Source organism: Kribbella sp. NPDC051770, from assembly GCF_040681455.1.
In the GTDB taxonomy this organism is placed as follows: Bacteria; Actinomycetota; Actinomycetes; order Propionibacteriales; family Kribbellaceae; genus Kribbella.
In genome coordinates, this window is sequence record NZ_JBFAYT010000009.1 from 113,940 (window position 1) to 321,984 (window position 208,045).

Below are 208,045 nucleotides of genomic sequence, written 5' to 3' on the forward strand. Positions count from 1 at the left end.
CAAGTTCATCGGCGTGAGCGTGCTGTCGGGTGCGTTGGCGGCGGGGCTGGTGATTCCGTTGACCGGGCTGGTCGACGTGAGCGCGCAGAAGGTGTCGGACACCGTCGAGCGGCTGCCGCAGGAGCTGAAGGCCGAGCCGTTGCAGGTGCGGAGCCGGATCTTCGCGGCCGACGGGAGCCTGATCGCGACGCTGTTCGAGCAGAACCGGGTGCCGGTGCCGCTGAACCAGGTCAGCAAGCTGATGCGGCAGGCGATCGTCGCGATCGAGGACTCGCGGTTCTACAGCCACGGCGCGCTGGACGCGAAGGGCACGCTGCGCGCGCTGGTCCGCAACCAGACCGAGGGCTCGGTGCAGCAGGGCGGGTCGAGCATCACCCAGCAGTACGTGAAGCTGAGCCTGATCGAGAAGGCCCGGACCGCGGAGGAGCGGCAGGCGGCGACCGCGGTCACCTACCAGCGCAAGCTGACCGAGCTGCGGTACGCGATCGCGCTCGAGAAGGAGGTCTCCAAGGACGAGATCCTGGAGCGCTACCTGAACCTCGCGAACTTCGGCGACGGCGCGTACGGCGTCCAGGCCGCGGCCCAGCACTACTTCCGGACCACCGCCGGCCGGCTCGACCTCCCGCAGGCCGCGCTGCTCGCCGGCCTGGTGAAGAACCCGACCGGCTACGACCCGACGAACAACCTGAAACGCGCCAAGGACCGCCGCGACGTGGTGCTGCGCCGGATGCACGAGCTCGGCCTGATCTCGGCCAAGCAGCTGAACGACGCGATCCGGACGCCGGTCGTCGACCTGAAGAAGATCCAGAAGGTCCCGAACGGCTGCGCCGGTTCGCGGTACCCGTTCTACTGCGAGTACGCCGTCTCGAAGCTGCTCCAGAACCCGGCGCTCGGCGCCACCGTCAAGGAGCGCGACCACTACCTGAAGACCGGCGGCCTGTCGGTGACGACGTCGATCGACCCGCGGATCCAGGCCGCCGCGCAGGCGTCGATCAACGAGCACACCAAACCGCGCGACACCGCGATCGCGGCGATCACCGTGGTCGAGCCGGGGACCGGCGTGGTCAAGGCGATGGTGCAGAGCAAGCCGTACGGGAACGGCAAGTACGAGACGGCGTACAACTACAACGTCGAGAAGTCGTACCCCGGCGGGTACGGCGGTTTCCAGAACGGCTCGACGATGAAGGCGTTCACGGTCGCGGCGGCGCTGACCAAGGGCCTGCCGCTGGACTACCGGATCAACTCGCCGCAGCAGATCGACCTGCGCGGGAAGCGGTTCCGGACCTGTACCGGGTACACACGCGACCCGGAGTACCAGCCGAAGAACTCGACGAAGAGCGGCGACCTGACCATGGTCGAGGCCGCGCGGTACTCGACCAACACCTACTTCCTGCAGCTCTCGCAGCGGACCGGCCTGTGCGTGCCCGCGCAGATCGCCGCGCGGCTCGGGATGTACAACGCGCAGACGCTCGGCCCGCTCGACCAGGTCGTCTCGTTCACGCTCGGCGTCGGCTACACGACGCCGCTGATGCTGTCGAACGCGTACGCGACGTTCGCCGCGCGCGGCAAGTACTGCACGCCGGTGCTGGTCACGGGGATCCGCGACGGCTCCGGCAAGCCGGTCAAGACACCCGGCCCGTCCTGCAAGCAGGCGATCTCACCGCAGGTCGCCGACGGCGTGAACCGGGTGCTGAGCGCCGTCATGGAGCCCGGCGGCACCGGCGGCCGCCTCAACTTCGGCAACTGGGACCTGGCCGGCAAGACCGGCACGATCCAGGACAACCGCGCCGTCTGGTACGCCGGTTACGCGCCGAACCTGGCCGCCGCGTCGGTCGTCGCCGACGCCAACCTGCCGTACACGAACCTGATGTACGGTCACACCCTCGACGGCCGCGACATCCGCGACCCCACCGGCTCCGGTACCGCCGGCCCGCTGTGGAAGACCGCGATGCAGAAGGCGCTCCCGGGCATGCCGGTCCGGCGCTTCACAGCACCGCCCGCCAAGATGCTCGGCGGAGGCGACGCGGACAAGAAGAAGCCCGCCGACGACGAAGACGACGACAACGACGACCGCAACGACAACCGCGGCCGCCGCTGAATCACGCGTCGACCAGCGCCGCGTGCTTCCCCGTCGTCAGCGAGTGCCCCCGATCCAGCATCTGCTCCGCGATCCGGTCGATCGCGACCGAGAAGTCCTCACTCGTCTCCCAGTCCTCCAGCCGCTCCAGCAACCAGCGGCGATAGGCCCCGACGAACCGCTGGAACATCTCCAGCCCGTACGGCGTGAACCGGTAATGCCCCAGCACCTCCGACAGGTACCCGTCGGCAACGAGTTGAGCAGCCAGCGGCTCGAACACCCCCGGCGGCACCTTCAGATCCCCGGTGATCTCCGCCAACGTCGCCGACCCGTTCTCGGCGCCGCCCCGGAACACCCGCATGATCATCCAGGCCTGCGCCGTGTTCAACGGGATCCCCGACTCCGCCAGCACCTCCGGCGCAGGCGACCGCTTGTGGTTCTGCACGATCAGCGCGACCAGCTTCTGCAGTTCGTGCTCGGAGTCGAACGACGCCGGCGCCGCGAAGCTCTCGCCGACCCCGGAGTTCCCACCGGCAGTCATCCGAGCCGTGTCCCGCAACGGCACCTGCTTGAGCAGCAGCGCGACGACGAACCCGAGCGCAGCGACCGGTACGGCGGTGAGGAAGACGACGTGCAGCGCGTCGGCGTACGCCGCGGTGACGGGCTCGCGGGCGGCCGGAGGCAGCGACCGGACGCCCTCGACCGAGGACGCCAACCGTGGATCGACGCCCGCGGGCAACGCCGCCGCCAGCTTGGCCGGCAGCTCGGAGGCGTAGATCGACCCGAAGACCGCGACCCCGAACGAGCTGCCCATCGTGCGCAGGAAGCTCACCCCGGAGGTCGCCACTCCGAGGTCCTTGTAGTCGACCGTGCTCTGCACCACGACCGTCGGCACCGGCATGCAGAGCCCGACCCCGAGCCCGAGGACGACCATGAACAGCGCGGTCGTCCAGTACGCCGTGCTGTTGCCCATCAGTGACAGCAGGTACAGCCCGCCGCCGATCAGCACCGTCCCGATGATCGGGAACGGCCGGTACCGCCCGGTCTTGCTGATCACCTGTCCGACGCCGATCGACGCGACCAGCAGCCCGAGCACCAGCGGCAGCATCTGCAGCCCGGAGTCGGTCGCCGAGGCGCCGTGCACGTATTGCAGGTACGTCGGCAGGAACGTGACCCCGCCGAGCATCGCGAACCCGATGATGAAGCTCAGGACCGCGCACACCGTGAACACACCCGACCGGAACAGCCGCATCGGCAGCAACGGTTCGGCCGCCCGCTTCTCGACCGCGACGAACAGCCCGAGCGCGATCAGCGACCCGACCGCCATCGCCAGGATCACCGGCGACGTCCAGTCGTACTCGTTGCCACCCCAGGTCGTGACCAGGGTCAGCCCGGTCGCGGCCAGCCCGATCAGCAGGATCCCGAGGTAGTCGATCTTCGGCCCGACCGCAGCCTTCACCGACGGCAGCGTGAACGACGCGACCACCAGTACGACGATGCCGAGCGGGATGTTCACGTAGAACGCCCAGCGCCAGTTCAGCTGGTCGACGAACAGCCCGCCGAGCAGCGGCCCGGCGACCGTCGAGACGCCGAAGACCGAGCCGATGAAGCCCTGGTACTTGCCGCGTTCGGCCAGCGGTACGACGTCCGCGATCACCGCGGTCGAGGTGACCAGCAGCCCGCCGGCGCCGAGGCCCTGGATCGCGCGGGAGCCGACCAGCCAGAGCATCGAGTCGGCCATCCCGCACAGCGCCGACCCGGCCAGGAACAGCACGACGCTGATCAGGAACATCCGCTTGCGCCCGTACAGGTCGCCGAACTTGCCGACCAGCGCGGTCATGATCGTCTCGGCCAGCAGGTACGCCGTGACCACCCAGGACAGGTGGTTGGCGCCGCCCAGGTCGCTGACGATGGTCGGCAGCGCGGTCGCGACGATGGTCTGGTCGAGCGCCGCCAGCAGCATGCCGAGCATGATCGCCACCACGACGGCGTTCCGGGTCGCCCGGCCGACGGGCTGTGCCTCGGTGTCCATGAGCTGAATGTAGCCAGCCGACGACACACAGCGACCGCAGAACCGCCGCAACGAGGTTGCAATCGCAGTCCGTAGCATGGGGACGTGCCATCGACACTGCCTGAGGGAGAGGTCGCGCCCCGGGACGGGTCGCTGCCGGACGCCGCCGTCGCCGAGTCCGCCACCAGGCCGTTCGGGTTCTACCTGCACGTCCCGTTCTGCGCCTCCCGCTGCGGATACTGCGACTTCAACACCTACACCGCCAAGGAGCTCGGCGGCGGCGCTTCGCAGGCGTCGTACGCCGACACCGCCGTGCAGGAGGTCCGGCTCGCGCGCCGGGTGCTGCCGCACGACAAGCAGGTCGACACCGTCTTCTTCGGCGGCGGTACGCCGACGCTGCTGCCCGCCGCGGACCTGGGCAAGATGCTGAAGGCGGTCCGCGACGAGTTCGGGCTCGCACCGGACGCCGAGGTGACCACCGAGGCCAACCCCGAGTCCGTCGACCAGCGCTACCTCGAGGAGCTGCTCGAGGCCGGCTTCACCCGGGTCAGCTTCGGCATGCAGAGCGCGTCGTCGCACGTGCTGAAGATCCTCGACCGGCAGCACACGCCGGGTCGCGCGCTGGACGCCGTGAAGGAGGCGACCGCCGCGGGGTTCCGGCACGTCAACCTCGACCTGATCTACGGGACGCCGGGGGAGACGCTCGCCGACTGGCGCGCGTCGCTGGAGTCGGCGCTGTCCGCGCAGCCCGACCACGTCAGCGCGTACGCGCTGATCGTCGAGAACGGCACCCAGCTGGCCCGCCGGGTCCGCCGCGGCGAGCTGCCGATGCCGGACGACGACGACCTGGCCGACAAGTACGTGCTCGCCGACGACCTGCTCAGCGCCGCCGGCCTGACCTGGTACGAGGTGTCGAACTGGGCCAACGCCGACGACGCCCGCTGCCGGCACAACGAGCTCTACTGGCGCGGTGACACCTGGTGGGGGATCGGCCCGGGCGCGCACAGCCACGTCGGCGGCGTCCGCTGGTGGAACGTCAAGCACCCGAGCGCGTACGCCGAACGGATCGCGGCCGGCGACAGCCCGGCGTACGCGCGGGAGCTGCTCGACGAGGAGACCCGCCGGGTCGAGCGGGTGCTGCTCGAGATCCGGCTCCGGGCCGGACTCCCGGTCGCCGTCCTGGACGCCGAGGGGCGCGCCGCGCTGCCCGGGATGGACGGGCTGGTCGTGATCGAGCACGATCGGCTGGTGCTCACGCGGCGTGGTCGGCTGCTCGCCGACGCGGTGGTCCGCGACCTGTTGCCGTAGGCCCGTTTCTGGCCGCAAAAGTCAGGACAAGTCAACAAACTCCCAGGTAACAGAGCACACCGTCATCGGCGTGGTGCTGTCGGTGACCGGATCGGCCGGTATGTACTGACCAAGGTGCACCGGTATCTCAGCGTGACGATGTGGTCCTTGACACATCCGGTTGAAACGCTCGAAACTCAGGTCACTTTCCGAATGGGGAGCGCTCTCAACCCGTCCGAACCACAGGGAGCAACTCACATGCGGCCCAAGGCCCGCCTCCGCCCCCGTAGTACCGCCGTCGTGCTCGCCTGCAGCCTCACCCTGCTGGTCAGCGCCTGCGGCGGCAGCCCCGACCGGTCCACCGGCGCGTCCGGCGCCGACGGTCCCCGGGTCGACCTGACCATCGCGACCTTCAACGAGTTCGGCTACGGCGACCTGTACCGCGAGTACGAGGCCGCGCACCCGAACGTGAAGATCACCGAGCGCCGCGCCGAGACCGTCGACGAGCACATCAAGAACCTGGAGACCAACCTGGCCTCCGGTTCCGGGATGGCCGACATCGAGGCGATGGAGGTCAGCTGGATCTACAAGTACCTGGCCAAGGCCGACAAGTTCGTCGACCTGCGCGACTACGGCGCCGACGACCTGTCCGGCCGCTGGCTGGACTGGAAGGTGGCCGGCGCCACCGCGCCCGGTGGCAAGATCATCGGCTACGGCACCGACATCGGGCCGGAGGCGATCTGCTACCGGCGCGACCTGTTCGCCAAGGCCGGGCTGCCGACCGACCGGGCCGAGGTCGCCAAGCTCTTCCCGGACTGGGCGTCGTACTTCTCCTACGGCCGCCGGTTCAAGGCGAAGATGCCGAACTCGGCCTGGTACGACTCGGCGGTGCTCACCTGGGAGGCCATGCGCAACCAGCTGATCGAGGCCTACTACTCCAACCAGGACCGCTACCTCGGCGAGGACAACGAGCTGCTGTCGCGGACCTGGAACCAGATCGTCGCCGGCAGCGACGACGGCCTGTCGGCCAAGCTGCCGGCCTGGAGCGACGCGTGGACGCGGGCGTTCCGGTCCGACGCGTTCGCGACGATGGCCTGCCCGGGCTGGCTGCTCGGCGTGATCGCGGACAACGCGGGCAGCTTCGGCAAGGGCAAGTGGGACGTCGCGGACGTCTTCCCCGGCGGCGGTGGCAACTGGGGCGGCTCGTACCTGACCGTGCCGACCCAGTCGACGCAGCCGGAGGAGGCCGCGAAGCTGGCCGCCTGGCTGACCGCGCCGGAGCAGCAGATCAAGGTGTTCAAGAAGGTCGGGTCGTTCCCGTCCACCGTCGACGCCTACGACGCCGAGCAGGTGAAGTCGCAGGTCAACGCGTACTTCAACAACGCACCGGTCGGGCAGATCTTCATCAACCGGGCCAAGAACGTGATCCTCAAGCAGCACAAGGGTCCGCGCGACGGTGAGATCAACCAGGTCTTCACCAACGCCCTCGAACGCGTCGACCAGGGCAAGCAGGGTCCGCAGGCGGCCTGGAAACAGGCGCTCCGGGAAGCCGACAAGGCCGCCAACACCCGGGCCGGCAACTAGAACCTAGTGGCCGGCACCCAGCGTGCCGGCCAGCCGGTCGCGGCGCTCGGCGCTGGCGGCGTTCAGGCCGACGATCTCGACCGTCTTGCCGTACCGGGCGTACTTGGTGCTGATCGCGTCCAGCGTCGCGACCGTGGACGCGTCCCAGACGTGCGAGTCGGTCAGGTCGACGATCACCCGGGCCGGGTCGCCGCGGTAGTCGAACTGGTGCACCAGGTCGTTGCTGGAGGCAAAGAACAGCGCGCCGGTGACGGCGTACACCTTGGTGTCCGGCTCGGAGGTCGGGACCTCCGCGACCTGGGTGAAGTGTGCGACCCGGCGGGCGAACAGCACCATCGCGACCAGCACGCCGACCACGACACCGATCGCCAGGTTGTGGGTCGCGACGACGACCACGACCGTCGCCAGCATCACCGAGGTCTCGCTGCGCGGCATCCGGCGCAGCGTCCGCGGCCGGATGCTGTGCCAGTCGAAGGTGCCGACCGAGACCATCACCATCACCGCGACCAGCGCGGCCATCGGGATCAGCCCGACCAGGTCGCCGAGGCCGACCAGCAGCACCAGCAGGAAGCCGCCGGCCAGGAACGTCGAGATCCGGGTCCGGGCGCCGCCGCCCTTCACGTTGATCATCGTCTGGCCGATCATCGCGCAGCCGCCCATCCCGCCGAACAGGCCGGTGATCACGTTCGCGACGCCCTGGCCCCAGGCCTCGCGGGTCTTCACCGAGGGTGTGTCGGTGACGTCGTCGACCAGCTTCGCGGTCATCAGCGACTCCAGCAGCCCGACCAGCGCCATGCCGAGTGCGTACGGGCCGATGATCCGCAGCGTGTCCAGCGAGAACGGCACGTTCGGCCAGAACAGCGACGGCAGGCTGTCCGGCAGCTCGCCCTCGTCCCCGACCGTCGGTACGCCGGAGTGCGTGATCAGCACGATCGCGGTGACGACCAGGATCGCCACCAGCGGCGCCGGTACGGCGGTCGTCAGCCGCGGCAGGAACACCATCACCAGGACGCCGAGCGCGACCAGCGGGTAGACCAGCCACGGGACGCCGACCAGGTGCGGCAGCTGGGCCAGGAAGATCAGGATCGCCAGCGAGTTCACGAAGCCGACCATCACCGAGCGCGGGATGAACCGCATCAGCCGCGCGACGCCGAGCAGCCCGAGCACCACCTGCAGTACGCCGGCCAGCAGCACGGTCGCGATCAGGTAGTCGAAGCCGTGGTCGCGCATCACCGGTGCGATCACCAGCGCGACCGCGCCGGTCGCGGCCGAGATCATCGCCGGCCGGCCGCCGAGGAACGCGATCGAGATCGCCATCGTCACCGACGCGAACAGGCCGACCCGGGGGTCGACGCCGGCGATGATCGAGAAGCTGATCGCCTCCGGGATCAGCGCCAGCGCGACCATCAGGCCGGACAGCGCCTCGGTCTTGAGCAGCCGCGGCGAACGCAGAGCGGCCCGTACGGACGTGACGGGCAGAGCTGACTCGGGCGTCAGCGAGGTCATCGGGATCTCCCAGGGTGAGCGGTGGCAGAGGCCACACCGCCGAGCGACTTTACCCGAGCCGGAAATCGATCACCCGACCGGGAAACGGCCGTGAGACGGATATAGCCGACCCGGTGGCCCGAAAGGCATTACCGTGTGAAGGTCAGATCGCGTCAAGGAGGTCCCAGTGGCATTCGATCCGCACGCCGGTGGGACTCCGACGTTGGAGCAGGTGGCCGCGCTGGCCGGGGTCTCCCGGGCCACCGTGTCCCGGGTGGTGAACGGTTCGCCGAAGGTGCTGCCGGACACGGTCGCCGCGGTCGAGCGGGCGATCGGCCAGCTCGGCTACGTGCCGAACCGGGCCGCCCGCGCACTGGTCACCCGGCGTACGGACTCGGTCGCGCTGGTGGTGCCCGAGCCGGACAGCCGGGTCTTCTCGGACCCGTTCTTCGCCGGGATCCTGCGCGGCGTGAGCCGGACGCTGGCGCCGACGTCGTCCCAGCTGGTGCTGCTGATCGAGCCGTCCGAGGGCGACGACCAGCGCCTGCTGCGGTACCTGCGCGGCGGGCACGTCGACGGCGCGATCATCGTCAGCCACCACGGCCGCGACAACGTGCTGCAGGAGCTGGCCCAGCTGCCGCTGCCGATCGTCTTCAGCGCGCGGCCGATCGGCGTCGAGGTGCCGGTCGCCAGCGTCGACGTCGACAACGTCGCCGGGGCCCGTACGGCGGTCGAGTACCTGCTGTCGAAGGGCCGCAAGCGGATCGGCAGCATCGCCGGGCCGCCGGACATGACCGCAGGTCTGGACCGCCTGGCCGGGTACCAGCAGGTCGTCGCGGAGGCCGGCTTCGCCGAGGCCGTGGCGTACGGCGACTTCACCGCCGAGGGCGGCGAGCAGGCGACGATCCAGCTGCTCGACGAGCACCCGGATCTGGACGGGATCTTCGTCGCCAACGACCTGATGGCGACCGCGACGCTGCGCGTGCTGTCGCAGCGCGGACGCCGGGTGCCGGACGACGTGTCGGTGGTCGGCTTCGACGACTCGGTGGTCGCGACGACGACCACGCCGCAGCTGACCACGGTCCGGCAGCCGGTCGAGAAGCTGGGCTCGCGCCTGGCCGAGCTGCTGCTGGCCAAGATCGGCGGCGCCGACCTGACCAGCCCGGAGATCTACAACACCGAACTCGTGGTGCGCGGCTCGGCCTAGGGTGGGTCGTTCTGGAAGGCGAACTGGACGCGGATCGACGAGTCCAGCGAGACGACCAGCGTGGTGTTCGACGGGTTCCACTTCTCCGGGACCAGGAACAGGCGGTTGTCGCCGACAACGAGCAGCCGCAGGCCGCGGTAGCGGTAGTTGAAGGTCTGGCCGGTGCTCGGCCGCAGCGCGGTCTCGTCGAGGCCGGGGGAGCGCAGCTGCAGCCGTTCCTTGGTGTCGAGGACGACCGCCGGGAACTGGCCGAGGTTCTGCGCGTCCGACTTGGCCAGGCCGCGGCCGGAGTACTCGGCGGTCGTCGCCGTGGCCCAGAACGCGCAGGTCGTGGTGACGACGCCGAGCAGCACGATCAGTACGACGGGCGCCCGGCGGTTGCCGAGCCGCGAGGCGGCGTACGAGAGGTAGCCGAGCGCGGCCGCGGCGACGCCGATCACGATCGGGACGACCAGCGCGTAGTACGCGACGTGGCCGATCACGGGGTAGAGGAACAGGCCGACGACGCCGAGCATCAGCAGGACGGCGGCGGCCGCGGCTGTTCGGCGTACGGTCAGCTCGGTGGGGTGAACCGCGTTGTGCAGCAGCAGACCGGCGACGGCCAGCAGTGTGAGGACCAGCAGCGGGACGAGCAACGGCTGCGGGCTGCGCATCACGTAGTCCTGCGTGCTGAGCCCGATCGTGTCGACGTCGATGCCGAAGTACGCGTACTGCGAGCGCGCGGAGACGTAGCCGAAGTAGAACAGCAGCGCGCTGACCAGCGTGACCGGCGCGACGATGCCGGCGGCGAAGCTGACCCAGCGTTCGAGCTGGGCGCGTTCCTCAGCCATCCGGGCTCGGCGAGTCGCCGGCCTCGACGGAGATCGTCAGCCCGCCGATCTGCAGGTAGTCGCTCTGGACCTTGCTGCAGACGGCGTCGGAGTCGCAGGTCACGTCGGCGTACACGTTGAGCACGGTCTGCCCCGGCCCGGCCTTCTCCAGCGCGAGGTAGCAACTGTCCGCGCCGCTGCCGAACTGGGTGCCCTCGACGCACGGCGGCCCGATCTCCGCGCAGTTGCCGGAACCGAACCGGACCACGGACTCGTCGGTCAGCTCGTACCGCACCGCCACGATCTCGACCCCGGACGGCAGCTCACCCGATCCCCAGGCGGGCGAGAAGCAGGCCTTGCCCTCGTCGTCGAACTCGACCTGACCGCCGACCGGCAGCTTCGCGTTCTTGATCGCCGGTTTGTTCTCCGGCGGCTGCGGCTTCTCCGGCTCGGTCGGCTCCACCGACGGCTCGTCGGTGCTCTCGGTCTGCACCGGAACGCTGGTGCCGCTGCTGTTGTCGTCGTCGCCGGCTTCGGTGCTGCTGCCGGCACACCCTGCCAGGCACAGCACTAGCAGAACCGTCGATGCCTTCGCCCATCGGGACATCAGCATCACCCCCACCCACCAGAGTGATCCGGGTAAGGCGTGTCGGCAACAGTTCGGACCTGGTTTGTTCACTCTCCGCTGCCGAACTCTGTTTCTGTAGTTCCGCCCGTGGTATTCCTCGTAGTGGACGAGGGGGGAGACCATGTCCGACCACGAGATCCGGATCGCGCTGGTGCTCAACGGAGGCGTCAGTCTGGCGGTCTGGATGGGCGGTGTCACGCACGAGCTCGACCTGATCCGGCGCGCGTCGGCCGACGGCCAGGCGCCACCGTCACAGCCGTACGACGAACAGCTGGCGCAACGCTGGCGCGAGCTCTGCCGCCGCGACGGCGAGCACCGCAAGCTCGTCGTCGACGTCATCGCGGGGACCAGCGCGGGCGGCCTGAACGGGTCGTTGCTGGCCACCGCCGTCTCGCACGGCTCGACGCTCGACCCCGGTGACGACGACGGCCCGTGGCTGCGGCAGAAGTGGGTCGGCCTCGGGTCGCTCGAGGTCGGCAAGCTGGTCCCGGCGGTCGGCAAACCGTCCACGTCGGTGCTCGACGGCGACTACTTCCTGACCGAGCTCAAGCAGTTGCTCAAGGGCGTCGCCGGGGGCGCGCCGACGACGGCGGCCGAGCCGGTGACGCTGTTCGTGACCGCGTCCGGGCTCGGGGTGCAGCAGTTCGAGGCCAAGGACGCGGCCGGGCAGCGGTTCGTCGTACCGGACCATCGGTACCTGTTCTGCTTCACCAGCGAGCAACGCGCCCTGTACGACGGCGCCACCCGCACGTTCTCGGTCGACCCGGTCAACGGGCTCAGCGACACCAAGCTGCTGGCCCGGGCCGCGCGGGCGTCGGCGTCGTTCCCGGTCGCGTTCGGGCCGGTGCTGGAGACGCCGAACATGGCGACCAACCCGCCGCGCCTGCAGCCCGGTGCGCACACCGGGTCGGGCGCCTGGCTGGTCGACGGCGGGGTGCTCGACAACGCGCCGTTCGGGCCGGTGCTCGACGTCGTGGCGCGGCGGCCGGTGACCGGCAAGGCGAGCCGTTACGTGCTGTACGTCGTACCGTCGTCGGGGATCGGGCTGGCCGCGACGAGGTTGCCCGAGGCAACCGAACCGGGCTGGCAGGTGGCCGCGCTGTCGGCCGTGCAGTTCCCGCGCGAGGTCGACTTCCGCTCCGACGTCGAGCAGCTGGAACGGCTGCTGCTCGAGGCGGACGCGTCCTGGTCGGACACCCAGCGGATGTACGACCGGTGCGCGCGGACCCCGGAGAACCGCGCCGCCCTGCACAAGGCCGCGGCGCTGCTGCAGCCGACGTACTCGCGTGGTCGTGCTGCCGGTGGGGTCTGGGAGGCGGTGACGGTCGCGTCGCCGGACCACTCGACGGTGCTCGACGCGGCGACGGCGCTGTCCGAGGCCGAGGTCGACGAGATCCTCGAAACCGACCATCCGTGGGTGCCCGGGCCGGACGGATCGACGGCGTTGCTCCGGGAGGACGCCGACGGGAATCCCTTGTGGCCTTGGGGAACGGGCGCGGCCGAGCGCGTCGTACGGCTGGTGCTGCGGTCGTTGCGGACGCAGATCGACAGCAGTGCGCCGGACGACCGCGAGGTGCTGGAGAAGTGGCTGAAGGCATCGAGTGACGCGTTGCTGAAGGTCCAGGCGGTCCGGGACGCGCTGGCTTCGGAGCTGGCGAAGGCCGACCTCGACCTGCGCCCGGCCGGTGGCGCTGAGGCGGTCGCGGTCGGGCTGAACGACATCTTCGAGGCGCTGCAGATCCAGCGCGCGCTCGGCGAGGAGTTCGCGACGCTGGTCGCGGCGGTCGGGCCGGTGATGGTGGAGACCGCGCTCGAGGTGGAGATCATCTCGCGCTGCACGTCGGCGCGGACGCCGCAGCAGCGCAGTGCGCCGTTCCAGTTCCTGCGGCTCGGACCGGACATCCCGCTGACGCTGCTCGACGAGCTGCCCGAGGGGTCGATCGCGAACGATCTGAAGGACCGGATCCTGTACGGCACGCAGGTCGGGCACTTCGGCGCGTTCGGGGCGGCCGAGTGGCGGCGCTGGGACTGGCTGATGGGCCGGCTGCACTGCGTCGCGCACCTCGGCGCGATGCTCGGCGCCGAACCGGACTGGATCCGCGAGACGCAGCGGCAGGTGCTGACGTCGGAGGGCTGGACGGCCGAGGAGCTGGCCGCGCAGGTGCGCCGGCTGGCCGAGGACTTCCCGGTCGACGCCGGGCTCGGTGCGCTGACCACGATGCGCGACGAGCTGAACGGGTCGAAGGCCGGCAAGGCGACGACGCGAGGGCTGGCGGACCGGCTGGTCGACGTGTCGGGCGGGCTGAACCCGAAGGTCGGCGACTGGGTGAAGGCGTCGGCGGCGCGCAAGAACGAGCCGCGGTCGTGGCTGCTGCGGGCGGTGCGGTGGTTCACCAAGCCGGCGCGGGAGACGGTGTGGAGCCGGCTGATCCGCAAGCCGGAGCTGCAGCCGGTACGGCGGCCGCTCGTGTTCGAGCCGTGGCTGCCGATCGCCGCGGCGGGTGTCGGCGTACTGCTGCTGGTGGTCGCTGGGCTGGTGAGCGCCGGCGGCGTACGGATCGTTGCCGCGCTGCTGTCCGGGGTGGTGCTGGCGCTGGCGGCGGTGCTGTTCGTGGTGTCTTGGTATGTCCGGCGGGCCCGGCAGCAGATCCGCCGCTGGATCGCTGCCCGGCTTCCGGAAATCAGTCCATCGTCACGAAATCGATGAGCTCCTCGACCCGGCCGAGCAGGGCGGGGTCGAGGTCGGCGAAGCTCTTCACCTTGGACAGGATGTGCTTCCAGGCCGCGGCGACGTCGGCCTGGTCGGTGGCCGGCCAGCCGAACGACTTCAGCACGCCCTTCTTCCAGTCCTCGCCGTACGGGATCTTCGGCCAGGCCGCGATCCCGACCGAGGACGGCTTAACCGCTTCCCAGATGTCGATGAACGGGTGCCCGACGACGAGCACGTGCCGGTTGTTCACCTGGGCCGCGATCTTCGACTCCTTCGAGCCCTCGACCAGGTGGTCGACCAGGACGCCGAGCCGCCGGCCCGGGCCGGGCTGGTAGCGGTTGACGATCGCGGGCAGGTCGTCGATGCCTTCCAGGTACTCGACGACGACGCCCTCGATCCGCAGGTCGTCACCCCAGACCCGCTCGACCAGCTCGGCGTCGTGCCGCCCTTCGACGTAGATCCGGCTGGCCCGCGCGACCCGCGCCCGGACACCCTCGACGGCGACCGACCCCGACGCGGTCTTGGTCTTCTTGGCCGGCCCCGCCTTCTTCGGCGCGACCAGACTCACCGGCTTCCCGTCGACCCAGAACCCCGGGCCCATCGGGTAGGTCCGGATCTTCCCGAACCGGTCCTCCAGGTCGACGACCCCGTGCTCCCACCGGACCACCGCCCCGACGAACCCCGACGTCGGCTCCTCGACGACCATGCCCTTCGCGAGCTCGACGTCGACGGTCCGCCCGTTCTTGGGCTTGCGCCAATCCCCGGCCAGCACGTCGTTCCCATACCTGTCAGCCACCTGCCAACCCTATGCGGCCACGAGTGCCTCACCCGTCAGCCACACGCCCCTAGAACGTCTGTACGGCGTGCGTCGCGCGGTCGGCGCGGTGCGGGAACGCGATCGTCAGACCGAGGTAGACCAGGAGGCCGGCGGCCAGGCCGACGACCCAGGAATAGTCGTACAGAGGTTGCAGGAACGGGATCAGCCCGTCCTCCGGGAAGGGACCGGAGCCGGGAGCCGAGTAGGCGCCGCCGACGGCGAGGACCGAGCCGACCAGGGTGGCGACGACCGCTCGCCAGTTCCAGCCGGCGTCGTACCAGTAGCGGCCGCGCGGCAGGTACAGGTCGGCGAGGAACAGGTTGGTGCGGTCGATCATCCAGTAGCCGGCGATCAGGACGCCGGCGACCGAGGCCAGCAGGCCGCCGTAGAAACCGAGCCAGGCGAAGATGTAGATGCTCGGGTCGGTCAGCAGCCGCCAGGGCTGGATCAGGACGCCGATCACGCCGGTCAGCAGGCCCGCCGTACGGAAGGTCAGCCAGCGCGGCAACGCGTTCGCGAAGTCGTACGACGGACTGACCACGTTCGCGGCCACGTTGCACGACATCGTCGCCAGGATCGCCATCACCAGGCCGACCGTGACGACGACTGGGTTCTCGAAGCGCCTGGTCAGCTCGACCGGGTCCCAGATCGCCGAGCCGTAGACGATCACCGTGCCCGAGGTGGTGACGATCGAGACCAGCGCGATGAACGACATCGTGGTCGGCAGCCCGATGATCTGCCCGATCACCTGCTGGCGCTGGCCGGCGCCGAACCGGGTGAAGTCCGGCATGTTCAGCGACAGCGTGGCCCAGAACGCGATCATCCCCATCAGCGCCGGCGCGAAGATCTTCCAGAAGTCCGCGTCCCAGCCGAGCGTGGACGGCTGCGACAGGATCGGGCCGGGCCCGCCGGCCTTGACCAGGATCGCGATCATCAGCGCCAGGAACGCGACCGTGACCAGCGGCGCCGCCCAGTTCTCGAACCGGCGCAACCCCTCGATCCCGCGCCAGATCAGCCACATCTGCAGCAGCCAGAAGAACGCGAAGCTCAGCCACAGCGTCCACGGGTGCCCGCCGACCGACGCGGCGTCCCGCCAGCCCGAGCCGGCCAGCTCACCGACGATGACGTGGATCGCCTGCCCGCCGATCCAGGTCTGGATTCCGAACCAGCCGCAGGCGACGAAGGCCCGCAGCAGCGCCGGGAAGTTGGCGCCGCGGACGCCGTAGAAGGCGCGCGCGAAGACCGGGAACGGGATCCCGTACTTGGTCCCGGCGTGGCTGTTCAGCAGCAGCGGGACGAGCACGATCAGGTTCCCCAGCGTGATGGTGAGGAAGGCCTGCAGCCAGTTCATCCCGAGCGCGACCAGCCCGGACGCGAGCAGGTAGCTGGGGATGTTGTGCGCCATCCCCATCCACAGCGCGGCGTAGTTGTACGTCGTCCACTTGCGCTCCGCGATCCGCGTCGGCGCGAGCTCCTCGTTGCCGTACCGGCTCTGCGTGACCACGCTCGGGTCGGCGAGCTCGACCCGGCCGTCCGGGTGATCGAGCTGATCGGTGTTGACCATTGGTGCCACCCCATCCCGTCGATGCCTCGCAACAACGTGCGGGACGAGATGTCACCGTGTCAACGGATCACCACGATCAGTGCTCGGGTCCCAGCAACGGCAGCGTCGGCCGGCGCGGTGCACCGAGTACGCCGTACCCGCGGCGGATCGCCTGCTCCAGGTGCTCGACCGGCCAGGGCCAGTCGTCGGTGTGCTTCAGCGCGTCGTCGAGCGACGTCCCGCCGTGGTGCAGCCCGGAGATCGTGTTCGCGACCGTGCCGAGGTCGCCGGCCTGGTTGCGGACGTACTCCGGGTCGACCACCGCGCCGTGGCCCGGGACGACCTTCGAGTCCGCGCCGAACAGCCCGATCACCCGGTCCAGCGTCTCCGGCCACTCCAGCGGGTACGAGTCGTCGCCGTACGCCGGGGGAGCGGACTCCTCGACCAGGTCGCCGACGAAGAACACGTCCACGTCCGGGACGACGACCACGACGTCGCCGTCGGTGTGCGCGTTGCCCAGGTGCAGCAGCTCGACCCGGCGGCCGCCCAGGTCGATCACCTTGGCCACCGCGAAGGTGTTGTCAACGGCAACCAGTTCGGTGGCGGCGACCTCGGCCAGCACCTCGGCCGGGACGTCCGGGTACGCCGGGTCGGTGCCCGGGTGGTCGCGGTAGTGCTCCTGCAGCGCCGGCCCGCGCTCGGCCAGCGCGGCCGCGGCGTTCTCGTGCGCGTAGCTCGCGGCCTCGGTGAAGGTGGCGTTGCCGAAGGTGTGGTCGAAGTGCGCGTGCGTGTTCACGACCCACTTCACCGGCTGGTCGGTCAGCTCGCGGATCTCGGCCAGCACCTGCTCGGCCTGCGCGGTCGAGGCCCGCGGATCGATCACCAGGGCGCCGTCGTCGCCGACGACCAGCCCGACGTTCAGGTCCCACTCGCGATACCGGCGGACCCAGCATCGATCACCCAGCTCGGTCCACTCACTCATGGCACCGACCTTAGCCGCGGGCTCAGCGGGTCAGTACGTCGCCCTGCTGCACGTCGGACTTGTCCAGCCCCTTCAGCAGCAGCCCGACGTTGTCGCCGGCGACCGCCTGCTTGCTCGTCTTGCGGAACATCTCGATCCCGGTCACGACGGCCCGCCGGACCTCGGCGCCGCCGCGCTGGATCACGACCTCCTCGTTCACGTGCAGCACCCCGGACAGCACCCGTCCGGTGACCACCGTGCCGCGGCCCGTGATCGAGAACACGTCCTCGACCCGGAGCTCGAACGAGGCGCCGCCGGGCACGGCGTCCTGCACCCGCGGCGCACCCGCCGGTACGACGTCCTGCGGCCGCTCGTCGTTCTTCCAGAACTTCCATCCCATGCCCGGGAGCCTAGGCCCTGGCCGGTTCCGGCAAACGATATCCACCGGCTGGAAAGGGGCTTGTAGGCCACGATCGGCGCGCTTAGGGTCGCCTAGGCGGTGCAACAGATCCGATCTCTGAAGGGCAGGCAGCGTGACGACACGACGGGCACTGGTGGTCCGGGGCGGCTGGGAAGGTCATCTCCCGGTCGAGGCGACCGAGCTGTTCATCCCCTTCCTGCGCGACAACGACTTCGAGGTGACGGTCTCCGACAGCACGTCGGCGTACCTCGACCTGGACGGCACCGACCTGGTGCTGCAGTGCATCAGCATGGGTGAGATCACCAACGAGGAGGCCAAGGGCCTGGAAGCGGCCGTTCGGGCCGGGACCGGTCTGGCCGGCTGGCACGGCGGCATCGTCGACTCGTTCCGCAGCAACGCCGACTACAGCTTCATGACCGGCGGCCAGTTCGTCTCGCACCCGGGCGGTTTCGTCGACCACCGGATCGAGGTGGTCGCCGAGCACCCGATCGTCGAGGGCATCGAGCACTTCGACCTGCACACCGAGCAGTACTACGTGCACGCCGACCCGACCAACAACGTGCTGGCCACCACGACCTTCCGGGCGCACCCGGACTACCCGTGGATCGAGGGCGCGACGATGCCGGCGGTCTGGACCCGCACCTGGGGCGACGGCAAGGTCTTCGTCTGTACGCCGGGCCACAGCCTCGCCGACCTGGACACCCCCGAGGTCCGCACGATCATCGAGCGGGGGCTGCTGTGGGCGAGCAAGTGACGCGCGTCGGCATTGTCGGGACCGGTGTGATCAGCGGCACCTACCTGGACCACCTGGCCAAGCTGCCGGGCGTCGAGGTCGCCGCGGTCGCCGACCTGGACGTCGCGCGGGCGCAGACCGTCGCGGACGCGCACCCCGGCGTCCGGGCGCTGTCATCGGACGACCTGATGGCCGACCCGGACGTCGAGATCGTGCTCAACCTGACCATCCCGGCCGCGCACGCGCCGGTGCACCGGGCCGCGCTCGAGGCCGGCAAGCACACGTACGGCGAGAAGCCGCTGGCCGTCGACCGGGCCGAGGCCAAGCCGCTGCTCGAGCTCGCCGAGGCGAAGGGGCTGCGGATCGGCTGCGCGCCGGACACCGTGCTCGGCACCGGCACCCAGACCGCACGGGCCGTCATCGACCGCGGCGACATCGGCGTACCGACGGCGGCCAGTGCGTCGTTCGTCACGCCCGGGCACGAGCTGTGGCACCCGGCGCCGGAGTTCTACTACCAGCCCGGCGGCGGTCCGCTGCTCGACATGGGCCCGTACTACGTGACCAGCCTGGTCACGCTGCTCGGCCCGGTCCGCCGGGTCACCGGGCGCGCGGGCCGGTCGCAGGACGAGCGCAAGGTGCACAGCGGGCCGCGGGCCGGCGAGACCTTCCCGGTCGACGTCCCGACGCACGTCACCGGCATCCTCGAGCACGAGTCGGGCGCGCTGACCACCGTGCTGATGTCGTTCGACGTCTGGGCCGCCCGGCTGCCCCGGATCGAGATCTACGGCACCGACGGCAGCCTGTCCGTGCCCGACCCGAACGCGTTCGACGGCGCGGTCGAGATCGCCACCTCGGCCCAGCGCGAGTGGACCGAGGTCCCGGTGGCCGGCGGGTACGCCGGGGCGGGGCGCGGTGTCGGGGTTGCTGACCTGGCGCGCGCGATCCGGACCGGGGGGCCGCACCGCGCCGACGGCGCGCTGGCCTTCCACGTGCTCGACGTCCTGGAGTCGCTGCTCGAGGCGGCGGCCAAGGACCAGCCGGTGGACGTCACCAGCACGGTCGAGCGACCGGCCGCAGTACCGTTGGGAGCCTCGCCCGAAACTGCCTGAGGCGCAAACCTCTGTCGCGGGTCGGTAGACTGGCACTCGGACTGTCTGAGTGCCAGTCGGGTTGCTGACCGCGGATGCTGAGAGAGGGTGGTGCGGGTGCTGGACGAGCGCAAACTGGACGTGCTCCGGGCCATCGTCGAGGACTACGTGGCCACCCACGAGCCCGTCGGCTCCAAGACCCTGGTCGACCGGCACAACCTCGGCGTCTCCCCGGCCACCGTGCGCAACGACATGGCCGCGCTGGAGGAGGAGGGGTACATCACCCAGCCGCACACCAGCGCCGGCCGGATCCCGACCGACGCCGGGTACCGGCTGTTCGTCGACAAGCTGAGCACGGTCAAGACGCTGTCCGCGGCCGAGAAGAAGGCGATCTCGTCGTTCCTCGGCGGCGCGGTCGACCTCGACGACGTCGTCCGGCGGACGGTCCGGCTGCTGGCGCAGATCACCCGGCAGGTCGCGATCGTGCAGTACCCGACGCTGATCCGGTCCAGCGTGCGGCACGTCGAGGTCGTCACGATGACCCCGCGGCGGCTGCTGCTGGTGCTGATCACCAGCACCGGCCGGGTCGAGCAGCGGATCGTCGAGGCACACGCCGACGTCGACGAGCAGCTCGTCGCCGACCTGCGCTCCCGGCTGAACTCCGCGCTCACCGGCCAGCGGCTGACCGACGCCACCACCGCGCTGACCGGCGTCGCCGAGACCTTCCCGCCCGCCGACCGGCCGTTCGTCGCGGCCATCGTGACGACGCTGCTGGAGGCCTTCACCGACGAGGGCGAGCAGCGGATCGCGGTCGGCGGCGCGGCCAACCTGACCCGGTACGGCGACGACTTCGAGCGGAACGTGAAACCCGTGCTCGAGGCGCTCGAGGAGCACGTGATCCTGCTCAAGCTGCTCGGCGAGGCGACCCACCCGCAGACCCTCACGGTCCGGATCGGGCACGAGAACCCGTACGAGGAGCTGGCCACCACCTCGGTGGTCGCCACCGGGTACGGCTCCAAGTCGGAGGCGCTGGCCACCCTCGGCATCGTCGGCCCGACCCACATGGACTACCCCAGCACGATGGGCGCCGTGCGCGCCGTCGCGCGCTACGTCAGCCAGATCCTGGCCGACTCATGACCACTTCGAGTTTCCCCTACCTCTGGTCTGGAGTATGAGCACCGATTACTACGCCGTCCTCGGCGTCAGCCGTGACGCGTCCCAGGACGAGATCAAGAAGGCCTACCGCAAGCTGGCCCGCCAGTACCACCCCGACGTCAACGACTCCGAGGACGCGCACGCCAAGTTCCAGGAGATCGGCCGCGCGTTCCAGGTGCTGAGCGACCCGCAGAAGAAGCAGGTCCACGATCTCGGCGGCGACCCGTTCGCGAGCGCCGGCCCGGGTGGCGCGGGCGCCGGCTTCGGCCAGGCGTTCACCTTCACCGACATCATGGACGCCTTCTTCGGGCAGACCGGCGGCGCGACCCGCGGGCCGCGCCCGCGGACCAGGCGCGGCCAGGACGCGCTGATCCCGCTCCGGATCGACCTGAGCGAGGCCGCGTTCGGTACGACGCGGGAGCTGAAGGTCGACACCGCGGTGCTCTGCCCGACCTGTTCGGGGTCGGGCGCGGCGGCGGGCTCCGAGCCGGTCACCTGCGAGGTCTGCCACGGCCGTGGTGAGGTCACGCACACGCAGCGTTCGTTCCTCGGCGAGGTGCGCACGATGCGCCCGTGCCCGAACTGCCGCGGCTTCGGGACCACCATCCCGAGCCCGTGCGTCGAGTGCTCCGGCGACGGGCGGGTGCGCTCCCGGCGTACGGTCACGGTGAAGATCCCCGGCGGTGTCGACAGCGGCACCCGCGTCCAGCTGTCCGGCCAGGGCGAGGTCGGCCCCGGCGGCGGCCCGGCCGGCGACCTGTACGTCGAGATCGAGGTCGAGCCGCACGACATCTTCAGCCGCAACGGCGACGACCTGCACTGCACGGTCACGCTGCCGATGACGGCCGCCGCGCTCGGTACGACGATCGACCTGCCGACGCTGGAGGGCGAGACCACGCCGCTGGAGATCCGCCCCGGCACGCAGTCCGGTACGGCGATGACGCTCACCGCCCGCGGCGTCCCGCGCCTGCGGCACGCCGGCCGCGGCGACCTGATCGTCCAGATCATCGTCGAGACCCCGACGAAGATCGACGACCACCAGGCCCAGCTGCTCCGCGACCTGGCCGCCTCCCGCGGCGAGGAGCGCCCCCAGGGCCAGGTCCAAGCCACCCACAAGGGCGTCTTCGGCCGCCTCCGAGACGCCTTCGGCGCCCACTGAGCCGGCGATGGGCCTGCCGGTCTTTCACCTCACCGAACTGAGTGGGGAAGAGCTGTTCCTGGACGGTCCGGAGGGGCGGCACGCTGCTGTCGTCCGCCGGATCACCTCCGGTGAGCGGGTTCGGCTGACCGACGGGGTCGGGAGCTTCGCCGAAGGTGCCGTGGTCGCCTCCTCCAAGGCCGGGATCACCGTCGCGGTCGATCGGCGGGGGAGCGTGCCGGCGCCGGCGCCGCGGCTGGTCGTCGTACAGGCTCTGCCGAAGGGGGAGCGGGCTGAGCTCGCGGTCGAGATGCTGACCGAGGTCGGCGTGGACCTGATCGTGCCGTGGAACGCCGAGCGCAGTCAGTTCCGGGCCAACCCCGAGCGCGTCGAGAAGACGCTCACCAAGTGGCGGGCCTGGGCGTTCGAGGCGAGCAAGCAGTCGCGGCGGAGCTGGTTCTGCGAGGTGGCGCCGATCGCCTCGACCGGCGACGTCGCCTCGCTGGTCGAGCACGCGGAGCTCGCCGCGATCCTGCACGAGGAGGCGAGCACCCCGCTCGCGGCGATCACCCCGCCGGCGACCGGTGACGTGGTGATCGTCGTCGGGCCGGAGGGTGGGATCTCCGACGCCGAACTGAAGACCTTCGCAGCCGAGCCGGTCCTGCTCGGCGAAACCGTGCTCAGGACATCGACGGCAGGCGTCGCCGCGGCGTCCGTCCTGCTGGCTGGATCTCGTTGGAGGACCGCGCTTTGAGCTCGATGGACTGGCTGGAGTGGCACTCCTCGTACGAGGACGAGGCGTCGCCGTTGAGCCGCCGGCTGGCGTCGGTGCAGCGCGCGATCCGCGACCGGCTCGACGCCGACCCCGACGGCACCTTCACGGTGGTCAGCGCCTGCGCCGGCCAGGGGCGTGACCTGATCGAGGTGCTCGCCACCCACCCGGCCCGCGGCCGCGTCACCGCCCGCCTGGTCGAGCTCGACCACCGCAACGCCGGTCTCGCCCGCGCGGCGGCGACGGTCAACGGCCTGACCGGCGTCGAGGTCGTCGAGGCCGACGCCGGCCGGACCGCCGCCTACGCCGGCGCCGTACCGGCCGACCTGCTGCTGTTCTGCGGCGTCTTCGGCAACATCTCCGACGCCGACGTCGAGAACACCATCATGGCCCTCCCGCAGTTCTGCGCGCCCGGCGCGACGGTGATCTGGACCCGCACCCGCGAGGAGCCCAACCTCTGCCCGGCCATCCGTGAATGGTTCACCACCGCGGGCTTCGAGGAGCTCTCGTACGACGCCCCCGACGACGTCCGCTGGTCGGTCGGCGTCAACCGCTTCACCGGCGCCCCGCGGCCGCTGGACGCGGACCGCAAGCTCTTCGACTTCGTCCGCAGCCCCGACGCCAACTCGATCTAGCCGGCCTACTTCACCACCAGCGTCTTCGTGTCGGTCGACGTCTGCCGCCCGTCCTCGGCCGACACCTCGAAGACCTCCAGCGTGTAGCGCCCGGCCGGCAGCTTGTCGACGACGAACGTGTAGTCGCTGAACTTGAACGCCTCCTGCGTCATCGCCGTCCCCTCGTCGACGACGCGGCGGTTGCTGGCCGACGTGATCCGCCAGTTCAGCTGCGCCTCGTTCACCGCCGCGACCCCGGTGACCTTGAACGGTGTCGAGAGCACCGCGTCGTTCTCCGGTGCGGTGATCCAGATCAGCGCCTGGACGTCGAGCGCCTGCGCGCGGCCGAGCGGCTGCTGGGTGATGTCGGTCCCGAAGACCTGCGCGACCGGCCGCCCCTGCAGCGTCAGCTGCACCGGCACGCTCGCGCCGCTCGCGCCCTGCACGGTGTAGACCAGCTGCTGCAGCGCCAGGTTCGCGACCTCGGGGTCGAGCCGCGTCTTCGGCAGCGCCTTGAAGTCGACCGTCGTCAGCGAACCGGTCTGCCGGACCTCCGACACCCGCGCACCGACCCACGGCGAGCTGTAGTCGGGGTCGGTCGACTTGCCCGACGTCATCAGCTGCAGCGCGGCGTACGCCGGCCGCCCCTTGAACGGCGCGAACGTCCGGTACAGCTTCACGCCCGCGCCGGTCTTGCTGCCGTCCGTCGCGCCGAGCCAGTACACCGGCACCGCGCCCGAGCTCTCCGGCTCGAGCTTCCCGGCCTGCGTCGGCTTCACCTTCGGCGTACCGGGGTCGGTCGGTGCGTACGCCGACGGCGACGGCAGCGTGGCCGACGGCTTCGGGCTCTGCGGCGTACCGGTCGCGCTGGCGGTTGTGTCCGGCGCGCCCGCGACCTCGCTGTCCCCGGCCTGCCGGTTCTCCCCGTTCAGTACGGCGAACGCCCCGATCGCGGCCGCGGTCCCGACCACGGCCGCCCCGGCGGTGAGCACCCACGGCCGCCGGTTCACCGGCTTGCGCGCGGTGCTGACCCGGGCCTGGATCTCGTGCAGCCCGTCGGCGGGTTCGATCCGGTCGGCCTCGCTGTGCAGGGCCCGCCGCATCAGCTCGTCGAACTCGTTGTTCGGTTGGTCGTTCATGCGCTCTGCTCCAGGACCTGGCGCAGCGACTTGGTCGCCCGCGCGGCATGACTCTTCACCGATCCGCGGCTGATCCCCATCGTCTCGGCGATCTCCGCCTCGGACAGGTCGCCGTAGTACCGCAGCACCATCACCGTGCGCTGCTTCTCCGGCAGCGTGCGCATCGCCTCGATCACCCGGTCGGTCTCGGCGGTCCGCAGTACGGCCGCCTCCGCGCTCGGTTCGTCGGGCAGCGAGCGTGGCATGTGCTTGTCGACGACCACCAGGTGCCGCTGCCGGGAGCGGCAGCGGTTCACCACGGCGGTCCGCAGGTACGCCAGCGCCTTGTGCGGGTCGCGCAGCCGGTGCCAGCGGGCGTGCATCGCCACGAAGGCGTCCTGCACGATCTCCTCCGCCGTCCCCCGGTCACGCAGCAGCAGGGCGCCGAGGCGGACCAACGACGTGTAGTGCGCCGTGTAGACAGCCGTCAGCGCCTCGTCGGCACTCCACGAGGACTCCTGAGCCACTGACTCGTCATACACCACGGCAGGTTGCGCCACATGACGATGACGCGTCGGCGGTGTCCCAGGTTGACAACCGTCGGAAAGTTCGGCCTCATTCTGTGACCTACGCCGCATTCAGGAGCCCCCATGAAGCAGCACGGGAACCAGCACTGGTCGCACCATCCCGTACGCCGGCCTCGGCCCGACCCTGCACTCGGCCTACCTGAACCCCGAGGTTCAGCGTGCCCACTGTATGGCCAACCCGTACGCGAGCGGTGAGGACAACCTGCGGGTCAACGCCGAGTACGTCCTCGACCAACTGCGGCGGGCGGCCACGGACGGTGACACGCTGCGGCACCTCGGCGCCGCCGTGCACGCGGTACAGGACAGCTACAGCGGAGCACATACCTGGCGAGACTACGCGGTGTACGCAGGTGACCCGACTGCAGCCGTCAGCGCACTCCACGTGTTCGCGCTGTTCGGCTCCACCCATCACAGCGAGTTCGACAAGCCCCCGGCCGGCTCCGGTACGGCGCGGGCCGCGGTCGAGGCGACGTACCGGATCCTGGCGGCGTACGAGGAGGCTCGCGGCGACCCGAGCCGCGCTGACGCGGTGCTGCGGGCGGCCGTCGAGCCGCTGTTCCGGGCGGCCACGGGCGGCGTACGGGTGTGTCTGCGGGCCGACGAGCGGTGGCGTGCCGAGCGCGACGACCGGCTTGAACTGGACAAAACCCCTGGTCAGCGCGCATCCCCCGGGTGATCGCGGGTTTTATCGAGTGAGTGTGTCGGAGCGTACGGCTAGCATGGACAAGGTCATCGTCACCAGGCACCAGGAGGAAAGGCTGTCCAGGCCACGCAGTATCGAGCCGTCGCACCAGGGTGCGGCGCGCGCCGGCGGCAACGAGCCGCCCAAGGCGTCCCACAAGATCGTCGTGCCGAACAGCATCGACATGGTGGCGCTGCTCGGAGCCCGGGACGAGTTCCTCCGGATCATCGAGAAGGAGTTCGCGGCCGACATCATGGTCCGCGGCAACGAGATCACGATGAACGGTGAGCCGGCCGAGCTGGCTCTGGCCGAGCGGCTGGTCGACGAGCTGATCGCCGTCGTCCGGACCGGTCACGGGCTGACCGCCGACTCGGTCGAGCGCAGCATCGCGATGATCAAGGCCGAGACCGTCGAGAGCCCGGCCGACGTGCTGACCCAGAACATCCTGTCCAGCCGCGGCCGGACGATCCGCCCGAAGACGCTGAACCAGAAGCGCTACGTGGACGCGATCGACAAGAACACGATCGTGTTCGGCATCGGCCCGGCCGGTACCGGCAAGACCTACCTGGCGGTCGCCAAGGCGGTCCAGGCGCTGCAGGCCAAGGAGGTCAACCGGATCATCCTGACCCGGCCGGCCGTCGAGGCCGGTGAGCGGCTCGGCTTCCTGCCCGGCACGCTGTCGGAGAAGATCGACCCGTACCTGCGGCCGCTGTACGACGCGCTGCACGACATGCTCGACCCGGAGTCGATCCCGCGGCTGATGACGGCCGGCACGATCGAGATCGCGCCGCTGGCCTACATGCGCGGCCGGACCCTGAACGACGCGTACATCATTCTCGACGAGGCGCAGAACACCTCGCCCGAGCAGATGAAGATGTTCCTCACCCGGCTCGGCTTCGGCTCCAAGATGGTGGTCACCGGTGACGTCACCCAGGTCGACCTGCCGACCGGGACGAACTCGGGGCTGCGGGTCGTGCAGGACATCCTGGAAGGCGTCCAGGACCTGACGTTCTGCCGGCTCACGTCGCACGACGTGGTCCGGCACAAGCTGGTCGGCCGGATCGTGTCGGCCTACGAAAACTACGAAGGCAGCGCTGAACCGAACCGATGAACGTCGAGGTCAACAACGAGTCCGGCGTGGAGATCGACGCCCACGGACTGATGCGGCTGAGCCGCTTCGTGATGTCGAGCCTGCGCCTGCACCCCGAGTGCGAGCTGTCGATCAAGCTGGTCGACGAGGACACGATGGCGCGCTACCACGTCGAGTTCCTGGACCTGCCCGGTCCGACCGACGTGATGTCGTGGCCGATGGACGAGCTGCGTCCGGGCAGCGACTCCGACGACTCCGAGCCGCCGCTCGGGCACCTGGGTGACATCGCCCTGTGCCCGACGGTGGCCGCGGCCCAGGGCGCGAAGGCCGGCCACGGGACGTGGGCTGAGCTGGAGCTGCTGACCGTGCACGGCATCCTGCACCTGCTCGGGTACGACCACGCCGAACCGGCCGAGAAGGCGGAGATGTGGGAAGTCCAGGGCCGGCTGCTGGAAGCCTGGCGCGCGCCGGGAAACCGGCTCGGCGAGGAGTGACGTCGCGGTGAGCTCCCAGGACGCTGTCCTGCTGGTGGTGGCCGCGGCACTCGTGCTGCTCGCCGGCGTCTTCGCCGGCGCCGAGGCGGCCATCTCGGCGTACTCGAAGGTCCGGGCCAACGAGCAGGTCGAGCAGGGCAACCTGCGCGCGGTCCGGCTGCGCGACCTGCTGACCGACGCCCCGCGCTACCTGAACACTTTGCTGCTGGTCCGGCTGACCTGCGAGATCACGGCGATCGTGCTGGTCACCCAGGCGCTGTCCAACATCTTCACGGTGACCTGGGAGCACATCCTGATCACCGCGGTGGTGATGGTGGTGGTCTCGTACGTGATCATCGGCGTCGCCCCGCGCACGCTCGGCCGGCAGCACTCGGACCGGTTCGCGATGCTCTCGGCCGGCCCGATCATGGCGCTGACCACGGTGCTCGGCCCGATCCCGAAGCTGCTGATCCTGATCGGCAACGCGCTCACCCCCGGCAAGGGGTTCGCGGCCGGCCCGTTCGCGACCGAGTCCGAGTTGCGGGCGCTGGTCGACCTGGCCGAGAAGTCCGCGGTGATCGAGGCCGACGAGCGGCAGATGATCCACTCGGTCTTCGAGCTCGGTGACACGATCGTGCGCGAGGTGATGGTGCCGCGCACCGACATGGTCTACATCGAGCGGCACAAGAAGCTGCGCCAGCTGACCTCGCTGGCGCTGCGCTCGGGGTACTCGCGGATCCCCGTGGTCGGGGAGTCGCTGGACGACATCCTCGGCGTGGTCTACCTCAAGGACGTGATGCGCCGCGTCTACGACAACGCCCAGTCGGAGTCGACCGAGCGGGTCGAGTCGGTGATGCGGCCGTGCATGTACGTCCCGGACAGCAAGCCGGTCGACCAGCTGCTGCGCGAGATGCAGGCGGCCCGGATGCACGTCGCGATGGTCGTCGACGAGTACGGCGGGACCGCCGGCCTGGTCACCATCGAGGACATCCTGGAGGAGATCGTCGGCGAGATCACCGACGAGTACGACGAGGCCCCGGAGGCGGTGCAGGCGCTGTCCGACGGCGCCTACCGGCTGTCCAGCCGGTACCCGATCGACGAGCTCGGTGAGCTGTTCGGGCTGCCGCTGGACGACGACGACGTGGACACCGTCGGTGGGCTGATGGCCAAGCTGCTCGGCAAGGTGCCGATCCCGGGCGCGCAGGTCGAGATCGAGGGCCTGTCCCTCACCGCGGAACGGCCGTCCGGCCGCCGCAACCAGATCGGCACGGTGCTGGTCCGGCGGATCGACGTCGCCGAGCAGCCGCAGGACAGCAGTCACCAGACTGCCTGAAACCCTTTGGAGCCTTCCGTTGCCCGCTGACCTCTCCGACGAGGACACCAAACTGGTCACCCTGGCCCGTGCCGCCCGCGCGCGGACCCGGGCGGCCGAGGGTGCCGCCGTCCGTGACACCGACGGCCGGACGTACGCTGCCTGTACCGTCCAGCTCGACACCGTGCTGTTGTCCGCGCTCCAGCTGGCCACGGCGATGGCGGTGTCGTCCGGGGTCAAGGGGCTCGAGGCCGCCGCGGTGGTCACCGACGGCGAGCAGGTCGACGTCGAGGTGGTCCGGTACTTCGGTGGCGCCGCGCTGCCCGTAGTCGTTGCTGATGGCAACGGAGAGGTTCGAGATGTCGTCCACACCTGAGGAGTTCCGCTCCGGGTTCGCCTGTTTCGTCGGGCGGCCGAACGCGGGCAAGTCGACGCTGACCAACGCGCTGGTCGGCAAGAAGATCGTGATCACCTCGTCCAAGCCGCAGACCACCCGGCACGCGGTCCGCGGGATCGTGCACCGCGACGACGCGCAGCTGATCCTGGTCGACACCCCCGGGCTGCACAAGCCGCGGACGCTGCTCGGTGAGCGGCTGAACGACATCGTGAAGACCACCTGGGCCGAGGTCGACGTGATCGCGGTCTGCCTGCCGGCCAGCGACCGGATCGGGCCGGGCGACCGGTTCCTGGTCGGCGAGGCCGCGAAGGTCGCCAAGACCCCGAAGGTCGCGCTGGCCACGAAGTCCGACCTGGTCAGCCCGGAGCGGATGGTCGAGCACCTCGGGCAGATCGCCGAGCTGGGCCAGGCGTACGGGATCGAGTGGGCGGCGATCGTGCCGGTGTCGGCGGTCGACGGCTTCCAGGTGGATACCGTCGCCGACGAGCTGGTCAAGCTGCTGCCGACCGGCCTGCCGCTGTACCCCGACGGCGACGTCACCGACGAGCCCGAGGAGATCCTGGTCGGCGAGCTGATCCGTGAGGCGGCGCTGGAGGGTGTGCGCGACGAGCTGCCGCACTCGATCGCGGTCACCATCGACGAGATGATGCTGCGCGAGGGCCGTCCCGAGGACAAGCCGCTGCTGGACGTCTACGCGAACCTGTACCTGGAGCGGGACAGCCAGAAGGGCATCGTGATCGGCCACAAGGGCGCGCGGTTGCGTGAGGTCGGCGCGAACGCACGGCGCCAGATCGAGGCGCTGCTGGGGACGCCGGTGTACCTGGACCTGCACGTGAAGATCGCCAAGAACTGGCAGACCGACGCGAAGCACCTGAAGAAGCTCGGTTTCTGACAGTGAGTCTGCTCAACCCTGCTTTCGAGTCGTTGTCCGGCGCGCACTCGTCGGTGGCCGAGGTGCTCGGGAACGTTCGGGTCTACCCCGCGGACATGGCGCCGTTTCTCGGGCTGCCGGACGCCGCGACCCCGCAGGACTGGGCCGACGCCGCCGAGCTGATCGGCCCCGGCCGCGTGGTCGCGATCAAGCATCCCGACCTCGTCGTCCCCGAATCCTTCACGGTCGACGCCGCGATCGACCTCGTCCAGTTCGTCGCGCCACCGGGCCTCGGCGCGGCCGACCCCGAGCTCGTCGAGCTCGGGCCGGCCGACGTACCGGAGATGCTCGACCTCGTCGCCCGCACCGATCCCGGCCCGTTCCGCAAGCGCACGGTCGAGCTCGGCCGCTACCTCGGCCTGCGCGAGAACGGCGTCCTGATCGCGATGGCCGGCGAGCGCTACCGCATCTCTGGCCACACCGAGATCAGCGCTGTCTGCACGCACCCCGACCACCGCGGCCGCGGGCTGGCCACCCGCCTGATCCGCGCCGTCGCGGCCGGGATCGAGCAGCGCGGCGACCGGCCCTTCCTGCACACCGGTACGGCGAACCGGTCCGCGATCCGTGTCTACGAACACCTCGGCTTCACCGTCAGCAACCGCACGAAGGTCACGGTCCTGCAGGTCGCCTGACCACCAGCGCCTCGCTCAGCGGCTTGCGCTCCAGCACGGGTACCTCGCAGTCGTCCGCGGGGTAGCCGATCGGGAACAGGATGTACGGCCGTTCCGTCCGTGGCCGGTCCAGCAGCTTGGTCAGGAAGTTCATCGGGTTCGGCGTGTGCGTGAGCGTCGCCAATCCCATCCGGTGCAGCGTCGCCAGGAACAGCCCGCACGCGATCCCGATGCTCTCCGACACGTAGTAGTTCTTCCGCAGCCCGCCGTCCGCGGTCGGCGTGTGCTTCTGCGCGAACACCACCACCAGCCAGGGAGCGGTCTCCAGGAACTCCTTGTGCTCGTCGGTCTCCAGCCGGTCCAGCGCCGCGTGCCACTCAGGCAGCTCACGGTCGTGGTAGAACCGCCGTTCCTCCTCCTCGGCCGCTGCCCGGACCGCCCGCTTCAGCTTCGGATCGCTGGTCGCCACGAACGTCCACGGCTGCTGGTGCGCGCCGCTCGGCGCGGTGTTCGCGGCCTGGACGGCGATCTCGATCGCGCGCTGTGGCACCGGGTCGGGCGAGAACCAGCGCACCGAGCGCCGCCGGTCCAGCTCCTGGTAGAACTCCTCGCCGCGCCGCAGCCCCTCGTCGATCGGCAGCCGCGGTACGGCGTACGGGACGAACGGGTGGCGGTGCTCTCGCGACGACATGCCATCACCGTGGCACGGGCTCGACCGATGAGTCGAGCTTGGAAAACTCAAGCGACCCATATGCTCAGCTCATGAGTCTGCCCAACGTCTCACCCCGCCAGCTCGAGTACCTGGTGGCGATCGCCGAGACCGGCGGCATCACCGCGGCGGCCGCGCGCTGCCACGTCTCGCAGTCGGCGGTGTCCCTGGCGGTCGGCGAGCTGGAACGCGCGCTGGAGGTGCGCCTGGTGCTGCGCGGTTCCCGGCGGGGCACCCGGCTGACCGCGGCCGGGCAGCAGGTCGTGGTCGACGGCCGTAAGGTCCTCGCGGCGCTGACCGAGCTGGGCACCGGCGCCCGGAGTCTCGGCCAGGAGGTCGCGGGCCGGCTGGTGGTCGGCTGCTACGCGCCGATCGCGCCGTTCCACCTGCCGGCGGCGATCGCCGGTTTCGGCGCGGTCCAGCCGGCGGTGACGATCGAGTTCGCCGAGGGCACGCTGACCGAGGTGCAGGAGTCGCTGCTCGACGGACGCAGCGAGCTGGCGTTCCTCTACCAGCAGGATCTGCTGCCCGGGATCGAGGTCGAGGTGCTGCACGACCGGCCGCCGTCGGTGCTGCTGCCGGCCGGTCACCGCCTGCGCCGCCGCCGGAAGGTCGGGCTCGCGGACTTGGCCGCCGAGCCGTACGTGCTGCTCGACGTACCGCCGAGCGAGCGCTACTTCGCCCGCGTCTTCGAGGCCGCGGGGCTGGAGATGCGCCCCGCGCACCGGGCCGGCAGCTTCGAGCTGATGCGCGCGTTGGTTGCCCGGGGCATCGGTTATTCGCTGGCTGTGCAGACCCCGTTGACCGAGCTCAGCTACGAAGGTCTGCCGCTGCTCACCAAGCCGCTGGCCGACGCCGTACCGACGACGCCGGTCGTGCTCGGCTGGGCCGCCGGCTCCCGGACGACCCGCCGGGCGGCGGCCTTCCGGGAGCACTGCCGAGAACTGTTCCGGAGCTAGAGCGACTTCTGGTACGCGATCGACCGCGCGACGATCTGGTACCCGAGCTGCTCGTTGATGCCGATCATGTGCGAGTTCGACTCCGCGTTCCAGGTGTCGAGCTGGGTCAGCGCCGGCTCCGCGTCGCGCATCCAGAGCAGCATGCCGGTCTTCACCAGCGCGCCGAGCCGGTGCCCGCGATGGTCGCGGGAGACCGCGGTGTCGGCCTGCTCGGCGATGTGCGGGCGCTCGCGCTCGACGGTGATCGTCGAGTGCCCGGCCAGCGCGCCGGTCGCCTTCTCCCGGGCGATCACCCGGTACAGCGTCCGGTCGTGCGCCTGCTGCGCGTCCTCGTAGGCGCGCAGCCGCTCCGGGCTGTACTCGTCGTCCTCGATGTCCAGGTCGTCCTTCGGCGCGTCGTTGATCGACGCGGTCACCGCGACCATCCCGTCGAGCAGCTCGTCCGGCAGCTTCCCGGTCACCCGCACCAGCTCGTACGCCGACGCGGCGCGCACCGCGTCGTCGTACAGGCGCTGGACGAGGTCCCAGTCCAGGGCGCTCAGGTCCTGGCGCCGGTTCACCTCGATCGCCTTCTGCTCGTAGCCCTGGCGGCGCGCGAACAGGTCGGCCTTCGGCAGGTCCCACGCGCTCAGCCCGACCGACGTGCGGCCCGCGGCCTCGGCCAGGCCCTCGCCGTACGCGATCAGCTCGCCGCCGAGCCCGCGGCCGCGCCGGTCCGGGTGCACCTCGACCTCGAACCAGGCCAGGTTCGTGTTGTCGTACGTCGGCAGCTCGACGCTCAGCACGCCGGCCAGCGTTCCGTCGTCCTCGCGGGCCAGGTACGCCTGTCCGGGATCACCGTCCCAGCCGTACTTCAGGTGCGCCGCGAACCCGCGCGGGGTCGGCAGCAGTGCGTCCGGGCAGTCGAGCTTGTGCGTGGCCTGGAACAGCGCCACGGCGTCCGCGCACCCGACCACGTCGTCGGGGGAGAGCCTCGTGATGTCCACCAGGTCAGGATGAGCGAACACCCGGGCGGAAGCGACTGTATTTTCAGCTTCTTTTGACTGATTCCAGTTTTTGTACAAAACTGCCCTGGTGACGAGTCCTCGGGAGCTTCTCCGATCGGTTGACCTGCGGGTCACCCGGCCGAGGCTCGCCGTCCTGAGCGCCGTGCACACCCACCCGCACGCCGACACCGACGCGATCATCCGGGCCACCCGCGAAGAGCTCCCGGACGTCTCGCACCAGGCCGTGTACGACGTACTGCGTGCGCTCACCGACACCGGACTGCTCCGGCGGATCCAGCCCGCCGGGTCGGTCGCCCGCTACGAAACGCGGGTCGGCGACAACCACCACCACGTGGTCTGCCGGTCCTGCGGCGCCATCGAAGACGTGGACTGTGCCGTCGGCGCAGCTCCGTGCCTGCACCCGTCCGACCAGCACGGCTTCGTCCTCGACGAGGCCGAGGTCGTGTACTGGGGACTGTGCCCGGACTGCTCGGCGGCCGGTTCGGAACCAGCCACCACTTCCTGAGAGGTTCAGCATGACCGAGACGCCTGGCCACCACGGCAGCGAGAGCGAGAACCCCGCCATCGACGCCCCGACGCCGACGGTGCCCAACCCGCGGACGAACCGCGACTGGTGGCCGAACCAGCTGGACCTCTCGGTCCTGCGCCGGCACTCGCCGCAGGCCAGCCCGCTGGACGCGGACTTCGACTACGCCGAGGAGTTCAAGACCCTCGACGTGGACGCGCTGAAGCGCGACATCGTCGAGGTGATGCGCACGTCGCAGGACTGGTGGCCGTCGGACTTCGGCCACTACGGCCCGCTGTTCATCCGGATGAGCTGGCACAGCGCCGGCACCTACCGGATCGAGGACGGCCGCGGTGGCGGCGGCGACGGCGCGCAGCGGTTCGCCCCGCTGAACAGCTGGCCCGACAACGCCAACCTGGACAAGGCCCGCCGGCTGCTCTGGCCGGTCAAGCAGAAGTACGGCCGGAAGATCTCCTGGGCCGACCTGCTGGTGCTGGCCGGCAACGTCGCGCTCGAGGACATGGGCTTCGAGACCTTCGGCTTCGGCTTCGGCCGCGAGGACCTGTGGGAGCCCGAGGAGATCTTCTGGGGTCCCGAGGACACCTGGCTGGGCGACGAGCGCTACACCGGTGACCGGCAGCTGCACAGCCAGCTCGGCGCGGTCCAGATGGGCCTGATCTACGTCAACCCCGAAGGCCCGAACGGCGTCCCGGACCCGGTCGCGGCGGCCCGCGACATCCGCGACACCTTCGCCCGGATGGCGATGAACGACGAGGAGACCATCGCGCTGATCGCCGGCGGCCACTCGTTCGGCAAGACGCACGGCGCCGGCCCGGCCGACCACGTCGGCCCGGAGCCCGAGGGTGCGCCGCTGGAGCAGCAGGGCCTGGGCTGGAAGAGCGGGTACGGCTCCGGCAAGGGCGCCGACACCATCACCAGCGGTCTCGAGGTGACCTGGACCAGCACCCCGACCAAGTGGGGTCACGACTTCTTCAAGAACCTGTACGCGTACGAGTGGGAGCTCACCGAGAGCCCGGCCGGCGCCAAGCAGTGGGTCGCCAAGACCACCGACGAGACCGTCCCGGACGCGTACGACGCGAACAAGAAGCACCGCCCGACGATGCTCACCACCGACCTCGCGCTGCGCTTCGACCCGGAGTACGACAAGATCTCGCGCCGGTTCCTGGAGCACCCGGAGGAGTTCCAGCTCGCGTTCGCCAAGGCCTGGTACAAGCTGCTGCACCGTGACATGGGCCCGGTCTCGCGCTTCCTCGGCCCGTGGGTCGCGGAGCCGCAGCTGTGGCAGGACCCGGTCCCGGCCGTCGACCACGCGCTGGTCGACGACGCGGACGTCGCCGCGCTGAAGGCCAAGCTGCTCGACTCCGGCCTGTCGATCGGCCAGCTGGTCCGGACGGCGTGGGCCTCGGCCGCGTCGTACCGGGGCACCGACCGCCGTGGTGGCGCGAACGGCGCCCGGATCCGGCTGGAGCCGCAGCGCAACTGGGAGATCAACGAGCCGGCCGAGCTGGCGAAGGTGCTCGAGACGCTCGAGGGCATCCAGCAGGAGTTCAACAGCGGCGCCGGCGACAAGAAGATCTCGCTGGCCGACCTGATCGTGCTCGGCGGCTCGGCCGCGGTCGAGCAGGCCGCGCGCAACGCCGGCCAGGACGTCACCGTGCCGTTCCACCCGGGCCGCACCGACGCCACCCAGGAGAACACCGACGTCGACTCGTTCGCGGTGCTCGAGCCGCGGGCCGACGGGTTCCGCAACTACCTGCGGGCCGGCGAGAAGCTGACGCCGGAGCTGCTGCTGCTCGACCGCGCGTACATGCTGACCCTGACCGCGCCGGAGCTGACCGTCCTGGTCGGCGGCCTGCGCGCGCTGGGCAACAACGTCGGCGGTACGGCGCACGGCGTACTGACCGACAAGACCGACACGCTGAGCCCGGACTTCTTCGTCAACCTGCTCGCCGCGGGCACGGAGTGGAAGGCCTCGGCAACGGAGGAGAACGTCTTCGAGATCCGCGCGCTGGGCTCGGACGAGGTCAAGTGGACCGCGACCCCGGTCGACCTGGTCTTCGGCGCGAACTCGCAGCTGCGGGCGCTGGCCGAGGTCTACGCCGCCGGTGACGCCGGGGCGAAGTTCGTCAACGACTTCGTCGCCGCGTGGGTCAAGGTGATGGAGCTGGACCGGTACGACCTGAAGTGAGCTGAGCGGTAGTACTTCAAGTCCGCGCGACTCTCGGGAGTCGCGCGGACTTGCTGTTTCCTCAGCTCGGCTTCGGCATCCCGTACGCGTGGTCGACGGTCATCGTGAACAGCAGCCGCTGGTCGGCGACCATCGCGCGCCGGTAGTCGTCCCAGTCCGGGTGCTCGCCGGAAGCGGTCCGGTAGTAGTCCACCAGCGCGTCGACCGTCGCATCGTCCGGCCGCTGAGCGACCGCCGTCAGCTCGGCCTTGCCTTCCAGTACGACGTACGAGCGCCCGTTCGGCCCGTCGACGTACAGGCTGGCCCGCGGGTCGCGGCGCAGGTTCTTGGTCTTCGCGCGATCCGCGGTCAGCGAGACCTGGATCTGGTTCCGCGCTGCGTCGTACACGTAGGTGACGTTCGACAGCTGCGGCCGCCCGTCCCGCTTGAGGGTGACGAGCGCGCCGAGCCCGTGCGTGCCGAGCCGCGCGGCGAGGGATTCAGTCATGGTTTCAGCCTAGGAGCTCAACCCAACTTCAAGACAAGCTGGCCGGCAGCCTGGACAGATCATCGTGGCGAGCGGGAGCGACGTACGCGTCCAGTGCTCCGACCGCGCGCCACGCGAAGGTGTTGGTCTCCCGGGTCCAGACGCCGGGCTCCCCGGCGTACTGGTGGCTCGACACGGTGGAGCCGGAGTCGTCGAGCATCGGGCAGATCAGGAGTTGCGCGGCGATCACCGGCGTGCCCCGGTCGCGAGCCAGCAGCGTGATACCGGCCGCCAGCCCACCGCCCGCGCTGGCTCCGGCGACAACGATGCGGTCGGCATCGATCCCCAGCTCACCGGCGTGCTCGACGATCCAGAGCAGACCCTGGTAACAGTCCTCGACGGCCGTGCTCCCGGGGGCCTCGGGCGCCAGCCGGTAGTCGATCGTCACGACGACCGCGCCGAGCTCGTCAAGCCACTCGAGCGGGATGTCGAGCTGGGAGAACCGGTCGCCCATGACGCGGCCGCCGCCGTGCAGCCAGTAGACGCACGGCGCTCCGGCCCGTCCGTCGACCGGTGCCAGCACGGTCATCGGGACCGGGACGCCGTCCGTGCCGGCGATCTCGACCTCACGCCGGCGGATCTCGCGACCGGCCAGTACGGCCTCCGCCGGAACGGCGGACAGCGCGCGCAGCTGGGGGAGAAGGTCCGCGGTGATCTCCGCGACCAGCGGCATCCCTTCGAGGAGCGCGCTGAGCTCAGGGTCGATCGCGGGGCGCATCAGAACGCCGCCTTGCCGTTGATGGGCGTGTAGTCGGTGCCGGTCGAGGCACCCAGCAGCTCCTGAACCCGCGCGACGATCGCCTGGGCCGGCGCCCCGGCGAAGACCCGGTGGTGGTCCTCCTCGGTGGTCCACCCTTCGGTGACGTGCACGACGTCGGCGTCGGACGCCGACCGGCTCACCAGGTAGACGACGCAGTACTCACTGGACGCCGGCTTCCCGGGCTCCAGCGCGGACAGCAGTACGTCGATCAGCTCGTTGCCCATTCCGGGCTTGGCGGTCATGGTGGCTTGGAACCCGTAGTCGCTCTTCATGCCTCAATTCCACCGGTGAGCGTGGGTTCTGGGTAGTCAGAAGCTCGCAGGCTCTTGCCTGATCCTCTCAGGATGCTGCGAGCAGGACCCCGCCCACGACGGCCGCCAGGCCGACGGTGGTCAGGGGAGTGAGGCGTTCGCGGAGGACGAGCAGGCCGAGCAGGGTGCCGACGACGACGTTGAGGGTGCGGCCGATGGCGACGGTCTCGATCGTGGTCAGCGTCATCGCGAGCAGGACGAGTCCGTAGCTGGCCGGTGTGAGGACGGCGATCGGTACGGCGTACCGCCAGTACTGCAAGACTTGTCTCGGCCGGACGGCCGCGGTGAGCAGGGCGACCTGCGCGAGGTTGCTCATCGCCAAGTAGGACAGCAGGTCGACGTCGAGCGTGGTGATCGCGAAGCCGTCCCACAAGGTGTAGGCGCAACTGCAGGCGGCGACCGCGAGGCCAAGGCCGACGCCGCGGCCGAGTCCGCGCCGGCCTGGGGTGCGGTCCATCAACAGGATTCCGGCGGCGACCAGCGCGGCGCCGGCCCACGTCACCATCGGCGGCAGCCCGGTCCACGGGATCGCGGCCAGCGCGACCAGGATCGGCGTCGTGCCGCGGCTGACTGGGTAGACCACCGCGAAGCCGCCCGCGCCGTACGCCTTCTGGAGCGTCACGGCGTACGCCGTGTGCAGCGCCATGCTCACCAGGGCCGCCCACCATGCAGGCCCGAGGCCGCGCCAGCCGATCAGCCCGAGCGACACCGGCGCGGTGAGCACGGTGCACAACCAGATGAGTCCCGGGCCTTGCAGTGGCGACTTCTTCAGCAGCAGGTTCCACCCGGCGTGGCAGGCGGCGGCGACGGTGAGGAGGGCGAGAGCGGTCACGTAGACAGTGTCTACAGCAAGCGAGTAGACGCTGTCTACTCACCGGCTGCTCACGCTGCGTGTCTCGCCGGTCGAGACCCCCGGTTCGACGGCCGGGCGGGGGTGTGCATAAACTCACTGGCATCATGCGGCACCAGATTCTCCTCCTTCGCTGCCGCGGCGAGGCCTGACCAGGCCGGTTCCCTCGCCGCGGAGTTCTGTCGTGCGCCGGTCGTCTGCGACCCCGTAGTACAGCCTTCCCGAGGAGAACCCGTGGCACCGAAGAACCAGCCTCAGCCCGTCCAGCAGCCCTCCGGTATGCCGGTGGCGCGCTACCGCGCCTTCCCGCCGATCGACCTGCCGGACCGCACCTGGCCCGCGAAGTCCGTCGACGCGACCCCGCGCTGGCTGTCCACCGACCTGCGCGACGGCAACCAGGCGCTGGTCGAGCCGATGTCCCCGGCCCGCAAGCGGCGGATGTTCGACCTGCTGGTCAAGATGGGCTACAAGGAGATCGAGGTCGGTTTCCCCAGCGCCAGCCAGTACGACTTCGACTTCGTCCGCTCGCTGATCGAGGGCGACGCGATCCCCGACGACGTCACCATCTCGGTGCTGACCCAGGCCCGCGAGGAGCTGATCGAGCGGACCGTGCAGTCGCTGCAGGGCTCGCCGAAGGCGACCATCCACCTGTACAACGCGACCGCGCCGCTGTTCCGCCGGGTCGTGTTCAACGTCGACAAGGCCGAGTGCCGCACGATCGCCGTCCGCGGTACCGAGACCGTGATGAAGTACGCCGACGAGATGCTGGGCGACTGCGAGTTCGGCTACCAGTACAGCCCGGAGATCTTCACCGGCACCGAGCTGGAGTTCGCGCTGGAGGTCTGCGAGGCGGTCAGCGACGTCTGGCAGCCCGCCGCGGGCCGCGAGATCATCCTGAACCTGCCGGCCACCGTCGAGATGTCCACGCCGAACGTGTACGCCGACCAGATCGAGTGGTTCGGCCGGAACCTCACCCGGCGCGAGCACAGCACGATCAGCCTGCACCCGCACAACGACCGCGGTACGGCGGTCGCCGCCACCGAGCTGGCGCTGATGGCCGGCGCCGACCGCGTCGAGGGCTGCCTGTTCGGCCACGGTGAGCGGACCGGCAACGTCGACCTGGTGACGCTGGGGATGAACCTGTTCAGCCAGGGCATCGACCCGCAGATCGACTTCTCCGACATCGACGAGATCCGCCGTACGGTCGAGTACTGCACGCAGATGCGGGTGCCCGAGCGGCAGCCGTACGCCGGTGACCTGGTCTACACGGCCTTCTCCGGCTCGCACCAGGACGCGATCAAGAAGGGCCTGGAGGCGCTCGACAAGCAGGCCGCGGCCGAGGGCCGGCCGGTCTCGGAGATCACCTGGGAAGCGCCGTACCTGCCGATCGACCCGAAGGACGTCGGCCGCTCGTACGAGGCCGTGATCCGGGTCAACTCGCAGTCCGGCAAGGGCGGCGTCGCGTACATCATGAAGTCCGAGCACCGCCTGGACCTGCCGCGCCGGCTGCAGATCGAGTTCAGCCGCGTGATCCAGCAGCACACCGACGCCGAGGGCGGCGAGGTCGGCCCGCAGGTGATGTGGGACATCTTCTCCGCCGAGTACCTGACGCCGGGGAAGCTGTCGCTGCTGACCGTCACGTCGACGTCCGGTGGCGAGGGCAACGAGACGGTCGCGGTGCAGGTCTACTCGAACGGTGTCCCGCACGAGCTGACGGGTGAGGGTAACGGTCCGGTGTCGGCGTTCGTCGACGCGATCAAGCCGCTGAAGTACGACGTCCGGGTGCTGGACTACCACGAGCACGCTCTCTCGGCCGGCGGTGACGCCCTGGCCGCGGCGTACGTCGAGTGCGAGGTCGGCGACGAGGTCTACTGGGGTGTCGGTCGCGACGCCAACATCCTCACTGCCTCGTTGAAGGCCGTGGTCTCGGCCATCAACCGCGCCACCCGGTAAATCCACGTGCGGATCATCCGCCGAGCTGCTTGGCTCGGCGGATGATCATCGCCCGCGAGGTCGACCCGCACGACGACGAGACCTTCCGCAGCTGGTACGCCGCCTTCCATGCGGGCGCCACCGACGGCCGCCCCGCCGCCCTCGTCCAGAACTGGACCGCCCTGGCCTCCTCGCTGCGCAACCCCGGCTCGGCCAAGCGCCGGATCCCGGTCGGAGCCTTCGACGGCGACCGGCTGATCGGCGCGCTGCTGTTCGAGTACCGCCTGCAGGACAACCTCGACGCGGTGTCGGTCGAGATCGACGTCCCACCGGCCGAACGCCGCCGCGGCGCGGGCACCATCTTGTGGCGCTGGGCAACGAACCGCGCCTCCGAGCTCGGCCGCACGATCTTCCAGGCCGAGCTCGGCGTCCCGTCGCCCCCCTGGCCCGGCAGCGCGTTCGCCGCCGGCCTCGGCTTCACCGTCGAACACGTCGAGGACCACCTCGTCGTACCGCTCCCGTACGACGACGCTCGCTTCGAGCGCCTGCGCACCGAAGCCGGCGACCCCACCGGCTACCGCCTGACCTCCTGGGCCGGCCCCTGCCCGCCCGAGCACCTCCAGGCGTACGTCGACCTCCACACCGCCATGGACCAGGACGTCCCCACCGGCGGCATGACCCACGCCCCGGCGCCCTGGACCACCGAACGCCTCGCCGAGAACGAGACCCGGATGGCCAAGAACTACCTGTCCCTGGTCACCATGGCCCACACCGACGACGGCACTCCCGCCGGCTACACCCTCCTCTACCTGATGCCCGGCGACCCCGACCACGCCATGCAGGACGACACCCTCGTCCTCCGCGACCACCGCGGCCACAACCTCGGCACCCACCTCAAACTCGCCAACCTCACCCAGCTCGCCGAGCACCGCACCACCCAGCGCTTCCTGCACACCTGGACCGCCCAGTCGAACGCCGCCATGCAGAAGGTCAACGCCCGCTTCGGCTTCGAGGTCGTCGAGGAGTCCCACGAGCTCGAACGCCGTACGCCCAACCTGCGCCCGGCCGCGCGCGCCGTCGTCCTCGACCGCGACGACCGGATCCTGCTGCTCCGCTTCGCCTTCGGTGACCGCCCCGACGTCTGGGCGGCGCCCGGCGGCGGTGTCGAGCCGGGGGAGTCGTTGCCTCAGGCCCTCACCCGCGAGCTGGCCGAGGAGATCGGCCTGAACCCACCGGCCGGCGCGCCGCACATCTGGCACCAGGAGGTCGTTGCCGAGGGGCATGCGGCCGGGTACGCGGGGGTGATCAACGACTACTTCCTCGTCCGCGTCGACACCCACACCCCGGGCGGCTCGATGTCGGCGGCGGAGCTGCTGGCGGAGAACGTGCACGGCCATCGCTGGTGGACGCTGCAGGAGCTCACGGCGTACGACGGTCCGGACGTGTTCTCGCCGCGGGCGCTCCCGGTCTACCTCGCCGACCTCATCAGCAACGGACCGCCCTCGGAGCCGCATCTGATCGGTCTGTGAGAGCCGTGTGTGAAGCGTGCTGGAGGGTCGTGAGAAGGCTGTTGCCGGCGGCCACGGCTGCCTAACGTCGGTGGCATGACAACGCCGTTATTCGTGCCGACCCGGACAGCTGGAGCCTGGGATGTGGAGGCTCTGCGGATCGGGCGGCGGCCCGACGGGGTTCGGGTCGGCATCGCGTTCACCAGCTTGCAGCTGCTCCGGTCGACGTGCGGCGAGCACCAGGACTGGATGCGGGTCGGGGAGCAGGAGCTGCACGACGTACTGGCTGAGCTCGGCGTCGACACCGTGCAGCTCGACCCGACCCGGATCGGGCCGCAGCCGCGGGAGCTGGTGAACCAGGGTGGCCGCTGAGCGTTTCGACCCCGAGTTCGTGGCGATGCTGAGGATCGTCGCGGTCACCGGCGCGCTCGCCGTGCTGCTCTGGATCCTCAACCACCTATAGGCGCCGCTCCCAGCTCAGACGACCTTCGTCCATGGTCGCGTGGCCGTCGGCGCCGGCGCCCACGCTCGGGTCGTGGGTCGCGATGATCACGGCGGCCCCGCGCTCGGCTTCGCGTCGCAGCAGGTCCAGCACGCGCTCGCGGTTGGTGCTGTCGAGCTCGCTGGTCGACTCGTCGGCCAGTACGACGTGCCCCTGCTGCGCCAGCCCCCGGGCGACCGCGACCCGTTGCTGCTCACCACCGGACAGCTCCTCGACCAGGTGGTCGCCGCTCTCCTCGAGCCCGACCGCCGCCAGTGCCTCGTCGATCACCCGGTCGACATCTTTCTTGCCCTCAGCAATCAACGGCAGCGCCAGGTTCTCCCGCGCGGTCAGCACCCGGGCCAGCCCGTTGCCCTGCGGCACCAGGACGACGCCCTGCTTGGACGCCCCCGGCCGGTCCACCACCGGTACGCCGTCCAGATCGACCGTGCCCGAGCGCGGCGCGATCGCGCCGGCCAGGGCCCACAGCAACGAGCTCTTCCCGGCGCCGGACGGCCCGCTGACCGCGAGCACGAACCCCGGCGGCACCCGGAACGACACGTCCGCGACGGCCACCAGTTCGCCGTACGCGACCGTCAGCCCGGTCGCTGTGATGCCCATGCTCATCGGGACCCCTCCTGGTCGATCGGGCTGAGCCGGACCTCGCCGTCCTCGGTCGTCGTGACCCGGAGCAACGTCCCCGGCGGCAGCAGGTCGGCGACGTGCGGCGGCAGCGGCAGCGACCCGTCGGTCGCGACGACCGCGAACTCCTCGCCGGAGCGGCCCTCGGACGCGATCCGCCCGTCCCGGATGGTGATCGTCCGAGGGAGCGCGGCGGCGACGTCCGGGTCGTGCGTGATCAGCAGCACCGTCATCCCGGTGGTCTGGTTGATCGTCCGGATCGCCGCCAGCACCTCGTCGCGCGCCTGGTGGTCGAGCTGGCTGGTCGGCTCGTCGGCGAGCAGCAGCCCGGGGAAGGTGGCGATGCCGACCGCGACGGCGGTGAGCTGCACCTGGCCCGGGGTGAGGCTGCTCAGTGGCGCCTTCGCCTGCTGCGCCAGGCCGACCAGCTCCAGCACCTCTTCCGGCGTCGGCAGCTCCCGGTCGCGCGGCGCGGCCTTCTGCGCGTACCGGATGTTGTCGATCGGCGTCAGGTAGGGGATCAGGTTCCGCCCCGCGCCCTGCAGCACGATCCCGACATCGGCCGCGCGCATCCGGTCCAGCTCGGCCTCGGTCATCGTCGCGATGTTGTGGTCGCCGATGTGCAGCCGTCCCGCGCTCGGCGTCAGCAGCCCGCCGCACAGCTGCAGCAGCGTCGACTTGCCCGCACCCGAAGGACCGAGCAGCCCGACCAGCTCGCCCGGCCGGACCGAGATGCCGATCCCGGACAGCGCGGCGACGTCGTGGCCCTGGCTGCGGTAGATGTGCACCAGTCCGCTGGTGGCGATCGCGAGCCCGCTCATGACAGCTCCTCCTTGATCCGGCTGTAGCCGGCCCGGCGGTTCACGCCCGAGCCGAGCAGCACCGTGGTCAGGGTCAGTACGACGGTCCCGATCAGCCACAGCACCCCGGCGACCGCCCAGTTCGTGCCCAGGTCGAGCGGGATCGGCGACGGCTCACCGGTCTCGGCGAACAGGGGGATCAGCGGCAGTGCGACCTTCGCCCCGACCACTCCGCAGATCGACCCGAGCAGGACGGCGAGCGCGACCGGCCCGGTCTGCTCCCACCGGGCGGCCCGCCCGGTCGTCGACGCCGGGACGCCGGTGATCTTGAGGCTCGCGTAGTCCTGCGCCCGCGACCGCCACGAGGTGACCACCATCAGCAGCAGCACGATGATCGCCAGCGACCACCCGGCCACGCCGATCACCGGTGTCAGCTGCAGCGCCAGCGCACTCGCCGACCGCCCGTACGCCGCCTCACGCTCGGCGCTCTGGTCGACGAGCTGCGCCTCGAACCCGGCCTTCTTCAGCGCCTCGACCACTTGGTCGGCGCGCGTCACGCCCGCGTCGTTCAGCCAGACCTCGAACGACATCACGGTCAGCGCGACGGTGCCGCCGAGCCGGCGCATCGTCTCCAGGTCGACCACCGCGGACCGTTCGGGGTACCGGTTGACCGGTCCGGTGAGCCGGTCGATCGGCGCGACCCGGAACGCGATCCCGTCCAGGCCGGGCGCCGTCGTACTGTCGGTCAGCGCGTAGTCCTTGCTGACCAGCGTCGGGACCAGCGGCGGCGCGGAGCCGTGCTGGAGCACGGTCTCGAGCGCGATGCTGGTGACGTGCAGCTCGAGGCCGCCGGCCGGTCCGTCCTCGGCACTGATCTCGCCGGTGTTCTCGCTGAGCTGCGGGATCTCCACCCAGTCCGGCCCTGATCCGAGCGCGACGCTCGGCTGCGTGCTGGTGCCGAACTTGCTGATGATCACGTCGCCCTCGATCCCGGACTGGTCGTCGAGGTCGCGGCTGATGCCCAGCCGCAGCAGCTGGCAGCCCGCTTCGCAGGGGATGCTCGTGGTCAGGTCGACCGCGCGTCCGGGGTTCAGCGGCAGCTTCGGGAAGCTCGCGACGTACCGGCCGCCGTCGCGCAGGCTGACCACGGTGGCCTCGATGATCACGGCCTTGGCGGGGTCCTGCTCGGGCGGGGGCGTGCCGTCGACGGTCTCCGGGATGACCGGCTTCATCGGGCTGGTGCTCGCGGTGATCCGCAGCTCGTCGCCCTTCAGCTCGATCGGCGCGGGCTTGGCCGGTGTGGTGAGGCGCTGCAGCCCCTCGGCGTCGGTGAGCTGCTGACCTTCGTACGCGATCCGTCCGAAGCTGCCCGGCTCGATCATCATCGTGCGCAGCGATCCGGGGGCGGTGGTCCGGCCGATCAGGACGGGGGAGAGCCACTGCCGATCGCGGTCGAGCCCGTCCAGGACCTTGGTGAACTCGCCGAGGCTGCCCGGGCTCACGTTGATGACACCCGCCGCGCCGGCCTCGTACCCGGCGCGGGTCTCCCGGTTGTGCGCGGCAACGGACGCGGCCTGGCCGGCGAACGACACCAGCGCCGTGGCGACAGCTACTACTGCCACGATCCGGGTCACCGCTGGTCGGCGGGAGACCTGCAGCGCGCCTAGAGCGAGTCCGAGCCGTCCAGCGCGTAGGGCTTGCCTGCTGATGAACGCAGCTGCTGGGAGTAGGAGGTGGGCGAACGTCAGGCCGACAGCCAGCGCGAGCAGCGTCGGGGTCAGTACTGGCAGCGGACCGCGCCCGCCACCGGTCAGCGCACCGACGAGTCCAGCAGTCGCCAGTACGACGATGGCTACGTCAGCAATCGCCACTACCTTGGCCCGGCGCCGCGGCACGACGCGTCGGAGCAGCGTGGAGATCGGCTGCCGCGCTACCGACCGTACGGTCCACAGCACGACAGCGACGCCGATCACCAGGGCTAGGCCGAGCGCGGCCGGCACTGTCCAGTGGAACTCGAGTGGGGAGCCGTTGTTCAACCAGGTTGCTCTGACCACCAGCAACAGGCCGAACCCGGACAGGATCCCCAGCAACATGCCGATCGCCACTGGTGCGCCCAGCTCCAGCGCCAGCGCCCGGCCGGCCCGGCGAGCGCTGGAGCCGCGCAGCCTGGCTACGGCGAGCTCTGGCCGGCGCTGGTCGACCACAGCCGCCAGTGCGAGTGCCAGCACGACCACACCGAACAGGGCGACCTGGACCATCACCAGCGGGATGATCGTCGCGGCCTGCTTGCGCTCGGCGCTGATCGAGTCGATCAGGCTGACCAGAGCCGAGGTGTTGGAGGCGTTGTACTCCAGCTCGCCGGCGGTCGCCCCGACCTCGATGGTGACGGCCTTCAGCCGGTCCAGGTCCTTCAACCGGGTCAGCCCGGGCAGCGGCCGGGTGTCGACGGTGTTGCGCTGGCCCCAGGCCGACTGGTCGAAGGTGACCTGCGGCGTCATCAGCTTGTCGAGCTGACCGTCGTCCTCGCCGATCGGCGGGTACGAGCGCCCGGTCGGCGGGCTGCCGAACCAGTAGATGTCCTTCGGGTCCACCGCCCGGTAGAGCCCGACGACGGTGAGTTTGCCGCTGCCGACGTACTGGGTCGGGATGATGTCGAGGCGCTGCCCGAGCTTGACGTCGTGGTTGTTGACGTCGGCGACCGACGCGACGACCTCGTTCGGCGCGGTCGCGCAGCGGCCCGCGGTGATCGTCAGATGCTCGCAGAAGTCGGCCCGCCAGGTGATCCGCGCCTGCGGTTTCGGCGCGGTGATCTCGGGGCCGGTGATCCAGTTGACGTCGACGTGGGTGCCGTACACCGGCGCGCTGAAGAGTGGCCGAACGTCGGCCGGGACCAGGTTGGCCAGCTTGTCCGGCGCGGTCGGCTTGCTGGTGATCCTGCTGGTCGGCGGGGGCAGCGCCTCGAGCTGCCAGGCCGCCTGCAGCGGGCGGTTGGTCAGCATCTCGGTCGTGACGGTCTGCTCGACCGAGCGGGAGAACCACGGCGCGAACGACGCGCAGGTCCCGATCAGCAGACTGACCCCGGCCAGGACGACCGCCTGGGACCACCGGTAACGCAACGCCCGGCCCAGAAACATCTTTCCGTACCCCCCAGCAGTGCGTGAAACCCTGCCGAGAACTTACGGAACCGCCGGTGTCACGTCAGGACGTGAACAGGCACCGATGCGGTTTCGTTGTGCACCTTTGCGTCTGGGCGCAATCGTTGCTACCGCCCGAATACTGTCCGTCACCGTGGGTCGATGCGCCGGGCGGTTCGCCGTTTCAGGGATGCTTGTCCCATGACGGATCCGAAGGTCACGCTGGAGCTGGACAGGCCGCAGGGTGGATCACTCGACGCACTGATGGCACTGCCCACCGGCGAGGTTCGCGCGTACGCCGTACTGGCGCACCGCGCGCCCGGCTCCGTGGACGTGATCGTGGACGTCCTGACCCGGTCGGGGATCGCCGTGCTGGCCTTCGAGATCGGCGCCGCCGGCGCGGTCGCCGACGTGGTCCTGGCGGCGTACCACCTGCGCGCGAACTTCGAGCCGCCGGAGATCCTGATCGGTCACTCGCTCGGTGGCGTCGCGGTGCTGTCGGCCTCGCACCTGGTGCCGGAGATCCGCGCGGTGGTGACGATCAACGCGCCGGCCGGGGAGATCCCGCCGCCGCGGACCGCGCTGCTGGTGATGCACGCGCCGAACGACCAGCAGGTCGGCATCCAGAACGCCGGCCACCTGTTCGTCGCGGCCCGGCACCCGAAGTCGTTCATCGCCCTCGACGGCGCCGACCACGCGCTGTCGGTCGCCGCCGACGCGACGTACGCCGCGACCATGATCGGCGCCTGGGCCGGCCGCTACCTGAGCACCCCCGCGCCGCCGGTCCCGTCCGGACTGACGATGGGGCATCACGTCCTGGTCCGCGAGAACGGCCTCCCGTACGCCCAGACCATCACCGCCGGCCGGCACCGCCTGACCGCCGACGAGCCGGTTCCGCTCGGCCGCGACACCGGGCCCACGCCGTACGACCTGCTGCTCGCGTCGCTCGGCTCCTGCACGTCGATGACGATCCGGATGTACGCCGAACGCAAGCAGATCCCGCTCCGCGACGTCTCGGTCGAGCTCCGGCACGCCCGCATCCACGCCAAGGACTGCGAGAACTGCGAGACGGCGTCCGGGATGCTCGACCGGATCGACCTGCGGATCAAGCTCGACGGCGACCTCACGCCCGAGCACCGCGAGAAGCTGCTCGCGATCGCCGGGAAGTGCCCGGTGCACCGCACGCTGCACTCGGAGATCCAGATCCGGACCGCCATCGCCGACTGAGATCGCGGCCGGAGGGAGTAAGTTCGGACCCATGCGTGAATCCCAGCTCGGAGAACTCACCGTGTCCGCCCTCGGCCTCGGCTGCATGGGCATGTCGCAGTCCTACGGCAGCACCGACGACACCGAGTCGATCGCGACCGTGCACGCCGCGATCGACGCCGGCTGCACCTTCCTCGACACCGCCGACGTGTACGGCGACGGCGCCAACGAGGAGCTGCTCGGCCGCGCGCTGGTGGGCCGCCGCGACCAGGTCACCCTCGCGACCAAGTTCGGTTTCGCCCGCAGCGCCGCAGGCGAGCAGGTCCCGAACGTCGTCAACGGCACCCCGGCGTACGCCCGGGAGGCGCTGGACGCCTCCCTGCGCCGCCTCGGCGTCGACCACGTCGACCTCTGGTACCTGCACCGCCGCGACCCCCAGGTCCCCATCGAGGAAACGGTCGGCGCGATGGCCGAGGCCGTCCAGGCAGGCAAGGTCCGCTACCTGGGCCTGTCCGAGGTCAACGGCGACACCGTCCGCGCGGCCCACGCCGTCCACCCGATCACCGCGGTCCAGAGCGAGTGGTCCCTGTGGACCCGCGACCCCGAAACGGTCGTCCTCCCGACGCTGCGCGAGCTCGGCATCGGCTTCGTCCCCTTCAGCCCCCTGGGCCGCGGCTTCCTCACCGGCCAGATCAAGTCCCCCGCCGACTTCGCCCCCGACGACATGCGCGCCGGCCTCCCGCGCTTCACCGGCGACAACTTCCAGAAGAACCTGGACCTCGTCGCCCAGGTACGAACGCTGGCCGAAGCCCGAGACGTCACCCCAGGCCAACTCGCCCTCGCCTGGCTCCTTGCCCAAGGCAACGACATAGCCCCCATCCCCGGCACCAAGCGCCGCAAGTACCTCACCGAGAACCTCGCCGCCGCCGACCTGGCCCTCACCCCCGAAGAACTCACCACCCTGAACGACGCCTTCCCGCCGGACTCAGCCGCCGGCACCCGCTACAACGAAGCCGCCTTGAAGCTGGTCAGCAAGTGACCCAAGGCAACCCGTCGGCTCCCGACCCGAGCAATCCCGCGAGTGCCTCCGCGGCGGGCACCTCCGTCGAGGGCGCTCCCGCTGCGGGCGCGCCTGGCGCGATCACGCTGGGCGCGACCACCTCGGGCGAGGTCACCCCGGACCCGTCCACGCCGGGCGCGTCCACGTCGGCCCCAGCCCCTCCGGGCGCGACGACCCCGGACCCGACCACCCCATCCGTTCCTCCCCGCGCCGCGGCGGCGAGCACCTCAGGCAACGTCCCCGGCGCCCTCAGCGGCGAGCAACCACTCATCGCCGTCACCGGCTCCACCGGCAAGCTCGGCTCCAGAATCGCCCGCCAGCTAGCGAACGCCGGCGCCCACCAACGCCTCCTCGTCAGAGACCCAGCACGAGCCCCCCAGCTCGACAACACAGAGGTAGCCCAAGCCAGCTACGGCGACCACAACGCCCTCCTCGACGCCCTCGACGGCGTCGACACCCTCCTGCTGCTCAGCGCCACCGAGTCCGCCGACCGGGTCTCCTTGCACAAGGCAACGATCGACTCCGCCGTCGCCGCCGGCGTCCGGCACATCGTCTACACCAGCTTCGTCGGCGCCGCCCCGAACGCGACCTTCACCTTCGCCCGCGACCACTGGCACACCGAGCAGCACCTCCGCGCCACCGGCGTCGACTTCACCTTCCTGCGCGACAACCTGTACCTCGACTTCGTCCCCGGCTTCGTCGGCGAGGACGACACGATCCGCGGCCCCGCCGGCGACGGCCGCGTGGCCGCCGTACTCCGCAACGACGTCGCCGCGTCAGCCACCCGGGTCCTCCTCGACCCCGCGGCCCACGCCGGTACGACGTACGACCTCACCGGCCCGACCGCCTTCTCCCTGACCGAGGTCGCAGCCCTCCTCTCCGAGACCCGCGGCCGCCGCATCCGCTACGAACCGGAGACCCTCGACGAGGCCTACCGCTCCCGCGAACGCTTCGGCGCCCCCGCCTGGGAGGTCGCCGGCTGGGTCACGTCGTACGCCGCCATCGCCAGCGGCGAGCTCAGCACCGTCACCTCAGCCGTGGAGCAGCTCACCGGCCACAAGCCGACCGGCCTCGCGGAGTACGTCAACACCCTCCTCTGAAGCCTGGCCGCCGCGCACTGTCGGCCCCGTTTGAGACACTGTCCCCGTGCCGCTCTACCGTGACGAAGCCATCGTGCTCCGAACCCAGAAACTGGGCGAAGCCGACCGCATCGCCACCCTGCTGACCCGCTCCCACGGCAAGATCCGCGCCGTCGCGAAGGGCGTCCGCCGTACGTCGTCCCGCTTCGGCGCCCGCCTGGAGCCGTTCAGCCACGTGGACCTCCAACTGGCGACCGGCCGCACCCTCGACGTCGTCACCCAAGCCGTCTCCATCGCCGCCTACGGCGAAGGCATCGTCTCCGACTACGCCCGCTACACCACCGGCGCCGTCCTCCTGGAAACAGTCGACCGCCTGGTCGTAGAAGAAAAAGAACCAGCCACCCAACAACACCTCCTACTAGCCGGAGCCCTCCGGGTCCTCTCCAAAGGCGAACGAGAACCCCGCCTGATCCTCGATTCCTTCCTCCTACGCTCCCTGGCCATCTCCGGTTACGCCCCCTCCTTCGAGGACTGCGCCAAGTGCGGCGAACCAGGCCCTCACCGAGCCTTCAACCCCTCCGCCGGCGGCATGGTCTGCACCTCCTGCCGCCCACCCGCCTCCGCCATGCCCGCCCCCGCCACCATCACCCTCCTGGCCGCCCTCCTCACCGGCGACTGGCCCACCGCCGAACGCACCGACCCCAAAACCCGCCGAGAAGCCGACACCCTCGTAGCCGCCTTCGTAGCCTGGCACCTCGACCGCCTCCGCTCCCTCCGCCACCTGGACCTGAGCACGACGCCAGCGACCCCACTCCCAGGCACAGAAACCGCCAACTGACGCGGACGTCAGCGCCCCCGCTCCCAGGCACAGAGACCGCCAACTGACGCGGACGTCAGCGCCCCCGCTCCCAGGCACAGAGACCGCCAACTGACCCGGCCGTCAGCGGTCCCGCCTCAGGCACAGAAACCGCCAACTGACCCGGCCGTCGGCGACCCCACTCCCAGGCAGCGGGACCGCCAACTAGCGCGGCCGTCAGCGACCGCGACCCTGCTCTTGCCCCGGCTTAGCGGCCTCGGCCGACCGCCGAAGCACCGCGTGATCGTGCTCTGAAGCAACTGCGCCAAGCGCATCGGGCATCCCATCCAGCGCCTGCTGCTTCGACCTGTGAAGCTGATCCGCGGGCCGCGACGCGGCGGCCCTTTGCTGACCTGCCCGGACGCGGGCATCCAACCGCTGAGCGAACCCACGAATCTGCGGTTGCTCGACCAGCTTGCCGATCAGCGCCAAGATCGTTCGCGGGTCGCGCCGGTTGCGGCCGACCAGGTCCTCGATCGCCGCCAGGACCCGATCCGGGTTCTCCTCGAGCTTCCGGCTGAGGAACTCGGAGAGCCGCTCGACCCGCATCGCGTGCGGGCCGGTGCTCGGCGGCGCGAAGTCCTTGACGTTCTCGGTGACCAGGACGTCCGAGCGGCTGTGTACGGCGCCCGCGAGCACGTGCTGGTCCTTCGCGTCGGCGTGCATCTCGGGTTCGAGCCCGGCGGGTACGTCGGTCATGGCGCGCGGAAAGTACCCGTTCATCGCGTCGATCCGGCCGTCGATCTTCGACTCCGGCACGCCGGGCGGCCGGTTGCGGCGCATCTCGTCCAGGACCTGCTGCGTCCAGCGCGGATCGAAGACGTCGCGAGCAGCCATCGACAGCAGAAGGTCGTTGGTGAGCTGGCCACGGATGACGTTCGCGTCGAGAAACGCCCGCTCGGGCCGCCCCAGGTTCAGCGGCGCCGAACGGGTCATGTGTGCCGCGGACCCTCGTCAGTCGCGTCCCACGGGTCCTCGTCAAGCAGGTCGCGGACTCCCTCGGCCCGCGCGGTACGCCGTTCGTTGTCCCAGGCAATCAGCGTGGCGAGGTCGACCCAGTCGATCCCCGCGGTGGAACGAAACGGGATCGCACCCTCCGCGACGTACGCGCGGAGGTCGTCGCGCGCCAGCCCGATCGCGTCCGCCGCCTCATCGATCGGCAGCTCGGGCCGCAGCGGCGCGATCTTCACCGCCATCCCAGCACGCATCGCCTCGATCACGTGCTGAACCGCGGCATGCACCAGCGGCGGAAGGTCCTCCCGTACGCCGTCCGGCCCGACCAGGAACGGACCGGCAGGGGAGATCCGGCGCTGGTCCGCGTCCAGCAGGTAGATCCGCGCGTCGCTCATAGATCCCGGCATGATCGAAGCTTAGTCAGCTCGACGCCTGAGTACGGCGACGTACGCAGGCCCCGAAACGCCTCGTCCAACGCCCTCACCGCAGGAGCTGACCGCGCGGCTGCACGCGTTGCGGCGGCGTGATCGCGCTCAACAGGCTGCAACCTTCGGCGCAGTCGGCGCCTGCTCGCCGCCGTCTGGATCAACCAGCACCGGCACTGCCTCGCCGATCTGCAGTTGGGTCTCGGCCGACTGGGTCATCGGGATCTGCCCGGTGTCGCCGAGCGTGCTCTCCCAGGCGATGGTCCAGTGGGTCGTCGCCGTCACCGGGTACGTGCAGTGCGGTTGCGAGCGCGAGGTCTTCACGTACCGGTGCCCGCAGTCGGGCGAGTCCTTCAAGCCCGCCGACTTCGTGTACGGCGTCCCTGCGGTCTCGCAGCGAAGGGTCTTGCCGTCGCCCATGGCCCAGTTCACCGCGTCGACTTCAGCCTTCACGGTGACAGACAGCCCCGGAACGCTGGCGGTCCGTGTGATCGGGCCCCAGGTGTTCTCGGATTTGGCTACCCACAGCCATACCGGCATGTTCACCAGCCCGATTTGCCCCGCACCAGGCGCAGTCCCGAGCCGAGGCTTCCCGAGCTTCATCTCCGCGATGGCCCGGTAGACCAACGTCATCGGATCCACCACCTCGATATCGGGCTCGCCTTCGATCCAGATGAACCGAGTGACCAGGTGCCGTCCTTCGTCGTACCCCTGCTCGCGGACACACGCCCACACGCCGCCCTTGGTGAGGTCCTTGCCGGTCCAGATCGGGCTGTCGTACGGAGGCGGGGGATTCATCCGGTGCAGGTAGCACTGATGGGTGTTCGACCAACTGCCGAGCTCGTCGTCGGTGCACTTTTGCGGCGCACCGTTGAAGTTGCACCGCTTCTGCTGGCCGGTCGCCGCAGGTTTCCCGTCCTGGCCCTCGGTTGGATCCTTTCGAATCTCGGACTCGGCGATGAACCAGCACTCGCCGGAGGTCTGGTCACAGACCTTTCTGAAACCGGGAGGCGGGTCGGTCGCGGCTGCGGGCAGGGCCAGCGCCGCGAGCCCGATGCCCAGCGCAGCTGAGAGCAGCGAGACCAGCGTCCGTGGGTGTCGGCTCAACACGGGCCGGCTACTTGGTCTTCGACGAGGAACCACGACTTCGCACCGCCCTTCGCGTTGGGGGCGTAGACGAGGCGGGAGTTGAAGGTCTTGCGGTTGCCGTCCCCGCTGACGAGGGGCACCGGGGCTCCGGTGGACTGGACGAGCGTCTTCGTCTTGGAGCTGTCGATGCAGTTCGTGAGCTTCACCTCGGGCTGTTCGAGGTCGAGGTTCACCGCGGCGACAGTGGTCTTGGCGATCTGCAGGTTCCCGACCCGATGCCAGCCTTGCTGACGCTGGAACCGGACCTGGTCGATCACCGCGATGAGCCACGTACCGCCGTTGCCGGCCTGTTCGAGCGGGGCACGGCTCGACTGGCGAGGGTCGAGCAACGCCTTGTCGACGGCTGCTCGCGCGGCGGCGTACCGGGCCTTCGCCTCGGTGATGGCCTTGGTTTGCTCCGGGGTCCACTGCGGCGTGGATGCGGTCGCGCTCGGGGTCGGTGAGGCGCTCGGCGGAGCAGTGTCCGGGCGGCCTGCTTCCGGGGAGCTGTTGTTGCAGGACGCCAGGGGGAGGGCGGCGAGCAAGGCGGCTGCGGTGAGGAAGGGGCGCCGGGGCATGCGGAGGGCTCCTGAGGATGGGGTGGTGTAGCGGGTGGTGCAAGGGTTTCATACGGAGCGTGGTCGATGGGTGGGTTATCCACAGGTTGCAGGTTGTTGCAGGAGGGAGGGGTGGCGGGAAGGCGCGGGGTGGAGTACAAGCCCGTCCGGCGCGGGGTGACGGCGGCGTCGTACCGGAGGGTGCTCGCGGCCGAGATTCACCCGTGGGGGAAAATCGTCCGCATGTCGCCACTGGGTCGTCGTCGGGTTGTGGAGCGTGGTCGCCGGGGAGAGGTGGTGGCGCCGGACAAGCATCCTTCGGGGGCGACGCCGCCTGGGCTGCCGGGGGAGTTGGTGCCTCGGCATGTGGCGATCGTGATGGACGGGAACGGGCGGTGGGCCAAGCAGCGGGGGCTGGCGCGGACCGAGGGGCACAAGGCGGGGGAGGCTTCGCTGCTGGACGTGATCAAGGGTGGGATCGAGATCGGGGTGAAGTACATCTCGGCGTACGCGTTCTCGACGGAGAACTGGGCCCGGTCGCCGGAGGAAGTGCGGTTCCTGATGGGGTTCAACCGGGAGGTGATCCACCGGCGCCGTGACGAGCTGGACGCGATGGGGGTGCGGGTCGTCTGGTCGGGGCGGCGGCCGCGGTTGTGGAAGAGCGTGATCGACGAGCTGGAGTCCGCGCAGGAGCAGACCAAGCACAACGACACGATCACGCTGCAGTTCTGCGTGAACTACGGCGGGCAGGCCGAGATCGCGGACGCGGCGCGCTCGATCGCGCGGGAGGTTGCCGCGGGCAAGCTCAACCCGGAGCGGATCACCGAGAAGACGCTCGCGCGGCACCTGTACCACCCGGAGGTCCCGGAGGTCGACCTGTTCATCCGGTCCTCCGGCGAGCAGCGGACGTCGAACTTCCTGGTCTGGCAGCTGGCGTACGCCGAGATGGTGTTCCTCGACACGCTCTGGCCGGACTTCGACCGGCGCGACCTGTGGCGCGCGATCGAGCTGTACGCGCAGCGCGACCGCCGCTACGGCGGCGCGATCCCGAACGAGGTCACCAACCAGGCGCCCTGAGCCGAGGCGAGGCCCCAACCGGGCGCCTCAAACCGAGGCGAAGCAACCAGGCGTCTCGACCCCGAGCCGAAGCAACCCGGCGCTCACCCCCGAGGCGAAGGCAACAACCCCCGCTCGATCGCCACCGTCACCGCCCGCGTCCGATCGTCCACCTCCAGCTTCGTGAACAACCGCTGCAGATGCGTCTTCACCGTCGCCTCCCCGATGAACAACTCACGCCCGATCTCCGCATTGCTCAACCCCCGAGCCACAGCCGCCAGCACCTGCAGCTCCCGCGGCGACGGCTGCACCGCAGCGACCGGCGCCGGCGTACGCAACCGCGACATCAACCGCGCAGCGACCGGCGGCGCCAGCACGGTCTCACCCCGAGAAGCGGCCCGAATCCCGTCCAGCAGCTCCCCATGCGGCGTGTCCTTCAACAGATACCCCGCAGCCCCAGCCTCGACAGCATGCAGGATGTCCGTGTCCGTGTCGTACGTCGTCAGCACCAGCACCTTCGTCGCCGGATACCCCGACACGATCGCCCCGGTCGCCGACACCCCGTCCCGCCTGGGCATCCGCAGATCCATCAGTACGACGTCCGGCCGCGTCGCCTCGACCAGCGCGAGCGCCTCCTCGCCGTCGCCGGCCTCGCCGACGACCTCGATGTCGTCGGTGACGGCGAGCATCCCGGTCAGCCCGGAGCGCACGATGGGGTGGTCGTCGACCACCAGGACCCGGACCGTCACGAGTTCTCCTGACTGTTCGAAGGAATGAGCACCTGGACCCGCGTCCCGCGGCCGGGTGCGCTGTCGACCTGCACGCTGCCGCCGGACTCCTCGACCCGCCCGCGCATCGCGGCCAGACCGTACCCGCCGCCGGCGTCCGACGGCTCGAACCCGCTGCCGTCGTCCGACACCGAGATCTCCACCCCGTCGTCGGTCATCGACAGCGTGATCAGCACGGACGTCGCGGCCGCGTGCTTGCGGACGTTCGCCAGCGCCTCCTGCGCCGACCGCAGCAGCACCACCTGCTGGCCCTGCGGCAACGCGGCGACCTCGTCGTCCGGCATGTCCAGCACCACCTGTACGTCGATGCCCGTCTCCGCCCGGAACCGCTCGGCCTGCCGCCGCAACGCCTCGGACAAGGTTGCCTCTGACAACGCGACCGGCGTGAACGCGGCGACCAGCGCCCGCGCTTCGGCCAGGTTCTCCCGCGCGTTGTCCTCGATCGCGCTCAACCGGCCTGCCACAGCGTCGACTCCACCCCGCGACAGCTCGACCGACGCGGTCTGCGCCAGCATCACGATGCTCGTCATCCCCTGCGCGAGCGTGTCGTGGATCTCCCGCGCCATCCGCTCCCGCTCGGCCATCACGCCGGCCGAGTGGTGCGCCGCGGCCAGCTCGTCCCGGGTCGACTCGAGCTCCTCGATCAGGTCGGCGCGCTGCTGGCTCTGCGCGATCACCCGGTCGATCCAGATGCCCAGCATCGAGCTGACCGCGAGGCTGATCACCATCCACGGCAGAATCGACCAGAACGCGTCCGTGGTCCAGCCGGCCGACCAGAGCTGTGCGGTGCCGACGGCAACGAGCAGCAGCAGCGTCAGCAGGACGGCGTCGAGAGTACGGCGACTCAGCAACCAGATCTGCGGCGAGACGATGAACAGGATGAACACCGACTGCGGGAAGATCCCGACCGCGACCGCAATGCACGCGATCATCAGCAGCCGGTACACGTTCGACCAGACCCAGTTGCGCGAGAGCATCGCGGGCATCGCGAGGAACCGGTACGCGAACGCCAGCACGGCGATCAGCGCCAGGTACGTCGTACGCCGCTCGGCGGTGAGCTCCGAAGAGGTCACCGCGCCGACGACCACCACGGCCAGCATGCCGTAGAACACGACGTGCCAGCCGATCAGGGTACGGATCCAGACCGGCTGCGCGGCCTTCGAGACGGGCTGCATACCCCCTATCTTCCGCCAGAACCCGCAGTCGTCCACCCGACGCACGGTTCCGGCGGAAGCGTGGAGCAGCATCAGCCCGCGTCCCGGCGGGTCCAGCGGAACACCCGCTGGGCGAGGACCAGACCGACCACCAGCCAGATCGAGAGCACGATCGCGCCGGTACCGAGCTGCCAGGAACCGCCCGGCTCGCTGGCCTCGAACGCGTCCGGCAGGAACACCGAGCGCATCCCCTGGGCGAGCCACTTCAGCGGGAAGAACTCCGACACGGTCCGCATCCAGCCCGGCAGGCTGCTGTAGACGAAGTAGACGCCGGAGATGAACTGCAGCAGCAGGACGACCGGGGTGACCACGGCCGAGGCCGCCTTGCCGGACTTCGGCACCACCGAGAACGCGATCCCGAGCACCGAACCGGACGCCGTACCGAGCACGAAGATCCACAGGAAGTGCAGCCACTTCTCCGGGGTCGACGGGATGTCGACGCCGAGCAGCAGCCCGGCGATCGCCAGCAGCAGCCCGAACTGGGCGATCGAGGTGGTCAGGACCAGCCCGATCTTGCCGATGAAGTACGACTGCGGCGACATCGGCGTACCGCGCAGTCGCTTCAGCAGGTCCTCGTCGCGCTCCATCGCGATCGTGATCGCCAGCGACTGGAAACTGGTCAGGAAGATGCCGGAGGCGATCATCCCGGGCGTGAAGTAGGTCGCGGCGTCGACACCGTCGGCGAAGTCGGTCCCGCTGAACACGGCCGAGAAGATGCCGAGGAAGATGATCGGGAAGAAGAAGGTGAAGATCAGCTGCTCCTTCTCGCGGAAGAACTGCTTCACCTCCAGCCCGGTCCGGGACAGCCCGACCTGTACGACGGACGGCAGCGGGCGGGTCGGTGCGGTGGTGCTCATCGGGTCGCTCCTTCGACGGCGGCCGGTACGGCGCCGATCAGGTCCAGGTAGATGTCCTCGAGGCTCGGCCGGCGGATCTGCAGCTCCGGGATCTCCCCGTCGAAGCGCAGCATCAGCCGGGCCAGCTCGGCGGTCGGCTCGTCGCTGCGGATCTCGTGGTGCCCGTCGGCGTCGACCCAGGAGATCCGCGCGGTCCGGGCGCCGCGGCCGCCGAGCGTGTCCGGCGTCGCCACCTCGAGCATCCGGCCGTCGGCGATCACGCCGACCCGGTCGGCCAGGTGCTCGGCCTCGTCCAGGTAGTGGGTGGTGAGCAGGATCGTGGTCCCGCCGGTGCGCAGGTTCTCGATCAGCGTCCAGAACTGGCGGCGCGCCTCGGGGTCGAAGCCGGTGGTCGGCTCGTCGAGGAACAGCAGCTCCGGGTTGCCGATCACGCCGAGCGCGACGTCGAGGCGGCGGCGCTGCCCGCCGGACAGCTTGCGGGTCCGGGTCCGGCGCTTCTCCTCCAGCCCGACCGACGCGATCACCTCGTCGGGGTCGCGCGGGTTCGGGTAGTAGCCGGCGAAGTGCTGCACCAGCTCGGCGACCGACAGCTCGGCCTCGTCCCGCGACGACTGCGCGACGATCCCGACCCGGGCCCGCCAGTGCCGGTCGGCGTGCGCGGGGTCGGTTCCCAGCACCTGGACGTCGCCCTCGTCGGCGCGCCGGTAGCCCTCGAGGATCTCGGTGGTGGTGGTCTTGCCGGCGCCGTTCGGGCCGAGCAGGGCGAACACCTCACCGTGCCGGATGTCGAGGTCGACGCCGGCGACGGCGACCTTGTCGGGGTACCGCTTGACGAGTCCGCGGACCCGCACTGCCAAGTCTTTGTCGGTCATGGCTCAAGCCTGGCCGCTCGGGGGCCCGCGCGATGAGAGCCGGACGGCGTACTCGCTGTCCCCCGACCGGTGGACACGTGGCCGTCCACCAGGCCCGTACTCCGGCGTACCGGCGGACCGAAAATCCCCGGCCCGACGCGCGGACGGGGGCAGACGCGACGGGGTCCGGTTGGTTAGCGTCGGGCGCATGAGTCAGACAGTGCGTGGAGTCGTCGCCCTGAGCAAAGGGTCCCCGGTCACGATCGAGCAGATCACCATCCCCGATCCCGGGCCGGGGGAGGCGGTGGTCCAGGTGCAGGCCTGCGGGGTCTGCCACACCGACCTGCACTACCGGGAGGGCGGTATCAACGACGACTTCCCGTTCCTGCTCGGCCACGAGGCGGCCGGGATCGTGGAGAGCGTCGGCGAGGGTGTCACCGACGTCGCGCCGGGCGACTTCGTCGTCCTGAACTGGCGGGCCGTCTGCGGCAGCTGCCGGGCCTGTCTGCGCGGCCGTCCGTGGTACTGCTTCAACACCCACAACGCGAAGCAGAAGATGACGCTGGCCGACGGCACCGAGCTGTCGCCAGCGCTGGGGATCGGCGCGTTCGCGGAGAAGACCCTGGTCGCGGCGGGTCAGTGCACGAAGGTCGACCCGGCGGCGAAGCCCGAGGTCGCCGGGTTGCTCGGTTGCGGCGTGATGGCCGGGCTCGGTGCCGCGGTCAACACCGGCAACGTCGGCCGCGGCGACACCGTCGCGGTGATCGGCTGCGGTGGCGTCGGTACGGCGGCCGTCGTCGGCGCCCGGCTCGCGGGTGCGGCCCGGGTGATCGCGCTCGACATCGACCAGCGCAAGCTCGACGTCGCCCAGGAGCTCGGCGCGACGCACGTGATCAACTCCAAGGAGCTTGACCACGACGGCGTCGTCGAGGCGGTCCAGGAGCTGACCGGTGGGTTCGGCGCGGACGTCGTGATCGACGCGGTCGGCCGCCCGGAGACCTGGAAGCAGGCGTTCTACGCCCGCGACCTGGCCGGGACCGTCGTCCTGGTCGGTGTACCGACGCCGGACATGCAGCTCGACATGCCGCTGCTCGACTTCTTCGGCCGCGGCGGCTCGCTCAAGTCCAGCTGGTACGGCGACTGCCTGCCGACCCGCGACTTCCCGCTGCTGATCGACCTGCACCTGCAGGGCCGGCTGCCGCTCGACCGGTTCGTGTCGGAGACGATCGCGCTGGACGAGGTCGAGGCCGCGTTCGCCAAGATGCACCACGGCGACGTCCTGCGCTCGGTGGTGGTCTTCTGATGCCGCCCCGCATCGAGCGGCTCGTCACGTCCGGCACGTTCAGCCTCGACGGCGGCACCTGGGACGTCGACAACAACATCTGGCTGGTCGGCGACGACCACGAGGTGCTGGTGATCGACGCCGCTCACGACGCTGAGCGGATCATCCAGGCCGTCGGCGACCGCCGGGTGGTCGGCCTGGTCGCGACGCACGGGCACAACGACCACATCAACGCCGTCGGCGGCGTCCAGGCCGTGCTGAAGTGCCCGGTCTGGATCAGCTCCGCCGACCAGATGCTCTGGTCCGCCCTGTACGACGAACTGCCCGACCACGACCTCTCCGACGGCACCACCTTCGACGTCGCCGGCACGACGCTGAAGGCAGTCAGCACCCCGGGCCACAGCCCCGGCTCCACCTGCCTGTACGCCGCCGACCTGGACGCGGTCTTCACCGGCGACACCCTCTTCCAGGGCGGCCCGGGCGCGACCGGTCGGTCGTACAGCGACAAGCCGACCATCCTGAAGTCGATCCGCGACCGGTTGTTGACGCTGCCGGAGGGCACGGTCGTGCACACCGGCCACGGGGACACCACGACGATCGCGGCGGAGGTCGGCAACATCTCCTGACTGTGTCGCCGGCCCTCCCGTGCGGAGGGCCGGCGGCAGCTTTTCGCCAGCCATGCATCTATGCATGCATCTATGCGCTAGATTGAGCCCATGGCCGACCAGGGACCCGCGGGTGATCGCGCGTACCGGCACACCAAGGAGCTGATCCTCACCGGTGAGCTGGCCGGTGGGCAGCTGTTCAGCGAGGGCGAGATCGCCAACGACCTCGACATCAGCCGGACGCCGGTGCGAGAGGCGTTCCTGCGCCTGGAGGCCGAGCAGCTCGTCCAGCTGATCCCGAAGCGCGGCGCGGTCGTCGTACCGGTGACGCCGACCGAGATGGAGGACGTGCTCGACCTGCGCGAAGCGCTCGAAGCGGCCGCGGTCCGGAGGTTGCTCCGGGACGACCGGTTGCTCGCCGCGGCCTCGGAGGGGTGGTCGCGGGCGCTGGAGGAGCAGCGGCGCTGCGCGCAGGAACGGGACGCCGACGGGTTCGCCGCCGCCGACGACGCCTTCCACGCGAGCTTCGTGGAGGGCTCGGGCAACGCGCTGGCCATCCGCTTCTACCGGTCGCTCGGGGACCGGCAGCGGCGGATGAGCCTGAGCGTCGTCCGGCCGCGGGCCGAGCTCCTCGACGTACTGCTGCAGGAGCACGCGGCGCTGGCGGAGTGCGTCGAGCGCCGGGAACCGGAGGCGTTCGCGCGGGGGCTGGGGGAGCACCTCGACCGGTACCACCGGCGATGAGGTGGCAGCGGGCGGTCTTCGCCATGTTCTGCTGCGGCTGGGGCGGCAACCAGTTCACGCCGTTGCTGATGCTCTACCGGCAAGCGGGCGGCTACTCGACCGTTGAGGTCGACCTGTTCCTCGGCACGTACGTCGTCGGCCTGGTGCCCGGCCTGCTCGTCGCCGGCGCCCTGTCCGACCGGCACGGGCGCAAGCCGCTGATGCTGGCCGGTACGGCGCTCTCGATCGTCTCCAGCGTCCTCCTGATGGCTGGACAGACCTGGGCCCTGTACGGCGGCCGCCTGCTCACCGGAGTCGCTGTCGGCATTGCCATGGCTGTCGGAACCAGCTGGGTCAAGGAGCTGTCGCAACCGCCGTACGACGTCGCTGCCGACAGCGGGGCCGGTGCGCGACGTGCTGCGATGGGGCTGACGCTCGGCTTCGGTCTGGGCGCCGGCGTGGCCGGCGTACTGGCTCAGTGGGGTCCGCACCCGATGGTCACGCCGTACGCCGTCCACGCCGTACTGGCGTTGGCTGCTTTGGCCCTGCTCCCGGGAGCTCCGGAGACTCGGACCGCTCCGGCAGCTGGCTCGCTCTGGTCGTTGCTGAAGGTCCCGGCCGTCGCACACCGCCGCTTCCTGCGGGTGGTGCTCCCGATGGCCCCCTGGGTCTTCGGCTCGGCCGGCATCGCCTACGCCGTGACGCCGCAGCTCGTCGGCGACCGGCTCGGCAACTGGGGACTGGCCTACGCCACCCTGCTCACGGTCTGCACCCTCGGCACGGGGGCTCTGGTGCAGCCGCTGGCAAAGAGGCTCGACTCCGTGTCGACAGCCCGGGCCATCGTCGTCGCGATGGTCCTGATGTCGGCCGGAGTCGGCCTCAGCGCCGTAGTAGCCGACCTCGGCTCACCCCTGCTCGGCCTGCTAGACGGTGTGCTGCTGGGAGCGGCGTACGGGATCGCTGTCGTCTCCGGGCTGCTGGAGATCCAGCGCATCGCTGCCCTGAACGACGACGTGGACCTGGCCGGCCTGACCGGGGTCTACTACGCAGCTGCCTACCTGGGCTTCCTCCTGCCGACTGTGCTCGCAGCAGTCGCCAGCTTGGCGCCGTACGTCGTGCTGCTGGCAGTGGTCGCTGCGGTCACTCTGGCCTGTACGGCGGTAGTGCTGGCGTCGTCCCGCCGCCACCTGCCGGCTTAGCGCGTCGTCGTCGCGCTGGCCTGGTCCCAGGAGACCGGAGTCGTGTAGAGCACGAACCGGTAGTCACGGGTCTTGCTGTAGCGGTACGCCATGGTCGCGACGCCCGCGGAGCTGGTGGTCACCCCCTTCAGCCCCTTCCAGGTCGTCGTACCGCGCTCCCTGAACTGGAACGCGCCCTTCGCGGATCGCTTGTAGTACTTGTCGTAGTCGGTCGAGTAGACCAGCGACGTCCCGGTCAGCGTCACCACATCGGCTGTCCGCTTGCTGCTGATCCACGCCGCGGTGGCGAGCCGGATGTCGGACTGCACGGTGTTCTGCGTCAGCGGGTTCGAGTTGTTGTCAAAGGCCCCCGACGGCCGCCAGGTGTGCAGCCCGATGGTGTGAAAGTCGTAGACGTCCCAGCTCTGCCGATTCCCACCGCTGAAGTAGGCGCCACCCTGACTTCCCTGACTGGGATGAATCAGATCCCAGCCCGAAGTCCCGGTCACCGAACAGACCCCCGAGGCGTACACCGTGAACTCCTTGTAGGGCTGCCCGATCACCACCCGGTACGGCGCCGTCAGGTTGCAAACCGCGGTCGCCTGCGCGCTCGCGGGTGCGGCGGCGATCAGTACCACTCCGGCGGCCAGCGCCGCGGTCGTACGGATACCCATGTCATCTCCCCGGTCGTCGGTCGCCGCGGGCCAGTCTGGCAAATTCCTGGTGCAGCCACGACCGCGCCCGCCGTACGATCCCCGCCATGGACCGCGTCGTCGAGCAGAACCGCCAGTACTGGCAGACCCTCGCACCGCACCGCCCAGGCGAACCCCTCGAGTTCTTCCAGGCCGGCGGCAGCGCCCTCAACCCCGACGAACTGTCCGCAGCAGGCGACGTCCACGGCCGCCGAGTCCTCCAGCTGGCCTGCTCGGTAGGCGACGAAGCCCTCACCTTCGCCCGCCTCGGCGCCGAAGTCACCGCCGTGGACCTGGCCCCCACCCACCTGGCCACCGGCCGTGCCAAGGCCGAGGCTCTTGGTGTCGAGGTCGACTTCCGCGAGCAGGACATGATGGCCCTCGACCCGGACCTCACGGGCTTCGACCTGATCTTCATCTCGTGGGGCGGCATCTGCTGGGTCCCCGACTTGACCCGCTGGGCCGCAGATCTGGCGTCGAGGCTTGCTCCTGGCGGCGTACTGGTGATCTCCGAGCACCACCCGGTGTGGGAGGTCCTCACCGCCACCACGCCGCTGAGAGTCGCCAGCAACTACTTCACCCCCGCCCGTGACGGCTACCCCGACCCCCTCAAGGCCCCCCAGATCACCCGCGAGCTGGACATCGACGTCCCCAACCGCAGCTACATCTGGAATCTGGGCGCCGTCACCACCGCCGTACTCACAGCCGGCCTGACCCTCCGCTCACTCCAGGAGTTCGCCGCCCCCGAGATGTACGCCGGCCTCGGCGACCAGGCAGGTCACCTGCCCGCCACCTATCTCCTGACCGCAGTGCGCTGACCTTGCGCCGGTTCGTCGTCCTGGACGCGATGGGCGTCCTCTACCGCCACGGCAACGTCGTAGCCAGCCTGCTCATCCCGTACCTGCGCGCCCACGGCAGCACGGCCACCGAGCCGGACATCCGCGATGCCTATCGCCGGTGCACCCTCGGCGAGATCTCCTCTCACCACCTGTGGACGTCGCTCGGCGTAGGAGCAACTGCCACCGACGCCGACTACTGCACCCACCACGAGCTGACCCCCGGTGCCCGAGAGGCCCTCGACCAACTCCGCTCCGCCGGCATCACCCCGCTGATCCTCACCAACGACGCCGCCCCCTGGTCCGAGCTGCTCCGCACCCGCTTCAACCTGTCCGCCGAACACTGGTACGTGAGCTCCCAGCTAGGCACCCGCAAACCGTCCCCCGAAGCCTTCGCCGCCGTCCGCTCCCACCCCGGCCTCGACCCCGCCCAGACCTACCTGGTCGACGACCGCCCCACCAACCTCGCTGCGGCCCAAGCAGCCGGGTTCCGCCCAGTGCTGTTCCACAGCGACGACAGCGCCACCAACCAGGTCGACGGCTTCACACCACCCACCGCCTACACGATGCCCGAGCTGCTGACCCACCTGCTCTGAGCGTCCTCCAGCCCGGACTGGGTATTCACCCACCGGCCGGGCGTTTGCCCGCGGCAGGTCCGGGTCGGAGACCGCGACCAGCCGCGCGTCCACGCGGCCGCATGTCCTGGCCGGCCAGGTCTGGATGCACTCCGGACCGTCCCCACGCCTGCGCCTGCCACCGCCGTCGCCTGCTCGTCCACGTTCGCCGCGGGTCGAGTTCCACGCCGGACCAGGTGCTATCCGCATGAGCGAGCCGCCATCGCAGCCACCTGCTCGCCTACCCCGTCCGAGCACGCACAGCCGGCACCAGGTACTTCAACCCGTCAGCGCACTCCTCACCTCACCCAGGGGTGGGCGGGTGGGCGAGATGCGTCCACCACCATCAGGCTTGGGCGACAACCGTCTGCCCTGCACCACCACCCGGCACCCGCTCACAGAGGTGGGCGGGTGGGCGGGTGGGCGAGATGCGCGCCCACCATCATCAGGCTTTGGGCGACAACCGTCTGCCCCGCACCACCACCCCGCACCCCGCCCACAGAGGTGGGCGGGTGGGCGATCCAAGGCCGACCACCGTCTGCCGTGGGGGCAGAGGAATCAGGCTTTCTGGCAGTCCGAGCAGGTCCCGAAGATCTCCAGCGTGTGGCTGACATCCGCGTACCCGTGCTCAGCCGCGACCTTGTCGGCCCAGCGCTCGACCGCCGGGCCCTCGACCTCGACGGTGCGGCCGCAGTTGCGGCAGACCAGGTGGTGATGGTGGCCCTTGGAGCAGCGGCGGTAAGCGGTCTCCCCGTCGGCCGTCCGGAGTACGTCGACCTCGCGGGAGTCGGCGAGGGCCTGGAGGGTGCGGTAGACCGTGGTGAGGCCGACGGCCTCGCCGGAGGTTCGGAGCTCCTGGTGGATCTCCTGGGCGGTCCGGAAGTCGTCCAGGTTGTCCAGCGCGGACGCCACCGCCGCCCGCTGCCGGGTCGAACGCGTTCCGATCGCCACCGCTACTCCTGTCCTCAGTTCAGCCGGTTCAACTCGCCATTCTCGCAGACCGTGCCAAGTCAGTGCTCGTCCCAGTGGTCGCCGTGCGCTGCGTGCAGGTGCCCGTCGTGCACGTAGTCGACGTGGTCGCCGTGCTCGACCTTCGGGTGGCCGCAGCGCTGGCTGTGCGCGTGCGGGTGCTCGTCGGTGACGACGTGCGGCTCCGGACCCGGTACGCCGACCTCCGGCTCCTCGTCGGCGAGCGGCGCCTGGACGGCGCGCCGGCGGCGTACCAGTGAGCCCGCGGCCGCGGCGACGACGAAGCAGGCCAGGGCCAGTACGACGATGGTCGCGCCCGGCGCGACGTTCGCGTTGTACGACGTGATGATGCCGGCCAGGCAGACCAGGACCCCGATCCCGCAGGCGGTCACGAACGTGGACCGGAACGACCGCGTGATCTGCTGGGCGGTCGCCACCGGCACGACCATCAGCGCGCTGACGAGCAGCAGTCCGACGGTCCGCATCGCGACGGTCACGGTCACCGCGGCCATCACCGCGATCAGCAGGTTGAGCAGCTGGACGCGCAGCCCGGTGACGCGGGCGAACTCCTCGTCCTGGCAGACCGCGAACAGCTGCGGCCCGAGCCCGATCGCCACGACCAGTACGACGACCGCGAGGCCGACGACAACGTACAGGTCGGACGGCGAGACCGTGGTCAGCGAGCCGAACAGGTAGGTGTTCAGCGTCGCCGCGCCTTGCCCGGCCAACCCGATCAGCAGCACACCGCCCGCGATCCCGCCGTAGAAGAGCAGCGACAGCGCGACGTCCCCGCTGGTCTTCCCGCGCGCCCGGATCAGCTCGATCGCGCTCGCGCCGACGACGGCGACCAGGATCGCGGTCAGCACCGGCGCGGTGCCCGTGAGCAGGCCGAGGGCGACGCCGGTGATCGCGATGTGCCCGATCCCGTCGCCCATCAGCGCCAGCCGGCGCTGCACCAGATACGTGCCGATCGCCGGCGCGGACAGCCCGGTGAGCAGCCCGGCGATCAGCGCCCGCTGCATGAACTCCAGCTCGAACAAGGTCACGACAACCACCTCAGCCCGGATTCGAGGCGCACACAGAGGCGGTGCGGAAGTACTGGCAGGCTCACGACAACCACCCGGGCTCGGAGTCGACGACGTGCGGGTGGACGTGGGCGTGCGTCTGCGAGGCGTGCGGCGGGCCGTCGTACACGATCCGGCCGCGGCGCAGCACGACCGAGCGGTCGATCAGTGCGTCCATCGGGCCGAGGTCGTGGCTGACCATGACGACCGTCGTACCGCGGGCGACGCGTTCGCGGATCGCGTCGGCGAAGATGTCCTGGCTGGCCAGGTCGACACCGGCGGTCGGCTCGTCGAGGACGAGCAGCTCGGGGTCGGAGACCAGGGCGCGAGCGATCAGGACGCGCTGCTGCTGGCCGCCGGAGAGCTCGGCGACGGCGTCCTTGCGGCGGTCGGCCATGTCGACCAGCTCGAGCGACTGGTCCACCGCAGTCTTCTGGGCGGCGCTGAGCGGCCGGAAGAGGCGCCGCTTCGAGAGCAGGCCGGAGGAGACCACTTCGTGCACAGTCGCCGGTACGCCGCCGGCCGCGGTGATCCGCTGCGGCACGTAGCCGATCCGGCTCCACTGGCGGAACCGCGGGACCGGCGTACCGAACAGCCGGACCTCGCCGCGGGCGGCGGGGAGCAGGCCGACGACGGTCCGGACCAGGGTGGACTTGCCGGAGCCGTTGGTGCCGAGCACGGCGACCACCTCGCCCGGACGGATCTGCAGGTCGATCCCGCGGAGCACGAGCCGACCGCCCAGGTCCACCGAGAGATCGGTGACCTGGACGGCCTTCGCGGGGTCTGTTGTCGGGCCTGTCACGCGCAGCTGTTCGCCTTCCGGAGCTCCTGGAGGTTCTCGCGCATCAGGGAGAGGTAGGTCTCCTGCGAGTTCGCGTCCGACAGGCCCTCGATCGGGCTGAGGACGGCGGTCTTGACGTGCACGTCGCGGGCGATCGACTCGGCCACCTTCGGGCTGACGAGCTCCTCGTAGAAGATCGTGGTGACGTGCTGGTTGCGCACGATTTCCTGGACCTCCTTGATCCGCTGCGGGGTCGGTTCGGCGTCGGGGGTGAATCCGGCGATTCCGACCATCTGCAGACCGTACCGCTTCGCCAGGTAGGCGAACGCCTCATGACTCGTCACGAACGTGGTCAACTTGCAGCTGGCGAGCCCGGTCTTGTACTCGGTGTCGAGCTTGTTCACCTCGCCGAGCAGCGTCTTCGCGCGCTCCCGGTAGCCGTCCGCGTGCGCGGCGTCGACCTCGACGAGCTTGTCGGTGACCGCCTGGACGACGCCCGCGTAGCGGACCGGGTCGAGCCAGAAGTGCGGGTCGAGCGCGTCTTCGGTGTACGCCGCCGGCTGCACGGCGCTGCTTTCGCCGTACGCCGCCTGCTGCGCCGAGCCTGCCCCCGTCGCGCCGCCTCCGTCGTACGCCGCCGGCGTGACCGGGCTGCTCGGCGTGGCGGCGCCGCTGCCTTCCTCGTGCTCCTCGAAGTCCGCGCCGGTCGCCTCCAGCTTGGCGGCCGGGGCGACGTCGAACCCGGCGTCCTTGGCGTTCTGCTCGACGGCCTCGTCGACGGCCGGCTGCAGACCCTTCTCGAAGACGACCAGCTTGGCCTCGGCGATCGTGCCGACCTGCTTCGGGGTCAGCTCCAGGTCGTGCGGCTCGACGCCGGGCGCGGTCAGCGTGGTCACGTTCACCGCGTCGCCCCCCACCGACTTGGCGATGAACTCGAGCGGGTAGAACGATGCCACCACGTCGAGCTTGTCCCCGCTGCCGCCGGAGCCGTCGGCAGCGTTGCTGCCGCAGCCTGCGAGAGTGAGCAGGGTCAGGGCGGCGAGGCCGGCGATGACAGGACGACGACTAGATCTCATGACAATCATTTTCATTTAAACGGAAGTGGTTGTCAAAACAGGGAGTGGACGGATGGCCAGGCGGACGGTCGGGCGCAGGCGGGCCGACAGCAAACCCAACCGGCGCCGCCGGATCGAAATTCCCCGCGGTCACGGGCACGGCCACGGCCACGGGCACGGCGGCTGGGGTGACGAGCACGTGCTCGACACCTCGGTGGTCGACTCCGACGCGGTCGTCGCCCGCCGGGTCCGGGTGGTGGTCGCGGCGCTGCTGATCCCGCTGATCGCGGCCGCGATCGTGGCGATGATCGTGATGTGGCCGGGCGGTGACGTGGTGGTCGAGTCGGCCAAGTCCTCCGGTGCCGGCGGCACCGTGACCAAGCTCGTCGCCTGCCCCGAGCACCCGGCCGACTGCGACGAGGCGACGATCCGGATCGACTCCGGCAAGACCGACCTCGGCGCCGAGGTCCCGGTCGAGGTCCCGAAGGGCGCGCAGACGTCGATCCCGATCAAGGTCGGCGACAAGGTGCTGCTCGGCGTCGACGAGAAGGCGCCGATCGAGGGCCGGTACCAGTACGTCGACCACGACCGCGGGCGGCCGCTGCTGATCCTCGCGGTGATCTTCGCGGTGGCGGTCGTCGTACTGTCGCGCTGGCGCGGTCTGGCGGCGCTCGGCGCGCTCGGGGTCACGGCGGTCACGCTGACCCAGTTCATCCTGCCGGCGATCCTCAAGGGGTCGAACCCGCTGCTGGTGGCAGTGGTCGGCGGCTCGGTGATCATGGTGATCGCGCTCTACCTGACGCACGGGATCAACGCCCAGTCGTCGGTCGCGCTGGCCGGGACGATCGCCGCGCTCGGGCTGACCGCGTTCCTGGGCTGGGCGTTCGTGAAGTTCTGCGACCTGTCCGGAATCGCCTCCGACGGGGCGTCGGCGCTGAAGGCGTACGTGCCGGACATCGACCTGGCCGGGCTGCTCGTGGCCGGGATCGTGATCGGGGCGCTCGGCGTACTGGACGACGTGACCGTGACGCAGGCCAGCGCGGTCTGGGAGCTGTCGGCGGCCAACCCGGCCGCGAGCCGGGCGATGCTGTTCGGCGCCGGGCTGCGGATCGGGCGGGCGCACGTCGCCTCGGTCGTGAACACGCTCGTCCTCGCGTACGCCGGGGCGGCGCTGCCGATCCTGATGGTGTTCGCGATCAGCGGGACGCAGTCGAACTACCTGATCTCGACCGAGCAGGTGGCGATCGAAGTCGTCCGAGGTCTGGTCGGCAGCCTGGGCATCATCGCGGCCGTCCCGCTGACCACCGCGCTGGCCGCGATGGCGGTCGCGGACCGGTCCCGGGACCTGGTCGCGGAGCCCGAGCACCTCGGTCCTGAGGCGGAAAACGCCGGTTGAGTGGCGAAATCCGCCATGTCGTGATGTTGCACTGACCGGACCCCGATCTTCCGGGTTTCTGTCCGGCCGTCTCTTCCCAGCGCTCGTTTGCCGATCTAGAGTTCCGATCTGTCACAGATCGTCCGCCCAAGACTACCTTCTGTGGCAGCGAGCCTGAGGAGCCGCGGATGTATCGACGCGTGGGTGTGTGGTTGTTCGGGGCAAGGGGTTCGGTCGCCACCACGACCGTCGCCGGAGCGGCCGCACTGGCCCACGGCGCCCCGCCCGCCGGAGTGGTCACCGAGACGCCGGCGTTCGCCGGGGCCGGTCTGGTGCCGATCGACCGGCTGGTCTTCGGCGGGCATGATCCCGCCGAGACGCCGCTGAGCAAACAGGTGGAACGGCTGGTCGCCGGGGGAGTGCTGCCGCCGGGATTGGATGGGCTGATCGCCGCCGAGCTGGCCGAGACCGAGCGGAACCTGGTGGTCCTCCCGGTTGCGGACACGCAGGACGGGGTGGTCCGCCGGATGGCGGAGGACATTCGGGCGTTCCGGTTGCGGAACGATCTGGAGCAGGTGGTCGCGATCAACGTCGCGTCCACCGAGCCCCCGCACGAGGTCGAGTACGCCGACTTGGACGCTCTGAAAGAGGCTTTGAAGACTGCCCAAGTTCTTCCTGCGAGTTCGCTTGCGGCGCTGGCTGCGTTTGAGGCCGGGGCCGCCTACATCGACTTCACGCCGTCGACCTCCATCCGGCCGCAGGTGGTGCGGGACTGGGCTGTCGAGCGGCAGGTGCCGTACGGCGGGCAGGACGCCAAGACCGGCGAGACGCTGGTGAAGAGCGTGCTCGCGCCGATGTTCACCGCGCGCGCCCTGCCCGTGCAGGCCTGGTCGGGGACCAACCTGCTCGGTGGCGGCGACGGTGCGACGCTGGCGGACCCGCAGGCGGCGGCGTCGAAGAGCGTGTCCAAGGAGCGCGTGCTCACCGAGCTGCTGGACGGTGAGGTGCCTGGCGAGGTACACATCGACTACGTCGACCCGCTGGGTGACTGGAAGACCGCCTGGGACCACGTGATGTTCTCCGGGTTCCTCGGCGTACGGATGACGTTGCAGTTCACCTGGCAGGGCTGCGACTCGGCGCTGGCCGCTCCGCTCGTGCTGGACCTCGCCAGGCTCTCCGCGCTGGCGCTGGAGCGAGGTCATGTCGGGGCGATGCCGTTCCTGGGGTTCTACTTCAAGGACCCGGTCGAGTCGGCCGAGCACGCGCTCACCAGGCAGTACGACGAGCTGCTGCGCTGGGTGCAGGAATGCTGAAGGACCTGGTCGAACTCGTCCGAGCTCCTGCCGCGCTGACCGTGCCCGGCGACGTACTGGCCGGTGCTGTCGCTGCTGGAGACCTGAGGCCTGGCCGGATGGCTGGACTGTCGGCAGCGTCGATCTGCATCTACTGGGCCGGCATGGCGCTCAACGACTGGGCCGACCGGGAGGTGGACGCCGTCGAGCGGCCGGAGCGGCCGATCCCGTCAGGACGCGTGCCAGCCGGTACGGCGCTGGGCCTGGCGACCGGGCTCACCGCTGCCGGCCTGGCGCTGGCAGCAAGGGCCGGTGGGCGCTCAGCGCTCGCGACGTCGGCCGTGCTCGCCGCTACTGCGTGGAGCTACGACCTGAAGGCCAAGAACACGCCTGCTGGCCCGGTGTTCATGGCGGCGGCCCGGGCGCTCGACGTACTGGTCGGTGCTGGTGACCAGAGGCGGCGGGCGTGGGCTCCTGCGCTGGCCGTCGGTACGCACATCCTCGGCGTGACGGCGATGTCCCGGGGAGAGGTGCACGGCAGTACGCCGCTGCCGGCGCGGGGAGCGCTGGCTGCAACGTCGGCGATCACTGCGGCGACGCTCGGCGGACCAGTGCGCGGTGCAGCAGTTGAGCCTGCCGGCGTCGCCGGGCTGGCTGCGACGGCTGTGCTGACCGGCCTGTTCGCTCAAGCGGTAGCCCCCGCCCAGGTCGCTGCCGCCCAGGAGCCGTCAGGCCCCAAGCTCCGCCGCGCAGTCGGCGCGGGCATCCACGGCCTGGTGCCGCTCCAAGCAGCCTGGTGCGCACGAGCAGGCGCACCACGACTAGGCGCCGCCCTCGCAGTAGCCCTGCCGATGGCCAAGGCCCTGGCCAGGAAGGTCTCACCCACATGAGGCTCGGCTACGGCACCAACGGCTTCGCCAACCACCGCCTCCCCGAAGCCCTCCAGGTCATCGCCGAACTCGGCTACCAGGGCGTCGCCCTGACCCTCGACCACAACCACCTGGACCCCTTCGGCCCCGACCTCAAGCAGCGCACCGCCGAGGTCGGCCGCCTGCTCACACGCCACCAGCTCGCGGTGGTGATCGAAACCGGCGCCCGCTACGTGCTCGACCCGTACCGCAAGCACGAGCCGACCCTCCTGCACACCGACGGCGCCGAGTGGCGGATGCTGCTGCTGGAACGCGCGATCGACATCGCGGCCGAGCTCGGCGCCGAGGCGGTCTCGTTCTGGTCCGGCGTACTCCCGCCTGACGTCTCGCCGGAGCTCGGCTGGGAGCGTCTGGTCGCCAGCTGCCAGCAGCTCGCGGCGTACGCCGCCGACCGCGGCGTCGTGCTCGGCGTCGAGCCCGAGCCCGGCATGCTGCTCGACGACCTGGCCGGCTTCTTCAAGCTGCACGACGAGGTCGACCCGCTCCGGCTCACCCTCGACATCGGCCACCTGGTCTGCAACGAGCCCACCCCGCCCGGGGAGTGCATCCGCGCCGGCGCGCCGTACCTGGTGAACGTGCAGATCGACGACATGCGCCGCGGCGCCCACGAGCACCTTGAGTTCGGTACGGGCGAGGTCGACTTCGCGCAGGTCTTCAAGGCGCTGCGGGAAGCCGAGTACGACGGCCTGGTGGCGGTGGAGCTGCCCAGGCACTCGCACGCGGCGCCGACTGTCGCGCGCGAGTCGCTGGCATTCCTGCGGGACCACACATGAAGTCCACCGATCTCCCAGCCGTCCCGCACCAACAAGGCCCGCTCGCCGAGATCTTCCCCGCCGTCACCCGCCGCGTCGGAAAAGATGCCCTAGGCAACGGCTGGACCGCCGACGAAGCCGCCCGCGCCCAGCTCCTCGCCACCGCGACGCCCGGCGAGATCACCGATCTCTACCGCTACGGCGACACCACCGAGAAGCTCGCCATCCTCAAGGCCCTGCAGCTCACAGACGTCGAACAGGCCGTCGGCGACCAGGGACTGGCGCTGATCGAGGACGCGATCCGCACCAACGACCAGCGCCTGCTCGCCGCCGCGCTCGGGCCGTACGCGACCCGGCACCTGACCGGCACGGCGTTCCGGCAGGCCGTGCTCAAGTGCGTGTTCGCCGGCGTACCGCTGGCGGCCGTGCACGGGTTGCCGGAGCGCGCCGACGACGAGCTGCGACGGATGATGGCCGACTTCGCCACCGAACGGCAGGCCGCCGGCCGGACCGTTCCCCCGGACCTTCAGCCCTATCTCGACCGCCCTGAGAGGTGACTGGACCATGCGCATCTTCGATCCGCACATCCATATGACGTCCCGGACCACCGACGACTACGCGGCGCTCGCCGCGCACGGCGTCCGGGCCCTGGTCGAGCCCGCGTTCTGGCTCGGGCAGCCGCGGACCAGCGTCGGCTCGTTCGTCGACTACTTCGACGCGCTGATCGGCTGGGAGCCGTTCCGGGCGTCGCAGTACGGGATCAGGCACCACTGCACGATCGCGCTGAACCCGAAGGAGGCCAACGACCCGCGCTGCCGCGAGGTGCTCGACGTGCTGCCCCGGTACCTCGCGAAGGACGGTGTCGTCGCGGTCGGCGAGGTCGGCTACGACTCGATGACGCCGGAGGAGGACGAGGTCTTCGCGACCCAGCTGGAGCTGGCCAAGCGCTTCGACCTGCCGGTTCTCGTGCACACCCCGCACCGCGACAAGGCAGCCGGTACGACGCGAACGCTCGCCGTCGTCCGCGAGTCCGGCGTACCGGCCGAGCGCGTGGTCGTCGACCACCTGAACGAGGTGACCGTGAAGGAGGTCGCCGACTCCGGCTGCTGGATGGGCTTCTCGATCTACCCCGACACCAAGATGGACCCGGACCGGATGGTCGTCATCCTGCAGCAGTTCGGCACCGAGCGGATCCTGGTCAACTCCGCCGCCGACTGGGGCAAGTCGGACCCGCTGCGCACCTACGCGACCGGGCAGGCGATGCTCGCGGCCGGCTTCACCGACGACGACGTCGACCAGGTGCTGTGGCGCAACCCGGTCGCGTTCTACGGCCAGTCCGGCCGCCTCGACCTGACCGGTACGGCGACCGCCGACACGTTCGCGGGCAACTCGATCCTGCGGGGAGCCCGCGCATGAGGTTCCGGCACCCCGACGGCTCGCTCGTCCACCTCGCGTACTGCACGAACGTCCACCCGGCCGAGGACCTCGAAGGCGTGATCGCCCAGCTCGACGGCTGCGCGTCGCTGGTCCGCAAGGAGCTCGGCGTCCCGGTGCTCGGCGTCGGGCTCTGGCTCGCGCACAGCCTCGCCGACCGGCTCGCGAACTCACTGGTCGCGCTCAACCGCCTGCGCCGCGCCCTGGACCGCAACGGCCTCGAGGTGGTCACGCTGAACGGCTTCCCGTACGCCGGGTTCCACGACCGCGTCGTCGGCAAGAAGGTCTACAAACCCGACTGGACCGAGCCCGAGCGGCTGCGCTACACCCTCGACCTGATCGAGGTGCTGGCCAAGCTGATGCCGCGCGACGCGGCGTACGGTTCGATCTCGACGCTGCCGCTGGCCTGGCGGCACCCGTGGTCGCGCGAGCAGGACGCGCTCGCGCGGGCGGCGTTCGACCGGGTCCAGGTCCGGCTCGCGCAGGTCGAGACCAACACCGGCCGCCGGATCCGCGTCGCCGTCGAGCCCGAACCGGGCTGCGTGCTCGAGATGGTCCCGCAGGCCACCCACTGGCTCACCCCGTACGCCGGTCCGGCGCGGATCGGGCTGTGCCTGGACACCTGTCACCTGGCGGTCCAGTTCGAGGACCCGGGCGCGACGTTCGCGACGCTGGACGCGGCCGGTGTCGAGGTCGTGAAGAGCCAGGTGTCGGCGGCGCTGCACGTCCCCGACCCTGGCGACGCCGAAGCGCGAAGGCTGCTCGACGAGTTCGCGGAGCCGAAGTTCCTGCACCAGACCCGCGAGTGGGGCGGCCCGGGCGTCGACAACCTGGACTCGATCGACCAGCTGTCCGGGCATGCGCCGTGGCGGGTCCACTTCCACGTGCCCGTCCACGCTGCGCCGCGCGCGCCACTGACGAGTACGACGGACGTGTTGGAGGACTCCCTGCGGCATCTGGTCGGCGGCGCGCACCCGCTGACGCAGCACCTGGAGTCCGAGACCTACACCTGGTCGGTGCTGCCCAACGGACCGACGAACCAGCAAGAACTTGCCGAAGGCATCGCTGCCGAGTTGGCCTGGCTGCGCGACCGGATCGTTGCTTTGGGCCTGGAGGAGGTCAAATGACCAAGCAGGTAGTCGTTCTGGATGTTGTCGGATTGACGCCTCGGTTGCTCCGAAAGATGCCGCGGTTGAGATCATTGCCGTTGGCCAGGAACCTGGAGACCGTGCTGCCGGCGGTCACTTGCTCGGCGCAAGCGACGTTCCTGACCGGCGCGATGCCGTCCGAACACGGTGTCGTCGGCAATGGCTGGTACTTCCGGGACCTCGGCGAGGTGTTCCTGTGGCGGCAGCACAACCGGCTGGTGCAGGGCGAGAAGGTGTGGGATGTCGCGCGGCGCGGCAACCCGGCGTACAAGGTGGCGAACGTGTGCTGGTGGTACGCGATGGGCGCGGAGACGGACCTACTGGTGACGCCGCGGCCGATCTACTACGCCGACGGGCGCAAGGCGCCGGACTGCTACACGCGGCCGGTCGAGCTGCACGACCGGCTCACCGCAAAGCTCGGCGACTTCCCGCTGTTCAACTACTGGGGGCCGACCGCAAGTATCAAGTCGAGCCGCTGGATCGTTGCCGCCTCGCGGCAGGTCCTTGCCGAGGACAATCCCGACCTGCTGCTCACGTACGTTCCGCATCTCGACTACGACCTGCAGCGGTACGGCGCGTCGTCGGTCGAGGCCGACCGGGCCGCGATCGAGCTGGACGCCGTCCTGGCGCCGTTGCTGGACGACGCGGAGGCGCGCGGCGCGACGGTGATCGTGCTGTCGGAGTACGGGATCACCGACGTCGCGCGGCCGGTGGACGTGAACCGGGTGCTGCGGGCCGAGGGACTGCTGGAGGTGCACACGCAGGACGGGATGGAGTACCTGGATCCGTGGACCTCGCGGGCGTTCGCTGTCGCCGACCACCAGATCGCTCACGTCTACGTGAAGGATCCGGCGGATCTCGAGGCCGTCGGCAAGCTGCTCGCCGGGATCCCGGGCGTCGCCGAGGTGCTCGATGCCGAGGGCAAGAAGCGCTACGGGCTCGACCACGAGCGGTCGGGAGAGCTGGTCGTCGTGGCTGAGCCCGACGCCTGGTTCACCTACTACTACTGGCTGGACGACGCGCGGGCGCCGGACTTCGCGCGCGGTGTGGAGATCCATCGCAAGCCCGGGTACGACCCGGCGGAGCTGTTCTTCGACCCGGCCGACCGGTTCGTGAAGCCGCGGGCGGCGTCGTACCTGGTGAAGAAGAAGCTCGGGCTGCGGTACGCGATGTCGGTGGTGCCGCTGGACCCGTCGATCGTGCGCGGGTCGCACGGGCGGCTGCCGGCGTCGTCTGAGGACGGGCCGGTGTTCCTGAGCAGCGACCCGGAGCTGGTGGACGGTGAGGGGCCGGTCGCTGCTGTTGACGTGAAGAATCTGTTGCTGAAAGCAGCGGACTTAGGCTGACTCGCGGACCACGATCTCCGTCGGCAGCGTGACCGAGTCGGCAGTCCCGTGGGCGATCAGGTCGAGCAGGAGGCGCGTCGTCTGCGCCGCCTGCTCGCCCATCGGGCTGCGCACGGTGGTCAGCGCGGGGGCCGTGTAGAGCGCGGCCTCGATGTCGTCGAAGCCGATCACCGCGACGTCGTCCGGCACCCGTCGGCCGGCTTCGCGCACGGTGCGCAGGGCACCGATCGCCATCAGGTCGTTGGCCGCGAACACCGCGTCCAGCTGGGGATCGTCGGCCAGGAGTTGCCGCATCGCCTCGGCGCCGGAGATCCGGGTGAAGTCGCCGAGGGCAACGATCGAGCGCCGCCCGGTGTCCTTCAGCGTCTCCCGGTACGCCGTCAGCCGGTCCTGCGCCGCGGTCATGTCCAGCGGGCCGGAGATCGTCGCGATCCGCTGCCGGCCCTGGTCGAGCAGGTGCTGCACGGCCTTGGTCGCGCCGCCGAGGTTGTCGTTGTCGACCCACGGCATCAGCCCCGGCGTCGCCAGCCGCCCGTGCGAGACGATCGGCAGCCCGGTCCGCGCCAGGACGGCGGGCAACGGGTCGGCGCCGTCCATCGAGACCAGCATCGCGCCGTCGACGTGCCCGGCGGCCAGGTACTGCTCGACGCGCTGACGGCTCTCGTCGGACCCGGCCAGCACCAGCGAAACCTGCTTGCCCGCGGCCTCCAAGGCGCGGCTCGCGGCGCGGACGACCATCGCGAACATCGGGTCGTCGGAGACCAGGCCGGCCGGAGGATCGGAGACGATGATCGCGATCGTGTTGGTCTTCTGGGTGACCAGGTTGCGGGCGGCGCCGTTCGGCACGTAGCCGAGCTCGGTGACCGCGGCCATCACGATCTGCCGGATCTCCGGCGCGACACTCGGCTCGCCGTTGATCACCCGGGACACGCTCGACTTCGACACCCCGGCCCGGGCCGCGACGGCGTGCAGCGTGGGTCGTCGCACGGCACCCCCTCCGGGTCAGGCGTTCTTCGGTGCCCCGAGTCAGCACCGGGGAGCGTTCCCACGCACGAGCATCCCGGCCGCCCGGAGGCCTGTCAAGCGGCTGCGCGCCGTACTGGCTCGATCACCGTGAACTCTTGACACCGTTCCCTCAGCACGCAACTCTCAGACTCGGGGAACGTTCCCCGACCCTCCTGCCCGCCCCTGGAGATGCCCATGCGCTTGTCCCGGAGACCGTCGCGTCTCAAAGTCGCTGCACTGGCCGCACTCGCCGCCAGTTTCGTCGCCGCACTCCTGGTCGCGCCGCCCGCCGAGGCCGCCGACCCACTGCTGTCCCAAGGCAAGACCGTCACCGCGTCGTCCGCCGAGAACGTCGCCTTCCCCGCCTCCGCCGCTGTCGACGGCGACCCCGGCACCCGCTGGTCGAGCGCGTTCGGCGACCCGCAGTGGATCCAGGTCGACCTCGGCCAGTCCGCCACCATCAGCCAGGTCGCGCTCAGCTGGGAGGCGGCGTACTCGACCGGCTTCCGGATCGAGACCTCGGCCGACGGCAACAACTGGGCGCAGGTCTACAGCACCACGACCGGTGCCGGTGGCAACCAGACGCTGGATGTCAACGGCAACGGCCGCTACGTCCGGCTGTACAGCACTGCGCGCGCCACCCAGTGGGGTGTCTCGCTGTGGGAGTTCAAGGTGTTCGGGACCACTGGTGGCGGTCCCGGCCCCGGCCCGACTAGCAAGCTGCTGTCGTACGGCAAGACCGGCGCGGCCTCGACCCAGCAGCACGACCCGAACTGCTGGGAGTGCACGCCGGCCCGCGCGTTCGACCTCGACCCGGCCAGCCGCTGGGCGACCGCGACCGACTCCGGCTGGGTCGACCCGGGCTGGATCTCGGTCGACCTCGGCGCCACCGCGCAGATCGACAAGGTCGTGCTGCAGTGGGACCCGGCCTCGGCCAAGTCCTACGAGGTGCAGACCTCGAACGACAACGTGAACTGGACCAAGATCTACGGGACCACCAACGGGCCCGGTTTCAAGGAGACGCTGAACATCACCGGCACCGGGCGCTACGTCCGGATGTACGGCACGCAGCGCAACACGCCGTACGGGTACTCGCTGTGGGAGTTCCAGGTCTACGGCACCGGGGGCGCGCCGAACACGCCGCCGACCCCGCCCGCCGACCCGTCGCCGAACCCGCAGCTGATCTGGTCCGACGAGTTCAACGGCGCAGCCGGCGCCAAGCCGGACGCCGCGAAGTGGTCCGCCGACCCGGGCACCGGCCAGAACAACGAGCTGCAGGTCTACACCAACCACAACAACACCCAGATGGACGGCCAGGGCCACCTGGTGCTCGAGGCGCGGCGTGAGGTGACGCCCGGATCGGCCTGCCCGATCGACCCGGTCACCGGCAGCGGAACGTGCCAGTACACGTCGGCGCGGATGAACAGCGGCGGCAAGTTCAGTACGACGTACGGCAAGGTCGAGGCCCGGATCAAGGTGCCCAAGGGCAACGGGCTGTGGCCGGCGTTCTGGATGATGGGCGCCGACTTCCTGACCGGTCGCCCCTGGCCGTACAACGGTGAGATCGACATCGTCGAGATCCTCGGCCGCGAGACCACCAAGGGCTACTCGACGCTGCACGCTCCGGCGTACAACGGTGCCGGTGGGTACGGAGGGACGTACGGGCTGCCCGGTGGCGCCGACTTCTCGAACGACTTCCACACCTGGACGATGCACTGGAACAGCACGTCGATCACCTACCAGGTCGACGGGACCACGGTGTTCGTCGTCGACAAGGCCCAGCTCGAGGCGACCCGCGGGCCGTGGATCTTCGACCACCCGTTCTACTTGATCCTCAACCTGGCCGTCGGGGGCGACTTCCCCGGTCCGCCGAACGCGCAGACCCCGTTCCCGGCGCGGATGCTGGTCGACTACGTGCGGGTGTACAGGTGACCGCGCGTCGGGGTTTCCGGCTCGGTGCTCTGTTCACGAGCTTGCTGGCCCTACTCGGGGCGTACGTGGTCGTCGTGAGTCGTCCGGCGGCGGCAGCGGAAACGCTGCTGTCGCAGGGGCGTCCGGTCGTCGCGTCGTCGGTCGAGAGCGGCGCCTTCCCGGCCGCTGCCGCCGTCGACGGTGACGGCGGGACGCGCTGGGCATCCGGGTTCGCGGACAACCAGTGGCTGCAGGTCGACCTGGGGTCGAGCCAGACCTTCAACCGGGTCGTGCTCAAGTGGGAGGCGGCGTACGCGCGGGGCTTCTCGATCCAGACCTCGGCCGACGCGTCGAGCTGGGCGACCGTGCACAGCGAGGCCAACGGCACCGGCGGCGAGCAGAACCTGACCGTCACCGGCACCGGCCGGTACGTGCGGGTGCTCGTCACGCAGCGCGCGACCCAGTGGGGCGCGTCGCTGTTCGAGTTCCAGGTGTACGGCGGGACGCCGGCCGGCGGGCCGATCGTGCGGGTCGCCGAGTTCCTCGCGGACTGCCCGTACACGCACCGGCTGCCCGACGACCCGATCGTGTTCCCCAACCTGCCGGGTGCGTCGCACATGCACAGCTTCTTCGGTGCGACCGTGACGAACGCGAACACCACCGTGGACGACCTGGTGAACTCGCCGACGTCGTGCAACCCGGCGGAGGACAAGTCGTCGTACTGGGTGCCCACGCTGTACGTGAACAACCAGCCGGTCGAACCGACCGGGACGACCTTCTACTACCTCGGTGAGGGCGTGCGCGACGACGTGATCGCACGCACCCAGCCGCTGCCGTTCGGGCTGCGGATCGTGGCCGGCAACGCGAAGGCGACCGGGCCGAGCGACAACACGATCTCGCGCTGGTCCTGCCTGCACGCCGGTGACGCCGGGGCCGGGCACGACTTCATCAACTGCCCGGCCGGGTCGATGCTGGAGTCGTACCTGGACTTCCCGCAGTGCTGGAACGGGCGCGACCTGGACTCGCCGGACCACAAGAGCCACATGTCCTACCCGGTCAACGGGGACTGCCCGGCGACCCACCCGGTGCCGGTGCCGAAGCTGCGGCAGGTGCTCCGGTACCCGGTGAACGGGCCGACGGCCGGCTTCCGGCTGGCCTCGGGTGGTGGCTTCACGATGCACGGTGACTTCTTCAACGCCTGGCCGGTGGGGGAGATGGCACGGCGCGTCAACGACTGCATCCGCCCGATCATCAAGTGCGGGGCCAACGGGCACCCGTGATCCGCTGACTTGCCCGTGATCCGCTGACTGCCGGGCGGGTTCCCCGTCCCAGGACCCGCCCGGCCTCTTTTTCGACAACTCCCTCTGTATTTCTCCCGGCACTGTCTGTACGCTTCCCAGCACGCTCTGTGCCACCGCCGCCCCCCGGAGGAGCTTTGCGATGAAGGCTCTCGCTTGTGCTGTGCTGCTCGTCGTTCTCGCCGGTTGCGGGTCGTCGGTGGCTGCCGCCCCTGGTCCTTCGGCTTCAGTTGCTGCTCCTACGCCGACGGTCACCGAGACCGAGTGGGACATCGACCCGTCGTTCAACGCCACGGACCTGGCCTGGATCGAGCTGATGATCCCGATGGACGACCAGCTGCTGCGCGTTCTGGACCTGGCTGCTTCGGCCGGGAGCCCCGCCGTACGGGCGTTCGCGGGACAGGTCGCCGCCGGGCATCGCGCGGAGGTCGCGCAGTTCAACGCCTTGCGGACCCGCTCGCGGCTCCCGGTGCGTAACCCGCACGAGGGGCACGACATGCCCGGCATGATGACCGAGCCCGAGATCGATGCCCTCGGCAAGCTCTCCGGCCCGGCCTTCGACCAGGACTTCGGCAAGAACCTCAAGGAGCACCTGCAGCAGACGGTGATCCTCGCGCAGAGCATCGGCACCGCCGGCAAGAACCCCGAAGGCAAGAAGCTCGCCCAGAAGATCATCACCGGGCGAGCGGCGCAGCTGAAGCAGCTGGCCGCTTTGGGTTAACTACCGGCGATCCGCGACACGGCGAACAGCAGGATCACCAGTACCGCGAACACACGGATCGCTCGCTGACCTGTCGTCACCACCGGCCACGACAGGAACCCGAGCCAGCTCAGCAGCAACGCCAGCAGAATCAACGCGGGCACCGCCGCCGGAACCGGAGCGAACACTCCGACCAGCGCCAGCACCAAGGTGATCCCCGGCAACGTCAGCTTCGGCATCGCATGCAGCTTCGCCACGAACGGGTAACTGGCCTTCGTCACCCGCTGCCGAAGCGAACTGACCGGCTGACTGCTGGAGGAGCTCATGGGCCCATTGTTCCAGCACCCACCACCCCTGTGGAAAACTCCCGCCCCCACCGCACCCGAACAGATACTTTCTCTGCATGACCGACCTCCCCTCCCCAGCCACCTTCCGCGCCGACCTCCCCGACGTCCTCACCCGCTTCCGCGCGGGCCGGACGCGTGCCTTCAGCATCGGCGACGGGGTGCCGGAGGCGGTCGTCCTCACCCACGACGAGTTCGAAGACCTCGACGGCGAGTCGAAGCTCCAAGCGAACGACGAGCCGTTGAGCGTCGACGACTTGGCTGCTCACTTACCCGCTGTCCTTCAATCGCTTCAGGCTCACCCCGATACCGCCGTCCTGTGGGGTGAGGACGGGCGGGCCGAGGCGGTGCTTGTCTCCACTACTGCGTACAGAACCCTCCGAGGCGACGACCAGCCTCCGGCGGGGGTGGTTGATGACCCGACCGAGCGCACGTACGCGACTGAGCCGTTGCCGACCAGCAGCGCTATGTCCATGGACGAGATCGCCGAACTGATGGGCCCGGAAGCTGTAGAGGAACTGGCCCGTCTCCGCCGTGAGGACCGTGAGTCGCCGTGAACGGTCTTGGCCAAGCAGGGGTCGGATACCCGGCAGCGTCAGCCGGCGAGACCATGGCGATCGACCTCGGGCGGCCGCCTTCGGGGTACGAGCTTCTGGTGACGCCGGAGTTCGCGCAGGATCTGCGGCGGCTGACGGACGAGGATCGGCGTACTGGGTCTCGCCTGCAGGTCGTGGTCGTGGGCCTGGTCAAGCAGCTCGCCGAGGGACGGACCGACGGGCACCACTGTCTCGGCTACGAGCCGGGCAAGGGGGATCTGCGGGACTGCGTCACGGCGTACGTGCACTCGGGCCGCGCGCCGAAGGCGGACTACCGGTTGGTGTTCCGCGAGATCGGCCCGGCCGCACCGGGTGGCCGGCCGCAGCGTGAGCTGCTGGCGGTCAGGCCTCGCCGCGGATCGGCGGACGCCTATGCCCACGTCTGTGCACGGCTCGCACGACACCCGTTCGACCGGCAACCGGGGTTGGACCGCTTCGGTGATCGGGAGCCGGGTGTACGGCGCAGCCGGGACGAGCGGGAGGCCGAGCTCGACGCCAAGCGCGCGATCGCCCACGCCTGGGCCGGTCAGCGACCGCTCAGTTCCTCGCGGTTGCTCGGCGGGGTGTCGGCCGCGCGTGGTCGCGAGCCACCTGCGGGGGCCGGCCGGAGCGCGAACCCTAGGTCGTCGTCCTCGGTGCGGAGATCGTCGATCAGCGCAGCGACGCGACCTGGTACCAGTGCGCGAGAGCAACCTCGACCAGGCATCGCTGGATCACCGAGTGTCCGCGGCGCGACCGGGTGGCCGGTCCGAGGTGGAGAGCGGACCGCTTAGGCTGACCAGGTGTTCGTCGTGATCAGGTTCCGCGTGCCCGAAAGCGCTCAGCTGGAGTTCGCCGAAAGGCTGGCGGCTGCCGTCGAGGTGTTGGGGCGCCAGAAAGGCTTCGTGGCCGCGCGCACCGGGCGGAACGTGGACGATCCGGAGCTGCTGGCGTTGAACATGGAATGGCTGAACGTCGGGAGCTACCGGCGTGCGCTGTCGCCGTACGAGGTGAAGATGGTGGCGGTGCCGTTGCTGTCGGAGGCGATCGACGAGCCGACGGCGTACGAGTCGCTGGAGGACGCGTTCGGTGGGCTCGGGCAGCTGCCGTAGCAGGTACCTTGCGGATGCGACGCGGAGGACCCCGGCCCGTTAGCCTGGACCCTTCCGTTCCACCACCTGTGTCATTACTGGAGTCGAAAAGTGCCCGTGGATACCGTCGATGCCGTCGTCAGCCTCAGCAAGCGCCGGGGCTTCGTCTACCCGTGCGGCGAGATCTACGGCGGCACCCGGTCGGCGTGGGACTACGGACCGCTCGGGATCGAGCTGAAGAACAACGTCCGCAACCAGTGGTGGCGCGCGATGGTGACCAGCCGTGACGACGTCGTCGGCCTGGACTCGTCGGTGATCCTGCCGACCAAGGTCTGGGAGGCCTCCGGGCACCTGTCGGAGTTCGTCGACCCGCTGACCGAGTGCCAGTCCTGCCACAAGCGGTTCCGCGACGACCACCTGCGCGAGGACTACGCGCGGCGCAAGAACAAGGACGCCGACGACGTCAAGCTCGACGAGATCGCCTGCCCGAACTGCGGGAACAAGGGCACCTTCACCGAGCCGCGGATGTTCAACGGGCTGCTCAAGACCTACCTCGGCCCGGTCGAGTCCGAGGAAGGGCTGCACTACCTGCGCCCGGAGACCGCCCAGGGCATCTTCATCAACTTCGCGAACGTGATGGGTACGGCGCGCAAGAAGCCGCCGTTCGGGATCGCGCAGGTCGGCAAGAGCTTCCGCAACGAGATCACCCCGGGCAACTTCATCTTCCGGACCCGCGAGTTCGAGCAGATGGAGATGGAGTTCTTCGTCGCGCCGGGCTCAGACGAGGACTGGCACGAGTACTGGCTGAAGACCCGCTGGGACTGGTACACCGGCCTCGGGCTGAACCCCGACAACATGCGCTTCTACGAGCACCCGAAGGAGAAGCTCAGCCACTACAGCAAGCGCACGGTCGACATCGAGTACAAGTTCAACTTCGGCGGCAAGGACTTCGACGAGCTCGAGGGCATCGCGAACCGGACCGACTTCGACCTGTCGACGCACTCCAAGCACTCCGGCGCCGACCTGTCGTACTTCGACCAGGAGAAGGGCGAGCGCTGGACGCCGTACGTGATCGAGCCGGCCGCCGGCCTGACCCGGAACGTGCTGGCCTTCCTGCTTGACGCGTACACCGAGGACGAGGCGCCGAACGCCAAGGGCGGCGTCGACAAGCGCACCGTGCTGCGCTTCGACCCGCGGCTCGCGCCGGTCAAGGCGGCCGTCCTGCCGCTGTCGCGCAATGCTGACCTGTCTCCGAAGGCGAAGGACCTGGCCGCCGAGCTGCGCCAGGCCTGGAACGTCGACTTCGACGACGCGGGTGCGATCGGGCGCCGCTACCGCCGCCAGGACGAGATCGGTACGCCGTACTGCATCACCGTCGACTTCGACACCCTCGAGGACCACGCGGTGACGATCCGCGAGCGGGACTCGATGAAGCAGGAGCGGGTCGCCCTGACCGAGGTCACCGGGTACCTGGCCCAGCGTCTGGTGGGTTGCTGAGCATGTTGGTCCGGGTGATGGGTGTCGCTGCCGCCGCTGTGCTGTTGCTGGCCGGGTGTTCCGACGACCCGGCGCCGAGTGCGGACGGTACGCCGCCGCCGTCCGCGCCGTCGTCCGGTCCCTCCAGCGCGCCCATCCCCACCGCGTCGACACCCTCGCTGACCCCGCTGCCGACGCCCTCCAAGCCCTGGCCGACGCCGAAGGTCACCGGTACGCCGGACGCCGACGCCCCGCTGGCGAACCGGATCCGGTTCGCGATCGCCAAGCAGGTCCAGGTCGCCGCCGGTCGCGCCGCGAGCACCAAGGTGACCTGCCCGGGCATCGAGAACGCCGACAAGCCGGGCAACCACACGCTCACCTGCACGGTGAACTACGCGGGCAAGACCTTCACCGGTCAGCTCACCGTGGACGCCGAGCAGTACAGCGCGTCGTACAAGTTCACCTCGGAGTCGGTGGCGATCGTGAAGCCGAAGGTCGTGGACGCCGTGCAGCGGGCGGCGTCGGGTGCCGCGAAGGTGACCTGCACAATGGATGACGTGACCGTCGTCAAGCACACCGCGCAGGGGATCGCCTGCGACGTGACCACCGTGGAGAACGCGGTGCAGCCCTACCGTGCCCAGATCTCCGGCAACGGCCAGGTCCTGGTGGCCAAGGCGTAACTGATGCTCAAGCTCGGCAACCTCACCATCGACACCCCCGTCGTGCTCGCGCCGATGGCCGGGATCACCAACGCGGCGTACCGGCGGCTGTGCGCCGAGCAGGGCGCCGGGCTGTACGTGTGCGAGATGATCACGTCGCGCGGCATCGTCGAGGGTGACCCGAAGTCGCTCGACATGCTGACCTTCGACGAGCGCGAGACGGTGCGTTCGGTGCAGCTGTACGGCGTCGACCCGGTGTACGTCGGCCGCGCGGTCGAGCTGCTGTGCTCCGAGTACGGCGTCGCCCACGTCGACCTGAACTTCGGCTGCCCGGTCCCGAAGGTGACCCGCAAGGGCGGCGGCGCCGCGCTGCCGTGGAAGCGGAACCTGCTCGGCGCGATCCTGCAGTCGGCGGTCAAGGCGGCCACGCCGTACGACGTACCGGTGACGATGAAGACCCGGATCGGGATCGACTCCGCGCACCAGACCTACCTGGACGCCGGCCGGATCGCCGAGGAGTCCGGCGCGGCCGCGATCGGCCTGCACGGCCGCACCGCGGCCCAGGCGTACTCCGGCCAGGCCGACTGGACGAAGATCGCCGAACTCGTCGAGCACGTGAACATCCCCGTCCTCGGCAACGGCGACATCTGGGAGGCCTCCGACGCGCTCCGCATGGTCGCCGAAACCGGCTGCGCCGGCGTCATCGTCGGCCGCGGCTGCCTCGGCCGCCCCTGGCTCTTCCGCGACCTGGCCGTCGCCTTCGCCGGCGGAGAGGCCCTCAACCTCCCCACCCTCGGCGAGGTCACCACGGTCATGCGCCGCCACGGCGAACTCCTCGCCGCCCTGATGGGCGAACAACGAGGCCTCCGCGACTTCCGCAAACACGTCCCCTGGTACCTGAAAGGCTTCCCCGCCGGCGGCGAACTCCGCGCCGCCCTCGGCATGGTCGACTCCCTCACCCACCTGGACGACCTGTTGACCCAACTCGACCCCTCCGCCCCCTTCCCCGTAGCCGAACTAGGCGCCCCCCGAGGCCGCCAGGGCTCCCCACGAGACCACGTCGTCCTACCCCACGGCTGGCTAGACGACACCAACGGCCTGAACACCGACCTGGCGGACGCCGAGATCGGTGTATCAGGCGGCTGACCGTCAGCCGAAGCAGTCCTGGTTCTTGGTGGAGAGGCCGAGTTCGGCGATGGACTTGGTGTCTTCGGTGGTGCCGGCGGTGTAATAGGCCGTGGTGCTGCCGGGGACGTCGACTGTGATGCCGTTCTCTGAGGTGGCGGCTTTGGGGTAGGCGGTCTTCAGTTGGTCGACGGTGGAGCCGAGCTTGATGCCTTCGGGGGTGGCCATGGTGTCCTTGGCGAAGATGACGACCAGGCCGTGGGCCTTGGAGAAGTAGACGCCGACGGTGTCGGCGTCGGTCGGGTGGGACTTCAGGTCGTAGCCCTCGCAGTTGTCGCCGGACTTCTTGGTGCCGAGCTCGCCGGTGGCCTTGGCCTGGTCGACGGTCATGCCGAGCTTCAGTTTGCCGTAGCCGTCGGGGCCGAGGGTGGACGCAGTCGGAGTCGGGGTCGCGGCGGCGTTGGTGGCCTTCGGGTCGGAGCCGCCGCAGGCGGTGAGCGCGAGGGCGGTCAGCGTGCAGCCGGTGACCAGGACAGCGGACTTCAGCATGGTGGTTGTTCTCCCCGTAGTGGTGGTGTTGCCCTGTACGACGTCCGCGGCCCGGGGATGGTTGATCTCGGCATCGTTGCGGTTGGCAAAAGGTTGTTTATGGCAACGAATTGCGGAGCTGGTCGAGGATCAGCGGGTCGAGCCGGCCGGGGACGAGGCGTTCCTCGAAGTTCTCGGTGCCGGCCCAGGTGTCGAGGTCGGTGAAGCCGAGGCGGTTCAGATGCTGGGTGACCTCGGCGAGCAGGGAGCCTTCGAGGGGGAGGAGGTCGGCGGGGTCGGGCTTGCCGAAGTACAGGTCGTGCAGGGCGAGCAGGCGGGCGAGCTCCTCGACGGGGGCGCGGTGGTCGTCGACGCGGAGGTCGATCGCGATGTCGAGCTGACCACCGTACGCCGCACCCGCGCGCCAGACGCGGAGGGCCGCGCCTTGGCGACCGCGGCTGTCGCCGCCGGCCTGATCGCCGGCCGAGAGTGCGTGGACCAAGCGGTGTGCGAAAGACTCTTCAGATTTGGTCAGCCAACTGTCGGCCATTGCTTGGACTACCTCGGGGCCTGTGAGGATGTTTCCCTGGGCGGCGAAATGTTCGCCGGCGATGCCGCCGGCCCAGTTCATGCACTCCGGGCCGGTGAACGTCGCGCTGCGACCCGCGCTGTCGACGACGCCGAGCTGGCGGGAGTCGCGGCCCTCGTCGGCGGTGGTCAGGCGGGAGACCACCTCCTCGGCGGAGAGGCCCTCCGCGAGCAGGTCGAGGCCGTCGGGGCCGTACGACAGGTTGGCCGACGCTTGCGTCGCGACGGCGCCCGCACCTGCGCGGCCCCAGGGGACGACCGCACCGACGGCGAGGAACTTGGAGGCGACAGCCACTCCCCAGGACTGCGTCGGTTCGTCGTACGCCACGATCGAGAACGTCATCCGGAGAGTTCCTTTCACGTCAGCAATAGGCCGGACGCAGTCTAGGCTCACTCCATGGCGAGCACACCGGACGAGACGCGCGACGGGGTCGACCTGACGAACCTCGACCAGCCGTTGTTCGACGGCGCGGGGGCGACCAAGCGGGACCTGGTCGACTACCTGGACGCGGTGCACGAGCGGATCCTGCCCGAGCTGCGGGAGCGGCCGTTGACGGTGAAGCGGGTGCGGCCGCGGCAGCAGCCGTTCATGCAGAAGAACGTGCCGAAGTACACGCCCGAGTGGGTGAGGACGGTGACGGTCTGGGCCGAGGCGTCCAAGCGAGAGGTCTCGTACGCGCTCTGCGACGACCGGCGGACGCTGCTGTGGTTCGCGAACCAGCGGGCGGTCGAGTACCACCCGACGCTGATGCGCGCCGACCGCTGGGACCGGGTCACGCACCTGGTGCTCGACCTCGATCCGCCCGAAGGCGACGGGACGTTCGGGCTGGCGGTGCAGGCCGCGCACCTGGTGCGGCAGGCGCTGACCGACTCCGGGCTCGCGGGGGCGGTGAAGACGAGCGGGGCGAAGGGCGTGCACGTGTACGTGCCGATCGACGAGCGGGTGTCGATCGAGGACGCGGCTGCGGCGACCCGCGCGATCGCGGCGCGGGCGGAGCGGATCGACCCGAGCGTCGCGACGACGGCGTACATCAAGGAGGACCGGGGCGGGAAGGTGTTCGTCGACTCGACGCGGGTCGGTGGCGCGACGGTCGTCGCGGCGTACAGCCCGCGGATTCGGCCTGGTACGCCGGTGTCGTTCCCGGTCGGGTGGGGCGAGTTGGACAACGTCTCGCCGGGGGACTTCACGGTGCGTACGGTGCCGGGGTTGCTGGCGTCGGCGGATCACTGGGCCGAGGAGCTGCCGGCGCCGCAGGCGTTGCCGGAGGATCTGTTGGAGGAGGGGCGGGCGATCCCGATCGCGCGGGTGGTCGCGATGCACGAGGGGAAGCGGCGGGCGAAGGCTCGGCGGGAGGCCGAGGAGGAGTAGGGGTCAGTTCTCGGGGGCGGTGATCAGCTCCAGGGACTGCTGCCGGACGTCGGGGTCCGGGTGGTTGCGTAGGGCAATCAACAGGTCTCGCCAGGTCGAGTTCCAGCCGGAGCGGGGGCCGGCCGCGGTGATCAGCGACCTGAGGAACAGTGCGGCGGCGAGATCGCGCTGGGTCGACAAATCGATGCTGGGGGCAACGAGATCCTCGGGGGTCCAGTGGGCTTGGTCGGTGCTGAGCCGGGTGGTGAGCAGGTCGGCCGCGGTCGCGGCGGCCAAGGGCCGGGTCGCGACGGCGGCGCGGAGGGCGTTCAGGTCGTTGGTGAGGATGGTCGCCCCGGCCCACTGGAGCGCGGTGACGAGGAGCTTCAGCCGCAGGTGCAGGTACGGCGGGTCGGTCAGCTCGTCGGCGATCGGGCGAAGTGCCTGGCGGGCTTCGGCCGAGCGGCGGGAGAACGTTCTGGTCAGCTGGTCGACCAGCCGGGTCAGGCGCTGCAGCGCTGGATGGTCACGGTCGGGGAGGGCGTTGGGGACCTGGGGGTTGTTCTCCAGACGGACCAGCAGGCGAACCGAGCCGACCAGCTCGTCGAGGCCCCGGTCGGGCGCGGTTGCTACGACGCCGACCAGTGCGGTGGTGGCGCTGGACCAGGAGCGGGAGCTGAGGTCGGTGATGAAGGCCGCGATGACGGGAGCGACGGCGGTGTTCCAAGGGGCCCAGCGCTGGAGTGCGAGGAGCGCGGGCTGGACGACCTCTGGCTCGGGGCGGTTGGTGACGGCGATCAGGAGGTCGGCGTACCGGGAGCGGTACTTCGTTGCGAGCCCGTACGGCGTGCGCTGGGTCAGCACGGTCGCTGTCGCGGCGCTGTCGTGCACTGCCTGCTGCAGGAGTGCCCAGCTCGCCGGCTCGTGCAGGAGGTACTGGGACGCGGCGCTGGTGATGGCGGCGCGGACGTCGCGGTGGGCGTCGCTCCAGGCCTCGGTCAGTACGGCGGCAGCGCCGGGTGCGCGCAGCTCGCCGAGGAGGCGAGCGGCCTCCTTGCGGGAGGTGACCTTCAGGTTGGGACCAGTGAGCACCGGATGCAGCAGCGCGGGCAGCGTGCTCGGGCGCACGAAGCGGGCGGTGCGAGTCGCCGCGTAGATCGCGACGCGGGCGCGGTCGGTGCCGGCGTACCTCAGCAGAGTGGGGAGGGCGAGCTGGGGCTGATCCGACCAGGAGAGCGCGCGGAGGGCTGCTTCCTGGAGGAGGATGGAGCCCGCGTCGGGCAGGTAGGGCTCGACCGCTGACGGTCCGATCACCGGGAGCTGCCCGAGCATCAGGATCGTCTCGGCGCGGGTCCACTCGGCGAGGTCGGCGTTGTCGGCGACAGCCGTCACGACCTCGGCGTACCGGCGGTGCTGGCGGGGAAGCCAGCGCCGCAAAGTCGAGCCGCTGACGCGCCAGGGCGCGTGGGGAGAGGCGAAGAGGCGGCTGCGCGCAGGATCGGCAAGCACAGTGTCGAGCAGGTCGGTGCGGTCCGTGCTGACGGCCGACCAGACGGCGTCCCACTGGGCCATGCCGGGGTCGCGCGCGAGGATGCGGGCGACGCGGTCGGCGCGGGTCGCGGGCGGGCGGAGCCAGTACGACGCCGCGGTGCCGACGGTGAACTCCTGGTTCGACCAGAGCGCCACCTCGAGCAGGTCCTGCAGGTGCTCGTTGTCCCAGCCGCGGCGGTCGAACGCGCTCGTGACGGCGAAGAGCAGCGCGAAGTCCGTACGCCGGGCCGCGCTCTCCAGGTACGGGCTGAGCGCCTCGTAGATCGCCGCTTCGCGGCCGCGCGGGAGCCCGTCGATGATGCCGTCGAGGTCGATCGTGCCGCGGTTCTGGGTGATCGCGGCGTGCGCCTGCAGGCCCCAAGCGAGCAGCGCGGACTGGTTGCGCTGGGCCCCTTGGTGGACCGCCGTACGGGCGGTGGCGGTGAGGGCGGCGCGGCTTGGCCAGGAGGTGTCGCGGGCCTCGAGCGCGTCGGTGAGGAGGGTCTGCAGCGGCTCGACGAGGGTGTCGTCGAAGGCCGACGGCGGGAGCGCGGCGACGGCTTCGAGGACGACCTGGCGAACGGGGTCGCGGTCGTTGCGGACACGGGTTGCCCAGACCAGGGCCTGCTGGATGAGGTCCGCCCGGCGCGACCGTCCGGCTGAGGCGATGACCGCTTGGTAGATCGCGGCACGGTCGGCGGGTTCCGGGCGGGAGATCTCCGGGCTTAGCAGGGCGAACGCTTCGTCGTACGGGAGGTACGCCGTGAGCTGCCAGCGGCGGTGCGCGTCCTCGGCGATGTCGGGGAGGGTGAGCATCCGGCGCGCCTGCTCGGCGCGGGTCGCTCGGGGGAGGACGTCGAGGAGGGCCGACGGGAGTTCGCGGAGCTCGACGGTGGAGGTGACGGCGGTGAAGACGGTCGCTCGGCGGGAGGGTGGGAGGTCGGTCAGGAGGGTGGCGAGGTTGGGCCAGAGGTGGTTGCCGAGGGCGGTGAGGTCTTCGTCGGTGTAGCGGTGCAGGCGGCGACGGACCGCGGGGGTGAGGGCGTTGCCGAGGGCACCTGCGCGGTCGGGGGCGAGGAGGAGGGCGAGGACGCCGGCCGGGTCGTGGTCGATGAGGCGGCCGAGGATCTGGACGACAGGCCAGGGGAGGGCGTCGGGGGCGATCGCCTTGGTGATGAGGGTGAAGGTCCTCGTCGGGTCGTGGTCGAGAGCGGCGGCCAGGCCGTGGGCGAGGCCTTGCCACCACTCGTCGCGGTCCTGGCCGGTGGGGAGCGTCGCGGTGGCGTGGTCGAGGACCGGCTCGGGGTGGCGGCGGGTGAGGCGGTCCCACTGGCCGGCGGCGAGGCAGTAGGCCAGCTCGGGGAGGAGGCGGCGGACCGTGGCGTCGTCGGTGCTGTCGAGCAGGGCGGCGGCGTACTGGTCGCCCCAGCGGTCGCGCTGCTCGTCGATCAGGCGGGCGGCGAGGAGCTGGCGGTTGGTACGGCGGATGACGCGCACCAAGCGCGGGCGGAGAGCGGCCGGGGCGTCGTCGTGGAGGATGCGCAGTTCGTCATCAGAAACTCTTTGTGTGGCTTGACGAGGCCAGTTGCCTACTGCTGCGAGGGCTTGGGACTGGACCGTGGGCTCGGGGTCGTGCAGGAGCCGGGTGACGTACTGCGCATCGCCGGTGATCTGGGCGATGTGGAGGCCGATGACGCGCTGGTCGGCGGGGCCTGCGGCGAGGTCGTTGAGGAGCTCGTCGAGCTCGGGAGTCCCGCGGAGGCGGAGCGCCTGGTCGGCGATCGCGCGGACGCGGTCGGCGTACGGGAGGGCATCGATCGACCGGAGCAGGTCAGCGGCTCGCATGACGTACATCCTGCCGATGGGTGGTGTCAGCTCGGCCAGGGGTCGCCGTACTCCGTGTTGCGGGCGGTCTTGTACAGCGGACCCTGCCGTTTCGAGACCAGCTCATCGCGCAGCTCGCCGTCGCGCGCGCACAGGCGGAGCGAGACCAAGCCCTTGCGCTGCTGCGGGTGGCGGAGCACGCGGTTGGCGGCGTGCGCGCGCAGCGTCGGGCTGGTGACGACGTACGAGAACTTCTCGTCCTCGAAGCCGAGCTCCGCGCCCTTCGTACGGCGATGGACCGCGCTGCGGTTGACGCGGCTGGTGAAGTGGCACCAGTCGCGGCCGCGCGGGATCGGGCACGCGAGGTCGTGCGGGCAGGGGGCGATCACGCTGTGGCCGGCGGCGAGGAGCTGGTCGCGGGCGGCGACGATGCGCTCGTAGCCGCCGGGGGTACCGGGCTCGATCAGGGCGACCAGGCCTTGCTGGGCCGAGAGCTGGGCGACCAGGTCGCGCTGCTGGCTCTCGGAGAGCTCACTGAGCACGTACGAGACGGTGACGAGGTCGGCCTGCTCGAAGGTGGACGCGTCGAGGCGCGCGGTCGTCCAGCTCGTACGCCGAACCGCCGGCGACTCGGCGCCGGCCATCAGCTTCTTGCCCAGGGCAATGGCTTCGGGGACCTGCTCGAGCACGGTCACGCTGGACAGCGACGGCCAGACGTCGGTCGCCGCCCAGACCGCCGAGCCGGTGCCGCCGCCGATGTCGAAGTGCTTGCCAGGCTCGAACGAGGGGAGCTGGAGCGCGGCCTGCTCGAGGGCTGAGCGGACGGCGGCGTACGTCGCGGGCATCCGGTACGCCGAGTAGGTGATCACGTCGGCCTGGGACGCCATGATCGGGGTGGTCGCGGCGTGCTCGTCGCGGTAGCGGGCGCTGAGCCGCTGGAAGGTGCTGGTGAGCTGCGCCGCGGGGACGCTGGCGAGCGCGGTGTCGAGTGCACTCCGCAGGTCGTGCGGCAGGTCAGCCATCGTCATCCTCCGTCGAACAAGAACCCAGAAATCCTAGTCGGACCCCGGCTGGGTGAGGACAGGACAGGCTGCGGGGGGAGGGAAAGGCGGGAGCGATCAGCGGGCCGGCAGAGCGAGCTGCATCAGCAGCTCGGCGGCCTCCCGTGCGCGCGTGGCCGGTGCGGCCGAGCCCGAGATCGCGGACGTGGTGATCGCGCCCTCGCTCAGCAGGATCAGGTGGTCCGCGAGCTGCTGCGGGTCTGCAGCACCCGCGGCAGCAGCTAGATCGGCGAGCGCCTGGCGGAAGCCGGCCTTGTGCTCCTGCGCCAGCTCGGCGACCTTCGGCGACACCGCGCCCAGCTCACCGAACGAGTTGATGAACGCGCACCCCCGGAAGTCCTTCTGCGTGAACCAGCTGTGCAGGAAGTCGAACACCGCCAGGATCTTCTCCCGCGGCTCCGTCGCCGCGTCCACGTGCTCGGCGAGCATCGTCTTCCACTGCTGGTCACGCTGGTGCAGATACGCCTCGATCAGCGCGTCCTTCGACGGGAACAGCTGGTACAGCCGCTTCAGCGAGACTCCCGACGCGGTCCGGATCGCGTCCATCCCGACGGACTGCACGCCGCGTTCGTAGAAGAGCGCGTCGGCCGCGTCCAGCACCTGCCGTTGCGCGGTCGCCGTGTCGATCGCCATCCCACTGCCTCCCGCTGTGATCCGGAGCACCCCACTTGCGCGGAGAACCATCGTTCTCCTAGAGTAGCAGCACCGCGAGAGAACGCCCGTTCTCCCGACGAGGAGGAGAGTCCGATGACCGTTCTGGAGCCCGCCGCCCAAGCCTTCGCCGACGCGACCGCGCAGCCGCCGTTCCTGTTCCAGCTCGACCCGGCCGAGGGTCGCAAGCTGGTCGACGAGGTGCAGACCACTGAGTACCCGAAGCTCCCGGTTGACGAGGAGTGGGTCACCGTCGCCGACGGCACCAGGGCACGCATCGTCAAGCCGGCCGGTACGACGGCCGAGCTGCCGGTGATCCTCTACATCCACGGCGCCGGCTGGGTCTTTGGCAACGCGCACACCCACGACCGCCTGGTCCGCGAGCTGGCCGTCGGCGCCGGTGCGGCCGTCGTCTTCCCGGAGTACGACCTGTCGCCCGAGGTCCGCTACCCGCACGCTCTCGAGCAGGCGTACGCCGTCGCCCGCTGGATCGTTGCGGACGGCAAGAGCAAGGGGCTGGACGCGACCAGGCTGGCGATCGCCGGCGACTCGGTCGGCGGCAACCTGACCGCGGCCGTGACGCTGCTCGCCAAGGAGCGCGGCGACCTCACGTTCAAGCAGCAGGTGCTGTTCTACCCGGTCACCGACGCGTCGTTCGACACCGCGTCGTACCAGGAGTTTGCCGAGGGCTACTTCCTCCAGCGTGACGGCATGAAGTGGTTCTGGGACCAGTACACGCAGGACGAGGCCGAGCGGAACCAGATCACCGCGTCCCCGCTGCGCGCGACCACCGAGCAACTGCAGGGCCTGCCGACCGCGCTGGTGATCACCGGTGAGGCCGACGTCCTGCGCGACGAGGGCGAGGCGTACGCCGAGAAGCTGCGCGCGGCCGGCGTCGCCGTGACCGCGGTGCGGTTCGGCGGAATCATCCACGACTTCGTCATGTTGGACGCGTTGCGGGACACCCACGCCGCGACGGCCGCGATCGACCTGGCCGTCCGGACCCTCCGTTCCGCACTGGCCTGAAAGGACCTCCCGAGATGACCGCAAGCACCACCACCGTCGTTCTCGTCCACGGCGCGTTCGCCGACGGCGGCAGCTGGAACGGCGTGATCGACTTCCTGCAGAAGGTCGGGATCGCCGTCACCGCCGTCCCGAACCCGCTGTGTGGCCTGACGCCCGACGCCGCGTACGTCGCGAGCGCGGTCCGCCAGATCGACGGTCCGGTGCTGCTGGTCGGTCACTCGTACGGCGGCGCGGTGATCAACAAGGCGGCGCAGGAGCTGGAGAACGTGGTCGGGCTCGTCCATGTCGCGGCGTTCGTGCCGGACACGGGCGAGAGCCCGGCGAGCATCTCCGCGAAGTTCCCGGAGACGCCGTTCGGAGCGGCGCTCCGGCCGACGACCTTCCCGCTGCCGGACGGCTCCGAGGCGACCGAGCTGCGGCTCGACCCGGCGGCGTACCCGGACGTGTTCGCGGCGGACCTGCCGATCGAGGTCAGCCGGGTGCTCGCGGCGAGTCAGCGGCCTGTCGCGGCGCAGGGGCTCGAGGAGGAGTTCACCGGCGAGCCGGGCTGGAAGACGCTGCCGACCTGGAACCTGGTCGCCACGCACGACCAGTCGATCCACCCGGACGCCGAGCGGTTCATGGCCCAGCGGGCCGGTGGGACGACGATCGAGGTCGAGGGCTCGCACTCGGTCGCGGTCTCGCAGCCCGAGGCGGTCGCGGATTTCATTCTGAAGGCACTGAGCTGAGGTCCGGCAGACCTGCGGCAGCCCGCAGTTCGCCGTACACGAGGGCGAGCTTCGGCAGCGTGTAGTGCGCGTTCAGCCCGCTCGGGTTCGGCAGGATCCAGACCCGGGTGGGCCCGATCGTGCGGTCCTGGAGGCCCATCGCGGCCTTCGGGGCGGCGAAGGCGTCCCGGTACGCCGTGACGCCGACGACCGCGAGCCAGTCGGGCGCGAGGTCGAGCACCTTGGCGGTCAGCTGCTCGCCGCCGGCCCGCAGCTCGGCCTTGGTCAGCTCGTCGGCGCGCGCCGACGGCCGGTCGACGACGTTGGTGATCCCGAGCCCGAGGTCGAGCAGCTCGCCCTGCTCGGCCGGTTTCAGCACCCGCGGGGTGAAACCGGCCTGGTGCAGCGCCGGCCAGAACCGGTTGCCGGGGCGGGCGAAGTGGTGGCCGGTCTCGGCCGACACCAGCCCGGGGTTGATCCCGCAGAACAGGACGCGCAGACCGGGCCGGACCAGGTCGTCGAGCGGTTGCATGCGCCCACCCTAGGTCGTCAACTCAGGGTTGACGCAGCGGAGGTCGTCAACCTACGGTTGACGCATGACTCCTGGACCTGACCTTCAGCAACTCATCGACACCATCCGCACCGACACCGGCAGCGACGACGTGCTCGAGCAGCTCGCGACCGCGTCCAGCACGATCACCGACCTGACCGCCACCTCCGACGCCGCGCTCGGCTACTTCGTCGACCGGGCCCGTGGCGCCGGCAAGTCCTGGGTCGAGATCAGCTCCGTGCTCGGCGTCAGCAAGCAGGCCGCGCACAAGCGGTTCGCCGACTCCTGGCCGGTCAAGCTCGACCTCGAACGCTTCACGCTGCGCACCAAGGTGGTCATCCAGGCCGCCTCCGGCATCGCCCGCGAGCGCGGCCAGGGCTTCGTCGGCACCGAGCACCTGCTGCTCGGCCTGTTCACCGAGCCGCAGTCGATCGCCACGCTGCTGATGACCGAGGCCGGCCTGACCGAGGACGACGTGCTCGCCGCGGTCGACGCCGAGGCGCCGCCCGCCGCAGCCGGAGAGACCAGTGACGCAGAGCTGCCGATGACGCCGCGTGCCTCGCACGTGATCGGCTACGCGACCGAGGAGGCGCTGCTGCTCGGTCACAACTACATCGGCACCGAGCACCTGCTGCTCGCGTTCTACAACTACCCCGGCGGCATCGCGGCCAAGGTGCTGAACCAGCTCGGCCTGTCCGAGGAAGCGGCACGCGAAGGCGTCCGCGTCGCGTTGGAGCGACTGACGCAGGGCAAGTAGTTTTGGCTCGTGCCTGACTGGACCGCGCGACTGACGCACCTGGCGACCAAGTACGACGTACCGGGCGCGGTGCTCGGCGTGTGGGCCGACGACGAGCAGACCATCACGCCGTACGGCGTGCTGAACCGGCGGACCGGGGTCGCGACCACCGCGGACTCGGTGTTCCAGATCGGCTCGGTGACCAAGCCCTGGACGGCGACGATGATCGTCCAGCTGGCCGCCGAGGGGCGCCTCGACCTCGGCGACCCGGTCGTCAAGCTGTTGCCTGAGGCACCGATCGACGAGCGGATCACGGTCCGGCAGCTGCTCACCCACACCAGCGGGATCGACGGTGACGTGTTCACCGACACCGGACGCGGTGACGACTGCGTCCAGCGGTACGTCGCACAGCTGGCCGGCGTACCGCAGCTGTTCGAGCCCGGTACGGCGTACTCGTACTGCAACGCCGGGTTCGTGCTGCTCGGCCGGATCGTCGAGGTGCTCGACGGCCGGACCTGGGACGACTCGCTCCGGATCCGGCTGGTCGAGCCGCTCGGGCTGACCGCGACGATGACGTTGCCCGAGGAGGCGATCCTGCATCGCGCGGCGGTCGGGCATGTCGCGAGCGACGGCTCGGTGGTGTCGACGTGGCAGCTGCCGCGGAGCATCGGGCCGGCGGGGTTGATCACGACGACGGCTGAAGACCTGCTGAAGTTTGCGCAGCTGCACTTGGATCAGTACCGCGAGATGCGGGAACCTGAAGTCAGCTACCCGGGTGGAACGGGTGGGCTGGCGGAGATCGGGTTGAGCTGGCGGCTGTACGACTGGGGTGGGCGGCGGCTGTTCGGGCACGACGGGACGACGATCTCGCAGCTCGCGTTCCTGCGGGTCGATCCGGAGGCGCGGGTCGCGTTCTGCTTGCTGACGAACTCGGGGAACGCACCGGGGTTGTTCGAGGAGCTGGCGAGTGAGGTGTTCGGCAAAGCACCGCCCGAGCCCCAGCCAGTCGGGGAGACAGCAACCTTCGGTGGTCGGCACTTGGGGCGTTACGCCCGGGAGAGCGTCGCCATCGAGGTGCTGCGGCGGGACGGGAAGCTCATGCTCACCCATCAGGCGACTGGTGACCGGCTGGCGTTCGCCGAGGAGCCGGTGCAGGAGTTCGAGCTGCTGCCGACCGAGCCGCTCGACGGTGACCACTTCGTCACTCGCACCTCCGCCGACCAGCCCTGGACGCCGGTGACCTTCCGGCCGACGTACCTGTTCACCTCCGGCCGCGTCACCCCGCGAGTCGGCTGATGAGCCTGCGACCGGTCGACCTGGCCCGGCGGGTCGGCGTGTCGACGCAGCTGATCCGCAACTACGAAGCGGCCGGCGTACTGCCCGAGGCGCCGCGCACAGCGAGCGGCTACCGCCAGTACGACGAGCAGCACCTCGACGCGCTGCTCACCTACCGCGCGCTGGCGCCCGGCTTCGGCGCGGAGAGCGCGCAGCTGATCATGCGCGCGGTGAACGAGGGCGACCTCCAGCTGGCGCTGCGCGAGATCGACCGCAGCCACGCCGAGCTGCACGAGCAGCGCCGCGCGACGGACACCGCGAGCGAGGCGCTCGGCGCGGCGGCCGAGCAGTTCCTCGACGGCGTACCGGTGACCGGCCCGCCGCTGAGAGTCGGGGAGCTGGCCCATCAGCTCGGCATCCGGACCTCCGCGCTGCGCGTCTGGGAGGCGGCCGGGCTGCTCACGCCGACCCGTGAGCGCGGGACGAACTACCGTCGCTACCAGCCCGCGCAGGTGCGCGACGCCCGGATCATCCACATGCTGCGGCAGGGACGGTACGGGTTCGACCAGATCCGGCCGGTGCTGGAGGGCCTCCGCCGGACCGGCAGCACCGAGGCGCTGCGCGCGGCGGTCGCGGAGCGTCGCGCGGCGCACGACCGGCGTACGAGAGCCATGTTGCACGGTGCCGCGCTGCTGCACGGATATATCGACAGGTGATCTTGGGGTGACCGAGCTAACGTCGTCAGAGTGACTAGTGCACCTGCTGACCTTCCCCGGAAGGCCGGCGAGCTTCGCGCCGCCGGTTACCTTCCCCGCACCATCAAAGCCGAGATCCGCGACAACCTGCTGACCAAGCTGCGCGCCGGCGACGACCCGTGGCCCGGCATCGTCGGGTTCTCCCGAACCGTGATTCCCCAGCTCGAGCGGGCGCTGCTCGCCGGGCACGACGTCGTCCTGCTCGGTGAGCGCGGCCAGGGCAAGACCCGCCTGCTGCGCACGCTGATCGGGCTGCTCGACGAGTGGACGCCCGTGATCGAGGGATCGGAACTGCCCGAGCACCCGCTCGACCCGATCACTCCGGCGTCCAAGCGCCGGGCCGCCGAGCTCGGCGACGACCTGCCGGTGACCTGGCTGCACCGCGACCTGCGGTACGCCGAGAAGCTGGCCACCCCCGACACCTCGGTCGGTGACCTGATCGGCGACGTCGACCCGGTCAAGGTCGCCGAGGGCCGCAGCCTGGGCGACCCCGAGACCATCCACTTCGGCCTGGTCCCGCGGGCGCACCGCGGCATCGTCGCCATCAACGAGCTGCCCGACCTGGCCGAGCGGATCCAGGTCGCGCTGCTGAACGTGATGGAGGAGCGCGACATCCAGGTCCGCGGCTACACGCTCCGGCTGCCGCTCGACGTGTTGCTGGTGGCAACGGCCAACCCCGAGGACTACACCAACCGCGGGCGGATCATCACGCCGCTGAAGGACCGGTTCGGCGCCGAGGTCCGGACCCACTACCCGCTCGACGTCGACGCCGAGGTGGACGTCGTACGGCAGGAGGCGGAGCTGACCGCGGAGGTCGGCGAGCCGCTACTGGAGGTGCTGGCGCGGTTCGTGCGGCACCTGCGTGAGTCGACGTCGATCGACCAGCGCTCGGGTGTGTCGGCCCGGTTCGCTGTCGCGGCGGCCGAGACCGTCGCGGCTGCTGCGCTGCGGCGGTCCGCGATCACCGGCGAGGAGCCGGCCGTCGCGCGGCCGGTCGACCTGGAGGCCGTGCCGTCCGTACTGCGCGGCAAGCTCGAGTTCGAGCCCGGTGAGGAGGGCCGGGAGACCGAGTTGCTCGAGTACCTGCTGCGTCGGTCGGTGGCCGACACGGCGCGCGAGCGGTTCGCCGGGCTGGACCTCACGCCGCTGGCCAACGCCGTTGCCGAGGGCCACCTGGTGACGACGGGCGAGCGGATCCCCGGTCGCGACGTACTGTCCGCGCTGCCCGAGCTGCCGGTGCTGCACGACGTCGCCGCGCGGGCGGGCGTCGAGGCGGACGACTCGCCGGGGCGGATCGCGGCCGCGGTGGAGCTCGCGCTGGAGGCGCTCTACCTGTCGAAACGACTCGCGAAGGACGCCGACGACGACACGACCGTCTACGGAGCCTGACATGACGTCGGCGATCCCTGAAGGAGGGCTGAGATGACCGCTGCGATTCCCGAAGGCTGGTCGTACGGGCCCTGGCACGAGGGGCCCGACCCGCTGGCGCCACCGGTCGACCTGCGGGACGCGCTCGACGAGCTCGGCCAGGACGTGATGGCCGGCTCGTCGCCGCGGTCCGCGCTGGAGGAGCTGCTCCGCCGCGGGACCCGCAACACCCAGGGGCTGGACGACCTGACCCGCCGGCTCTGGGAGCGGCGGCGGGAGCTGCAGTCCCGGCACAACCTCGAAGGCACCCTGCGCGACGTGCAGCGGCTGCTCGACGAGGCGCTGGCGGCCGAGCGGCACGACCTGTTCCCGAACCCGTCCGACGACGCCCGGTTCCGCGAGGCGCAGCTCGACGCGCTGCCCTCCGGTACGGCGGCCGCCGTACGGGAGCTGGCGGAGTACGACTGGCAGTCGTCCGAAGCCCGGCAGAAGTACGAGCAGATCAAGGAGCTGCTCGGCCAGGAGCTGCTCGGGTCGCGGTTCGAGGGGATGAAGGAGGCGATGCAGAACGTCACCCCGGAGGATGTTGCCCGGGTCAACGAGATGCTCGCCGACCTGAACGCGCTGCTGGCCGCGCACGCGCAGGACCGGCCCGACGTACCGCAGCTGTTCGAGCAGTTCATGGCCAAGCACGGCGAGTTCTTCCCGGAGAACCCGCGCACCGTCGACGAGCTGATCGACGCGCTGGCCAAGCGGGCCGCGGCGGCGCAACGGATGATGAACTCGATGACCCCGGAGCAGCGGGCCGAGCTGGCCCAGCTCTCGCAGCAGGCGTTCGGCAGCCCCGAGCTGTCGCAGCAGCTGCAGCAGCTCGACTCGCAGCTGCAGGCGCTGCGGCCGGGCGAGGACTGGTACTCGGGCGAGCGGATGAGCGGCGACGACCCCCTCGGTCTCGCCGAGGGTGCGCAGGCGATGAACGACCTGGCCGAGCTCGACGCGCTGGCCGAGCAGCTCTCGCAGTCGTACCCGGGCGCTCGGCTCGAGGACATCGACCTGGACGCGCTGACCCGTCAGCTCGGCGACGAGGCGACGGTCGACGCGCGGCGGCTGAGTGAGCTGGAGCGCGAGCTGCGCAACCAGGGCCTGCTGGAGCGCGCTCCGGACGGCTCGCTGCGGCTGTCGCCGAAGGCGCTGCGTCAGCTCGGGCAGACCGCGCTGTCCGACGTACTGCGGGCAGCTCGTGGGCAGTCCGGTGAGCGCGAGTCGGCGTCGGCCGGGGCTGCGGGGGAGTTGAGTGGTTCGACTCGGCAGTGGCAGTTCGGCGACACCCAAGCCTGGGACGTGCCGAAGACCGTGCGCAACGCCGTACTGCGGAACGCCAGTGTCGGTGCGGATGTCCGACTCGACGTGGCCGATGTCGAGATCGCCGAGACCGAGCACCGGGCTCGTGCCGCGGTGGCGCTGCTGGTGGACACCTCCTGGTCGATGGTCCAGGAGAACCGCTGGCTCCCGATGAAGCGGACGGCGCTCGCGCTGCATCAGCTCATCTCGACCCGCTACCGCAACGACGCGCTCCAGCTGATCACCTTCGGCCGGTACGCCGGGGTGGTGGAGCTGCCGCAGCTGATCGGGCTCGAGGGCACCTGGGAGCAGGGCACCAACGCGCACCACGCGCTGCTGCTGGCCGGCCGGCACCTGCGCCGGCACCCGGACGCGAACCCGGTGGTCCTGATGGTGACCGACGGCGAGCCGACCGCGCACCTGGAGCCGGACGGGACGGCGGAGTTCTCCTACCCGCCGGAGCCGGCGACGCTGCGCAAGACGATCTTCGAGGTGGACCGGCTGGCCAAGCTCGGCGCCTCGCTGACCGTCTTCCGGCTCGGCGACGACCCGCGGCTGGAGCGGTTCGTCGACCTGCTGGCCCGCCGCAGCGGTGGGCGAGTTCTCGCCCCGGACGCCGACGGACTCGGGGCAGCGGTGGTCGGTGATTACTTGAGAACTCGGCGAAAGTTCTGACAATCCCAAGGTGGTAAGGGTTTTCCACCTTGATCGTGTGGGCAGGGTCACGATCTCAATGTGAGACCAGTGTGCAAGTGGACTGTTTTTTGGGCTTACTCTGAAAAGACGCCCCCGCCACTGGAGTCGGACGGGCCAGCGACCACCACGTCGCGACCCACACCGCATCGCTCGACCACCTTGGGAGTGACTGTGCCGAAACTCGTCTACGACTTCGCCGAAGGCAACAAGGACATGAAGCAGCTCCTGGGCGGCAAGGGGGCGAACCTGGCGGAGATGACCAACCTCGGCCTGCCGGTGCCGCCCGGCTTCACCATCTCCGCCGACGCCTGCAAGGTGTACCTGGCCACCGGGTCGGTGCCGGCGGAGCTGGCCGACGAGATCGACCACCACGTCGACGCGCTGCAGCAGAAGATGGGCAAGAAGCTCGGGCAGGCCGACGACCCGCTGCTGGTCTCGGTCCGCTCGGGCGCCGCCGTGTCCATGCCCGGCATGATGGAGACGGTGCTCAACGTCGGTCTCAACGACGACTCGGTGAACGGCCTGGCCCACCACTCCGGCAACCCGCGGTTCGCCTGGGACGCCTACCGGCGGCTGATCCAGATGTTCGGCAAGACGGTGCTGGGCATGGAAGGTGACGTCTTCGAGGACGCCATCGAGGCGGCCAAGCAGTCGAAGGGCACCAAGAACGACCTCGACCTGGACGCCGACGACCTGCAGGCGCTGGTCGCGACCTTCAAGGCCGCCGTCCGCGAGCACACCGGCCGCGACTTCCCGCAGGACCCGCGCGAGCAGATGGACCTGGCGATCGAGGCCGTCTTCGGCTCCTGGAACTCCGAGCGGGCCATCCTCTACCGCCGCCAGGAGCGGATCGCCACCGACCTCGGTACCGCGGTGAACATCTGCTCGATGGTCTTCGGCAACCTCGGCATGGACTCCGGCACCGGCGTCGCGTTCACCCGCGACCCGTCCAGCGGCCAGCCCGGCGTCTACGGCGACTACCTGCAGAACGCCCAGGGCGAGGACGTCGTGGCCGGCATCCGCAACACCGTCCCGCTGGCCGACCTCGAGCAGATCGACAAGACGTCGTACGACGACCTGATGGCCATCATGGCCAAGCTCGAGGGCCACTACCGCGACCTGTGCGACATCGAGTTCACCGTCGAGCGCGGCAAGCTGTGGATGCTGCAGACCCGGGTCGGCAAGCGCACCGCCGCGGCCGCGTTCCGGATCGCGACCAGCCTGGTCGACGAGGGCATGATCGACACCGACGAGGCACTGAAGCGGGTCAAGGGCGCGCAGCTCGCGCAGCTGATGTTCCCGCGGTTCGACGCCGACGCGTCGAAGGAGCTGATCACCAAGGCGATCGGCGCGTCGCCGGGTGCGGCGTCCGGCAAGGTGGTGTTCACGTCGGCGGCCGCCGTCGAGGCGGCCGACCGCGGCGAGAAGGTCATCCTGGTCCGGCGCGAGACCAACCCCGACGACCTGCACGGGATGATCGCGGCGCAGGGCATCCTGACCAGCCGCGGCGGCAAGACCTCGCACGCGGCGGTCGTCGCGCGCGGGATGGGCAAGACCTGCGTCTGCGGCGCGGAGGAGCTCGACGTCAACGTCGCGGCGGAGAAGATCACCGTCGGCGGCAAGACGTTCGGGCCGGGTGAGCTGATCTCGATCGACGGGACGACCGGTGAGGTCTTCCTCGGCGAGGTGCCGGTGGTGCCGTCGCCGGTCGTGCAGTACTTCGAGGGGACGCTCGCTGCTGACGCCGGGGACGAGTTGGTGGCGGCGGTGGACCGGCTGATCACGCACGCGGACGAGATCCGGCGGCTCGGCGTACGGACGAACGCGGACACCGCGGACGACGCGGCGCGGGCCCGGCGGTTCGGGGCGCAGGGGATCGGGCTGTGCCGGACCGAGCACATGTTCCTGGGGGAGCGGCGGGAGTCGGTCGAGCGGCTGATCCTGGCGGAGAACGCTTCGGAGCGGGACGCGGCGCTGGCCGAGTTGGAGCCGTTGCAGCGTGGGGACTTCCTGGAACTGCTGGACGCGATGGACGGGCTGCCGGTGACGATCCGGCTGATCGACCCGCCGCTGCACGAGTTCCTGCCGTCGATGGAGGACCTCGCGGTGAAGGTCGCCGTCGCGAAGGAGCGCGGCGAGGAGCCGGGGCACGAGGTGAAGCTGCTGGCCGCGGTCGAGCGGCTGCACGAGCAGAACCCGATGCTCGGGCTGCGCGGGGTGCGGCTGGGGCTGATGATCCCGGGGCTGTTCGCGATGCAGGTGCGGGCGATCGCGTCCGCGGCGGCGGAGTTGCGCAAGCAGGGCAAGGATCCGCGGCCGGAGATCATGATCCCGCTGGTGGGCGCGATCCAGGAGCTGCAGCTGGCCAGGGACGAAGTAGAAGGTGTGCTGAAGGAGGTCGCCGAGTCCGAGGGAGTGGAGTGGACCATTCCGATCGGCACCATGATCGAGCTGCCGCGGGCCGCGGTGATCGCGGATCAGATCGCTGAGGCCGCCGACTTCTTCTCGTTCGGGACCAACGACCTGACCCAGACGACCTGGGGCTTCAGCCGGGACGACGTCGAGGGGTCGTTCTTCTCCCGGTACCTGGAGAAGGGGATCTTCGCGGTCTCGCCGTTCGAGTCGATCGACCGCGAGGGCGTCGGCAGCCTGGTCCGGACCGGCGTCGAGCGCGGGCGGGCGACTCGCCCGGACCTGAAGCTCGGGATCTGCGGTGAGCACGGTGGCGATCCGGACAGCATCCACTTCTTCCACGAGGTCGGGCTGGACTACGTCTCCTGCTCGCCGTTCCGGATCCCGGTCGCCCGGCTGGAGGCGGGGCGCGCCGCGCTCGACTGACCAGTGAATGCCTGAGGCAACGAGTTAGGGTGAGATCTCCCACGGGGAAACGGGGAGACCCTTGCAACTTGCCTCAGGCAATCAACGTGCGGTGGACGTGGTGCGGGCCGGCGCTCTCGCGCTGGTGCTGGTCCTGCTGGTGATCGGCGGGGTGCTGGTCTTCCGCGACTACGCCGCGATGTCGGACGCGCCGGAGCCGCTGGACGACCGGGGTGGGGTGTTCGTGCTGCTCGATCGGCCTGGTGTGCCGGTGAGCACCGAGGTGGTGGTGCGGGACAGCAAGCTCGAGCTGCGCCTGGAGGTCGGCAAGGGATACGCCGGCCAGGAGGTCGGCTACTCCTTGGTCCTCACGGGCAGCGGTACGGCGGTAGGACCGGACGGCGCGAGCTGTCCGGCGGGGATCACCAGCGCGACGCCAGTCAGCTGTCACCCTGCGCAGCTCGATCCCGAGCTCGCGTTCGCGTCGCCCGAGCAGCCGATGGACGCGCAGGTCGTCGCCGGGCGGATCACCCGCGGCGACGACGGGATGCGGACCGAGCTCACGATCGACACCGGTCGCCGGTTCGCACAGCTCGACGGGAAGCGCACGTACTTCGGTCTGCCCGCGATCGGCACGGCGTACCTGGCACCGGACGAACGGCGTACGGTCTCCTTCGCCGTCGGGTCCGACAAGGCGTTCGTGCCCGAGCGGCTCGACCTCAGCGTCGACTACGGCGACCTCCCGGTGACCCAGCGCGCCGAGACCGTCAGCCCCGAGCCGTGGATCGCCGGCTCGCTGTTCTGGTTCGCCGAGGACGCCGCGACGGTGAAGGCGCGCGGCGCACTCGTCGACGCGGTCACCGAGGACCACGAGGAACGCACCCTCTTCCTCGTCGGCCTGTACGTCGGCCTCGCGACCGCGTTCGTGCCGCTGCTGCTCCCGGCGCTCTGGCGCTCGGGGCAGCGCCTGCGCCGCAGCAGAGACTAGATTCCTCGCATGGGCTTGCGGGAGACGTTCGGGGAAGACGCTGAGCTGTACGACCGGGTGCGCCCGTCGTACCCGGTCCGCCTGTACGACGAGATCGCGCGCATGCTCGGCGCCCCGGTCGCCCGGCCGCGGGTGCTGGAGATCGGCTGCGGCACCGGCCAGGCGACCGCGCCGATGATCCGGCGCGGTTGGTCGGTCAAGGCGGTCGAGCTGAGCCCGACGCTCGGCGCGGTCGCGCGCGACAAGCTGCCCGAGCTCGAGGTGATCGTCGCGGACTTCGACACCTGGCCGCTGCCGGCCGAGCGGTTCGACCTGGTGCTGTCGGCGACGGCGTTCCACTGGCTCGATCCGGAGACGCGCGTCGCCAAGGCGGCCGACGCGTTGCGGCCGGGCGGCGTACTGGCGGTGGTGTCGACGCACCACGTGGCGGGCGGGAGTGAGCAGTTCTGGATCGACGTGCAGGACTGCTACGAACGCTTCACCGGCAAGACGAGGTCCGGCGGGCTGCCGGCGGGTGACACGGTGTCGAGTCCCACCGCGGATGAGCTGGCGGTCTCGGGGCGGTTCGGGCCCGCGAACGTGTGGCGGCACGAGTGGGAACTCACCTACACGACCGCCGAGTACCTCGATCTGTTGTCGTCTTATTCGGGTCACCGGGCCTTGACAGAGCAGGCGCGTGACGGACTGTACAACTGTATTCGGGCACTCATCGACGCGTCGGGCGGTTCGGTCACGAAGCGTTACCTCTCGCTGCTGACCGCAGCAAATCGTCTTCACCAACCTCTTGCGTTGGGCTGATCCGGCAGTCCAAGATAGCCGGGCGGGAAGGGCATCACACGTCGACTTTCGGGTCTGACTCGAACCAGCCGCTGTGGCGGCTCGTGACTCCCTTCCCGCACCAAACTTCCTTGTGTGGATAGGGTTTCGGGCATGGCCATCTTCGCTGTGCAGCTGACGTTCGACCCTTCCGGCACCGAGGCGCGGATGCAGGTCCGCCCCGCCCACCGCGACTACCTCGCCGAGCTCCAGCAGGCCGGCAAGCTGGTCGCCGCCGGCCCGTTCGCCGACGAGTCCGGCGCGCTGCTGCTCTACGACGTGGCCGACGAGGCCGAGCTGCGCGACATCCTCGCCAAGGACCCGTACACCCCGGCCGGAGTGGCCGAGGTGACCACCCTCAAGGAGTGGAACCGCGTCTTTGGTGCCTAGGCCTCGGCCGCTTCCAGGTCGAGGAAGTCGACGTACGCCCAGAACCAGCTCAGCGGGCCGAGCACCAGCTCCGGCTCGCCGCCGTCGTCCTCGATGAACAGCAGCGTCCCGGTGCCGCCCTTGATGTCCTCGAGGACGGCACCGCAGACCTCGAGCGCGGCCTCGAACGGCACCATCTCGGGGCCGCTCTCCCAGTGCGGTTTCGGCAGCGGCAGCACCGGCGCGTCCTCGGTGCCGTCCATGTCGACCGACACCTGCTGCAGCATCTCGTACAGGTCGTAGGAGATCAGCCCGGCCAGCGGGTGGCCGTCGACACCGATCAGGTACGGGTCGTCGGCGCCGCCGCGGAAGCCGTCGCGGACCTGCGGCAGGGCCGCGGCCAGGTCCTCGACCTCCAGGTACGGCGCTTCGCTGAGCTCCTCCTCGCCGTCCTCGGTCATCAGCCCGCTGCGCATCTGGTCGAACTGGTGCAGCAGCTCGGACAGCTCTTCGTGGGCGCCGCCGTTCGGCGCCTTCTGGGCACGCTCCTCGAGCCCGCGCAGGTGCTCGACCAGGTCGTCCTCGAAGTGCAGGTCGTACTTCGGCAGCCCGGGCTCGCGGCCGGCGTTGATCTGGGCGACCAGCTGGGTGGAGATCGGGCCGAGCCGCTCGGCCAGCACCTCCAGCGGCGTGGTCGGCTTCTCCTCCTCGTCGTGCGCGCAGGAGTCGTCCTCGTCGGTGCCGCCGCCCTCCATCGCGAGCAGCACCGAGAACGCCGGGAACGCGATCAGCGCGGCGGTCGCGAGCATGCCGTCACCGATCAGCATCAGCGGGTTCCCGCCGGCTTCGGTCCGCCGCAGGTGGTCGGGCAGCAGGATCGCGGCCTGCTCGACGTTCACCTGGCTGGCCAGCGAGCTGAGCCCGTGGTCGGTGTCGACACCGAGCTGCTCGACCAGGGTCTCCGAGCTCATGTCGAAGTTCGAGCGCAGGTAGTACCGCAGCCAGCCGGCGTCGACCGGGTTGCCGAGCAGCTCGGCGATCCGGGCCCGGAAGTCGGCCAGGTCCGCGATCGCCAGCACGACCAGCACCGGCTGGTCGCCGTCACCGATCACCAGCGGGCGGGTGTCGCCGTTGTGGAAGCCCTCGATCACCTGCGCGAGGCTGTCGGCGGCTGCTTCGAGAGGCCAGGACTCGGCCTCGAACTCGGTCACACCGGCGGCGGTGCTGACGTCGTCGGGCATCTACTGGTCCTCTCCGATGGCGGCGGCGGGGTGGCGACAACTGTAAGGGGCGGGCGATCTACCAGGGGTGGCCGGTCGGTGCGGCGTGACATTGGCTACTGTGGGAGCGGCGGGTCGGTGCAGCGGTATCTCACATGTGAGATAAGGTCCCGCGCATGACCGATGACTACCTGAGCCGGATCGGCAACCTGATCCGGGACGCCCGTAAGCACCGCGGCTGGACGCAGACCCAGCTCGCCGATGTGCTCGGCACCAGCCAGAGTGCTGTCAACCGGATCGAAAAGGGTCATCAGAACCTCACTCTCGAGATGCTCGCCCGGATCGGCGAGGCCCTCGACTCCGAAATTGTCTCTCTCGGTGGCGGTCCGGTCCACCTCCGTGTGGCCGGCGGCCGGCAGTTGTCCGGATCGATCGACGTCAAGTCGTCCAAGAACGCCGGGGTCGCGCTGCTCTGCGCCTCGCTGCTGAACAAGGGCCGCACCACACTGCGCAAGGTCGCGCGGATCGAGGAGGTCAACCGGCTGCTCGAGGTACTGAACTCGATCGGCGTGAAGACCACCTGGCTGAACGACGCCGGCGACCTGGAGATCGTCCCGCCGGAGCACCTCGACCTGGGCGGCATGGACGCCGAGGCGGCCCGGCGGACCCGCAGCATCATCATGTTCCTCGGCCCGTTGCTGCACCGCGAGGACACCTTCGCCCTCCCGTACGCCGGAGGCTGCGACCTCGGCACCCGGACCGTCGAGCCGCACATGTCGGCGCTGCGCCCGTTCGGCCTGGAGATCAAGGCGACCGCCGGCGAGTACCACGCGGTGGTCAACCGGGCGATCACGCCGGGCAAGCCGATCGTGCTGACCGAGCGCGGCGACACGGTGACCGAGAACGCGATCATGGCCGCCGCCCGGTACGACGGTGTGACGGTGATCCGGAACGCCTCGTCGAACTACATGGTTCAGGACCTGTGCTTCTACCTCGACCTGCTCGGGGTGAAGATCGACGGCGTCGGCTCGACCACGCTGACCGTGCACGGCAAGGCCGAGATCGACGTCGACGTCGACTACGCGCCGTCCGAGGACCCGATCGAGGCGATGAGCCTGCTCACCGCGGCGATCGTGACCGGCTCGGAGATCACCATCAAGCGCGCGCCGGTGGAGTTCCTGGAGATCGAGCTGGCGCTGCTGGAGGAGATGGGCCTGGACTACAGCCGCTCCGACGAGTACCTGGCCGAGAACGGCCGGACCCGGCTGGTCGACCTGACCACCCGGCCGTCGACGCTGCACGCGCCGATCGACAAGATCCACCCGATGCCGTTCCCCGGCCTGAACATCGACAACCTGCCGTTCTTCGCGGTGATCGCGGCGACCGCGACCGGGCAGACGCTGATCCACGACTGGGTCTACGAGAACCGCGCGATCTACCTGACCGACCTGAACAAGCTCGGCGGCCGGGTCAAGCTGCTCGACCCGCACCGGGTGATGGTCGAGGGCCCGACGCACTTCTCCGGCGCGGAGATCATGTGTCCGCCGGCACTGCGGCCGGCCGTGGTCACGCTGATCGCGATGATGGCCGCGAAGGGCACCTCGGTGCTGCGCTCGGTCTACGTGATCAACCGCGGCTACGAGGACCTGGCGACCCGGCTCAACTCGCTCGGTGCGCAGATCGAGACGTTCCGCGACATCTGAGAACACGCGGCGTCCTGCTGGTGGCGGAAGCCCGCCGGCAGGGCGCCGTTCGCGGTCCGGAGGAGTTGCAGTCGCGCCATGTGGCGATGGATCGCGCCGTTGCTGCAGCTGAATCCGGGGCCTCGCCGCAGCTTGTACGCCGGTGTCGCGGCGGTACCGATCGTGGTCGGGCAGGCCGCCGGGCGACCAGGTGTGGGCCTGGTGGCCAGCATCGGCGCGCTCGCGGCCCTGTACGGCGGATTCGGCACCGCGAAGCAGGAGCTCGCGGTGGTCAGCACCGCCGCGGTCGGGCTCACGGCGAGCATCGCGGCCGGTGTCGCGGCGTCCGGGCATCCGCTGGCCGCCGTGTTCGTGACGACGGTGTGGGCGGTGCTCACCACTGTGGTGTGCCGGGTGCTCGGGGCGCGGCAGCCCGGTCTGCTGATGTTCGTCCTGGTGTGCGCGGTCGGCACCACGCTGCCGTCCGCCCTGGCCGGCTCATGGATCCTCGGGGTCGCGGCGGCCGGCCTGTTCGCCACGGTCCTGATGGGGATCACCGTCGCGGTCCGCGACGCCGTCGAGCACGGGTCTGTTCCGGCGCCGCCGCCGCCGTACTGGTCGGTGGGCTGTTGTCGCTGGCGTTCCAGCTCCCGATGTCCGCGTGGGCGATGACGGTCGCGGCGGCGATCCTGTCGCAGGGCAGCTTCGCGCACAGCGTCAACCTGCGCGCGCTGCACACCGGTGTGGGGACCGCGCTGGGCTGTCTGGTGGCTGGTGCGCTGGTGCTGCTCGACCCGCACGGGGTGTGGCTCGCGTTGGTGCTGGCGGCGTTGACGCTCGTCATCGAGCTGGTGGTGGTGCGCAACTTCGCGCTGGCGATGGTCTTCATCACGCCGCTCGCTGTACTGCTTGTCCACGCGTCGGGGCGGCTGCCGAACCCACTGACGCTGGTGTGGACGCGGCTGGTCGAGACACTGATCGCCTGTGTGGCTGCTGTCGCGGTGGGGCAGATCGTGTCGCGGCGGTGGGCGGTACGGCAGCGGCTGAACGCGGTGACCGCCGCGCTGACTGCCGCGGCCGATGCGGTCGAGCAGTGCACGCCGGAGGCGGTTGGGGTGTTGCAGCGGACTCGGTGGAACCTGGTGCTGGTCAGCGAGAGGACGGCGGGGGAGCGGGCCGACGTACGGGCTGCTGTGGCTCCGCTCGACCAGGCCGCGGCGGACCTAGCGAGCGTCTAGTACGGCGTACTGGTCGCTGGGGAAGTCGCGGCGGGTGCGGATCGGCCAGCAGCCGCAGGTGCCAGCTGATCGTGCCGGTGTTCTCGGCAACCCTGGGACTGTCGGTGGCGCCTCGTACGGTCTGGACATGCGGCCTCATGTGGTGGGTCATCTGGCGGTCTCGCTCGACGGCGTGACCGCCGGTTTCGACGTGGATCTCGCGCGGTACTACGCGATGGCGACCCTCTGGCAGGAGGACGTCACGCTGCTCGGCGCGGACGCGATCCTGGCCCAGGAGTCCGCCGTGCGGTCAGCTCCACAACCAGGACCGCGCGAGACCGGCCCGCTGCTCGCCGTCGTCGACAGCCGTGCTCGCGTCCGCGACTGGGACCGCCTCCGCGCCACCGGCCACTGGTCCGACGTCCTCGCCCTGTACGCCGACCAGACGCCGGCCCGTCCGCCCGACAGCCGCACCCGCGAGCTGATCACCGGATACGACCGCGTCGACCTCGAGGAGGCGCTGCATCTGCTCGGCAAGCAGTACGACGCCCGCGTGGTTCGCGTCGACACCGGCGGCCCGCTGCTCGGCGCCCTGCTCGACCTCGGCCTCGTCGACGAGCTCAGCCTGCTCGTGCACCCGGTGATCGTCGGCTCCGGACCGCGCTGGACGGGCGGTTTCGCCGACCGCCTCGACCTCGCGCTGGCCAACGCCGAACCCTTCGAGGGTGGCGTGATCTGGCTCCGCTACTGCATGCTCTGAAAACCGGGTACACTGTACGGAGTTCCATCGACGTGAGGAGCAGTGGATGCCCGGATACGAGCCGACCGCGGAGGACCTGGCGAGCGTGCAGGCCTGGTTCGCGACCTACGACAAGCTGGCCGACGCCCGCGACTACGAGGCGATGGCCGACCTCGCCGTCTTCCCGCTGAACGGGGTCACCGACGACGGCAAGGGCAACGGCTCGGCCACCCAGACCAGCCGCGCGGAGTACCTCGAGCAGATGGCACACGTGATGGGCGGCGACGACGACGTCAAGCTCGAGACCACCCGGACGCCGCACTTCCTGTCCGACGCGCTCGTGTTCGTGATCAGCGACGGCACGATGACGTACGCCGGCGAGACCACCCCGATCCGGTACGGCGATCTGCTGCTCAAGACCGAGGGCGGCTGGAAGTTCCAGACGATGGCGCAGGGCGGCTGGGCCTGAGCCTCGGCGCTGAGGTTCAGCGCTGCAGCGCGGTCTCCTCGGCCAGCCGCGACAGCTTGGCGGGGTTGCGCACGGCGTACAGGCCGGTGACGAGGCCGTCGTCCATCCGGAGGGCGACGACGGCCTCGATCTCGCCGTCGCGGCGGACGATCAGCGCCGGGTGGCCGTTCACCTCGGCCGCTTCCAGCGACGCGTCGCCGAGGCGGGTCAGTCCGGTCGCCAGGAACCCGGCGACCGTCTCCGCGCCGACGACCGGCTGCAGCACGGCCGGTACGACGCCGCCGCCGTCGCCGAGCAGGACGACGTCCGGCGCGAGCACGTCGAGCAGGCCCTGCAGCTCGCCGGTCGTGACCGCGTGCCGGAAGGCGGCCAGTGCGTCGCGCGCCGCGGTCGGCGGAACCAGTCCGCGCGGGCGGCGGGCGGCGACGTGGTCGCGCGCCCGGTGCGCGATCTGGCGGACCGCGGCCGGTGTCTTGCCGACGGCTTCCGCGATCTCGTCGTACGGGACCGCGAAGACGTCGCGGAGCACGAAGACCGCCCGCTCGACCGGTTTCAGCGTCTCCAGCACGAGCAGCATCGCCATCGAGACGTTGTCCGCGAGCTCGACGTCGTCGGCGACGTCCGGTGCGGTGAGCAGCGGCTCGGGCAGCCACGACCCGACGTAGGACTCCTTGCGGCGACCGAGCGCGCGGATCCGGTCCAGTGCCTGGCGCGTGGTGATCCGGACCAGGAAGGCGCGCTGGTTCTGCACGGTGTCGAGGTCGACGCCGGCCCAGCGCAGCCAGGTCTCCTGCAGGACGTCCTCGGAGTCGGCGGCCGAGCCGAGCATCTCGTAGGCGATCGTGAAGAGCAGGTTGCGGTGGGTGACGAACGCTTCGGTCGCGGGGTCCAGGGCCATACGCACCTGACTCCTCTCGCGGCGGCGTTGTGACATCGGGTCGTCGACTGTGATGTGAGTCACCGTAATCGACGTTTTGTCACAGGTTCCGGGCGGCGGTCGTCGAGTGGTCATTCAACGGAAACCTGTGGAGGGAAACGTCATGACCTCAGCGCTGGACACACTGCGCGGCACCTTCGGCGGCGAGATCGTCGAACCGGGCGCCGCCGGCTACGAAGCCGCCGCCCGGACGCTCCTGGTGGCCGGCAGCCCAACGGTCGTCCTCCGGCCCGACAACGTCGAGGGCGTCCAGGCCGGAGTCCGGTACGCCGCCGCGGAAGGGCTCGCGCTCGCGGTCCGCGGCGGCGGCCACAGCTTCCCCGGCTTCGGCACCAACGACGGCGGCGTGGTGATCGACCTGGGCAACCTGACCGCGGTGGAGCTGGTCGACAAGGAGCAGCACGTCGTACGGATCGGTGGTGGCGCGCTCTGGGGGCAGGTCGCGGCGACCCTGGCGACGCACGGGCTGGCCATCTCGTCGGGGGACACCAAGAGCGTCGGCGTCGGCGGTCTCACGCTGAGCGGTGGGATCGGGTGGAAGGTCCGCAAGTACGGGCTGGCGCTGGACAGCCTGGTTGCGGCGGAGGTCGTGACGGCCTCGGGCGACGTCGTGCGGGCCGATGCGACTGAGAACGCGGAGCTGTTCTGGGCGCTGCGCGGTGGCGGCGGGAACTTCGGGATCGTCACCGCCTTCTTCTTCCAGGCGCATCCCACGACCGACGTCTTCTTCGGCCGGATCACCTTCCCGGCCGCCGAGCTGGACGGCGTACTGCGTGGCTGGGCCGACTACCTGCGCACGGCGCCGGACGAGCTGACCTCGATCGCGATCTTCGCCAACCCGTTCGCGGGCGGACCGAACGCGCCGCTGGAGATCCACGTCGCGTACGACGGCGACGACGCCGCGGCGGCTGCACGCGCCCTCGACCCGATCCGGCAGCTCGGGACCGTGCTCGACGACGAGGTCGCGCTGACGCCGTACGCCGAGGTGCTGGTGGACGGGATGGTCCCGCCGCCGGGCTTCCGGGTGCTCACCCGCGGCGCCTTCGTCGACCGGGAGTCCGTCGGTGACGTGCTCGGGATCCTCGCCGAGGTCGGCTCGGCTGAGCGCTCGCCGTTGATCTCCGTGCGCAGCGTCGGCGGGGCGGTGGCGCGGGTCGACGCGGGCGCGACGGCGTACGCGCATCGGAGCGCCGAGCTGATGATCGTGCTCACGACGGCCGGACCGGCGCCGGTCGTCGATGCGGCGGAGCCCGGGCTGAACGCGATCTGGGATCGGCTCGAGCCGCACACGAGCGGGCTGTACGCGAACTTCCTGGCGTCGGCGTCTGCTGCCGATGTCGCCGCGGTCTACCCGGCGGCGACGTACGAGCGGCTGGCGGCGGTCAAGCGCGAGTACGACCCGGGCAACCTGTTCGCGGGCAACCACAACGTCAAGCCCTGAGCTGTTCGCCCGGCGTTCGGAGGAATGTCGGTGCCGGGCAGTAGTTTGAGGGGTGATGAGGAAGCAGTCGGAGGGGTACGACGAGCACGACGCCGAGCGCTGGGTGCCCGAGCCGGTCAAGCGGCCCGGGCGGACGGCGTTCGCGCGCGACCGGGCGCGGGTCCTGCACAGCGCGGGCCTGCGCCGGCTCGCGGCCAAGACCCAGGTCGCGACCGCCGGCAGCGACGACTTCGTCCGGAACCGGCTGACGCACAGCCTGGAGGTCGCCCAGATCGGCCGCGAGCTGGCCAACACCCTCGGCTGCGACCCCGACATCGTCGACGCCGCCTGCCTGGCGCACGACCTCGGCCACCCGCCGTTCGGGCACAACGGCGAGCGCGCGCTCGACCAGATCGCGGCGGAGATCGGCGGTTTCGAGGGCAACGCGCAGACGCTGCGGCTGCTGACCCGGCTGGAGTCCAAGACGTTCACCGCCGACGGCCGCAGCGCCGGGCTGAACCTGAGCCGTGCCACCCTCGACGCCGCGACCAAGTACCCCTGGGCGCGGCGCGAGGGGCAGCGCAAGTTCGGCGTGTACGACGACGACCTGGCGGTCTTCGAGTGGCTGCGGCAGGGGCTCGGCGACGAGCGCTGCCTGGAGGCCCAGGTGATGGACTTCGCCGACGACGTCGCGTACTCGGTGCACGACGTCGAGGACGGGATCGTTGCGCACAGCATCGACCTGGGCGCGGTCGGCGCCGGGCGGGCGCCGTACTGGCAGACGGTCCGGGAGGCGTACCTGCCGGACGGCGAGGACGCGCAGCTCGACGAGGCGTGGGATCGGTTGACCGCGCTGCCGTACTGGCCGACCGGTCCGTTCGACGACAGCCGGCGCGCTCTCGGTGGGCTGAAGGACCTGACGAGTCAGCTGATCGGCCGGTTCTGCACGGCGGCTGAGCAGTCCACGCATGCCCGCTTCGGGCGGCGCTCGCGGCTGGTCCGGTACGACGCGGACCTGGTCGTCCCCGACAGCACCCGCGCCGAGATCGCGCTGCTGAAGGGGATCGGCATGTTCCACGTGCTGAACTCGCCGGAGCGGCAGCGCCGCCGCGCGGTGCAGCGCGAGCTGCTGACCGAGCTGGTCGACGCGCTGGGCAAGACGGCGCCGGACGGGCTCGACGTACCGTTCGCGGCCGACTACCGCGCCGCTGACGACGATGCCGCGCGGCTGCGGGTGCTGATCGATCAGGTTGCCTCGCTCACCGATCCGTCGGCGCAGGCGTGGCACAGCGCCCTGACCGGGAACTGAAAGCGGTCTGACAGCGGGCTTCCCTAGCGTCCTCAGGTGTGCGAGCCCCGATCGGGGCCTGCGACAACCATCTGAGAGGGAATCCTGATGCGTGCACTGAAGACCATCGCGACCGTGCTCGGCACCGTGGCGCTGACCGGCGTCGCCGTCACCGCCTCGGCCGCACCGACGCCGACCGAGGCTGCGCCGGCGTCGACCCAGGCCGCGCCCGGCTGCATCGGGGCCAGCTTCAGCGAGAAGCGGGCACTGAACTCCGGCGAGGCGATCTGCAAGGGCGACTTCCTGGTCCGGATGCAGCCGAACGGCGACCTGGTGCTGCGGGTGATCTCCACCGGCCGCGCCTGCTGGGCCTCGCACACCAGCGCGGCCGGGGCCTCGGCGACCTTCCACGGCGGCAACATCCAGGCCGGGCTGCGGCCGTACGTGCAGATCGGGTCGACGCGGGTCGGCGGCGACTACAACCTGGGCGACCCGGGAACGAACGCGAACGTGAACTCGAAGGGTGAGTTCTGGATCGCCTACGCCAAGCGCGGCTGGTGCTGACCACCTGAGGGGCGCCGTTGGCGCACGGCGTACGTCTACTTCAGCTTCAGCTCGGTCCGCAGGATGTCGAGGTACGCCGAACCGTCGCGCTCGTTCGGCTCGATCACGCCGCCCTCGTGCCACTCGTTCCAGGCGTACAGCCAGACGTAGTTGTCGACCGCCGTCGGCCGCGTGGACGTCGTCATGTCGGCGGCGACGTTCCGCACGGCCTGCCGGTAGCCGTCGAACGACTGGTCCGGCATCCAGCGGATCGCCTTCACGTCCGGCGTCTCGATCGGGAACCGCGGCCGCTCGTCGAAGTCCGACAGCACACACCGCCCGTACGCCGCCGGCGCCTGCGCGTAGAACGCACGCTGACCCTTGAGGTAGTTCGCGTACGAGCGGCTCTCGATCGCCGGGCCGTCGGTGGTGCAGTACGGCGCGTCGCCGCCGGCCGCCACGACCTGGCGCGGGTCGAAGCCGGCCTGGTTGATCATCACGTAGATGTCCTCGCCGGTCGCGGCCTTGGCCTTCGCGCGGACGGTGTCGGCGAACTGCTTCACCTGCGCCGGGCTGCCGTCGCCGAGGCCGCGGGCGTCGCAGATGTTGAGGATCTTGCGGCCGTCGTTGGTGCGCAGGGTGTTGTCCTGGGCCAGGTACGCGGTCACGTTCGCGGCGACCGCGTCGTACTGGGTGGTGGGGATCTGGAGGTTGCCGTAGGGGTGGGCGCAGACGCCGACGGTGAAGTCGATGGTGTCCCTGTTGTTCGCCTTGGCGAAGGCGTCGAGGGAGGCCTTGGTGATGCCGTTGGTCTGCTTGGCGTTGTCCCAGTACCAGTAGAAGTTGAAGAAGCTGAGGCCGGCCGCGGTGGCCTGGGTGATCTGCTTCTCGAGCGTCGCCGGCTGGCTGTCGTCGTAGTAGCCGATCGACGGTTTCAGGTACGACCAGTCCTGGCCGGGCCAGTTGTCGGTCGCGTAGTGGGTGCCGCTGCGGAAGTCGCGGACGCCGCCCCACCAGTCGTTGCTGCGGCCGTAGATCTCCTTGGTGCGGGCGATGATCGTGGCGTGGCCGTTGGCGTTGAACATGCCGAAGTAGACGGCGCCGGCGCGGACGTAGTCGGCGTACACGTAGCCGAGCGGGCCGTCGAGTTGGTAGCCGGCGTTGATGAGCTCGGCGGTCTTCGGCTCGAGGGCCAGGCGCCACTCCTTGCCGTTGGTGAAGCGGCGGAGTTGCTGGAGGTTCTTGCCGGGCCGGGGGTAGAGGTAGGCGGCGATGCCTTCGTCGACCCATCCTTGCGCTTTGAGGCTGTCGTGCTCTTGTTGTGAGGCGGTGAACAGCCATTTGGTCGCCGTGGGGGTGGGCTTCAGGCGGTACATCGGGACGGCGCCGGTGAAGGGCTGGCGGGGGAGGAAGCCGATCTGGCCTGGCTGGCGGTGCATGCCGGTGGCTGTTGCGGCGGCGACCTCTTGGGGGTCGGCGGAGTAGAAGCGGCCGGTGTCGGTGGTGAGCTCGGTGAGGGGGACCGGGGTGGGGGCTTTGGCTGCGGCTGCTCGGGCTCCGGCTGCGGCGGTTCCGGCTGTGGGCGCTGTGGTTTCGGAGGTCTCGGGTGCCGGGGTTTCGGCGTTGACGGGACCGGCGATCGCGACCGCCGCGGCGACCAGGGCGGTCACCACCAGCGCCGTACCGAGGACAGGACGCTTCACTTCGGCTGACTCCTTGCGGGCTTCTGGTACAGACCGCTTGAAGCTAGCAGCCGGGCGGGGCAGCGGCCCGCTTCGGGATCCCCGTAGACTCGCCGCGTGGCAGGCAGGATCAAGGAAGAGGACATCGCGCTGGTGCGCGAACGGGCACGGATCGACGACGTCGTCGGCTCGTACGTGACCTTGAAGAACGCCGGCGGTGGGTCGCTGAAGGGGCTGTGCCCGTTCCACGACGAGAAGTCGCCGTCGTTCAACGTGACCCCGGCGCGCGGTTTCTTCTACTGCTTCGGCTGCCAAGAGGGCGGCGACGTCATCGACTTCATCCAGAAGATCGACCAGATCAGCTTCGGCGAGGCCGTCGAGACGCTGGCCGCGAAGGTCGGCATCCAGCTGCGCTACGACGAGTCCGGAGCGCCGATCCCGAAGTCGCAGAGCAACCAGCGGCCGCGGCTGGTCGAGGCGCACAAGGTCGCCGCCGCGTTCTACTCCGAGCTCCTGTTCGGCGCCCCCGAGGCGACGCTGGGCCGTCAGTTCCTGGACAAGCGCGGCTTCGACCGCGACGCCGCCGCGCACTTCGGCGTCGGCTTCTCCCCGCGCGGCGGCGAGCAGCTCGTCGCGCACCTGCGCGGCCGCGGCTTCAGCAACGCCGAGCTGGTCGCCTCCGGCCTGGCCGCCGAGGGCCAGCGCGGCCTGTACGACCGGTTCCGCGGCCGCCTGATGTGGCCGATCCGCGACGCCGGCTCCGACGTGATCGGCTTCGGCGCCCGCCGCCTGTTCGACGACGACAAGATCGAGGCCAAGTACCTGAACACGCCGGAGACGGCGATCTACAAGAAGTCCAAGGTGCTGTACGGCGTCGACCTGGCCCGCCGCGAGATCGCGAAGGGCAAGCAGGCGGTGGTGGTCGAGGGGTACACGGACGTGATGGCGTGCCACCTGTCCGGCGTACAGACTGCTGTGGCGACGTGCGGTACGGCGTTCGGCGACGACCACGCTCGCGTCCTGCGCCAGCTGCTGCTGGACCACGACCAGTTCCGCGGCGAGGTCATCTTCACCTTCGACGGCGACTCCGCCGGCCAGCGCGCGGCCGTCAAGGCCTTCGAAGGCGACCAGGCCTTCGCCGCGCAGACGTACGTGGCGGTCGAGCCCGACGGCCTGGACCCCTGCGACCTCCGCCTCCAGAAGGGCGACGCCGCCGTCCGCGAACTCATCGGCCGCCGGGTCCCCCTCTACCGCTTCGTCCTCACCGACCGCCTGTCGAAGTACGACCTCGACCGCGCCGACACCCGCATCGACGCCCTCCGCGACGCCGCCCACCTGGTCGTCAGCATCCGCGACCGCTCCAAGGTCGACGCCTTCACCCGCGAACTGGCCGGCCTCCTCGGCATGGAGGTGGACCAGGTCCGCACCGAGGTCCACCGCGCGGCCTCCCGCCCAGCCCCCGCCCCCCGCACGGGCCCGGCAGACCGCACTCCCGTAGTAGTCCAAACCGAGGCCCCCCCACCGCCCCGCCAAAACCTCCCTTCCCCCCGCGACCCCCGCTTCCAAATGGAATGGGACGTCCTGAAACTCGCCCTGCAACACCCGTCCCTCCTGGGCCCAGCCTTCGACGAGCTGGACGAGCAGGACTTCACCCACCCCTGGCTGGCCGCAGTCCACACCGCCGTCACCAAGCTGGGCGGCCCCACCCAAGCCACCCCCGGCGAATCCTGGGTGGTAGCAGTCCGAGAAGCCATGGGCAACGACCCGGCGGCAGCCGTTGTCTCAGCCCTGGCCGTAGAACCCCTCCGCCTGGGCCGAGACCCCGACGACCGCTTCGCCCGCGCCCACCTGGCCCGCCTCCAGGAACTGACCTGCCTCCGCCGAATCGCCGACCTGAAGTCAAAACTCCAACGCACCAACCCGATCGACAAGGCCGACGACTACAACCGCATGTTCGGCGAACTGATCGCGTTGGAGCAGTACAGAACAGAACTCCGAGAACAAGCCATCTCCGGCGCGCTGTAACCACCAGCGGCAGACCTCCGAGCGCCCGCGTGGTTCGCATCGACACCGGCGGCCCGCTGCTCGGCGCTCGGCCTGCGCCCTGGCGCCGGCCACTTGCGCCTAACCCCGCTCAGACACCGTCTTCCGGCCGCCGCGACCTCAGCCCCAGGCGACCTTCCCGGCCGCACCTACGCCGGGTCGACGCCCGGGACCAGGTCCGCGACCTCCGAGCTCGGCCTGCGCCCTGCCCCCCGGCCACTTGCGTCTACCCCCGCTCAGACACCGTCTCCCGGCCGCCGCGACCTCAGCCGCAGGCGACCTCCCCGGCCGCACGACCACCACCCGCAGGCAACCATCGTTCCGAGCAGCAGCACCGCTCCGCACGCGACCAGCGCCCCGCATGCGATCACCGTCGCCGCCTCGCGGGCAACCATCGCTTCGAGCACCAGCACCGCTCCGAGCGCTAGCATCTCCGGCCGCGATCACCGCCCGCACGCCACCACCAGCGCCCCGCACGCGACCCCCCACTCCGGGCCGACCACCGCCTCGCACACCACCACCGCCCCGCAGTCATCGACTTCCGGCCGCCGCGATCCCAGCCGAAGGCCACCTCCCCGGCCGCATCGCCACGACCTCGGCACAGCCCGCGCGAACTCACACGCGGGCGCCACAGTCTCGTGCGCCTCCGCCATGTGACCCACCGATACCCCGCGCCGACACACCACGCTTCCGCCGACCCCCCGGCCGCCGCGACCTCACCCCTCACCAACTCGCCGGCGGCACGACCACCACCCGAACCACCGCGCCTTCCATCACCTCCCCACCGAAAACCAGGGCACCGTCAGGGGTTTGCCCCAGTGATTCTCACCACCGGCAAGGGATGATGGAGTCCAGGTCCGACCGAAGGAGAAGTTCGATGGGCTGGTTCATCCTGCTGGTGCTGATCGTGGGCGCCGTCGCGGCGTACAAGTACCGCGTCCCCCTGATCGCCAAGCTGACCGGGCAACCCCAACACCGCATCCAGCGCGCCCTGGAACGCCGCAAGAACAAGAACTGACCCCACCCAGCCCCGCCCCGTCGCCTCAGCGCGACGGGGCACCCCAACCCGCGCCAACCAGCGCCCACGCGCCGCCGACCATCCGACGTCAGGCTCGCCTCAGCAGCGGCTACCCCGCATGTGGTCTACCTCACCAACCACGAGCGTTGCCGCACCCTCTCAGCGACGCCAACCACCACCCCGCCGTACAAACAAAAAGACCGGCTCCGAGTACCCGGAACCGGTCGATCTTGTCTTGCTCCCGCGACTGGACTCGAACCAGTAACCTGCCGGTTAACAGCCGGCTGCTCTGCCAATTGAGCTACGCGGGATCGATTCTGTTTCCTGCCCCCGATCCCCGAGGACCGGATTAGGTTAGCAGGATCAGGCCGAACTACAAAAACGGGATTCGCCGCCCCCGAGCACCCGCCCGAACTGCCTTTCGCGTCAGATTCCGAACTCATCCCGGACCGCCTGCAACGCCGCCTCGGCCTGCTCGATCAGCCCCGGCCGATCCGGCTCCAATCCCTTGTCCAGAACGAAGTTCCACGCCACCGGAGCATCCGTCGACGCCGGGCTGCGCCGCCCGACGATCCGCACACCCTTCTTTCCCACCAACGCCACATGCCGCTGTACCACGATGCTCGCGTCCACCCGCTCCCGCAGCAACTGCCCGAACCGCCCCGGGTCCTCCACCGACAGATCGGTCGACCGCAACGGCGTACCGAACGCAGTCGTCTCGAACACCCGCAGCACCGAAGCCTCAGAGTCCCAAGCCGCCCGCTCGATCGCCTCCCACCCGACCCGCCGAACCTTGTCCCCCTCCGGCAGATAAACCGCAGACCGAGTCCCCGCCACCCAGTCCCCGTCCGCCAACTGCACGGCGGCCAGGATGTCGTCCCGCCCACCAGCAGCCACCCGAACCCCCTCAACCAACTCAGAGGGCCACGCCGAACGCCGAAGTCTCAACACACCCCCATCATCCCAGCCCCCTCCAACCTGCTCCCGCCGACCCCGTCCGTGCGAGCACCTCGTCCGTACCACCGCCGCACCGTTCGGCACGTTCAGCTGCCCCGCCGGACCCCGCCGGCCTCGCCGGATCCGCCGACCCGCCGGACCCCGCCGGATCCGCTGCGCCGCCGCTCGCCGCAGCCAACTGATCCGCCCGACGTGCCGGGACGTCCCAGCCAGCTGCCCCGGCCGTCCGGGCCGCTGACCCCAACAGTCGGCCACTCGGCTGGCCGGGCCGCTCACCCAGCCAGCTGACCACCCACCCCACCGCATCCAGCGGACCCGCTCAGCCCGCTGGGCCGCTCCCAGCCGCTGACCCCCGGCTGGCAGGGCGCTGACCCCAGCCAGTTGCCCACTTGGCTGGTCGCGCCGCTCACCCAGCCAGCTGACCATCTGACCCGCCGCATCCAGCTGACCCGCTCAGCACGCTGGTCCGCTCACCCCAAGCCAGCTGGCGACTCGGCTGGCCGGGCTGCTCCTCCAGCCAGCTGACCACCCCACCCCACCCCGCCGCATCCAGCTGACCCGCCAGTCCATTGGGCCGCTCACCCCGGCCAGTTCGCTGCTGAAGGAGCTCGGCATGGACCGCTACGAGCTGCGCGACCTCATCCGCCTGCTGACCTCTGGCGAGGTCCGCGACGGCCGGTACGCCGTACGCCGGTCACGTCGGCGCTGCGACCGAAGGGGGTGGTGAGTGTGAGCTGCTTGATGCTGCTCGTGTAGGGCCACGCGGGCAGTTCGCCGGTGAGCGGGGCCGCGGACTACGAGGCGCGCGAACGCGTGTGTAGCGCGGCGCGCATAGTCGGTGACTCGTGCAAGCTGGCGTGGGCATGGCTGCGTGTGGCAGCGGCGGCGCAGGCAAAGCGGCGCGCAGAGGCGCGAGTGTGGGACCGACCGCGGTAGGGCGGATATGGCAACCACCGCGCGGATGTGGTGGCGTGGGCATGGCGACGTGTGGAGGCGGCGGCTCGGGCAAGTAGCGCGCGGAGGCGCGCGTGTGGGACCGACCGCGGTCAGGGCGGGCGCGGTAACCCACCGCGCGGAGGTGATGTGGGTGGGCTGCGTGTGGAGGTGGTGTGTGGGCTGGGAAGCGTGTGGGGCGCAGTCTGGCAACCCATCGCGGCGGGGTGGTGGTGTGGGCAACGGCGTGCGGAGGCGCGGCGTGGGAACCCATCGCGGGGAGGCGGCGGTGTGGAGGTGGCGGCCCGGGCTGGGCAGCACGCTGAGGCGACGGCTCGGGTAAGGCAGCGCGCAGAGGCGCGGGCGTGGGACCGACCGCGGTGAGGGCGGCGTGGTAACTCACCGCGCGGAGGGGGTGGTGTGGGCGGAGCTGCATGTGGAGGTGGTGGCCCGGGCTGTGCGGGCGTGTGGGGGCGCAGCTTGGCAACCCATCGCGGCGAGGTGGTGGTGTCGGCGAGGGGCGTGCGGAGGCGCGGCACGGGCAAGGCGGCACGCCGAGGCAGCGGCGCGGGTTGGGCCGCGGCGTGGCGATCCACCGCGGCGCGGCGGTAGCTCGGTGGAAGCTGGCGCCGCCGCCCGCCGCCCGCCGCCCGCCGCCCCTCCGCCCCTCCGTCGTGACAGGCGTGGATCTTCGCGGCAGGTTGCGGTCAGGGGGTTGGTGGTGGGTGTGGGCGATTGCCTAGGTTGGAGGCATGCGACTGTTTCGGCGGGCCAAGACTGTTTCTGTGCCGGATCGGTATGGGTTCGGGGGCGGGGACTCGATCGAGATGTCGGCTCAGCCTGATGTGGGCGACTTGCTGGGTGGGCTGGCGGGGAACGAGCGGGTTCGGATGGTGGTGGGGTATCTGAATCATCCGGAGCCGGCCGTTCGGGTCGCGGCTGTTCGGCTGGTGCCGGCGTTGGGGGAGGCGACGGTTGCTGAGGTCGAGGAGCTTGTTGATCGGCTGGCTGATCTGGATGCTGGCGTGCGGGCGGCTGCCGGTGCTGCGTTGTGGGATGTGCAGAGCGACAGCGACTGCGAGCGGACCGTACTGATTCTTCGGGACGAGATTCGTGGGCACTCGATGACGTTCGGGGCGCCCAGTACCGAGTCGTTGCGGCTCGGGCGGGAGCCCGCTGAGCAGGTGTTGCAGACCTTGCTGGCGTCGGCGCCGGACGATGATGCGCACGTGCGGTTGCAGGCTTTGATCGATGAGCATGTGGTCCTTCCGGATTCGGTGCAGGCCGACTCCTCGCTGGTGCTCGAGTTCATCGAGAAGGTGCAGCGGCGGGGTGGTGACGGGCAGGTGGCGACGTACGAGGCCTATCGGGCCGCCGATCGGGGGCAGGCGCTGGCGTACCTCAAGGCGCACCCGGTGGCGGAGGAGTTCTACTACCTCGAGGTCGAGACACCGCAGGGGACGTTCGGGCGCGACATCAACGGGATCTACGACATCTGATCCGGTCATGATGACGCGCTCGCGTAGTTCCTGAGGCCGGGAGACTTGCGTAGGTAGCGCAGGGCTTCCAGCTCCAAGGCTCGGACCTTGGCGGGTGGGAGCTGCAGCTGTTCGGCGGTTTCCTCCAACGTGGACAGTGGCGTGTTGTGCAGGCCGAAGCGGAGCCGAAGGACGTCCTGGGCCAGGTCGTCCAAGTGCTCCAGCTGGCAGTGCAGGTCTCGGGTCAGCGCAGCTCGGCTGAGGGCCTCCTCGTCGTCGGTCGGCTGGTCAGCCTGCCTGATGTCGAGGGGTGCAGGGTGGATCTTCCAGGCGCGGGCTCGCTCGACGCGGGCGGTCGTGAGGGACGCGGCCTCGGCCAGCTCCGCCGTTGTGGGTTCGCGTTCGAGGCGCTGGATCAGGTCGCGATGTACCGTCGCGACGCGGCCGGCGTCGACGTACGCCTGGGCGGGCATCCGGATCAGCCGCGACCTGTCGGAGATCGCGCGGCCCAGCGACTGCCGGATCCACCAGATCGCGTACGTCGAGAAGCGGTGCCCGAGCTTGTGGTCGAACCGCTCGACGGCGCGGATCAGCCCGATGTTGCCCTCCTGGATCAGGTCGAGCAGCGACAGGCCCTTGCCGGCGTACCGCTTGGCCAGCGAGACGACGAGGCGCAGGTTGCCCTCGATCATCCGCAGGCGCGCTGCGCGGCCCAGCTCGACGACAGCAGCCAGCTCGGCGCGACGGGCGAGCACCGCACGGTCGGTCGTGGGCGCGCCGCGGGCCAGCTCGTCGGCAGCCAGTACGCCGGCCTCGATCCACGACGACAGGTCGTGAACCTCCTCCGGGCTCAGCAGTTCGTGCCGCCCGAGGTCGCGCAGGTACGCGACCAGCCCGGTCACATCAGCGGCATCGCAGTCCATCTCGGCCATCGTTGCTCCCCTCTCTCTTGAAGGGATGGTGCCGCGAAAGACCCCGCCGGAACGGCCCGATCTGAGATCAGTGGACAACTACGCCAAGTGACAAGGATGTAACTCAGAGTGTGTGGATAACTGCGATCAGCGATCGGCCTCGCCCGGGTATCCTCCAGCGCGAACAAGCCCCGCCGCACCAGATACGATCTCCCGACAAGCGCCAGACCAGGCGCCGGGGGCGGTAGCTCAGCCGGTCAGAGCAGGGGACTCATAATCCCTGGGTCGTGGGTTCGAGCCCCACCCGCCCCACACACTTGACCTGCGCTTATGCCTCTCTCCGCATGCACTCGAGCTGCGATCTGTAGCGGATCTGTAGCGAACCACCCCCACCTCGCCCGTGAAGTTACGGGAAAGTTCGGTGCAGACATACGACGAGGAGGGCGCTTCCGCGATCTGGCTACTTGCCGAGCCGGCGTTGGCGGGCTGCTCGTTGGGCGAGCACGGCGTCACGGGTCGAGGCCGACTGGGACAGGGCGTGCGTCCTCGCGGCCGGTGTCAGGTGGTCGATGTAGAGAGTGCCGTCGAGGTGTTCGGTTTCGTGGACCAGGCAGCGGGCGAAGTAGCCGGATGCTTCCACCTGGAGGTGGCGGCCTTCGAGGTCGAAGCCGCGGAGCTGTGCTGTTTGATCGGCAGGCAACTGGAGTTGGTTGAGTAGGTTCGGTCGGGTTTGACTGAGTCGAAGTAGTCGTACGCAGTGTCTCTCAAGGCGTTGGAGACGATCGGAGGGTGGGGGCGTACAGGCACGGGAGGAGTTCGTCGCTGGTGGTGCTGGGGATGCCGGCGGCGTAGAGGTGCTGGATGAGGGTCACTCGGTTGACCGTGCTGACGCCGCTCGCGTCGGCTAGCTCACCGATGCGCATGAGGCCTCCCCAGGGTGCACGGACACCACTAGTGCAGGTGACATCAGAGCGACTGGTGTTGCAATTCGAGAGCTGCCCGCGAATTGCAGCAAGCTGCAGAAGCATTCCGTCAGGGCTGATTCCTGTGGGAGAGTCCGAAGCAATCTTCCGTCTACAGATCGGGACAAGATGTCAGTTCGACGTTACCTGGCCGCGGTTGCTGTTTCGGCCTCTGTGGCGGCTGCATTCACCATGCCGGTCGCATCAGCTTCGACCGCCTCAGTCCAGAGCACCACACTGAAGAATGGGTCCGGCCTCTGTCTGGACGGCAGTGTGAGCGGCGGAGTGGTCATGAAGGTGTGCAACTCCAGTGCCTATCAGCAATGGACCCTTAGTGATAGCAATTACCTCTACAATCAGGCCTATCCGAACGCCTGCCTGGACGGGAGCGTTTCGCAAGGTGTCAGGCTCGCACAGTGCAACTTCTCCCGATACCGGCTATGGACTCAGGCCGGAAGGGAACTCTGGAACATCGGGGATAGTAGCAAGTGCCTCGACGGCAGCTCCAGTCAAGGAGTCAGGATGGTGGCCTGCAACGACTCGAAGTATCAGACGTGGAGTGCGCTGTAGGACGATGCGCTCGGCCTACCTCAATGGGACGTTACTGACGGGCATCTGCTCGTCAAACGCCAAGTGGCCGCCACGTCCATAATCATCCTGTTTCCTGCCGTGCGCCAAGGGCCGGTTAAGGCTTCTTGGGTCGACAATGCGCAGTAGGGTCGATGCGGCTCTAATTCAGCAGGCGTGGCAGGGCAAATCTTGAGGTAGTGGGTTCGAGCCGCACCGACCCGCAACGCGGAGCCGGAACGGGCGAGCGCTGGGCCTGAAGAGGTCAGAATTCCGGCATGGTTGCGGGCGGAGCAATTTGAGGCTTTGGGCCGATGAAGCAGCACGCATCCCGCAGGGCTGCCGGTTGAGGTCTTGGATGACGTAGCCGGTGTGGTCAGGATCGAGGTGACTCTTGATCGATCGTCTGCTCGGAGGGTTCGACGTCGGGCCCTTGCGGGTTCAGGTGGCAGCCCGTGGCATGGATCGGTTGCGGGGGTGGACTTCAACCTGCTGGATCTGACGGCGTACGGGCGGCAAGAGGACTCGCCGGCGGGGTGGCCGCAGGATCCGACGATGAGTTGGATGCGGCATCACGACGAGTCCTAGTCCGAGCGGCCCTTCAGGCGGCGCTGTACGGCGCGTTCGGCTTCGCGGTTGGCTTGGCGTTCGGCCAGGGCGTGGCGTTTGTCCCAGGTTTTCTTGCCTCGGGCCAGGGCGATCTCGACCTTGGCGCGGCCGTCCTTGAAGTACAGGACGGTGGGGACGACGGTGAGGCCGCTCTCGTTGATCTTGCGTTCGATCTTGTCGATCTCGGCGCGGTGCAGGAGGAGTTTGCGTTTGCGGCGGGAGCCGCCTTCGAACCAGCGGGACTGGGCGTACTGCGGGATGTGGACGCCGTGCAGCCACAGTTCGCGGTTCTCGATCTGGGCGAAGCCGCCGGCCAGGGAGGCGCGGCCGGCGCGGAGGCCCTTGACCTCCATGCCCTGGAGGACGATGCCGGCCTCCCAGGACTCGCCCAGGTCGTACTCGTGCGCGGCCTTGCGGTTGCGCGCGATCACCGGGTCGGTCTGGGGCTTCTTCACAGGGTGATTCTGCCTCAACCGGTCCGGGGGCTACTTCAGTACGCGGTAGCGGAGGTGGGTGGCGTCCTGGCCTTTGAGTTGGCGGAGGGGTTCTAGTTCGACGTACTGGTCGTCGAAGAGGCGGCGGCCGGAGCCCAGGAGGACGGGGACCAGGTGGACCTCGATCTCGTCGAGTTGGCCGGCGGCGAGGAGGGACTGGGCGGTGCCGGCGCCGTGGACGAGGATGTCGCGGTCGCCGGCTGCGGCTCGGGCTTCGGTGGCGCAGGTGGTGACGTCGTTGTAGTAGCGGGCGGTGCCGGGTGGGGACGGTAGATCCGTCTGGTGCGTGAGGATGTGGATCGGTACGCCGTCGTGGTGGTCGCCGTTCCATTGGCCGGCCAGGTCGAAGGTCCGGCGGCCGGCGATGACGGCGCCGGTGGCCAGGGCTTCTGCGTAGATCTGGGCGTTGACGCCGGTGCCGTGGCGGTCGTCGAGCCAGTTGAAGAGGCGGCCGCCGCCGCGGCCGAGCTCCTGGCCGGGGCGGTCGTCGGGGCCGGTGATGAATCCGTCGAGTGACATCGACATGTAGAGCCTGATCATGCAGGCCAGTACACCGCACCCAGCTGTCAGATGTCTTTCACGAAATCCTTCAACGACAGTTGGAGGGCGGCACGCTCGACTCCACCCGAGCACCCAGTCGCCAACCCTAAAATCTTGCATCAATTTCCTAGGTTCTTGGGCATGGGAGTTGTCGAGGTCGGCGGGTTGACGATGCGGTTTCGGGCGCCGGTGCGGGACGCGGGGATGCGGGCCGCGCTCAAGGCGGTGGTACGGCGGGAGTATCGGGAGATCGAGGCGGTGAGTGAGGTCTCGTTCGGGCTCGCCGAGGGAGAGGTGGTCGGGTTCATCGGGCCGAACGGCGCCGGGAAGACGACCACGATGAAGATCCTGTCGGGGATCCTGCACCCGACGGGCGGCGAGGTCAGGGTGCTCGGGTTCGAGCCGTGGCAACGGCGGCGGGAGTATCTGCGGCGGATCGCGTTGATCCGGGGGAGTCAGCCGATCGGTGGGCCGGCGGAGCTGACGGTGATGGATTCGTTCAAGTACCAGCGCGTTCTGTACGGCGTACCGCGCGACGACACGACAGTGGACGAGCTGGTCGACCTGCTCGACCTCGGCGAGCTGCTGCATCGGCAGATCAGAGCGCTGAGCCTGGGGGAGCGGATGCGCGCGGGACTCGCGATGGCCTTGCTGTACCGGCCGCAGGTGCTGTTCCTCGACGAGCCGACGCTCGGCCTGGACGTGCTCGCCGCCAACGCCCTGCGCCGCTTCGTCGCGGAGTACGCCGCCACTACTGGCGCCACGATCCTGCTGACCAGCCACTACATGGCTGACGTCGAGACGCTCTGCCGGCGGGTCATCCTGATCGACAAGAGCCGCATCCAGTACGACGGCGAGCTCAAGGCGCTGGCCGCGACGTTCTCGCCGTACAAGCTGCTCAAGGTGTCGGTCGCTGAGCTGGGTAGCACCCAGTGGAGCCGATACGGGGAGGTGGAGGAGGAGCAGGACGGCAAGGTCGTGCTGCGTGTACGCCGGGAAGAGGTGCCGAGCGTCACCGGCGCACTGCTCGCGCAGGTGCCGGTAGTGGACCTGGCGGTCGAGGACCCGTCGCTGGACGTCGTGATGGACCGCTTCTACCGTGACGGGCTCCCCGCATGACCCGTACGGCGGTGCTGCTCGGCATGGGCTTCTGGCGCAGCTCAGTGGAGTGGTGGAGCTTCCGGTCGTTCGTGCTGACGATGGTGGCCGGGCAGGTGGTGACGCCGCTGCTCGGGCTCCTCATCTGGTCCGCGGCGGTCCCAGGAGACGGCAGCATCGAGACGTACTACGTGGTGCTGCTCGCCGTGCAGCTGATGACCGTCTCGTACGAGCACCACACGCTGGCGGGCAGCATCTACGGCGGTGACTTCGCGGTCGAGCTGGTGAAGCCGCGGCCGGTCGTGCTCGACTTCCTCGGGACCAACCTGGCGCTGCGGTTCTGGCACCTCGCGTTCGGGGCGCCGGTGATCATCGGCGTCGGAGTCCTCGCCGGCATCAGCCTGAGCGGACGGGACCTGCTGCTCGCGCTGCCGGCGATCGTGCTCGCGGCGGGGCTCCGGTTCGCGTTCACCTACACGCTGGCCCTGACCGCGGTCTGGACGCAGCGCGCGCACGGCGCCGTCGGGATGGGTGAGGCGCTGATCTTCCTGCTCGGCGGGACGGCGGCGCCGCTGACGTTCCTGCCCGAGCCGTTCCGCGCGGCCGGGGCGGTGCTGCCGTTCTGGTCGATGCTCGGGGCGCCGGCCGAGGTTGCCGCGGGCAACGTCGACGACGTGCTCAGGGTCTACGCGGTGCAGGCCGGCTGGTTCGCCGCGGCCGTGCTGCTCGCCGTACTGGTCTGGCGGCGGGCCGTCCGCCGATTCACCGCCTTCGGAGGCTGACGATGCTGTTCGGTGTGCTGTTCTCGTTGTCCGTACGACGCGCGGTGGCGTTCCGCGCGGACCTGTTCTTCGAGCTGGTGGTGACGGTCGTCGGCGCGGGCGCGTCGGTCGCGGCGCTGCTCGTCGTCTACACCCGCGCGGACACGCTCGGCGGCTGGGGGCCGGGCGAGGCGATCGCGCTGCTCGGGACGTTCCAGGTCGTGAGCGGGCTGCGCAGTACGTTCGTCGAGCCGAACCTGCAGTTCTTCGGCGAGCAGGTGAAGAGTGGGAAGCTCGACGCGATCCTGCTGCAGCCGGCGCCGAGCATGCTGCTCGCCAGCCTCGGGTCGTGCGCGCCGGCCGCGCTGATCCAGGTGGGCCTCGGTGTCGGGATTGCTGTCACGGGGGCCCGCGAGGCGGCGCTGGTGATCACCGCGGGCGGGGTCGCGGCGTGGGTGGTCGTCGTGGTCGCGGCGGCGGTCTCGATGTGGGCGACGCGGGTGCTGATCGCGTCGGTGGTGTTCTGGGCGTTCGGGTTGAGCCTCGACGTGCTGTACGACGCGGTGTGGCAGTTCGGGCGGTACCCGGTGCAGGTCTACCGCTCGGGGTTGCAGGTGGTGTTCACGTACGTCGTACCGGTGGGGCTGATCGCCACGGCGCCGGTGCAGGCGCTGACGGGGCAGACGCTGGTGGTCCCGACGGCGATAGTTGTTGCCGGAGGCACCAGTCTCGCCGCGACCCTGGTGTGGCGGAGCGGGCTGCGGCGCTACACGAGTGCGACGAGCTAGCTGCGGAGCCGGGCAGCGTCGGCGCCGGGTGGAGTCCCGAACAGGCGGCGGTACTCGCGGTTGAACTGCGAGGGACTGTCGTAGCCGACGAGGTGGCCGACGCCGGCGATGTCGCGTGGGCGAGCCGCCAGCAGCGACCGGGCCTCCTGCAGGCGGATGCGCTTCTGGAACTGCAGCGGGCTGAGGTTGGTGATGCTGCGGAAGTGGCGGTGGAAGGCGGCTGGGCTCAGGCCCGCGAGGTCGGCGAGGTCGGGGACGCGGAGCGGTTCGGCGTAGTTGTCGCGGATCCAGTGGATGGCGCGGTTGACGTGCGCGAGACTGCTGTCGGCGAGGCCGATCTGGCGGATCACGTCGCCGTGCGGGCCGGTGAGCAGGCGCCAGAGCAGCTCGCGCTCGATGAGAGGTGCAAGGACGGGGAGGTCGGCGGGGGTTTCGAGGAGACGCACCAGGCGGATCGCGGCGTCGAGGATCTCGGGGCTCGCCGGGCCGGTCGCGATCGCGGCTGACGCAGTACGGCGTACTGGTGGGGCTTGGCGGAGGAGTGGGGCGATCGCGTCCGCCCGCAGAGTGAGGCCCAGGCCGAGGGCCGGGGTCTTCGTGCTCGCGCCGACGAAGTGGCCGGAGACCGGGAGGTCCGTGGTGACGATGAACAGGTCGCCGGCGCGGTAGTCGAACGTCTGGTCGCCGAGCAGCAGGCGTTTGCCGCCCTGGGCCATCACGACTAGCAGCGGTTCGGTGAGCGAGTAGTCGGGCTCCGAGGTCTCGACCTTCGACAGGGTCAGGCCGTCGAAGGCGGTGCGTAGGTCGGGGCGCGCGTGGGTCGCGATCAGGTCGCGCAGCTCGGTGAGGTCTCGGGCCATGCTTCGAGGAAAGCACGCGAGCCCTACCAGAAACAACCTGGATGAGAGGAATAGGCAAGACGCCGAGCGGATCGGTCTACCTTCGCGACCGAGCCGGCGCTGAGATGGAGGTACCAACACGAAGGAGACCTCCGATGGGACTCGACCAGTACCTCACCCTCGGCCGTTCCGGCCTGCGGGTCAGCCCGTTCGCGCTCGGCGCGATGACCTTCGGCGAGGATCCAGGCGGTGCCGGCTGCAGCGTCGAGGAGTCCGAGAAGATCCTCGCGACCTACCTCGATCGCGGCGGGAACTTCGTCGACACGGCGAACTTCTACACCAACGGGCACTCCGAGAAGATCCTCGGCGACTTCTTCGCCGCGCAGCCCGGACGGCGTGAGCACGTCGTCCTGGCGTCGAAGTTCTTCGGCAACATGTTCCCCGGCGACCCGAACGGCGGCGGTGCCGGCCGGGGCTCGATCGTCGCGCAGCTCGACCAGACGCTGCGCCGACTGCAGACCGACTACCTCGACCTGTACTGGTTGCACAATTGGGACCGGCACACGCCGATCGAGGAGACTCTGCGCACGCTCGACGACCTCGTCCGGGCGGGCAAGATCCGGTACGTCGGCTTCTCGAACACCCCCGCGTGGGTGACCGCGCAGGCCCAGACGACCGCGCTGCTGAAGGGCTGGACGCCGCTGGTCGCGCTGCAGGTCGAGTACTCGCTGCTGGCGCGGACCGTCGAGGGCGAGCTCGCGCCGCTCGCGCTCGACCAGGGGATGACGCTGGTGCCGTGGAGCCCGCTCAAGAACGGGTTCCTCTCCGGCAAGTACCGGCGTGGTCTCGACGTCGCGGACTCGGCACGGACGGCGTTCGTCGGCGGGCCGAGCGAGGCGGAGTACGCCGTGATCGACGTCGTCGCCGCGGTCGCCGACGAGCTGGGGACGTCGTCGGCGGCGGTCGCGCTGGCCTGGCTGCGGCAGCGGCGGGGGAGCGTCGTACCGATCGTCGGAGCGAGGCGGGTGGAGCACCTGGAGAGCAACCTGGCGGCGCTGGAGATCACGCTGACCGGGGAGCAGATCAGCAGGCTCGACGAGGTGTCGGCGCCGGTGCTGAACTATCCCGCGCCGATGCACGGTGCTGGGCGGGCGATGCTGCAGTTCGCCGGAGCGACGGTCGATGGAGAGACTTCGACGGTCTACCCACCGCTGCTCCAGAGCGACGTCCGGTACTAGTCCCGACGCGGCGGCGGGAGCGTCGGGTAGTCGAGGATCGGGTACACCCCGGTGACGAACCCGTACGTCGTGTCACCCGCGCGCGGCAACGTGTCGAACTCGTGCACCAGCTGCTCGACCCGGTCCCAGAACTCGGCGACCCGCTCGTCGGGGATCCGCGCGTGCCGGATGAACGAGCGCAGCTGGCCGGCGTCGTACGCGCCGGCCGACTCCTGCATCGCGACCTCGAAGTCGTTGAAGTCCGGCGGCAGCTCGACGCCGTCGACGCGGCGGCCGAGGCCGACGAAGAACATCCGGGCCGCGCGGCCGTAGTACCGCTCGTCGATCGCCCGCACCTTGCGGGTCCGGACCACGCGCAGGATGCCGGCGTCGGCGAGCACCTTCACGTGGTGCGCGACCGTGCTCTTCGGGCGTTTCACCGCCGCGGCCAGCTCGCCGACGGTCGCGGCGCGCTCGTGCAGCAGGCCGAGGATCGTGGTCCGCAGCGGGTCGCTGATCGCCCGCACCTGCTCGACCGTGGTGAGCTCGATGGTCTCCTCGAGCTCGTAGTCCGGAACGGCGGAGTCACTGGCCATGATCGGCTCAGAGTAGCACCGGGTACGCCGGATCAGCCGCGCTCGCCGGCCGCCTGGTAGCCCGCGAAAAGGGGGCCACCGGCAAGCGTCAGCACCTCGTCGGCGAGCGCGCGGATCGCCGCGGTGATGGTCCGGGAGGCGAGCCAGCGGTCGGCGTACGCCGGGTCGAGGTCGCGCAGCTCGCGGAGCAGCCACTTGCCGTTGCCGACCCAGTGGTTGCGGACATGGAGCATCGTCTCGGCGGTGCGCAGCCAGGTGTACGTCGCGATCACGGCCTGCTCGTCGGCGGGGGCGTGGGTGAGGTCGTCGAGCAGGTCGGTGAGCGCGTAGCGGAGGCTGTCGAGCTCGGGCTGCGCGAGTGCCGGCGGGCCTGCTTCGAGAGCGGCAAGGGCTGCTGCCTGGTGCTCGCTGGGGTCGCCGACGATGGGGGTGCCCAGGGCAACCATTCGGTGCAGGGCCGGGCGGCGGCCGGGCAGGTCCTTGGCGAGGTAGTGCGGGAGGCTCGCGCTGTCGTGGACGAAGAGCTCGACCGGCCAGCCGTCGTACTCGAGGGACTCGCGGCGGGGTGCGCCGGGAGTCCCGTCGGGGAGGAGGACGACGATGTCGAGATCCGAGCCCGCGGTCCGGGCCGAGGTCAGGACGCTGCCGCTGAGGAGCACCCAGATCGCGGTCGGGAAGAGCTCGGCGGCGAGGCGGCGGGTGGTCTCCAGGGGATCCATCAGGACATCATGCAGGGATGCGGAGGCGGATGCAGACCGGTTTTGGTGAACCGGGCTTCGAGGAGTGGGAGCCGGTGGGGATCGGTGCGTTCGCCGAGCGGGTGCTGAGCACGCGGCCGCTGGTGGTTGCGGTCGACGGGCGGAGCGGGAGTGGGAAGTCGACGCTCGCTGGTCGGTTGGCGGCGGCTATTGCGGGGGCGGCGGTGGTTCATGGGGACGATGTGGCGTGGAATGCGCCGATGTTCGGGTGGAGCGAGTTGCTGGCGAAGGGCGTGCTGGAGCCGGTACGGCGGGGTGAAGCGGTGTCGTACCGGCCGCCGGCCTGGGAGGAGCACGGCCGGGGAGGCGCGATCGAGGTGCCGGTGGATGCTTCGTTGGTTGTTGTCGAGGGTGTTGGGGTCGGGCGGCGGGACCTGGCCGGGTTAGTTGATGTGTTGGTGTGGGTGCAGTCGGATCTTGCCGAGGCTGAGCGGCAGGGGATCGCGCGGGATGTCGCGTCCGGGGTGAACGGCGATGCGGAGGCGGCGGCGCAGTTCTGGCGGGAGTGGATGGAGTCTGAGGTTCCGTTCCTGGAGCGGGACAAGCCGTGGGAGCGGGCGGACTTCGTGATTGCGGGGACGGGCGGGGGTGAGGCGGGTGGCGGCACCGTCCACGTCGCCCGGGGTTGACGGCGGCGTACCGGCCTAGTTCAGTTCGGGGATGGAGTCGTACGTCGAGCGGCCGCCCGTCGCGGCGCTGGCCGGGGTGGTGCGGACGGTCTGGATTCAGCGGACCGGCGACTCGGCGTACGTGCAGCGGCATCTGCCGACGGGCGGCGTGGAGATCCACTTCCCGATCGGTGGGCGGCCGCAGCTGGTTGGGCCGCTGACGGGCCCGGAGGTCGAGGTGATTCCGGCGCGGACGACGATCGTCGGGGTGCGCTTCATGCCCGGGACGGCGCCGCCGTTGCGCGCGGGGCTCGACGACCTGGTCGACCAGCGGCTCGATCTCGGCGATCTGTGGGGTGGGCTCGTCGATCGGCTGGTCGAGACGATGGCCCTCGCCGGCACGCCGGAACGCGCGCTGCTGATCCTGCAGCAGCATCTGGAACGGGAGTTCCGCGGCCACCGAGATCCGCTCGTCGGTGAGGCAGTGCGAGCGCTGATGCCCTGGCGGCCGCTCAGCATCGACGCGCTCGCCGATCACCTCGCGCTCTCGTCCAGCCAGCTTCGGCGGCGCTGTCTGCAGTCGGTCGGGGTCGCGCCGAAAGTGCTGCAGCGGACGCTGCGCTTCCAGGGCTTCCTCGCGCTGGCGCAGGCGGGCGCGACAGCGTCGGGGCAGCGCGGCGCGGACGGCACCGCCGGGTTGGCGATCGACGTCGGGTACGCCGACCAGGCGCACCTCAGCCGCGAGTGCGTGCGGCTGACCGGGCTCACACCGGGCGAGCTGCTTGGCGGGACGGTCGACCGGTGCCTGTGCGGCCACGACCACTCGGCGTCGTACCGGCCGTTCCTGCGTGCACGTTTTGTTCAAGACCCGGCGGGGCGGCGCACCTAGTTTCGGGGCATGACCTTGGTGCACCGGTGCGAGTCCGTCGCCGACGTCGTCGCCGGGCTGCGCGCAGGCGCGGCGCGCGGCGAACGCGTGGTCGCGCGCGGCGGCGGGCACTGCTTCGCCGGGCGCTCGTCGACGGACGGGATCGTGCTCGACCTCGCGGGGTTGGACGGGATCTCCGTCGCCGACGGGATCGCGACGGTCGGCGCCGGGGTCCGGCTGGGCGCGCTGTACGACGCACTGCATCGCGTCGGCCGAGCGGTGCCGGGCGGATGCGGCGCGGGCGTGGGGATCGCCGGGCTGACGCTAGGTGGTGGGATCGGGCTGCTCGGGCGCAAGTACGGGCTGACCTGCGACCGGTTGGTCGGCGTACAGGTGGTGCTGGCGGACGGGCGGGTCGTCGAGGCCTCGGAGGCGTCGGAGCCGGAGTTGTTCTGGGCGTTGCGGGGTGCGGGTGGTGGCCAGTTCGGGGTGGTGACGGAGTTCCGGTTCGCGACGGTCGCCGAGCCGGTGATGACGCGGATCGAGGCGCGTTGCACCGAGGACCTCGCGGAGGTGATCGCGTGGTGGCAGGAGTGGGCGCCGGACGCGCCGGACGAGGTCACGGTGAATCTCAGCGTCGGCGCGGGTGGGGCTCGGTTGTTCGGGGCCTCGATGCTGGACGCGAACGAGACCCGGGAGCTGCTGCCCGCGGGAGTCGAGGTGCGCGGTGGACTGCCGTACGCCGAGGTGAAGAGCTCGTTCGCTGACCCGCTGGAGCAGCCGGCGGTGCGGATCCGGTCGGAGTTCTTCGAGCAGTCGCTCCGGACCGCGACGATCAAGGCCCTCGTCGAGCAGCTCGGCGGCGAGCTCGCGTTCACCGCGATGGGCGGCGCGTACAACCGGGTCGCGCCGGACGCGACGGCGTTCGCGCACCGCCGGACGCGGTTCCTGCTCGAGCACGTCGGTGCGGTCGGCGACCCGTGGGTCGACGCTTCGTGGGCGATCGCGACGAGCGACGGCGCGGGCCGCGTCTACCCCAACTTCCCGGACCCGGCGCTCGACGACTGGGCCGCGGCGTACCACGGCGGGAACTACGCGCGCCTCCAGGCGGTCAAGCGCGCGTACGACCCGGAGCAGTTCTTCGACTTTCCGCAAGCGATCTCCGGAGGAGACAGATGAGCAAGGTGCTGACGGCGCTGTCGGTGTCGGTCGACGGGTACATCACCGGACGCGATCCCGGCGCGGGGCGTGGGCTGGGCGACGGCGGGATGCTGTTCGACTGGTACTTCAACGGGGACACCCCGAGCCGCGAGTTCGACGGGTTCAAGCTGAGCGCGGAGAGCGCGCGGGTGTTCGACGGGCTGGCGAGCCGGCTCGGGGTCAGCGTGGCCGGGCGCAACACGTACGACGACTCCGGGTGGATCGACGGGGGAGCGCCGCACCCGACGGCGCCGCTGGTGGTGGTCAGCCACCGTCCACTCGTCGGATCAGAAGCACCAGACATCGGACCAGGGATGAGCGACCGCCAGACCCTCGTCACCTCCGGGATCGAGGACGCGATCGCCGTCGCCAAGAAGCTTGCCGGGAGCAAGGACGTCGCGCTGATGGGCGGCGGAGTCGTCAGTACGGCGCTCGCCGCCGGCCTGGTCGACGAGGTCGTCCTGCACCAGGTCCCGATCCTCCTCGGCGCGGGCCGCAGCTTCTTCCAGGATCTCCCCTCGCACATCCACCTCCGACTGCTCGAGGCCGTCGCAGCGCCCGGCGTGACGCACCTGCACTACGAGGTCGTCCGATGATCCTCGTCACCGGCGGGCTGGGAATGATCGGTGCCCACACCGCGCGGGCGCTGCTCGACCTCGGCGAGCAGGTCGTCGTCACGACGTACCGGCAGACCGACGTCCCGTCCTTCCTCGCCGGCCGGGTCGCGGTCGAGGCGCTCGACGTCACCGACCGCGACGCGTTTCTTGCCCTGGGCAAGCAGTACGCCGTGACCGGGATCGTGCACCTGGCCGGCAGCATCCCCGGCGAGAACCCGGTCGACTTCTACCGCACCGACCTGACCGGGCTGCTGAACGCCCTGGACGCGGCGCGGGCCTGGAACGTCCGGCGGTTCTCGGTCGCGAGCAGCCTCGGGGTCTACCTCGGCCGGAGCGAGATCCCGTGGCGCGAGGAGCTCGACCTGCCGTCGGTGGATCTGCCGCACCACATCATCGCGTTCAAGAAGGCCGTCGAGCCGATCACCACGCACGCGCTGCAGGGCACCGGCGTCGAACCGGTGCTGCTCCGGATCGGCAGCATCTGGGGACCGTTGATGGATCCGGAGTCGGCGTTCAGCCCGATCCCGTCGTACGTCAGCGCGGTGCTGCGTGGTGAGATGCCGCGCCCACTGCCCTCTGGTGAGGGCGGCGACTCCTGCTACGGGCCTGACGCCGGGCGCGCGATCGCGCTGCTGGCGGCTGCACCGTCGCTGCGGCACACGACGTACAACGTCTCGGCCGGGCGGCCGTCGACGAACCACGAGATCGTCGCCGCCCTGCGCGCGATCACGCCCGCCGAGCTGCTTCCGGAAGGCCCCGACGGCGGGGTCGACGAGAAGCCGTACCTCGACATCACCCGGCTGACCGAGGAGACCGGCTTCACCCCACGCTTCGACGCCGCGTCCGCGGTGGCCGACTACTTCGCCTGGCGGACCAAGAACCCGCGCTGACCTTTCAAGGAGCACACCATGCTTGACCCAGCCGTCCGTGAAGTTCTCGACGGGAAGTCGATCGCCCACCTGGCGACCGTGGGGGCCGACGGGTCGCCGCACTCGGTGCCGGTGTACGTCGGGACCCGTGGCGACCACGTGGTGTTCTTCACCGGCCCGGACGCGCGCAAGGCGCGCAATCTGCGGCATGACCCGCGGGTCGCGTTGTCGATCGCGCCGGTGGACAACCCGTTCAACCCGGTCGTCGTCCGGGGCCGGGTGGTCGAGTGGCTGACGGGGGACGCCGCGTGGGAGATCGTCGACCAGTTGGCGATCCACTACGCCGGGCAGCCGTACCCGCGCGGTGAGGAGCGGGTCGTCGCGCTGATCGAGCCGACGCATCAGTCGGTGGGAATCGGCTGAACGCAACAACACCGCGGCTGGGAGCAGCCGCGGTGTTGTTCATGAATCAGTCGGTGCCCGACTCCATCGCCGCCCGGTCGAGCAGCTCGTCGTCGGGGTCGACCTGCCCGCGCGAAGCGATCAGGTCGGCGCCGCCCTCCGGCATCTCGCCGATCAGCTGCGGCGTCGTGGTCCCGATCAGCTCCGCGTGCGCCGTACCGATCATGCCCAGCCCGGCGTACTGCTCGAGCTTGGCGCGCGAGTCGGCGATGTCCAGGTTCCGCATGGTCAGCTGGCCGATCCGGTCCAGCGGGCCGAACGCGGAGTCCTCGGTGCGCTCCATCGACAACTTGTCCGGGTGGTAGCTGAACGCCGGGCCGGTGGTGTCGAGGATCGAGTAGTCCTCACCGCGCCGCAGCCGCAGCGTCACCTCGCCGGTGATCGCGGCGCCGACCCAGCGCTGCAGGGACTCCCGCAGCATCAGCGACTGCGGGTCGAGCCAGCGGCCCTCGTACATCAGCCGGCCGAGCCGCCGCCCGTCGTTGTGGTACGCCGCGACGGTGTCCTCGTTGTGGATCGCGTTCACCAGCCGCTCGTACGCCGCGTGCAGCAGCGCCATGCCCGGCGCCTCGTAGATGCCGCGGGACTTCGCCTCGATGATCCGGTTCTCGATCTGGTCGGACATGCCGAGGCCGTGCCGGCCGCCGATCGCGTTGGCCTCCATCACCAGGTCGACCGCGGAGCCGAACTCCTTGCCGTTGATCGTCACCGGCCGGCCCTGCTCGAAACCGATCGTGACGTCCTCGGCCGCGATCTCGACCTCGGGGTCCCAGAACGCGACGCCCATGATCGGCTGCACGGTCTCGATCCCGGTGTCCAGGTGCTCCAGCGTCTTCGCCTCGTGGGTCGCGCCCCAGATGTTGGCGTCGGTGGAGTAGGCCTTCTCGGTGCTGTCGCGGTACGGCAGGTCGTGGGCGAGCAGCCACTCGCTCATCTCCTTGCGGCCGCCGAGCTCGGTGACGAACGCCGGGTCGAGCCACGGCTTGTAGATCCGCAGGTTCGGGTTCGCGAGCAGGCCGTAGCGGTAGAACCGCTCGATGTCGTTGCCCTTGTACGTCGAGCCGTCGCCCCAGATCTGGACGTTGTCCTCGAGCATCGCCCGGACCAGCAGCGTGCCGGTGACGGCGCGGCCCAGCGGGGTGGTGTTGAAGTACGACCGGCCGCCGGAGCGGATGTGGAACGCGCCGCAGGTCAGCGCGGCCAGGCCCTCCTCGACCAGCGCCGCCCGGCAGTCGACCAGGCGGGCGATCTCGGCGCCGTACGCGTGCGCGCGGCCCGGGACCGAGGCGATGTCGGGCTCGTCGTACTGGCCGATGTCGGCGGTGTACGTGCAGGGGACGGCGCCCTTGTCGCGCATCCAGGCGACCGCGACCGACGTGTCGAGCCCTCCGGAGAAGGCGATGCCGACGCGTTCGCCGACGGGGAGAGAGGAGATCACCTTGGACATAGGAATAAGTATGCAGGGTTATGCATGATCATGCAAACCGGGTGCGCTGTGGTGGCGGGCGGTGGATGCTCGGGAGATGGCGTTTTCTGGGGCTGAGTTGCTGGAGGACACCGAGTTCGCGCCGGTGACGCGCGGGGTGATCGCTCGCGGGGTCGCCGGGTTGGGGGTGGTGGCGGGCGATGTGCTGATGGTGCACGTGCGGTTGTCGGCGCTCGGGTGGGTTGTCGGGGGGATCGACACCGTGGTGCGGGCACTGGTGGATGTGGTGGGTGCGGAGGGAACGCTGGTCGCGTTCTGCGGGTGGGACGACAGTCCGTACCACGTCGCGTTCTGGCCGCGGCGTTGGCAGAGCGCGTACGACGAACTGCCGGGGTTCGCGCCGGAGGTGTCGTCGGCCAGGAGGGATTTCGGGCGGTTCCCGGAGCGGCTGCGCACGTGGCCGGGGGCGCTGCGGAGTGCGCATCCAGAGGTGAGCTTCGCGGCGCTCGGCGCGCAGGCGGGAGGACTGCTGGCGTACGCCGGTCCCGCGGTCGAGGATCCGTGGGGTCGTGACGGGGTGCTCGGTCGGCTCACGGCCGCCGGCGGCAAGGTGCTGATGCTCGGCGCGCCGCTGAAGACGCTGACGCTGTGCCATCACGCGGAGGCGATCGCGGAGGTGCGCGGGAAGCGGTACCACAGCTACCGGATGCCCGTGCGTACTGCGGAGGGCGACGTCTGGCGGGAGTACACAACTCTCGACACGTTCTACGGTGCGTTGCCGTACGTCGCCGGGCACTCGGTGGCGGACCTCGCCCAGCAAGCCGTCGCCGCCGGCGCCGGCGTGGTTGGACGCGTGGGGCCGGCGGAGAGCTGGGTGTTCGACGCCCGCCGTACGGTCGCTGCCGTCAGGGCCTGGATCGAGGCAGCGTTCTGAGCTCGCCGTCGACGTAGAGGCGGTTGTCAGGCCGGCGGCAGATCGTTGGCCAGCTTGATCAACCGGTCGAGCACCGCGCCGCCCGACGCTCGGGCGCCGTCGTGCTCGTACTCGTTGGTGATCCAGGTCGTCAGGTTGCCCACCCGCGCCGCCGTCTCCAGCGACAGTGACGCGTCCACGTACATGTCGTCGTGGTAGATCGCCGCCGCGACCGGCACCTGGTTGGACGCGAGACGCTCGGCGTCGTACAGCGCCGTCCAATCAGTCGCAGCGGCCAGCAAGTGCGCGGCTTCGGCGTACGGGCGCAGTCCAGCCAGGTCCTCGACCATCCACGGATAGATCATCTCGCCGGTGAACAGGAACGGCTCCGCCGACGCGGCGAACTCATCAGGCATCACCCGCGCAGCAGCCCAGTCCGTCGGGCGCTTGTCCTGCCCGTACAGCGACTCGTGCAGCACCACGAACAACGGGTTCAGTGTGTGATCGGTCCGCGCCAGCACGCCGTGCAGGAACGCATCCGACAGCTCGTCGCCGTCCCATGCCTCGTCGATCAACCAGTGCAGCGACTCCGCCGACTCGCTCATCCCGAGCCCGAAGCCGAGTGTCTGAAACCGCTCGACCGTCAACCGATCCCCGTTGGGCAACCGGACATCCGAACCGAGCAGGTGATCAGCGATCCGCCACACCTTCGCCACGTCCTCCGGGAACAACCGGTAGTACCGCAACGTCTTCGCCTTGGCCCGCGGATACGTCCGCCGGTACACGTCATCGGCCGTCGCATCCAGCCCGGCCAGCCCGCCGGTCACGTAGCAGGCCTTCAAACCCTCCGGCGCCTTCGACAGGTAGGTCAGCGTGATGAACCCGCCGTACGACTGCCCGAGCGTCGACCACGGCTTGCCCGGACTCAGCTGCCCGCGGATGAACTCCGCGTCCGCGACGATCGAGTCCGCCCGGAAGTTCTTCAGGTACGCCGCCAGCTCCGCGCCGCTCATCGACGCGGCGGTCCGCCGGGTGACCGGCGTACTGCGGCCGGTCCCGCGCTGGTCGAGCAGCAGCACCCGGAACTCCCGTGTCGCGCGCTCCAGCCAGCCGCTCCCGCTCGTCGGCCGCGGCGACGCCGAACCGGGACCGCCCTGCAGGAAGACCAGCCAGGGCAGGTCGTCGTCGACCTTCGTCGGCGCGACCGCCTCGCGCGCGAACACCTCGATCGCCGGACCGTCCGGCCGCGTGTGGTCGAGCGGCACGGTGAAGGTGTGATCGGTCAGCACGAGTCCCGGGATTCTGGCCACCCGTTCATTGTCCAGGATCAGCCGACGAAGGCCGGGTCGTTGTCCACAGCCTGCTCGACGACGCGCAGCGCGGCCTGCACCCGGAAGACGTGGTCGACCGGGTCGTGCCCGGCGAGCACTCGCCGTACGGACTGCAGATGCGCCGTCCGGTACGCCGCCGCGGTCAGCGCCGCGACCAGCCGCGGCTGCCGGACGCCGGTCGCCTCCATCGCCATCGCGACCGCGTCCTCGAGCTGCTCGGCCATCTCCCGCGCGCGGGCCTGCAGCGCGCGCGACTCCGCGACCAGCCGGAAGAACGGCTCCTGCCGCAGCCGGACCAGGAACGGCGGCGACTCCTGCGACGCCAGGAAGAGCGCCCGGTCGGCGATCGCCCGGACCGCGCTGATCCCGTCGGCCCGGTCGAGCACCGCGCCGACGAACTCGGCCTCGGTCTCCGGGTACTGGTCGAAGAGCAGGTCCTCCTTGCGCGGGAAGTGCGCGAACACCGTCGGCCGCGCGACGTCGGCCGCCTCCGCGATCTCCGACACCGACACCTGGTCGAAGCCGCGCGCGACGAACAGCCCGGTCGCGACGTCGGAGATGTGCTGCCGCAGTGCTGCCTTCTTCCGCTCCCGGCGACCTTCCATGACAAAAGCATACCCAACTCAAAGTCATACCGAGTATGCTCAACCGCGGACGAGAGGAGGAGCCGGTGCAGTACGTGGAGGAGTCGATCGAGCTGCTCGACCAGATCGAGCTGGCGGCGGCGTTCTGGTTCGGTCTCGCTGAGTTCGAGCTGCCGGCCGAAGAGGACTCCGAGAGGAACTGAGCGGGGCTACCGTAGGCCCGTGCGAGTAGCTACCTGGAACGTGAACTCGGTGAAGCAGCGGATGCCGCGGCTGCTCGACTGGCTGGACGAGCGGGAGCCGGACGTCGTCTGCCTGCAGGAGACGAAGCTGGCCGACGACGCCTTCACCAGCCTGCTCGGCGCGGAGCTATCCGCGCGCGGCTACGAGACCGCCCTGTACGGCGAGGTGCAGTGGAACGGTGTCGCCCTGCTGTCCAAGGTCGGTCTCGAGGACGTGGTGACCGGTGTCGCCGGTGCGCCGGGCTTCCCGAACCCGGAGGCCCGTGCGGTCGCGGCGACCTGCGGCGGGATCCGCATCCACTCCTTGTACGTACCGAACGGGCGCGAGCCCGACTCGGACCACTACGTCTACAAGCTGGCCTGGCTGAAGGCCCTCCGGGACGTGGTCGCGGCCGGTCCGGCCGAGCAGATCGTCTGCGGTGACATGAACATCGCTCCGGCCGACGCCGACGTCTTCGACCCGGCGGCGTACGTCGGGTCGACGCACGTCACGGTGCCGGAGCGGGAGGCGCTGGCCGCGCTGCTGGCGACCGGGCTGCACGACGTGGTCCGGGACCGGTGGCCGACCGAGCGCGTCTTCAGCTACTGGGACTACCGGGCCGGCATGTTCCACCAGGACCTGGGGATGCGAATCGACCTGATGCTCGCCTCCGACCCGGTGGCCGAGCGGGTGAAGGCGGCCTGGGTCGACCGGAAGGCGCGCAAGGGCACCGGGCCGAGCGACCACGCGCCGGTGATCATCGACCTGGACGTCGCGCCCGACGGCGACATCGGTCCCGTCGTACCGCCGCCGTCGAACCCACGCGGCGCCCGCAAGCGCACCACCAAGCTGCCGCAGAACCGCTGATGCGCAGAGCGCTCCTGCTGGTTGCTGCCCTGCTGCTCTTGGCAACTGCGTGCAGCGAGGACAAGCCGGCAGCAGCGGTCCCCTGGGAGCAGGTGAAGCTACCGGCCGAGGCGGTCGCGCTGGCAAGCAGTGGAGACCAGTTGCTGGTCGGACTGCGCGACCGCAACGCCAAGGTGGTCCCGCGACTGCTGCTGGTCGATGGCGACAAGCAGCGCGAGGTCAAGCTGTCGCCGTCGCCGAGCAGCCCGTACTCGTTCCACGCGATCTGGAAGTCCATCGCGTACGACGGCCGCCGGGTCCTCGCGCTGGGCGGTGCTGCGGGCGGTGCGCACTCCAACGTGCGCTGGACCGTCTGGACCGGCGACACCACCGCGCTGAAGGAGCTGCCGCAGGTCTTCACCACCTTCGGTGGACCTGACGCGGGCCGGGTCTACTCAGCGGTGGTGACTCCGACCGGCCAAGCACTGCTCGGCGCCTGGGCGAGCAAGACCTCCGGACTCGATGCCGCGGTGTGGCTGCCGCAGGGGGAGAGGTGGACCCGGCAGGACTCGACCGGGACCGTGCTGCGGAGCCAGCCGTCGTTGCTGGTCGGTCCTGGCGATGCGACAGCCTTCAAGGAGTCCATCGTGCAGACGGGTTCGCAGGTGCGGCTCGCGAAGGACGTCGTCCAGCAGGAGGCCGCGGTGTGGGTGTCGCGGCGGCTGAACGACGGGTGGTCGAGCTTCGCGCTGCCGGAGGTGGGGGCGCGGAGTCACGGCGTACGGGTGTCGTGCGGGGAGCAGCTGTGCACTGTTGCCGGGTGGGTGGACGGGAAGCTGGCGCTGTGGCAGCTCGACCCGACTCGGCCGGACAGTGCGCGGAGGCTGAAGGGCGTGCCCGATATCGCGGTCGGTGACAAGACGCCGCTGCCGCCGCCGGTGCTCGACGGTGACACCGTCGTCCAGGTCGTTGCTGACGGCAATCAGGTGAAGGTGCTCCGGGGCGGCGACGACAACTGGACGGTTCAGACCGCCGCCGGACCGACCGGAGAGGTCACGGACGCGCGGCTGGTCGGTCGCACGCTCTACCTGGTCGCCGGTGCAACGCTGTGGAAGTCAGCCGAGTAGGGCGTGTCTGGCAATTCCCCGCCTACTGCGCGGCACCCGGCACGGCATCTCGCCGCACGGGAGCCAAGCGCACGATGCTTCGCATCGCACCCTCGTCTCCCGCACGCCGAGCTACCGCACCGGGCACCTGCTCGCTACGGCGCGGAATTACCAGACACGCCCAGACCACGCACGTACGCCGCCTGGCCGGCGTGCTGGAGGTCGTCGGACAGGACGCTGTTCAGCCGGACGCCCAGCGTGACCGGCGGGTTCCAGCGCTTGTCGACGACGCGCTCCAGGTCGTCGTCGGTCAGCGACTCGAGGTACTGGACCGTGCTGGCGTGCACGGCGTCGTAGTACCCGGTCAGCAGCTCGGCCGACAGCTTGACGGCGGCGACGTCGTCAGGGGTGTGGCCGTAGCCGGTGTCGGCCGGGTCGAACGGGAGGCCGAGGCGGTCGTGCCAGCCGTCGGCCGTCAGCACCTGCTCGTAGCCGCCGGCGTCGGCCAGGTGGTCGTCCTGGATGCGGGTCAGGTGCCAGACCAGCCAGGCGATCGAGTTCGCCGAGTCGGCCGGACGGGTGCTCAACGCGTCGTCGCTCAGCCCCTCGACGGTGTCGTGGACGACCTCCTGGATCCGGCCGAACGCGTCGACCAGAAGTGCGCTGATGTTCATCTTTTCCCTTCGCCGCGCGGACTTCCGCCACCGTACTCCGGCCTGTGGACACTGCTGCGCACGTCCGGACCGAAACGTTCTACTGTGAGCGGTACTAGACCAGAAGGAGCAGCTGTGGAATACCGCACCCTCGGTGCGAGCGGCACCGTCGTCTCGACGTACGCGCTCGGCACCATGACGTTCGGGCACGAGACCGACGAGGCCGGCGCGCACCAGCAGCTCGACACCTACGTCGAGGCCGGCGGCACGCTGATCGACACCGCCGACGTGTACTCCGCGGGCGTGTCGGAGCAGATCGTCGGGAGCTGGCTGGCCAAGAGCTCCGCCCGCGACAACGTCGTCCTGGCCACCAAGGGCCGCTTCCCGACCGGCGACGGGCAGAACGACGTCGGTACGTCGCGCCGGCACCTGCGGCGTGCGCTCGACGCGTCGCTGCAGCGGCTCGGCGTCGACCACGTCGACCTCTACCAGCTGCACGCGTGGGACCCGATCACCCCGCTGCAGGAGACGCTCAGCTTCCTGGAGGACGCCGTCCGGGCCGGCAAGATCGGGTACGGCGGCCTCTCGAACTTCACCGGCTGGCAGCTGCAGAAGGCGTGCGACCTGATCGACCGGCAGGGCTGGTCGCCGCTGGTCACGCTGCAGCCGCAGTACAACTTGCTGGTCCGCGAGATCGAGTGGGAGATCGTGCCGGCCGCGCAGGAGAACGGGCTCGGGCTGCTGCCGTGGTCGCCGCTGGGTGGCGGCTGGCTGACCGGGAAGTACTCGTTCGAGGAGGCGCCGACCGGTTCGACGCGGCTGGGGGAGAACCCGGAGCGTGGCGTCGAGGCGTGGGCGCGGCGGAGCAAGAACGAGCGGGTCCGCGCGGTGGTCGACGCGGTCCGGGCGATCGCCGAGGCCCGCGGGATCTCGATGGCGCAGGTCGCGCTGGCGTGGCTGGTGGACCGGCCGGCGATCACGTCGGTGATCCTCGGCGCGCGCACGCTCGAGCAGCTGAACGACAACCTGGCCGCCGCGGACCTGCACCTGACGGCCGAGGAGACCGCACAGCTGGACGAGGCGAGTGACCCGGGCGCGGCGGACTATCCGTACGGCGTACCGGGCGTGCAGCAGCGCGACCGCCCGATCACCGGCGGCCGCGGCTAAGCACTCCCATAGTCAGGCGGCCCGACACCGCCCAAGTCAGAGCCGGCGCTGCAGCAGCTAGGCGCTGGGCGCCGGACCGCGCCCTCGGCATCCTGCTCGGTCGGAGAGGTCATGGACCATGTGGTCGGGGTGTGCTCAGGTCGGCAGGACGTCCGACCAGAGCACACCCAGGGCCAGGCAGGCCAGCGTGATCAGGCCGAAGACGCCGACCCACAGGATCGCCGGTACCCCGGTGATCCTGCGGAGTTGGTCGGCGTCGGAGTTGCGCCCGGCGCCGTGCCGGCGCGAACGCTGCAGCTCGAGCACAGCGCGCGGCGCCGCGAGCAGCAGGAACCAGGTGAGCAGGTAGGCGAACGCCGACTGCACCTGCTCCGAGCCCCACCACGACACCCCGAACACCACCGCGCCGAAGGCGAGCACCGACCAGAGCCCGAACAGGTTCCGGATCTGCAGCAGGAGGATCAGCAGCGCGAGCAGCAGCCCCCAGAGCAGACCCACGGCGTACCCGCGGCTGAGCACGAACGCGGCCGCGAGCCCGAACAACGCGGGACCGGGATAGCCGACGAGCAGCACCGCGGCCATGCCGGCGCCGTCGGGCTTGCCGCGCGAGACGGTGACGCCGGACGTGTCCGAGTGCAGCCGGATCCCGGCGAGCTTGCGACCGACGAGCAGCGCGATCAGCCCGTGCGCACCCTCGTGCGCGATCGTCACCACCTGGCGCGTGTGCCGCCAGATCGGGCGCCACGCGATCAGCAGCAGCGCCACGACGCCGGTGCCGATCACGACCTCGAGCGGCGGGTCGGCCTGCACGGACGTGATGTTGTCCCAAACCTCGATCACCGGGACATCCTGACAGGTGGGTGGTCAACCGCCGCACCGCACCGACTCGCGGTGCACCCAGCCGTTGACACAGCGGTACCACCGGCGGACGGTGGACAGATCGCGGCGTCCGGGGAGGGAGCCGCCTGTTGGGGGATGTCATGACCGAACCGCGCAAGACCGTCACCAAGAAGACCGCCGCCAGGAAAACCGTTGCCCGCAAGGGAAGTCGCGCCACCCGGCAGGACCAGCAGGCGGCCGCCGTACCGCTGCCGCAGTTCCTGGCCGGAGCTGGTTCGCTGACGCTGGCCCAGCGCAAGCTGCTCGTCGACCAGTCGCTGCTGCTGCTCGGCGAGAACTACGTGCACCTGCCGCTGAAGGCCGCGATGCACGCCGTCAACCCGCTGCAGCGGCTGCGCGTGCTGCGGGCCCGGATGGAACGCCAGACCGACGCGACGATGGAGGCCGAGTGGATCTTCCACCGGTCGATGTCGAGCGTGTTCCACTCGGTCCGCGACCTGCACACCAACTACCTGCTGCCCGCGCCGTTCGCCGGGAAGGTCGCGTACCTGCCGTTCATGATCGAGAAGTGCTTCGACACCGACGGCGAGCACTACCTGATCACCCGGACCGTCACCGGGTACTCCGCGCCGCAGTTCGGGCCCGGTGCCGAGGTGACGCACTGGAACGGTACGCCGATCGCGCGCGCCGCCGCGCTGAACGGTGCGATCTTCGCCGGCAGCAACGAGGCGGCGAACCTCGCGCGCGGGCTGGAGTCGCTGACGCTGCGGCCGCTGGTGATCCAGGCGCCGCCGGACGAGGACTGGGTGACGCTCAGCTACACCGGGCTGGACGGGTCGTCGCAGGAGTTGCGCGAGCAGTGGAAGGTGACGACCAACCTGCCGCCGATGACCGACCTCGACGCGATCAGCGAAACCTCGGCGTCGCTGGGGCTCGACCTCGACTCGGACGAGAAGAGCCGAGCGAAGAAGAGCCTGTACGTGCGGGAGGTGGTCGATCTCGAACGCGAGGCGAGCGCGAGCGCTGTCGCGGCGCCGGTCGCGGTGGGGGCCGCGGATCTGCCGACGACGATGCCGGGGGTGTTCCGGGCGCGGGCGGTGACGACAGCGCACGGGACGTTCGGGCATCTGCGGATCTTCACGTTCAGCGTGACCGATCCGGTGGGGTTCCGGGACGAGTTCGTGCGGCTCGCGGCGGCGCTGCCGCAGGAGGGGCTGATCGTCGACGTACGGGACAACGGTGGTGGGCACATCTACGCGAGCGAGTTCACGCTGCAGACGATGACGCCGCGGCGGATCACGCCGGAGCCGGTGCAGTTCATCAGCTCGCCGCTGAACCTGCGGATCTGCCGGCGGCACAAGGACAACCCGGCCGGGATCGACCTCGGTCCGTGGTTCGACTCGCTCGACCTGGCGACCGAGACCGGCGCCGCGTTCTCGGCGGCGAAGCCGATCACACCGGAGGCCGGCGCGAACGAGCTCGGGCAGACGTACTACGGGCCGGTGGTGCTCGTGACGGACGCGCGGTGCTACTCGGCGACCGACATCTTCGCGGCGGGGTTCGCGGATCACGAGATCGGGACGATCCTCGGGGTCGACGACAACACGGGCGCCGGTGGGGCGAACGTGTGGACGCACGGTTTGCTGGCGACGCTGCTGAACGAGCCGCCGCCGGCTGACCCGACGTCGCCGTACGTGGCCCTGCCGAACGGCGCGAACCTGCGGGTGGCGATCCGGCGAACGCTGCGGGTGGGGGAGTTGTCGGGGACGCCGGTGGAGGACGTCGGCGTACGACCGCACGCGATCCACCGGATGACGCGGGCGGATCTGCTGTCAGGCAACACGGATCTGCTCGATGCGGCCGGGGCGATTCTCGCGGGGATGCCGCAGCGGCGGCTCGACGTGACGACGTCGATGACGGGCACGACGCTGACCGTCGGGTTGGACGTCGACGGGATCGACCGAGTCGACCTGTACTTGGACGACCGCCCGATCAGCTCGGAGGACCTGGCCGGTGCGCCGATCGCGATCGAGATCCTGGACGTGACGCCGGGACAGTTGCTTCGGGCGGATGCATTCGACGCTGGTGTGCTGGTCGCTTCCCGGCGGGTGTACGTCTGAAGGCAGCCGGTGGGTGCGGGTTTCGCACCCACCGGGGCCTAGCTAGAGGTCGGCGTCGGCGGGGGTGCTGGCGGTGGCCAGTTGTTCGTCGGCGCGGATCAGGTACGGGGGTTGGTCGACGACCAGGCGGGCTGCTGTGGCGCTGATGTCGAACCAGAGGCCTACCAGTTCGAGGCGGCCGGCTTCTTCGGCTTTGCGGACGCAGGCGAAGCTTCGGAGGTTTTCCAGTTGGACTGCGACGTTCGCGACCGAGAGCTTGTCAGCTGGTGCGAGTTTGAGGCCGGTGGCTGGGTCGACGATGTCGGGGAGGGCCACCGCCCGGCGTACTGATGGCTCCAGGTGGCGGAGCCAGGTGCGGAGGCCGGAGCCGTCGTCGTCGACCGTGTCCAGGGCGGCGCCGGCGGCGCCGCAGTGGGAGTGGCCGCAGACGACGATCGAGCTGACGCCGAGGACGTCGACGGCGTACTCGACAGCGGCGTCGACCGAGTTGCTGTTCGAGCCGTACGGCGGGACCAGGTTGCCCACGTTCCGGACGCAGAACTGTTCGCCGGGGCCCGAGGTGGTGATCAGGTTCGGCACGATCCGGGAGTCCGCGCAGGTGATGAACAGCTGCGTCGGTTTCTGCCCGTCGGCGGCTAGCCGCGCCATCATCGGCCGGATCAAATCAGCCGACTCCTCGAACTCGCGGATGCCGTCCAGCATCGACGCCCGCTGGTCGGGCGCGGGCACGATCTGCCCGTGCTGCCACGGCAACCAGCGCTTGGCTTCACCCTGCAGGGCGGCCCGGAACGCGGCCCGGTTGAGCTCGACCGTCCCGCCGCGCGCGAGGTGACCGCGGCGCCAGTCCTCGATCGCCTCGTACGCCGCGTGGTCCAGGTGGTCGACCTGGAGCTTCACGCGGACCGCCGCACCGACCGGAATCGTCCGCAACGTCCGGACCAGCGAAGCGACCCCGAGGAACACCAACGTGCCCTGGATCCGGACCGTCCAGACGCCGCCCTCCTCGGTCGCCGTGACCGTTGCCTTCGCCAACCGGTAGAGCACGCGCCCGAGCGCGAGCACCAGCCCGGCGAGCACGCCCTCGGCCAGGCCGAGCGCGGCGACACCGGCCGCGGTCACGACGTACACGAGCAGTTCGTCGTGCCGTCGCAGGGTGCGGATGTGCGCGAGCTGGACCAGCCGGAGCCCGGTGACGAGCAGCACGCCCGCGAGAGCGGCCATCGGGATGAGCTCCAGCATGGCACCGGCCGCGAGCACGAAGACCGCGATCCACAGGCCGTGCATGATCGCCGAGGCGCGGGTCTTCGCCCCGGCTGTGACGTTGGCCGTACTGCGCACGATGACGCCGGTGACCGGCATCCCACCGAGCGCGCCGGAGACCGCGTTGGCGGCGCCCTGGCCGATCAGCTCACGGTCCAGGTTGCTCCGTTTGCCGCGGTGAAGCTTGTCCACGGCAACGGCTGAGAGCAGTGACTCGACGCTGGCGACCAGCGCGACGGTGAGCACCGCCGTCCCGATGTCGAGCGCGCTGCCGGACGGTATCGCGGGCAGGATCAGCTCCTGCAGCGGGTTGTCCGGGAGGTCGACGCGGGTGACGTCGACCATGAACCAGGCGGCCAGCGCGGTCACGAACACCACCGCGACCAGCGGCGCCGGAACGACTTTCACCTTCGGGATCCGTGGCCAGGCGAGCAGGATCACGACGGTCAGCACCCCGACCAGGACAGAGCCCGGGTGGTGCGCGACCAGCTGCCCGGGAAGCCCGGCCAGGTTGGCGATCAGCGAGCTCTGCGCCTGTCCACCGAGAACGACGTGGAGCTGCTGGACGGCGATCGTGATGCCGATGCCCGCGAGCATGCCGTGCACGACCGCGGGGGACAGCGACAGTGCGAGCCGGCCGATGCGGGTGACACCGAGCAGGATCTGCAGCAGGCCGGCCGCGCAGGTGATGGCGGCGGTCGCGGCCCAGCCGAACTGGCTGACCAGTCCGGCGACGACAACGGTGAGGCCGGCGGCCGGGCCGCTGACCTGAAGAGGAGAGCCGCCAAGCGCGCCGGCGACCACGCCGCCGACGACGGCGGCGACGAGGCCCGCGATCAGCGGCGCCCCGGAAGCTGCGGCGATCCCGAGTGACAACGGGATCGCGATCAGGAAGACCACCAGCGAGGCCGGTAGGTCATGACGGACGATGGACCTCCACGAAACCTGTTCGACAGCAGGCTCGCGCGAAGGCGGTGAATGGGAAGTTGACATGGTCGGCACGGGTCCCTCCGGCGTCGGTGCAAGAGCATCAGGCGTCGAAACAAAGAGTGTCGATCTCGTTACTCATAGTACCCAGCCGTTCAAGGCCCGACGACCCTCGATTTGTTGCCCTGGGCTCAGAACGCCCGGAGTAGTGGCGAAATCGTTGCCTAAGGCAGCTTCGAGACCCGGCGCTCGGCGGCGATCTCGGCCTTCAGCCGGACACCGTGGCCGGGGGCATCGGTCGCCGCGATCCGCCCGTCGAGGATCGGCGGCAGACCGTCGACCAGTTCGGCGTACCAGGTCCGCAGGAAGGCGCGGACGGTCTCCTGGATCAGCCCGTTCGGCGCTGACTGGGTCAGGTGTACGCACGCCGCCAGCGTCGCCGGCCCGGTGCAGTCGTGCGGAGCCACCGGTACGCCGTACGTGTCGGCGAGCGCGGCGACCTTGCGCGCCTCGGTCAGCCCGCCGGTCCACTGCACGTCAACGGTGACGACGTCGACCGCACCGCGTTCCAGCAGCGGAAGGAATCCACGCCGCCCGACCAGCGTCTCACCGGTCGCGATCGGCACGTCGACATCGCGCCTCAAGGCGGCCAAACCATCGACGGCGTCGGGCCGCATCGGGTCCTCGACCCAGTACGGCCGGTACTCGGTCAGCGCCTGCAGGATCGTCGTCGCCCCACGCCGGTTCCACAGCCCGTGCAGCTCGACCATCAGCTTCAGGTCGAACCCGACCTCGGCCCGGATCGCCTCGATCACCGCCAGCCCGCGGCTCAGCTCGGCCGGCGAGATGTCGGTCCCACCGGTCGCCTCGGCCGCGCGGTCGAACGGCCAGACCTTCATCCCGGTGATGCCCTCGTCCCAGAGGTCGCGGGCCAGCGCGGCCGGACGGTTGAGGAAGGCGTCGAGGTCGTCCCAGCGGTCCGGGGTCGTTGCCGGGACACCCCAGTTGTCCGATCGTTGCCGCGTACTCGTACTGATGTAGCCCGGTCCCGCACACGTGTTGTACGTCGGCAACGACTCGGCGACCGGCCCGCCGAACAGCCGCACCAGCGGCAGCCCGGCCTCCTGCCCGACCAGATCCCACAGCGCGAGGTCGACCGCGCCGTTCCCGCGGGTCTCGACCCCGGCCCCGGCGAACCCCGTGTACGACGCGAGCGCCCGCGCCATCGACTCCGGCGTCGGGTCGGCCGCCGTCAGCAGCACCTCGGCCGCCGTCAGCAGCACCTCGGCCGCCGACTCGTGCAGGTACGCCTCGACCGTCCGGCCGCCGAAGAACGCCTCGCCGAGCCCGGTCCGCCCGTCGTCGGTGTGCAGCAGCACGAACACCAGGTTCGGCTGGATCGCCGGCCGAACCGTCTCGACTGCGGTGATTCTCATCGCGGGTCCTCTCCTCGTCACCCCTCCCTTACCAAGCAGCGGAGACCGGGAAACTAGGATAGGGACGAGTCGAGCGCGGGAGAGAAGTCGATGGATCTTCAGTTGTCGGGAAAGACGGCCGTCGTCACCGGAGCCAGCAAGGGGATCGGACTGGCCTGCGCGGAGGCGCTGGCCCGCGAGGGCGCCCGGGTCACCGGGATCTCCCGCGACCCGGCGAACCTCGCGAAGGCGCAGGCCGAGCTGAAGACGAAGGGCCTCGAGTACGCCGTGGAGGCGGTCGACCTCACCGACGCCGACGCGACCGACGCGCTGTTCGCGCGGATCGGCGTACCGGACGTCCTGGTGAACTGCGCGGGCGCGGCCCGGCAGGTGCCGGTCGCCGAGTTGAGCAGCGCGTCGCTGCACTCGGCGATGGAGGCGAAGTACTTCACCTACATGCACGCGACCGAGGCGGTGATCCGCGGGATGGCCGAGCGCGGCAGCGGCGTGGTCGTGAACGTCGTCGGCCAGGGCGGCCGGCAGGCGAGCCCGCTGCACATCGGTGGCGGCGCGGCGAACGCGGCGCTGATGCTCGCGTCGGTCGGCTACGCGAAGGCGTACGCCGGACGCGGCGTCCGGGTGAACGTCATCAACCCGGGCCTGACCCGGACCGGCCGGATCGACGACCGGCTGGACGCCGCGGTCCGCGACTCGGGGCGGCCGCGCGAGGAGCTGCTGGCCGAGATGGTGGCCGGCATCCCGCTCGGGCGAGCGGGCGAGCCGGCCGAGATCGCGAACGTGGCGGTGTTCCTGGCATCGCCGCTGGCCAGCTACGTGACCGGCGCGGTCGTGCCGATGGACGGCGGCGCGACCTCGGCGATCTGAACCGAAAGGGGCACACCTCGAAGCGAGGTGTGCCCCTTCGACAAAATTCAGCTGACGCCGAGTGCGCGCCGCATCGTGTAGAACAGGTCGGTCTGGTTGGTGACCCCCAGCACGTTGGCGGCCTGCGGGCCGCCGGCGGCGATCCGCACCTCGGTGCCGGTGTGCTGCTGGTCCGTGCCCAGCGGAGCGGTCGCGTAGGAGATCGTCATGTCCGCGCCGTCGTGGGTGCGCAGCGTCGCGGTGGCGCCGGTGGTCTTGGTGCCGGCCTCGACGATCTGGCTGGTGTGCGCGTGGTCGGCGGTGACGACGACCAGCGTGTCCGGGTGGTCCTTCTGGTACTTCAGGGCCTCGTCGACCGCCTTGTCGAAGGCGACGGTCTCACCGACCTGGCCGCACGGGTTGGCAGCGTGGTCCTGCTTGTCGATCGAGGCGCCCTCGATCTGCAGGAAGAAGCCCTTCTTGCTGTCCTGGGTCTGCTTGTCCAGGACCGAGATCGCCTTCTTGGCCATGTCGACCAGGTGCGGCTGCTTGGCGTCGCGGGCGGTGTTCACGGCGCAGGTCGCGGCCGGGGTCCCGTTCGGGGTCGGCTGCGGGCCGGTCCACTCCAGGTCCATGTTGTTCGGGGCGAAGGCGCCGAGGATCGGCTTGTTCGCCGGGGCCTTGGTCAGCCCGGCCAGGTCGGTGACGATGTGGTAGCCGGAGACCTGGGCCTGCTGCAGCACGGTCAGCGTCTTGTACTTGCCGCCCTGCACGGTCTGGTCGAAGTACTGCTTGCCGCCGCCCAGCAGGACGTCGGGCTTGGTCTGCACCAGCTGCTCCGCGATCGACCCAGCGCCCTTGTTCTCCTTGGCGTTGGCCGGGCACGCGGTCATCGACTGCGGACCCTTGCAGTCGCGGCTGACCACGTGCGAGCCGAGCACGGCCGGCGTGGCGTCCTGCAGCTCCGCGGTGGTGACGTCACCGGTGCGGTAGCCGGCCTTCTTGGCCAGCTCCAGGATCGTCGGCAGCGGCTTGCCCTTCGGGTCGACCGAGATCGCGCCGTTGTAGGTCTTGGTGCCGGTCGCCCAGCCGGTCCCGGACGCGGCCGAGTCGGTCACGTAGTCCGGCAGCTTCGGGTTGTTCTTCTGGACGGCGTACGTCGTGTAGGCGCCGGTCAGCGGCAGCTTGTCCATCGACAGCCGGCCGGCCGCGCCGACCTGGTAGTTGCGGGCGATGGTGATCTCGCTGTCGCCCATCCCGTCGCCGATCAGCAGGATGACGTTGCGCGCCTTCCCGCCGACGATCGCCTTCGACGCCGCCTTGGTGTTGTCCTGGTGCTGGTCCGCCGCGGTCGCGAGCGCCGGGACGCCCACCACCAGCGCGGCCACGGCACCCGCCGCCACGATCCGACGGTTTCCGGAGAACTTCATACTCGGTCCTGCCCCCATCAATGAGATTGCTCGAACCGCTCCATAGCAATCCCGGCGGCGTGCGAACGCACCATGAACAGATGGATTCTCCCCGTCGTCCCGGTGAATTCCATTGGTCGCGAATGCATTCGGTGAACAACTGTTCACTGGGCGGGGTCAGGAGAAGGGTGTCACCGGTCGCTCGTGCGGTACGCCGTCGATGGTGAGGTCCACCTTCTCGTTGAAGAACGCGATGTGGTTGGCGACCGCGAGCAGGGGAGCGGTCGGGAAGTTGTACGACCACGCCAGGTCGTCGTACAGCTGGTCGGTGCGGACGGACCAGTACTGGCTGGTGTGCCCCTTGTACGGGCAGGACGTGCTGGTGCCGGTGGGCTCGAGGTGCTCGAAGGCCACGGCGGTCCGCGGGAAGTAGTAGCGCGGCGGCAGGCCGGTCTCGAAGACGATGACGGTCGAGCTGGAGTCGGCCAGGACGACGCCGTCGAGCGCGACCTGGACGCGCCGGCCGGACTTGATCGCGTCGACCCGGGCGTACGGGTTGCGCGGGTGGACGAAGACCTCCTCGTCCTCCTCGAACCAGGAGTCGACGGCGTCCCACTCGAAACGCACGAGGCCGGCGAGCTCGCCCTCGTCGTGCTGCCAGGCGGTGCCGGTCCCCGCGCGCATCACGCGTGCCTCGCCGTGGTGGAAGGTCCGCGTCTCGCCGGTGTCAGTCAGTACGCCGTCCGCGACGTCGCCGGCCGGTACGTAGTACTGCGGGTACGGCGGGATCTCCCAGACGTAGACCGCGTTCTGCGTGTCCAGCACCACCTCGCCGGCATGCAGCGCGCGGATCCGGCGCGGGACGGGAACGGGTGCGGTCGGGACCATCGGCTCGGGATAGCTCATGGAGCCAGTAAAGAACGGGGGACCGGCCTGCGGAAGGCCGGTCCCCCGGACGGACTAGACGGTGATCCAGTCGATGTCGGCGATGTAGCCGTTCGGGTTGCTGATCTTGAGGGTGTTGGTGCCGGCGCTGAGCTTCACCGGCAGGTAGGTGACCTGCGGTGTTCCCCAGTCGTTGTCGCCGAGGCCGTGGTAGTTCACCCAGTACGAGTCCGCGTCGTTGACGGTCAGCATGCTCTGGCGGCTGGTGTCACCGTCGGTGTAGGCGATCTTCACCAGGTACGTGCCGGTCGCCGGGACGGTGATGCCGTTCAGCGTCACCGACGCGTCGTACCCGATGTTGCCGACCTTCTGGCCGCCGGAGCAGAGCGTGCAGCCGCCGACCCCGGCGTTGCCGGTGAAGGTGCTCGTCGAGGCCTCCGCCTCGTACCGGACCGGGCCGCCGCCGGACTTGGCGGTGAAGAAGGTGATCGGCGCGCTCGCCTCGGAGGACTTGTTGCCCCGCACCGCCTTCACCGTGAAGGTGTAGGAGGTCTGCGGCAACAATCCCTGCACTGTTGCCGACGGCGACGAGCTGGTCGCGACCTGCTTGCCGTTGGCAAACACCTTGTACGCCGACGCGCCGCTGCTCGGCTGCCAGGTCAGCGCGGCCGTCGTACGGCTCACGTCGGTCGCGGTCAGATCAGCCGGGCGGCTCGGACCCGAAGCAGCGTTCGGCACGATCTTGTACAGCTTCGACCCGTGCGCCGGCAGCGTCGCGCTGACCTTGCCGGAGACGTTGCGCGCGGTCCGCGCGGCCCACACGTCGCGGACCGACGCCTTGCCGGACAGCCCGAGCTGGGCGAAGTCGCCGGTCACGGTCGCGGCGGTGTCGGCCAGGTTGAACAGACCGACGGTGACGCTGCCGTCGGGGTTCTTCGCGTACCAGGTCTGCTGCAGCTGGTCCTGGTTCAGCGGCCGGGCCGGTACGCCGGCCTGGTTGATCGCAAGCACCTCGCGGTTGGTGAGCAGCTTCAACCCGTACGCGTCGAGCTTGGTCAGGTCGTCACCGATGAACAGCGGCGCCGCGTTCATCGCCCAGAACGTCAGGTAGCTCTGCCGCTCGACCTCGGTGATGCCGTCCATCTCGCCGTTGCCGACGTTGATCGCGTCCAGGTTGTTCCAGTGCCCCGGGCCGGCGTCGTCGACCTACTGCGGCAGGTCCCACCAGCGGCCGACCAGCGACCCGTTCCAGCGCACGATCGTGTCGCAGTAGCACTCGACGTCGGTGTCGATCCGCCAGCCGTTCGAGTTCGCCTTCCAGGTGTCGGCGTACCGGTGGCTGAGCGACCAGGACAGCGTGTACATCATCGGGCGGCCGGAGTTCTGGACCGCGCGCCACCAGGCCTCGACGTCCTCGGTGTTGTTGTGGTTCGGGTCGTCCGGCGCGCCCTTCCAGGAGCCGGGGCCGACGCCGTCCATCTTGATGAAGTCGACACCCCAGTCGGCGAACAGGTTCGCGATCGAGTCGGCGTACTTCTGCGCGCACGGGCTCGCGTAGTTGATCTTGTACGCCTGGTCCCAGCCGTTCGTCGTCCGCAGGTCGGGGTAGACGATGTCGCGGGTGAAGCAGCCAGGCGCGTTGTAGATCGGGGTGTTGCCCTCGCGGTAGACGTCGAAGCCGAGACCGACCACGGTGTAGATGCCGAACTTGAGCCCGAGCTTGTGGAGGTCCTGGCCGACCGCCTTCATCCCGCGCGGGAAGCGCACGGTGTTCGCGACCGGGCGGCCGTACTCGTCGCCGCCGTTCTGCCAGCCGGCGTCGATGTTGATGTACTCGTAGCCGTACGGCTTGAGCTTGGTCGCCATCGCGTGCGCCTGGGCGAGGATGTTCTTCTCGCTGATGAAGCTGCCCGGGCCGTCCGGGTTCACGCCCGGGTAGTTGGTGGACTGCAGGCTCCAACTGCTCCAGCCGAGGTACGGCTTGGCGGCGACCTGCGGGTGCCTGGCCGGGACGGACCGGGCGGCCGGCGCTTCGAGTGGCGCCTTGCCCTGGAAGGCGGAGTCCGGTTCGACCAGCGACGGCTTCGGCTGGACCGAGCGGGGCGTGGACGCGTCGGCTGGGGCGATCGCCACGGCGGCCGACACCAGGGCGGCAGCTGCGGTGACCACGATCGCGGCACGGCGTTTTCGGCCGGTGGGAAGCGGCATGGGGAGGTTCCTCCGTCTCAGGGCGGGAGCGGGACGAGTGCGGACGAGCCTAGGTGGGATAAATTTACGGGGTCAAGTAACAAGCCCCGATAACTCTGCGTAGGGTTGATTCATGCACCTGTACGCCGAACGCCGGGGCGCCGGCGAGCCGCTGCTGCTGATCATGGGGATGGCCGGGCACCACCGGATCTGGGGCGAGCCGTTCCTGTCCGGCTTGGCCGAGCACTTCGAGGTACTCACCTTCGACCAGCGCGGGATCGGCACCAGCGACCGCGCCGACGGCGAGTTCAGCACCGCCGACCTGGCCGACGACGCCGCCCGCGTGCTCGACGAGGCCGGCTGGGACACCGCGCACGTGTTCGGGATCTCGCTCGGCGGGATGGTCGCCCAGGAGCTCGCGCTGAACCACCGCGACCGGGTCCGGCGGCTGACTCTCGGGTGCACGTCGGCCGGCCTCGGCTCGCGGCCGGAGGAGATCGCGCCCGGCGCCGGGCGGTTGCTGGCGGCGATGCGGTCGGGGCGCGAGGAGGCGGTGCTGCGCACCGGCTTCGAGGTGAACCACTCGGCCGGGTTCGCGGCGGACCCGGCGCACTTCGCGGCGTACGAGGAGGACGCGCTCGCCGTACGGGTCCCGGTGCCGGTGGTCGGGATGCAACTGGCGGCGGCGCAGCGGCACAACGGGGCCGACCGGCTGCCGGCGCTCGACGTACCGGCGCTGGTGATCCACGGGACCGCCGACGAGATGATCTACGCCGCGCAAGGGGAGCGGCTGGCGCAGCTGATCCCGGGCGCGCGGCTCGAGCTGTTCGAGGGCGCCGGGCATCTGTTCTGGCGTGAGCAGCCGGAGCGTGTGATCGAACTGCTGACGAACTGAGTACGGCGAACAACGTGTCGCTGCGCAAGGTCGTCCTCGGCGGCACCACGCACCACCGCACGGGCCTTTCCACCAGAACCGCAGCCCTTGACCGGCCTGGAGGCGCTGGCTACGTTCGAGCAGACCTGGGAAATCGATTTCTCCCGCCGCCCCGGAGGTCATCGTGCGAAAACCCGTCCTGGCCCTGACTGCCGTCGTCCTGCTGTCGACCCTGGCCGCGCCGAGCGCGCCGGCCGGCGTGAGCGCCGCTCCACCGGAGAGCACCTTCTTCTCCACCGTCCACGTCGACGCCGGCGCGACCGTCGGCGCGCCCGCCGTCGGCGACGACCGTGACCACGGCGACCTGTGGCCGAACTGCTGGTCGAACGACGACCACGTCTACACGGCGTACGGCGACGGCGTCGGGTTCGGGACCGTGGGCAGCGACATCGGCGTCGCCCGGATCGCGGGGATGCCCGGCGGCCTGACCGGCACCCAGCTCGCGCTCGGCGACCAGGTCGGCAGGGTCTGGACCGCGAACCACAGCCGCAAACCGACCGGGATGGTCTGCGTCGGCGGCGTGCTCTACCTCGCTGTCCAGGACCTCGCGTTCGACTTCGACGACGCCCCGGCCGCGACGATCGCGAAGTCGGTCGACAAGGGCCGGACCTGGACCTTCGACCGGTCGGCGCCGATGTTCGGCGGGTCGAAGTTCACCACGATCTTCTTCCTGGACTACGGCAAGGACAACGTCAACAGCCCCGACGGGTACGTCTACGCCTACGGGCTGGACAACAACTGGCGCGACTCGTTCTCGAACCGGGTCTCGGACCCGGTCGACCTCTGGCTCGCGCGGGTCCCGGCGGCGAGCGTGCAGAACCGGGCCGCCTGGCAGTTCTACGCCGGTGGCGGCTGGACCTCCGACATCAACGCACGGGTCGCCGTCCTGCATGACGACCGGCACGTCTACCAGAACGTCGGTACGCCGGGACGCGCGCGGAACCTGACCACGCTCAGCCAGGGCGGTGTCGTCTACAACAAGCCGCTCAACCGCTACATCTACACGTCGTGGACGGAGTACACCTTCGAGTTCTACGAGTCGCCGACGCCGTGGGGACCGTGGTCGCGGTTCACCCCGAAGGACTTCGGCGGCTACCCGTGGACGCACGCCAAGCACGGCGGCTACGCGACGACGATCCCGTCGAAGTACATCAGCGCCGACGGCCGCAGCCTGTGGCTGCAGTCGAACGTCTGCCCGTGCGGCGGCGGGATGAACGACCGGTGGGCGTACACGTTCTCGCTGCGCCGGATGTCGCTGACCCCGTCGGTGCCCTCGACGCCGGGCAACGGTCTCGACGCCGGACGCAACCTGTCGCGCGAGGCGGGCACGGTCGCGGTCGAACGGGCCACCCACTTCGGGCAGCTGATCCTTGCCGACGGCAACCGCGCCCAGAACGAGGACGACTGGAACGACGAGCGGAAACCGCTCAGCTGGTGGGGTGTCACCTGGCCGCGTACCTACAACCTCAACCAGGTCGTGTACACCACCGGCAGGATGTTCGGCGACGGCGGCTGGTTCGCCTCGGCTCCCCGGGTGCAGGTCCGGCGCAACGGGGTGTGGACCGACGTGACCGGCCAGACCGTGAGCCCGGCGTACCCGACGAGCTCGGCGGCCGGGACCAACCGGGCCTACACGTTCCGGTTCACCCCGACGCCGGGCGACGGCGTACGGGTGATCGGGGCGCCCGGCGGGACGCAGACGTTCACGTCGATCGCCGAGCTGGAGGCGTACTACCGCTGAGACGCCGAACCGCCGACCAGTCGGCAGCAGACTGGTCGGCGGTTGTCCTCAGCGGTGCAGTGGCTTGCGCCGTGGCCGGGTCACGGTGTGCTGGTCGGTCCGCTGGTACCGGCGGCGGGTCAGCGTAAACGGGCGCGGTTTCGACGGGACGACCGGCTCGGGGCGGGTGAGCTGGATGGGGAGTTGCTCCAGGCCCAACCGGACCGGTGGTTGCCGCCACGGCGAACGGGTGCCGCGGACAACGACCACCCGGAAGCGCCCGGCTCGCGCCAGCTTGATGCCGATGGCAACTGTTGCGGTGGCCGGGATCAGGCCGGCCAGCAGCAGGCTGGTCCGGGCGCCGAAGTGCTCGGCGATCGCGCCGACGGTCGGCCCGCCGATCGCGCCGCCGCCGATGAAGACCAGGTTGTAGATGCCGGCGACCCGGCCGCGCAGGCCGTCCGGCGTGGTCAGCTGCACCATCGACTGCGCCGCGGTGAGGAACATCAGCGTCGCCATGCCGAGCGCGCACAGCAGCGGCAGGAAGGTCCACAGCGACGGCTGCACCGCGGCGATGATCTCGGTCACCGCGAGGATCGACGCGATCCCGACCAGGTTGCGCAGCCGGGTCGGCCGGATCCGGCGCGCCGACAGCAGCGCCCCGGCCAGCGAGCCGACCGCGACGACGGAGTTCAGTACGCCGTACCCGGTGGCGCCGGTCTTGAAGACGACGTCCGCGAACGCGGTCAGAGTCACCGGCAGGCTGATCGTGAACATGCCGAAGATGCCGACCAGCACGATCGCCCAGCGCACGGCCGGCTCGTGGAACGCGTACCGGACGCCGTCGCGCAGGCCGTCCCGGATCCGCATCCCCTCGCTGGCCTTGCGGGCCGCGTGCAGCCCGGGCATCTCGCTCTCGCGCATCATCAGCAGCGCCGAGATCGAGCCGAAGAAGGTGATCGAGTTCAGCGCGAAGGCCCAGCCGGCGCCGACCGTGCCGAGCATCGCGCCGCCCAGCGCCGGACCGATCAGGCCGCCGAGCTGGAAGGTGGACGAGACCATGCTGATCGCGTTGCGCAGCCGCTGCTTGCCGACCAGCTCGTTGACGAAGGACTGGCGGGTGGGGTTGTCGACGGCGGTCGCCAGACCGAGGACGAGTGCGAGCGTGTAGACCTGCCACACCTGCACCTCGCCGGTGAACGCCAGCACCGCCAGGACGGCGGCCAGGCTGCCCATCGTGGTCTGGGTGACGAGCAGGACCTTGCGCTTGGGGAAACGGTCGGCGATCACGCCGCCGTACAGGCCGAGCAGGAGGGTGGGCAGGAACTGCAGCGCGGTGGTGATGCCGACCGCGGTCGCGCTGCCGGTCAGGGTCAGGACGAGCCAGTCCTGCGCGATGCGCTGGACCCACCCGCCGGTCGAGCTGACGAACAGGCCGCTGACGAGGAGCCGGAAGTTGCGGACCTCGAGAGCGCTGAAGGTCTCCCGGAAGCCGGGGCGCCGCTGGGTCGGCGGCAGTTCGCCCGGGGTGGTCCGCGGAGTGGAACGGTGGGTGTGGAAGTCGGGGACGGGAACAGAACCGGTGGCCCGGGTGGTCAAGAGTCAACCCTTTGGAAGTGGACGTGTCAGGGGAGGTCCCCACCATCCTCACCGGTCGAGGGTGGATTCTCGTAGCGAATTAGACCTATTAGTCTTATTACGAGTCGCGATGAGAGGGAAATCGATGGCCTACGACCCGGACCAGCTCCGCACGTTCCTCGCGGTGGCGCAGTCGCTGAGCTTCACCCAGGCCGCCGAACGGCTGGGCATCCGGCAGCCGACGGTGAGCCAGCACATCCGCAAGCTGGAGGCGGCGGTCGGGCGGCCGCTGTTCGTCCGGGACACGCGGACGGTGACGCTGACCGCGGACGGGGAGGCGATGGCTGGCTTCGCGCGGACGATCCTGGCGGCGCACGAGGAAGCGGTCGGGTACTTCACCGGGTCCGAGCTGCGCGGGCGGCTGCGCTTCGGGGTGACGGACGACCTGGCGCTGACGCCGTTGCCGCGGATCCTGCGGGACTTCCGGCAGCTGTACCCGCGGATCGACCTGGAGCTGACCGTCGCGCAGAGCCCGAACCTGCTGCGCCGGGTCGAGTCGGGGCACCTCGACCTCGCGTACGTGAAGCACTCGGTCGGCGCCGCGTCCGAACCCAACGGCCGGCTGGTCCGGCGCGACCCGTTGGTGTGGGCCGGCATCTCCGGGACGCGGATCGCACCTGACGGCCCGGTGCCGCTGGTCGCCTACCAGGCGCCGAGCTTGAGCCGGATGCTGGGCGTGCAGACGCTGGAGAGCGTCGGGCGGCCGTACCGCGTCACCTGCATCGTCCGCGGCGTCAACGGCGTACTGGCTGCGGTGCGGGCCGGGTTGGGGATCGCGATCTTCGCGCACTCGCTGATGCCCGCAGACCTGGTCGAGCCGCCACCGAGCGCGGGCCTGCCCGAGCTGCCGTCCATCGACCTGGTGCTGATCACCAACCCACGCGCCGCGAAAGAGCCGGCCGAGGCGTTGACCGCCGCGATCCTGGGCAGCAACGCGCCTTTGAAGCCGTCGAACGGCTGAATAGCGTTCTGCGCCCGGGGCACCGGGCGCGCATGGCTACCACCGTGGGCGACTACCTGTTGGAACGGCTGCGCGCGTGGGAGGTCGACACCGTCTTCGGCTACCCCGGTGACGGCATCAACGGCCTCCTCGCCGCCTGGACCAGAGCCGACGGCCCCCGTTTCATCCAGGCTCGCCACGAGGAGATGTCCGCCTTCCAAGCGGTCGGCTACGCCAAGTTCACCGGCCGGGTCGGCGTCTGCGTCGCGACCTCCGGGCCGGGCGCGATCCACCTCCTGAACGGCCTGTACGACGCCAAGCTCGACCACGTCCCCGTCGTCGCGATCGTCGGCCAGACCAACCGGACCGCGATGGGCGGCTCGTACCAGCAGGAGGTCGACCTGCACAGCCTGTTCAAGGACGTCGCCAGCGACTTCCTGGAGACCGTGAACGTCCCCGAGCAGCTCCCGAACGTCCTCGACCGTGCGATCCGTACGGCGCTGTCGCGGTCGGCGCCGACCGCGATCATCGTCCCGGCCGACGTCCAGGAACTGGAGTACACCCCGCCCGAGCACGCCTTCAAGATGGTCCCGTCGAGTCTGGGCTTCGAGCCCGCGGTCCAGGCGCCCGATCCGGACGCCGTACGACGAGCCGCCGACCTGCTGAACGCGGGCGAGCGGGTCGCTCTGCTGGTCGGCCAAGGCGCCCGCGGCGCCCGCGCCGAGATCGAGCAGCTCGCCGACCTGCTCGGCGCCGGCGTCGCGAAGGCGCTGCTCGGCAAGGACGTGCTGAGCGATCACCTCCCGTACGTGACCGGCTCGATCGGCCTGCTCGGCACGCGGCCGTCGTACGAGCTGATGACCGGCTGCGACACCCTGCTGACGATCGGCTCCAGCTTCCCGTACTCGCAGTTCCTGCCCGAGTTCGGCCAGGCCAGGGCGGTCCAGATCGACGCCGACGCCGCGATGATCGGGATGCGCTACCCGTACGACGTCAACCTCGTCGGCGACGCCGCCACCACGCTGCGCGCGCTGATCCCGCTGCTCGACCGCAAGGACGACCGCTCCTGGCGTTCCGGCATCGAGGAGGGTGTCGAGCGCTGGTGGAAGGTGATGGTCGGCGCCGCTCATGTCGACGCCGACCCGGTGAACCCGCAGCGGCTGTTCCACGAGTTCTCCGAGCGCCTGCCCGACGACTGCATCGTCGTCGCCGACTCCGGCTCGGCCGCCGACTGGTACGCGCGGCAGCTCCGCTTCACCGGCTCCACCCGCGGCTCGCTGTCGGGCACGCTCGCGACGATGGGCTCGGCGGTGCCGTACGGGATCGGCGCGAAGTTCGCGCACCCCGGGCAGCCGGTGGTCGCGTTCTCCGGCGACGGCGCGATGCAGATGAACGGGCTCGCCGAGCTGATCACGATCAAGCGGTACTGGGACGAGTGGGCCGACCCGCGGCTGGTGATTGCCGTACTGCACAACAACGACCTCAACCAGGTGACCTGGGAGATGCGGTCGTTGCAGGGCGCACCGAAGTTCCCGGACTCGCAGACGCTGCCCGAGGTCGACTACGCCGGGTTCGCGCGGTCTGTCGGGCTGACCGGGATCACGGTCAGGAATCCTGACGAGCTGCCCGCTGCCTGGGACAACGCGCTCGCCGCCGACCGGCCAACCGTGCTCGACGTGTACTGCGATCCCGACGTGCCGCCGATCCCGCCGCACGCGAGCTGGGACCAGATCACGAAGATGACCGAGTCGCTGTGGAAGGGCGACGAGGACCGCTGGGGTGTGCTCAAGGAAGGCGTGAAGACGAAGCTGCAGGAGCTTCGGCCGTGAGCCTCAGAGCGTGTCGCCGCGGATGATCAGGACGACGACGCTGACCACCGCGACGCCGATCGTGACCACGAACGGCGCTTGCTTCCACAGCACGATCACGGCCAGCAGCACCGCGACGACGGCGAGCGCGATCCAGCCGGTGATGCCGACCGGGCCGGCCGGAGCGACCGTCAGCAGGACCGTCGCGGCCGCCAGCGGGAGCGGTGCGAGGAGCCTGGACGCCTGCCCGAGACGCTGCGGCCACCCTCGGACGCCGGTCGCGAGGTCGTCGGCGAGATCCGGTACGACGTTCGCCAGGTGCGCGCCGACGCCGAGCAGCGCGGTCGCCGCCGTCGCCCACCACGGCGCCCGGTCCCCGCTCGTGCCGAGCGTGACGAACGACGGCAGCGCGCCGAACGCCACGGCGTACGGAAGCCAGGAGATCGGCGTCGACTTGAGCCCCAGGTTGTACGCCCAGGCGCACGCGACGAACAGCAGATGCGCGAGCCCGGCGAGGACGCCGTTGGCCAGCGAGACCGGGATCGTGACGACCAGCGCGACCAGCGCGGCGATCCAGAGCGTACGGCGGCCGACGAGTCCCAGGACGACAGGCTTGTCACGCCGGTTCACAATGGAGTCGCGGGTGGCATCTATCGCGTCATTGCTCCAGCCGATCGAGAGGTGGCCGGTGAGGATGGTTGCGGCAACGAGGAGAGATCCGGTGAGGCCGCGGCCCGCGGACCAGGCCACGGCGGTGACCAGCGCGGTGACCGCGACGGTCGGGCCGGGATGGCAGGCCAGCGCCAGACCCTTGACGGCAGCGAGTCGGCTCACCGAAGCAACGATGCCACGATGAGCCGGGTCGCCGCGGTGCAGGCCGCGCTCCCGCCGTACCGGTATCCGCAGGCCGAGCTCACCGAGGCGTTCGCCGACCTCTGCCTGCCCGACGGCAAGGGCCTCGCGCTGCTGCGCCGGCTGCACGCGAACGCGGGGGTGTCGCACCGGCATCTCGCGATTCCGCTGGAGCAGTACGGCGAGCTGAAGGACTTCGGGGCGGCCAACGACGCGTGGATCTCGGCGGCGGTCGATCTTGGCGCCGAGGCGGTTGGTGGTGCGCTCGCGGCCGCTGGGTTGTCGGTGGACGATGTGGATCTGCTGATGTTCACGACGGTGACGGGTGTCGCGGCGCCATCGATCGATGCGCGGGTGGCGGTGCGGCTGGGGTTGCGGGAGGACGTGAAGCGGCTGCCGCTGTTCGGGCTGGGGTGTGTTGGGGGAGCGGCGGGGATCGCTCGGCTGCACGACTATCTCTCGGCGTGGCCCGGGCATGTCGCCGTGCTGCTGTCGGTGGAGCTGTGCTCGCTGACGTTGCAGCGGGATGATTCGTCGTTGCCGAATCTGGTGGGCGGGGCGTTGTTCGGGGATGGTGCCGCGGCGGTGGTGATGGTCGGTGACGAGGTGGCGGTTGGCCGAGGTAAGCCATCAGTAGTTGCCACCCGCAGCCGGCTGTACCCCGACTCCGAGCGCGTGATGGGCTGGGACGTCGGCTCCGGCGGCTTCCGGATCGTGCTCGGGGCCGACGTACCGGAAGTGGTCCGCCAGTACCTCGGCGGCGACGTCCGCGACTTCCTCGCCTCGCACGGGCTGACCGTCCCGGAGATCAGCACCTGGGTGAGTCACCCCGGCGGCCCGAAGGTGCTCGAGGCCGTCGCCGAGACCCTCGACCTGCGACCCGGCGCGCTCGACCTGACCTGGAAGTCGCTGGATGCGGTCGGCAACCTGTCGTCGTCCTCGGTGCTGCACGTGCTCGGTGACACCATGACGCTGGATCCTGCTGGTCCCGGGGTGTTGCTCGCGATGGGCCCGGGATTTTGTTCCGAGCTCGTCCTGATGGAGTGGTGATGGACACGTCGTTGTGGTGGTACGCCGTACTGGTGCTCCTGGTCGGCCTGGAGCGCGTCGCCGAGCTGGTGGTCTCGCTCCGCAACGCCAAGTGGAGCTTCGCGCAGGGCGGCGTGGAGTCCGGCAAGGGCCACTACCCGTTCATGGTCGTGCTGCACACCGGGCTGCTGGCCGGGTGCCTGGTGGAGGCGATCGCCGCCGACCGCCCGTTCATCCCGGCGCTCGGCTGGGTGATGCTGGCCGTGGTGCTGCTCGCGCAGGGCCTGCGGTGGTGGTGCATCAGCGTGCTCGGCCGCCAGTGGAACACCCGTGTGATCGTCGTGCCCGGCCTGTCGTTGGTTGCTCGCGGCCCCTACAAGTTGGTGCGGCACCCGAACTACGTCGCGGTGGTGCTGGAGGGCATCGCGCTTCCGCTGGTCCACACGGCGTGGGTCACCGCGGTGGTCTTCACCGCCCTCAACCTCCCGCTGCTCGCCGTGCGCATCCGTGCGGAAGAAACAGCCCTGGACACGGCGCTCACGAGGGCCGGGTCGTCCGGAACGCCGCCCCCGGCGTGATCGACCTCCTCGTCGTCGGCTGCGGCCCCGCCGGCGCCGCCACAGCGATCCGTGCGGCGCTGGCCGGCCTCGAAGTCGTCGTCCTCGAACCCCGCGAGGCTCCCATCGACAAGGCCTGCGGCGAAGGCATCGCCCACTCGGCTGCGGCCTACCTGAACCGCCTCGGCGTACACCTCGAAGGTCGCCCCTTCCACGGCATCCGCTACCTCGACGCCACCCACTCCGTCGACGCCCACTTCCGCGCGGGCCCCGGTCTGGGCGTCCGCCGTACGGCGCTGCAGCAATCTCTTCGCTCCCGCCTCGACGCCCTCGGCGTCCCGGTCATTCGCACCCGCGTCGACGCCATCACCCAAACCCCGACGTCGGTCACCACCGCCGGCCACACCGCCCGCTACCTGGCCGCAGCCGACGGCCTCCACTCACCCATACGCCGCCAGTTGGGGCTGGGAGCAGACGGCCCCCTCGCCAGCTCCGCCTCCCGCCTCCTTCTCTCTCCCCGCCCCGCGGGGGCGGGCGGCGCGGGTGCAGTCCGCCGGGGCCTACGGCAACATTTCGCCATCCGCCCCTGGACCGATCTCGTCGAGGTCCACTGGTCCCCCCTCGGCGAGGCCTACGTCACCCCCGTCGCCGACGACCTGATCGGCGTCGCCGTGCTCACCTCCGCCCGCGGCTCCTTCGACGAGCACCTCCGCGCCTTCCCCCGCCTCCGCGCCCGCCTGACCGACGCGGCCCCCGCCTCCGCCGTACTGGGCGCCGGGCCACTCCGTCAGCGAGTACGACGCCGCGTCGCGCATCGCGTCCTCCTGGTCGGCGACGCCGCCGGCTACGTCGACGCCCTGACCGGCGAAGGCATCGCCGTCGCCCTCCGCACCTCGGCCGAGCTCGTCGACTGCGTCCTCGCCGACGACCCGCAGACCTACGAGCAGGCCTGGCGCAGAGTCTCCCGCGAGTGCCGCGCGCTCACCGCGTCGTTGCTCTGGGCCCGCAACCGGTCGTTGCTCGCTCCCCGCATCGTCCCCGCGGCCGCCGCCCTGCCAGGCGTGTACGGCGCGATCGTCAACCGGCTGGCATGACAAGGGCCCGGCGATCGCTCAGGCAGTCGCCGGGCCCACTTGGCTCGAGCTCCCTGGTGAAGAGCTCGAACCGGTCGGCTCAGCTCCCTGGTGAAGAGCTGAGACGTCTTGGTGAGAAGTACTTTTCCACTCCGATGTTGCTCGTCGATTGCCGGAATGTGAAGCCTTGTTACGTCGCCCTGTGGCGAACGTCTCAGTGCTCGGTGCGCACCGACGCGATCTGCAGCTGCAGCGCGAGTCGTTCGCGCGGGTCGGTGAGGTCGAGCTTGGCGATCTCCCCGATCCGTTTCATCCGGTGCCGCAACGTGTTCGTGTGCAGGTGCAGGTCTTTCGCGGCCTGCTGCGGCTGACCGGGATGATTGAGCCACGCCTCCAACGTGTCCACGAACGCCGTGTCGTTCTCGATGTCGTGCCGCAGCAGCGTCGCCAGCGGCCCGTCCATCTTCGTGGTGTCGAGCGAGGTGACCGCGCGGTGCACAGTCAGCACGTGCCAGGCCTGCTCGACGCGTAACGCCGGCCCGCGCGCGACACCACGGCGTACGAGGTTGAGCAGCTCCACCGCTTCGGCGCGGGAGCTGGGCAGGTCAGCGGGGTAGCGGGCGCGGCCACCGGCTGCGGCCGCCGTACCGGGGTTGTCCTTGGCCTGGTCGCCAACCAGCTTGCGCAGCCAGCGCCAGGAACCTGGCACAGGTTCGCCATCTGACACCACAGCGAACACAGTCCCGTCCAGGTCAGCCAGCAGCGGCTCGCTCCAGCCGTGCCTGCGCCCCAGCGACTCCCACAGGTCCAGCTGCTGCGGTACGTCGTACCCGTCGGGGGAGTTGAGCGCGACAACCCGCCAGGGCGGTGAGGGCAGCCGCACCTCCACCGGCGCCTCAGGAGAGAACTGCCGCAGCACAGTACGCAGCCGGTCGATCGCCGACCGCCTGGCGACGTCCGCCTGCGCCCTCAGCCGCAGCAGGTGCAGAGCCAGCACCGACGCGGCGTTGCTGAGCTCCTCAGTGACCTCCTGGCTCACCGGCCCGTCCACTACCGCCCAGATCGACCCCAGCCACTCACCACCAGCCCTGACCGGTACGACGAGCCGCGGGCGGATGCCGTTCGGCCCGTCGGGCACCAGAAACGGCTCGCTGGACCTGGCGAGCCGCCGGAAGATCCCCCGGGCCCGGAAGTGCGCGATGACCTCAGCAGGCACCCGGCGACCGACGATGGTCGACACCCGCGTCGGGTCGGTGTCGGACAGGTCCTGCTGGGAGGAGTACGCCAGCACGCGCGACTGGTTGTCCTCGATCGTCACCGGCGCGCTCACGATGGCTGCAGCCGCATCTGCCAGCGCAAACAGCTCCTGGTGGACCCCTGCGTCGCCGGCAGCGGGGGAGTCGGGTGCAGCGGCCCGGTCGATGACACCGCGCAGCAGCCAGACCACGTGTGCCCAGGTCACGGTCGGCTGCAGTGAGATGAGTGTGAGTAACCAGCGCTCCGCCGTAGCCACTACAGCCGGCTCCTGCGCCAGCCCGGTCCGCAGTACGACGCCAGACGCGTTGCCGGCCGCGCAGCGCTCCAGGAGCTCGACCGCCTCCTCAGCGTTGCGCAGGCCGAGCCCGAGGACCAGGTCACCCGGCCCGCCGGTGGCCGGCTCCTGCGGATCGGCGAGGAAAACGTCCCGCACCTCGTCGTCGCCGTGACCGGCGACGACGATCTCGAACAGGGCTGGGCCGACGGCAACGACCAGGTCAGGCGCGGTGATCATGAGGTTATTGTGCTCTGCGCACTGTCATTTGCTCCAGCAGTGGTGCGATCGCACCATGACAGCGGTCTGGGAGCGGCGCACCATCGATACATGGTCGCTGCTGGTTCAACCACTCACATCGTCCCCGACCGGGTCGCCGTTGTCGGCGCCGGGATGGTCGGCCTCGCCACTGCCTGGTTCCTCCAGGAGCGGGACATCGAGGTCACCGTGTACGACCGCGAAGGCGTCGCCGCCGGAGCGTCGTGGGGCAACGCGGGCTGGCTCACCCCGGGTCTCGCGACCCCGCTTCCGGAGCCCGCGGTGCTCAAGTACGGCGTACGGGCCGTGCTCAGCCCGTCCTCGCCGGTCTACGTCCCGCCGACCGCGAGCCCGCGGCTGCTGTCCTTCCTGACCCGGTTCGCGCGGAACAGCACCGCTGGGCGCTGGAAGACGGCGATGGACTCGCTGGTCCCGATCAACCGGCAGGCGCTGAGCGCGTTCGACCTGCTGGCCAAGGCCGGGGTCGAGGCCGAGACGTACGAGGCGAAGTCGTTCCTGGCGGCGTACCGGACCACTGAAGAGCGGTCGGTGCTGCTGGAGGAGATCGAGCAGATCCACGCCGCCGGCCAGGGCATCGAGTTCGAGGCGATCACCGGCGACGACGCCCGTGAGATCGAGCCTTCGCTGTCCGACGAGATCGGTGCGGCGATCCGCCTGCACGGGCAGCGCTTCATCAACCCCGGCGACTACGTGCACCTGCTGGCCGAGTCGGTCGTCGCCCGCGGCGGCCGGATCCTCACCGGCGCGAACGTCGCCGACATCGTCGACGGGATCCGCGACACCCGCGTGGTCACCGCCGACGGCGACAGCCGGACCTACGACGCGGTCGTGATGGCGACCGGCGCGTGGATGGGCGACCTGGCCCGGCGGTTCGGCGTCAAGACCGTCGTCCAGGCCGGGCGTGGGTACTCGTTCAGTGTCCCGATCGAGCACGTCCCGGCCGGCCCGGTCTACTTCCCGGCGCAGCGGATCGCCTGCACGCCGCTGGGCGACCGGCTGCGCGTCGCCGGGATGATGGAGTTCCGCAAGCCGGACGCGAAGCTCGACCCGCGCCGGATCGACGCGATCGTCGAGGCCGCCCGTCCGCTGCTGCGCGACGCCGACCTGGACGCCCGCACCGACGAGTGGGTCGGCCCGAGGCCCTGTACGCCGGACGGTCTGCCGCTGATCGGCGCCACCTCGTCCCCGCGGGTCTTCGCCGCCGGCGGGCACGGGATGTGGGGCATCACCCTCGGCCCGGTCACCGGCCAGCTCCTCGCCGAGACCATCACCACGGGCCGCCGCCCCTCGGAGCTCGCGCCGTTCGACCCACTCCGCTGACTTCGCGCGGCGGATCGCACCCAGCGACCCGCCGCCCTCCCGGGACCGTGGCGACACCTCACCGCCACGACCCCACCCGGCCGGCCAGAGTTCTCTGCCCCGGCCCCACCCGCCTCCAGCGCGGGCGCCGTACCCGCTCATCTCCTCGAGCGGCGCAGGACCCCCGGACCACCTCAGACCCGGGGCGCACCACACTCCCGACACCTCAACGGGAGGCACCACCCCACCGGACCCTCGGTGGGTGCACCACTCCCCGTCCCTGCGCGGGAGGCACCACCCGTTCAGCAGCGAGCGGGAGCACCACCGCTCAACTCAACAGTGGACAAGTTCAGCACCACCGTTCACCCACGAATGAGCGGACAGCACCACGCCCGTCCCTGCACGGGCAGGACCACCGCTCGCGCCTGGAGCGGACGCAGGACCCGCTCGCGCCTGGAGCGGCAGCACGACGCAAGACCCGCTCCCTGCGAGCGGCAGCACCACCCCGTTCGCGCCTGGAACGGGCAGCACGGAGTCCGCCATGCGGGGCGGACCAGCACCACGGGGCGGCCACAGCCACCCCGGCACCACCCGCTCGACCCTGAGCGGCCAACCCGCCCCTTCCGGGACGGAGACGCACCACCCGCCACCCCTGTGGCGGCAGCACCACCGACCGGGCATCCCCGAGACCGGTCCGAGAGCGTGGTTCCCACCAGCACCTGGGAACCACGCTCTCGTCGTACCACCCCGGCGTCCTCAGACCCCGCCGGGACAGCGAAAGGCCCTGGAACCGCCTCTCGGCGGCTCCAGGGCCTTTTGTGTACTGCGTGTACTGCGTCAGTGCGTGTGCGGCTCCGTGCCGTGCTCGGCCTCGTGGGCCGCGATCTGGGCGCGGACCTCGTCCATGTCGACCGCGCGGAGCTGGCTGATCAGGTCCTCCAGCGCCGGGGCCGGGAGCGCGCCCGGCTGGGAGTACAGGACGACGCCGTCGCGGACCGCCATCAGGGTCGGGATCGACCGGATCTCGAACGCCTGCGCCAGCTCCGTCTGCGCCTCGGTGTCCACCTTGCCGAAGGTGATGTCCGAGTGCTCCTCCGAGGACTTCTCGAACACCGGCCCGAACATCTTGCACGGACCGCACCACTCGGCCCAGAAGTCCACCAGGACGAGCCCGTCGGAACCGACGACCTCGTCGAAGTTCTGCTGGGAAAGCTCGACCGTTGCCACTACGACCTCCGAAAGATTGGGGAATTCGTGCTGTTCAACACCGCGGGTGCCGCCGGTGTTCCCAGCGGCGCCGGACGGCCGGCGAGCACGGTCCCACCATCACACATCGCACCCCGCCGGGCACACTCCGCACCGGTCACCGATCCGACCGGTTGACCCGTCCAATCGGTTGCCTGAACCGAACAACTGATTCACGTCCGGCAAGACACCGGACTGGAACCACCCGTCCCGGGGCAAAATGCCCCCGCGAAGGATCTGCCGCTCCAGCCCGGCGCGACGCCGGACCGGGGCGGGATCAGATCGGGATGTCGACGAACGGAGACGTGTAGTCGTGCACCTCGTCCAGGATCGCCGCCGCGGCCTCCGGCGTCAGGTCGGCCCGCTCGCGCTCCGCGATCACCATCTGGCGCAGCAGCCGGGTCTCGCCCGCGGTGGCCAGCCCGGTGATCTCGGGGTGCCCGTTGAGCAGCCAGGCCGTCGCGGCGGTGATGTAGCGCTGCTCGTCGAACGGCCGGTACCAGGTCGAGTACGTCTTCTCCTCACCGTCGGTCCAGTTCCGCCGGGCGATCATCTTGATGGTCATCAGCGCCGCGTCGGAGGCCTGCACGGCCTCGACCAGCGCCGCGTAGTCGTCGGCGTACTTGGGATCGGTCGAGAGCCGGTAGTTCAGCGGCGTGAGCACCGAGTCGAAGTCGAAGCGCCGCAGCCCCTCGGTGTGCACGGCCGGCGCCTGGTCGGTGTGCCCGGTGATCCCGATCGCGCCGACCATCCCCTCCTCCTTGGCACGTACGGCGGCCTCCAGCGACCCGCCCTTCCCGGTCACGAGATCCAGGTTCTCCAGGTCGCACACCGCGTGCATCTGGATCAGGTCGATCCGGTCGGTCTGCAGCCGCTCCAGCGAACGGTTGATCTCCGACCAGGCCTCGTCGTACGTCCTTCGCCCGGTCTTGGTCGCGAGGAAGATCCGGTCCCGGATCTCACCCATCCGCGGCCCCAGCCGCAGCTCCGCGTCGCCGTAGTCGGCGGCCACGTCGAAGTGGTTCACGCCGGCCTCCAGCGCCTCCTGGATCGACGCGTCGGCGGTGTCCTGATCGACCCCGCCGAGCGCCGCGGCGCCGTAGATCAGGACCGAACTGCGGTGCTCCAGCCTGCCCAGCCGTCGAGTCTCCATGCCAGTCCTTCCACAAGTCCTTCGGGATGCCGGCCCAGGGGTCGGCAAAGTCACCAAGAACCTATTACTTTGACCCCGCGCCACGACAGAGTTTTCCACAGGCTGGTACGGGGATCGACTACACTGCGTGATCAGTTGAATCGGTTCTCTACCCTGTCCTTCGCACGGATTTTCGAACCTGTCCGCGGCGTGTGGCATGGTTTGCGCTGCCTGATCGAGCCGGTCGGGCATGAGAGAGGAGCTATGGCGACGGTACCGAAGGTGTCACGCTTGCGGTCGAAGTGTGCATCTGCCCCCGAGTGGGGTAACAGTATGGCTGCGGGGAGCGATGGAGCATCCGGATCCTGGTCTCAGGACTCCCGGAGGACAGTTGCTTGCCGTATCCTCCCGGCTACTGTCCGCATAACTGCTGTCTGAGGGGCGGGGAGAGATGAGTTGGTGGCGAACGGTCCTGAACTTGCCGCCAAAAGGTGAGCACTGGTCGGACCAGCGGCGGACGAAGAAGCCCAAGGGCCGTCCGCAGAACACCGCACCGGAGTGGTGGCAGCACCCCGACGGCCCGGTGTCACCCACCCCTCGCCAGGCCCAGGGCGTCGCCGCGCAGTACAGCGCACCCCCGGCCGCCAACGGCGGGGTGATGGCGCCTCCGCGCCGCCCCCAGTCACCCGACGCACCCCGTACGGCGAACCAGCAGCCGCCGCAGCACGCGGCGGCTCCCGGCCAGCGACCCCCGGAGCGTCTCCGCCAGCGGTCCCCGCACGGCGCCCACGCGGCACCCCAGCCGCCGCGTGGCCCGGTGGACCCCGGCCAGACCCCCTGGGCGACCGAGCCGGAATCGTCCTTCTCGACCTGGGCCCGCCGGTTCTTCCGCGGCCTGGTGGTCGCCGTGCTGCTGCTCGCGGCGATCAGCGGCGTCCGCTCCTGGATCCGGCCGAACACCGGGACCGGCAACGGCGTCGTGACGAGCCAGTCCGGTTTCCCGGCCGACGAGGCCCGCGCGGTCGCGACCAGGTACGCCGTGTCCTACCTCAACTGGGACGAAGGCAACCCGGACGCCCGCCCGGCGCAGATCGGCCTGGACCTGGCCGCCGGGCTGGACGCCCGCGCCGGCTGGAACGGCCGCGGCAAGCAGACCGCCAACGCGGCGTACCCGGGTGAGGTCAAGGTCGACCCCAGCGGCGTCACCGCCGTGGTCGACGTCCGGGTGCAGGTGCGCGCGTTCACCAAGCAGGGCCGCGGTTTCGCCGGCGGTCCGTACACCTGGCAACGGGTTTCGGTGCCGGTGGCCCGGACCTCGTCCCGGATCGTTGCCAGCGGCCCGCCCACGTTCGTCGCCGACGAGCGGGTGGCGCTGCCCGACAACATGCCGGACGCCGGCGTACCGGACGACGACCTGACCGCGGCCACGCTGAAGGACGCGGAGGCGTTCTTCAGCGCCTACGCCGAGTCCGACGCGAAGGTCGAGGCGGTGGCCGCCCCGGGGGCGGCGATCCGCAGCCTGAACGGGTCGGTCAAGCTCAGCGACCTGAAGGACTGGCAGGTCTTCACCGGAAACGATGACGAGCGCCGGGCCACCGGTGCCGTCACCTGGAACGGGACGGGGGACACCACCCTCGACCAGACCTACACGCTCACGCTGCGGCGCACGGTGGCCGCGGACGGGGCACAACGATGGCAAGTGGCTGCCGTCGGATGATCACAGCCAACTGCCGGACGACCAGAACACCTTGGGAGACACCGCAATGATCACGACTCAACTGGTAGCCGGCGTGGTGGAGCTCACCGCGCCGCTGGCCGACCCGAACGTGCCCACCGGCGCGGACTTCAAGGACTGGGTCCTGGTCATCGCGGGCAACATCTTCATCGCCATCCTGGTGCTGCGGGCCATCGGCCACTACTTCAAGCGCGAGTGGGGCGAGCTGTTCGGCCACATCGCGGCCGGCGTACTGGTCGGTGGGCTGATCTACGCCAACAACCAGACGATCAACGTGCTCAAGGGCTTTTGGGGATTGCTCTCCGGGGGTAACTGAATGCGCGTCGGCCGGACCCTGACCCACCACTTCGAGATCGAGACCCGGCAGTACGACCTGCTCGGCATCGACCTCGGAGAAGGCGCCCGTCGCCGGATGATCATCTTCGGTGCGGTGATCATCCTGCTCTGGATCGCCCTGCTCGTGCCGTTCATCGGCGTACCGAAGAAACCGACGGTCAGCCTGTACGTCGTACCGCCGTTCGTGATCACCGCGTTCGGCTGGCGGGCCGGCAAGCACCACGAACGCCGCCGCCGCGTCACCGAGTGGGCGCTGGCCGTCCGCTACGCGTTGCGCGCGCACCGCCCGATCATCGGGCTCGGGGCCCGGGCGGCGGACAAGACGGAGTACCTGCCGTGGCGTGAGCGCGTCGCGACCCAGAAGGTGGCCAGCCTGGCCAAGGCCAGGGTGACCCCGGAGTGGGAGCGCGAGGTCGTGGAGGAGCTCGACCCGCAGGTCCGCGCGGGTGCGGACATCACGGTGAACCAGCGGGCCCGCCTGCTGGGGTCGGACTACGTGCAGAAGGTCAGTCGCAGGACCACGTCCTCGGGGAAGAGGCACTGATGAAGATCGCCGACAAGCTCCTCAACCTGGTCGGAGTCGGCCGTGAACGCGGTCTCCCGCCGCCACGCCTGGTCGCGATCGCCGACGGCCTGCTGGTCACCGAGCGCAGCGCCGAGGCGTGGTTCCTGATCTCCGTCGCGAACACGGACCTGGCCACCGAGGGCGAGCAGGACGCCGCCCTCGACGCCGCGGTCAGCGCGGCCGCGACGATCCTCGGCGACCGGCTCAGCCACCTCAAGGTGGTCTGGGGCCGTTCGACCGGCCAGGACTACATCGACTCGGTCGCGGGTCACTACCGGCTCGGCGACCACGAGGCCTGGGCGCAGACCCGCGCCGACCGGATCGACGAGATGCGGATGCCGGAGCGGTACGTCGCGCTCGGCGTGCACCTCAGCGATCGCGACCCGCGCGCGACCGCACAGGTCCGCGGCTCGATCAGCGACGCCCTCGGTACGACGTCCTGGCGGGTCAGCGCGCGCGAGCTCGCGCACCTCGACGAGCGGGTCCGCAAGCTGGCCCGTCAGCTCGGCTCGACGGTCTGGCGGGCGCACACCGCGCCGGCCGAGGTGATCTCCTGGCTGGTCAGCCGCGAGATGCACCGCGGCGCCGTCGCCGCGCCCCGCCGCGGTCTGATCACCGGCGCCTCGCTGGCCCGCCTCACGGCCGGACGAGTCGTCCCGTACACCGACCACCTGCGCATCTACGACACCCGCGGCCAGATCGCGGCGTACACGAGTGTGCTGGCGATGACCGACTTCCCCGAGGAGCTCGAGACTCCGGGGCCGGGGGAGTGGCTGCGGACGCTGTCGGAGATCAAGGCGATCGACGACGACGGCGACGAGATCGACGTCACCGTCGAGGCGTCGGTGCGGTTCCGGGTGCTGACCAAGAAGACCGCGCGGCACCTGGTCGACGAGACCCGCAAGTCGGCCAAGGAGCAGCGCCGCTCGGCCGCCAAGGGTACCGCCGAGGAGACCGCCGACGAGATCGTCGAGACCGAGCGGATCATGCGCGAGGTCAAGCGCGACATCAACCGGTCCGGCCTGACCCTGGTCGAGGACCACCCGCGCCTGCTGGTCAGCGCGGACACCCGCGAGGACCTCGAGGCGTACGTCGACGCCGTCATCGCGCACTACGCCGACCGCGGCATCACCGTCGCGGCGGGCGCCGACGAGCAGCGCGACCTGTGGCTGGAGTCGCTGCCCGGCGACCAGCTCCGGGTGCCCGACCTCGGGCACGTCCGCGAGTCGACGGCGTTCTTCGGCTCCTGGTTCTGGGGCGGCGCGTCGATCGGTGACGCCACCGGCCCCTCCATCGGGTACCTGACCGGCTCGACGCCGGGCCTGGTCCGCTTCGACGCGGCCGCCGGCTCGGCGCTCGGCGACGCGACCACGACGCTCTTCCTCGGCCGCTCCGGCCGAGGCAAGACCACCGCCGCGATGCTCGGCGGCCTCGACTCGGCCTTCGCCGGCGCATGGGTCCCGCTGCTCGACCTGAAGGGCGACGCCGCGGGCGTCTCCGCGGTCGCCGCGGAGTACGGCGTACCGACGGCGGTCATCGAGATCACCGCCCAGTTCTCCGGCGCCGCGGACCTGCTCCGCGTCCTCCCGGTCGACGACGCGCTCCTCCAGGCGCCGTCGCAGCTGATGCTCCTGCTCCCGCCACACCTCCGCGGCGCCGCGGAAGCCCCCGTCATGGCCGCGACCCGCGCCGAGATCCAGTCCCCGGACCCCTCGTCCTGGGGCGTGATTCAGCGCCTCTGCGCCTCCGAGTCCGAAACCACCCGCACAGTCGGCTTCGCCCTCCGAGACCTCGTCGAAACCGGCCTGGGCTCCGTAGTAGCCGGCCCACCCTCAGGCCTCTCGTCCCTCACGACGAACCCGGGCCTCTGGGTAGTCCAGATGCCAGGCCTCACCCTCCCCTCACCCGAATCGGCCCCGGAATCCTGGTCCCCGATCGAACGAGTCGGCATGGCCTGCCTCCGCGGCTGCCTGGCCTGGATGGTCCGTACGACGGGCCGCCGCGAGTTCCGCGGCCGCTCGAAGGTCGTCATCGTCCCCGAGGTCCATCTCCTGACGAAGACCCCCGACGGCGCCAGCTTCCTCGACTACATCGCCCGAGTAGGACGAGCCCTCGGCGCATCCCTCGTCCTGGACACCCAGGACCCCGCGTCGATCCTCAAACTCCCCGGCCTGGTAGAGCAGATCACCACCCTGTTCGCCTTCTCCCTACGCTCCCGCGAACAGGTCGATTCCCTCCTCGAACTCCTGGGCCGCCCCCAAACGGCCCCCTACCAAACCCTCGTCCGAGGCATCAACACCGCAGCCAACGGCAAATCCATCCGCCACGGCCACTGCATCATGCGAGACCGCTGGGACGAGGTCGCCACCGTCCAGATCGACATCCCCAGCCAACGCGTAGCCGACCTCCTCCGCACCACCCCCGAGTCGGAACACGCCCTCGAACCCACCCAACCCATCCCCACCCTCCCCGAGGACCTCGACCCCTTCGCCGAAGACGAAGAAGACGACGCCCTCCTCCCCGAACCAGCCGCCACCGCCACGGCCCAAGCCGAAGCCCACACCCTGGACCCAGAGCCCACGGTGGACGTCCCGGTCCAGGACACCCCAGCTCCCTCCGAGCCAACCCCCACGACTGCAGCCCCCGCCGCCGCCACAAACGGCGCCACTCCTCCCACCCCACCTGCAGCCCAACAACCTCCTCTCTCCCCAAACACCAACGGCCACACCCCCCACCCCACCCACCACGAGTCCCCCATCGGCCCCGACGAGGTCTACGACCAGGAAGCCGACGACCCGGGCTACAACAAGGCTATGTACAACCCGGACAACCCCCACCCCACAAAGAAAGAGCACGTAGGATGACGTGGCCGCGCCGTGCCCGAACGGCGCTCACCGTCCTCGCCATCTCCTTCATCGTCACCGCCCAGATAGCCCTCGCCGCCGACCCCGACACGGGCCCCACCAACCCCACCGGCTTCGGCGACCTCCTCCCCACCCCAGACCTGACCCACGGCGATACTCGAACCCTGTTCGAGCAGTACAGCCCGACGGTCTACGGCCTGGATTTCGAGACCAGCTTCAGGGACCCGGTCGAGGCAGTCTTCAACGGCTACGCCCACATGGTGATGCTCTACATCGTGGCCATCACACGGGCCGCGATCTCGGTCGGCTGGTGGTTGTTCTCGTTCACCGATCTCAAGCCGCTCACCGAGACGGCGGCTACGGCGATCGGGTCGGTCAACACCGAACTGGTCGGTTGGCTACTGCCGTCGGCCCTGGCGTTCGGCGCCATCGCCGCTTATGCCGCCCGACGAGCCAACGGCAGCGCAATGGGGCAACTGGTGTGGGTCTTCGCCGCGGGCCTCCTCGCCACCAGCTTCGCCGTTGCGCCATCGACGTGGCTGTCGGGCGTCGACGGTGCCCGACAGGTCGGTTCGGACGCCGTTGTGAGTACCTCGAACGAGGTGCTCGGCAGCACGGTCAAGGTGCCCATTCCGATGCCGGAGCCAAGCTTCTCCGGTACGGCTCGGGACAATCTGCTGCGTAAGTCGGGCGATGCGACCTGGCGAGCCTTCGCGGCGACACCTTGGTGCGTAGCGGAGTTCGGCTCTCTGGCAGCCTGCCAGCGTTACGGCAAAGCGATCCTCGACAAGGGCACCGACGGCGATGCGAGGACGAAGTACATCGATACCGAGGTCAGCAACGCCGAAGGTGGGGGCAACTCCGCGACGGTCAAGTGGGCCAAGGGCGACAACCCGTTCGGGCGCGTCGGAGTTCTGACGCTCGGCGCGATCGCAGCGACGCTGTTCGCCTTCCTGACCGTTTCGCTGGCCTTCACGGCGCTGATGGCATTCGTCGGTTGCATGCTCTTGCTGGTGGTCGGTGTGTTGTTCGCCTGTTTGTGGGCGGTGCCCGGGCGAACCCGGCAGTGGGGCATGAACTGGTTCGAAGCGCTGCTCGGCCTCGTCCTCCAGTCGATTCTCGCGCTCCTGGTGTTCTCCACCACGCTCGCGTTCGTCACGGCCGTCTTCAGCCTGACGGACACACTTGGCTGGCTTCCGGTGAGCGGTCTCGCGATCGCGGTGCTGATCGCCGGCTTCCGGCTGCGGCGCCTGTTCGAGAGCATGAGTTCGATGATGCGTCCGGGCGCGGGAAGCCTGTTGATGGGAGGCTTGGCGCGGCGCGGAGCCATGACGGCGGTACGTCGCCTGATGGGAGCTGTGGGCAGTCGGGCAGCGAGCCCGACGATGGGGGAGCGATTCGCGGGTCGGGGTGGCGGCGCATCTGACCCGCCCGCGGAGCGAGCCACTGCGGTACGGGTGTTTCGGCAGGCGCCGGCGATCGGTGCAGGTGGGCCGGGCGCGCTGGCCCGCCAGCAGCCGGCACACGAGATCGGGGGCGGACAGGAACGTCGTGCGATTGGTTCCGGTGCGAGCTCGACCGGTACCGGTCCAAATGCCCGCAAGGAGGGTCTGCTGGGTCGCTTGAGGGACCAGCCGCGAGGTGCTCAAGCAGCAGCTCTCTCGACCGCACCTGCTCCGGGCGACACCTCGCAGTCCGGGCGACGTCGAGCGATTTCGGTTGGGCTGGCCTCGACCCCAGGCACGTCGGCATCCGGAGCCACGAGTAGTGCCGCAGCTCCCGGCACATCGTCTGACAGGCGTGGCAGACATGCTCGGGAAGCCAAACCGGCGCCCGCGTCGTCGAGCCGCTTCGAGCCGCGCGTGCACAGCCACTCGGCCAGCCTTCGTGACGGCCCGCCGAAGACTGTGCGGGAGCGTCGGCGATCGGCGGCTGGTACGCAGCGCCGGTTCCGGGAGTACTCGACAGTGACCAAGGACGGCGTGACCGTCATGGTGCCCAAGCGCAGGTGATCCGGGGATGACCAAGCGGAACCGGACGCCCACCGGTGACAACCCCGATCGCACCGACGGCGAGAACACCTCCGGGGGAGCCCGGCGGCGTCCGGATCAGCCGTCGAACTGGCGCGACGTGATGAGCTCGGACTACTCGTACCCGGAGGAGATCGACGATCTCGGCCGGCGTGAGCGAAGGCGGGCCAAGCGCTCCTGGCGTCGTGACGATCAGGCTCAGCGGATGGCGTGGCTGCGGGATCAGCGGCGAGCTGAGCCGACGAGCCCTGTCACCGTGATCGTGGCTGTCGTGATTCTTGCCATCGTGGTTCTGGGATTCGGCGGTGGCCTTCCGCGCCTGCTCGGCAAAGACGAACCAGCGGGTCCCAATGTCGGTCTGCTCACGCCTTCGGCGCAGCCGCCGCAACCAACGCCGGGCGACGATTCTGAGCAGAGTTCGCCGACGGACACACTGACTCCTGAAGCCACGCTCTCCACGCCACCCGTGCTGACCGAGCGGCCGTCCGGGCTGGCGACCACTGCGGCAGCCGATATTGCGACCCGATGGGCCCGGACCTTCTACACGCGCGATCCGTCGATCGAGAGTTATGCAGACCTGGTCCAGCGGACCGGGCCGTACATCAGTGACGAAGTCGGTGCGAGCCTCACTGCTGCCGGCGACTCCACCTACGAAGCGCTCAAAGCGGACGGCGGCAAGTCCAAGGTCGTCTCGCTGACAGTCGGCGTCCCGAGACCTGAATCTGCTCCGGTCGACACACCGACGCGCATCAGCCGTCTGCTCACGATCACCATCGACGTCACCGGCAAGCAACCGAACCGCATCGTCCTGCCTCTGGTGGTCACCCTTGTCCCCGAGGACTCGGTCTGGGTGATCAGTGATCTCAACGGCGGGGCGGGACCATGACGAAGTGGGTGAGCTGACCGTGTTCGAGGAGCGGCAGCAGGGAGGACTCTTCGGCGCTGTGGCCGGACAGTCGATGGTGGTGAAAGCCGTAGGCGTGATGGCGGCACTCGGACTGATGACACTGGTCCTCGTTGTGCCGTTCGGGGCAGGCGACAGCAACTTCGCCTCAGGGTGCCCAGGCAGCAACGGAGCTCGTGCCGACGATCCGCCGGCAGACGCATCGACGAGAGCGCGTCAGGTCGGCTTCGCCAAGATCATCGACTCCGTCGCCGTTGCCCGCGGTCTGCCCGGCCGCGCGACGCTGGTAGCGCTGATGACCGCACTGCAGGAGTCTCAGCTCGAGAACATCGACTACGGAGACCGAGACTCTGTCGGTCTGTTCCAGCAACGGCCTTCGGCTGGATGGGGAACTGTCAAGCAGATCCTCGATCCGAGATATGCGGCCGAAGCCTTCTTCGGTGGTGCGAATCCGCCGAGTCCGCCCGGACTGGTCGACATCGACGGCTGGCCGTCGATGTCCTACACCGAAGCAGCTCAGGCAGTTCAGGTGTCTGCGTTCCCGAACGCGTACGCGCGGCACGAACGTACTGCTCAGCAGATCGCGGCCGAGGCTGGGATCGACCTGTCCCGACCTGGTGATCCGTACGCCGGCCGTACCAAAGCAAAACCGACCGACAACGCGTCGCCGGGAGAGCAGCAGCTGCTTGACGAATGCGACGACGGACAGGGATTGATCGCGGGCCGGCCGGTCAATGGTGTCTGGCCGCCACAACGTCCCAGCGTCACCGATCCGACCGGAACCGGTGGCCTGGTGACCGAACGCACCGCGCTGTGGGTTGCCCAGGCTCGTGCGGCGTTGGCCAACCCGTCGATGAGCTGCTGGGACCGGCATGCCTGGAACCCGACCAGCGATCACCCCCAGGGCAAGGCCTGCGACGTCTTCGTGGGGGGCGATTCGCGGCGCGCGCCCGCAGCACGGGCGAAGGGCGATCAAATTGCGAACTGGACGATCTCGACGGCAGGAAAGACAGGCGTCCGGTACCTGATCTGGTATGGAAAGATCTGGAGCGCGCGCACTGGTCAGTGGAAGGTCTACAACGGCGGCGGTGTCTACGATCCGAACAATGCAACTGGCGGTCATTACGACCACGTCCACGTGTCGCTCTACTGAAGACAGGAGCGTCGCATGAACAACGGGAACGGCCCAGATGATGGCCGCGAGCCAGAGCCGCCGAGTTCTTTTTCTCATCCGCCGCAGGGTCCACCTCCCGAGGCAGGACGTCCACAGTTGCCTGGCGGTGCATCAGGTGAGGTGAACCGCGCAGTCCCGTCGTCGAGCGGTCCGCAAGACCCGGGCGGGACCGGTCTGCTGGTGGCCGAGTCCTTGAACAGTCTGCTGTGGGCGGTCGCGAGCTTCGTGATCATCTACTGGATCTGTCAGGCATTCGATCTGTACGAGGGCACATGGGTGCTCATCTCGATCTGGATCTTGACCGGCCTGATCGTGCTGTGGCCCGGCTTCGACGGTTTGGTCGCTCGGTACCTGCTCGGTCTGAGGCAACCGACGATGGTCGAGAGACAGCGGCTTGCGCCGAGCTGGATCGGTGCTGCGACCCGCGCACGTGTCGACCCCCATCGGTACACGCTGTGGATCGAGGCGGGCGAGAACGCCACCGGGACCGCCGCAGGTGGCTACACCGTGACGATCACCGGATGGGCGCTCTACACCTTGCCGCCGAGCCACCTGGAAGCCGTACTCGCACAGGACCTCGCGACGCACTTGCGGGGTCGTACCTGGGTGAGTCGGTTAGCTCTGTGGTACTCGGTGCCGACTCGCATCGTCGCGCTCGTGATCAGGTTGCTGCTCAGATTGAGCCGGACCATCCCTGCTGTCGGGTGCACGATCATCGGCTTCCTGATGGTGTCCTACTTCGGATTCATCCTCGCGTCGCTGATCTTCTACGACAGCTTGCTGGTACCGCTGTTGTTCCTCTCACCGCTGTTCGCGCCGTTGCTGTTCATCGGAGTCGGCAAGCTCGTGGAGCGGATGGCGGATCGCGCCGCGGTGGATCTCGGCTACGGCCGGCGCCTGCTAGAGGTGTTCTACGGCTGGCAGGCGCAGCATCAGGAGACTGCACGCCGGATCGGGCTCAGCCAGCCGGATTGGATGAGCGGTCAGCCTTCGGTGGCGGAGCGGATCCGGGCGCTCGAGGTCTACATCCAGCAGCCCCGCTGATCGAACGTTCGGCCGGTACGACAGCTCGATCCCTTTGGGGTCGGGCTGTTGTGGTTTACGGGGCGAGGAACTTGACCTCGTGGGTGGATTCGGGGGCTGCGAAGGCCAGGAGCTGGCGGGCTTCCGATTCCAGGGCCGCGCGGGTGGCCTTGGCGAGTTTGGTGATGGGCTGGATTTCCAACGCCTTGGGGTGGAGCTTCCACAGCGCTGTGACTTGGCCGTTGTGGAGGGCCGCGCCCCGGGTGAGGATCTCGGTGAGGGCCAGTTGCTTTCTCGTGGCGTCGGGGATGAATCTGGTGCGGTCCTGGTGGGAGAGGAGGAGGTTGTCGTACTCCGGGAGGAAGCGGACCGGGACGGGGAGGTCCTCGGGTGGTAGCGGGGTGTCGGGGAGGTCGTAGAGGATTTGGCCGGTGGGGGAGGTGTAGGTGCGGAGGGGGAGGTGGGGGAAGACTTCGGACAGGTGGGTCAGGCCGGACCAGGTTTGGGTGTCTTGGATTGAGGCTGGGCCGAAGGAGTTGAGGTAGCGGAGGATCAAGGGCGCTGGGTTGGGGTTTGGGGTGATGGGGGTGTTCAGCCAGAGGTCGGCGGTGGTGAGGGTGGGGTTGGAGCCTTGGTGCCAGAGGCCTCGGGGTGGGGTTTGGAGGGTGGGGAGCAGGCAGCGGATGGCGTGGGCCAGGGACGCTGGGGGGTGGTTGGGGAAGAGAGGGGCCAGGTGGGTTCGGAGCTGGGTGGGGGTGGCGGGGGATTCGGCTAGGCGGGCTTGGCCGGCTGCCAGGACTGCGGGGATGTCCAGGCCGTCTAGGTGGTGGCGGCCGTAGGTTTGGTTCTGGTAGATCTCTCGGTCCAGGCGGGGCTGGAAGAGGGCTCGGTAGGCGAGGAAGTCGCGGCTCGACATCAGGTGGATGGTGGCTCGCATGATGGAGCCTCGGACTGCCGCGCGAGTTTCCAGGAGGGTTGAGAGCTCTGTTGGGTTGAAGTCGGCGAGGCGGGACCAGAGGCCGACGTACGGGGCTTGGGGGCTTTGGGCTTGCATGCCGACCAGGTGCTCCAGGGCCTGCAGGGGTGTGGCCTCGTGGCGGGTGGTGAGCCACTGGCGGTGGAGGGTGGCTCGGTTGAGGGCCTGGAGGGTCAGCTTGGTCATACGAAGACGGTACGAGGGGTAGCGGTCAGGATTTGGCCGCTAAGAAGGCGACCGTGGGCGGGGGCAAGGCAGTGGCGTCTTTGTGCCGGGGAGCGGGGTTTTCCCTTGCCGCCGGTTGTATTGCTTCCCAAGACAGTGGTGGGCGAACTAGGGTCGCGACGGATCGTAGTCGTGTCACCACGGATGTCCACAGGGAGGGAAGATGTCGAAGCGCAAGGCGGTCGCGGCAGTCACTGCCGGGGCCGCGGCGGTCACGCTCGGGATGTCGTTCACCAGCGCCGCGGGGGCGGCGCCGGGGAGTGCCGATGCCGTGCCGGCGAACCTGAAGCTGATCAAGACGAAGAACTCGTTGCTCGGCAAGCACGTGTGGTACCAGCAGACCTTCAAGGGACTGCCGGTGATCAACGGGTACTACGCGAAGCACACCGACAAGTCGGGCAAGGTGCTGCAGGTCTCCGACGGCCGCGACGCCGTACCGGACTCGCTGGACGTGACGGCCAAGGTGCCGTCGGCAACGGCGACGAAGTCGGCGAACACCGTGGTCGGCGCGCGGGCCGCGCGGAACCGGATCGCGCAGCCGAACAAGAGCGTCGTACAGACGCCGGCCGCGACCAGCGGTGCCGCGCAGCTCGCGGTCATCGGCGGGCCGAACGCGCGGCTGGTCTGGAACGTCACCTCGCGCTCGTCCGAGGGCGTCAGCCGGTCGCTGGTCGACGCCAAGAACGGTGCCGTCGTCGAGTCGAAGGTGATCAGCGACAACGTCGACGGCAAGGGCTCGGTGTTCGACCCGAACCCGGTGGTCAGCCAGAAGAACGAGGACCTGACCGACCAGAACGACAAGAACCAGAACGCCCTGTTCGTCGCGCAGAAGAACGTGATCCTGCGCAACCTCGACGGGTCCGGCAAGCTGAACGGGACCTACGTCAACATCGCCGAGGCCAAGGGCGGCGTCGCGCAGAACAAGAACAACACGTTCGTGTACCAGCGCGCCAACGACAAGTTCGAGCAGGTGATGGCCTACTACCAGGTCAACCAGACCCAGGAGTACATCCACTCGCTCGGCTTCACCGAGGTCAACAACGAGTCGCAGGACTTCTCGATCAACACCTACGAGGGCGACAACAGCTTCTACGACCCGTCGACCGACGTCATCACGATGGGCGAGGGCGGGGTCGACGACGCCGAGGACGCCGAGGTGATCTGGCACGAGTACGGTCACGCGATCCAGGACGACGTCGTCCCGGGCTTCGGTGAGTCGCTCGAGGCCGGTTCGATCGGTGAGGGCTTCGGCGACTACTGGGCCGTCCAGCAGTCGATGCCGGTCAGCAAGAACTACGACATCCCCTGCGTGATGGACTGGGACGCCACGTCGTACACCGACGGCCCGAAGCACTGCCTGCGCCGCACCGACACCGGCAAGACCACCGACGACATCGTCGGCGAGGTGCACGACGACGGTGAGATCTGGTCGAACGCGCTCTGGGACATCCAGAAGGCGCTCGGCCGCACCAAGGCCAACAAGGTGATCCTGCAGGGCACGTTCTTCTACGCGCCCGACACCAGCTTCGCCGACGCGGCCCGCGTCACCGTCCAGGCGGCTCGCCTCCTGTACGGCAAGGGCGTCGCCGCCCAGGTCACCGAGGCCTTCCAGGCCCGCAAGATCCTCTAGTACGCCGTACGACGCGCTGCCGGCTCGTGCGCCCACCGCTACTGTGGGCGCATGAGCTGGAGCACTGCGGACATCCCCGACCAGTCCGGACGGCGAGTTCTCGTCACCGGGGCCACCAGCGGCATCGGCTACGCCACCGCCCTCGAACTGCTCAACCGCAACGCCGACGTGCTGATCGCGGCGCGCAACCCGGAGAAGGCCGCGAAAGCAGCCGGCGAAATGAGCAGCCGGTCGGGCAAGGCCCCGGAAGTCGTCGAGCTCGACCTCGCCGATCTCGCGAGCGTCCAGAAGGCCGCCGAGCAGCTCGGCGAGAAGTACGACCGCCTCGACGTGCTGATCAACAACGCCGGCGTGATGGCGCCGCCGTACCGCGAGACGCCCGACGGGTTCGAGCTGCAGATGGGCACCAACCACCTCGGCCACTTCGCGCTCACCGCCAGGCTGATGCCGCTGCTCAGCCAGGCAGCGCAGCCGCGGGTCGTGACGGTCAGCTCGTTCATGCACAAGACCGTCCGGGGGATCAGCCAGGCGGACTTCACGCCCACGAGCTACCGCAAGTGGGACTCGTACGGGAAGTCGAAGCTCGCCAATCTGTTGTTCATGCACGAGCTCGGTCGCCGCGCCCGGGCGGCCGGGTCCCCGCTGCTCAGCGCCGGAGCGCATCCCGGCTACGCGTCGACCCACCTGCAGGCTGCGGGTCCGGAGCTGGCCGGCCGGCCGCTCCAGGCGAAGGTCTGGGGAGCCGCGACCCGGCTGGTCGCCCAGTCGGCCGAGGCCGGCGCCTGGCCCACCCTGTACGCCGCGACGCTGCCCGACGCCCGGCCCGGTCTGTTCGCCGGGCCTGGCTTCTTCGACTACCGCGGCGCCCCGCGACCCGCTCGCGCGAGCAGCCCGGCCCAGGACCCGGAACTGGCTCGCAACCTGTGGGCCTGGTCGGTAGAGGCGACGGGCGTCGATCCGTTCTGACCACCCACCGTACCGGTAGGGTGACACAGAGGTGATTTCGTAGCTAGTCTTCGATAATCTTCGACCGCCCCCGGAGGCTCACCCATGGCAACGACCCGACGCACCTTCCTCGGTCTCACCGCGGCGCTGGCCGCGTCGACCGCGACCCCGGCGCTGGCCGCCGGCCGAGCGACGACGAATCTCTACATCGGCACCTACACCTCGGCCGGCGGCACCGGCATCGGCCTCGCGTCGTACGACGCCACCACCGGCGCCATCACGAGCAACGGCGTGCTCCCAGGAGTCCAGGAGCCGTCGTTCCTGATCGCGTCCCCCTCCAGGAAGTTCCTGTACGCCGTCAACGAGCAGACCAACGGCGGCGTCACCGCGATCGCGGTCGATGCCCCCGGCAAACTCCGCGTCCTGAACCGCCAGTCCACCGGCGGATCCGCGCCCTGCCACCTCGCTCTGGTTGCCAATGGCAAGTATCTGCTGAGCGCCAACTACGGCTCCGGCGATGTCGCCGTCCACCCGGTCAAGGCCGACGGCAGCCTCGCCGCCCGGACCGATCTGGTCAAGCACGTCGGCGCCGCCCCGCATGCCCACCAGGTTGTCCAGGACCCGACCGGCAACTACATCCTCGCGGTCGACCTCGGCACCGACACGGTCTACACCTACACGATCACGACGTCCGGAAAACTGAACGAAACGGCCCAGGCGACGCTCAAAACCGGCGCCGGCCCCCGCCACCTGGCCTTCCACCCGAACGGCCGCTTCGCCTACGTCGCGAACGAGCTCGACAGCACCGTCGTCCCCTGCGCGTACGCCGACGGCCGCCTCACCCCCGGTACGCCGCTCCCGACGGCCCCGGCCGGCCCGCAGAACTATCCCGGCGAGGTGATCGTCTCCGCCGACGGCAACTTCGTCTACGTCACCAACCGCGGCCACAACAGCGTCGCGGTCTTCGCCGTCGGCGACGGCGGCGCGACGCTGACCCGGATCGCGACGCCGTCGGTCAACGGCGACTGGCCGCGGCACTGCGCCATCGACCCGACCGGCACCCTGCTCCTGGTCTCCAACCAGCGCTCCAACACCATCACCACCTTCCACAGAAACCAACAGACCGGAACGCTCACCCCGGCCGGCACCTTCAGCACTCCGAGCCCGGTCTGCACGCTGGTGTGATGTTCGATTCTGATTGAGCCCTTGCAATTCTGTCGTGGGAGCGTTTCCATCGTGCTGTCCTTTCCCCGCCCCGGAAGGAAACCTCAGCATGAAACGACGCCTCGCCGCGGTCGCGGCCGGACTCCTGGCCGCGACCGCGATCGTCGTCCCGACCTCCCAGGCCGCATCGGCCTGGGAGCCCGGGACGCCACCGCTCAGTACCCCGTGGACCGATGACGTCTCACCCACCAACGCGCTCCCGGAGTACCCGCGCCCGCAGCTGACCCGCCAGCGCTGGCAGAACCTGAACGGCCTCTGGGAGTTCGCGGCCGCCCAGCCCAACGAGGCGCCGCCGTTCGGGAGGCAGCTCGCCGAGAAGGTCCTCGTCCCGTACCCGATCGAGTCCGCCCTCTCCGGAGTCCAGCGCCACGAGGACCGGATGTGGTACCGCCGCACGTTCACCGTGCCCAGCGGCTGGAAGGGCCAGCAGCTCCTGCTGCACTTCGGCGCCGTCGACTACGACGCGAAGGTCTGGGTCAACGGTCGCCAGGTCACCACCCACCGCGGCGGCTACGACGGCTTCTCGGTCGACATCACCAACGCCCTGCACCAGCGAGGCCCGCAGGAGGTGATCGTCTGGGCCGAGGACCTCACCGACGAGACCTTCCAGCCGATCGGCAAGCAGCGCGAGGTCGGCGACCACGGCATCTTCTACCAGGGCAGCTCCGGCATCTGGCGCACCGTCTGGATGGAGCCGGTCGCCCGCTCCTCGATCGAGCGCCTCCAGCTGACCCCCGACGTACCGGGCAAGGCCCTGAAGCTCACCGCCGACACCACCGGTCCGACCAACCTCGACGTCGAGACGACCGTGTACGACGGCAACCGCAAGGTCGCCACGAAGCGCGGGAAGGCCAACCAGCAGCAGACAATCCAGATTCCCAACCCGAAGCTCTGGTCCCCGGACAGCCCCTTCCTCTACACCCTCAAGGTCAAGCTGATCGACCGCGGCAAGGTTGTCGACGAGGTCGGCTCGTACGCTGGACTCCGCGAGGTCGGCAAGCTGAAAGGCGCCGACGGCAAGCTGCGCCTGGCCCTGAACGGCAAGATCCTCTTCAACCTGTCGACGCTCGACCAGGGCTTCTGGCCCGACGGCCTGAACACCGCTCCGACCGACGAGGCGCTGCGCTTCGACCTCGAGCAGCACAAGGAGCTCGGCTTCAACACGGTCCGCAAGCACATCAAGGTCGAGCCGGACCGCTGGTACTACTGGGCCGACAAGCTCGGCCTGATGGTCTGGCAGGACATGCCGGCCGCGAAGACCGACCCGATCCCGCCGGCCTGGCAGGCGCAGTACAAGGCGGAGCTGCACGAGATGATCGAGGAGCACAAGAGCTTCACCTCGATCACCACCTGGGTCCCGTTCAACGAGGGCTGGGGCGAGTGGGACCTGGCCGAGACCGGGCGGATCGCCGACAGTGTCAAGGCCCAGGACCCGTCCCGGCTCGTCAACGCGCACAGCGGGATGAACTGCTGCGACTCGCTCGGCGACTCCGGCCGCGGCGACATGATCGACCACCACGCCTACCTCGGTCCGGCGACGGCAACCCCACAAGGCGACCGGGTCGCGGTCGACGGCGAGCACGGCGGCTTCGGGCTGAAGACCGAGAACCACATGTGGTTCGGCGACGGCTTCGCGTACGAGATGACGCCCGACTCCGCGACCCTCACCCGCCGGTACGTCGAGAACCAGCGCGACGTGCTCCGCTCGGCGAACACCTGCGGGATCAGCGGCTCGGTCTACACCCAGATCACCGACGTCGAGGGCGAGGTGAACGGCTTCTTCACCTACGACCGGCAGGTCCCGAAGATGGACTTCGCCCAGGTCCGCACCATGAACGAGCAGATCATCGCCGAGGCGGACGGATCCGGCAGCAGCGGTCCGACCCCACCGCCCGGTACGCCGGGTGCCGACGGCATCCACTTCTACCCGCTCGACGGCACCGGCGAAGATGTTGCCGGTGACAACGATGCGATGCTCCAGAACGGCGCGACGTTTGCCCCTGGCAAGAACGGCCAGGGCGTCGCGACCAACGGCAGCAACCAGTACGTCGACACCGGCGCCCAGCTGCTCGACACCAACGGCAACTACACCGCGACCGCCTGGGTGAAGCTGAACAAGGCCGACGGCGGTTTCCAGACCGTGGTCAGCCAGGACGGTGACCGGGACAGCGCGTTCTTCCTGCAGTACTCCGGCCAGGACCAGCGGTTCGCGATGAGCTTCCCCGGTCAGCGCGCGCTCGCGCCGGCCAAGCCGAACCCGGGTCAGTGGTACCACCTGACCGGCGTACGGGACGCCGCGAAGGGTGAGCTGCGGCTGTACGTCGACGGCGCGCTGGTCGCGACCAAGGCGGCCTGCACACTCGACGCGACGTCGACCGGGAACACCGTGATCGGCCGCGGCAAGTTCGGCGGCAACCCGGTCGACTACCTGGACGGCGTGGTCGACCAGGTGCACCTCTTCGACCGCGCGCTGGACGCGACGGAGGTGAAGGCCCTGTACGAGTCCGGGCGCTGATCGACGCCCACGCGGGGCCCGAGATGCGAAACCGTCGCGGAGGCCTGATCCTGGTAGAGCCGACCAGGGAGGTGTGAGGATGACCGCTCCCAGCCGTGTGCTCGCAGCACGGACAGCGACCCGTTTCCGTCCACCCCGTTTCGGTCTCGGCGGTTCCCGGCTCGGGATCGCCGAGGCCACCGCCGCGACGGCGACGGTGGACGCGGCCTACGCCGCGGGGATCCGGTTCTTCGACACCTCGCCGGCGTACGGCGAGTCCGAGCGGCGCCTCGGTGCGGCGCTCGCGCCGCACCCGCGGTCGGGGTTCCTGCTGTCCACGAAGGTCGCGGCGGGTCTGAGCAGCGACGGGGTCCGTGCATCGGTCGCCGCGAGTCTCGAGCGGCTCGGAGTGACGACGCTCGACCTCGTCTTCGTGCTGGACCCTGGTGACCGGCCGGTTGGTGCGGCGTACGGCGTACTGGCGGATCTGCGCGAGGAGGGCAAGGTCGGCGCGATCGGTGTCGCCGGCCGGGAGTGGCAGCGGCTCGACCGGGCCGTGCGCGATCACGAGCTTGACGCGGTGCTGCTGGCCGGGCAGTACTCGCTGCTCGATCGCAGCGGGCTGCCGTTGCTGGATCGCTGCCAGGCCAGGGGAGTGGCGGCGATCGTCTCCGGGGTGCTGACCCGCGAGATCCTGCTGACCGACCGCTCCCGGCAGAACACCGACCCGCTGACGATCCGCGCGCGCCGGATGTCCGCGGTCTGCGAGCCGTACGGCGTATCGCTGCCGCAGGCCGCGCTCGCGTTCCCCGGCCGGCACCCCGCGGTGACGTCGGTGCTGATCGGCGCGGCGGCCCCGGCCGAGATCCGCGCCGACGCGGCACTGGTCCGCCAGCCGGTGCCGGAGCAGTTCTGGCGCGATCCCGAGCTGATGCGGTTGCTGGGTGAGTGACTGCTCTTGCTCCGCGCCGTTGACGCACGTCGACGGTCACGAATTGGTTGTCCAGGGCAACAAGTGGATGTCGAGCAGAGTGGCGACTGCAGCGACTGCAGCGACTGCGGCGCGCTCAGCCTGTGCTCCGCGAACATCAGCAACAACGGACCCCGAACGTGAACCTCGACCGAGTGCTCGTGGAGAACAACCAGTCCGTCGGAGGTGGAGGCGGCGTCTGGCTCGGCTTCGGCGCGCTGCACATGTACAAGGGCTCGTTGGTCGGCAACAGTACGACCAGCAACGGCGGCGGCACGGGGACGATCGACGCCACCGGACCGTTCGACCTGTCGTTCGACGAGACGCCGATCAACCACAACTCCGCGACCGGCGACGGCGGCGGGCTCGCGGTCACGAACGGCGCCGTGGCGACGCTGTCCCACGTCACGATGGCCGACGACGAAGCGGTTATCGGCGAGCACGTGGCCGCCGTACCGGCTGCTCAGGTGCGGTCCGGCCGGAGTGCGATCGTGCTGCCGAAGGCCGGTACGTCGTGCGCGGGCATCGGCGGGGCGTTCGCCGGTACTTCGCTGGGTTTCTCCGTACGACGGGACGCCAGCTGCGGCAGCATCGCGTCGGATCTCGTGACCGCGGCTGATCCGCAGCTCGCGGCGCTCGCCGGGAACGGGTTCTCGCGGGTGCGCGTGCCGGCGCCGGCGAGTCCGCTCGGCGGGCGCGTTCCGGTCGCGAGCTGTCTGGTCGAGGACGATCAGCGGATGATGCCGCGCCCGGCCGGGGCGAACTGCGAGGCCGGGTCGGTCGAGATCGTAGAGGCGCCGAGCCTCATCGCCGACGTCAAGGCGCTGCATCTCCCGAAGGCGGTCGAGGCGGCGCTGGTGCTCAAGCTGGAGCTGGCGCGGGTGGCGGTGCAGAGGAACCAGAAGCCGGTCGCGAAGGCGCTGCTCACGGCGTTCGTGCTCGACGTGAAGCTGCTCGCGGCGCAGAAGATCGTCCCGGCGCCGGCCGCCGCGCAACTCGTCGCGAAGGCGACGGCGATCAGGAACAGCCTCTGAGAACCGGATCGGTATCGTAGGCGCGGGTCCGCGGTCGCGGGCCCCCGGACGAGACGGCGCCGTACCCGGCCGACGCAAAGACGACGCCAGCCCGCGGAGGGGCACGCGCCATGCATGCTGTCGACGTCCTGGAGATCGCCGGTGCGATCACCATCCTGATCGCCTTCGCCGCCTCGCAGGCGGGGAAGCTGGAGCAGAAGACGCTCAGGTACCAGGTGCTGAACCTGGTCGGCTCAGGCGTCCTGGCGGTGATCGCCGGGGTCGAGCGGTCCTGGGGGTTCCTGCTGCTCGAAGGCACCTGGGCGGTGGTCAGCCTGATCGGGCTGATCGCACTGCTCAGGTCGAGGCAGCAGGCCAGCAGCTAGAAGCGGTCGGCGGGGTCGACCGGGGTCCCGGGGGAGTTCGGGTTCGGCGTACCGGGCCCAGGACCGGTCGACCCGGGGCTGCCGGGGCTCGTGCTGGGCTGCGGGGTGCCGGGGCCGGGTGAGCCGGGCGGTGGCGTGGTCGGGGTGATCGTGACCGTCGTGGTGCCGCTCGGGTTCGGGATGATCGGGGCCGGGTCGACCTCGGGCGCATTGCGGAACAGCAGCCACGCGATCAGTACGGCGAGCGCCATGATCAGCGCCATCGCGAGCAGCGACAGGACCAGCGCGAGCCGCGACGCCGGCCGCAGTACGGCGGGCCAGGGCAGCGGCCAGATCCGGAACAGGCCCGGGCGGCGCCGGCCCTCCCAGTAGTGCCGGAAGTCCGGGCCGCGGACGCGACCGATCTGCGGGATCCTGTCCATCAGTACGGCGGACAGCACGTCCTCGCCGCGGCGCTCGGCGATCAGCCGCTCGTCGGCGGCCGAGCTGGAGCCGTCGTCCTCGCGCAACGGGCCGAGCGCGACCCAGAGCGCGAGGTCGTCGTCGTCCGCGTCGTTGTGCGCGAGCACCGACTCCCCGGGCAGCTCGTCGACCGCCCGGACGAACCGGTCCCGCGCCGAGGCGTCGTCGGCCGAGCCCTCGGTCATCATCGCGACCACCGCGCCGCGGCCGGTCTCGTCCGCGGCGGCGTACAGGTACCCGGCGGCGTTGGCGCCGAGCCGGCCGCGCAGCCAGAACTCGCCGACCCGCGGCGGGTCCTCCGGAAGCAGCGGGAGCGCGTCCGGGACCAGCTGCGGCGGCTCAGGGGCCTGCGGCGGCGCAGCGGCAGCGGGAGTCTCGGTCGCGGTCATCGGGGTCAATCCCATCACATCCTCGGTAACACTGTCGCGACCCGGCCGTCCAGGGCCGGTCCGGAGTGGAATTTGGGTGGGTGGGGAGGATGGTTGACGGGCCTTTGGGAGGTTTGCCCCCGGATCTGATGGAATGGCCGTTGTTCCCGAGCACCAGGCCCGTGCGGGCCCCGGAAGGACTGGCATGACCGAAACCACCGTCCCGGCAGGGTCAGTGGCCCAGCAGTCTCGTCTGGTCGGCGAGGCGATCACCGAGGTCAAACGCGTGATCGTCGGCCAGGAGCACATGGTCGAGACGTTGATGGTGTCGTTGCTGGCCAAGGGCCACTGCCTGCTCGAGGGTGTGCCGGGGGTCGCCAAGACGCTCGCCGTGCGGACCTTCGCGTCGGTGGTCGGCGGCTCGTTCGCCCGGATCCAGTTCACCCCCGACCTGGTGCCCTCCGACATCGTCGGGACCCGGATCTACCGGCAGACCCGCGAGGCCTTCGACATCGAGCTCGGCCCGACCTTCGTGAACTTCGTGCTCGCCGACGAGGTGAACCGGGCGCCGGCCAAGGTGCAGTCGGCGATGCTGGAGCTGATGGCCGAGCGGCAGGTGTCGATCGGCGGCCAGACCTTCCCGATGCCGAAGCCGTTCATCGTGATCGCCACCCAGAACCCGATCGAGTCCGAGGGCGTCTACCCGCTGCCCGAGGCGCAGCGCGACCGCTTCCTGGTCAAGATCGACGTCCCGCACCCGCGCGGCCACGAGGAGTTCGAGATCCTGCGCCGGATGAGCGTCGACCCGCCGCAGCCGCGCCAGGTGCTGCAGCCGGAGACGATCATGGAGCTGCAGCGCTCGGCCGAGCAGGTCTTCGTGCACAACCTGGTCGCCGAGTACGCCGTCCGCCTGGTGATGGCGACCCGGACGCCGACCGACTTCCACCTGCCGGACCTGGAGCCGATCATCGAGCTCGGCGTCAGCCCGCGGGCGACCCTCGGCCTGATCTCGGCCGGCCGCGCGCTGGCCCTGATCCACGGCCGCGACTACCTGCTGCCCAGCGACATCCAGACCGTCGCGCTGGACGTGATGGGGCACCGGCTCGGCCTGACCTTCGACGCGATCGCCGACAACATCGACGCCCGCGCCGTGATCGAGCGGATCCTGGCCACCGTCCCGCCGCCGCAGCCGGTCTGGCGCGACGGCAACGACCAGTCCGGCCGGCCCGAGTTCGTCTAGTGGCCAACCGACCCGACCCGAGGGCTGCGATGACGATCTCGCAGCTCGCGCCCGAGCGTGCGTTGCGGCGCCTCGAGCTGACCGTCGTACGGCGGCTCGAGGGGTACCTGCACGGTGAGCACCTCGGGCTGCTGCCCGGGCCGGGGACCGAGCTGGCCGAGGCCCGCGAGTACCAGGTCGGCGACGACGTCCGCCGGATGGACTGGGCGGTCACGGCTCGTACGACGATGCCGCACGTCCGCGACCTGATCGCCGACCGCGAGCTGGAGACCTGGGCGCTGGTCGACCTGTCGGCCTCGATGGACTTCGGGACCTCGCAGCTGGAGAAGCGCGAGCTCGCGGTCGCCGCCGTGGCGACGGTCGGGTTCCTGACCCACCGCCTCGGCGACCGGTTCGGCGGGCTGATGCTGCGCGACTCGACGCTGCGCCGCTGGCCCGCGCGTTCCGGCCGGCTCGCCCTGTACGGGCTGCTCCGCGCGCTGCTCGCCGAGAAGGACCACGGCGAGCACAAGGCGCGCAGCGACCTGGCCGGCGCGCTGGACTCGATGGCCCGGACGCAGCGCAAGCGCGGGCTGCGGGTGGTCGTGTCCGACTTCCTGACTCCGGAGGACGGCGAGATCGACTCCCGGATGGAGCCGTCCTGGGAGCGTGCGATGCGCAAGCTGACCGCGCAGCACCAGGTGCTCGCGGTCGAGATCGTCGACCCGCGCGAGCTCGAGCTGCCGAACATCGGCGTCGTGATGATCGGCGACCCGGAGACCGGCGCGGTGCGCGAGATCGACACCCGCAAGCGCCGGGTCCGCGAGGAGTACGCCGCCGCGGCGCTCGCGCAGCGGGAACGGACCAGGACCGCCCTGCGTAGGGTAGGAGCCGGGCACCTGGTTCTGCGGACCGACCGGGACTGGGTCGCCGACACCGTGCGGTTCGTGCTCGCCTACAAGCGAGTCGCGCCGCGCCTGCACCAACCGCCGAAGGGAGTGGCTCGCTGATGGAGTTCCTGTCTCCGGCCCGACTCTGGTTCCTGCTGCTGATCCCGCTGGTGATCGCGGCCTACATCTACCTGCAGCACCGGCGCGCCCAGTACGCGTTGCGCTTCACCAACATCGCGCTGCTCGACCGGGTCGCGCCGCGCCGCCCGCAGTGGCGCCGGCACCTGGCCGTCGGGCTGGGGCTGCTGGCCGCGTGCTCCTGCGTGGTCGCGTTCGCGCAGCCCAAGGACGAGGTCAAGGTGCCGCGCGAGCGGGCCACCATCGTGGTCGCGATCGACGTGTCGCTGTCGATGATGGCCACCGACGTCGACCCGAACCGGCTCGAGGCGGCGAAGAAGTCGGCGAAGAACTTCGTCAACCAGCTGCCGTCGAAGTTCAACGTCTCGCTGGTCAACTTCGCCGGTACGGCGTCCATCATCGTGCCGCCGACCACCGACCGGGCGACCGTGCAGCGGTCGATCGACGGCCTGGAGCTGGCCGAGTCGACCGCGACCGGTGAGGGCATCTTCACCTCGCTGCAGTCGCTGACCCAGGTCCCGCCGGACCCCGAGCACCCGAACGACCCGGCCCCGGCGCGGATCGTGCTGCTGTCCGACGGGAAGCGTACGGTCGGCCGGACGGCGCAGGAAGGCGCGCAGGCGGCCAAGGCGAAGAACACCCCGATCTACACGATCACCTTCGGCACCGACTCCGGCTTCATCGAGATGGACGGCATCCGCCAGCGGGTCCCCCCGGACCGCGCCGAGCTGCGCAGCGTCGCCGAGATCACCGGCGGCGAGGCCTACACCGCGGAGTCCGCGGGCGAGCTGGAGGACGTCTACAAGGACATCGGCTCGTCGGTCGGCTACGACAAGGTGGACAAGGAAGTGACGTCCCGCTTCGCCGGCATCGCGATGCTGTTCACCCTGGCCGCAGCCGGCGCGTGCATCGCGATGGCGTCGCGCTTCCCCTAGGCGTCCGGCTGGGCGTTCGCCGTTCGGGTGAAACCGCCCAGGTGCTCGGGGAACACAGTGATCGGGATGCCCGCCCCGGCCAGCTGGTCGAGCATCTCCAGGATGGCCGGCGTCGGTGCGCCGTACAGCCGGATCGCGGTCGTGCCCTCCAGGGTTTCCTTGTACGACAGGTCCGACTTCTCCGCGAGCACCCGCATGTGGTGCTCGAAGGAGGCGGTGTCGGGATGCACCTGGACGTACTCGACCTCGGTGCCGTCGGCACTGACGTACTCGTGGAACGCGATCGTGCGCGGCTCGTTGTCCTGGATGAACCGGACCCAGCCGGGCACCCGGTCCTTCTCCGCGGCGAGCTTGCCGTCGCGGACCTTGTTCGTGGCGACGAAGACGAACGCTCCGGTCATGATCACACCTCCATGTCCACCGGGGTGTTCCCCGGCTTGGCGGCCAGGCTGCTCCACAGCGAGCCGGCTGTTCCGATGATGGACTGGCGGAACAGCCGCCAGTAGGTCTGCGGTCCGAGGATCTGCTTGCCGACCGGGATGAACTCCGCGTCCGGGCCGGAGTAGTAGCGCACCGGCGCCGGGTCGGCGTCCACGGCCGCCTGGTAGACGACGGCGGCCGTGACGGCCGGGTCCGAGCCGGTCGGCGAGTTCTGCGCGAAGAACGCGGCGACACCGGGCTGGTACGGCGCGGAGATGTCGGCGATGTCGATCTTGGTGAAGATCCGGGTCGCGTGCTGGCCCGGCAGGATCGCCCGGACCTTGACGCCGAACTCGGCCAGCTCGAGGTTGAGCGCCTCGCTCAGCGTGGCCACCGCGGCCTTCGACGCGGCGTACACCGAGCTGTACGGGTAGCCCTGCTCGGCGGTCAGGGACGCGATGTTGACCACCGTGCCGGAGCGCTGCGCGCGCAGTACCGGCAGAAACGACTTGGTCAGCGCGATCAGCCCGAAGACGTTGGCCTCGAACTGGTGCCGGGCCTGGTCCATCGTGGTGTCCTCGAGCGGGCCCATCTGGTAGTGGCCGGCGTTGTTCACCAGCACGTCGACCCGGCCGAACTGCGCCAGCGCCCGCTCGGCGAACGTCGTGGTCGCGGCCTCGTCGGTGACGTCGAGCAGCACGGTCTTCACCGCCGGCCGCGCGTCGTGCACGCCGAGGTCCTGCTCGCGGCGGACGGTGGCGACCACGTTCCAGCCGTGCCGGGCGAACTCGGCCACGGTGGCCTGCCCGAGCCCGGAGGCTGTTCCGGTGATCACGACGGTCTGGTTCGTCATGATGCTTCCTTCCTGAGGAGTGTCTTGCTTCATATCGAATATAAGACACTGATGTCGCAGATCATTCCTGAAGAAGGATGATGATGTTGTGATCCGGGTCACGCGTGCGACACTGGGTGGGTGCTCCGTACTGATGCCGCCCGCAACGCCGACGCCGTCCTGGCCACCGCCGCCCGCCTGCTGGCCGAGAACCCCTCGGTGTCGATGGCCGAGATCGGCCGCGCCGCCGGGGTCGACCGGTCGACGGTCTACCGCCGCTTCCCGTCCCGCGACGCGCTGGTCGCGGCGATGTTCGAGGCCAAGCTCGACGCGGCCCAGCAGGCGATCGACGAGGCGCGGGTCGAGACGGCGCCGTTCGCCGTCGCCGTGCACCGGTTCCTCGAAGAGATGATCCGGGTCGGCCGCCGCTGGCCGGTCGACATGTCGCTGATGCTCCAGGACGCGCCGAGCCGCGCCCGCCACGACGAGCAGCGGACGCGGATCGAGCGGCTGGTCGAGCGCGGGATCCGGGACGGCGACGTCCGCGGCGACCTGCCGACAGGCTGGGCCTGCGACGTCCTGCTCGCGCTGCTCGACCTGGCGATCCACCAGTACGAGGACATCGAGCCCGGTCCCGCCGCCGACCTGGTGATGGACTCCTTCCTCAACGCGACCGCAACCGGCCGCTGAAGCGCGTCAGGTCCCGTTGATCAGCCGGACAGCGAGGTCGGGATCGAACTGACCCGCCGGCGTGCTCGGCGCGGTCCCGCACAGGCCGTCCGAGTTGCCGGGGACCTTGATCCAGAGCAGCATCTCGGCGCCGCCGCCGAGCTGGGTCGGCGTACCGAGTTTGCGGCCCGCCGGGTTGCACCAGTTGCCGTTCGAGCCGTTGCCGTTGCGGCTGGTGTCGACGACGTACGGCTTCGGGCTCGGCAGACCGGCGCGGACGTCGTTCGCGTACGCCGTGGAGGCCGCGGTGGTGTAGTAGTTCGACACGTTCACCGAGAAGCCGTGCGCCGCGCTCACCCCGGCGCCGGTCAGGCGTTGCGCCATGGTTGCCGCGGGCACCCATCCGGCGTTGCCCGCGTCGAGGTAGGTCCAGGTGTTCGGTGCCCGGTCCCGGAACTGCTGCAGCGCGAAGGTCAGCATCGCGTTGCGTTCGCTGATCTGCGCGGCCGTCATGCACTCGAAGTCGCCGAGCGCGTCGGGCTCGACGATCACCACCGCCGGGCGGCTGCCGATCGAGTCCGCGAAGGCCGACACCCAAGTCCGGTACGCCGCCGGCGACCCGGCGCCGCCACCGGAGTGGCCGCCGCAGGCGTCCCGCCCAGGCAGGTTGTAGGCGACGAGCACCGGCAGCTTGTCCGCGTTGTCGGCCGCGCCGACGTACCCGCCGACGAGTTGGCCGATGGTCGAGCCGGTCGGCGGGTTGCCGAACCAGCGGGCCGTCGGCTTCGCGGCGATGTTGCTGTTGATGGTCGCCGCCCGGGAGTCGGACGCGTGCGAGTCGACCCACACCTTGGGTGTCGAGGCCGGGTTCACGTAGAAGCCGTTGGTGAGGTCAACGGGACTAGCCAGCGCCTTGCGATTCCGTGAACCGCTCTCCGCGTCCGCGAACGCCGTGATCCAGGCCAGTGCCGAGTTCCAGTTCACCGCGACCTCGTTGGTCGAGTACGAGCCGCTGTGGTCGACGTAGCAGGTTGCCGGCGCGCACCCCTGCAGGTTGCGCTGCGCGACTGGGTCCTGGAGACCCGAGTTGGGTCCGCCCGCGAGTGAGCCCGGGTACGGCGACGGGAGCGCCGGGTCGAGCGACTTGGCCCAGAAGCGGTGGTGCTGGTTTTGGCTGCTGCGTTCGCCGTAGCCGGTGACGTACGACTGGTTGAGCGCGTTGCGCCCGAGCAGGTAGTCGAGCGACTCCAGCGCCACCGACCGGTACGTCGCCCGGCGCGTCAGGTCGTACGCGACTCCGAGGATCATCGCGCTGTTCGCGACCGCGCTGTTCGAGCCCCACACGTACTTCCCGTCCACAGGCTGGTACGGATTCGCATACCCCTGCCCCTGCGCGGCAGCGACGTAGACGTCCGCCACCGACGCGATCCGCGTCCGCAGCTTCCACTGGTCGAGAACCGACAACCGCCACGGCGCCCGCGCCAGCGCGAGGTCGGCCAGCCCGCCGGTCTCCTGCCACGAGAACCCGTCGGCAGCCTTCAGTTCCGTCGTGATCGCCCGCCGGTACGACGACTTGCCGGTGGCAACGAACAGCTCGGCAGCCGCCCACGAGAACTCGTCGCTGACCTTCGTGTCGTCGTACGCGCCACCGCCGACCCCGCCGTCCGGCGCGTAAACCGCCGGATGCGCTACGGCGGCCTTCCAGGCCCGCTCCGAAGCCTTGCGGCAGCGGGCGGCGAGCGCCTTGTCCCAGGCCGCGTAGACCCGCGCACAGCGCGCGCCGACCGCCGCCACGTTCAGCGTCGCAGCGGTCGACGGCGGGTACAGGTACCGCGGCTGCGGATCGGCCGAGGGCAGCAGCGGCAGCCCGGTCCACGCGACGTCGTGGATCTTGTGGTGGACCATCCCGGTCGGCGCCTGCATCCGGAGCAGGAACTCGATCTCCCACCGCGCCTCGTCCAGTACGTCGGGCGTCCGGTTGTCGGCCTCGGGGATGCGCAGGTCGACGCCACGATCGCCGTGCTGCGCCGACCGCTCGTACAGATCGAGCAGCTGCCAAGCGGCCAGGGCGCCGTTCACGACGTACTTGCCGTGATCGCCCGCGTCGTACCAGCCGCCGCGGACGTCGAGGCTGTAGTCGCACGTTCCCGGCAGGCAGGGGACCGAGATGTCGCCCTGATTGGGCGCGACGCCGAGATGCCCGGCCGGGCGCGCGTAGGCGGCACCGACGTACTGGGCCTCGATCGGGATGCCGCTGCGGTTGTTGTAGAAGTACGCGAGCGCGTCCCGGCGCAGCGGCCGGTAGAGATCGTTGCCGAGGTCAAACGCTTCGCTCACGTCCGCGCCGACGGCGAGCCGGAACCCCTGGCCGTTGCCGCGGTACCGCCCGAAGTCGATCAGCTGCACCCGAGTCCCGGCCGCCGCGTCCATCCCGTACGGCGTGGTCGCGCCCGAGCTCACGACGCGCTGCGTTGCGTCGAGCAGCCGCCACTCCTGCGGATCCGCCGCGTCCGTCACGTACGTCGCCCGCCGCGGCCCGTTGCTCAGGTAGCCGACCTGGTTGACCCGCACCGGCGACCCGAGGTCGCGGACCCCGCCGGGCGGCACGACGCCGCCGATCAGCGAGATGTCGTCGAGGCACAGCGTGAACGCCGCACCGTTGCCGCCGGCCTGGAAGCTGAGCTGCGCGTGCTCGCTGCTCACCGGCGACGGCGCGGTGAACTCGAAGCTCTGCGGTGTCGCGCCGAGAGCGGCCGGCTTGTTCAGCACCGTCGTCTGCGGCGTCCCCGCGAGCTGCACGACCGCGCGCACGGTCACGTCCCGGCTGGCCGTCGCCGTGAACCGCAGCCGGTAGTCCTGCCCCGCTTCGACCGGGATGTCGTCCTGGCCGATCATCGCGTCCCAGACGTTGACGGTGCCGGCCGGGACGTCCGCGCAGAGCCGCCCGTCCCGCACCGCGGTCGGCGTACTGCCGCTGCTCCACCACGGCGCCTTGTCGGCGGTATCGAACGTCCCGTTCAGGACCCGCTCGTACGCCGGCTCGGCCGCCTGCGCAGCGGGTGGGGTGACGAACGGGACCAGCAGCGCCGCGAGGGCGAGCGCGGACCAGGGGCGGGACGGGATCATGCGCTGCCTCCGTGGGCGATTTGGGAGCGCTTCCAGTCCGACCAGGGTGACCAGGCTGCGATCAAGTGTCAAGATGTACCGGGAGCGCTTCCAGAAAGGGACCGGATGAGCAAGCGGCAGGTGACGCTCGACGAGGTGGCCGAGCGCGCGGGGGTCTCCCGGTCGGCGGCGTCGCGGGTGATCAACAACGCGCCGCACGTCAGCCGCGCCAAGCGCGAGGCGGTCCGGCAGGCGATCGACGCGCTCGGCTACGTGCCGAACGCGACCGCCCGCGCGCTCGCCACGCAGCAGGCCGGCTCGGTCGTGCTCGCGATCTCCAGCGAGGACCCGGCGCTGTTCGCCGACCCGTTCTTCGCCGAGGTGGTGGTCGGCATCTCGTCGGTGCTGGAGGAGACCGACCTCGAGCTCGTCCTGTCGCTGGCGACCTCGCAGCGCAGCCGGGCCCGGCTGGAGCAGCTGCTGCGGACCCGGCAGGCGGACGGTGTGATGCTGATGTCGCTGCGTGAGGATGATCCGCTGGCCGCGCTTGCGCAGCAGGCCGACGTACCGGTGGTGTTCGGTGGCCGGCCGCTCGGCTTCGAGCCGTCGTACTACGTCGACGCGGACAACCGTGGGGGAGCGCGTGCCGCGACCGAGCACCTGGTTGCCGCGGGCAGCACCAGGATCGCGACCATCACCGGCCGCCTCGACGAAGGAGCCGGTACGGCGCGCTACCGCGGCTTCCAGGAGGCGCTCGCGGTCGCCGGGCTGGAGGCGACCCGGGTCGCGCACGGCGACTTCGCCGAGGACGGCGGTGCCCGGGCGATGGCGGAGCTGCTCGACCGCTGGCCGGATCTGGACGCAGTGTTCGTCGCCTCGGACCAGATGGCGGTCGGCGCGCTGCGGGTACTGCGCGAGGCCGGCCGGGCGGTGCCGGACGACGTACGGGTGGTCGGCTTCAACGACATCGCGAGCGCCGCGCACACGGTCCCGCCGCTGACCACCGTGCACCAGCCGATCCAGGCCCTCGGTCGCGAGATGGCCCGGATGCTGCTCGCGCTGCTGGCGGGGGAGCAATCTAGTCCACTGATCCTGCCGACGCGACTGGTCGTCCGCGCGTCGGCCTGACGGGCGCCGACGCGTTCCGGACTGATCGGTGCAGCATCGCGACACGACGGTGATGTGGTTGACACGGCGAGGTTACTGGTGTCAAAGGGATCTGTGGTGCAAGATGGGTCTCGCTGTCAGGACCGACTGGCCGTGATTCGAGAACGCTGGGGAAGGCGCAGCTCGAGCACAAAAGGAGGTCCTGGTGGCGACGACTCGTGGCGTTCTGTACGTCCACACGGTGCCGTCAGCGCTGTGCCCGCATGTCGAGTGGGCAGCGGGCGGCATCCTTGGCGTGCCCGTGAAACTGGACTGGACCCCGCAACCGGCGGCCCAGGGTCAGTACCGGGCCGAGCTGTCGTGGCAGGCGGAAGCCGGTACGGCGGCCAAGCTGGCGTCCGCGCTGCGCGGGTGGCAGAAGCTGCGCTTCGAGGTGACCGAGGAGCCCAGCAACGGGGTCGAGGGCGAGCGGTACTCGTTCACCCCGGCGCTCGGGGTGTTCCACGCGACCACCGGGGTGCACGGCGACATCATGGTGCCGGAGGACCGGCTGAAGGCCGCGATGCTCAAGGCCGCGAGCGGCGAGGCCGACCTGACCGAAGAGGTCGAGCGCTTGCTGGGAAGGCCGTGGGACGACGAGCTCGAGCCGTTTCGCTACGCAGGTGACGGTGCTCCCGTTCGCTGGCTGCACCAGGTTGTGTAGGCACTGAAACAAGTGCCTGAGCCGAAACCTGAGAACTTCTGAAGAAAGCAGTGAAGGCAGGAGCTTTTCGGTGGATCTTCGACGATGCTGGTCAGGTACTTCCCGCTAGGGGATAAAGCGTGGCCGTTGGGCCACCGGGTGTCGGGACACCCCCGGTTGTCACAAACAACGGCCGCACCACGTGGAAGGGGGGGGCCCCCCCCCGGGGGGCGCCCGGGGGGGTGGGTTGAGGAGAGAGTTGGAGGGGCGGCCCCCGACAAACATGTTGGGGGGCGGGCGAGCA

The 208,045-nt window shown here is 70.1% G+C and carries 193 protein-coding genes, 2 tRNA genes, 1 pseudogene and 1 riboswitch (1 of these 197 running past the window's edge); of the genes and pseudogenes, 122 read left to right on the forward strand and 74 right to left on the reverse strand.

What is annotated here, in order from left to right; genetic code table 11:
• A protein-coding gene (locus tag AB0M01_RS27795) for a transglycosylase domain-containing protein (RefSeq protein ID WP_363674534.1) crosses the window boundary here: on the forward strand, positions 1 to 2,098 show its 3' portion. 44 nt of this gene lie to the left of the window's left edge; only the last 2,098 of its 2,142 coding nucleotides appear in the window; the start codon falls outside the window, past its left edge; it ends in the stop codon at positions 2,096 to 2,098.
• Between the two features lies 1 nt (position 2,099).
• Here the strand turns inward: AB0M01_RS27795 and AB0M01_RS27800 are convergent, their stop codons facing one another.
• Positions 2,100 to 4,109 carry an MDR family MFS transporter gene (locus AB0M01_RS27800; protein ID WP_363674536.1) on the reverse strand — a complete coding sequence of 670 codons (2,010 nt, stop codon included), beginning with the start codon at positions 4,107 to 4,109 and terminating at the stop codon, positions 2,100 to 2,102.
• 84 nt (positions 4,110 to 4,193) lie between these two features.
• Here AB0M01_RS27800 and hemW point away from each other — a divergent pair, with 84 nt between their 5' ends.
• Positions 4,194 to 5,396 (forward strand): radical SAM family heme chaperone HemW, encoded by a 1,203-nt coding sequence (hemW, locus tag AB0M01_RS27805; protein ID WP_363674538.1) that lies wholly within the window; start codon positions 4,194 to 4,196, stop codon positions 5,394 to 5,396.
• Positions 5,397 to 5,633: 237 nt separating this feature from the next.
• Positions 5,634 to 6,959, forward strand: coding sequence for an ABC transporter substrate-binding protein (locus tag AB0M01_RS27810; protein ID WP_363674540.1), 1,326 nt, complete (start codon positions 5,634 to 5,636; stop codon positions 6,957 to 6,959).
• A 3-nt stretch (positions 6,960 to 6,962) separates the two neighbouring features.
• On the opposite strand, the gene AB0M01_RS27815 is transcribed toward AB0M01_RS27810, so the two are convergent.
• A complete protein-coding gene (locus AB0M01_RS27815; RefSeq protein WP_363674542.1) occupies positions 6,963 to 8,465 on the reverse strand; it encodes a SulP family inorganic anion transporter in 1,503 nt (500 codons plus the stop codon).
• A gap of 166 nt (positions 8,466 to 8,631) precedes the next feature.
• Here AB0M01_RS27815 and AB0M01_RS27820 point away from each other — a divergent pair, with 166 nt between their 5' ends.
• Entirely contained in the window at positions 8,632 to 9,651 is a 1,020-nt protein-coding gene (locus AB0M01_RS27820; protein ID WP_363674544.1) for a LacI family DNA-binding transcriptional regulator, read from the forward strand.
• On the opposite strand, the gene AB0M01_RS27825 is transcribed toward AB0M01_RS27820, so the two are convergent.
• Together AB0M01_RS27825 and AB0M01_RS27830 are read right to left on the reverse strand one after the other, a co-directional pair.
• Positions 9,648 to 10,481, reverse strand: coding sequence for a hypothetical protein (locus AB0M01_RS27825; RefSeq protein WP_363674546.1), 834 nt, complete (start codon positions 10,479 to 10,481; stop codon positions 9,648 to 9,650). The genes AB0M01_RS27820 and AB0M01_RS27825 overlap by 4 nt on opposite strands.
• The gene (locus tag AB0M01_RS27830; RefSeq protein ID WP_363674548.1) at positions 10,474 to 11,067 is read right to left on the reverse strand and encodes a hypothetical protein; all 594 of its coding nucleotides are present in this window, start codon (positions 11,065 to 11,067) and stop codon (positions 10,474 to 10,476) included. The genes AB0M01_RS27825 and AB0M01_RS27830 overlap by 8 nt, the downstream gene beginning before the upstream one ends.
• A gap of 142 nt (positions 11,068 to 11,209) precedes the next feature.
• Between AB0M01_RS27830 and AB0M01_RS27835 the strand changes: the two genes are divergently transcribed.
• Positions 11,210 to 13,795 (forward strand): DUF3376 domain-containing protein, encoded by a 2,586-nt coding sequence (locus AB0M01_RS27835; RefSeq protein WP_363674550.1) that lies wholly within the window; start codon positions 11,210 to 11,212, stop codon positions 13,793 to 13,795.
• On the opposite strand, the gene AB0M01_RS27840 is transcribed toward AB0M01_RS27835, so the two are convergent.
• The 4 genes from AB0M01_RS27840 to AB0M01_RS27855 all read right to left on the reverse strand — a co-directional run bounded on the left by AB0M01_RS27840 (position 13,770) and on the right by AB0M01_RS27855 (position 17,519).
• On the reverse strand, positions 13,770 to 14,594 hold the full coding sequence (locus AB0M01_RS27840) for a DUF3097 domain-containing protein (protein WP_363674552.1): 825 nt from the start codon (positions 14,592 to 14,594) through the stop codon (positions 13,770 to 13,772). The two genes, AB0M01_RS27835 and AB0M01_RS27840, sit on opposite strands and share 26 nt — an antisense overlap.
• 49 nt (positions 14,595 to 14,643) lie before the next feature.
• Entirely contained in the window at positions 14,644 to 16,179 is a 1,536-nt protein-coding gene (locus AB0M01_RS27845; RefSeq protein ID WP_363674554.1) for an NCS1 family nucleobase:cation symporter-1, read from the reverse strand.
• 76 nt (positions 16,180 to 16,255) lie between these two features.
• Positions 16,256 to 17,140, reverse strand: coding sequence for an MBL fold metallo-hydrolase (locus tag AB0M01_RS27850; protein ID WP_363674556.1), 885 nt, complete (start codon positions 17,138 to 17,140; stop codon positions 16,256 to 16,258).
• Positions 17,141 to 17,162: 22 nt separating this feature from the next.
• Positions 17,163 to 17,519 carry an EF-Tu/IF-2/RF-3 family GTPase gene (locus tag AB0M01_RS27855; RefSeq protein WP_363674558.1) on the reverse strand — a complete coding sequence of 119 codons (357 nt, stop codon included), beginning with the start codon at positions 17,517 to 17,519 and terminating at the stop codon, positions 17,163 to 17,165.
• Between the two features lie 133 nt (positions 17,520 to 17,652).
• Between AB0M01_RS27855 and AB0M01_RS27860 the strand changes: the two genes are divergently transcribed.
• From AB0M01_RS27860 to AB0M01_RS27885, 6 genes are all read left to right on the forward strand, one after another.
• Positions 17,653 to 18,294 (forward strand): ThuA domain-containing protein, encoded by a 642-nt coding sequence (locus AB0M01_RS27860; protein ID WP_363674560.1) that lies wholly within the window; start codon positions 17,653 to 17,655, stop codon positions 18,292 to 18,294.
• On the forward strand, positions 18,279 to 19,382 hold the full coding sequence (locus AB0M01_RS27865) for a Gfo/Idh/MocA family oxidoreductase (protein ID WP_363674562.1): 1,104 nt from the start codon (positions 18,279 to 18,281) through the stop codon (positions 19,380 to 19,382). Before AB0M01_RS27860 ends, AB0M01_RS27865 begins: the two co-directional genes overlap by 16 nt.
• Before the next feature lie 96 nt (positions 19,383 to 19,478).
• Positions 19,479 to 20,498 (forward strand): heat-inducible transcriptional repressor HrcA, encoded by a 1,020-nt coding sequence (gene hrcA / locus AB0M01_RS27870; RefSeq protein WP_363674974.1) that lies wholly within the window; start codon positions 19,479 to 19,481, stop codon positions 20,496 to 20,498.
• A gap of 34 nt (positions 20,499 to 20,532) precedes the next feature.
• A complete protein-coding gene (gene dnaJ / locus AB0M01_RS27875; RefSeq protein ID WP_363674565.1) occupies positions 20,533 to 21,675 on the forward strand; it encodes a molecular chaperone DnaJ in 1,143 nt (380 codons plus the stop codon).
• 7 nt (positions 21,676 to 21,682) lie between these two features.
• Positions 21,683 to 22,408: a 16S rRNA (uracil(1498)-N(3))-methyltransferase gene (locus AB0M01_RS27880; RefSeq protein ID WP_363674567.1), complete on the forward strand. Its 726-nt coding sequence runs from the start codon at positions 21,683 to 21,685 to the stop codon at positions 22,406 to 22,408.
• Between the two features lie 5 nt (positions 22,409 to 22,413).
• Complete coding sequence (locus tag AB0M01_RS27885; RefSeq protein ID WP_363674976.1) at positions 22,414 to 23,061, forward strand: SAM-dependent methyltransferase; 648 nt, start codon at positions 22,414 to 22,416, stop codon at positions 23,059 to 23,061.
• Between the two features lie 5 nt (positions 23,062 to 23,066).
• Here the strand turns inward: AB0M01_RS27885 and AB0M01_RS27890 are convergent, their stop codons facing one another.
• Both AB0M01_RS27890 and AB0M01_RS27895 read right to left on the reverse strand, forming a co-directional pair.
• Positions 23,067 to 24,179 carry a Gmad2 immunoglobulin-like domain-containing protein gene (locus tag AB0M01_RS27890; RefSeq protein WP_363674569.1) on the reverse strand — a complete coding sequence of 371 codons (1,113 nt, stop codon included), beginning with the start codon at positions 24,177 to 24,179 and terminating at the stop codon, positions 23,067 to 23,069.
• Positions 24,176 to 24,700: a SigE family RNA polymerase sigma factor gene (locus AB0M01_RS27895; RefSeq protein WP_363674571.1), complete on the reverse strand. Its 525-nt coding sequence runs from the start codon at positions 24,698 to 24,700 to the stop codon at positions 24,176 to 24,178. The genes AB0M01_RS27890 and AB0M01_RS27895 overlap by 4 nt, the downstream gene beginning before the upstream one ends.
• A gap of 214 nt (positions 24,701 to 24,914) precedes the next feature.
• Here AB0M01_RS27895 and AB0M01_RS27900 point away from each other — a divergent pair, with 214 nt between their 5' ends.
• The 7 genes from AB0M01_RS27900 to AB0M01_RS27930 all read left to right on the forward strand — a co-directional run bounded on the left by AB0M01_RS27900 (position 24,915) and on the right by AB0M01_RS27930 (position 30,262).
• Positions 24,915 to 25,421: a hypothetical protein gene (locus AB0M01_RS27900; RefSeq protein WP_363674573.1), complete on the forward strand. Its 507-nt coding sequence runs from the start codon at positions 24,915 to 24,917 to the stop codon at positions 25,419 to 25,421.
• Positions 25,422 to 25,611: 190 nt separating this feature from the next.
• Entirely contained in the window at positions 25,612 to 26,538 is a 927-nt protein-coding gene (locus tag AB0M01_RS27905; protein WP_344173624.1) for a PhoH family protein, read from the forward strand.
• The gene (gene ybeY / locus AB0M01_RS27910) at positions 26,535 to 27,011 is read left to right on the forward strand and encodes an rRNA maturation RNase YbeY (RefSeq protein WP_344167967.1); all 477 of its coding nucleotides are present in this window, start codon (positions 26,535 to 26,537) and stop codon (positions 27,009 to 27,011) included. Before AB0M01_RS27905 ends, ybeY begins: the two co-directional genes overlap by 4 nt.
• 7 nt (positions 27,012 to 27,018) lie before the next feature.
• Positions 27,019 to 28,323: a hemolysin family protein gene (locus tag AB0M01_RS27915; RefSeq protein WP_363674576.1), complete on the forward strand. Its 1,305-nt coding sequence runs from the start codon at positions 27,019 to 27,021 to the stop codon at positions 28,321 to 28,323.
• A gap of 19 nt (positions 28,324 to 28,342) precedes the next feature.
• Positions 28,343 to 28,678 carry a cytidine deaminase gene (locus tag AB0M01_RS27920; RefSeq protein ID WP_363674578.1) on the forward strand — a complete coding sequence of 112 codons (336 nt, stop codon included), beginning with the start codon at positions 28,343 to 28,345 and terminating at the stop codon, positions 28,676 to 28,678.
• Complete coding sequence (gene era / locus AB0M01_RS27925; protein ID WP_363674580.1) at positions 28,662 to 29,591, forward strand: GTPase Era; 930 nt, start codon at positions 28,662 to 28,664, stop codon at positions 29,589 to 29,591. Before AB0M01_RS27920 ends, era begins: the two co-directional genes overlap by 17 nt.
• Before the next feature lie 2 nt (positions 29,592 to 29,593).
• A complete protein-coding gene (locus AB0M01_RS27930) occupies positions 29,594 to 30,262 on the forward strand; it encodes a GNAT family N-acetyltransferase (RefSeq protein ID WP_363674582.1) in 669 nt (222 codons plus the stop codon).
• Here the strand turns inward: AB0M01_RS27930 and AB0M01_RS27935 are convergent.
• On the reverse strand, positions 30,240 to 30,932 hold the full coding sequence (locus AB0M01_RS27935; protein ID WP_363674584.1) for a nitroreductase family protein: 693 nt from the start codon (positions 30,930 to 30,932) through the stop codon (positions 30,240 to 30,242). The genes AB0M01_RS27930 and AB0M01_RS27935 overlap by 23 nt on opposite strands.
• A 71-nt stretch (positions 30,933 to 31,003) precedes the next feature.
• Here AB0M01_RS27935 and AB0M01_RS27940 point away from each other — a divergent pair, with 71 nt between their 5' ends.
• On the forward strand, positions 31,004 to 31,909 hold the full coding sequence (locus AB0M01_RS27940) for a LysR family transcriptional regulator (RefSeq protein WP_363674586.1): 906 nt from the start codon (positions 31,004 to 31,006) through the stop codon (positions 31,907 to 31,909).
• On the opposite strand, the gene AB0M01_RS27945 is transcribed toward AB0M01_RS27940, so the two are convergent.
• Positions 31,906 to 32,895 carry a GNAT family N-acetyltransferase gene (locus AB0M01_RS27945; RefSeq protein ID WP_363674588.1) on the reverse strand — a complete coding sequence of 330 codons (990 nt, stop codon included), beginning with the start codon at positions 32,893 to 32,895 and terminating at the stop codon, positions 31,906 to 31,908. The two genes, AB0M01_RS27940 and AB0M01_RS27945, sit on opposite strands and share 4 nt — an antisense overlap.
• Positions 32,896 to 32,983: 88 nt before the next feature.
• On the opposite strand from AB0M01_RS27945, the gene AB0M01_RS27950 reads away from it, so the two are divergent.
• Entirely contained in the window at positions 32,984 to 33,421 is a 438-nt protein-coding gene (locus AB0M01_RS27950) for a Fur family transcriptional regulator (RefSeq protein ID WP_363674590.1), read from the forward strand.
• 10 nt (positions 33,422 to 33,431) lie between these two features.
• Positions 33,432 to 35,630: a catalase/peroxidase HPI gene (gene katG / locus AB0M01_RS27955; RefSeq protein ID WP_363674592.1), complete on the forward strand. Its 2,199-nt coding sequence runs from the start codon at positions 33,432 to 33,434 to the stop codon at positions 35,628 to 35,630.
• Between the two features lie 61 nt (positions 35,631 to 35,691).
• On the opposite strand, the gene AB0M01_RS27960 is transcribed toward katG, so the two are convergent.
• From AB0M01_RS27960 to AB0M01_RS27975, 4 genes are all read right to left on the reverse strand, one after another.
• On the reverse strand, positions 35,692 to 36,117 hold the full coding sequence (locus tag AB0M01_RS27960; RefSeq protein ID WP_363674594.1) for a PPOX class F420-dependent oxidoreductase: 426 nt from the start codon (positions 36,115 to 36,117) through the stop codon (positions 35,692 to 35,694).
• Positions 36,118 to 36,145: 28 nt separating this feature from the next.
• Entirely contained in the window at positions 36,146 to 36,874 is a 729-nt protein-coding gene (locus AB0M01_RS27965; protein WP_363674596.1) for an alpha/beta hydrolase, read from the reverse strand.
• Positions 36,874 to 37,188 carry an antibiotic biosynthesis monooxygenase gene (locus AB0M01_RS27970; RefSeq protein WP_363674598.1) on the reverse strand — a complete coding sequence of 105 codons (315 nt, stop codon included), beginning with the start codon at positions 37,186 to 37,188 and terminating at the stop codon, positions 36,874 to 36,876. Before AB0M01_RS27970 ends, AB0M01_RS27965 begins: the two co-directional genes overlap by 1 nt.
• A gap of 67 nt (positions 37,189 to 37,255) precedes the next feature.
• Complete coding sequence (locus AB0M01_RS27975; RefSeq protein WP_363674600.1) at positions 37,256 to 38,059, reverse strand: hypothetical protein; 804 nt, start codon at positions 38,057 to 38,059, stop codon at positions 37,256 to 37,258.
• A gap of 297 nt (positions 38,060 to 38,356) precedes the next feature.
• Here AB0M01_RS27975 and leuA point away from each other — a divergent pair, with 297 nt between their 5' ends.
• The 3 genes from leuA (at position 38,357) to AB0M01_RS27990 (ending at position 41,889) form a co-directional block, all read left to right on the forward strand.
• The gene (gene leuA / locus AB0M01_RS27980; protein WP_363674979.1) at positions 38,357 to 40,030 is read left to right on the forward strand and encodes a 2-isopropylmalate synthase; all 1,674 of its coding nucleotides are present in this window, start codon (positions 38,357 to 38,359) and stop codon (positions 40,028 to 40,030) included.
• A gap of 41 nt (positions 40,031 to 40,071) precedes the next feature.
• Complete coding sequence (locus AB0M01_RS27985; protein WP_363674602.1) at positions 40,072 to 41,538, forward strand: GNAT family N-acetyltransferase; 1,467 nt, start codon at positions 40,072 to 40,074, stop codon at positions 41,536 to 41,538.
• A 75-nt stretch (positions 41,539 to 41,613) separates the two neighbouring features.
• The gene (locus tag AB0M01_RS27990; protein ID WP_363674604.1) at positions 41,614 to 41,889 is read left to right on the forward strand and encodes an SAV_915 family protein; all 276 of its coding nucleotides are present in this window, start codon (positions 41,614 to 41,616) and stop codon (positions 41,887 to 41,889) included.
• 85 nt (positions 41,890 to 41,974) lie between these two features.
• Here AB0M01_RS27990 and AB0M01_RS27995 read toward each other — a convergent pair whose 3' ends face one another.
• The 3 genes from AB0M01_RS27995 to AB0M01_RS28005 are packed head-to-tail and all read right to left on the reverse strand — an operon-like array spanning position 41,975 to position 46,574.
• Positions 41,975 to 42,625, reverse strand: coding sequence for an ATP-binding cassette domain-containing protein (locus AB0M01_RS27995; RefSeq protein ID WP_363674606.1), 651 nt, complete (start codon positions 42,623 to 42,625; stop codon positions 41,975 to 41,977).
• The gene (locus tag AB0M01_RS28000; RefSeq protein WP_363674608.1) at positions 42,622 to 43,461 is read right to left on the reverse strand and encodes an ATP-binding cassette domain-containing protein; all 840 of its coding nucleotides are present in this window, start codon (positions 43,459 to 43,461) and stop codon (positions 42,622 to 42,624) included. The genes AB0M01_RS27995 and AB0M01_RS28000 overlap by 4 nt, the downstream gene beginning before the upstream one ends.
• Positions 43,458 to 46,574 carry an ABC transporter permease gene (locus tag AB0M01_RS28005; RefSeq protein WP_363674610.1) on the reverse strand — a complete coding sequence of 1,039 codons (3,117 nt, stop codon included), beginning with the start codon at positions 46,572 to 46,574 and terminating at the stop codon, positions 43,458 to 43,460. The genes AB0M01_RS28000 and AB0M01_RS28005 overlap by 4 nt, the downstream gene beginning before the upstream one ends.
• Before the next feature lie 201 nt (positions 46,575 to 46,775).
• On the opposite strand from AB0M01_RS28005, the gene AB0M01_RS28010 reads away from it, so the two are divergent.
• From AB0M01_RS28010 to recO, 4 genes are read left to right on the forward strand one after another with little or no spacing between them, the layout of a single operon-like run.
• Positions 46,776 to 47,801, forward strand: a complete 1,026-nt coding sequence (locus AB0M01_RS28010) for an OsmC family protein (protein ID WP_363674612.1) — start codon at positions 46,776 to 46,778, stop codon at positions 47,799 to 47,801.
• Between the two features lie 31 nt (positions 47,802 to 47,832).
• Positions 47,833 to 48,819, forward strand: a complete 987-nt coding sequence (locus AB0M01_RS28015) for an aldo/keto reductase (RefSeq protein ID WP_363674614.1) — start codon at positions 47,833 to 47,835, stop codon at positions 48,817 to 48,819.
• Positions 48,816 to 49,940 (forward strand): NAD(P)H-binding protein, encoded by a 1,125-nt coding sequence (locus AB0M01_RS28020; protein WP_363674616.1) that lies wholly within the window; start codon positions 48,816 to 48,818, stop codon positions 49,938 to 49,940. The genes AB0M01_RS28015 and AB0M01_RS28020 overlap by 4 nt, the downstream gene beginning before the upstream one ends.
• Positions 49,941 to 49,986: 46 nt before the next feature.
• Complete coding sequence (gene recO, locus AB0M01_RS28025) at positions 49,987 to 50,757, forward strand: DNA repair protein RecO (protein WP_363674618.1); 771 nt, start codon at positions 49,987 to 49,989, stop codon at positions 50,755 to 50,757.
• Between the two features lie 195 nt (positions 50,758 to 50,952).
• Here the strand turns inward: recO and AB0M01_RS28030 are convergent, their stop codons facing one another.
• The 4 genes from AB0M01_RS28030 to AB0M01_RS28045 all read right to left on the reverse strand — a co-directional run bounded on the left by AB0M01_RS28030 (position 50,953) and on the right by AB0M01_RS28045 (position 53,860).
• Positions 50,953 to 51,711, reverse strand: coding sequence for a PIN domain-containing protein (locus AB0M01_RS28030; protein WP_363674620.1), 759 nt, complete (start codon positions 51,709 to 51,711; stop codon positions 50,953 to 50,955).
• Entirely contained in the window at positions 51,708 to 52,136 is a 429-nt protein-coding gene (locus AB0M01_RS28035) for a hypothetical protein (RefSeq protein WP_363674622.1), read from the reverse strand. The genes AB0M01_RS28030 and AB0M01_RS28035 overlap by 4 nt, the downstream gene beginning before the upstream one ends.
• Before the next feature lie 126 nt (positions 52,137 to 52,262).
• Entirely contained in the window at positions 52,263 to 53,264 is a 1,002-nt protein-coding gene (locus AB0M01_RS28040; protein WP_363674624.1) for a hypothetical protein, read from the reverse strand.
• Entirely contained in the window at positions 53,258 to 53,860 is a 603-nt protein-coding gene (locus tag AB0M01_RS28045) for a hypothetical protein (protein ID WP_363674626.1), read from the reverse strand. The genes AB0M01_RS28040 and AB0M01_RS28045 overlap by 7 nt, the downstream gene beginning before the upstream one ends.
• Positions 53,861 to 54,082: 222 nt before the next feature.
• Between AB0M01_RS28045 and AB0M01_RS28050 the strand changes: the two genes are divergently transcribed.
• Positions 54,083 to 54,916 (forward strand): isoprenyl transferase, encoded by an 834-nt coding sequence (locus AB0M01_RS28050; RefSeq protein WP_363674981.1) that lies wholly within the window; start codon positions 54,083 to 54,085, stop codon positions 54,914 to 54,916.
• Positions 54,917 to 54,999: 83 nt separating this feature from the next.
• Here the strand turns inward: AB0M01_RS28050 and AB0M01_RS28055 are convergent, their stop codons facing one another.
• From AB0M01_RS28055 to AB0M01_RS28070, 4 genes are all read right to left on the reverse strand, one after another.
• Positions 55,000 to 55,644: a response regulator transcription factor gene (locus tag AB0M01_RS28055; protein WP_363674628.1), complete on the reverse strand. Its 645-nt coding sequence runs from the start codon at positions 55,642 to 55,644 to the stop codon at positions 55,000 to 55,002.
• Complete coding sequence (locus AB0M01_RS28060) at positions 55,641 to 56,858, reverse strand: sensor histidine kinase (RefSeq protein ID WP_363674630.1); 1,218 nt, start codon at positions 56,856 to 56,858, stop codon at positions 55,641 to 55,643. Before AB0M01_RS28060 ends, AB0M01_RS28055 begins: the two co-directional genes overlap by 4 nt.
• Positions 56,859 to 56,929: 71 nt before the next feature.
• Positions 56,930 to 57,754: an ABC transporter permease gene (locus AB0M01_RS28065; protein WP_363674632.1), complete on the reverse strand. Its 825-nt coding sequence runs from the start codon at positions 57,752 to 57,754 to the stop codon at positions 56,930 to 56,932.
• On the reverse strand, positions 57,751 to 58,626 hold the full coding sequence (locus AB0M01_RS28070) for an ABC transporter ATP-binding protein (RefSeq protein WP_363674634.1): 876 nt from the start codon (positions 58,624 to 58,626) through the stop codon (positions 57,751 to 57,753). Before AB0M01_RS28070 ends, AB0M01_RS28065 begins: the two co-directional genes overlap by 4 nt.
• Positions 58,627 to 58,813: 187 nt before the next feature.
• Here AB0M01_RS28070 and AB0M01_RS28075 point away from each other — a divergent pair, with 187 nt between their 5' ends.
• The 4 genes from AB0M01_RS28075 to AB0M01_RS28090 all read left to right on the forward strand — a co-directional run bounded on the left by AB0M01_RS28075 (position 58,814) and on the right by AB0M01_RS28090 (position 62,414).
• Complete coding sequence (locus AB0M01_RS28075; protein WP_363674636.1) at positions 58,814 to 59,908, forward strand: S-(hydroxymethyl)mycothiol dehydrogenase; 1,095 nt, start codon at positions 58,814 to 58,816, stop codon at positions 59,906 to 59,908.
• Complete coding sequence (locus AB0M01_RS28080) at positions 59,908 to 60,513, forward strand: MBL fold metallo-hydrolase (protein WP_363674638.1); 606 nt, start codon at positions 59,908 to 59,910, stop codon at positions 60,511 to 60,513. Before AB0M01_RS28075 ends, AB0M01_RS28080 begins: the two co-directional genes overlap by 1 nt.
• A gap of 90 nt (positions 60,514 to 60,603) precedes the next feature.
• Complete coding sequence (locus tag AB0M01_RS28085; RefSeq protein WP_363674640.1) at positions 60,604 to 61,236, forward strand: GntR family transcriptional regulator; 633 nt, start codon at positions 60,604 to 60,606, stop codon at positions 61,234 to 61,236.
• The gene (locus AB0M01_RS28090; protein WP_363674642.1) at positions 61,233 to 62,414 is read left to right on the forward strand and encodes an MFS transporter; all 1,182 of its coding nucleotides are present in this window, start codon (positions 61,233 to 61,235) and stop codon (positions 62,412 to 62,414) included. The genes AB0M01_RS28085 and AB0M01_RS28090 overlap by 4 nt, the downstream gene beginning before the upstream one ends.
• On the opposite strand, the gene AB0M01_RS28095 is transcribed toward AB0M01_RS28090, so the two are convergent.
• Entirely contained in the window at positions 62,411 to 63,067 is a 657-nt protein-coding gene (locus AB0M01_RS28095) for a hypothetical protein (protein ID WP_363674644.1), read from the reverse strand. The genes AB0M01_RS28090 and AB0M01_RS28095 overlap by 4 nt on opposite strands.
• Positions 63,068 to 63,153: 86 nt before the next feature.
• On the opposite strand from AB0M01_RS28095, the gene AB0M01_RS28100 reads away from it, so the two are divergent.
• Both AB0M01_RS28100 and AB0M01_RS28105 read left to right on the forward strand, forming a co-directional pair.
• Positions 63,154 to 63,903: a class I SAM-dependent methyltransferase gene (locus AB0M01_RS28100; protein ID WP_363674646.1), complete on the forward strand. Its 750-nt coding sequence runs from the start codon at positions 63,154 to 63,156 to the stop codon at positions 63,901 to 63,903.
• Positions 63,904 to 63,905: 2 nt separating this feature from the next.
• Positions 63,906 to 64,517: an HAD-IA family hydrolase gene (locus AB0M01_RS28105; protein ID WP_363674648.1), complete on the forward strand. Its 612-nt coding sequence runs from the start codon at positions 63,906 to 63,908 to the stop codon at positions 64,515 to 64,517.
• Positions 64,518 to 65,093: 576 nt separating this feature from the next.
• Here AB0M01_RS28105 and AB0M01_RS28110 read toward each other — a convergent pair.
• The 4 genes from AB0M01_RS28110 to AB0M01_RS28125 form a co-directional block, all read right to left on the reverse strand.
• Positions 65,094 to 65,486: a Fur family transcriptional regulator gene (locus AB0M01_RS28110; protein ID WP_363674650.1), complete on the reverse strand. Its 393-nt coding sequence runs from the start codon at positions 65,484 to 65,486 to the stop codon at positions 65,094 to 65,096.
• 59 nt (positions 65,487 to 65,545) lie between these two features.
• On the reverse strand, positions 65,546 to 66,550 hold the full coding sequence (locus tag AB0M01_RS28115) for a metal ABC transporter permease (protein WP_363674652.1): 1,005 nt from the start codon (positions 66,548 to 66,550) through the stop codon (positions 65,546 to 65,548).
• Positions 66,551 to 66,611: 61 nt separating this feature from the next.
• A complete protein-coding gene (locus tag AB0M01_RS28120) occupies positions 66,612 to 67,370 on the reverse strand; it encodes a metal ABC transporter ATP-binding protein (RefSeq protein WP_363674654.1) in 759 nt (252 codons plus the stop codon).
• Positions 67,367 to 68,425, reverse strand: a complete 1,059-nt coding sequence (locus AB0M01_RS28125) for a metal ABC transporter substrate-binding protein (protein ID WP_363674656.1) — start codon at positions 68,423 to 68,425, stop codon at positions 67,367 to 67,369. The genes AB0M01_RS28120 and AB0M01_RS28125 overlap by 4 nt, the downstream gene beginning before the upstream one ends.
• Before the next feature lie 52 nt (positions 68,426 to 68,477).
• On the opposite strand from AB0M01_RS28125, the gene AB0M01_RS28130 reads away from it, so the two are divergent.
• The 8 genes from AB0M01_RS28130 to AB0M01_RS28165 all read left to right on the forward strand — a co-directional run bounded on the left by AB0M01_RS28130 (position 68,478) and on the right by AB0M01_RS28165 (position 76,680).
• On the forward strand, positions 68,478 to 69,800 hold the full coding sequence (locus AB0M01_RS28130) for a YibE/F family protein (RefSeq protein WP_363674658.1): 1,323 nt from the start codon (positions 68,478 to 68,480) through the stop codon (positions 69,798 to 69,800).
• 167 nt (positions 69,801 to 69,967) lie between these two features.
• Positions 69,968 to 71,092: an inositol-3-phosphate synthase gene (locus AB0M01_RS28135; RefSeq protein ID WP_363674663.1), complete on the forward strand. Its 1,125-nt coding sequence runs from the start codon at positions 69,968 to 69,970 to the stop codon at positions 71,090 to 71,092.
• Positions 71,086 to 71,961 (forward strand): SCO3242 family prenyltransferase, encoded by an 876-nt coding sequence (locus AB0M01_RS28140; protein WP_363674665.1) that lies wholly within the window; start codon positions 71,086 to 71,088, stop codon positions 71,959 to 71,961. The genes AB0M01_RS28135 and AB0M01_RS28140 overlap by 7 nt, the downstream gene beginning before the upstream one ends.
• Positions 71,958 to 72,773 (forward strand): sugar phosphate isomerase/epimerase family protein, encoded by an 816-nt coding sequence (locus AB0M01_RS28145; protein ID WP_363674667.1) that lies wholly within the window; start codon positions 71,958 to 71,960, stop codon positions 72,771 to 72,773. Before AB0M01_RS28140 ends, AB0M01_RS28145 begins: the two co-directional genes overlap by 4 nt.
• The gene (locus AB0M01_RS28150; protein ID WP_363674669.1) at positions 72,770 to 73,309 is read left to right on the forward strand and encodes an EboA domain-containing protein; all 540 of its coding nucleotides are present in this window, start codon (positions 72,770 to 72,772) and stop codon (positions 73,307 to 73,309) included. The genes AB0M01_RS28145 and AB0M01_RS28150 overlap by 4 nt, the downstream gene beginning before the upstream one ends.
• 7 nt (positions 73,310 to 73,316) lie before the next feature.
• On the forward strand, positions 73,317 to 74,168 hold the full coding sequence (locus tag AB0M01_RS28155; RefSeq protein ID WP_363674671.1) for a TatD family hydrolase: 852 nt from the start codon (positions 73,317 to 73,319) through the stop codon (positions 74,166 to 74,168).
• Complete coding sequence (eboE, locus tag AB0M01_RS28160; protein WP_363674673.1) at positions 74,165 to 75,313, forward strand: metabolite traffic protein EboE; 1,149 nt, start codon at positions 74,165 to 74,167, stop codon at positions 75,311 to 75,313. The genes AB0M01_RS28155 and eboE overlap by 4 nt, the downstream gene beginning before the upstream one ends.
• Positions 75,310 to 76,680: a nucleotide pyrophosphatase/phosphodiesterase family protein gene (locus AB0M01_RS28165; protein WP_363674675.1), complete on the forward strand. Its 1,371-nt coding sequence runs from the start codon at positions 75,310 to 75,312 to the stop codon at positions 76,678 to 76,680. Before eboE ends, AB0M01_RS28165 begins: the two co-directional genes overlap by 4 nt.
• On the opposite strand, the gene AB0M01_RS28170 is transcribed toward AB0M01_RS28165, so the two are convergent.
• Entirely contained in the window at positions 76,672 to 77,667 is a 996-nt protein-coding gene (locus AB0M01_RS28170) for a LacI family DNA-binding transcriptional regulator (RefSeq protein WP_363674677.1), read from the reverse strand. The genes AB0M01_RS28165 and AB0M01_RS28170 overlap by 9 nt on opposite strands.
• Before the next feature lie 213 nt (positions 77,668 to 77,880).
• Between AB0M01_RS28170 and AB0M01_RS28175 the strand changes: the two genes are divergently transcribed.
• The 3 genes from AB0M01_RS28175 (at position 77,881) to AB0M01_RS28185 (ending at position 81,615) form a co-directional block, all read left to right on the forward strand.
• Positions 77,881 to 79,617 carry a discoidin domain-containing protein gene (locus AB0M01_RS28175; RefSeq protein ID WP_363674679.1) on the forward strand — a complete coding sequence of 579 codons (1,737 nt, stop codon included), beginning with the start codon at positions 77,881 to 77,883 and terminating at the stop codon, positions 79,615 to 79,617.
• Positions 79,614 to 80,876 carry a DUF1996 domain-containing protein gene (locus tag AB0M01_RS28180; RefSeq protein ID WP_363674681.1) on the forward strand — a complete coding sequence of 421 codons (1,263 nt, stop codon included), beginning with the start codon at positions 79,614 to 79,616 and terminating at the stop codon, positions 80,874 to 80,876. The genes AB0M01_RS28175 and AB0M01_RS28180 overlap by 4 nt, the downstream gene beginning before the upstream one ends.
• A 160-nt stretch (positions 80,877 to 81,036) precedes the next feature.
• On the forward strand, positions 81,037 to 81,615 hold the full coding sequence (locus AB0M01_RS28185; protein WP_363674683.1) for a DUF305 domain-containing protein: 579 nt from the start codon (positions 81,037 to 81,039) through the stop codon (positions 81,613 to 81,615).
• On the opposite strand, the gene AB0M01_RS28190 is transcribed toward AB0M01_RS28185, so the two are convergent.
• Positions 81,612 to 81,920 carry a DUF6703 family protein gene (locus AB0M01_RS28190; protein WP_363674685.1) on the reverse strand — a complete coding sequence of 103 codons (309 nt, stop codon included), beginning with the start codon at positions 81,918 to 81,920 and terminating at the stop codon, positions 81,612 to 81,614. The two genes, AB0M01_RS28185 and AB0M01_RS28190, sit on opposite strands and share 4 nt — an antisense overlap.
• Before the next feature lie 77 nt (positions 81,921 to 81,997).
• Here AB0M01_RS28190 and AB0M01_RS28195 point away from each other — a divergent pair, with 77 nt between their 5' ends.
• The 6 genes from AB0M01_RS28195 to dusB all read left to right on the forward strand — a co-directional run bounded on the left by AB0M01_RS28195 (position 81,998) and on the right by dusB (position 86,885).
• The gene (locus AB0M01_RS28195; RefSeq protein ID WP_363674687.1) at positions 81,998 to 82,495 is read left to right on the forward strand and encodes a hypothetical protein; all 498 of its coding nucleotides are present in this window, start codon (positions 81,998 to 82,000) and stop codon (positions 82,493 to 82,495) included.
• A 53-nt stretch (positions 82,496 to 82,548) separates the two neighbouring features.
• On the forward strand, positions 82,549 to 83,307 hold the full coding sequence (locus AB0M01_RS28200) for a hypothetical protein (protein ID WP_363674689.1): 759 nt from the start codon (positions 82,549 to 82,551) through the stop codon (positions 83,305 to 83,307).
• Positions 83,308 to 83,316: 9 nt separating this feature from the next.
• Positions 83,317 to 83,625: an antibiotic biosynthesis monooxygenase gene (locus tag AB0M01_RS28205; protein ID WP_363674691.1), complete on the forward strand. Its 309-nt coding sequence runs from the start codon at positions 83,317 to 83,319 to the stop codon at positions 83,623 to 83,625.
• Between the two features lie 90 nt (positions 83,626 to 83,715).
• The gene (locus AB0M01_RS28210; protein WP_363674693.1) at positions 83,716 to 85,101 is read left to right on the forward strand and encodes a glycine--tRNA ligase; all 1,386 of its coding nucleotides are present in this window, start codon (positions 83,716 to 83,718) and stop codon (positions 85,099 to 85,101) included.
• A 2-nt stretch (positions 85,102 to 85,103) separates the two neighbouring features.
• The gene (locus AB0M01_RS28215) at positions 85,104 to 85,760 is read left to right on the forward strand and encodes a hypothetical protein (RefSeq protein ID WP_363674695.1); all 657 of its coding nucleotides are present in this window, start codon (positions 85,104 to 85,106) and stop codon (positions 85,758 to 85,760) included.
• Positions 85,761 to 85,763: 3 nt separating this feature from the next.
• A complete protein-coding gene (gene dusB, locus AB0M01_RS28220) occupies positions 85,764 to 86,885 on the forward strand; it encodes a tRNA dihydrouridine synthase DusB (RefSeq protein WP_363674697.1) in 1,122 nt (373 codons plus the stop codon).
• 3 nt (positions 86,886 to 86,888) lie between these two features.
• On the opposite strand, the gene AB0M01_RS28225 is transcribed toward dusB, so the two are convergent.
• Together AB0M01_RS28225 and AB0M01_RS28230 are read right to left on the reverse strand one after the other, a co-directional pair.
• Positions 86,889 to 87,413: a hypothetical protein gene (locus AB0M01_RS28225; RefSeq protein ID WP_363674699.1), complete on the reverse strand. Its 525-nt coding sequence runs from the start codon at positions 87,411 to 87,413 to the stop codon at positions 86,889 to 86,891.
• Between the two features lie 97 nt (positions 87,414 to 87,510).
• Complete coding sequence (locus tag AB0M01_RS28230; RefSeq protein WP_363674701.1) at positions 87,511 to 88,323, reverse strand: DUF1028 domain-containing protein; 813 nt, start codon at positions 88,321 to 88,323, stop codon at positions 87,511 to 87,513.
• A 54-nt stretch (positions 88,324 to 88,377) separates the two neighbouring features.
• On the opposite strand from AB0M01_RS28230, the gene AB0M01_RS28235 reads away from it, so the two are divergent.
• The gene (locus AB0M01_RS28235) at positions 88,378 to 89,349 is read left to right on the forward strand and encodes an ATP-dependent DNA ligase (protein ID WP_363674703.1); all 972 of its coding nucleotides are present in this window, start codon (positions 88,378 to 88,380) and stop codon (positions 89,347 to 89,349) included.
• A gap of 3 nt (positions 89,350 to 89,352) precedes the next feature.
• On the opposite strand, the gene AB0M01_RS28240 is transcribed toward AB0M01_RS28235, so the two are convergent.
• The 3 genes from AB0M01_RS28240 to AB0M01_RS28250 form a co-directional block, all read right to left on the reverse strand.
• Entirely contained in the window at positions 89,353 to 92,703 is a 3,351-nt protein-coding gene (locus AB0M01_RS28240) for a hypothetical protein (RefSeq protein ID WP_363674705.1), read from the reverse strand.
• A 26-nt stretch (positions 92,704 to 92,729) separates the two neighbouring features.
• Positions 92,730 to 93,704: a small ribosomal subunit Rsm22 family protein gene (locus AB0M01_RS28245; protein ID WP_363674707.1), complete on the reverse strand. Its 975-nt coding sequence runs from the start codon at positions 93,702 to 93,704 to the stop codon at positions 92,730 to 92,732.
• A gap of 96 nt (positions 93,705 to 93,800) precedes the next feature.
• On the reverse strand, positions 93,801 to 94,376 hold the full coding sequence (locus AB0M01_RS28250; RefSeq protein ID WP_363674709.1) for a TetR/AcrR family transcriptional regulator: 576 nt from the start codon (positions 94,374 to 94,376) through the stop codon (positions 93,801 to 93,803).
• Positions 94,377 to 94,490: 114 nt separating this feature from the next.
• On the opposite strand from AB0M01_RS28250, the gene AB0M01_RS28255 reads away from it, so the two are divergent.
• Together AB0M01_RS28255 and AB0M01_RS28260 are read left to right on the forward strand one after the other, a co-directional pair.
• The gene (locus tag AB0M01_RS28255; RefSeq protein WP_363674711.1) at positions 94,491 to 95,420 is read left to right on the forward strand and encodes an alpha/beta hydrolase; all 930 of its coding nucleotides are present in this window, start codon (positions 94,491 to 94,493) and stop codon (positions 95,418 to 95,420) included.
• A 14-nt stretch (positions 95,421 to 95,434) separates the two neighbouring features.
• A complete protein-coding gene (locus AB0M01_RS28260; protein WP_363674713.1) occupies positions 95,435 to 96,148 on the forward strand; it encodes an alpha/beta hydrolase in 714 nt (237 codons plus the stop codon).
• Here AB0M01_RS28260 and mug read toward each other — a convergent pair.
• Positions 96,126 to 96,659, reverse strand: a complete 534-nt coding sequence (mug, locus tag AB0M01_RS28265; protein WP_363674715.1) for a G/U mismatch-specific DNA glycosylase — start codon at positions 96,657 to 96,659, stop codon at positions 96,126 to 96,128. The two genes, AB0M01_RS28260 and mug, sit on opposite strands and share 23 nt — an antisense overlap.
• Positions 96,660 to 96,723: 64 nt before the next feature.
• Here mug and AB0M01_RS28270 point away from each other — a divergent pair, with 64 nt between their 5' ends.
• From AB0M01_RS28270 to AB0M01_RS28310, 9 genes are all read left to right on the forward strand, one after another.
• Positions 96,724 to 97,434: a Clp protease N-terminal domain-containing protein gene (locus AB0M01_RS28270; RefSeq protein ID WP_363674717.1), complete on the forward strand. Its 711-nt coding sequence runs from the start codon at positions 96,724 to 96,726 to the stop codon at positions 97,432 to 97,434.
• A gap of 9 nt (positions 97,435 to 97,443) precedes the next feature.
• The gene (locus tag AB0M01_RS28275; protein ID WP_363674719.1) at positions 97,444 to 98,709 is read left to right on the forward strand and encodes a serine hydrolase domain-containing protein; all 1,266 of its coding nucleotides are present in this window, start codon (positions 97,444 to 97,446) and stop codon (positions 98,707 to 98,709) included.
• A complete protein-coding gene (locus AB0M01_RS28280; protein WP_363674721.1) occupies positions 98,709 to 99,404 on the forward strand; it encodes a MerR family transcriptional regulator in 696 nt (231 codons plus the stop codon). Before AB0M01_RS28275 ends, AB0M01_RS28280 begins: the two co-directional genes overlap by 1 nt.
• 30 nt (positions 99,405 to 99,434) lie before the next feature.
• Positions 99,435 to 100,832, forward strand: a complete 1,398-nt coding sequence (locus AB0M01_RS28285; protein ID WP_363674723.1) for an ATP-binding protein — start codon at positions 99,435 to 99,437, stop codon at positions 100,830 to 100,832.
• Between the two features lie 33 nt (positions 100,833 to 100,865).
• A complete protein-coding gene (locus tag AB0M01_RS28290) occupies positions 100,866 to 102,827 on the forward strand; it encodes a VWA domain-containing protein (RefSeq protein ID WP_363674725.1) in 1,962 nt (653 codons plus the stop codon).
• A 192-nt stretch (positions 102,828 to 103,019) separates the two neighbouring features.
• Positions 103,020 to 105,686 carry a pyruvate, phosphate dikinase gene (ppdK, locus tag AB0M01_RS28295; protein ID WP_363674727.1) on the forward strand — a complete coding sequence of 889 codons (2,667 nt, stop codon included), beginning with the start codon at positions 103,020 to 103,022 and terminating at the stop codon, positions 105,684 to 105,686.
• 91 nt (positions 105,687 to 105,777) lie between these two features.
• Entirely contained in the window at positions 105,778 to 106,653 is an 876-nt protein-coding gene (locus tag AB0M01_RS28300) for a hypothetical protein (RefSeq protein ID WP_363674728.1), read from the forward strand.
• A gap of 9 nt (positions 106,654 to 106,662) precedes the next feature.
• Positions 106,663 to 107,451 (forward strand): class I SAM-dependent methyltransferase, encoded by a 789-nt coding sequence (locus AB0M01_RS28305; protein WP_363674730.1) that lies wholly within the window; start codon positions 106,663 to 106,665, stop codon positions 107,449 to 107,451.
• Between the two features lie 132 nt (positions 107,452 to 107,583).
• Positions 107,584 to 107,859 (forward strand): muconolactone Delta-isomerase family protein, encoded by a 276-nt coding sequence (locus AB0M01_RS28310; protein WP_363674732.1) that lies wholly within the window; start codon positions 107,584 to 107,586, stop codon positions 107,857 to 107,859.
• Here AB0M01_RS28310 and AB0M01_RS28315 read toward each other — a convergent pair.
• Positions 107,856 to 109,079 carry a hypothetical protein gene (locus tag AB0M01_RS28315; RefSeq protein WP_363674734.1) on the reverse strand — a complete coding sequence of 408 codons (1,224 nt, stop codon included), beginning with the start codon at positions 109,077 to 109,079 and terminating at the stop codon, positions 107,856 to 107,858. The two genes, AB0M01_RS28310 and AB0M01_RS28315, sit on opposite strands and share 4 nt — an antisense overlap.
• A 155-nt stretch (positions 109,080 to 109,234) precedes the next feature.
• On the opposite strand from AB0M01_RS28315, the gene AB0M01_RS28320 reads away from it, so the two are divergent.
• From AB0M01_RS28320 to AB0M01_RS28340, 5 genes are all read left to right on the forward strand, one after another.
• Positions 109,235 to 110,761, forward strand: a complete 1,527-nt coding sequence (locus tag AB0M01_RS28320) for a UDP-N-acetylglucosamine 1-carboxyvinyltransferase (protein ID WP_363674736.1) — start codon at positions 109,235 to 109,237, stop codon at positions 110,759 to 110,761.
• 78 nt (positions 110,762 to 110,839) lie between these two features.
• The gene (locus tag AB0M01_RS28325) at positions 110,840 to 111,412 is read left to right on the forward strand and encodes a hypothetical protein (protein WP_363674738.1); all 573 of its coding nucleotides are present in this window, start codon (positions 110,840 to 110,842) and stop codon (positions 111,410 to 111,412) included.
• A complete protein-coding gene (locus AB0M01_RS28330) occupies positions 111,394 to 111,978 on the forward strand; it encodes an FUSC family protein (protein ID WP_363674740.1) in 585 nt (194 codons plus the stop codon). Before AB0M01_RS28325 ends, AB0M01_RS28330 begins: the two co-directional genes overlap by 19 nt.
• A gap of 127 nt (positions 111,979 to 112,105) precedes the next feature.
• Positions 112,106 to 112,717 (forward strand): dihydrofolate reductase family protein, encoded by a 612-nt coding sequence (locus AB0M01_RS28335; protein WP_363674742.1) that lies wholly within the window; start codon positions 112,106 to 112,108, stop codon positions 112,715 to 112,717.
• A 46-nt stretch (positions 112,718 to 112,763) separates the two neighbouring features.
• Entirely contained in the window at positions 112,764 to 113,165 is a 402-nt protein-coding gene (locus AB0M01_RS28340) for a nuclear transport factor 2 family protein (protein ID WP_363674743.1), read from the forward strand.
• A 16-nt stretch (positions 113,166 to 113,181) separates the two neighbouring features.
• Here the strand turns inward: AB0M01_RS28340 and AB0M01_RS28345 are convergent, their stop codons facing one another.
• A complete protein-coding gene (locus AB0M01_RS28345; RefSeq protein ID WP_363674745.1) occupies positions 113,182 to 114,063 on the reverse strand; it encodes an RNA polymerase sigma-70 factor in 882 nt (293 codons plus the stop codon).
• Positions 114,064 to 114,205: 142 nt separating this feature from the next.
• Between AB0M01_RS28345 and AB0M01_RS28350 the strand changes: the two genes are divergently transcribed.
• From AB0M01_RS28350 to AB0M01_RS28360, 3 genes are all read left to right on the forward strand, one after another.
• Complete coding sequence (locus tag AB0M01_RS28350; protein WP_363674746.1) at positions 114,206 to 115,543, forward strand: FAD-binding oxidoreductase; 1,338 nt, start codon at positions 114,206 to 114,208, stop codon at positions 115,541 to 115,543.
• Between the two features lie 55 nt (positions 115,544 to 115,598).
• Complete coding sequence (locus AB0M01_RS28355; RefSeq protein WP_363674748.1) at positions 115,599 to 116,831, forward strand: deoxyguanosinetriphosphate triphosphohydrolase; 1,233 nt, start codon at positions 115,599 to 115,601, stop codon at positions 116,829 to 116,831.
• Between the two features lie 87 nt (positions 116,832 to 116,918).
• Positions 116,919 to 117,374, forward strand: coding sequence for a hypothetical protein (locus AB0M01_RS28360; RefSeq protein WP_363674750.1), 456 nt, complete (start codon positions 116,919 to 116,921; stop codon positions 117,372 to 117,374).
• Between the two features lie 35 nt (positions 117,375 to 117,409).
• Here the strand turns inward: AB0M01_RS28360 and AB0M01_RS28365 are convergent, their stop codons facing one another.
• The gene (locus tag AB0M01_RS28365) at positions 117,410 to 119,056 is read right to left on the reverse strand and encodes a glycoside hydrolase family 99-like domain-containing protein (RefSeq protein WP_363674752.1); all 1,647 of its coding nucleotides are present in this window, start codon (positions 119,054 to 119,056) and stop codon (positions 117,410 to 117,412) included.
• A 96-nt stretch (positions 119,057 to 119,152) separates the two neighbouring features.
• Between AB0M01_RS28365 and dnaG the strand changes: the two genes are divergently transcribed.
• Both dnaG and AB0M01_RS28375 read left to right on the forward strand, forming a co-directional pair.
• On the forward strand, positions 119,153 to 121,060 hold the full coding sequence (gene dnaG / locus AB0M01_RS28370; protein ID WP_363674754.1) for a DNA primase: 1,908 nt from the start codon (positions 119,153 to 119,155) through the stop codon (positions 121,058 to 121,060).
• Between the two features lie 895 nt (positions 121,061 to 121,955).
• Positions 121,956 to 122,096 (forward strand): hypothetical protein, encoded by a 141-nt coding sequence (locus AB0M01_RS28375; protein ID WP_363674756.1) that lies wholly within the window; start codon positions 121,956 to 121,958, stop codon positions 122,094 to 122,096.
• A 238-nt stretch (positions 122,097 to 122,334) separates the two neighbouring features.
• On the opposite strand, the gene AB0M01_RS28380 is transcribed toward AB0M01_RS28375, so the two are convergent.
• Both AB0M01_RS28380 and AB0M01_RS28385 read right to left on the reverse strand, forming a co-directional pair.
• Positions 122,335 to 122,407 (reverse strand) — tRNA-Asn (locus AB0M01_RS28380).
• Positions 122,408 to 122,522: 115 nt separating this feature from the next.
• Positions 122,523 to 122,993: a hypothetical protein gene (locus AB0M01_RS28385; protein WP_363674758.1), complete on the reverse strand. Its 471-nt coding sequence runs from the start codon at positions 122,991 to 122,993 to the stop codon at positions 122,523 to 122,525.
• Positions 122,994 to 124,738: 1,745 nt separating this feature from the next.
• On the opposite strand from AB0M01_RS28385, the gene AB0M01_RS28390 reads away from it, so the two are divergent.
• Complete coding sequence (locus AB0M01_RS28390; protein WP_363674760.1) at positions 124,739 to 125,485, forward strand: hypothetical protein; 747 nt, start codon at positions 124,739 to 124,741, stop codon at positions 125,483 to 125,485.
• A 5-nt stretch (positions 125,486 to 125,490) separates the two neighbouring features.
• Here the strand turns inward: AB0M01_RS28390 and AB0M01_RS28395 are convergent, their stop codons facing one another.
• Complete coding sequence (locus AB0M01_RS28395; protein ID WP_363674762.1) at positions 125,491 to 126,396, reverse strand: sigma-70 family RNA polymerase sigma factor; 906 nt, start codon at positions 126,394 to 126,396, stop codon at positions 125,491 to 125,493.
• 217 nt (positions 126,397 to 126,613) lie between these two features.
• Here AB0M01_RS28395 and AB0M01_RS28400 point away from each other — a divergent pair.
• Positions 126,614 to 126,687, forward strand: a tRNA-Ile gene (locus AB0M01_RS28400).
• A gap of 148 nt (positions 126,688 to 126,835) precedes the next feature.
• Here the strand turns inward: AB0M01_RS28400 and AB0M01_RS28405 are convergent.
• Together AB0M01_RS28405 and AB0M01_RS28410 are read right to left on the reverse strand one after the other, a co-directional pair.
• Positions 126,836 to 127,075, reverse strand: coding sequence for a peptide deformylase (locus AB0M01_RS28405; RefSeq protein ID WP_363674764.1), 240 nt, complete (start codon positions 127,073 to 127,075; stop codon positions 126,836 to 126,838).
• A gap of 64 nt (positions 127,076 to 127,139) precedes the next feature.
• On the reverse strand, positions 127,140 to 127,298 hold the full coding sequence (locus AB0M01_RS28410; protein ID WP_363674766.1) for a hypothetical protein: 159 nt from the start codon (positions 127,296 to 127,298) through the stop codon (positions 127,140 to 127,142).
• A gap of 231 nt (positions 127,299 to 127,529) precedes the next feature.
• Between AB0M01_RS28410 and AB0M01_RS28415 the strand changes: the two genes are divergently transcribed.
• On the forward strand, positions 127,530 to 127,907 hold the full coding sequence (locus AB0M01_RS28415) for a ricin-type beta-trefoil lectin domain protein (protein WP_363674983.1): 378 nt from the start codon (positions 127,530 to 127,532) through the stop codon (positions 127,905 to 127,907).
• A gap of 581 nt (positions 127,908 to 128,488) precedes the next feature.
• Here the strand turns inward: AB0M01_RS28415 and smpB are convergent.
• The gene (gene smpB / locus AB0M01_RS28420) at positions 128,489 to 128,968 is read right to left on the reverse strand and encodes an SsrA-binding protein SmpB (protein ID WP_363674767.1); all 480 of its coding nucleotides are present in this window, start codon (positions 128,966 to 128,968) and stop codon (positions 128,489 to 128,491) included.
• Positions 128,969 to 128,998: 30 nt separating this feature from the next.
• Entirely contained in the window at positions 128,999 to 129,547 is a 549-nt protein-coding gene (locus AB0M01_RS28425) for a dihydrofolate reductase family protein (RefSeq protein ID WP_363674769.1), read from the reverse strand.
• Between the two features lie 141 nt (positions 129,548 to 129,688).
• Between AB0M01_RS28425 and AB0M01_RS28430 the strand changes: the two genes are divergently transcribed.
• Genes AB0M01_RS28430 through AB0M01_RS28440 form a run of 3 tightly spaced genes read left to right on the forward strand, consistent with a single transcriptional unit; the run spans position 129,689 to position 132,194 of the window.
• Positions 129,689 to 130,666, forward strand: a complete 978-nt coding sequence (locus tag AB0M01_RS28430; protein ID WP_363674771.1) for an ATP-binding cassette domain-containing protein — start codon at positions 129,689 to 129,691, stop codon at positions 130,664 to 130,666.
• Entirely contained in the window at positions 130,663 to 131,427 is a 765-nt protein-coding gene (locus AB0M01_RS28435) for an ABC-2 family transporter protein (protein WP_363674773.1), read from the forward strand. Before AB0M01_RS28430 ends, AB0M01_RS28435 begins: the two co-directional genes overlap by 4 nt.
• A 2-nt stretch (positions 131,428 to 131,429) precedes the next feature.
• Positions 131,430 to 132,194, forward strand: a complete 765-nt coding sequence (locus AB0M01_RS28440; RefSeq protein WP_363674775.1) for an ABC-2 family transporter protein — start codon at positions 131,430 to 131,432, stop codon at positions 132,192 to 132,194.
• Here the strand turns inward: AB0M01_RS28440 and AB0M01_RS28445 are convergent.
• Positions 132,191 to 133,054 (reverse strand): AraC family transcriptional regulator, encoded by an 864-nt coding sequence (locus AB0M01_RS28445; RefSeq protein ID WP_363674776.1) that lies wholly within the window; start codon positions 133,052 to 133,054, stop codon positions 132,191 to 132,193. The genes AB0M01_RS28440 and AB0M01_RS28445 overlap by 4 nt on opposite strands.
• A 134-nt stretch (positions 133,055 to 133,188) precedes the next feature.
• Between AB0M01_RS28445 and AB0M01_RS28450 the strand changes: the two genes are divergently transcribed.
• Entirely contained in the window at positions 133,189 to 134,271 is a 1,083-nt protein-coding gene (locus AB0M01_RS28450) for an aldo/keto reductase (RefSeq protein ID WP_363674778.1), read from the forward strand.
• On the opposite strand, the gene AB0M01_RS28455 is transcribed toward AB0M01_RS28450, so the two are convergent.
• Together AB0M01_RS28455 and AB0M01_RS28460 are read right to left on the reverse strand one after the other, a co-directional pair.
• Complete coding sequence (locus tag AB0M01_RS28455) at positions 134,268 to 134,846, reverse strand: winged helix-turn-helix domain-containing protein (protein WP_363674780.1); 579 nt, start codon at positions 134,844 to 134,846, stop codon at positions 134,268 to 134,270. The genes AB0M01_RS28450 and AB0M01_RS28455 overlap by 4 nt on opposite strands.
• Positions 134,847 to 134,878: 32 nt before the next feature.
• Positions 134,879 to 135,565 carry a nucleotidyltransferase domain-containing protein gene (locus AB0M01_RS28460; protein ID WP_363674782.1) on the reverse strand — a complete coding sequence of 229 codons (687 nt, stop codon included), beginning with the start codon at positions 135,563 to 135,565 and terminating at the stop codon, positions 134,879 to 134,881.
• Positions 135,566 to 135,594: 29 nt separating this feature from the next.
• Here AB0M01_RS28460 and AB0M01_RS28465 point away from each other — a divergent pair, with 29 nt between their 5' ends.
• From AB0M01_RS28465 to AB0M01_RS28490, 6 genes are read left to right on the forward strand one after another with little or no spacing between them, the layout of a single operon-like run.
• The gene (locus AB0M01_RS28465) at positions 135,595 to 136,233 is read left to right on the forward strand and encodes a hypothetical protein (protein WP_363674784.1); all 639 of its coding nucleotides are present in this window, start codon (positions 135,595 to 135,597) and stop codon (positions 136,231 to 136,233) included.
• 31 nt (positions 136,234 to 136,264) lie between these two features.
• Positions 136,265 to 137,101: an AraC family transcriptional regulator gene (locus AB0M01_RS28470; protein WP_363674786.1), complete on the forward strand. Its 837-nt coding sequence runs from the start codon at positions 136,265 to 136,267 to the stop codon at positions 137,099 to 137,101.
• Positions 137,102 to 137,110: 9 nt separating this feature from the next.
• Positions 137,111 to 138,259, forward strand: a complete 1,149-nt coding sequence (locus AB0M01_RS28475) for an FAD-binding oxidoreductase (protein ID WP_363674788.1) — start codon at positions 137,111 to 137,113, stop codon at positions 138,257 to 138,259.
• Positions 138,256 to 138,876 (forward strand): dihydrofolate reductase family protein, encoded by a 621-nt coding sequence (locus AB0M01_RS28480; protein ID WP_363674790.1) that lies wholly within the window; start codon positions 138,256 to 138,258, stop codon positions 138,874 to 138,876. The genes AB0M01_RS28475 and AB0M01_RS28480 overlap by 4 nt, the downstream gene beginning before the upstream one ends.
• On the forward strand, positions 138,873 to 139,787 hold the full coding sequence (locus AB0M01_RS28485) for an NAD(P)-dependent oxidoreductase (RefSeq protein WP_363674792.1): 915 nt from the start codon (positions 138,873 to 138,875) through the stop codon (positions 139,785 to 139,787). Before AB0M01_RS28480 ends, AB0M01_RS28485 begins: the two co-directional genes overlap by 4 nt.
• 18 nt (positions 139,788 to 139,805) lie before the next feature.
• Positions 139,806 to 140,189, forward strand: a complete 384-nt coding sequence (locus AB0M01_RS28490) for a PPOX class F420-dependent oxidoreductase (RefSeq protein ID WP_363674794.1) — start codon at positions 139,806 to 139,808, stop codon at positions 140,187 to 140,189.
• A 46-nt stretch (positions 140,190 to 140,235) separates the two neighbouring features.
• Here the strand turns inward: AB0M01_RS28490 and argG are convergent, their stop codons facing one another.
• On the reverse strand, positions 140,236 to 141,675 hold the full coding sequence (gene argG, locus AB0M01_RS28495; RefSeq protein ID WP_363674796.1) for an argininosuccinate synthase: 1,440 nt from the start codon (positions 141,673 to 141,675) through the stop codon (positions 140,236 to 140,238).
• Positions 141,676 to 141,751: 76 nt separating this feature from the next.
• Between argG and aac(3) the strand changes: the two genes are divergently transcribed.
• A complete protein-coding gene (aac(3), locus tag AB0M01_RS28500) occupies positions 141,752 to 142,588 on the forward strand; it encodes an aminoglycoside 3-N-acetyltransferase (protein WP_363674798.1) in 837 nt (278 codons plus the stop codon).
• A 26-nt stretch (positions 142,589 to 142,614) separates the two neighbouring features.
• Here aac(3) and AB0M01_RS28505 read toward each other — a convergent pair whose 3' ends face one another.
• Entirely contained in the window at positions 142,615 to 143,877 is a 1,263-nt protein-coding gene (locus tag AB0M01_RS28505) for an alpha/beta fold hydrolase (protein WP_363674800.1), read from the reverse strand.
• 17 nt (positions 143,878 to 143,894) lie between these two features.
• A complete protein-coding gene (locus AB0M01_RS28510; RefSeq protein ID WP_363674802.1) occupies positions 143,895 to 144,503 on the reverse strand; it encodes a helix-turn-helix domain-containing protein in 609 nt (202 codons plus the stop codon).
• A gap of 201 nt (positions 144,504 to 144,704) precedes the next feature.
• Here AB0M01_RS28510 and AB0M01_RS28515 point away from each other — a divergent pair, with 201 nt between their 5' ends.
• Positions 144,705 to 145,571 (forward strand): exodeoxyribonuclease III, encoded by an 867-nt coding sequence (locus AB0M01_RS28515; protein WP_363674804.1) that lies wholly within the window; start codon positions 144,705 to 144,707, stop codon positions 145,569 to 145,571.
• The gene (locus AB0M01_RS28520) at positions 145,571 to 146,677 is read left to right on the forward strand and encodes a hypothetical protein (protein WP_363674806.1); all 1,107 of its coding nucleotides are present in this window, start codon (positions 145,571 to 145,573) and stop codon (positions 146,675 to 146,677) included. The genes AB0M01_RS28515 and AB0M01_RS28520 overlap by 1 nt, the downstream gene beginning before the upstream one ends.
• 134 nt (positions 146,678 to 146,811) lie before the next feature.
• On the opposite strand, the gene AB0M01_RS28525 is transcribed toward AB0M01_RS28520, so the two are convergent.
• Positions 146,812 to 147,330 (reverse strand): DinB family protein, encoded by a 519-nt coding sequence (locus AB0M01_RS28525; protein WP_363674808.1) that lies wholly within the window; start codon positions 147,328 to 147,330, stop codon positions 146,812 to 146,814.
• Positions 147,331 to 147,444: 114 nt separating this feature from the next.
• Between AB0M01_RS28525 and AB0M01_RS28530 the strand changes: the two genes are divergently transcribed.
• Entirely contained in the window at positions 147,445 to 148,476 is a 1,032-nt protein-coding gene (locus AB0M01_RS28530) for an aldo/keto reductase (protein ID WP_363674810.1), read from the forward strand.
• Positions 148,477 to 148,611: 135 nt separating this feature from the next.
• Here AB0M01_RS28530 and AB0M01_RS28535 read toward each other — a convergent pair whose 3' ends face one another.
• Positions 148,612 to 149,316: a M50 family metallopeptidase gene (locus tag AB0M01_RS28535; RefSeq protein ID WP_363674812.1), complete on the reverse strand. Its 705-nt coding sequence runs from the start codon at positions 149,314 to 149,316 to the stop codon at positions 148,612 to 148,614.
• A 140-nt stretch (positions 149,317 to 149,456) separates the two neighbouring features.
• Here AB0M01_RS28535 and AB0M01_RS28540 point away from each other — a divergent pair, with 140 nt between their 5' ends.
• Entirely contained in the window at positions 149,457 to 151,436 is a 1,980-nt protein-coding gene (locus tag AB0M01_RS28540) for a S41 family peptidase (RefSeq protein ID WP_363674814.1), read from the forward strand.
• Positions 151,437 to 151,478: 42 nt separating this feature from the next.
• Here the strand turns inward: AB0M01_RS28540 and AB0M01_RS28545 are convergent, their stop codons facing one another.
• Both AB0M01_RS28545 and AB0M01_RS28550 read right to left on the reverse strand, forming a co-directional pair.
• The gene (locus AB0M01_RS28545; RefSeq protein ID WP_363674816.1) at positions 151,479 to 153,689 is read right to left on the reverse strand and encodes a SulP family inorganic anion transporter; all 2,211 of its coding nucleotides are present in this window, start codon (positions 153,687 to 153,689) and stop codon (positions 151,479 to 151,481) included.
• Between the two features lie 158 nt (positions 153,690 to 153,847).
• Positions 153,848 to 155,059 (reverse strand): mandelate racemase/muconate lactonizing enzyme family protein, encoded by a 1,212-nt coding sequence (locus tag AB0M01_RS28550; RefSeq protein ID WP_363674818.1) that lies wholly within the window; start codon positions 155,057 to 155,059, stop codon positions 153,848 to 153,850.
• A gap of 90 nt (positions 155,060 to 155,149) precedes the next feature.
• On the opposite strand from AB0M01_RS28550, the gene AB0M01_RS28555 reads away from it, so the two are divergent.
• Positions 155,150 to 155,923 (forward strand): SDR family oxidoreductase, encoded by a 774-nt coding sequence (locus tag AB0M01_RS28555; protein WP_363674820.1) that lies wholly within the window; start codon positions 155,150 to 155,152, stop codon positions 155,921 to 155,923.
• A 47-nt stretch (positions 155,924 to 155,970) separates the two neighbouring features.
• Here AB0M01_RS28555 and phoA read toward each other — a convergent pair whose 3' ends face one another.
• The 4 genes and pseudogenes from phoA to AB0M01_RS28575 all read right to left on the reverse strand — a co-directional run.
• Positions 155,971 to 157,332, reverse strand: a complete 1,362-nt coding sequence (gene phoA, locus AB0M01_RS28560) for an alkaline phosphatase (protein WP_363674822.1) — start codon at positions 157,330 to 157,332, stop codon at positions 155,971 to 155,973.
• A 156-nt stretch (positions 157,333 to 157,488) separates the two neighbouring features.
• Positions 157,489 to 158,217 (reverse strand): DUF427 domain-containing protein, encoded by a 729-nt coding sequence (locus AB0M01_RS28565; RefSeq protein WP_363674824.1) that lies wholly within the window; start codon positions 158,215 to 158,217, stop codon positions 157,489 to 157,491.
• 54 nt (positions 158,218 to 158,271) lie between these two features.
• Positions 158,272 to 159,207: a fibronectin type III domain-containing protein gene (locus tag AB0M01_RS28570; protein WP_363674985.1), complete on the reverse strand. Its 936-nt coding sequence runs from the start codon at positions 159,205 to 159,207 to the stop codon at positions 158,272 to 158,274.
• Positions 159,202 to 160,404 (reverse strand): annotated as a pseudogene (locus AB0M01_RS28575) (glycoside hydrolase family 27 protein); the annotation flags it as partial. The pseudogene AB0M01_RS28575 and the gene AB0M01_RS28570, both read right to left, overlap by 6 nt.
• Positions 160,405 to 160,516: 112 nt before the next feature.
• On the opposite strand from AB0M01_RS28575, the gene AB0M01_RS28580 reads away from it, so the two are divergent.
• Together AB0M01_RS28580 and AB0M01_RS28585 are read left to right on the forward strand one after the other, a co-directional pair.
• Positions 160,517 to 161,278 carry an alpha/beta fold hydrolase gene (locus AB0M01_RS28580; protein WP_363674826.1) on the forward strand — a complete coding sequence of 254 codons (762 nt, stop codon included), beginning with the start codon at positions 160,517 to 160,519 and terminating at the stop codon, positions 161,276 to 161,278.
• Between the two features lie 163 nt (positions 161,279 to 161,441).
• A complete protein-coding gene (locus tag AB0M01_RS28585) occupies positions 161,442 to 163,058 on the forward strand; it encodes a DUF4185 domain-containing protein (RefSeq protein ID WP_363674828.1) in 1,617 nt (538 codons plus the stop codon).
• A 48-nt stretch (positions 163,059 to 163,106) separates the two neighbouring features.
• Here the strand turns inward: AB0M01_RS28585 and AB0M01_RS28590 are convergent, their stop codons facing one another.
• Positions 163,107 to 164,636: an MFS transporter gene (locus AB0M01_RS28590; RefSeq protein ID WP_363674830.1), complete on the reverse strand. Its 1,530-nt coding sequence runs from the start codon at positions 164,634 to 164,636 to the stop codon at positions 163,107 to 163,109.
• A gap of 109 nt (positions 164,637 to 164,745) precedes the next feature.
• Here AB0M01_RS28590 and AB0M01_RS28595 point away from each other — a divergent pair, with 109 nt between their 5' ends.
• On the forward strand, positions 164,746 to 165,636 hold the full coding sequence (locus tag AB0M01_RS28595) for a LysR substrate-binding domain-containing protein (protein WP_363674832.1): 891 nt from the start codon (positions 164,746 to 164,748) through the stop codon (positions 165,634 to 165,636).
• Between the two features lie 32 nt (positions 165,637 to 165,668).
• Positions 165,669 to 167,444, forward strand: a complete 1,776-nt coding sequence (locus tag AB0M01_RS28600; protein ID WP_363674834.1) for a thiamine pyrophosphate-requiring protein — start codon at positions 165,669 to 165,671, stop codon at positions 167,442 to 167,444.
• A 3-nt stretch (positions 167,445 to 167,447) separates the two neighbouring features.
• Here AB0M01_RS28600 and AB0M01_RS28605 read toward each other — a convergent pair whose 3' ends face one another.
• Positions 167,448 to 168,257, reverse strand: a complete 810-nt coding sequence (locus AB0M01_RS28605; RefSeq protein WP_363674836.1) for a UbiA family prenyltransferase — start codon at positions 168,255 to 168,257, stop codon at positions 167,448 to 167,450.
• Positions 168,258 to 168,275: 18 nt separating this feature from the next.
• Between AB0M01_RS28605 and AB0M01_RS28610 the strand changes: the two genes are divergently transcribed.
• Genes AB0M01_RS28610 through AB0M01_RS28620 form a run of 3 tightly spaced genes read left to right on the forward strand, consistent with a single transcriptional unit; the run spans position 168,276 to position 170,955 of the window.
• Complete coding sequence (locus AB0M01_RS28610) at positions 168,276 to 169,325, forward strand: type III polyketide synthase (protein ID WP_363674839.1); 1,050 nt, start codon at positions 168,276 to 168,278, stop codon at positions 169,323 to 169,325.
• Positions 169,325 to 169,882, forward strand: a complete 558-nt coding sequence (locus AB0M01_RS28615) for an isoprenylcysteine carboxyl methyltransferase family protein (RefSeq protein WP_363674841.1) — start codon at positions 169,325 to 169,327, stop codon at positions 169,880 to 169,882. The genes AB0M01_RS28610 and AB0M01_RS28615 overlap by 1 nt, the downstream gene beginning before the upstream one ends.
• Complete coding sequence (locus tag AB0M01_RS28620) at positions 169,879 to 170,955, forward strand: FAD-dependent monooxygenase (RefSeq protein WP_363674843.1); 1,077 nt, start codon at positions 169,879 to 169,881, stop codon at positions 170,953 to 170,955. Before AB0M01_RS28615 ends, AB0M01_RS28620 begins: the two co-directional genes overlap by 4 nt.
• A 193-nt stretch (positions 170,956 to 171,148) precedes the next feature.
• Here the strand turns inward: AB0M01_RS28620 and AB0M01_RS28625 are convergent, their stop codons facing one another.
• Positions 171,149 to 172,705: a helix-turn-helix domain-containing protein gene (locus AB0M01_RS28625; RefSeq protein WP_363674845.1), complete on the reverse strand. Its 1,557-nt coding sequence runs from the start codon at positions 172,703 to 172,705 to the stop codon at positions 171,149 to 171,151.
• 90 nt (positions 172,706 to 172,795) lie between these two features.
• On the opposite strand from AB0M01_RS28625, the gene AB0M01_RS28630 reads away from it, so the two are divergent.
• Positions 172,796 to 174,064 carry an FAD-dependent oxidoreductase gene (locus AB0M01_RS28630; RefSeq protein WP_363674847.1) on the forward strand — a complete coding sequence of 423 codons (1,269 nt, stop codon included), beginning with the start codon at positions 172,796 to 172,798 and terminating at the stop codon, positions 174,062 to 174,064.
• A gap of 816 nt (positions 174,065 to 174,880) precedes the next feature.
• Here AB0M01_RS28630 and trxA read toward each other — a convergent pair.
• Positions 174,881 to 175,270 (reverse strand): thioredoxin, encoded by a 390-nt coding sequence (trxA, locus tag AB0M01_RS28635; protein WP_363674849.1) that lies wholly within the window; start codon positions 175,268 to 175,270, stop codon positions 174,881 to 174,883.
• 295 nt (positions 175,271 to 175,565) lie between these two features.
• Positions 175,566 to 176,441 (reverse strand): aldo/keto reductase, encoded by an 876-nt coding sequence (locus tag AB0M01_RS28640; protein WP_363674851.1) that lies wholly within the window; start codon positions 176,439 to 176,441, stop codon positions 175,566 to 175,568.
• A gap of 430 nt (positions 176,442 to 176,871) precedes the next feature.
• On the opposite strand from AB0M01_RS28640, the gene AB0M01_RS28645 reads away from it, so the two are divergent.
• From AB0M01_RS28645 to AB0M01_RS28680, 8 genes are all read left to right on the forward strand, one after another.
• A complete protein-coding gene (locus tag AB0M01_RS28645; RefSeq protein ID WP_363674853.1) occupies positions 176,872 to 178,137 on the forward strand; it encodes a conjugal transfer protein in 1,266 nt (421 codons plus the stop codon).
• A 46-nt stretch (positions 178,138 to 178,183) separates the two neighbouring features.
• Positions 178,184 to 178,471 (forward strand): hypothetical protein, encoded by a 288-nt coding sequence (locus AB0M01_RS28650; protein ID WP_363674855.1) that lies wholly within the window; start codon positions 178,184 to 178,186, stop codon positions 178,469 to 178,471.
• Complete coding sequence (locus AB0M01_RS28655; protein WP_363674857.1) at positions 178,472 to 179,035, forward strand: hypothetical protein; 564 nt, start codon at positions 178,472 to 178,474, stop codon at positions 179,033 to 179,035.
• Positions 179,035 to 181,920, forward strand: coding sequence for an ATP-binding protein (locus tag AB0M01_RS28660; protein ID WP_363674859.1), 2,886 nt, complete (start codon positions 179,035 to 179,037; stop codon positions 181,918 to 181,920). Before AB0M01_RS28655 ends, AB0M01_RS28660 begins: the two co-directional genes overlap by 1 nt.
• On the forward strand, positions 181,917 to 183,932 hold the full coding sequence (locus tag AB0M01_RS28665; protein WP_363674861.1) for a hypothetical protein: 2,016 nt from the start codon (positions 181,917 to 181,919) through the stop codon (positions 183,930 to 183,932). The genes AB0M01_RS28660 and AB0M01_RS28665 overlap by 4 nt, the downstream gene beginning before the upstream one ends.
• Positions 183,933 to 183,939: 7 nt before the next feature.
• Positions 183,940 to 184,836 carry a hypothetical protein gene (locus AB0M01_RS28670; protein ID WP_363674863.1) on the forward strand — a complete coding sequence of 299 codons (897 nt, stop codon included), beginning with the start codon at positions 183,940 to 183,942 and terminating at the stop codon, positions 184,834 to 184,836.
• 4 nt (positions 184,837 to 184,840) lie between these two features.
• The gene (locus AB0M01_RS28675; RefSeq protein WP_363674865.1) at positions 184,841 to 186,007 is read left to right on the forward strand and encodes a hypothetical protein; all 1,167 of its coding nucleotides are present in this window, start codon (positions 184,841 to 184,843) and stop codon (positions 186,005 to 186,007) included.
• 141 nt (positions 186,008 to 186,148) lie between these two features.
• Entirely contained in the window at positions 186,149 to 187,072 is a 924-nt protein-coding gene (locus AB0M01_RS28680; RefSeq protein ID WP_363674867.1) for a M48 family metalloprotease, read from the forward strand.
• Positions 187,073 to 187,127: 55 nt separating this feature from the next.
• Here the strand turns inward: AB0M01_RS28680 and AB0M01_RS28685 are convergent, their stop codons facing one another.
• Complete coding sequence (locus AB0M01_RS28685; protein ID WP_363674869.1) at positions 187,128 to 188,213, reverse strand: winged helix DNA-binding domain-containing protein; 1,086 nt, start codon at positions 188,211 to 188,213, stop codon at positions 187,128 to 187,130.
• Positions 188,214 to 188,415: 202 nt separating this feature from the next.
• On the opposite strand from AB0M01_RS28685, the gene AB0M01_RS28690 reads away from it, so the two are divergent.
• From AB0M01_RS28690 to AB0M01_RS28720, 7 genes are all read left to right on the forward strand, one after another.
• A complete protein-coding gene (locus tag AB0M01_RS28690) occupies positions 188,416 to 189,882 on the forward strand; it encodes a M36 family metallopeptidase (RefSeq protein WP_363674871.1) in 1,467 nt (488 codons plus the stop codon).
• Between the two features lie 51 nt (positions 189,883 to 189,933).
• On the forward strand, positions 189,934 to 190,848 hold the full coding sequence (locus AB0M01_RS28695) for an oxidoreductase (RefSeq protein WP_363674873.1): 915 nt from the start codon (positions 189,934 to 189,936) through the stop codon (positions 190,846 to 190,848).
• Between the two features lie 84 nt (positions 190,849 to 190,932).
• Complete coding sequence (locus AB0M01_RS28700; protein WP_363674875.1) at positions 190,933 to 192,012, forward strand: lactonase family protein; 1,080 nt, start codon at positions 190,933 to 190,935, stop codon at positions 192,010 to 192,012.
• Positions 192,013 to 192,100: 88 nt separating this feature from the next.
• Positions 192,101 to 194,566: a LamG-like jellyroll fold domain-containing protein gene (locus tag AB0M01_RS28705; RefSeq protein WP_363674877.1), complete on the forward strand. Its 2,466-nt coding sequence runs from the start codon at positions 192,101 to 192,103 to the stop codon at positions 194,564 to 194,566.
• A 79-nt stretch (positions 194,567 to 194,645) separates the two neighbouring features.
• Entirely contained in the window at positions 194,646 to 195,497 is an 852-nt protein-coding gene (locus AB0M01_RS28710; protein WP_363674879.1) for an aldo/keto reductase, read from the forward strand.
• Between the two features lie 158 nt (positions 195,498 to 195,655).
• The gene (locus AB0M01_RS28715; RefSeq protein WP_363674881.1) at positions 195,656 to 196,549 is read left to right on the forward strand and encodes a hypothetical protein; all 894 of its coding nucleotides are present in this window, start codon (positions 195,656 to 195,658) and stop codon (positions 196,547 to 196,549) included.
• Between the two features lie 22 nt (positions 196,550 to 196,571).
• A riboswitch (guanidine-III (ykkC-III) riboswitch) is annotated at positions 196,572 to 196,639 on the forward strand.
• A gap of 20 nt (positions 196,640 to 196,659) precedes the next feature.
• Entirely contained in the window at positions 196,660 to 196,914 is a 255-nt protein-coding gene (locus AB0M01_RS28720; RefSeq protein WP_363674883.1) for a hypothetical protein, read from the forward strand.
• Here AB0M01_RS28720 and AB0M01_RS28725 read toward each other — a convergent pair.
• Positions 196,911 to 197,765 (reverse strand): hypothetical protein, encoded by an 855-nt coding sequence (locus AB0M01_RS28725; protein ID WP_363674885.1) that lies wholly within the window; start codon positions 197,763 to 197,765, stop codon positions 196,911 to 196,913. The genes AB0M01_RS28720 and AB0M01_RS28725 overlap by 4 nt on opposite strands.
• Before the next feature lie 184 nt (positions 197,766 to 197,949).
• On the opposite strand from AB0M01_RS28725, the gene AB0M01_RS28730 reads away from it, so the two are divergent.
• From AB0M01_RS28730 to AB0M01_RS28740, 3 genes are read left to right on the forward strand one after another with little or no spacing between them, the layout of a single operon-like run.
• Positions 197,950 to 198,984, forward strand: coding sequence for a MoxR family ATPase (locus tag AB0M01_RS28730; protein ID WP_184793736.1), 1,035 nt, complete (start codon positions 197,950 to 197,952; stop codon positions 198,982 to 198,984).
• Between the two features lie 29 nt (positions 198,985 to 199,013).
• Positions 199,014 to 199,973, forward strand: a complete 960-nt coding sequence (locus AB0M01_RS28735) for a DUF58 domain-containing protein (RefSeq protein WP_344168433.1) — start codon at positions 199,014 to 199,016, stop codon at positions 199,971 to 199,973.
• On the forward strand, positions 199,973 to 200,926 hold the full coding sequence (locus AB0M01_RS28740; protein ID WP_363674888.1) for a VWA domain-containing protein: 954 nt from the start codon (positions 199,973 to 199,975) through the stop codon (positions 200,924 to 200,926). The genes AB0M01_RS28735 and AB0M01_RS28740 overlap by 1 nt, the downstream gene beginning before the upstream one ends.
• Here the strand turns inward: AB0M01_RS28740 and AB0M01_RS28745 are convergent.
• Both AB0M01_RS28745 and AB0M01_RS28750 read right to left on the reverse strand, forming a co-directional pair.
• A complete protein-coding gene (locus tag AB0M01_RS28745) occupies positions 200,923 to 201,327 on the reverse strand; it encodes a hypothetical protein (protein WP_363674890.1) in 405 nt (134 codons plus the stop codon). The genes AB0M01_RS28740 and AB0M01_RS28745 overlap by 4 nt on opposite strands.
• Positions 201,328 to 201,329: 2 nt before the next feature.
• Positions 201,330 to 202,199: an SDR family oxidoreductase gene (locus AB0M01_RS28750; RefSeq protein ID WP_363674892.1), complete on the reverse strand. Its 870-nt coding sequence runs from the start codon at positions 202,197 to 202,199 to the stop codon at positions 201,330 to 201,332.
• Between the two features lie 120 nt (positions 202,200 to 202,319).
• On the opposite strand from AB0M01_RS28750, the gene AB0M01_RS28755 reads away from it, so the two are divergent.
• Positions 202,320 to 202,868, forward strand: coding sequence for a helix-turn-helix domain-containing protein (locus AB0M01_RS28755; RefSeq protein WP_363674894.1), 549 nt, complete (start codon positions 202,320 to 202,322; stop codon positions 202,866 to 202,868).
• 6 nt (positions 202,869 to 202,874) lie between these two features.
• On the opposite strand, the gene AB0M01_RS28760 is transcribed toward AB0M01_RS28755, so the two are convergent.
• Positions 202,875 to 205,973 carry a glycoside hydrolase family 9 protein gene (locus AB0M01_RS28760; RefSeq protein WP_363674897.1) on the reverse strand — a complete coding sequence of 1,033 codons (3,099 nt, stop codon included), beginning with the start codon at positions 205,971 to 205,973 and terminating at the stop codon, positions 202,875 to 202,877.
• A 105-nt stretch (positions 205,974 to 206,078) separates the two neighbouring features.
• Here AB0M01_RS28760 and AB0M01_RS28765 point away from each other — a divergent pair, with 105 nt between their 5' ends.
• Both AB0M01_RS28765 and AB0M01_RS28770 read left to right on the forward strand, forming a co-directional pair.
• Positions 206,079 to 207,080 (forward strand): LacI family DNA-binding transcriptional regulator, encoded by a 1,002-nt coding sequence (locus AB0M01_RS28765; protein ID WP_363674899.1) that lies wholly within the window; start codon positions 206,079 to 206,081, stop codon positions 207,078 to 207,080.
• 184 nt (positions 207,081 to 207,264) lie between these two features.
• Entirely contained in the window at positions 207,265 to 207,762 is a 498-nt protein-coding gene (locus AB0M01_RS28770; RefSeq protein ID WP_184793743.1) for a DUF3145 family protein, read from the forward strand.
• The last annotated feature ends 283 nt before the right edge of the window (positions 207,763 to 208,045 follow it).

Excerpts from the sequence above, each read along its gene's own strand:
- AB0M01_RS27835 (WP_363674550.1), top strand. The coding sequence starts at position 11,210 with ATGTCCGACCACGAGATCCGGATCGCGCTGGTGCTCAACGGAGGCGTC.
- AB0M01_RS28410 (WP_363674766.1), bottom strand. The coding sequence starts at position 127,298 with ATGCGCATCGGTGAGCTAGCCGACGCGAGCGGCGTCAGCACGGTCAAC.
- AB0M01_RS28540 (WP_363674814.1), top strand. The coding sequence starts at position 149,457 with ATGACCGAACCGCGCAAGACCGTCACCAAGAAGACCGCCGCCAGGAAA.
- AB0M01_RS28710 (WP_363674879.1), top strand. The coding sequence starts at position 194,646 with ATGACCGCTCCCAGCCGTGTGCTCGCAGCACGGACAGCGACCCGTTTC.
- AB0M01_RS28610 (WP_363674839.1), top strand. The coding sequence starts at position 168,276 with ATGAGCCGGGTCGCCGCGGTGCAGGCCGCGCTCCCGCCGTACCGGTAT.
- AB0M01_RS28335 (WP_363674742.1), top strand. The coding sequence starts at position 112,106 with ATGCGGCCTCATGTGGTGGGTCATCTGGCGGTCTCGCTCGACGGCGTG.
- AB0M01_RS28315 (WP_363674734.1), bottom strand. The coding sequence starts at position 109,079 with ATGCCCGACGACGTCAGCACCGCCGCCGGTGTGACCGAGTTCGAGGCC.
- AB0M01_RS28650 (WP_363674855.1), top strand. The coding sequence starts at position 178,184 with ATGATCACGACTCAACTGGTAGCCGGCGTGGTGGAGCTCACCGCGCCG.
- AB0M01_RS28510 (WP_363674802.1), bottom strand. The coding sequence starts at position 144,503 with ATGGAAGGTCGCCGGGAGCGGAAGAAGGCAGCACTGCGGCAGCACATC.
- AB0M01_RS27890 (WP_363674569.1), bottom strand. The coding sequence starts at position 24,179 with ATGAACGACCAACCGAACAACGAGTTCGACGAGCTGATGCGGCGGGCC.
- AB0M01_RS28525 (WP_363674808.1), bottom strand. The coding sequence starts at position 147,330 with ATGAACATCAGCGCACTTCTGGTCGACGCGTTCGGCCGGATCCAGGAG.
- AB0M01_RS28080 (WP_363674638.1), top strand. The coding sequence starts at position 59,908 with ATGCCGCCCCGCATCGAGCGGCTCGTCACGTCCGGCACGTTCAGCCTC.
- AB0M01_RS28030 (WP_363674620.1), bottom strand. The coding sequence starts at position 51,711 with ATGACCCGTTCGGCGCCGCTGAACCTGGGGCGGCCCGAGCGGGCGTTT.
- AB0M01_RS28445 (WP_363674776.1), bottom strand. The coding sequence starts at position 133,054 with ATGGCCCGAGACCTCACCGAGCTGCGCGACCTGATCGCGACCCACGCG.
- AB0M01_RS27800 (WP_363674536.1), bottom strand. The coding sequence starts at position 4,109 with ATGGACACCGAGGCACAGCCCGTCGGCCGGGCGACCCGGAACGCCGTC.
- AB0M01_RS28190 (WP_363674685.1), bottom strand. The coding sequence starts at position 81,920 with ATGAGCTCCTCCAGCAGTCAGCCGGTCAGTTCGCTTCGGCAGCGGGTG.
- AB0M01_RS28475 (WP_363674788.1), top strand. The coding sequence starts at position 137,111 with ATGACCTTGGTGCACCGGTGCGAGTCCGTCGCCGACGTCGTCGCCGGG.
- AB0M01_RS28045 (WP_363674626.1), bottom strand. The coding sequence starts at position 53,860 with ATGCCCCGGCGCCCCTTCCTCACCGCAGCCGCCTTGCTCGCCGCCCTC.
- AB0M01_RS28415 (WP_363674983.1), top strand. The coding sequence starts at position 127,530 with ATGCCGGTCGCATCAGCTTCGACCGCCTCAGTCCAGAGCACCACACTG.
- AB0M01_RS28050 (WP_363674981.1), top strand. The coding sequence starts at position 54,083 with ATGTCGCCACTGGGTCGTCGTCGGGTTGTGGAGCGTGGTCGCCGGGGA.
- AB0M01_RS28330 (WP_363674740.1), top strand. The coding sequence starts at position 111,394 with ATGTCCGCGTGGGCGATGACGGTCGCGGCGGCGATCCTGTCGCAGGGC.
- AB0M01_RS27985 (WP_363674602.1), top strand. The coding sequence starts at position 40,072 with ATGATCATCGCCCGCGAGGTCGACCCGCACGACGACGAGACCTTCCGC.
- AB0M01_RS27880 (WP_363674567.1), top strand. The coding sequence starts at position 21,683 with ATGGGCCTGCCGGTCTTTCACCTCACCGAACTGAGTGGGGAAGAGCTG.
- AB0M01_RS28155 (WP_363674671.1), top strand. The coding sequence starts at position 73,317 with ATGCGCATCTTCGATCCGCACATCCATATGACGTCCCGGACCACCGAC.
- AB0M01_RS28425 (WP_363674769.1), bottom strand. The coding sequence starts at position 129,547 with ATGATCAGGCTCTACATGTCGATGTCACTCGACGGATTCATCACCGGC.
- AB0M01_RS28730 (WP_184793736.1), top strand. The coding sequence starts at position 197,950 with ATGACCGAAACCACCGTCCCGGCAGGGTCAGTGGCCCAGCAGTCTCGT.
- AB0M01_RS28565 (WP_363674824.1), bottom strand. The coding sequence starts at position 158,217 with ATGAGCTATCCCGAGCCGATGGTCCCGACCGCACCCGTTCCCGTCCCG.
- leuA (WP_363674979.1), top strand. The coding sequence starts at position 38,357 with ATGCCGGTGGCGCGCTACCGCGCCTTCCCGCCGATCGACCTGCCGGAC.
- AB0M01_RS28765 (WP_363674899.1), top strand. The coding sequence starts at position 206,079 with ATGAGCAAGCGGCAGGTGACGCTCGACGAGGTGGCCGAGCGCGCGGGG.
- AB0M01_RS28095 (WP_363674644.1), bottom strand. The coding sequence starts at position 63,067 with ATGGGTATCCGTACGACCGCGGCGCTGGCCGCCGGAGTGGTACTGATC.
- AB0M01_RS28670 (WP_363674863.1), top strand. The coding sequence starts at position 183,940 with ATGACCAAGCGGAACCGGACGCCCACCGGTGACAACCCCGATCGCACC.
- AB0M01_RS28070 (WP_363674634.1), bottom strand. The coding sequence starts at position 58,626 with ATGACCGACAAAGACTTGGCAGTGCGGGTCCGCGGACTCGTCAAGCGG.
- AB0M01_RS28065 (WP_363674632.1), bottom strand. The coding sequence starts at position 57,754 with ATGAGCACCACCGCACCGACCCGCCCGCTGCCGTCCGTCGTACAGGTC.
- AB0M01_RS28125 (WP_363674656.1), bottom strand. The coding sequence starts at position 68,425 with ATGAGATCTAGTCGTCGTCCTGTCATCGCCGGCCTCGCCGCCCTGACC.
- AB0M01_RS27990 (WP_363674604.1), top strand. The coding sequence starts at position 41,614 with ATGACAACGCCGTTATTCGTGCCGACCCGGACAGCTGGAGCCTGGGAT.
- mug (WP_363674715.1), bottom strand. The coding sequence starts at position 96,659 with ATGCAACCGCTCGACGACCTGGTCCGGCCCGGTCTGCGCGTCCTGTTC.
- AB0M01_RS28250 (WP_363674709.1), bottom strand. The coding sequence starts at position 94,376 with ATGGCGATCGACACGGCGACCGCGCAACGGCAGGTGCTGGACGCGGCC.
- AB0M01_RS28545 (WP_363674816.1), bottom strand. The coding sequence starts at position 153,689 with ATGTCAACTTCCCATTCACCGCCTTCGCGCGAGCCTGCTGTCGAACAG.
- AB0M01_RS28240 (WP_363674705.1), bottom strand. The coding sequence starts at position 92,703 with ATGCGAGCCGCTGACCTGCTCCGGTCGATCGATGCCCTCCCGTACGCC.
- AB0M01_RS28720 (WP_363674883.1), top strand. The coding sequence starts at position 196,660 with ATGCATGCTGTCGACGTCCTGGAGATCGCCGGTGCGATCACCATCCTG.
- AB0M01_RS28090 (WP_363674642.1), top strand. The coding sequence starts at position 61,233 with ATGAGGTGGCAGCGGGCGGTCTTCGCCATGTTCTGCTGCGGCTGGGGC.
- AB0M01_RS28085 (WP_363674640.1), top strand. The coding sequence starts at position 60,604 with ATGGCCGACCAGGGACCCGCGGGTGATCGCGCGTACCGGCACACCAAG.
- AB0M01_RS28195 (WP_363674687.1), top strand. The coding sequence starts at position 81,998 with ATGACCGACCTCCCCTCCCCAGCCACCTTCCGCGCCGACCTCCCCGAC.
- AB0M01_RS28290 (WP_363674725.1), top strand. The coding sequence starts at position 100,866 with ATGACCGCTGCGATTCCCGAAGGCTGGTCGTACGGGCCCTGGCACGAG.
- AB0M01_RS28600 (WP_363674834.1), top strand. The coding sequence starts at position 165,669 with ATGGCTACCACCGTGGGCGACTACCTGTTGGAACGGCTGCGCGCGTGG.
- AB0M01_RS28625 (WP_363674845.1), bottom strand. The coding sequence starts at position 172,705 with ATGATCACCGCGCCTGACCTGGTCGTTGCCGTCGGCCCAGCCCTGTTC.
- AB0M01_RS28595 (WP_363674832.1), top strand. The coding sequence starts at position 164,746 with ATGAGAGGGAAATCGATGGCCTACGACCCGGACCAGCTCCGCACGTTC.
- phoA (WP_363674822.1), bottom strand. The coding sequence starts at position 157,332 with ATGAAGTTCTCCGGAAACCGTCGGATCGTGGCGGCGGGTGCCGTGGCC.
- AB0M01_RS28630 (WP_363674847.1), top strand. The coding sequence starts at position 172,796 with ATGGTCGCTGCTGGTTCAACCACTCACATCGTCCCCGACCGGGTCGCC.
- AB0M01_RS27825 (WP_363674546.1), bottom strand. The coding sequence starts at position 10,481 with ATGGCTGAGGAACGCGCCCAGCTCGAACGCTGGGTCAGCTTCGCCGCC.
- AB0M01_RS28345 (WP_363674745.1), bottom strand. The coding sequence starts at position 114,063 with ATGGCCCTGGACCCCGCGACCGAAGCGTTCGTCACCCACCGCAACCTG.
- AB0M01_RS27855 (WP_363674558.1), bottom strand. The coding sequence starts at position 17,519 with ATGGGATGGAAGTTCTGGAAGAACGACGAGCGGCCGCAGGACGTCGTA.
- AB0M01_RS28665 (WP_363674861.1), top strand. The coding sequence starts at position 181,917 with ATGACGTGGCCGCGCCGTGCCCGAACGGCGCTCACCGTCCTCGCCATC.
- AB0M01_RS27960 (WP_363674594.1), bottom strand. The coding sequence starts at position 36,117 with ATGACTGAATCCCTCGCCGCGCGGCTCGGCACGCACGGGCTCGGCGCG.
- AB0M01_RS28235 (WP_363674703.1), top strand. The coding sequence starts at position 88,378 with ATGGCGAGCACACCGGACGAGACGCGCGACGGGGTCGACCTGACGAAC.
- AB0M01_RS28390 (WP_363674760.1), top strand. The coding sequence starts at position 124,739 with ATGCGACTGTTTCGGCGGGCCAAGACTGTTTCTGTGCCGGATCGGTAT.
- AB0M01_RS28490 (WP_363674794.1), top strand. The coding sequence starts at position 139,806 with ATGCTTGACCCAGCCGTCCGTGAAGTTCTCGACGGGAAGTCGATCGCC.
- AB0M01_RS28355 (WP_363674748.1), top strand. The coding sequence starts at position 115,599 with ATGAGGAAGCAGTCGGAGGGGTACGACGAGCACGACGCCGAGCGCTGG.
- AB0M01_RS28725 (WP_363674885.1), bottom strand. The coding sequence starts at position 197,765 with ATGACCGCGACCGAGACTCCCGCTGCCGCTGCGCCGCCGCAGGCCCCT.
- AB0M01_RS28035 (WP_363674622.1), bottom strand. The coding sequence starts at position 52,136 with ATGCCGGGATCTATGAGCGACGCGCGGATCTACCTGCTGGACGCGGAC.
- AB0M01_RS28735 (WP_344168433.1), top strand. The coding sequence starts at position 199,014 with ATGACGATCTCGCAGCTCGCGCCCGAGCGTGCGTTGCGGCGCCTCGAG.
- AB0M01_RS28280 (WP_363674721.1), top strand. The coding sequence starts at position 98,709 with ATGAGCCTGCGACCGGTCGACCTGGCCCGGCGGGTCGGCGTGTCGACG.
- AB0M01_RS28215 (WP_363674695.1), top strand. The coding sequence starts at position 85,104 with ATGTTGGTCCGGGTGATGGGTGTCGCTGCCGCCGCTGTGCTGTTGCTG.
- AB0M01_RS28165 (WP_363674675.1), top strand. The coding sequence starts at position 75,310 with ATGACCAAGCAGGTAGTCGTTCTGGATGTTGTCGGATTGACGCCTCGG.
- AB0M01_RS28375 (WP_363674756.1), top strand. The coding sequence starts at position 121,956 with ATGGGCTGGTTCATCCTGCTGGTGCTGATCGTGGGCGCCGTCGCGGCG.
- AB0M01_RS27810 (WP_363674540.1), top strand. The coding sequence starts at position 5,634 with ATGCGGCCCAAGGCCCGCCTCCGCCCCCGTAGTACCGCCGTCGTGCTC.
- AB0M01_RS28260 (WP_363674713.1), top strand. The coding sequence starts at position 95,435 with ATGACCGCAAGCACCACCACCGTCGTTCTCGTCCACGGCGCGTTCGCC.
- AB0M01_RS28470 (WP_363674786.1), top strand. The coding sequence starts at position 136,265 with ATGGAGTCGTACGTCGAGCGGCCGCCCGTCGCGGCGCTGGCCGGGGTG.
- katG (WP_363674592.1), top strand. The coding sequence starts at position 33,432 with ATGACCGAGACGCCTGGCCACCACGGCAGCGAGAGCGAGAACCCCGCC.
- AB0M01_RS28060 (WP_363674630.1), bottom strand. The coding sequence starts at position 56,858 with ATGCAGCCCGTCTCGAAGGCCGCGCAGCCGGTCTGGATCCGTACCCTG.
- AB0M01_RS27970 (WP_363674598.1), bottom strand. The coding sequence starts at position 37,188 with ATGAAGAGCGACTACGGGTTCCAAGCCACCATGACCGCCAAGCCCGGA.
- AB0M01_RS28000 (WP_363674608.1), bottom strand. The coding sequence starts at position 43,461 with ATGAGCGGGCTCGCGATCGCCACCAGCGGACTGGTGCACATCTACCGC.
- AB0M01_RS28320 (WP_363674736.1), top strand. The coding sequence starts at position 109,235 with ATGACCGATGACTACCTGAGCCGGATCGGCAACCTGATCCGGGACGCC.
- AB0M01_RS27965 (WP_363674596.1), bottom strand. The coding sequence starts at position 36,874 with ATGCGCCCCGCGATCGACCCTGAGCTCAGCGCGCTCCTCGAAGGGATG.
- AB0M01_RS27940 (WP_363674586.1), top strand. The coding sequence starts at position 31,004 with ATGAGTCTGCCCAACGTCTCACCCCGCCAGCTCGAGTACCTGGTGGCG.
- AB0M01_RS28430 (WP_363674771.1), top strand. The coding sequence starts at position 129,689 with ATGGGAGTTGTCGAGGTCGGCGGGTTGACGATGCGGTTTCGGGCGCCG.
- AB0M01_RS28480 (WP_363674790.1), top strand. The coding sequence starts at position 138,256 with ATGAGCAAGGTGCTGACGGCGCTGTCGGTGTCGGTCGACGGGTACATC.
- AB0M01_RS28140 (WP_363674665.1), top strand. The coding sequence starts at position 71,086 with ATGCTGAAGGACCTGGTCGAACTCGTCCGAGCTCCTGCCGCGCTGACC.
- AB0M01_RS28100 (WP_363674646.1), top strand. The coding sequence starts at position 63,154 with ATGGACCGCGTCGTCGAGCAGAACCGCCAGTACTGGCAGACCCTCGCA.
- AB0M01_RS28230 (WP_363674701.1), bottom strand. The coding sequence starts at position 88,323 with ATGACGTTCTCGATCGTGGCGTACGACGAACCGACGCAGTCCTGGGGA.
- AB0M01_RS28225 (WP_363674699.1), bottom strand. The coding sequence starts at position 87,413 with ATGCTGAAGTCCGCTGTCCTGGTCACCGGCTGCACGCTGACCGCCCTC.
- AB0M01_RS28440 (WP_363674775.1), top strand. The coding sequence starts at position 131,430 with ATGCTGTTCGGTGTGCTGTTCTCGTTGTCCGTACGACGCGCGGTGGCG.
- eboE (WP_363674673.1), top strand. The coding sequence starts at position 74,165 with ATGAGGTTCCGGCACCCCGACGGCTCGCTCGTCCACCTCGCGTACTGC.
- AB0M01_RS28360 (WP_363674750.1), top strand. The coding sequence starts at position 116,919 with ATGCGTGCACTGAAGACCATCGCGACCGTGCTCGGCACCGTGGCGCTG.
- AB0M01_RS28465 (WP_363674784.1), top strand. The coding sequence starts at position 135,595 with ATGCAGACCGGTTTTGGTGAACCGGGCTTCGAGGAGTGGGAGCCGGTG.
- AB0M01_RS27815 (WP_363674542.1), bottom strand. The coding sequence starts at position 8,465 with ATGACCTCGCTGACGCCCGAGTCAGCTCTGCCCGTCACGTCCGTACGG.
- AB0M01_RS28695 (WP_363674873.1), top strand. The coding sequence starts at position 189,934 with ATGAGCTGGAGCACTGCGGACATCCCCGACCAGTCCGGACGGCGAGTT.
- AB0M01_RS28135 (WP_363674663.1), top strand. The coding sequence starts at position 69,968 with ATGTATCGACGCGTGGGTGTGTGGTTGTTCGGGGCAAGGGGTTCGGTC.
- AB0M01_RS27885 (WP_363674976.1), top strand. The coding sequence starts at position 22,414 with ATGGACTGGCTGGAGTGGCACTCCTCGTACGAGGACGAGGCGTCGCCG.
- AB0M01_RS28615 (WP_363674841.1), top strand. The coding sequence starts at position 169,325 with ATGGACACGTCGTTGTGGTGGTACGCCGTACTGGTGCTCCTGGTCGGC.
- AB0M01_RS28700 (WP_363674875.1), top strand. The coding sequence starts at position 190,933 with ATGGCAACGACCCGACGCACCTTCCTCGGTCTCACCGCGGCGCTGGCC.
- AB0M01_RS28685 (WP_363674869.1), bottom strand. The coding sequence starts at position 188,213 with ATGACCAAGCTGACCCTCCAGGCCCTCAACCGAGCCACCCTCCACCGC.
- AB0M01_RS28010 (WP_363674612.1), top strand. The coding sequence starts at position 46,776 with ATGACGGATCCGAAGGTCACGCTGGAGCTGGACAGGCCGCAGGGTGGA.
- AB0M01_RS28200 (WP_363674689.1), top strand. The coding sequence starts at position 82,549 with ATGGCGATCGACCTCGGGCGGCCGCCTTCGGGGTACGAGCTTCTGGTG.
- AB0M01_RS28455 (WP_363674780.1), bottom strand. The coding sequence starts at position 134,846 with ATGGCCAGTGACTCCGCCGTTCCGGACTACGAGCTCGAGGAGACCATC.
- AB0M01_RS28520 (WP_363674806.1), top strand. The coding sequence starts at position 145,571 with ATGCGCAGAGCGCTCCTGCTGGTTGCTGCCCTGCTGCTCTTGGCAACT.
- AB0M01_RS27905 (WP_344173624.1), top strand. The coding sequence starts at position 25,612 with ATGGTGGCGCTGCTCGGAGCCCGGGACGAGTTCCTCCGGATCATCGAG.
- AB0M01_RS28485 (WP_363674792.1), top strand. The coding sequence starts at position 138,873 with ATGATCCTCGTCACCGGCGGGCTGGGAATGATCGGTGCCCACACCGCG.
- AB0M01_RS28760 (WP_363674897.1), bottom strand. The coding sequence starts at position 205,973 with ATGATCCCGTCCCGCCCCTGGTCCGCGCTCGCCCTCGCGGCGCTGCTG.
- AB0M01_RS28075 (WP_363674636.1), top strand. The coding sequence starts at position 58,814 with ATGAGTCAGACAGTGCGTGGAGTCGTCGCCCTGAGCAAAGGGTCCCCG.
- AB0M01_RS28245 (WP_363674707.1), bottom strand. The coding sequence starts at position 93,704 with ATGGCTGACCTGCCGCACGACCTGCGGAGTGCACTCGACACCGCGCTC.
- dusB (WP_363674697.1), top strand. The coding sequence starts at position 85,764 with ATGCTCAAGCTCGGCAACCTCACCATCGACACCCCCGTCGTGCTCGCG.
- AB0M01_RS28145 (WP_363674667.1), top strand. The coding sequence starts at position 71,958 with ATGAGGCTCGGCTACGGCACCAACGGCTTCGCCAACCACCGCCTCCCC.
- AB0M01_RS28555 (WP_363674820.1), top strand. The coding sequence starts at position 155,150 with ATGGATCTTCAGTTGTCGGGAAAGACGGCCGTCGTCACCGGAGCCAGC.
- AB0M01_RS28305 (WP_363674730.1), top strand. The coding sequence starts at position 106,663 with ATGGGCTTGCGGGAGACGTTCGGGGAAGACGCTGAGCTGTACGACCGG.
- AB0M01_RS27995 (WP_363674606.1), bottom strand. The coding sequence starts at position 42,625 with ATGAGCATGGGCATCACAGCGACCGGGCTGACGGTCGCGTACGGCGAA.
- AB0M01_RS28690 (WP_363674871.1), top strand. The coding sequence starts at position 188,416 with ATGTCGAAGCGCAAGGCGGTCGCGGCAGTCACTGCCGGGGCCGCGGCG.
- AB0M01_RS28740 (WP_363674888.1), top strand. The coding sequence starts at position 199,973 with ATGGAGTTCCTGTCTCCGGCCCGACTCTGGTTCCTGCTGCTGATCCCG.
- AB0M01_RS28005 (WP_363674610.1), bottom strand. The coding sequence starts at position 46,574 with ATGTTTCTGGGCCGGGCGTTGCGTTACCGGTGGTCCCAGGCGGTCGTC.
- AB0M01_RS28130 (WP_363674658.1), top strand. The coding sequence starts at position 68,478 with ATGGCCAGGCGGACGGTCGGGCGCAGGCGGGCCGACAGCAAACCCAAC.
- AB0M01_RS27900 (WP_363674573.1), top strand. The coding sequence starts at position 24,915 with ATGGCCAACCCGTACGCGAGCGGTGAGGACAACCTGCGGGTCAACGCC.
- AB0M01_RS28175 (WP_363674679.1), top strand. The coding sequence starts at position 77,881 with ATGCGCTTGTCCCGGAGACCGTCGCGTCTCAAAGTCGCTGCACTGGCC.
- AB0M01_RS27845 (WP_363674554.1), bottom strand. The coding sequence starts at position 16,179 with ATGGTCAACACCGATCAGCTCGATCACCCGGACGGCCGGGTCGAGCTC.
- argG (WP_363674796.1), bottom strand. The coding sequence starts at position 141,675 with ATGTCCAAGGTGATCTCCTCTCTCCCCGTCGGCGAACGCGTCGGCATC.
- AB0M01_RS28450 (WP_363674778.1), top strand. The coding sequence starts at position 133,189 with ATGGGACTCGACCAGTACCTCACCCTCGGCCGTTCCGGCCTGCGGGTC.
- AB0M01_RS27830 (WP_363674548.1), bottom strand. The coding sequence starts at position 11,067 with ATGTCCCGATGGGCGAAGGCATCGACGGTTCTGCTAGTGCTGTGCCTG.
- AB0M01_RS28325 (WP_363674738.1), top strand. The coding sequence starts at position 110,840 with ATGTGGCGATGGATCGCGCCGTTGCTGCAGCTGAATCCGGGGCCTCGC.
- AB0M01_RS28350 (WP_363674746.1), top strand. The coding sequence starts at position 114,206 with ATGACCTCAGCGCTGGACACACTGCGCGGCACCTTCGGCGGCGAGATC.
- AB0M01_RS28270 (WP_363674717.1), top strand. The coding sequence starts at position 96,724 with ATGACTCCTGGACCTGACCTTCAGCAACTCATCGACACCATCCGCACC.
- AB0M01_RS28255 (WP_363674711.1), top strand. The coding sequence starts at position 94,491 with ATGACCGTTCTGGAGCCCGCCGCCCAAGCCTTCGCCGACGCGACCGCG.
- dnaJ (WP_363674565.1), top strand. The coding sequence starts at position 20,533 with ATGAGCACCGATTACTACGCCGTCCTCGGCGTCAGCCGTGACGCGTCC.
- AB0M01_RS28460 (WP_363674782.1), bottom strand. The coding sequence starts at position 135,565 with ATGGATCCCCTGGAGACCACCCGCCGCCTCGCCGCCGAGCTCTTCCCG.
- AB0M01_RS28185 (WP_363674683.1), top strand. The coding sequence starts at position 81,037 with ATGAAGGCTCTCGCTTGTGCTGTGCTGCTCGTCGTTCTCGCCGGTTGC.
- AB0M01_RS28655 (WP_363674857.1), top strand. The coding sequence starts at position 178,472 with ATGCGCGTCGGCCGGACCCTGACCCACCACTTCGAGATCGAGACCCGG.
- AB0M01_RS28660 (WP_363674859.1), top strand. The coding sequence starts at position 179,035 with ATGAAGATCGCCGACAAGCTCCTCAACCTGGTCGGAGTCGGCCGTGAA.
- AB0M01_RS28310 (WP_363674732.1), top strand. The coding sequence starts at position 107,584 with ATGGCCATCTTCGCTGTGCAGCTGACGTTCGACCCTTCCGGCACCGAG.
- AB0M01_RS28395 (WP_363674762.1), bottom strand. The coding sequence starts at position 126,396 with ATGGCCGAGATGGACTGCGATGCCGCTGATGTGACCGGGCTGGTCGCG.
- AB0M01_RS27850 (WP_363674556.1), bottom strand. The coding sequence starts at position 17,140 with ATGAGTGAGTGGACCGAGCTGGGTGATCGATGCTGGGTCCGCCGGTAT.
- AB0M01_RS28750 (WP_363674892.1), bottom strand. The coding sequence starts at position 202,199 with ATGACGAACCAGACCGTCGTGATCACCGGAACAGCCTCCGGGCTCGGG.
- AB0M01_RS27935 (WP_363674584.1), bottom strand. The coding sequence starts at position 30,932 with ATGTCGTCGCGAGAGCACCGCCACCCGTTCGTCCCGTACGCCGTACCG.
- AB0M01_RS28580 (WP_363674826.1), top strand. The coding sequence starts at position 160,517 with ATGCACCTGTACGCCGAACGCCGGGGCGCCGGCGAGCCGCTGCTGCTG.
- AB0M01_RS28015 (WP_363674614.1), top strand. The coding sequence starts at position 47,833 with ATGCGTGAATCCCAGCTCGGAGAACTCACCGTGTCCGCCCTCGGCCTC.
- AB0M01_RS28645 (WP_363674853.1), top strand. The coding sequence starts at position 176,872 with ATGAGTTGGTGGCGAACGGTCCTGAACTTGCCGCCAAAAGGTGAGCAC.
- AB0M01_RS28435 (WP_363674773.1), top strand. The coding sequence starts at position 130,663 with ATGACCCGTACGGCGGTGCTGCTCGGCATGGGCTTCTGGCGCAGCTCA.
- AB0M01_RS28705 (WP_363674877.1), top strand. The coding sequence starts at position 192,101 with ATGAAACGACGCCTCGCCGCGGTCGCGGCCGGACTCCTGGCCGCGACC.
- AB0M01_RS28745 (WP_363674890.1), bottom strand. The coding sequence starts at position 201,327 with ATGACCGGAGCGTTCGTCTTCGTCGCCACGAACAAGGTCCGCGACGGC.
- era (WP_363674580.1), top strand. The coding sequence starts at position 28,662 with ATGTCGTCCACACCTGAGGAGTTCCGCTCCGGGTTCGCCTGTTTCGTC.
- AB0M01_RS28640 (WP_363674851.1), bottom strand. The coding sequence starts at position 176,441 with ATGGAGACTCGACGGCTGGGCAGGCTGGAGCACCGCAGTTCGGTCCTG.
- ybeY (WP_344167967.1), top strand. The coding sequence starts at position 26,535 with ATGAACGTCGAGGTCAACAACGAGTCCGGCGTGGAGATCGACGCCCAC.
- AB0M01_RS28150 (WP_363674669.1), top strand. The coding sequence starts at position 72,770 with ATGAAGTCCACCGATCTCCCAGCCGTCCCGCACCAACAAGGCCCGCTC.
- AB0M01_RS28340 (WP_363674743.1), top strand. The coding sequence starts at position 112,764 with ATGCCCGGATACGAGCCGACCGCGGAGGACCTGGCGAGCGTGCAGGCC.
- AB0M01_RS28550 (WP_363674818.1), bottom strand. The coding sequence starts at position 155,059 with ATGAGAATCACCGCAGTCGAGACGGTTCGGCCGGCGATCCAGCCGAAC.